The 230,686-nt window shown below is 67.8% G+C and carries 161 protein-coding genes and 1 pseudogene (2 of these 162 only partly in view); 78 read left to right on the top strand and 84 right to left on the bottom strand.

What is annotated here, in order from left to right; translation table 11 throughout:
- Window positions 1-1,276 carry the 5' portion of a lanthanide-dependent methanol dehydrogenase XoxF5 gene (gene xoxF5, locus Y958_RS31070; protein ID WP_088875742.1) on the bottom strand. The gene continues 524 nt to the left of window position 1, outside the view, so 1,276 of the gene's 1,800 nt are visible here — the first part of the coding sequence; the start codon lies at window positions 1,274-1,276; its stop codon lies beyond the left edge, outside the window.
- A 224-nt stretch (window positions 1,277-1,500) separates the two neighbouring features.
- Window positions 1,501-1,578: a pyrroloquinoline quinone precursor peptide PqqA gene (gene pqqA, locus Y958_RS33145; RefSeq protein WP_100085352.1), complete on the bottom strand. Its 78-nt coding sequence runs from the start codon at window positions 1,576-1,578 to the stop codon at window positions 1,501-1,503.
- A gap of 681 nt (window positions 1,579-2,259) precedes the next feature.
- Between pqqA (Y958_RS33145) and Y958_RS31060 the strand changes: the two genes are divergently transcribed.
- The 4 genes from Y958_RS31060 to Y958_RS31045 all read left to right on the top strand — a co-directional run bounded on the left by Y958_RS31060 (window position 2,260) and on the right by Y958_RS31045 (window position 4,434).
- Entirely contained in the window at window positions 2,260-2,931 is a 672-nt protein-coding gene (locus Y958_RS31060; RefSeq protein ID WP_088875740.1) for a response regulator transcription factor, read from the top strand.
- A 79-nt stretch (window positions 2,932-3,010) separates the two neighbouring features.
- On the top strand, window positions 3,011-3,586 hold the full coding sequence (locus tag Y958_RS31055) for a cupin domain-containing protein (RefSeq protein WP_088875739.1): 576 nt from the start codon (window positions 3,011-3,013) through the stop codon (window positions 3,584-3,586).
- A 215-nt stretch (window positions 3,587-3,801) separates the two neighbouring features.
- Complete coding sequence (locus Y958_RS31050; RefSeq protein WP_040843332.1) at window positions 3,802-4,041, top strand: type II toxin-antitoxin system VapB family antitoxin; 240 nt, start codon at window positions 3,802-3,804, stop codon at window positions 4,039-4,041.
- Entirely contained in the window at window positions 4,042-4,434 is a 393-nt protein-coding gene (locus tag Y958_RS31045; protein ID WP_088875738.1) for a type II toxin-antitoxin system VapC family toxin, read from the top strand.
- Here the strand turns inward: Y958_RS31045 and Y958_RS31040 are convergent.
- The 4 genes from Y958_RS31040 to nosP all read right to left on the bottom strand — a co-directional run bounded on the left by Y958_RS31040 (window position 4,395) and on the right by nosP (window position 10,122).
- Window positions 4,395-5,090 carry a hypothetical protein gene (locus tag Y958_RS31040; protein ID WP_088875737.1) on the bottom strand — a complete coding sequence of 232 codons (696 nt, stop codon included), beginning with the start codon at window positions 5,088-5,090 and terminating at the stop codon, window positions 4,395-4,397. The genes Y958_RS31045 and Y958_RS31040 overlap by 40 nt on opposite strands.
- Window position 5,091: 1 nt before the next feature.
- Entirely contained in the window at window positions 5,092-5,877 is a 786-nt protein-coding gene (locus tag Y958_RS31035; protein WP_186291649.1) for a 2OG-Fe(II) oxygenase, read from the bottom strand.
- A 97-nt stretch (window positions 5,878-5,974) separates the two neighbouring features.
- Entirely contained in the window at window positions 5,975-8,743 is a 2,769-nt protein-coding gene (locus Y958_RS31030) for a hybrid sensor histidine kinase/response regulator (protein ID WP_088875735.1), read from the bottom strand.
- Window positions 8,740-10,122, bottom strand: coding sequence for a nitric oxide-sensing protein NosP (nosP, locus tag Y958_RS31025; protein ID WP_244909728.1), 1,383 nt, complete (start codon window positions 10,120-10,122; stop codon window positions 8,740-8,742). Before nosP ends, Y958_RS31030 begins: the two co-directional genes overlap by 4 nt.
- Before the next feature lie 287 nt (window positions 10,123-10,409).
- Between nosP and Y958_RS31020 the strand changes: the two genes are divergently transcribed.
- The 8 genes from Y958_RS31020 (at window position 10,410) to Y958_RS30985 (ending at window position 17,166) form a co-directional block, all read left to right on the top strand.
- Window positions 10,410-11,873 carry a porin gene (locus tag Y958_RS31020; RefSeq protein ID WP_211098826.1) on the top strand — a complete coding sequence of 488 codons (1,464 nt, stop codon included), beginning with the start codon at window positions 10,410-10,412 and terminating at the stop codon, window positions 11,871-11,873.
- 213 nt (window positions 11,874-12,086) lie between these two features.
- Entirely contained in the window at window positions 12,087-12,200 is a 114-nt protein-coding gene (gene pqqA / locus Y958_RS33140) for a pyrroloquinoline quinone precursor peptide PqqA (RefSeq protein WP_198924936.1), read from the top strand.
- 96 nt (window positions 12,201-12,296) lie between these two features.
- On the top strand, window positions 12,297-13,214 hold the full coding sequence (gene pqqB / locus Y958_RS31010) for a pyrroloquinoline quinone biosynthesis protein PqqB (RefSeq protein ID WP_088875733.1): 918 nt from the start codon (window positions 12,297-12,299) through the stop codon (window positions 13,212-13,214).
- Entirely contained in the window at window positions 13,211-13,978 is a 768-nt protein-coding gene (gene pqqC / locus Y958_RS31005; RefSeq protein ID WP_088875732.1) for a pyrroloquinoline-quinone synthase PqqC, read from the top strand. The genes pqqB and pqqC overlap by 4 nt, the downstream gene beginning before the upstream one ends.
- Window positions 13,975-14,271: a pyrroloquinoline quinone biosynthesis peptide chaperone PqqD gene (pqqD, locus tag Y958_RS31000; RefSeq protein ID WP_088875731.1), complete on the top strand. Its 297-nt coding sequence runs from the start codon at window positions 13,975-13,977 to the stop codon at window positions 14,269-14,271. The genes pqqC and pqqD overlap by 4 nt, the downstream gene beginning before the upstream one ends.
- 47 nt (window positions 14,272-14,318) lie before the next feature.
- Window positions 14,319-15,440 carry a pyrroloquinoline quinone biosynthesis protein PqqE gene (gene pqqE / locus Y958_RS30995; protein WP_211098825.1) on the top strand — a complete coding sequence of 374 codons (1,122 nt, stop codon included), beginning with the start codon at window positions 14,319-14,321 and terminating at the stop codon, window positions 15,438-15,440.
- A complete protein-coding gene (locus tag Y958_RS30990; RefSeq protein WP_088875729.1) occupies window positions 15,422-16,369 on the top strand; it encodes a quinoprotein relay system zinc metallohydrolase 2 in 948 nt (315 codons plus the stop codon). Before pqqE ends, Y958_RS30990 begins: the two co-directional genes overlap by 19 nt.
- On the top strand, window positions 16,366-17,166 hold the full coding sequence (locus Y958_RS30985; RefSeq protein ID WP_088875728.1) for a quinoprotein dehydrogenase-associated SoxYZ-like carrier: 801 nt from the start codon (window positions 16,366-16,368) through the stop codon (window positions 17,164-17,166). Before Y958_RS30990 ends, Y958_RS30985 begins: the two co-directional genes overlap by 4 nt.
- 7 nt (window positions 17,167-17,173) lie before the next feature.
- Here Y958_RS30985 and Y958_RS30980 read toward each other — a convergent pair whose 3' ends face one another.
- The 9 genes from Y958_RS30980 to Y958_RS30940 all read right to left on the bottom strand — a co-directional run bounded on the left by Y958_RS30980 (window position 17,174) and on the right by Y958_RS30940 (window position 43,440).
- Entirely contained in the window at window positions 17,174-17,755 is a 582-nt protein-coding gene (locus Y958_RS30980; RefSeq protein ID WP_088875727.1) for a hypothetical protein, read from the bottom strand.
- A gap of 79 nt (window positions 17,756-17,834) precedes the next feature.
- Entirely contained in the window at window positions 17,835-18,224 is a 390-nt protein-coding gene (locus Y958_RS30975; protein WP_081486860.1) for a hypothetical protein, read from the bottom strand.
- 96 nt (window positions 18,225-18,320) lie between these two features.
- Window positions 18,321-19,166: a hypothetical protein gene (locus Y958_RS30970; protein WP_145727786.1), complete on the bottom strand. Its 846-nt coding sequence runs from the start codon at window positions 19,164-19,166 to the stop codon at window positions 18,321-18,323.
- Between the two features lie 10 nt (window positions 19,167-19,176).
- Window positions 19,177-19,893 (bottom strand): SapC family protein, encoded by a 717-nt coding sequence (locus tag Y958_RS30965; RefSeq protein WP_088875725.1) that lies wholly within the window; start codon window positions 19,891-19,893, stop codon window positions 19,177-19,179.
- 42 nt (window positions 19,894-19,935) lie between these two features.
- On the bottom strand, window positions 19,936-22,086 hold the full coding sequence (locus tag Y958_RS30960; protein WP_088875724.1) for a site-2 protease family protein: 2,151 nt from the start codon (window positions 22,084-22,086) through the stop codon (window positions 19,936-19,938).
- The gene (locus Y958_RS30955; RefSeq protein WP_088875723.1) at window positions 22,086-23,477 is read right to left on the bottom strand and encodes an efflux RND transporter periplasmic adaptor subunit; all 1,392 of its coding nucleotides are present in this window, start codon (window positions 23,475-23,477) and stop codon (window positions 22,086-22,088) included. The genes Y958_RS30960 and Y958_RS30955 overlap by 1 nt, the downstream gene beginning before the upstream one ends.
- Before the next feature lie 10 nt (window positions 23,478-23,487).
- Window positions 23,488-24,228, bottom strand: coding sequence for an efflux RND transporter periplasmic adaptor subunit (locus Y958_RS30950; RefSeq protein WP_088875722.1), 741 nt, complete (start codon window positions 24,226-24,228; stop codon window positions 23,488-23,490).
- A gap of 111 nt (window positions 24,229-24,339) precedes the next feature.
- The gene (locus tag Y958_RS30945) at window positions 24,340-25,935 is read right to left on the bottom strand and encodes a TolC family protein (protein ID WP_088875721.1); all 1,596 of its coding nucleotides are present in this window, start codon (window positions 25,933-25,935) and stop codon (window positions 24,340-24,342) included.
- Between the two features lie 6 nt (window positions 25,936-25,941).
- Window positions 25,942-43,440, bottom strand: coding sequence for an autotransporter-associated beta strand repeat-containing protein (locus Y958_RS30940; protein ID WP_088875720.1), 17,499 nt, complete (start codon window positions 43,438-43,440; stop codon window positions 25,942-25,944).
- A 485-nt stretch (window positions 43,441-43,925) separates the two neighbouring features.
- Between Y958_RS30940 and Y958_RS30935 the strand changes: the two genes are divergently transcribed.
- The 5 genes from Y958_RS30935 to Y958_RS30915 all read left to right on the top strand — a co-directional run bounded on the left by Y958_RS30935 (window position 43,926) and on the right by Y958_RS30915 (window position 47,619).
- Window positions 43,926-45,170 carry a TIGR03032 family protein gene (locus tag Y958_RS30935; RefSeq protein ID WP_088875719.1) on the top strand — a complete coding sequence of 415 codons (1,245 nt, stop codon included), beginning with the start codon at window positions 43,926-43,928 and terminating at the stop codon, window positions 45,168-45,170.
- Window positions 45,171-45,301: 131 nt separating this feature from the next.
- Complete coding sequence (locus Y958_RS30930) at window positions 45,302-45,823, top strand: phage tail protein (RefSeq protein WP_088875718.1); 522 nt, start codon at window positions 45,302-45,304, stop codon at window positions 45,821-45,823.
- A gap of 47 nt (window positions 45,824-45,870) precedes the next feature.
- Window positions 45,871-46,419 (top strand): phage tail protein, encoded by a 549-nt coding sequence (locus Y958_RS30925; RefSeq protein ID WP_088875717.1) that lies wholly within the window; start codon window positions 45,871-45,873, stop codon window positions 46,417-46,419.
- Window positions 46,420-46,498: 79 nt separating this feature from the next.
- Complete coding sequence (locus tag Y958_RS30920; RefSeq protein ID WP_186291648.1) at window positions 46,499-47,047, top strand: phage tail protein; 549 nt, start codon at window positions 46,499-46,501, stop codon at window positions 47,045-47,047.
- Window positions 47,048-47,067: 20 nt separating this feature from the next.
- Window positions 47,068-47,619, top strand: a complete 552-nt coding sequence (locus tag Y958_RS30915; RefSeq protein WP_186291647.1) for a GNAT family N-acetyltransferase — start codon at window positions 47,068-47,070, stop codon at window positions 47,617-47,619.
- A gap of 24 nt (window positions 47,620-47,643) precedes the next feature.
- Here Y958_RS30915 and Y958_RS30910 read toward each other — a convergent pair whose 3' ends face one another.
- The 6 genes from Y958_RS30910 to Y958_RS30885 form a co-directional block, all read right to left on the bottom strand.
- Entirely contained in the window at window positions 47,644-47,946 is a 303-nt protein-coding gene (locus tag Y958_RS30910) for a DUF6916 family protein (RefSeq protein ID WP_040843132.1), read from the bottom strand.
- Window positions 47,947-48,031: 85 nt separating this feature from the next.
- Window positions 48,032-48,658, bottom strand: a complete 627-nt coding sequence (locus tag Y958_RS30905; RefSeq protein WP_088875714.1) for a hypothetical protein — start codon at window positions 48,656-48,658, stop codon at window positions 48,032-48,034.
- Window positions 48,659-48,671: 13 nt separating this feature from the next.
- Window positions 48,672-49,481, bottom strand: coding sequence for an ABC transporter permease (locus Y958_RS30900; protein WP_040849712.1), 810 nt, complete (start codon window positions 49,479-49,481; stop codon window positions 48,672-48,674).
- A complete protein-coding gene (locus Y958_RS30895) occupies window positions 49,478-50,263 on the bottom strand; it encodes an ABC transporter ATP-binding protein (protein WP_244909727.1) in 786 nt (261 codons plus the stop codon). The genes Y958_RS30900 and Y958_RS30895 overlap by 4 nt, the downstream gene beginning before the upstream one ends.
- A complete protein-coding gene (locus Y958_RS30890; RefSeq protein ID WP_088875712.1) occupies window positions 50,260-51,198 on the bottom strand; it encodes a YVTN family beta-propeller repeat protein in 939 nt (312 codons plus the stop codon). Before Y958_RS30890 ends, Y958_RS30895 begins: the two co-directional genes overlap by 4 nt.
- A 158-nt stretch (window positions 51,199-51,356) precedes the next feature.
- On the bottom strand, window positions 51,357-52,619 hold the full coding sequence (locus Y958_RS30885) for an ABC transporter substrate-binding protein (protein WP_088875816.1): 1,263 nt from the start codon (window positions 52,617-52,619) through the stop codon (window positions 51,357-51,359).
- Window positions 52,620-52,868: 249 nt separating this feature from the next.
- On the opposite strand from Y958_RS30885, the gene Y958_RS30880 reads away from it, so the two are divergent.
- From Y958_RS30880 to Y958_RS32925, 3 genes are read left to right on the top strand one after another with little or no spacing between them, the layout of a single operon-like run.
- Complete coding sequence (locus tag Y958_RS30880) at window positions 52,869-53,873, top strand: ABC transporter substrate-binding protein (RefSeq protein ID WP_088875711.1); 1,005 nt, start codon at window positions 52,869-52,871, stop codon at window positions 53,871-53,873.
- On the top strand, window positions 53,870-54,637 hold the full coding sequence (locus Y958_RS30875; RefSeq protein WP_088875815.1) for an ABC transporter permease: 768 nt from the start codon (window positions 53,870-53,872) through the stop codon (window positions 54,635-54,637). Before Y958_RS30880 ends, Y958_RS30875 begins: the two co-directional genes overlap by 4 nt.
- Complete coding sequence (locus Y958_RS32925) at window positions 54,634-55,329, top strand: ATP-binding cassette domain-containing protein (protein ID WP_186291646.1); 696 nt, start codon at window positions 54,634-54,636, stop codon at window positions 55,327-55,329. The genes Y958_RS30875 and Y958_RS32925 overlap by 4 nt, the downstream gene beginning before the upstream one ends.
- On the opposite strand, the gene Y958_RS30865 is transcribed toward Y958_RS32925, so the two are convergent.
- The 4 genes from Y958_RS30865 to Y958_RS30850 all read right to left on the bottom strand — a co-directional run bounded on the left by Y958_RS30865 (window position 55,326) and on the right by Y958_RS30850 (window position 60,745).
- The gene (locus Y958_RS30865) at window positions 55,326-55,835 is read right to left on the bottom strand and encodes an SRPBCC family protein (protein WP_088875709.1); all 510 of its coding nucleotides are present in this window, start codon (window positions 55,833-55,835) and stop codon (window positions 55,326-55,328) included. The two genes, Y958_RS32925 and Y958_RS30865, sit on opposite strands and share 4 nt — an antisense overlap.
- Window positions 55,819-56,205 (bottom strand): ArsR/SmtB family transcription factor, encoded by a 387-nt coding sequence (locus Y958_RS30860; RefSeq protein WP_211098824.1) that lies wholly within the window; start codon window positions 56,203-56,205, stop codon window positions 55,819-55,821. Before Y958_RS30860 ends, Y958_RS30865 begins: the two co-directional genes overlap by 17 nt.
- Window positions 56,206-56,278: 73 nt before the next feature.
- The gene (locus Y958_RS30855; RefSeq protein WP_088875708.1) at window positions 56,279-57,352 is read right to left on the bottom strand and encodes a LacI family DNA-binding transcriptional regulator; all 1,074 of its coding nucleotides are present in this window, start codon (window positions 57,350-57,352) and stop codon (window positions 56,279-56,281) included.
- Window positions 57,353-57,628: 276 nt separating this feature from the next.
- Complete coding sequence (locus Y958_RS30850; protein WP_186291645.1) at window positions 57,629-60,745, bottom strand: TonB-dependent receptor; 3,117 nt, start codon at window positions 60,743-60,745, stop codon at window positions 57,629-57,631.
- Window positions 60,746-61,869: 1,124 nt separating this feature from the next.
- Between Y958_RS30850 and Y958_RS30845 the strand changes: the two genes are divergently transcribed.
- Both Y958_RS30845 and Y958_RS31760 read left to right on the top strand, forming a co-directional pair.
- The gene (locus Y958_RS30845) at window positions 61,870-64,563 is read left to right on the top strand and encodes a TonB-dependent receptor (protein ID WP_244909726.1); all 2,694 of its coding nucleotides are present in this window, start codon (window positions 61,870-61,872) and stop codon (window positions 64,561-64,563) included.
- A 427-nt stretch (window positions 64,564-64,990) separates the two neighbouring features.
- Window positions 64,991-65,299 carry a hypothetical protein gene (locus tag Y958_RS31760; protein ID WP_145727784.1) on the top strand — a complete coding sequence of 103 codons (309 nt, stop codon included), beginning with the start codon at window positions 64,991-64,993 and terminating at the stop codon, window positions 65,297-65,299.
- A 304-nt stretch (window positions 65,300-65,603) separates the two neighbouring features.
- On the opposite strand, the gene lldD is transcribed toward Y958_RS31760, so the two are convergent.
- From lldD to Y958_RS30820, 5 genes are all read right to left on the bottom strand, one after another.
- Window positions 65,604-66,734, bottom strand: a complete 1,131-nt coding sequence (gene lldD / locus Y958_RS30840; RefSeq protein WP_088875705.1) for an FMN-dependent L-lactate dehydrogenase LldD — start codon at window positions 66,732-66,734, stop codon at window positions 65,604-65,606.
- A gap of 194 nt (window positions 66,735-66,928) precedes the next feature.
- Window positions 66,929-67,660 carry an SDR family oxidoreductase gene (locus tag Y958_RS30835; RefSeq protein WP_211098823.1) on the bottom strand — a complete coding sequence of 244 codons (732 nt, stop codon included), beginning with the start codon at window positions 67,658-67,660 and terminating at the stop codon, window positions 66,929-66,931.
- A 108-nt stretch (window positions 67,661-67,768) separates the two neighbouring features.
- Window positions 67,769-68,776: an aldo/keto reductase gene (locus Y958_RS30830; RefSeq protein WP_088875704.1), complete on the bottom strand. Its 1,008-nt coding sequence runs from the start codon at window positions 68,774-68,776 to the stop codon at window positions 67,769-67,771.
- A gap of 1 nt (window position 68,777) precedes the next feature.
- On the bottom strand, window positions 68,778-69,644 hold the full coding sequence (locus Y958_RS30825) for a fumarylacetoacetate hydrolase family protein (RefSeq protein WP_088875703.1): 867 nt from the start codon (window positions 69,642-69,644) through the stop codon (window positions 68,778-68,780).
- 86 nt (window positions 69,645-69,730) lie between these two features.
- Window positions 69,731-70,441, bottom strand: a complete 711-nt coding sequence (locus Y958_RS30820) for a GntR family transcriptional regulator (protein WP_088875702.1) — start codon at window positions 70,439-70,441, stop codon at window positions 69,731-69,733.
- 59 nt (window positions 70,442-70,500) lie between these two features.
- On the opposite strand from Y958_RS30820, the gene Y958_RS30815 reads away from it, so the two are divergent.
- The 4 genes from Y958_RS30815 to Y958_RS30800 all read left to right on the top strand — a co-directional run bounded on the left by Y958_RS30815 (window position 70,501) and on the right by Y958_RS30800 (window position 76,051).
- A complete protein-coding gene (locus Y958_RS30815) occupies window positions 70,501-71,652 on the top strand; it encodes a mandelate racemase/muconate lactonizing enzyme family protein (protein ID WP_088875701.1) in 1,152 nt (383 codons plus the stop codon).
- Complete coding sequence (locus tag Y958_RS30810) at window positions 71,646-72,506, top strand: amidohydrolase family protein (protein ID WP_211098822.1); 861 nt, start codon at window positions 71,646-71,648, stop codon at window positions 72,504-72,506. Before Y958_RS30815 ends, Y958_RS30810 begins: the two co-directional genes overlap by 7 nt.
- A gap of 81 nt (window positions 72,507-72,587) precedes the next feature.
- Window positions 72,588-73,874 (top strand): MFS transporter, encoded by a 1,287-nt coding sequence (locus tag Y958_RS30805; RefSeq protein WP_088875700.1) that lies wholly within the window; start codon window positions 72,588-72,590, stop codon window positions 73,872-73,874.
- A 44-nt stretch (window positions 73,875-73,918) separates the two neighbouring features.
- Window positions 73,919-76,051 carry a right-handed parallel beta-helix repeat-containing protein gene (locus Y958_RS30800; RefSeq protein ID WP_088875699.1) on the top strand — a complete coding sequence of 711 codons (2,133 nt, stop codon included), beginning with the start codon at window positions 73,919-73,921 and terminating at the stop codon, window positions 76,049-76,051.
- A gap of 29 nt (window positions 76,052-76,080) precedes the next feature.
- Here Y958_RS30800 and Y958_RS30795 read toward each other — a convergent pair whose 3' ends face one another.
- The gene (locus Y958_RS30795) at window positions 76,081-76,437 is read right to left on the bottom strand and encodes an L-rhamnose mutarotase (protein ID WP_088875698.1); all 357 of its coding nucleotides are present in this window, start codon (window positions 76,435-76,437) and stop codon (window positions 76,081-76,083) included.
- 146 nt (window positions 76,438-76,583) lie between these two features.
- On the opposite strand from Y958_RS30795, the gene Y958_RS30790 reads away from it, so the two are divergent.
- The 8 genes from Y958_RS30790 to Y958_RS30755 all read left to right on the top strand — a co-directional run bounded on the left by Y958_RS30790 (window position 76,584) and on the right by Y958_RS30755 (window position 85,695).
- Entirely contained in the window at window positions 76,584-77,762 is a 1,179-nt protein-coding gene (locus Y958_RS30790) for an aldose 1-epimerase family protein (RefSeq protein WP_088875697.1), read from the top strand.
- Between the two features lie 11 nt (window positions 77,763-77,773).
- On the top strand, window positions 77,774-78,526 hold the full coding sequence (locus tag Y958_RS30785) for an SDR family NAD(P)-dependent oxidoreductase (protein ID WP_088875696.1): 753 nt from the start codon (window positions 77,774-77,776) through the stop codon (window positions 78,524-78,526).
- A gap of 60 nt (window positions 78,527-78,586) precedes the next feature.
- Complete coding sequence (locus tag Y958_RS30780) at window positions 78,587-79,774, top strand: CaiB/BaiF CoA transferase family protein (RefSeq protein ID WP_088875695.1); 1,188 nt, start codon at window positions 78,587-78,589, stop codon at window positions 79,772-79,774.
- An 8-nt stretch (window positions 79,775-79,782) separates the two neighbouring features.
- Complete coding sequence (locus Y958_RS30775) at window positions 79,783-80,943, top strand: extracellular solute-binding protein (protein ID WP_088875694.1); 1,161 nt, start codon at window positions 79,783-79,785, stop codon at window positions 80,941-80,943.
- A 1-nt stretch (window position 80,944) separates the two neighbouring features.
- Window positions 80,945-81,715 carry an enoyl-CoA hydratase/isomerase family protein gene (locus Y958_RS30770; RefSeq protein ID WP_088875693.1) on the top strand — a complete coding sequence of 257 codons (771 nt, stop codon included), beginning with the start codon at window positions 80,945-80,947 and terminating at the stop codon, window positions 81,713-81,715.
- A gap of 146 nt (window positions 81,716-81,861) precedes the next feature.
- Entirely contained in the window at window positions 81,862-82,827 is a 966-nt protein-coding gene (locus Y958_RS30765; RefSeq protein WP_088875692.1) for a 2-hydroxyacid dehydrogenase, read from the top strand.
- The gene (locus Y958_RS30760; RefSeq protein ID WP_088875691.1) at window positions 82,811-83,611 is read left to right on the top strand and encodes a kinase; all 801 of its coding nucleotides are present in this window, start codon (window positions 82,811-82,813) and stop codon (window positions 83,609-83,611) included. Before Y958_RS30765 ends, Y958_RS30760 begins: the two co-directional genes overlap by 17 nt.
- A 62-nt stretch (window positions 83,612-83,673) precedes the next feature.
- Window positions 83,674-85,695 (top strand): right-handed parallel beta-helix repeat-containing protein, encoded by a 2,022-nt coding sequence (locus Y958_RS30755; RefSeq protein WP_088875690.1) that lies wholly within the window; start codon window positions 83,674-83,676, stop codon window positions 85,693-85,695.
- A gap of 13 nt (window positions 85,696-85,708) precedes the next feature.
- Here the strand turns inward: Y958_RS30755 and Y958_RS30750 are convergent, their stop codons facing one another.
- Entirely contained in the window at window positions 85,709-86,605 is an 897-nt protein-coding gene (locus Y958_RS30750) for a LysR substrate-binding domain-containing protein (RefSeq protein WP_186291644.1), read from the bottom strand.
- A gap of 198 nt (window positions 86,606-86,803) precedes the next feature.
- On the opposite strand from Y958_RS30750, the gene Y958_RS30745 reads away from it, so the two are divergent.
- From Y958_RS30745 to Y958_RS30715, 7 genes are all read left to right on the top strand, one after another.
- Window positions 86,804-88,102 carry an MFS transporter gene (locus Y958_RS30745; protein ID WP_186291643.1) on the top strand — a complete coding sequence of 433 codons (1,299 nt, stop codon included), beginning with the start codon at window positions 86,804-86,806 and terminating at the stop codon, window positions 88,100-88,102.
- A 2-nt stretch (window positions 88,103-88,104) separates the two neighbouring features.
- On the top strand, window positions 88,105-89,004 hold the full coding sequence (locus Y958_RS30740; RefSeq protein WP_004274001.1) for a hypothetical protein: 900 nt from the start codon (window positions 88,105-88,107) through the stop codon (window positions 89,002-89,004).
- A 49-nt stretch (window positions 89,005-89,053) separates the two neighbouring features.
- Window positions 89,054-90,103 (top strand): class I SAM-dependent methyltransferase, encoded by a 1,050-nt coding sequence (locus Y958_RS30735; protein WP_088875687.1) that lies wholly within the window; start codon window positions 89,054-89,056, stop codon window positions 90,101-90,103.
- On the top strand, window positions 90,100-90,405 hold the full coding sequence (locus Y958_RS30730; RefSeq protein WP_088875686.1) for a hypothetical protein: 306 nt from the start codon (window positions 90,100-90,102) through the stop codon (window positions 90,403-90,405). Before Y958_RS30735 ends, Y958_RS30730 begins: the two co-directional genes overlap by 4 nt.
- A 26-nt stretch (window positions 90,406-90,431) precedes the next feature.
- The gene (locus Y958_RS30725; protein WP_088875685.1) at window positions 90,432-91,256 is read left to right on the top strand and encodes a cupin domain-containing protein; all 825 of its coding nucleotides are present in this window, start codon (window positions 90,432-90,434) and stop codon (window positions 91,254-91,256) included.
- 52 nt (window positions 91,257-91,308) lie between these two features.
- On the top strand, window positions 91,309-93,618 hold the full coding sequence (locus Y958_RS30720; RefSeq protein ID WP_088875684.1) for a TonB-dependent receptor: 2,310 nt from the start codon (window positions 91,309-91,311) through the stop codon (window positions 93,616-93,618).
- Between the two features lie 123 nt (window positions 93,619-93,741).
- Window positions 93,742-93,993, top strand: a complete 252-nt coding sequence (locus Y958_RS30715; protein WP_244909725.1) for an RHS repeat-associated core domain-containing protein — start codon at window positions 93,742-93,744, stop codon at window positions 93,991-93,993.
- On the opposite strand, the pseudogene Y958_RS32680 reads toward Y958_RS30715, so the two are convergent.
- Window positions 93,905-94,086 (bottom strand): annotated as a pseudogene (locus Y958_RS32680) (helix-turn-helix domain-containing protein); the annotation flags it as partial. The gene Y958_RS30715 and the pseudogene Y958_RS32680 sit on opposite strands and share 89 nt — an antisense overlap.
- Window positions 94,087-94,307: 221 nt before the next feature.
- On the opposite strand from Y958_RS32680, the gene Y958_RS31755 reads away from it, so the two are divergent.
- Window positions 94,308-94,946, top strand: coding sequence for a hypothetical protein (locus tag Y958_RS31755; RefSeq protein ID WP_145727781.1), 639 nt, complete (start codon window positions 94,308-94,310; stop codon window positions 94,944-94,946).
- A gap of 65 nt (window positions 94,947-95,011) precedes the next feature.
- Here Y958_RS31755 and Y958_RS30710 read toward each other — a convergent pair whose 3' ends face one another.
- Genes Y958_RS30710 through Y958_RS30695 form a run of 4 tightly spaced genes read right to left on the bottom strand, consistent with a single transcriptional unit; the run spans window position 95,012 to window position 98,505 of the window.
- The gene (locus Y958_RS30710; protein WP_088875682.1) at window positions 95,012-95,929 is read right to left on the bottom strand and encodes a polysaccharide deacetylase family protein; all 918 of its coding nucleotides are present in this window, start codon (window positions 95,927-95,929) and stop codon (window positions 95,012-95,014) included.
- A 6-nt stretch (window positions 95,930-95,935) separates the two neighbouring features.
- The gene (locus Y958_RS30705) at window positions 95,936-96,871 is read right to left on the bottom strand and encodes a polysaccharide deacetylase family protein (RefSeq protein WP_088875681.1); all 936 of its coding nucleotides are present in this window, start codon (window positions 96,869-96,871) and stop codon (window positions 95,936-95,938) included.
- Complete coding sequence (locus tag Y958_RS30700) at window positions 96,871-97,554, bottom strand: isochorismatase family protein (RefSeq protein WP_088875680.1); 684 nt, start codon at window positions 97,552-97,554, stop codon at window positions 96,871-96,873. The genes Y958_RS30705 and Y958_RS30700 overlap by 1 nt, the downstream gene beginning before the upstream one ends.
- A 12-nt stretch (window positions 97,555-97,566) precedes the next feature.
- On the bottom strand, window positions 97,567-98,505 hold the full coding sequence (locus tag Y958_RS30695) for a hydroxymethylglutaryl-CoA lyase (protein ID WP_088875811.1): 939 nt from the start codon (window positions 98,503-98,505) through the stop codon (window positions 97,567-97,569).
- Window positions 98,506-98,609: 104 nt separating this feature from the next.
- Here Y958_RS30695 and Y958_RS30690 point away from each other — a divergent pair, with 104 nt between their 5' ends.
- Window positions 98,610-99,800, top strand: a complete 1,191-nt coding sequence (locus Y958_RS30690) for a CaiB/BaiF CoA transferase family protein (RefSeq protein WP_244909724.1) — start codon at window positions 98,610-98,612, stop codon at window positions 99,798-99,800.
- Between the two features lies 1 nt (window position 99,801).
- Here Y958_RS30690 and Y958_RS30685 read toward each other — a convergent pair whose 3' ends face one another.
- On the bottom strand, window positions 99,802-100,590 hold the full coding sequence (locus Y958_RS30685; RefSeq protein ID WP_088875809.1) for a GntR family transcriptional regulator: 789 nt from the start codon (window positions 100,588-100,590) through the stop codon (window positions 99,802-99,804).
- 128 nt (window positions 100,591-100,718) lie between these two features.
- Between Y958_RS30685 and Y958_RS30680 the strand changes: the two genes are divergently transcribed.
- Both Y958_RS30680 and leuD read left to right on the top strand, forming a co-directional pair.
- Window positions 100,719-102,122, top strand: coding sequence for a 3-isopropylmalate dehydratase large subunit (locus Y958_RS30680; protein ID WP_088875679.1), 1,404 nt, complete (start codon window positions 100,719-100,721; stop codon window positions 102,120-102,122).
- 1 nt (window position 102,123) lies between these two features.
- On the top strand, window positions 102,124-102,744 hold the full coding sequence (leuD, locus tag Y958_RS30675) for a 3-isopropylmalate dehydratase small subunit (RefSeq protein ID WP_088875678.1): 621 nt from the start codon (window positions 102,124-102,126) through the stop codon (window positions 102,742-102,744).
- Window positions 102,745-102,828: 84 nt separating this feature from the next.
- Here the strand turns inward: leuD and Y958_RS30670 are convergent, their stop codons facing one another.
- Entirely contained in the window at window positions 102,829-105,201 is a 2,373-nt protein-coding gene (locus Y958_RS30670; RefSeq protein WP_145727779.1) for a TonB-dependent receptor, read from the bottom strand.
- 302 nt (window positions 105,202-105,503) lie between these two features.
- Between Y958_RS30670 and Y958_RS30665 the strand changes: the two genes are divergently transcribed.
- Complete coding sequence (locus Y958_RS30665) at window positions 105,504-106,514, top strand: phosphoglycerate dehydrogenase (protein ID WP_088875676.1); 1,011 nt, start codon at window positions 105,504-105,506, stop codon at window positions 106,512-106,514.
- On the opposite strand, the gene Y958_RS32920 is transcribed toward Y958_RS30665, so the two are convergent.
- On the bottom strand, window positions 106,500-106,718 hold the full coding sequence (locus Y958_RS32920) for a citrate synthase family protein (RefSeq protein WP_088875675.1): 219 nt from the start codon (window positions 106,716-106,718) through the stop codon (window positions 106,500-106,502). The genes Y958_RS30665 and Y958_RS32920 overlap by 15 nt on opposite strands.
- Entirely contained in the window at window positions 106,718-107,683 is a 966-nt protein-coding gene (locus Y958_RS30655) for a citrate synthase (RefSeq protein ID WP_088875674.1), read from the bottom strand. Before Y958_RS30655 ends, Y958_RS32920 begins: the two co-directional genes overlap by 1 nt.
- A gap of 104 nt (window positions 107,684-107,787) precedes the next feature.
- Here Y958_RS30655 and Y958_RS30650 point away from each other — a divergent pair, with 104 nt between their 5' ends.
- The 5 genes from Y958_RS30650 to Y958_RS30630 are packed head-to-tail and all read left to right on the top strand — an operon-like array spanning window position 107,788 to window position 114,697.
- Window positions 107,788-109,203, top strand: coding sequence for an acyclic terpene utilization AtuA family protein (locus Y958_RS30650; RefSeq protein WP_244909723.1), 1,416 nt, complete (start codon window positions 107,788-107,790; stop codon window positions 109,201-109,203).
- Window positions 109,196-109,504, top strand: coding sequence for a DUF4387 domain-containing protein (locus Y958_RS30645; protein ID WP_040848789.1), 309 nt, complete (start codon window positions 109,196-109,198; stop codon window positions 109,502-109,504). The genes Y958_RS30650 and Y958_RS30645 overlap by 8 nt, the downstream gene beginning before the upstream one ends.
- 59 nt (window positions 109,505-109,563) lie before the next feature.
- Window positions 109,564-110,931: a spinster family MFS transporter gene (locus Y958_RS30640; protein ID WP_088875672.1), complete on the top strand. Its 1,368-nt coding sequence runs from the start codon at window positions 109,564-109,566 to the stop codon at window positions 110,929-110,931.
- The gene (locus Y958_RS30635) at window positions 110,928-112,592 is read left to right on the top strand and encodes a hydantoinase B/oxoprolinase family protein (RefSeq protein WP_088875671.1); all 1,665 of its coding nucleotides are present in this window, start codon (window positions 110,928-110,930) and stop codon (window positions 112,590-112,592) included. The genes Y958_RS30640 and Y958_RS30635 overlap by 4 nt, the downstream gene beginning before the upstream one ends.
- Window positions 112,592-114,697: a hydantoinase/oxoprolinase family protein gene (locus Y958_RS30630; RefSeq protein WP_088875670.1), complete on the top strand. Its 2,106-nt coding sequence runs from the start codon at window positions 112,592-112,594 to the stop codon at window positions 114,695-114,697. The genes Y958_RS30635 and Y958_RS30630 overlap by 1 nt, the downstream gene beginning before the upstream one ends.
- A gap of 60 nt (window positions 114,698-114,757) precedes the next feature.
- Here Y958_RS30630 and Y958_RS30625 read toward each other — a convergent pair whose 3' ends face one another.
- Complete coding sequence (locus tag Y958_RS30625; protein ID WP_088875669.1) at window positions 114,758-115,192, bottom strand: DUF1330 domain-containing protein; 435 nt, start codon at window positions 115,190-115,192, stop codon at window positions 114,758-114,760.
- A gap of 160 nt (window positions 115,193-115,352) precedes the next feature.
- On the opposite strand from Y958_RS30625, the gene Y958_RS30620 reads away from it, so the two are divergent.
- Both Y958_RS30620 and Y958_RS30615 read left to right on the top strand, forming a co-directional pair.
- Window positions 115,353-115,919, top strand: a complete 567-nt coding sequence (locus tag Y958_RS30620) for a TetR/AcrR family transcriptional regulator (protein WP_211098821.1) — start codon at window positions 115,353-115,355, stop codon at window positions 115,917-115,919.
- An 11-nt stretch (window positions 115,920-115,930) separates the two neighbouring features.
- Window positions 115,931-116,854, top strand: a complete 924-nt coding sequence (locus tag Y958_RS30615) for a LysR family transcriptional regulator (RefSeq protein WP_244909722.1) — start codon at window positions 115,931-115,933, stop codon at window positions 116,852-116,854.
- Here the strand turns inward: Y958_RS30615 and Y958_RS30610 are convergent, their stop codons facing one another.
- Both Y958_RS30610 and Y958_RS30605 read right to left on the bottom strand, forming a co-directional pair.
- Window positions 116,855-117,916, bottom strand: a complete 1,062-nt coding sequence (locus Y958_RS30610) for an aldo/keto reductase (protein WP_088875667.1) — start codon at window positions 117,914-117,916, stop codon at window positions 116,855-116,857.
- 241 nt (window positions 117,917-118,157) lie between these two features.
- The gene (locus tag Y958_RS30605) at window positions 118,158-119,084 is read right to left on the bottom strand and encodes a LysR family transcriptional regulator (protein ID WP_088875666.1); all 927 of its coding nucleotides are present in this window, start codon (window positions 119,082-119,084) and stop codon (window positions 118,158-118,160) included.
- A gap of 89 nt (window positions 119,085-119,173) precedes the next feature.
- Here Y958_RS30605 and Y958_RS30600 point away from each other — a divergent pair, with 89 nt between their 5' ends.
- Window positions 119,174-119,647, top strand: a complete 474-nt coding sequence (locus tag Y958_RS30600; protein WP_088875665.1) for an ester cyclase — start codon at window positions 119,174-119,176, stop codon at window positions 119,645-119,647.
- On the top strand, window positions 119,644-120,567 hold the full coding sequence (locus Y958_RS30595; RefSeq protein ID WP_088875664.1) for an NADP-dependent oxidoreductase: 924 nt from the start codon (window positions 119,644-119,646) through the stop codon (window positions 120,565-120,567). Before Y958_RS30600 ends, Y958_RS30595 begins: the two co-directional genes overlap by 4 nt.
- Window positions 120,568-120,646: 79 nt before the next feature.
- Here the strand turns inward: Y958_RS30595 and Y958_RS30590 are convergent, their stop codons facing one another.
- Window positions 120,647-122,470: a PHA/PHB synthase family protein gene (locus Y958_RS30590; protein ID WP_088875663.1), complete on the bottom strand. Its 1,824-nt coding sequence runs from the start codon at window positions 122,468-122,470 to the stop codon at window positions 120,647-120,649.
- Window positions 122,471-122,640: 170 nt separating this feature from the next.
- Here Y958_RS30590 and Y958_RS30585 point away from each other — a divergent pair, with 170 nt between their 5' ends.
- Window positions 122,641-123,858 carry a site-2 protease family protein gene (locus Y958_RS30585; RefSeq protein WP_088875662.1) on the top strand — a complete coding sequence of 406 codons (1,218 nt, stop codon included), beginning with the start codon at window positions 122,641-122,643 and terminating at the stop codon, window positions 123,856-123,858.
- 16 nt (window positions 123,859-123,874) lie between these two features.
- Window positions 123,875-124,231 carry a hypothetical protein gene (locus Y958_RS30580; RefSeq protein WP_145727773.1) on the top strand — a complete coding sequence of 119 codons (357 nt, stop codon included), beginning with the start codon at window positions 123,875-123,877 and terminating at the stop codon, window positions 124,229-124,231.
- Window positions 124,232-124,300: 69 nt separating this feature from the next.
- On the opposite strand, the gene phbB is transcribed toward Y958_RS30580, so the two are convergent.
- Window positions 124,301-125,026, bottom strand: coding sequence for an acetoacetyl-CoA reductase (gene phbB / locus Y958_RS30575; protein ID WP_088875660.1), 726 nt, complete (start codon window positions 125,024-125,026; stop codon window positions 124,301-124,303).
- A 180-nt stretch (window positions 125,027-125,206) separates the two neighbouring features.
- Between phbB and Y958_RS30570 the strand changes: the two genes are divergently transcribed.
- Window positions 125,207-126,190 (top strand): zinc-dependent alcohol dehydrogenase family protein, encoded by a 984-nt coding sequence (locus Y958_RS30570; RefSeq protein WP_088875659.1) that lies wholly within the window; start codon window positions 125,207-125,209, stop codon window positions 126,188-126,190.
- A 3-nt stretch (window positions 126,191-126,193) separates the two neighbouring features.
- On the opposite strand, the gene Y958_RS30565 is transcribed toward Y958_RS30570, so the two are convergent.
- The 11 genes from Y958_RS30565 to Y958_RS30515 form a co-directional block, all read right to left on the bottom strand.
- On the bottom strand, window positions 126,194-127,321 hold the full coding sequence (locus tag Y958_RS30565) for an ABC transporter permease (protein ID WP_088875658.1): 1,128 nt from the start codon (window positions 127,319-127,321) through the stop codon (window positions 126,194-126,196).
- Window positions 127,322-127,325: 4 nt separating this feature from the next.
- Window positions 127,326-130,040 (bottom strand): ribosome-associated ATPase/putative transporter RbbA, encoded by a 2,715-nt coding sequence (rbbA, locus tag Y958_RS30560; protein ID WP_088875657.1) that lies wholly within the window; start codon window positions 130,038-130,040, stop codon window positions 127,326-127,328.
- Complete coding sequence (locus Y958_RS30555) at window positions 130,037-131,032, bottom strand: HlyD family secretion protein (protein ID WP_088875656.1); 996 nt, start codon at window positions 131,030-131,032, stop codon at window positions 130,037-130,039. Before Y958_RS30555 ends, rbbA begins: the two co-directional genes overlap by 4 nt.
- A gap of 15 nt (window positions 131,033-131,047) precedes the next feature.
- Window positions 131,048-132,649, bottom strand: coding sequence for an MBL fold metallo-hydrolase (locus Y958_RS30550; RefSeq protein ID WP_244909721.1), 1,602 nt, complete (start codon window positions 132,647-132,649; stop codon window positions 131,048-131,050).
- Between the two features lie 32 nt (window positions 132,650-132,681).
- Window positions 132,682-133,521 carry an LOG family protein gene (locus tag Y958_RS30545; protein WP_088875806.1) on the bottom strand — a complete coding sequence of 280 codons (840 nt, stop codon included), beginning with the start codon at window positions 133,519-133,521 and terminating at the stop codon, window positions 132,682-132,684.
- A 146-nt stretch (window positions 133,522-133,667) separates the two neighbouring features.
- A complete protein-coding gene (locus Y958_RS30540; RefSeq protein WP_040845067.1) occupies window positions 133,668-134,705 on the bottom strand; it encodes a zinc-dependent alcohol dehydrogenase family protein in 1,038 nt (345 codons plus the stop codon).
- A gap of 84 nt (window positions 134,706-134,789) precedes the next feature.
- The gene (locus Y958_RS30535) at window positions 134,790-135,623 is read right to left on the bottom strand and encodes a universal stress protein (protein WP_088875655.1); all 834 of its coding nucleotides are present in this window, start codon (window positions 135,621-135,623) and stop codon (window positions 134,790-134,792) included.
- A 200-nt stretch (window positions 135,624-135,823) separates the two neighbouring features.
- Entirely contained in the window at window positions 135,824-136,384 is a 561-nt protein-coding gene (locus Y958_RS30530; protein ID WP_186291642.1) for an Hsp20/alpha crystallin family protein, read from the bottom strand.
- A gap of 112 nt (window positions 136,385-136,496) precedes the next feature.
- Window positions 136,497-137,345 (bottom strand): universal stress protein, encoded by an 849-nt coding sequence (locus tag Y958_RS30525; protein ID WP_088875653.1) that lies wholly within the window; start codon window positions 137,343-137,345, stop codon window positions 136,497-136,499.
- Window positions 137,346-137,534: 189 nt separating this feature from the next.
- Complete coding sequence (locus tag Y958_RS30520; protein WP_211098820.1) at window positions 137,535-141,011, bottom strand: glycosyl hydrolase 2 galactose-binding domain-containing protein; 3,477 nt, start codon at window positions 141,009-141,011, stop codon at window positions 137,535-137,537.
- A 272-nt stretch (window positions 141,012-141,283) separates the two neighbouring features.
- Window positions 141,284-141,904: a TetR/AcrR family transcriptional regulator gene (locus tag Y958_RS30515; RefSeq protein ID WP_088875651.1), complete on the bottom strand. Its 621-nt coding sequence runs from the start codon at window positions 141,902-141,904 to the stop codon at window positions 141,284-141,286.
- 98 nt (window positions 141,905-142,002) lie between these two features.
- Between Y958_RS30515 and Y958_RS30510 the strand changes: the two genes are divergently transcribed.
- Window positions 142,003-143,034 carry an aldo/keto reductase gene (locus Y958_RS30510; protein ID WP_088875650.1) on the top strand — a complete coding sequence of 344 codons (1,032 nt, stop codon included), beginning with the start codon at window positions 142,003-142,005 and terminating at the stop codon, window positions 143,032-143,034.
- Window positions 143,035-143,085: 51 nt separating this feature from the next.
- On the opposite strand, the gene Y958_RS30505 is transcribed toward Y958_RS30510, so the two are convergent.
- Window positions 143,086-143,373, bottom strand: a complete 288-nt coding sequence (locus Y958_RS30505; RefSeq protein WP_244909720.1) for a VOC family protein — start codon at window positions 143,371-143,373, stop codon at window positions 143,086-143,088.
- 206 nt (window positions 143,374-143,579) lie between these two features.
- Here Y958_RS30505 and Y958_RS30500 point away from each other — a divergent pair, with 206 nt between their 5' ends.
- Window positions 143,580-143,846 (top strand): helix-turn-helix domain-containing protein, encoded by a 267-nt coding sequence (locus Y958_RS30500; protein WP_244909719.1) that lies wholly within the window; start codon window positions 143,580-143,582, stop codon window positions 143,844-143,846.
- A gap of 27 nt (window positions 143,847-143,873) precedes the next feature.
- On the opposite strand, the gene Y958_RS30495 is transcribed toward Y958_RS30500, so the two are convergent.
- Complete coding sequence (locus Y958_RS30495; protein ID WP_088875647.1) at window positions 143,874-145,283, bottom strand: amidase; 1,410 nt, start codon at window positions 145,281-145,283, stop codon at window positions 143,874-143,876.
- Between the two features lie 101 nt (window positions 145,284-145,384).
- On the opposite strand from Y958_RS30495, the gene Y958_RS30490 reads away from it, so the two are divergent.
- Window positions 145,385-145,948: a TetR/AcrR family transcriptional regulator gene (locus tag Y958_RS30490; RefSeq protein WP_088875646.1), complete on the top strand. Its 564-nt coding sequence runs from the start codon at window positions 145,385-145,387 to the stop codon at window positions 145,946-145,948.
- A 7-nt stretch (window positions 145,949-145,955) separates the two neighbouring features.
- On the opposite strand, the gene Y958_RS30485 is transcribed toward Y958_RS30490, so the two are convergent.
- The 3 genes from Y958_RS30485 to Y958_RS30475 form a co-directional block, all read right to left on the bottom strand.
- Window positions 145,956-147,476: a carboxylesterase/lipase family protein gene (locus Y958_RS30485; RefSeq protein WP_186291641.1), complete on the bottom strand. Its 1,521-nt coding sequence runs from the start codon at window positions 147,474-147,476 to the stop codon at window positions 145,956-145,958.
- 100 nt (window positions 147,477-147,576) lie between these two features.
- The gene (locus Y958_RS30480; RefSeq protein ID WP_088875644.1) at window positions 147,577-148,797 is read right to left on the bottom strand and encodes an ROK family transcriptional regulator; all 1,221 of its coding nucleotides are present in this window, start codon (window positions 148,795-148,797) and stop codon (window positions 147,577-147,579) included.
- A gap of 137 nt (window positions 148,798-148,934) precedes the next feature.
- Entirely contained in the window at window positions 148,935-150,014 is a 1,080-nt protein-coding gene (locus Y958_RS30475; RefSeq protein WP_088875643.1) for a zinc-binding metallopeptidase family protein, read from the bottom strand.
- A 129-nt stretch (window positions 150,015-150,143) separates the two neighbouring features.
- Between Y958_RS30475 and ku (Y958_RS30470) the strand changes: the two genes are divergently transcribed.
- From ku (Y958_RS30470) to Y958_RS30460, 3 genes are all read left to right on the top strand, one after another.
- Window positions 150,144-151,028, top strand: coding sequence for a non-homologous end joining protein Ku (ku, locus tag Y958_RS30470; protein ID WP_088875642.1), 885 nt, complete (start codon window positions 150,144-150,146; stop codon window positions 151,026-151,028).
- 3 nt (window positions 151,029-151,031) lie between these two features.
- Window positions 151,032-153,590: a DNA ligase D gene (gene ligD, locus Y958_RS30465; protein WP_088875641.1), complete on the top strand. Its 2,559-nt coding sequence runs from the start codon at window positions 151,032-151,034 to the stop codon at window positions 153,588-153,590.
- Window positions 153,591-153,667: 77 nt separating this feature from the next.
- Window positions 153,668-154,282, top strand: a complete 615-nt coding sequence (locus tag Y958_RS30460; protein ID WP_088875640.1) for a glutathione S-transferase family protein — start codon at window positions 153,668-153,670, stop codon at window positions 154,280-154,282.
- A 10-nt stretch (window positions 154,283-154,292) separates the two neighbouring features.
- On the opposite strand, the gene ku (Y958_RS30455) is transcribed toward Y958_RS30460, so the two are convergent.
- The 5 genes from ku (Y958_RS30455) to Y958_RS30435 form a co-directional block, all read right to left on the bottom strand.
- The gene (ku, locus tag Y958_RS30455; protein ID WP_088875639.1) at window positions 154,293-155,105 is read right to left on the bottom strand and encodes a non-homologous end joining protein Ku; all 813 of its coding nucleotides are present in this window, start codon (window positions 155,103-155,105) and stop codon (window positions 154,293-154,295) included.
- A gap of 74 nt (window positions 155,106-155,179) precedes the next feature.
- Window positions 155,180-158,401: an efflux RND transporter permease subunit gene (locus tag Y958_RS30450; protein ID WP_088875638.1), complete on the bottom strand. Its 3,222-nt coding sequence runs from the start codon at window positions 158,399-158,401 to the stop codon at window positions 155,180-155,182.
- A 170-nt stretch (window positions 158,402-158,571) separates the two neighbouring features.
- Entirely contained in the window at window positions 158,572-159,744 is a 1,173-nt protein-coding gene (locus Y958_RS30445) for an efflux RND transporter periplasmic adaptor subunit (RefSeq protein WP_088875637.1), read from the bottom strand.
- Window positions 159,741-160,982: a TolC family protein gene (locus Y958_RS30440; RefSeq protein WP_088875636.1), complete on the bottom strand. Its 1,242-nt coding sequence runs from the start codon at window positions 160,980-160,982 to the stop codon at window positions 159,741-159,743. Before Y958_RS30440 ends, Y958_RS30445 begins: the two co-directional genes overlap by 4 nt.
- A 78-nt stretch (window positions 160,983-161,060) precedes the next feature.
- The gene (locus Y958_RS30435; protein ID WP_088875635.1) at window positions 161,061-161,393 is read right to left on the bottom strand and encodes a hypothetical protein; all 333 of its coding nucleotides are present in this window, start codon (window positions 161,391-161,393) and stop codon (window positions 161,061-161,063) included.
- A 139-nt stretch (window positions 161,394-161,532) separates the two neighbouring features.
- Between Y958_RS30435 and Y958_RS30430 the strand changes: the two genes are divergently transcribed.
- Window positions 161,533-163,083 carry a tryptophan halogenase family protein gene (locus Y958_RS30430; protein ID WP_244909718.1) on the top strand — a complete coding sequence of 517 codons (1,551 nt, stop codon included), beginning with the start codon at window positions 161,533-161,535 and terminating at the stop codon, window positions 163,081-163,083.
- A gap of 68 nt (window positions 163,084-163,151) precedes the next feature.
- On the opposite strand, the gene Y958_RS30425 is transcribed toward Y958_RS30430, so the two are convergent.
- The 4 genes from Y958_RS30425 to Y958_RS30410 form a co-directional block, all read right to left on the bottom strand.
- Window positions 163,152-164,159: a cupin-like domain-containing protein gene (locus Y958_RS30425; RefSeq protein WP_088875634.1), complete on the bottom strand. Its 1,008-nt coding sequence runs from the start codon at window positions 164,157-164,159 to the stop codon at window positions 163,152-163,154.
- Window positions 164,160-164,172: 13 nt separating this feature from the next.
- Window positions 164,173-164,880: a SapC family protein gene (locus tag Y958_RS30420; protein ID WP_186291640.1), complete on the bottom strand. Its 708-nt coding sequence runs from the start codon at window positions 164,878-164,880 to the stop codon at window positions 164,173-164,175.
- A gap of 15 nt (window positions 164,881-164,895) precedes the next feature.
- On the bottom strand, window positions 164,896-166,431 hold the full coding sequence (locus Y958_RS30415; protein WP_088875632.1) for a tryptophan halogenase family protein: 1,536 nt from the start codon (window positions 166,429-166,431) through the stop codon (window positions 164,896-164,898).
- Between the two features lie 174 nt (window positions 166,432-166,605).
- Entirely contained in the window at window positions 166,606-169,500 is a 2,895-nt protein-coding gene (locus Y958_RS30410; protein ID WP_211098819.1) for a TonB-dependent receptor, read from the bottom strand.
- 723 nt (window positions 169,501-170,223) lie between these two features.
- Here Y958_RS30410 and Y958_RS30405 point away from each other — a divergent pair.
- Together Y958_RS30405 and Y958_RS30400 are read left to right on the top strand one after the other, a co-directional pair.
- Window positions 170,224-170,454: a tautomerase family protein gene (locus Y958_RS30405; RefSeq protein ID WP_088875630.1), complete on the top strand. Its 231-nt coding sequence runs from the start codon at window positions 170,224-170,226 to the stop codon at window positions 170,452-170,454.
- Between the two features lie 107 nt (window positions 170,455-170,561).
- Window positions 170,562-171,299 carry a FadR/GntR family transcriptional regulator gene (locus tag Y958_RS30400; RefSeq protein ID WP_088875629.1) on the top strand — a complete coding sequence of 246 codons (738 nt, stop codon included), beginning with the start codon at window positions 170,562-170,564 and terminating at the stop codon, window positions 171,297-171,299.
- Between the two features lie 40 nt (window positions 171,300-171,339).
- Here the strand turns inward: Y958_RS30400 and Y958_RS30395 are convergent, their stop codons facing one another.
- The gene (locus Y958_RS30395; RefSeq protein ID WP_088875628.1) at window positions 171,340-174,030 is read right to left on the bottom strand and encodes a glycoside hydrolase family 3 C-terminal domain-containing protein; all 2,691 of its coding nucleotides are present in this window, start codon (window positions 174,028-174,030) and stop codon (window positions 171,340-171,342) included.
- Window positions 174,031-174,088: 58 nt separating this feature from the next.
- Window positions 174,089-175,762, bottom strand: coding sequence for a GH39 family glycosyl hydrolase (locus Y958_RS30390; protein ID WP_088875627.1), 1,674 nt, complete (start codon window positions 175,760-175,762; stop codon window positions 174,089-174,091).
- Between the two features lie 281 nt (window positions 175,763-176,043).
- Here Y958_RS30390 and Y958_RS30385 point away from each other — a divergent pair, with 281 nt between their 5' ends.
- Window positions 176,044-178,188 carry an alpha-L-arabinofuranosidase C-terminal domain-containing protein gene (locus Y958_RS30385; protein ID WP_244909717.1) on the top strand — a complete coding sequence of 715 codons (2,145 nt, stop codon included), beginning with the start codon at window positions 176,044-176,046 and terminating at the stop codon, window positions 178,186-178,188.
- 38 nt (window positions 178,189-178,226) lie between these two features.
- A complete protein-coding gene (locus Y958_RS30380) occupies window positions 178,227-179,297 on the top strand; it encodes an alpha/beta hydrolase (RefSeq protein WP_186291639.1) in 1,071 nt (356 codons plus the stop codon).
- Between the two features lie 51 nt (window positions 179,298-179,348).
- Here the strand turns inward: Y958_RS30380 and Y958_RS30375 are convergent, their stop codons facing one another.
- Complete coding sequence (locus Y958_RS30375; protein ID WP_040845317.1) at window positions 179,349-179,858, bottom strand: YciE/YciF ferroxidase family protein; 510 nt, start codon at window positions 179,856-179,858, stop codon at window positions 179,349-179,351.
- Window positions 179,859-180,226: 368 nt separating this feature from the next.
- Here Y958_RS30375 and Y958_RS30370 point away from each other — a divergent pair, with 368 nt between their 5' ends.
- Together Y958_RS30370 and Y958_RS30365 are read left to right on the top strand one after the other, a co-directional pair.
- Window positions 180,227-180,637: a con-10 family general stress protein gene (locus Y958_RS30370; RefSeq protein ID WP_088875625.1), complete on the top strand. Its 411-nt coding sequence runs from the start codon at window positions 180,227-180,229 to the stop codon at window positions 180,635-180,637.
- 307 nt (window positions 180,638-180,944) lie between these two features.
- Complete coding sequence (locus Y958_RS30365) at window positions 180,945-182,897, top strand: hybrid sensor histidine kinase/response regulator (RefSeq protein ID WP_088875624.1); 1,953 nt, start codon at window positions 180,945-180,947, stop codon at window positions 182,895-182,897.
- A gap of 7 nt (window positions 182,898-182,904) precedes the next feature.
- On the opposite strand, the gene Y958_RS30360 is transcribed toward Y958_RS30365, so the two are convergent.
- The 3 genes from Y958_RS30360 to Y958_RS30350 all read right to left on the bottom strand — a co-directional run bounded on the left by Y958_RS30360 (window position 182,905) and on the right by Y958_RS30350 (window position 188,207).
- A complete protein-coding gene (locus Y958_RS30360; RefSeq protein ID WP_088875623.1) occupies window positions 182,905-184,134 on the bottom strand; it encodes a DUF2252 family protein in 1,230 nt (409 codons plus the stop codon).
- Between the two features lie 105 nt (window positions 184,135-184,239).
- Window positions 184,240-186,711: a response regulator gene (locus Y958_RS32200; RefSeq protein ID WP_088875622.1), complete on the bottom strand. Its 2,472-nt coding sequence runs from the start codon at window positions 186,709-186,711 to the stop codon at window positions 184,240-184,242.
- Window positions 186,708-188,207, bottom strand: coding sequence for an ATPase domain-containing protein (locus tag Y958_RS30350; RefSeq protein WP_088875621.1), 1,500 nt, complete (start codon window positions 188,205-188,207; stop codon window positions 186,708-186,710). Before Y958_RS30350 ends, Y958_RS32200 begins: the two co-directional genes overlap by 4 nt.
- Before the next feature lie 546 nt (window positions 188,208-188,753).
- Between Y958_RS30350 and Y958_RS30345 the strand changes: the two genes are divergently transcribed.
- The 3 genes from Y958_RS30345 to Y958_RS30335 all read left to right on the top strand — a co-directional run bounded on the left by Y958_RS30345 (window position 188,754) and on the right by Y958_RS30335 (window position 190,853).
- Window positions 188,754-189,077, top strand: a complete 324-nt coding sequence (locus Y958_RS30345; protein WP_211098818.1) for a hypothetical protein — start codon at window positions 188,754-188,756, stop codon at window positions 189,075-189,077.
- 276 nt (window positions 189,078-189,353) lie between these two features.
- On the top strand, window positions 189,354-190,247 hold the full coding sequence (locus tag Y958_RS30340) for a manganese catalase family protein (RefSeq protein WP_088875620.1): 894 nt from the start codon (window positions 189,354-189,356) through the stop codon (window positions 190,245-190,247).
- Between the two features lie 270 nt (window positions 190,248-190,517).
- Window positions 190,518-190,853 carry a hypothetical protein gene (locus tag Y958_RS30335; protein ID WP_088875619.1) on the top strand — a complete coding sequence of 112 codons (336 nt, stop codon included), beginning with the start codon at window positions 190,518-190,520 and terminating at the stop codon, window positions 190,851-190,853.
- A 50-nt stretch (window positions 190,854-190,903) separates the two neighbouring features.
- On the opposite strand, the gene Y958_RS30330 is transcribed toward Y958_RS30335, so the two are convergent.
- Both Y958_RS30330 and Y958_RS30325 read right to left on the bottom strand, forming a co-directional pair.
- Entirely contained in the window at window positions 190,904-191,302 is a 399-nt protein-coding gene (locus Y958_RS30330; RefSeq protein ID WP_186291638.1) for a response regulator transcription factor, read from the bottom strand.
- 151 nt (window positions 191,303-191,453) lie between these two features.
- Window positions 191,454-193,484, bottom strand: a complete 2,031-nt coding sequence (locus Y958_RS30325) for a PAS domain-containing sensor histidine kinase (RefSeq protein ID WP_244909716.1) — start codon at window positions 193,482-193,484, stop codon at window positions 191,454-191,456.
- Window positions 193,485-193,650: 166 nt separating this feature from the next.
- Here Y958_RS30325 and Y958_RS32675 point away from each other — a divergent pair, with 166 nt between their 5' ends.
- The gene (locus Y958_RS32675) at window positions 193,651-193,815 is read left to right on the top strand and encodes a hypothetical protein (RefSeq protein ID WP_244909715.1); all 165 of its coding nucleotides are present in this window, start codon (window positions 193,651-193,653) and stop codon (window positions 193,813-193,815) included.
- Window positions 193,816-193,894: 79 nt separating this feature from the next.
- Window positions 193,895-195,082, top strand: coding sequence for an SGNH/GDSL hydrolase family protein (locus tag Y958_RS30320; RefSeq protein WP_211098817.1), 1,188 nt, complete (start codon window positions 193,895-193,897; stop codon window positions 195,080-195,082).
- Window positions 195,083-195,143: 61 nt separating this feature from the next.
- On the opposite strand, the gene Y958_RS30315 is transcribed toward Y958_RS30320, so the two are convergent.
- Window positions 195,144-195,935: an SDR family NAD(P)-dependent oxidoreductase gene (locus Y958_RS30315; RefSeq protein WP_088875615.1), complete on the bottom strand. Its 792-nt coding sequence runs from the start codon at window positions 195,933-195,935 to the stop codon at window positions 195,144-195,146.
- A gap of 113 nt (window positions 195,936-196,048) precedes the next feature.
- On the opposite strand from Y958_RS30315, the gene Y958_RS30310 reads away from it, so the two are divergent.
- Window positions 196,049-196,966 carry a LysR family transcriptional regulator gene (locus Y958_RS30310; protein WP_088875614.1) on the top strand — a complete coding sequence of 306 codons (918 nt, stop codon included), beginning with the start codon at window positions 196,049-196,051 and terminating at the stop codon, window positions 196,964-196,966.
- Between the two features lie 442 nt (window positions 196,967-197,408).
- Window positions 197,409-207,416 (top strand): hypothetical protein, encoded by a 10,008-nt coding sequence (locus Y958_RS30305; protein WP_145960807.1) that lies wholly within the window; start codon window positions 197,409-197,411, stop codon window positions 207,414-207,416.
- Window positions 207,417-207,585: 169 nt separating this feature from the next.
- Here Y958_RS30305 and Y958_RS30300 read toward each other — a convergent pair whose 3' ends face one another.
- From Y958_RS30300 to Y958_RS32100, 4 genes are all read right to left on the bottom strand, one after another.
- The gene (locus Y958_RS30300; protein WP_186291637.1) at window positions 207,586-207,843 is read right to left on the bottom strand and encodes a hypothetical protein; all 258 of its coding nucleotides are present in this window, start codon (window positions 207,841-207,843) and stop codon (window positions 207,586-207,588) included.
- Between the two features lie 223 nt (window positions 207,844-208,066).
- A complete protein-coding gene (locus Y958_RS30295) occupies window positions 208,067-208,408 on the bottom strand; it encodes a cupin domain-containing protein (protein WP_088875612.1) in 342 nt (113 codons plus the stop codon).
- 124 nt (window positions 208,409-208,532) lie between these two features.
- Window positions 208,533-209,267 (bottom strand): SapC family protein, encoded by a 735-nt coding sequence (locus Y958_RS30290; protein ID WP_088875611.1) that lies wholly within the window; start codon window positions 209,265-209,267, stop codon window positions 208,533-208,535.
- Window positions 209,268-209,341: 74 nt separating this feature from the next.
- Window positions 209,342-230,686 carry the 3' portion of a filamentous hemagglutinin N-terminal domain-containing protein gene (locus tag Y958_RS32100; protein ID WP_088875610.1) on the bottom strand. The gene runs 1,242 nt beyond the window's last position, so the window shows 21,345 of its 22,587 coding nt (coding positions 1,243-22,587); the start codon falls outside the window, past its right edge; the stop codon is at window positions 209,342-209,344.

The following is a 230,686-nucleotide window of genomic DNA, read 5'->3' as shown; positions in this document are numbered from 1 at the left end:
CCGGCGAGTACGAGGCCGGCTGCTGGTCCTTGCTGCCCAGGGCCGCCGGGCAGACGCCCTTGGTGTTGTGGTCTTCGCCGTTCTTGTCGGTGCTGTACTGTGCCACGACTTCCGGCCGGCCGGTCTTCATGTCCACGTGCGTGGCCCAATTGACCGCTGGATCGTACTTCTCCGCCACCAGCAGCTCGCCGGTCTCGCGGTTCATGGTGTAGGCGAAGCCGTTGCGGTCGAAGTGGACCAACGCCTTGACGGGCGTGCCCTTCACCTTGATGTCAGCCAGGATCATCTCGTTGACGCCGTCATAGTCCCATTCGTCATGGGGCGTCATCTGGTAGACCCACTTGGCCATGCCCGTGTCGGCGTCGCGGGCGAAGATGGTCATCGACCATTTGTTGTCGCCGGGGCGCTGCTTGGGGTTCCAGGTCGAGGGGTTGCCCGAACCGTAGTAGATCAGGTTCAGCTGCGGGTCATAGCTGGTCCAGCCCCAGGTGGCGCCACCGCCGGTCTTCCACTGGTCGCCCTGCCAAGTCGACAGGGAGGAGTTGGCGCCGATGGGCTTGCCCAGGCTGGTGGTCTTCTGCGGGTCGACCAGGATCTGGTCGTCGGGGCCGACGGAGTAGGCCTTCCACGCGACGGAGCCGTCCTTCAGGTTGTACGCCGTCATGCGGCCCTGCACGCCGAATTCGCCGCCGCTGATGCCGACCAGCACCTTGTCCTTCACGATGACGGGCGCCCCCGTCATGGTCTCGCCCTTCTTGGGATCGCCGTTGGCGACCTTCCACAGTTCCTTGCCGGTCTTAGCGTCCAGCGCCACGACGTTGGCATCGGCCTGGTTCAGGATGATCTTGCCGTCACCATAGGCTACGCCGCGGTTCACGGTGTCGCAGCACATGACGGGAATGACGGTCGGATCCTGCTTGGGCTCATACTTCCACAGGATGCGGCCCTGGTTGTTCAGGTCCAGCGCATACACCACGTTGGGGAAGGGGGTGTGGACGTACATGACGTCGCCCACGACCAGCGGGCCGCCTTCATGGCCGCGCAGCACGCCGGTGGAGAAGGTCCACACCGGACGCAGTTCCTTAACGTTGGCGGTTGTGATCTGCTTCAAGGAGCTGTAGCGCTGATTGGCGTAGTCACCGGCTTGCATGACCCATTGCTTGGGGTCCTTGCTCGCCTTGGTCAGCTCGTCGTTGGCCAGCGACGGATGGCTGGACAGCAAGCTGGCCGCCACGAGGGCGGTCCAGGACAACAACACCTTCTTCCGCTGTTTCATCTAATTTCCCTCCCTGGGGATTGGCCGGTAGGTCCGGTCCGATTGGTGTCCGCCTGGCCGGCGGATGGGCGACGCGATTAGGCTGATCATGGTCAGGCAGCCCGCCGGACGCAGCAGGCGTCCAGGCCCGGAACTGGTGACGGAACGCATAGGGACGGCGCACCGGGCGGATGCGCGTCGGGCCGGCCAGACCCCGCCGGGTCCGGCCGGTGATGGCGTGGGCGTCAGACGTCCGCGCAGGCGTAGCAGTTGATTTCCATGCCGAGCGCGATCTCGGTGACGATGGGCTTCTTCCAACGCATGGGGGCTCTCCTCAGAAGGTTAAGGATAGGTCCCTTCGGACCGGTTTCCATCCCGCTTGTTCCCATCCCGTCCTGGGCCGCTGACCACCGCTGACAATCCCATCTTCACCGTTGCCGCCCGCCACCGGCGCGCCGGGCCACGGGTGGATGTCGATCGCGCCTGATTCCGCGATGCGAGGAATACCGTTGAAACCAGGCTGCAGTGGGCCAAAAGAGGCAAACGGGGCGCCGACAACCGGTCACACCGCAGGCCCATGATCACGCGGGAACTTCGACTCTGCCAGTTCTTCGTCTTTGCTGGTCCGCCGGGTCTGTCCCGCCGGGCCGTTCCTCTCCTGGGTGCCGTTCCTTTCAGCCTTCCCTCTGGAACATCAAAGGTAAAGGGCCACCGTTCGGCTTGCTGGCCATCTTCAAGAAGCCCGTCCCGGGTGCCAATTGTACTTTGGTACAAGGGTAATTTCAAACCCACCCGGCACCCGTCAAGGTGGTGTCGGCGCCACCCCCCGCGGCGGCGATAAAGCTGGATAATCAAATAATTAAGCCCGCGCATGCGATGGCGTGGGCCCGGTTGCCGCCGAATGGTGGCCTAACCCTCCCAGGCACTAGCCGGGTTGCTCGATATCGACTATCGTCAAGATCGAGGAAACGCCGAATCATAATCGCCCGCAAACGAGGCGACGCATGCCGCAAATAATCATTGCCGACGATCATCCCATGGTGCGGGGCGCCCTGGCCCTGGCCGTGGAGTCCGCATTTGACCAGCCTGAAATCCTGGAATGCGCCCATCTGGCGGGCGTGATGCAGTTGCTGGAGTCCATCGGCGCCGCCGATCTCCTGCTGCTGGATCTGCGCATGCCCGGTGTGGACGGGTTCGAGGGGCTGGTGCGCATCCGCAGTCAATTCCCCGCCACCCCGGTGGTGGTGATCTCCGCCCTGGAGGACCCGCGCCTGGTACGCGAGGCCCTGGCCTTGGGTGCCATGGGTTTCATCCCCAAGTCCACCCCCCGCGCAGAGATCGTGGCCGCCCTGTCGCTGGTAGCCGCCGGCGGCACCTACCGTCCCGACGACCTGTCGCTGGCCGAGCCGGCCCCCGACTCCAAGGGCCGGGCGGCGGATGATGATTTCCTGCAGCGGGTCCTGACGCTGACGCCGCAGCAGCGCCGCGTTTTGCAATTGCTGGGCACGGGTAAGCTGAACAAGGAAATCGCCTATGACCTGGATATCGCCGAAACCACGGTGAAGGCCCACGTCTCCAGCATCCTGCACAAGCTGCGCGTCTACAGCCGGACCCAGGCGGTGGTCATGGCCGGCCGCCTGCACCTGGACAGCTTCGCCGACGTGGCGGAAGGCTGATCCGGAACCTGCTCTGGAACCTGCGGGGGCCCGGCGGATTTCAGAGGGTGGAACCGTTCCGCCTTCAGGGGGTCATGCCATGGCCGACCAGCACGCCGAAGCCGATGCCTATGGCGGCATGGCGGGGGAATACGGCCGCTGGCCGGAGAATTTCATCCTGCACAGCCTCAGTTGGGTGCCCAACAATGCCCGCCTGCACGTCCTGATCTACCGGGGCATGGTGCCGCTGGGCGATGGCGACCCGGCGGCGGTGTTCGAGGCGCTGTTCCAGCGCAACGGCTGGCCCGCGCGCTGGCGCGACGGCATCTACGATTATCACCACTATCATTCGTCCGCGCACGAGGTGCTGGGCTTCGCCCGGGGGCAGGCGGAACTCATGCTGGGTGGGCCCAACGGCCGCCGGGTGGCGGTGCACGCCGGCGATGTCGCCGTGCTGCCGGCCGGCACCGGCCATTGCCGCGTTGCTGCCAGCGATGACTTCCTGGTGGTGGGCGGCTATCCGCCGGGCCAGGACTGGGACATCCGGCGCGAGGCGGCGACGCCGGCGGAGCTGGAGCGCATCGCCCACCTGCCTTTCCCGCCCCTTGATCCCGTCACTGGTGCCAACGGGCCGCTGACCCAGCTGTGGACACCCACCCCCGGCTACCGGATGTAGGTGCGGTTCGGGTGTCAGAATGCCCAATGCCGGACCCAGCGGGGACGCAAGCCGGCGCATCTGCCCAGCTGTCAGTTGCACGGCGTGGAACAAGGCAAATTTTCCGGACCAGCGCTCAGCGGTGGAATTCTTACACCGCGGGTGGTTCTTGAATGCACGGATATCCCGATGTATCTTTCCTGGATATCCGGCGGCCCGTTGGGGAGATAATGGCAATGCCTCTCTACATCAAGGACGACGTTACCGCCGAACTGGTGGCGGAGTTGGCGGTCCTCCGGGGCATTTCCAAACAGGATGCGGTCAAGCTGGCGGTGCGGGCGGAACTTCAGCGCCTGGCAGAGGCTGTTCCCTTGCGGGATCGCTTGGCGGCTTTCCGTGCCCGCCATCCTTTACCGGCCCCAACCGGACTACCGGCCGACAAGGCATTCTTTGACGATCTTTCCGGAAACCTCTGAATGATCTTCGCGGATGCGTCGGCCCTGATCGCCCTTATTGCTGGGGAGGAGGATGCCGCCGCCTTGGCGGACCGGCTGGAAATGCACGCGGATCGCTTCTGTTCTGCCCTTGCGGTTTGGGAAACGGCGGCTGGCCTTTGCCGATCCTACAAAATTGAACCGGCAAGGGCACGCAGCCATGTGCTTGATTTCCTGAAGGAAGCGGGCTTCCGGTTTGTGGACCTCGGCGTGCGGGAGTGGGATATTGCCTATGATGCCTACGCCCGCTACGGGAAGGGCCGTCATCCAGCCGCATTGAACATGGGGGATTGCTTCGCCTATGCCTGTGCCAAAGCGCAGGGCGCGGTCCTTCTCTATAAGGGCGATGACTTCGCACTGACCGACCTGGCCTGACCGGTTCTTATGGGCCGGCCTTGGTAATGCCGCAGCAGGCGGGGGCACAGCGCCTCCAACTGTGCGTCGACCGCCGGATCGCGCGGCTTGTCGCGCCAGCGGTCGGTCACGCCCGGGCCACGGGCGTTGCCAAAGACCACGTCCATGGTTTCCTGCAGCACCGGTTCCGCCTCCCACAGCGTCCGCAGCAGGTCATTGTAGTCGCGGCGGAAGGTATAGTGCGCTTCGTCCAGCGGCCAGCCCAGGTCGGCCAGGGCCGTGAACACCGACGGGTCGCGGGCCACGAAATCCTCATAATGGATGACGGCGTCGAACAGCCGGTGCCGCTCGGCGAACAACTGGTCCAGGATCAGGAACTTCTCGTCCATCAGGCCGGAATGGTGGCGGTAGTTCGCGGTCGACAGGCTGGCGTAGTTGTCACGCGGGTCACGCAGGAACAACACCAGTTTGTCGGGGCGGAAGCGTTCCACGTGGGTCGCCAGGGGATAGGCCGTGGTCACCACCACCTTGGCCACGAAGTCGGCCGTGGTGGTCACGCGCGGGGCGGCGAAGTTGTTGGGAATATCCGCCAGGGCGATGCAGCCGGGCCGCTCCGCCAGGGCGCGGGTGAAGGCGGTGGCCCCGCTCGACTGCATGCCGTGGACCAGCAGGCGCATCTCACATTCCCTCAGGCGCCGGTTGAGCCAGCCAGTCCTCGGTCAGCTCCGCGGTGATGAAGACATAGCGGCGGGTATGCGGTGTAGGGTGGCGGGGGCTGACGCCGTGCAGGGCGTTCAGGCTTTGGGGGAAGATCACCAGCCGGTTGGCGGCGTAGGGCACGGTCAAGACCGCCTCCACAGCGGTGTCCGGCAGCGCATAGTCCGCGATGCGCCCCGTCGGCCCGTTGCGCCAGCGGTACAGCACCAGGTCACCGCCGTGTGCGTCGTCATCGGGCGCCCGCATGTAGAACAGGCAGGAGAAAAGGCGGTTGGGCGTGTCGAGATGGGGCCCGCGCGAGGAGGAGGCGCGGTCGCGCACGGGGGTGTTGATCTCCATGCGCGCGTCCTGGTGGATGCGATACGGCCCCGGCGAGGTCAGGCGCCGCAACCCGGCACTATGACCCGTCAGGTGCCCATCCAGGGCCGCCAGCATCGCCGGGTCCCAGTGGCCGTCGAACAGGGCCGCGACCTCCGCCAGGAAGGCCGGACCGGCGTGGTAGGCGACGAAGTCCTTCCAGCAGGCCGGCAAATCCGGTGATTGAAGGATCATCTCGGCCGACAGTTCGAAGCGCCGGTTGTTGGGCACCTGGTCCGGGGCGCAATGCCAGCCCATGCGGGCAAACCCGGGAAAGCTGGCGCTCAGTTCCTGGTAAAGGCCGTCTTCCATGGGCCGGTCGGCCACGACATGGGGAAAAGGGGTCGTGCGGATGTCGGCGGGGCCGAGACCGGCCAGAAGGGAACGCATGCGCGGCCGGACCTTGTTCGGGCGTGAAAGCGACCAGCCAGGCATATCGCCGGTTGCGAAGGCGTGTCAACCGGGCGCGCGGGTCCGGAACCCGGTCCTACCCCAGCATGCTGGACAGCAACGCCCGCAGCTGCGCCGGATTCAGCGGCTTTTTCAGCATCCAGTACTGGTGCTGCTTCACCTGGGCCTCGACCTCCGGCGTATGGTCGGCGGTGACGATGATGGCGGGTGGGGCCAGGCCGGTGCCGGCGGCGATGACCTGGCGCAGGCGGGTGACCTCATCCGGGCCGGTGTGGCCGTCGCCCAGGTGGAAGTCGGCGATCAGGGCGTCGGGCGGGCGGGGCAGGCGGCCCAGCACCTCCAGCGCTTCCTCTCCGGTGGACGCCACCGCCGCCTCGCAGCCCCACGTGGACAGCAGCGCCTGCATGCCCATCAGTGCGCTGGGCTCGTCATCCAGGACCAGGACCAGGGTTCCGTCCAGGGGACGGGCGTTGCCCTCACCGGTCACACGGCGGGCGACGGCCGAGGCCGTCATGGTGCCCAAGGGCACCGCGACGGAGAAGATGGAGCCGCGGCCGACCATGGACCGGGTTTCCACCGTCACGTCCAGCACCTTGGCGACGCGGCGCACGATGGCCAGGCCCAGGCCCATGCCCCGGCCGGTGGTGCGGGTGCGTCCCTCACCCTTGGTCGAATTCCCCGTGGGGCTGCCCAGCATGGGGCCCCGATGCAACTGGTGGAATTCCTTGAAGATCTCGTCCAGCTGGTCGGCCGGTATGCCGGGACCGCTGTCCCACACCTCGATGCGCAAGGTGTCGCCCCGGCGGCGGCAGCCCAGCAGCACGCCCCCCCGCTGGGTATAGCGCACGGCGTTGGACAGGAAATTCTGCACGATGCTGCGCAGCAGGCGGATGTCGCTGCGCACCACCGCGCGCGACGGCACGTAGCGCAGGGCCAGCCCTTGTTCCTGCGCCAGCACCTGGTGCTCGGTGGACAGGGGCCCCAGCAGACTGCCGATGGGGAAGTCTACGATTTCCGGCGACACCGCCCCGGCGTCCAGCTTCGAGATGTCCAGCAGGGCGTCCAGCAGGCCCTCCACCGCCCCCAGCGACACGTCGATGTTGTCGATCAGCGACCGGTTCTTGCGCGTATGCTCCAGCTCAGCCAAGGCCGACACGAACAGCCTGGCGGAATTCAGGGGCTGCAGCAGGTCATGGCTGGCGGCGGCCAGGAACTTGGTCTTGGACAGGTTGGCCTGCTCCGCCTCCACCTTGGCGGATTGCAGGGCGCGCTCCACCTCCCGCCGCTCCGCGATCTCCTGCTGCAGCTGGCCGTTCAGGGCGGTCAGCGCCGCGGTGCGCTCGGTCACCCGCCGCTCCAGCGTCTCGTTCGCCTCCTTGATGGCAGCGTCGGCGCGTCGCCGTTCCGTAACGTCTTGCATCAGCGTGAAAAGGCCCAGGATCACGCGGTCCTGGTCAGCATGGGGTAGGCCGATATGGGGCACGAAGGTGACATGGGCGTAGCGCGGCTCCGCCAGATTGTCCGGATCGCCGGTGGGCGTCAGCTCCACCTCGAACGACACGATCTGCCCGGCCAGGGCCTGGCGGATGTAGGCGCGGCTGCGCTCGTAGAAGGCGGGGGCCAGCACGCTGCGCATGCGCCGGCCCAGGATGGCCGTTTCCGGCCGGTGCAGCCATTGCCGGTAGGGGGCGTTGACGAACTGGTAGCGCTCGTCCGCGTCGGCATAGGCGATCAGGGCCGGCATGGCGTCCGTCACCAGGCGGATGCGCCGCTCGCTGTCGCGTAGCGCCTCTTCATTGCGCTTGCGCTCGGTGATGTCGGTGAAGGTCAGGACGAAGCCGCCGTCGGGCATGGGGTTGCGCTCGATATCCAGCACCCGGCCGTTGAACCAGGTCTGTTCCAGCCGCAGCGGCAGCGGGTTGTTCTGAGGGTCCAGGAAACGCGGCTCGCTGATGCCATGGGCCAGCAGGCCGTCATTGAAGCGCTGGAAATCGGCGAAGACGGCGCCGCGCCGCACGCAGCGGGGCGTCAGGTCCAGCAGGCGCACGAACTCGTTGTTCCAGGCCACCAGCGCCAGTTGGGCGTCGTACACCGCCACCCCTTGGAAGATGTTGTCCAGCGTGGCCTGCAGCAGGGTGCTCTTCTGCGCCAGCGCCGCCTTCCACTGCTGCGTTTCCCGCCGTTTCAGGGCGGTGATGTCGGTGTAGATGGCGACGACGCCGCCGTCATTGGTGCGCTTCTCATTGATCTGCATCCAGCGGCCGTCGCTCAGCGCGTGGACGGTGGGCCCCTGGCAATCGGCATGCTGGCGCAGGCGGCGGCGGACCCAGCCGTCGGGGTCGCGATAGGCATCCATCACGCTTTTGCGCTGCACCGCCAGGTGCACCATGTCGCTGAACGACATGCCGGGGTGGACGTCGCCCGCCATGCCGGGCCAGAAGCTGAGATAGTCCTGGTTGAACAGCACCAGCCGGTCGTCGGCATCGAACAGGGCGAAGCCGCCGCTGACCGCCTCGATGGCGGTGAACAGGCGCAGGCGGGCCGTTTCCGCCTGCTCCCGTGCCATGGCGGCTTCCTGATAGGATTGCTCCAGGTCAACCAGCGCCTCTTCCAGCGACCGGGTGCGCGACCGGACCTGATTCTCCAGACTGATGGCGGTCTGGAACAGCGAAAAGGCTGAGCCCTGGCCGTCCACATGGCGCTCCACCCGGTCCATCAGCGACTGGTTGATGCGCGTCAGCTTCGCCACCTGCTGTTCCAGGTCGGCGATGCGGCGCGCCGCGTCCGCGTCGGCCGGCACCGGAGCTGCGTCCCGGTTGGCGGGCAGGGGCTTGGGAATGATCATGTCCCACCGATGGCGACGCCGGTGAAGGTCTGGTTCACGTGCATGGACATGTACTGCTCGCCATAGGTGCAGAAGCCGGTGACGCGGTGGGCGACGAACAGATCCGACACGGCGGCCTTCAGGTTGCGCTGTTCCGTTTCCAGGTTCCGCAAGACGCAATCGAACCCGATGATGGCATCCAAGGGACCGATCTCCCGTTCCAGCCGGCGGAACAATTCATGGAGATTTTCCACGATATCGATGCCGCGCGCCACCGTCAGCACCAGGCCCTCGTCGATGGCGCAGTGGAAGGTCAGGCTGTTGTCCGGGTTCACCTTCTGGATGGAGCGGACGTGGTACTGGCCGCCCACCCGCACCACCACGGGATGGGCGGCGAAAATCTTGGGCGTCAGCGGCTCGTTCGACAGGCCCACCAGGCGGGCATATTCCAGGGCCGCCGGCTCGGCGTTGATCTCGAACACCCGGCGGGTTTCCAGGTCGGCGCCGGTCACCACCATCTTGTGTTCCGTAGGCACGAAATGCTCCGTCTTGAAGACAGAGAAGCGCCGGCGGGTGGTGACCAGCAGCAGGATGGCGGCGTCGCTGACGCAGCGGCCCTCATGCAGGACGATGGTGGATTTGAAATCCAGCCCGTCGCCGGCCGACCCGCCGATCAGCGGCAGGCCCGCCAACGCGTTGCCGATGGCGCTGACCAGCTGTTCCTCGCGCGTCGACAGGCCGTCGACCAGCAGCAGGCCGAAGCCGGGCCGCCCCTGGGCCTGGGCATGGCGTTGGGACACCAGTTGATGCGTCCGCTCGATGGTGTTGGCGATCTGGAATTGGCTCAACCCCTCGAACAGGGCGGAATGGACCATGAAGTCCGCCGCCGGGAAGCTGATGCCGGTGAGGCCGTTGCTGATGTAGCCGAAGGGCGTGATCTCCCCGGCCGTGGTGCAGCCGAAGACGGGTGTTGAACCGAACGCCTCCTTCAGCGCCACCAGCATCTCCTCCCGGTCATAAGCGGGGGAGAAGAAGACCAGGATGCCGGCCGCGTCGCCGCCGTCCCCGATCTGCCGACGCAGCTCCGCCACCGCCGCGTGGGCGTCCGTCTTGTCGGACCCGCCACGGCGCAAGGGCACGGTGGGCCCGCCATCGCCGCGGGCGCGCGTCCGCGCCGACGCCATGGGGAAGGGGGGCATGGGGAAGGGGGGAAGGGGCGGCAGGGAAGGGGCCGGGGGCACGGGGGCGGTACCGTTCATCCGCGGCGGGGTGCTGCTGGACCGCGCCGCGACCTTGGGTTTGGTTGGGGATGTGGCGCCGGGCCCGTCAACGGGGCGGGTCTTGGCACCGGGGGGCGGTCCACTATGGGATTGGCCGCTGTCGCCAGGCTTGGTTTTCATGGGTCCATCCGGGTGCGGTGCGGCGGCCGAAGGGCCGCATGCGAACCGCCCCCATGATTTCATAGGCTTGTTCCAGCGTGCGCAACCGGCCGGCAACCCGCAACGGTTCTTTAGTTCTATTGCGCGGACAAGGCAAACGACTTCAAGTTTCAAATTAAGGTGGGGCCCAGAAAGACCCCGCCAAACAGCAGGGAAATGATCGGCGCGCGGAAACTTCCGCCGAATGGCGTTTTATTGCCATGGCCACCGGGCCGACACCCTGCAAATAAAGCCGGGAGGAAACAAGAATGAAATCCAAGCGGATGGCATTGTTTCTGGGCGTGACCGCGATCAGCGGCCTGGCATGTCTGCCGGGATCCATGGCGAAAGCCGACACCACTGACGATCTTCTGGCCAAATTGTTGGCCAAAGGCATCCTGTCCCAGCAGGAATACGACCAACTGAAACAGCGCAAGGCGGTCGAGACGCCGCCACCCCCGCCGCCGGCCGCCGTGGCCAGCGCCAGCGCCGCGGCAGTGGCCGCCGCCCCGCCGCCCGATCCCTTCGCCGTACGCATGACGGAAAAGGGCATCGGCGTCCATGTCGGCCCCGTCGACGTCACCCTCTCTGGGGAGATTAACGGCTATTATGTCCATGACAGCCCGGACAGCGTGGCGCCCAACCATGTGGTGGCGGGCGGCTTGGCGGCAGTGGGCAGCAGCGAGAACTCCTCCATCCGCAACGGTCTGCTGCCCGGCAACTTCGCCGTGGAGTTGAAGACCCAGCAGGAAGGCTTCGATATCGTCGCCCATTTCGGCTTGTACCCGGGCCTGAACAGCGTGTCGGGGGTGGGGGGGGCCAACTCCGCCGGCGCCGCGCATGCCCTGGCGACGTCGGGCATCGACTTCCGCCAGCAGTACCTGACGGTGGGGACGCCCAGCATGGGCACGGTCAAGGTGGGCCGCGACATCGGCCTGTTCGGCCAGCAGGCGATCCTGAACGATTTCACGCTGTTCGGCGTGGGGTCGACCGGCGGCAACGTGGCGCCGTCCAACACCTCGCTGGGGCGCATCGGCATCGGCTACGTCTACACCGACTTCATGCCCCAGATCACCTACACCACGCCCAAGTTCAGCGGCTTCACCGCGTCGGTCGGCATCTTCCAGCCGCTGGACGCCTTCAACTTCTCCGGCCAGTCGGGCACCCTGTCCGCCCATAACGATCCGCAGATCCAGGCCGGCGTTAACTATGAGCTGCCGACCGACGCCAGCAGCCTGCTGAAGGCCCAGTTGTGGGCCAACGTCGTCACCCAGGATTTGAAGAGCGTGTCGGCCGCCGAGGCGCTGCCTCAGGGACGTAGCGTGCGGGGCACCGGCTGGGACTTCGGCGCCAAGGTCGACATCGCGGATGCCGAGCTGGTGGCCTATGGCTACACCGGCGACGCGCTGGGAACCACCGGCCTGTTCTTCGACGGCGTCAGCGCCGCCGGCCAGGCGCGCAGTTCGGACGGCTACTACGTCCAGGGCAGCTACACCTTCTTCAAGAGGTTCACCCTGTCCGGCAGCTATGGGCTGAGCCGCCTGGGCCTGGCCTCGGGCGAGGTCAACCCCTTGCTGGTGAAGACCAACGAATCCTGGGCCGCCGGCTGCAAATATAAGCTGACCAGTTGGGTCAACCTGATCTGTGAGTATGCCCATACCACCGCCACGGCCCACGGCGGCAACAAGGCCCAGGAGGACACGATCGCCGCCGGCGCCATCGCGTTCTTCTAGTCGGCCCTTATTCCTCTGACGGCGCCCTCGCCTGTGGGGTCACCATGGACGGGGCGCCCATCCAGCGGAACAGTGGACGGTGCGCGAAGCTTAAAGCCTTGCACCGTAACACGCCTGTCTGCGGCCCAAGGGATGAGGTGGGGCGGAGGGGTGGTACAGTTGGGCACCTTGACGGAAAGGTAATTTAGAATTATTTTAAATACAGGCGCGGACATGTGGCCGCTCCTCAAAACCGGAGGAAATGTTATGAGCTGGAAGACTCCGAAGATCGTCGAAATCGCGCTGGGCATGGAAATCAACTGCTACGCTTGCGCGGAAGTGAAATAAGCAATTCAACGACTTGGGGCCGCCGCTGGTCTTCCGGGCGTTGGATCCGGCCGGCCGCGACGGCCCCCTGTGCTTTGCCTTGGCGCTTAAGGACCCATGCATATCCTTGTTCTCGGCGCGGCGGCCGGCGGCGGGTTTCCCCAATGGAACTCGCATGCCGAGGCTTGCCGGCGGGCGCGCGCCGGCGATCCGGCGGTACGGCCCCGCACCCAGGCCTCGCTGGCGGTCAGCCGCGACGGCCGGGATTGGTTCCTGCTGAACGCGTCACCTGACCTGCGGCAGCAGATCGCCGCCAACCCGGCGCTGCACCCCAATCACGGGCTGCGTTCCTCCCCCATCGCGGGTGTGGTGCTGAGCGGTGGCGACGTCGATGTCATCGCCGGCTTGCTGAATCTGCGGGAACGCCAACCCTTCACCCTGCACGGCACCGCCCGCACCCTGGGCATCCTGGACGCCAATCCGATCTTCGAAGTGCTGGCCCGTGACGTGGTGGCGCGAAGCGCGCTGCCGTTGAACGAGCGGGTGCCCCTCACCGGATGCGGCATTGGCGGCGCGGAAAGCGGGCTGTGGATCGAGCTGTTCCCCGTGCCCGGCAAGGTGCCGCTATACCTGGAGGGCCACGACGGTCCACCCCCCATCGTGGAGGGGGAGGACACGGTGGGCGTGGCGGTGGATGACGGTGAACGCCGCTTCTTCTTCATTCCGGGCTGCGCCGCCATGACGACGGCGCTGGCGGACCGCCTGCGCGGTGCCGAGTTGGTGTTCTTCGACGGCACGCTTTATACCGATACCGAAATGATCGATGCCGGCCTTGGAAATAAGACCGGTCTGCGCATGGGACACATGAGCGTGGACGCCACCCTTGCCGCCTTCGCCGGCCTGGACGTTCGCCGCCGCGTCTTCATCCATATCAACAATTCCAATCCCATCCTCATGGACGACAGCCCGCAGCGCCGGGTGGTGGACCAAGCGGGATGGGAGGTGGCCTTCGACGGAATGGAAATTGCCTTATGACCGCTGAGCCGCAGGATCGCGTCCTATCGCCGGAAGAGTTGGAGGCGGCGTTGCGCGCCGTTGGGGCGGAGCGCTACCACAACCTGCATCCCTTCCATAAGCTGCTGCACAGCGGCGCCCTGAACCGGGGCCAGGTCCAGGCCTGGGCCCTGAACCGCTATTATTATCAAAGCCGTATCCCGGCGAAGGACGCGGTGTTGCTGTCCCGCCTGCCCACACCGGATCTGCGCCGGCTTTGGCGCAGCCGGCTGGAGGACCACGACGGTTTCCCCGGGGCCGATACCCCCGCCAACGGCGGGATCGAGCGGTGGTTGCGCCTGGCCACGGGCGTGGGGCTGGACCGCGACTATGTCCAGTCCACCGTCGGCATCCTGCCGGCCACGCGCTTCGCCGTGGACGCCTATGTTTCCCTGGTGCGGGACCGCAGCGTGCTGGAGGCGGTGGCCTCTTCCCTCACCGAGATGTTTTCCCCCACCATCATCGCCGAGCGTGTGTCCGGCATGCTGGCCAATTACGACTTCATCACTCAGGAAACCCTGGCTTACTTCACCCCGCGCCTGACCCAGGCGCCGCGCGACGTGGATTTCGCCCTGGCCTATGTGAAGGAACATGCCCGCACGGCGGAGCAGCAGCGGGGCGCCATCGCCGCCCTGACGGAGAAGTGCAACATTCTGTGGGCCCAACTGGACGCCCTGCACTTCGCCTATGTCGAACCCGGCTACATCCCGCCGGGCGCCTTCATACCGGAAGGACGCCGGCAATGACCGATGCCGTGACCACGGAAGCGGTGGGTGAGGCGTCGGTGCCGCGCTTTGCCCGGGGCGTGAAGTTCCGCTTTGATGATACACGGAAAAGCTGGATGGTTCTGGCACCGGAACGACTTTTCCTGCCGGATGAGGCGGCCACCGAGATCCTGAAGCTGGTGGACGGCCAGCGCAGCCTGGGGGCCATCGTCGATGACCTGGCCACCCGCTTCGACGTGCCCCGGGACGAGATGGCGGGCGACGTGGGCGGCATGCTGCGCGATCTGGCGGAGAAGGGCGTGGTCCTGCTATGAGCCATGCTTCCTCCCCTGCGGCTGAGTCACCCCCGGTGGAGGCGCCGATGGGTCTGCTGATGGAGCTGACCCACCGCTGCCCGCTGCGCTGCCCCTATTGCTCCAACCCCGTGGAGTTGCAGCGGGCGGGGGAGGAGATGGACACGGCCACGTGGAAGCGTGTGCTGGGCGAGGCGGCCGCCCTGGGCATTCTGCAGGTGCACTTCTCGGGCGGGGAGCCCACGGCACGCAAGGACCTGCCGGACCTGGTACGCCATGCCGCCGGCCTTGGCCTGTACACCAACCTCATCACCTCCGGCGTGTTGCTGGACGGGGCGTCGCTGGCCGTGCTGGCCGACGCCGGCTTGGACCATGTGCAGCTGAGCTTCCAGGATGTGGAGGTGGAAAGCGCGGAGCGGATCGGCGGCATGCCGGGCGCCCAGGCGCGCAAGCTGGCGCTGGCCGGGCAAGTGACGGCGGCCGGCCTGCCCCTGACCCTGAACTTCGTCGTCCACCGCCAGAACCTGGACCGGCTGCCGCAGATGATAGACCTGGGGCTGGAGCTGGGGGCGGGCCGCATCGAGGTCGCTCATGTCCAGTATTATGGCTGGAGCCTGATGAACCGTGACGCCCTGCTGCCCAGCCGGGCGCAGCTGGACGCGGCCACGGCGACGGTGGAGGCGGCGCGGGCGCGGCTGAAGGGCCGCATGGTCATCGACTACGTGCCGCCGGACTATTACGCCGCCCGCCCCAAGGCCTGCATGGGCGGCTGGGCCCGGCGGTTCATGAACATCTCCCCCGCCGGCCTCGCCTTGCCCTGCCATGCGGCGGAAACGCTGCCCGGCTTCGATTGGCCCTCGGTCGCCACCGGCTCGCTGGCGGCGGCCTGGTACGACAGCGAAGCGTTCAACCGCTATCGCGGCACCGCCTGGATGCCGGAACCCTGCCAGGGGTGCGAGCGGCGGGAGGTGGACTGGGGCGGCTGCCGCTGCCAGGCCTTCGCCCTGACCGGCGATGCCGGCCGCACCGATCCCGCCTGCGCCCTGTCGCCCGACCACGGTGTCATGCTGGCGGCGGTGCGGGCGCGCGGCGAAGTGCCGGCCGAGTTCATCTATCGCCAGTACGGGCCGGCGAAAACAGTTCCCGTGGACGGGACCCAGGTGAGGGAGACATGGCCGGCCGAACCTTGATCCGGGCCGGTTTTCTCTTCTGCGTGGTGGTCGGTCTGGGGCTGCCGGCGCCCCTGTGGGCGAAAGATGTCCCTCTTATTCAGGTGGCGCCCGGCGTCTACGTGCGTCCTGGCGTGATGCAGGACGCCACCGCCGCCAATGACGATGCCATCGCCAACATCGGCTTCATCGTCGGCCATGACGCCGTGGCCGTCATTGATCCGGGTGGCAGCGCCGGGGACGGTGCCCGGTTGCGGGCGCAGATCAGGGCCACGACCCGCCTGCCCATCCGTTATCTGATCTACACCCACGTCCATCCCGACCACGTGCTGGGCGCCGTCGCCTTCGCGGAGGATCACCCGTTGGTGGTTGCCCATGCCCGCTTCGCCGCCGCCTGGGCGGAGCGGGGGGCCTACTACCGCCAGGGCCTAGCCCGCATCCTGGGCGGTGACCCGGCCCAGGCTGGCGGCGCGCTGCCTCCCACCCAGGCTGTTGATACCACCGCCGACATCGACCTAGGCGGCCGTGTGCTGCACCTGGCGGCCTATGGCGCCGCCCATACCGACAGCGACCTCACGGTGTATGATGGGCAAACGCGCACCCTGTGGGCCGGCGACCTGCTGTTCCAGGGCCGCATCCCGGCGCTGGACGGCAGCCTGACCGGCTGGCTGACGGTGTTGGGCCAGTTGAAGGCCCTGCCGGCGGTACGCGTGGTGCCAGGCCATGGCCCCGCCCAGCTGCCCTGGCCGGCCGGGGCGGCGGATGAGGAACGCTATCTCACCACGCTGGCCCGCGACGTCCGGGCTTTGCTGAAAAACGGCGGGGATATTGATGCCGCCGCCACCACGGTGGCGCGGTCGGAACGGGGCCGCTGGAAACTGTTCGACGCCTATAATGGCCGCAACGCCATCACCGCCTTCAAGCAGCTGGAGTGGGAGGATCCGTCATGAAGTCCCGCCTGTTCGCTTTAGTTCTGTTGTCAATCCTGGCCGCTCCGCTTTTCGCCCGGGCCGAGGATCCGGCGGCCGACGCCGCCCGATGGCAGGATCTGCGCCAGACCCTGTTCGCCGCCCATCCTCTGACCCCGGCCAAGGGGCAGATCATGCTGGACGCGCCGGACCGGGCCATGGACGCGGCCTTGGTGCCGGTGACCGTGACCCTGGACCCCACGCTATCGCTGAAGGCCCTCTACCTGGTGGTGGACAACAACCCCGCCCCCCTGGTCGGCACCTTTCATTTCGGCCCTGCGGCCGTGCCGGCGCAGGTGAAGACCCGCATCCGGGTGGATGCCTATACCCACATGCATGCCGTGGCGGAAACGACGGACGGGCATTGGTTCGTGACCGAGCGCTATATCAAGGCCGCCGGCGGCTGCTCCGCCCCCGCCACCAAGGACGCCGCCCTGGCCATGGAGCGCCTGGGCCAGATGCGGCTGAAGACTGTGACCGAGGGTCCGGCCGGCCTGCCCAAGGGGGCGGTCACCGCCCAGCTGCTGATCAGCCATCCCAATTACAATGGCATGCAGATGGACCAGGTGACCCGCAACTACACGCCCGCGCGCTTCGTCCGCGACGTCACGGTCAAAAGCGGCGACGCCCTGGTCTTCACCCTTGAGGCCGACATCTCGCTCAGCGAAGACCCCGCCCTGACCTTCAGCTACCGCCCCCAGGGTCCCCTGGCCGTCACGGTGCGCGACAGCACCGACACCACCTTCAGCCACACCTTCCAGGGTGACGACAAGGGGTGAAGGGGGCTTACGCCTGCACCCACCGGCTCATCTGGGGGAAGGGGGGCAGGCCGTTGTCGCCCATCAGGGCGAAGACGCCGGTGAAGCCGGTCATACCCACATGCGCCAGCCCGCCCAGCCCGTGGTGGGTGCCGGCCTCCAGCCACCGCTGCATGGGATGCGGGCCTTCATACGCGTCGACGTGGTAGGAGCCGGGGAAGAAGATGCATTCCAGCGGCACGCCCAGGTGCAGGGCCGCGGCGTAAGACCAGGCCTGGGCCATCATCTCGCCTTGCTGCAGGGGGACGGACAGCCGGGGATCGGCTGGCAGGCCTGGTCCGGCCTCGGCGGCGATGGCGGCACGCATGTCCGCCTCCAGATCCCGTCCCAGTTGGGCGTGCAGGCGGAGGGGCAGGATGGCCATGTGCCCGGCCTCGTGCAGCAGGTCGCCGGGGCCCACCAGCGTCTCGGGATCCACATGGAGGACGCCGGCCGCGATATTGACGCCGGGCAGGAAGCCGCCTTGCGCTCCCGCGCCGTACTTCACCGTAAAGCCGATGTCGCGCAGGAAGCCGACGATGGGATCCAGCGCCTCCGGATGGTATTTCACCGTCTATTTTCCCCCGCAATGGTCGGCCGGATTGTGGCGTGGGCCCGGGGGCGGCGCAAGACGGATGGGACGCCGGCCCTCATGTGCAGCGCAGGTTGACCTCGGCCTGGGCGCGGCGCAGCTTTTCCACCTCATCCTTGGCGATGGGGGTGTCGCGGAACATGGCCCCCCGATCGCCCAGGCCGCCCTGTTGCATGCGCAGGATCGTGTCCGCCTTCTCGTAATCGTCGTAGGGCATCATGTCGGCGATGGTGTCGATGCCACAGGCGCACTTGCCCAGCAGTTCGTGCTTGAAACCATTGGACGCCAGGCAGCCGATGACATAGTCGGCGCGCACGGCGGTGGGATAATCGTAACGGGGATGATGCTCCCCCTTGGCCTTGGGTTCCGCGGCACCAGCGGATGCCGGCGCCATTCCCAGCCCCACCAGGGCCGCTATCGCCAGCAGGGACCGCGTTACGCGCATCATGGACTCCTCCCGATCTTATTATCGGAAAAGCCTAGCGCAGGGACCTGTCCACGACCATGACCGATTGGTAGTACGAGGAGTGGGGGGCGGCGGCTTTCACAGACGCCTGATGCTCAACAGGTCCAGGACCAGGCGGTCCCGCCACGCATCGTCCGCCCGGATGTCCCGCGCCCGTTGGCAGGCGGCGACGGCCAGGTCCCGGCCGCTGTCGGGGGTGACATGGTGTATGGTTTCGGGGCACAGGCCGCGCAGTTCGTCCACCACCTCGGGCGGGGGCGGCGGGGCGGTGGCCAGGAAGGCTTCCGGCCCGCGGAATTCGTCCCGGCGAAACAGGTCGATCATGTAGTCGCACCCCATTTGCGGCCGGACGGACTGATGGGGAACGCGGCTGATCATGGGGAACAGAGGGGCAAGGTCGGGGATCACCAGGTTGGGGTAGATCTCCCCACCCCAATATTTGCCGGCGATCTCGATGAAATGGGCGATGTCCCGTATGGGCACCAGCCCGCATTCCCGCACCGGCAGGATTTCGACCTTGGGCTTGGTGACGACGACCGTGTCGTTGGCCACGTCGGCGTACAGGCTGCCGATCTGGAAGGCGTTCTGGAAATAGGTGCCGCGCAACGCGCCCCAGATGGTGCGGATGCGGCCGCCCTGGCGAAGGAAGGAGGCGAGGGCGTGCTCCACCGGATGGGCAGGCTCGCGCAAGCGCCGGCCCAGGATCGCCATGCCCGCCCGCGTGATCTCCTCACAGCGGCCCAGGGGATACGGCTTGACCGGGCTGACCGGCTGCAGCGTGGGCTGCAGCTCCGCGTCCACCTGCGCGCGCACCTCGGCGAGATAGACCATCAGCTGCGGCTGGATGGGCAGCACCATCCGCTCGGTCAGCCTTTCCATCTCCGGCGTTGGTGTCTCGATCTCCTGCGGCAGCAATCGGTCCATCACCGGGCCATCACCCGGCCCGCCGGATCAGCGCCGACCAGTCGTTGAGGGAGATGAGGTGGGCGTAAGCCGCGGCCAGCCAACCCTTGTCGCGCCAATGCGCCAACGTTTCCGCCGGGAGCCGGTTCAACTTTTCCTCATCGATGACGCGGAAGCCGGACAGGCTGGGCGTCTCGCCGGAGGGCAGGGTGACGTCCGCCCGCCGCTCGGTCAGCAAGTCACCGTCAAGCAGGGCCGCGACGAAGCCGGTGGTCAGCGCGTGGGATGCCTGGTACTCGCGCGCGAAATCCAGGGCCTGGAGCGTCAAGTCGGTGGGCGCGCCGTTCACGAAGAAGGGGTTTTCCGTTCCCGCCACCACGGCGTCCGCCGCCTCGTCCACGCACAAGGTCAGTTGGTCCGCTTCCGTGTCCTCCAGGAAGATGAAGGGGTAGCGGCGGACATAGGCCGGGATGTAGGCGTCCTCATCCCAGCGGCCATCGGCGTGCACGAACAGGTTCTGCCCTTCCCGCAGGCCCAGCAGGGCGATGGGGGCGGCGGCCTCGCCGGCGAACAGGATGGGGATGGACCGGCAGGCGGCGGCGAACTCGCCCATCACCAGGGGAACCGCGTGCGCGCCGGCGGCGAAGCCGTAACTGACGGGCTGCCGCAGGGACATGGCCTCGTCCAGGGTGGCCTGCATCAGGCGCGGCTGCTTGTAAAAAAGGGGAAGCGTGAGGTCGTCTGTCATCGCATGCGGCTTTTCATAAGGGACGGGGTCGGCGGTTGGCGTTCAGAAGCTGCCTTCGCGCAGCAGGATGGCCACGGTCCGGCGCCACAGGCTGCCCAGCAGGCTTTCGCGCACGCCTTCCAGCGTCACGCGGCCTCGCTCCAGGCTGGCCGGGGCGGTATCCTTGGCCGGCGCGATCAGCACGCGGTACATCGACTCCTCGGGCACCAGCTGGTGCTGGCTGTCTTCGCGTGCCGCGATGTCGCCGCCATAGGTACTGGCCAGATAGCGCCGGGTCAGCACGCGGGTGCTGGTGTCGTCGATGTCCTGGATGTGGCCGTCCACGGCGCTGGTCACGGTCTGGTCGGGGCGGAAGCGGCCCCGGTCCCCCACGGCCACCCGATGCAGGTCGGCCTCGCGCACATAGGCTTCGATCATGGGATGCGCCGGGTCCAGCAGCAGGCCCAGCCGTTCCTTCGCCGGCAGCCATTCGCCGGGCGACAGCGGCTCCGCCACCTCGGCCATGATGCCGGCGAAGGGGGCGGTCACGGTCAGCTTGGCCTTTTCCGCCTCCAGCCCGCGCAGTTCGGCCTGCGCGGTCTCCAACTCCTGCGCCGCGATGCGCTGGCGTTTGGGGTCGACAGCGGCACTGCCGCGGTATGCCGCTTCCCATTGCAGGGTCTGGATCTTCTGGCGCTGGCTGGCCAGCTTGTAGTCCAGGTCGGGGGAACTCAGGCGGAACAGCTCCTGGCCGGCCGCCACGCTCTGGCCGGCCTTGACCAGCACGGCGTCCATCCGCCCTGGCTGGTCCAGGAAAATCTCCATCTCCTGCGCGGCGCGCAGGACGGCCGGCGCCGTCACCGTGCTGCGCCAGGGGATGACGGCCAGGGCCAGCAGGCCCAGCGCCACGGCTGCCGTGGTGGCGGAGCGGCGGTTCCAGGTCATGGTTCCCCGCCGCCGTATCCATTCCCGCACCTCGTTCAGGGGCGGGCGCAGGATGAACCACCACACCTCCACCAGGAACAGGATGATGCCCAGCACCTTGAAGAACAGGTGGTAGACCAGGGCGGCGATGCCGACGAACAGGGTGAAGCGGTAAATCCAGGTGGCGAAGGCCAGGGCGATCAACAGATTGCGGCGCTTGGCCGGCAACTCCTCCGGCACCGGTTCGCCCAGGTGGAATAGTCGCTCGCGCAGCCACCAGCGGCCCAGCGCGAAGGCGCGGTCATGCAGGTTGGGCACATCCAGCAGGTCCGACAGCAGGAAATATCCGTCGAAGCGCATGAAGGGGCTGGTGTTGACCAGCACGGTCATGATCCAGCTGGTGGTGGCCAGCAGGAAGGCGGCGGCCTTCACCGGCCCCTCCGGCAGGAAGGACCAGGCCAGCGTGGCATAGGCGGCCAGCGTCAGTTCCGCGCCCATGCCGGCCACGCCGATGGCCAGGCGCTGGCGCCGGTTGGGCAGCCGCCAGGCGTCGCTGACGTCGGTATAGAGCAGCGGGTACATGACCATGAAGGCGATGCCCATGGTCTGCACCCGGCAGCCATAGCGCTTGGCGGTCAGGGCGTGTCCCAACTCATGCACCACCTTGGCCACTGCCAGGCCGACGGCGCCGGTGATAAGGCCGGAGGGGGAGAGGAAGCTGACGAAGGTGGTGCGGAACTGGTCCCACTGCCGCGTCACCAAGTAAATGCCGAACAAGGCGGCGGCCAGCGTGACTAGGAAGAAGCCGCGGGTGAAGATCCAGGATACATAAGGCAGGGCCTGGGTCAGGAAACGGTCGGGCTTCACCAGCGGTACACGGAAGAACAGGTAGTTCTTCAGCAGCCACTGCCACAAGCCGGGCTTGCGCATCTCCGCCTGGCGCATGAGGGTCGATACCGCCTGCGGCCCATGGCGCTGCAACAGGTTGTTCAGCGCCAGGAACTGCGAAACGGCCATGACATCGTCGACGGTGACGCGCAGCGTGGTGTTGGACGCGACATCGGCGGCGATGGCCTGCGGCACCTCCAGATGCCATCGGCGCAGGATCTCGAACTCCAGCCAGCCCAGCCGATAGAAGCGTCCGGCCACCTGGTCATGCAGCGTCCAGCTGGGCGACCCGTCCGCCAGGGCCGGCCCGGCCAGCAGGGTCAGTTCCTCCCGCAAGGGGGCCAAGCGCACGGGCGGGGCGTCCACCGACGCGGGCGCGGCGTCCGGAACCTCACCGCTCATCAGACGCCCAGCCGCTGACGCAGCGCCGCCAGGGGGCGGCGGAACAGGTAATAGAACAGGGTGGTGCGCTGGCCGTAGATCTTGGCCGTACCCTGCAGGCCGATGCGCACGGGGGCCTGGCCATCGTTGAACCGCGCCTTCAGGCGATAGGCCGCGACACCGTCCGTGCCCACCTCGGGCTGATAAGCCGCCAGCCGCACGGTGGCGTCCAGCGGATGCTGCGGGTCGATGTTCAGGAACAGCGACACAGGGTCGCCCGTGTCCATGGCGATGGCGTCGGCCACCGGCAGCTTGATCTCCAGCTCCACATCCTTGGGCTCCGCCACCATCAGGATGCGCTCGCCCTGGGTGACCGGCCGTCCGATCCAGTCGTTGACGTCAGTGAACACGGCCAGGCCGGCGCGGGGCGCATGCACGACGATGCGCTTCAGCAGGTCCTGGACGTAGGTGACCTCCGCCATGGCCTGGTCGCGCTTGCCTTGCAGCACCACCAACTGGCCCTTGGCCTTCTCATCGAACACGGCCTGCTGCGCGGTCTGGCGGTACTCCGCCTCCGCCGCCTCCAGGGTGGCCTGGGCCACGTCCAGGCGGTTCTGCAGCCGCACCGGGTCCAGCTGGAACAAGGGCTGGTCCTCGGTCACCGGCTGGTTGGGCGTCACCAGGAACTTGTCGACCACGCCGTCGAATGGGGCCCGCACCACGGTCGGGGCCTGGGGAATGACCTCCGCCGGCGCCAGGGCCGACAGGCGCACGGGGAACAGGGACAGGGCCACCAGGCCCGCCGCGACATAGCCCAAGGTGCGCAAGGACTTCAGCCGGGCGGCGTCGCGATGCCAGCGCCGCTGCTGCCGGACTAAGCCGCCCCAGGCATGGGCGTAGGCATCACCCAGATTTTCCAGCAGCACGCGCTCGCCATCCGTCCACGGCTCTTCCCGGGCCAGCAGCAGGCCGCCCAGGGACCGCTCATCCGGTGCTGTCAGCGGCAGCCACAGGCCGTGGGCCGGCAGGTACTCCGGCCACTCCTCGGCCAGATCCGGGGCCAGATCGGCCGTGGTCAGTTCCTTGATCGCGGCGGAATCGCCATGGGCCGCCAGAAGGCGGCAGGCGTAGCGGGCATAGGGACTGTCGGCATCCACGGAGGATAAGCCCGATACGGCCAGCACCGCGCCATCGCCCCGCTCGGTTCGCTGCCAGGCCAGCGCCTGGCGATAGCGCACCAGGCTGAAGGTGTCATTCACCATCAGGAAGCCCAGTTCCTGCTCGGTGCGGGTATGCCGCGCCCGCTTCTGCAACTGCAGCAGGGTAGTCAGGCCGAACAGCTGCCGGCCGGCCAGTTCGGCCGCATCCGGGCGCTGGGGCGGTTCCTCCGGGGTGGGGGGCACGACGCGCATCACCCTATCCTCAATTCGGAGCCGCGACGATGGCGCGACCGCTCATGCCCGGCAACAACTCCGGGAATTTGCCGTCGATGACGGCGAAGACCCGGATGCTCTGCGAGACGGGATCGATGCGCGGCGACAGGCGGGCCACCTTGGCCGGGTACTTGCGGCCCGTTTCCTCAATGCCGATTTCCAGCGCGAAACCCGGCTTCAGCCACTTCAGCCACGACGACGGCACCAGCATTTCCGCCTCCAGTTCCGTCGGGTCCAGGATCTCCAGCAGTTTCTGCCCTTCCGCCACCGATTGGAAGCGTTTCACATCCACCGGCCCCATGCGGCCGGCGAACGGGGCGGTGACCACGCAATGCGACGCGACCTCGCGCGCCATCTGCTGTTCGGCTTCGGCCATGGCGTGCTCCGCCGCCGCTGTTTCCACTTCCAATACGCCGATGGAATTCAGCGTGTTCAGCTTGCTCTTGACCTCATAGGTCTTGCGGGTCGCAGTCTCCTGGGCGTTGGCCTTGGCTTGGCGCGCCTTCTGGATGCCGCAGTCGAAGGCCACCAGCTTTTGCCCCTCGCTGAAACTGTCGCCCTCGCGCAACGGCAGTTCCGAAATCTGGGCGGCGATTTGCGACGACAGCACCGTGCTGCGCTTGGGCACCAACTGGGCGCGGATCTCGGGCATGGTGTCGGCGCCGTGGGCCGTGACGGACAGGCCGAGAAGAAGCGCGGGCAGGATCAGGCTGAACCGGGGGCGGAACAAGGGGCGGACTCGCTTTTCGTTGCAAAGGCCGGCGCCAGATGGTCGCCGAAACAAGACGGGCCGGGAGGGAGGATCCCCGCCCGGCGCCGCTTTGGCTATGGCTCTCTGGAGTTACTGCGTCAAGGCCTTGCCGGGGTCGTCCAGTGTCGGCGTCTCGGCGGAGACCGACGCCTCGGCACCGAACATGCCGCTCTCGATACGGCGGTTCACCGTGGACACCGCGGCGGTCAGGGTCTTCAACGAATAGTCCGGCACGGCCTGGGGCAGCGGATCGATGCCGACCGAAACGTACAGTGACGCCAGCGCGTTCTGCATGTCGGCGTAGGCCCGGGCGCGGGTCAGTTCCGCCACGATGCGCGACGCGGACGCCCGCACGCGGTCCACCTTGCCGGCGGCGCTGTTTTCCTGCTGCGCCAGCACCTGGTCGTAGATACGGCCCTCGATGTTGTCCAGCTCGGATGCTTCCAGGTACTGGGTGCGGGCGCGGCCCAGCTGCTGCCAGGCCACGTTCACCTGGGTCAGCACGGCCATGGACAGGGCTAGGTTGCGCACCTCGGCCTGGTCACGCTGCGTCTCCGCCAGGCCCATGAAGTCATTGCCGGCCAGCAGGTTCACCAGGCCCCAGGACAGGCGCAAGCCCCCCTCGGCCCACCGCTGGTTCACCAGGAAGGAGTTGCTGTCATAGTCCAGACCGCCCTGAATGGACAGGTTGGGGAACAGCTTCAGGAAGGCCTTGTGCACCTCGTCCGTGGCGATGCGGCGGTTGTACGCCTGCTCGCGCAGTTCCGGGCGGTTGATCAGGGCCGTGTGTTCCAGCTCGGTGATGGCGGTCTTCATCTCCGGCAGGGCGGTCGGGTTGTCCGGCAACACCAGCTGGTAGGGCGTCCCCGGGGGCAGACCCATCAAGGCCGCCAACTGGGTCTTGGCCAGCGCCAGGTCGGCCTGCAGGTTCTCCAGCTGGCGGATGATGTCGATGGTCGCCTTCTCGTCCCGCAGCACGTCCAGCATGGGCTTCAGGCGCTGCTTCTCTACCTGGCGGGTGTCTTCCAGGGCCTGGCGGGCATCGGCCAGGATGGGGTTGATGCGGTCGCCGATCTTCTCGGCCGCCACGGCCTGCCAATAGGCGGCGCGGACCTGCTGCACGATGCTGTTGACCGCCGAGCGGCGCTTCTCGGCCGTGGCCAGGGCCCGGTCGCCGTTCTGCCGGGCCTGGTAATAGCTGATGCCGAAGTCCAGGACGCTCCAGCTCAGCTGCAGGTCGGCGGTGCCGGAGCGGCGGTCGCTGGAGATTGAGGGCTCCAGCGACTGCTTGCCGGTCAGGATGGAGTAGGAGGACGAGGCCAGTTCGTTACTGCGCGCCGTCAGGCCACCGTCCACCACCAGCTTGGGCAACAGGTCCCAGCGCGACACGTCGATCTGGCGGTTGGCGATGGCCTGGTCCATCAGCGCCAGCCGGTGGTCCAGGTTGTACTTGACCGCCCGGGCGATGGCCTCGTCCAGGGAGACGGCGACCGTCACCGGATCAATGCGGTCGCGAACGAGCTTCAGCGCCTCGGTGGCGCGGGTCTGGTTCTCATCCGACGTCAAGGGGCGGGGGGTGACGGAACACCCCGCCAGCAAGGCCACCAAGGCTCCGGCGACAATGGGCGTCGCCACGGTACGCGGGCGGGTGCGCCGCGCCGGCGCGGAATAAGGCAAGGACGTCATGGAGCCTCAGGCGGTCGTGGTGGTGGAAGCGTGGTGGGCGGGAAGGGCCGGGCCGTGCTGTGGGGCGGTGCCGCCGAACACGTCCAGCAAGCTGGCGAGAAGGGACACGGTGTCGTCGACGATGCCGTGATGTGTGGCGCCGAAGGTGCCGCTACCGAAGCCCACGGCCTTCTGCGCCTGGGCGGCGGCCTGAAGCTGCGCCGTCAGCGACAGCTTGCCCGCCGGTACCTTGCCGGGGCCGTTGGCGGTCTTGGCGGCCAGATCCTGGGCCGCCGCGTCACGGCCGGTATAGGCGGCCAGCTGCACCGGGTTCAGATCGGCGGGAACGGCAGTCGCCGGGTCATTGGCGGCATGCTGCTGCGGGGCGCGGTTGCCCGGTCCCTGCGGGCCCTGGCCGCCGGGCCCGCCGGTGCCGTTCTGCTGCTGGCCCACCGCCATGTTGAACTTGGCCTCGGCGACATTGCCGTTGCTGTCGCGCGCCGTGACGGTGATGGCGACGTTGCCGTTCTCGCCCGCCGGCGGCTGGCCGCTGAAGGTACCGTTGGCCGGGTTGAAGGTCAGCCACGCAGGCAGCGGTTCGCCGTTGGCCTGCCGCGCCTCCAGCGTCACCTGCGGGTCGCTGCTCTGGAAGGTGCCCTGCGGCAGCTGGAAGGTCACTTGCTGGCCGGCGGTGACCACTTGGTTGCTGACCTGGTTGGCCAGGGTCAGCGGGGTGGTGCCGCTGGCGGAGGAGGTAATGGCGACCACGCCGGTGCCGGCGCTGATAGCGGCGGCGGAGGTGGTCGTCGTTCCGGTCGTCGCAGCCCCGGTGGTCGCGGCCCCGGTGGTCGTGTTCGCCGTCGTGGTGGTGGGCGTCGCACTGCCCGCTGTCGTGCCGGCAGCGGTTGTGCCGGCGGTGGTTGGGGTGGCGGTCGTTGAGCCAGCGGCCGTTGTGGTGGTGGTCGACCGGCTGGTGCTGGTCAACGTGCTGGTGTCGGTCGCCAACGCGGTGATGATGCTGGTGGTGGCGGTCGAGGTTGTCGTCGTGTTTGTGCTGGTCGCGCTGGTGCTGATGACGCTGTTGCCGCTCAGGCCGGCGCTGGGTGTGCCGCTGACGCCGGCGTTGCCCGTGCCCACCGTTTGGGTCAGGGCCACGGTGGTCGTCGCGGTGCTGGTCGCGGCCACCGTGGGCGTCACGATCAAGGTGCTGGTCGTCGTGGTTGTCGGCGCCGTCGTGGCCGTGGTCGTCGGTGTGGTGGTGGTCGTGGCTGGGGGCTGCGGCACCACCACCGGGTTGATGGTCACGCCGATGATGCCGCTGGCCGTCTTGGCGCCGCCCACCCGGTTCGTGCCGCCGTCGCTGACGGTCACGGTGATGATGTCGTTGCCGGTGGTGGCAGGGGTCAGGTTCAGGGTGGCCAGGGTGGCGTTCACGTCGGCCACGCTGCCGCGGACGATGACCGTGCCGGTGCCGTTGCCGGTCAGGGTGGCGGCGCCCGAGGCCGCCATGACCAGCTGACCGTCGAAGCCGTCCTTCACCAGGACGCTGATGGTGCCGCCGGTCAGGGTGTCACTGACGCTGATGCCGGTGATGGCCTGGTTGCCGGTGGCGGACAGGTTCTGGGCGCCCGGCAAGGTCAGGACGGGCGTGTCGTTGCCGGTCAGGCTGATGGCCACCGTGCGCACGGCGGACTTCACGCCGCCGATGCGGCTGGTGCCGCCATCACTGATGGCCACCGTGAGGGTGTCGGTGTCCGTGGTTGTGGCGGTGGTGGCGTAGGTCAGGCTGGCCAGGGTGGCGTTTACGTCGGCCACGCTGCCGGTGATGGAAACCACGCCGCTGCCGTTGCCCGACACCACGGCGCCGCCGGAGGCGGTGACCGTGACGTTGCCCTTGCCGGCCAGCAGGGCCACCGTGACGGTGTTGCCCGACAGGGTATCGCTGACGCTGATGCCGGTGATGGCGTGGGCGTCGCTATCATTATAGCTCTGCGCCCCCGGCACGGTCACCACGGGCGTGTCGTTGCCGGTTAGGCTGACCGCGATGGTCTGGACGGTGGACTTCGCCCCGCCGATGCGGGCGGTGCCACCATCGTTGGCGGTCACCGTGATGGTGTCGCTGCCGGTGGCCGTCGCCGTGGTGGCATAGGTCAGGCTGGCCAGGGTGGCGTTCACATCGGCCAGGCTGCCCGTGATGGTCAGGCTGCCCGTGCCATTGCCGGCCAGGGTGGCGGCGCCCGACGCGGTGGCGGCGACATTGCCCTTAGTGGCCGTCACGGTGGCCGTGACCGTGGTGCCGGTCAGGCTGTCGCTGATGCTGACGCCCGTGATGGCGTGGGCGTTGGTGTCGTTGTAGCTCTGCGCCCCGGCCACGGTCAGGACCGGCGTGTCGTTGCCGGTCAGGTTGATGGTGATGGTCTGCACGGTGGACTTGGCGCCGCCGATGCGGTTGCTGCCGCCATCGCTCAGCGCCACGGTCAGGACGTCCGCGCCCGTGGTTGTGGCGGTCGTGGCGTAGCTCAGCGTGGCCAGGGTGGCATTCACGTCGGCCAGGCTGCCGGTGATGGAAACCACGCCGCTGCCGCTGCCCGACACCGTCGCGCTACCCGACGCGGTGACGGAGATATTGCCCTGGGTGGCGATCAGGGCGGCGGTGACGGTGCTGCCCTGCAGGCTGTCGCTGACGCTGACGCCGGTGATGGCGTGCACGTTGGTGTCGGTATAGGTCTGCGTCCCGGCCACGGTCAGGACCGGCGTGTCGTTGCCGGTCAGGTTGACCGCGATGGTCTGGACGGCGGCCTTGGCGCCGCCGATGCGGCTGGTGCCACCGTCATTGACGCTGACGATGATGGTGTCACTGCCGGTGGCCGTCGCCGTGGTGGCGTAGGTCAGGGTGGCCAAGGTGGCGTTCACGTCGGCCAGGCTGCCGGTGATGGTGACGCTGCCCGTGCCCCCGCCGGTGACGCTGGCGGACCCCGAGGCCGTGAGGCCCAGGTTGCCGTGCAGATCGGCCACGGTGGCGGTGACCGTGCCGCCCTGCAGGGTGTCGCTGATGCTGACGCCGGTGATGGCGTGGGCGCTGGTGTCGTTGTAGCTCTGCGCCCCTGCGACGGTCAGGACCGGGGTGTCGTTGCCGGTCAGGTTGACCGCGATGGTTTGGGTGGCGGACTTGGCGCCGCCGATCAAGTTGCCGCCGCCGTCATTGACGGTGACGGTGATGGTGTCGCTGCCGGTGGCGGTCGCCGTGGTGGTGTAGGTCAGGGTGGCCAGGGTGGCGTTCACGTCGGCAAGGGTGCCGGTGATGGTGACGCTGCCCGTGCCCCCGCCGGTGATACTGGCGGCGCCCGACGCGGTGAAGCCCAGGTTGCCGTGCAGGTCCGACACCGTGGCGGTGATGGTGCCGTTGTAGGTGTCGGCGACGCTGACACCGGTGATGGCATGGGCGTTGGTGTCGTCGTAGGCCTGCGCCCCGGCGACGGTCAGGACCGGCGTGTCGTTGGTGGCGATGGCTACGGCGATGGTGCCGCTGGTGGACTTCGCCCCGCCGATGCGGGCGGTGCCACCATCGTTGACGGCGACGGTGATGGTATCGCTGCCGACGGTGGACAGGGTGGTGGCGTAGCTCAGGGTGGCCAGGGTGGCGTTCACGTCGGCCAGGCTGCCGGTGATGGTGACGCTGCCCGTACCGCCGCCCGTGACTGTGGCGGACCCGGCGGCGGTGAAGCTGAGGTTGCCGTGCAGGTCGGACACGGTGGCCGTGACGGTGCCGCCCGGCAGCGCGTCGGTGATGGCCACACCGGTTATGGCGTGGCCGGCCTGATCGACATAGCTCTGCCCACCCGGCAGGGCCAGGGACGGCGTGTCGTTGCCGGTCAGGTTCACCGCGATGGTCTGGGTGGTCGACTTGGCCCCGCCGATCAGGTTGCCGCCGCCGTCATTGACCGTGACGGTGATGGTATCCGTTCCCGTGGCCGTCGCGGTGGTGGCGTAGGTCAGGGTGGCCAGGGTGGCGTTCACGTCGGCCAGGCTGCCGGTGATGGTGACGCTGCCCGTGCCGGCGCCAGTGACGCTGGCGGAGCCTGCGGCGGTGAAGCCCAGGTTGCCATGCAGGTCGGACACGGTGGCGGTGACGGTGTTGCCGGCCAGATTGTCCGTCACGCCCACGCCGGTTATGGCGTGGCTGTTGGTGTCGGTGTAGCTCTGGGTGCCGGCCACGCTGACGGTGGGGGCGGCGTTGCCGGTCAGGGTGACGGCGATGGTCTTGGCATCCGTCAGGGCGCCGCCCGTGCCGGTGTTGCCGCCGTCATTGACACCGATGGTGATGGTATCGCTGTCGCTGGCGGTTACCGTGGTGGTGTAGGTCAGGCTGGCCAGGGTGGCGTTCACGTCGGCCAGCGTGCCGGTGATGGTGACGCTGCCCGTGCCGGTGCCGGTGACACTGGCGCTGCCCGAGGCGGTGACCGCCAGGTTGCCCTTGCCGGCGCCCAAGGTCACGGTCTCGATGCCGGTTCCGGCGTCAGGGTCGGCCACGCTGACGCTCAGGCCGTGGGCCAGGGTATCGGTGATCGTCTGGGCATCCGGTACGGTCAAGACGGGGGCGGTGTTGACGGCGGTGATGTTGACCGTGCTGGTGGCCGAGAGGGAAAGCTGGATGCCGTCATTCGCGAACCAAGCGATGGTGCGGCTGTTGCGGGTGCCCCCGAGGGTGGGATCCTGGCTGGTCGAGCTGAAGGTGATGCTGCGCAGGGCCGCCTGGTAGTCGGCCACGCTGGCGCTGCCGCTCAGGCTCAGGAAGCCCGTGAGGCTGTTATAGCTGCCGGTGATGCCATTCTGGGCGGTGAAGGACAGGAGGTCGCCGGCCACGCCGCCCGCGATCTCGACGATGGCGCTGGTCAGGGTGTTGGTGGCGGTGTCGGTGAGCGTGAGTGAGGAGTCGATAACGGTGGCGGTGCCAGCCTCGGCATAGCTGCTGGTGCCGCCGGCTGTGAGGGTGATGCCTTGGGCGGCAATGCTGAGTGTGCCGACATTGGTGGAGTAGGCGGTGCCTCCGGTCGTGATGTCACCCGTGCCCCGGGTGGCGCCGCTTGTGGCGGTACCGCTGGTCTCATCCCAAGCCTTGAAGGTCAGCGCAGAGGTTCCCACGGAGAAGGCGCTGGGGGTGAAGCGCAGCTGGGCCGTGCCGTCCAGCAGAAGGGCGCTGGTGGGCGAGACGCTGCCGACACTGTTCCAGGTGGTGCCGCCGTCGGTAGAGTACTCCCAGGTGCCGGGAGAACCGGCAATGGCGGTGATCGCGATGCCGCCGACGCCGTGGGCGTCGGGGTCGGCATAGCCCGCATCGCTCAGCAGGCTGGACACCGTCACACCGGCGCTGGGTGTGGTGCCGGGCGTGCCCGGACCGGTGACGGCAGCCCCGCTGGGCAGGGTGGGGGCGTCGTTGACCGGGGTGATGGTGACGGTGGTGCTGGCGGTCAGGGTGGTGGTGTCGGCGCCGCCGTTGGCGGTGCCGCCATTATCCTGAACACTGGTCAGGGTAACGGTGCGGCCGCTGCCGGCCGTCGGATCGTCGCTGGTGTTCTTGTAGGCCAGGCCGTTGACCAGGGTCTGGGCGGCGCTGGCTGAGAAGTCGCCGGCCTTGGTGATGGTGACGGTGGCGGTGCCACTGTTTACCGAGACGCTGACAGAATAGCCGTTGGCCGTGGTGGTGGCGCTGTTGCCGTTGGTCAGCGCCACGCTCTGGCCGTCGATGCTCAGGGTTTCCGAGGCGCCGTCGGCCAGGCCACCCACCGTCAGGGTGATGGCGTGAACGCTCTGGCTCGCCTCACTGGTGCTGACGGTCGTGCCGCTGAACAGCGCGGTGGCGTTGGCGCCCTCGACATAGTTCGGGCTGGTCGCCGGGGTGGTGGTCAGGGTCGGCGCCTGGTTGATCGGGTGCAGCGTGATGGTGGTGCCGGCGGTCAGGGTGGTGGTGTCATGGCCGCTGTTGGCGGTGCCGCCGTTGTCCTGGATGGCGGTTAGGGTGACGGTGCGGCCACTGCCGGCCGTCGGGTCGCTGCTGGTATCCTTGTAGGTCAGGCCGTCGACCAGGGTCTGGGCCGCCGCCGCCGTGGCGCCGCCCGACTTGGTGATGGTGACGGTGGCGGTGCCGGAGGTCACCGAGACCGCAACGCCATAACCGTTGGCGGTGGTGGTGACGCTGGTGCCGTCGACCAGGGTGACGTCCTGGCCATCAATGGACAGGACCTCTGACGTGCCGTCGGCCAAGCCGCCGACGGTCAAGGTCAGGCCACTGATCTTCTGGCCGGCCTCGATCGCGCTGATGGTCGTGCCGCTGAACAGGCTCACGGCGCTGCCGCCCTCGGTGAAGACCGGGCTGGTGGCGGGCGTGGTGCTGAACGTCGGCGCGTCGTTCACGGCGGTGATGTTGACCGTGCTGGTGACGCCGGCGGAGGGGGCGATGCCGTCGTTCACCGACCAGGTGACCGTGCGGCTGGCACGGGTGCCGCCCAGGGTCGGGTCCTGGCTGGTGGAGCTGAAGGTGATGCTGCGCAGGGCCGCCTGGTAGTTGGCCAGGGTGTCGCTGCCGGTCAGGGTCAGCACGCCGGTGCTGCTGTCATAGCTGCCGGTGATGTTGGCCGTGTTGACGAAGGTCAGCACGTCGCCGGCCACCACGCTGCCGATGGTCACCGTGGCGCTGGTCAAGGTGCTGACGACGGAATCACTGACGGTGATGGTGGTGTCGATGGCGCCGGCGGTGCCGGCTTCGACGTAGGTGACGGAGCCGCCGGCCGTCATCACAGCGCCCTGCGTCTCGACGCTGAGCGTGCCGTTGTTGGCCGAGTAGGCAGTGGTGCCGCCGTTGGTGGTGGTGTCGGCCGTCTGGCGCGTGCTGCCGCTGCTGGCGGTGCCGCTGGTTTCGTCCCAGCCCTTGAAGGTCAGCGTGGCGGTTTCCGCGGTGCTGCCATTGGGCACATAGCGCAGCTGCGCGGTGCTGTTCAGCAACAGGCCGCTGCTGGTGGAAACGGTGCCGACGCCGAACCAGTTCGTGCCATCGGTGGAATACTGCCAGGTACCGGCACCGGAGAGCCCGGTGATGGCGACGCCCGAGACGCCATGGCCGTCCACGTCGACATAGCCGGCGTCGCCCAGGATGCTGGACACGGTGACGGTGTTACTGGTGGTGTTGATGGGCGTGGCCGGGATGGTGGAGACAGCACCGCTGCTGGGCAGGGTGGGGCTGTTGTTGACCGGGGTGATGGTGACGGTGGAGACAATATAGACTGCGGTGGTGTCGTGGCCGCCGTTGGCGGTGCCGCCGTTGTCCTGGATGACGGTCAGCGCGATGGTGCGACCACTGCCAGGAGTAGGGTCGTCGCTGGTGTTCTTGTAGCCCAAGCCATTGATCAAACTCTCGGCGTCTGCCGCAGAGAAGTCACCAGCCTTGGTGATGGTGACTCCCGCAGCGTACTGCACCACATTGCCAGATGTGCTCGTCGTCACAAGGACGGACACGGTATAACCGTTTGTGGTGGTTACCGTATTTTGGTTAGTCAGTGATACAAGAGTTCCGTCGACTTGTAGAGTTTCAGCCCCACCATCGGCGAGGCCTGCCAAAGCCACGGTCAAGGAGTGGATTTTTTGGTTGCTCTCGCCAGTGCTTACGGTCGCGGCACTGAACAGGGTGACGGCATCGGCACCTTCGATGTAATTCGCATTAGTGACCGGTGTCGCGTTCAGGTTAGGTGCGGCGTTCAGGACGCTGGCCACGATATCGTTGCCGGTGCCCCCGCTGTTGGTGATCAGCGCCTTGCCGCCGCTTAGATCCGCTTGCCCGTTACTATCCAAATTGTGAAAGGCGGTGGTGTCGGTGGTGCCGCTGCCGGTGTTGTTGACGATGGTGAAGCTGTCACCCAACGCTACCGTGTAGCCGCCAACGGCGCTCAGCGTCAGGGTGCCGGCATTGCCCGACCCGTCGTTCAGCACGACGTTGCCGCCCACGCTCAACACGTCGTTGTTGCCGGATGTGCCGGCGATCTGGATTTGCAGGGCACCGCCCAGGTTGACGTTGCCCGTGACGGTCAGGGTGCCGATGCCGTTGTTCACGCCCTCGACGCCGGGGGCCAAGGTGCCGCCGCCATAGACCCGCAGGTTCCCGCCGACGGTGCCGGTGCCGGCCAGGGTGGCGCCGTCCTGGACGTTGACGTCGCCGCCAACCGAACCGGTCAGCGCCAGGGTGCCCGCCTGCACATAGGTGGTTTCGGTATATCCGCTGCCGTCGCCCGACAGGGTTACGGTACCGGTTCCGCCTTTGAACAGGCTGCCGAAACCACTGACGGTACCTGACAGGGTCAGGCTGTTGTCCGTGTTGAGGGTGCCGTTGTTGACGGAAATGTTGAGATTCTGGCTCAGGCTGACGCTGGACCCGGTGACCGTGAGGGTACCGCCATTCAGCGTCAGGGCGCTACCGCCCAGGTTGGTGGCGGCGGCAATGCGCAAGGTGGCATCGCGCACTGTCGTATCGCCGGTGTAGGTGTTGGTGCCGGACAGGGTGACGGTGCCACCGCCATTCATCGTCAGGTCACCCGACCCGCTGATCACGCCCGAGAGTGTCAGGGCGTTGGCGGTGCTGACCGTGCCACCATTGCTGCCCAGAGCCACGGCCTGGCTCAGGCTGACGCTGGAGCCGGTCACCGCCAGGGTGCCGCCGTTCAGGGTGAGGGCGCCGCTGCCCAGGTTGGCGCTGGCACCGATGTTCAGGGTGCCGTCGACGACGGTGGTGGTGCCGGTGTAGGTGTTGGCGCCGCTGAACGTCAGTGTGCCCACGCCGTTCAATGTCAGGTTTTTGGAACCCGAAATGACGCCGGACAGGGTGGCGCTGTTGGTGGCGCTGATGGTGCCGTTGGCGCTGAGGACAATGGCGTTGGCGAGGGTGACGGCGCTGCCCGTCACCTCCAGCGCGCCGCCGTTCAGGATGACGGCGCCGTTGATGGTGGTGCTGCCCAGGTTGGTGGCGCCGGTGACGCTGAGGGTGCCGGCGGACACCATGGTGGCGCCCAGGGCGCCGGTGGAGCTGGTGTAGGTGTTGGTGCCGGACAGGGTCAGCTTGCCGGCGCCGACCTTGGTCAGGCTGATGACGTGGCTGAGGTTGCTGCTGACGCCGCCGGTGATGTTGCCGGACAGGGTCAGGGCGTTGGCGTTGCTGATGATGCCGCCGCTGGCGCCGAGCGTGATGTTCTTGGATATGGTGACGTTGCTGCCGGTAACCAGCAGGCCGCCGACGCCGGTGTTGCCCATGTTCAGGGTCAGCGTGCCGGTGGTCAGGTTGGTCTGGTCGGTGATCGACAGCGTGCCGACCTGGATGTTCAGGGCGGTGGCCCCGGCGCTGTTGTTGGCGGTCAGTACCAGCGCGCCGTTGCCGAAGTTGTGGGTGAGGGTGAACGCGCCGGCCAGCGCCCCGCCCAGGGTCAGGGTGGCGGTATCGCCGACGTAGATGCTGCTGGCGGCGCTCAGGGTGACATTGCCCGACAGCGTCGCGCTGCCGGAGGACAGGTTGATGGCGCCGGAGCTGGAGGTGCCGGCGCCGGCGATGGTCAGGGCATCGGCAATGGTGACGCCGTTGTCCACCTGCAGGGTGGCGCCGCTGGCCACGGTGGTGGCGCCGGTGCTGCTGCCCAGGGCGCCGCTGCTGGCGGCTTCCAGCGTGCCGGCGCTGATGGTGGTGGTTCCGGTGTAGGTGTTGGTGCCCGACAGGGTCAGCGTGCCGCTGCCGGCCTTGGTGATGCCGCCGTTCAGGGCGGTGCCGTCTTGGATGACGCCGGAGAAGGTGGTGGAGGTGTTATCCCCGCCCAACGTCAGCGAACCGCCGTTCAACGTCAGCGTGCCGGCGCCGCTCAACGAGCCCACGGTCTCATTGCTGGCCTGCAGTATCAAGGTGGCGCCCGAAGCGACCGACACGGCGCTGCTGTCGCTGATGGCGCTGCCGCTGGACACCATGATCTCGCCGGCGCTGATGGTGGTGGCGCCGGTGTAGGTGTTGGTGCCCGACAGTTCCAGGGTGCCGGTGCCGGCCTTGGTCAGGCCGCCGGTGCCGGTGATGGCGCCGGAGAAGACGGTGCTGGTGTTGTCGCCCCCTGTCGTCAGGGTGTTGAAGCTGCCAAGACTGACGGTGCCGGCGCCGGCGAGCGAGCCGATGGTCTCGCTGGCGGCCAGGGCCAAGGTGGCGCCCGAGGCGACGGTCACGGCGCTGGTGTCGGCGATGGCGCTGCCACCGCTGGCGGTGACCGTGCCGGCGCCGATGCTGATGGCGCCGCTGTAGGTGTTGGTGCCGGACAGGGTCAGGCCGTCGTTGGCGCCGGTGCCGGTGCTCAGGGTCAGGGTGCCGGTGCTGCCGGTGATGTTCCCGGACAGGGTGGCGGCGTTGCCGCTGGCCACCTGGATGGTGGAACTGGCGGTAACAGCGATGTTCTTGGCGATGCTGGCGGCGCCGTTGACCAGCAGGGTGCCCCCGGCCAGGGTGACGCTGCCGCTGCCCAGGCTGCCGGCGCCGGCGATGCTGAGGGTGCCGGAGGTGACGGTGGCGTTCGTATAGGTGTTGCTGGTGCCGCTCAGCACCACCGAGGCATAGGTGCCGCCGGTGAGCTGTGAGGTGATGTTCAGGCTGCCGTTGCCGACCACGCCCGAGAAGGTCAGGTCCTTGCCGGCGCCCAGCTGGTCATTGATGCTGCGCGTGCCGCCGCCCAGATCGACGGTGCCGGTGAACGTCATGCCGAAGCTGCCGGCCAGCAACAGGTTGCCGTTGATCACCAGGTTGTTGGCCAGGGTGTAGGCGGCGGTGGTGCTGCGGATTTTGCCGCTGTTGAAGGTCAGCGTGCCGGTGCCGATGGCGTTGGCGGACGAGATGTCCAGGATGCCGCCGTCCACCGTGACGCCGCCGGAGAACGTGCTGTTGCCCGACAGCTTGATGGCGTTGCCGGCGGTGGAGCTCTTGGCGTCCAGCGCACCGCTGCCGCTGATGGCGCCGCTCAGGGTGACGGAGCCGGCGGTGTAATCGATGGTGCCGCCGCTTGAATTGACCGTGATGGCGGTGGAGCTGGAGAACGCGGCCGTGGACAGCAACGTGCCGCCGTTGAAGATCAGCGACGAGGTGCTGCCCAGGCCGGCCACGGCCAATATGCCGGCCGAAATCGTCGTCGAGCCGGTGTAGGTGTTGGTGCCCGACAGGGTCAGCTTGCCGGCGCCCGTTTTGGTCAGGCCGCCCGTGCTGCTGATGACGCCCGACAGGGTCACGTCGTTGGCATTGCTGATGGTGCCGCCGCCGCTGCCCAGGGTGATGGCCTTGCTCACGGTCACCGCGGACCCCGTCACCGCCAATGCGCCGCCGTTCAGGGTCAGCGTGCCGGTGGTCAGGTTGGTCTGATCGGTGATGGACAGGGTGCCCGTGGCGACGTTCAGGTTGGTGGCGCCGGTGCCGTTGCTGCCGCTCAGGACCAGGGTGCCTGTGCCGACATTCTTGTACAGCGTGAAGGCGCCGCCCACGGTGCCGCTGAGGGTCAGCGTGCCCGTGCCGCTGACGTTAACCCGGGCGTCTGCCGTCAGGGTCACGTTGCCCGACACCGTGGCGCTGCCGGTCGAGGTGTTCAGAGTCAGCGAACCGTTGCCGGCGGTGCTCACCGCGTCCGCCAGGGTCACGCCATCATCGATGAGCAACGTGCCGGTGGAGGCGATGGTGGTGCCGCCCGCGCTGGTGCCCAAGGCGCTGGAGGTGGCAGCCTCCAATTTGCCGGCGCTGATGGTGGTGGTGCCGGTGTAGGTGTTGGCGCCCGACAGGATGATCGTGCCGGCGCCCGCTGTGGTCAGATTGCCGGCGCCGCTGATGACACCCGACAGGGTCAGGGTGTTGGCGGTGCTGATGGTGCCGCCGCCGGTGCTCAGCAGGATGTTGCCGCTCAGCGTCACGGTGGTGCCGGTCAGCGTCAGCGTACCGCCATCCAGCGTCAGGCCACCGCTGCCCAGGTTGGTGCTGTCGGTGATGCTGAGCGTGCCGGCCGACACGGTGGTGGTGCCGGTGTAGGTGTTGGTGCCGGACAGGGTCAGGGTGCCGACGCCCGTCTTGGTCAGGTTGCCGGTGCCGCTGACGACGCCCGACAGGGTCAGGGCGTTGGCATCGCTGACCGTGCCGCCGCTGCTGCCCAGGGTCACGGCGTTGGTCAGGGTGACGGCGGTTCCGGTCACCGCCAGCGTGCCACCGTTCAGGGTCAGCGCCGCGGTGCTGAGGTTGGTGTTGTCGGTGATGCTGAGCGTGCCCGCGGTCACCGAGGTGGTGCCGGTGTAGGTGTTGGCGCCCGACAGGGTGAGGGTGCCGGCACCCGCCGAGGTCAGGTTTTTGGAACCCGAGATGACGCCGGACAGGGTGGCGCTGTTGGTGGCGCTGATGGTGCCGTTGGCGCTGAGGACAATGGCGTTGGCGAGGGTGACGGCGCTGCCCGTCACCTCCAGCGCGCCGCCGTTCAGGATGACGGCGCCGTTGATGGTGGTGCTGCCCAGGTTGGTGGCGTTGGTGACGCTGAGGGTGCCGGCGGACACCATGGTGGCGCCCAGGGCGCCGGTGGAGCTGGTGTAGGTGTTGGTGCCGGACAGGGTCAGCTTGCCGGCGCCGACCTTGGTCAGGCTGATGACGTGGCTGAGGTTGCTGCTGACGCCGCCGGTGATGTTGCCGGACAGGGTCAGGGCGTTGGCGTTGCTGATGATGCCGCCGCTGGCGCCGAGCGTGATGTTCTTGGATATGGTGACGTTGCTGCCGGTGACCAGCAGGCCGCCGACGCCGGTGTTGCCCATGTTCAGGGTCAGCGTGCCGGTGGTCAGGTTGGTCTGGTCGGTGATCGACAGGGTGCCGACCTGGATGTTCAGGGCGGTGGCCGCGGCGCTGTTGTTGGCGGTCAGCACCAGCGCGCCGTTGCCGAAGTTGTGGGTCAGGGTGAAGGCGCCGGCCAGCGTCCCGCCCAGGGTCAGGGTGGCGGTATCGCCGACGTAGATGCTGCTGGCGGCGCTCAGGGTGACATTGCCCGACAGCGTCGCGCTGCCGGAGGACAGGTTGATGGCGCCGGAGCTGGACGTGCCGGCGCCGGCGATGGTCAGGGCATCGGCGATGGTGACGCCGTTGTCCACCTGCAGGGTGGCGCCGCTGGCCACGGTGGTGGCGCCGGTGCTGCTGCCCAGGGCGGCGCTGCTGGCGGCTTCCAGCGTGCCGGCGCTGATGGTGGTGGTTCCGGTGTAGGTGTTGGTGCCCGACAGGGTCAGCGTGCCGGTGCCGGTCTTGGTGATGCCGCCGTTCAGGGCGGTGCCGTCCTGGATGACGCCGGAGAAGGTGGTGGAGGTGTTATTCCCGCCCAACGTCAGCGAACCGCCGTTCAGCGTCACCGTGCCGGCGCCGTTGAGCGAGCCGACGGTCTCGTCACTGGCTTCCAGCTGCAGCGTCGCACCCGAAGCGACCGACACGGCGCTGCTGTCGCTGATGGCGCTGCCGCCGGACACCATGATCTCGCCGGCGCTGATGGTGGTGGCGCCGGTGTAGGTGTTGGTGCCCGACAGGGTCAGGGTGCCGGTGCCGGCCTTGGTCAGGCCGCCGGTGCCGGTGATGGCGCCGGAGAAGGTGGTGCTGGTGTTATCGCCGCCCGCCGTCAGGGTGTTGAAGCTGCCGAGACTGACGGTGCCGGCGCCGGCGAGCGAGCCGATGGTCTCGCTGGCGGCCAGGGCCAAGGTGGCGCCCGAGGCGACGGTCACGGCGCTGGTGTCGGCGATGGCGCTGCCACCGCTGGCGGTGACCGTGCCGGCGCCGATGCTGATGGCGCCGCTGAAGGTGTTGGCGCCGGACAGGGTCAGGCCGTCGTTGGCGCCGGTGCCGGTGCTCAGGGTCAAGGTGCCGGTGCTGCCGGTGATGTTCCCGGACAGGGTGGCGGCGTTGCCGCTGGCCACCTGGATGGTGGAACTGGCGGTGACGGCGATGTTCTTGGCGATGCTGGCGGCGCCGTTGACCAGCAGGGTGCCTCCGGCCAGGGTGACGCTGCCGCTGCCCAGGCTGCCGGCGCCGGCGATGCTGAGGGTGCCGGAGGTGACGGTGACGTTGGTGTAGGTGTTGCTGGTGCCGCTCAGGACCAGCGAGGCGTAGGTGCCGCCGGTGAGCTGTGAGGCGACGTTCAGGCTGCCGTTGCTGACCACGCCCGAGAAGGTCAGGTCCTTGCCGGCGCCCAACTGGTCGTTGATGGTGCGGGTGCCGCCGCCCAGGTCCACCGTGCCGGTGAACGTCATGCCGAAGCTGCCGGCCAGCAGCACGTTGCCGTTGATCACCAGGTTGTTGGCCAGGGTGTAGGCGGCGGTGGTGCTGCGGATTTTGCCGCTGTTGAAGGTCAGCGTGCCGGTGCCGATGGCGTTGGCCGACGAGATGTCGAGGATGCCGCCGTCCACCGTGATGCCGCCGGAGAACGTGCTGTTGCCCGACAGCTTGATGGCGTTGCCGGCGGTGGTGCTTTTGGCGTCCAGCGCGCCGCTGCCGGTGATGGCGCCGCTCAGGGTGACGGAGCCGGCGGTGTAATCGATGGTGCCGCCGCCGGAATTGACCGTGATGGCGGTGGAACTGGAGAAGGCCGCCGTCGACTTCAGCGTGCCGCCGTCCAGGGTCAGCGACGCCGTGGACCCCATGGCGCCCAGTGCCAGCGTGCCGTCGGACACCGTGGTGGCGCCCGTGTAGGTGTTGGTGCCCGACAGGGTCACCGTGCCCGCCCCGGTTTTGGTCAGGGTGCTGCCGGTGCCCGAAACCCCGGCGGAAATGGTCAGCGTATCACCGCTGCCCACCGACAGGGTGCCGGCGCCGCCCAGGGCCAGGCCGCCGCTGGTGGCGGCGATGGTCAGGCTGCCCGCCGTGGTGGGCGCGTATTTCAGGGTGTCCCCGGCGCCCAGCGTGACGCCGCTGGCCAGCGTGATGGTGCCGGTGACGCTGTCGCCGATGACGACGGTGTCCGCCCCCGTCTGGCTGACGGACCGGGCCAGCGCCTCCCGCAGGCTGAAGCCGTCGGCGGCGGCACCGCTGCTCTGGTCTGCGGTGGTGGTGACGTAGATGGTGGAACTGGTCACCGTCAGGTCGGCGTTGGTGGTGTTGCCGCTGCCGTCGCTCAGGGCGAAGCGGATGGTGGCGTCGCCAAAGGGGGTGGCGTTGCTGTACTGGACGGCGTGGATCAACGCCGCCACGTCCGCGCTGGTGGCGCTGGCGGTCAGGCTGATGGTCAGCACGCCGCCGGTGTTGGTGAAGGTCAGCGCATGGCCGTTGACCGTGACCGTGCCGCCACTGACGCTGACGCTGTTGTCAAAGCTGAAGACGTCGTTGGCCGTGGCGTCCGCGGACCCGGCGGTCACGCGCTGCACCACCAGGCTGCCGCTGGCCCAGCCGGCGCTGTCGTTTTCCGTGTCGCTGACCGAGGCGGCGGTGCTGGAATCCAGGCGGACGGCGGTGCTGGCATCCACCCAGGCGACCGTGTCACCGGCCAGGTTGGTGATGACTGGGGCGGCGTTGGCCCCCGTGACCGTGATGCCGGCCGTGTCGGTGGCCGAGGAGAAGGCGGTGGTGCCGCCGTTGGTGGCGGTCGTCACCTTGCTGCCGGCCGTGCCGCTGGTCTGGTCCCAGGCGCGGAAGGTGATGGTGGCGGTGCCGGTGTAGCTGCTGCTGGGCGCGAAATAAAGGCGGGTGTTGGCGTCCGCCTTCAGCAGCAGGGCGCTGGTGTTGCTGACCGTGGCGACACTGGTCCAGTTGGTGCCGCCGTTGGTGGTGTAATACCAGGTGCCGTTGGTGGTGTCGGTGGCGGTGATGGCCAGGCCCGTCACCGCGTTGACATCGGGGTCGGTGACGTTGCTGACGCCGGTGCCGATACCCACCAAGGCCGACACCAGGGTGCCGACGGCCCCCGTGGGGGTGCTGGCGACGGTGTTCATTTCCGAGGTCAGGACGGGCGATTTGCTGGCGTCCAGCGTCGGCGCGTCGTTGATCGAGGTGACGGTGATCTTGCTGGTGCTGTCCGCCGTGCCGGTGGTGGTGTTGTCCTTCGGCGTCAGGGTGAAGGTCGTCACCTTGGTCGATGTCGGCGCCACCTGGTTGGCGGTGGGCGTGAAGACCAGGGCCCGCAGGTTCGTCTGCAGCGTCGCGGTGCTGCTGGCGGTCAGGGTGTAGTGCGTGCCGTCCGTGCTGGTCAGGCCGGTGCCGGTCAGCGTGCCGTTGTTGGCGTCCAGCGTGATGTCGATGCTGTAACTGGTGGCGCCGCTGGTGCTGTCGGTAAAGCTGACGCCGCTGAAGGGCGTGGCCGTGGCGTTGTCGTTCGCCGTGCTGGTGTGCGTACCGCTTACCGACGGAAGGTCCTGGCACTGCGCCACGTCCGTGCGCGCCAGGAAGGCGTTCAGCGACGTGGTGTAAATGTTGTTGGCGGGGTTGAATTGGGTGCCGGTATGGCCGGGGTCCCAGAACAGGACGTAGGGGTTGCCGCTGTGGCGGGAATAGCCGCCGATGTTGGTGCCGTTGTGATAGATGGTGGCGAAACCCGAGGCGCTCTGCGTGCCGGCGGTGCAGCCCAGGCAGTGGTCGATGTTCTCCATGCCCGCCACGGTGAAGGGCAGCACGGTGTCGATGGCGGCCCCGGTGGTGTATTCCAGCACCCAATCGCCGCCCAACGAGGCCGGGCCCGTGCGGTCGGTGGAGGCGGCGACGTCGATGTCGTTGCCCAGGTAGCGGGCGAAGTCGTCCACGAACTGCTTGCCGGTGTCCGTGGCGGCGATGGAGCAGCCCAGCAACAGGAAGTCGCCACCCGTCTTCATCGAGGCGCCGATGGCGGCCAGGTCGCTGGCGCGGCTGGCCAGGTCGCCGTCCGTCAGCACGTGGTTGCCGCCCAGGATGATGCCGCCGTCGCCGCCCTCGGTCACCAGGATGACGGTGTCCAGGTTCTTGTAGCCGGACAGCGCCTGGGCGATGCCATGGACGGTGCGCTGGCCTTCGCCCAGCAGGATCACGGGCACGGACGGATCCATGCCGGCGATCAGGGTCTGGTAGTCCGCGACACTGGTGTCGACGATGACCACCTCATGCACGCCGGAGGTGGTCGTCGTGGTGGGGGTGACCGTGGCGGCGGTGCTGGTGTCGGCGACCTTGGCGGTCTCCGCGGTGGCGGTCTTGGCGGTGTCGGTGGTCTTCACCGTGTCCGTGGTCGTACCGGCCGTAGCACCGGTCCCCGAGCCGGTCGAGGACGAGGGGCCGCTGGCCGTCGACTTGGCGCTGGTATCGGTTGCCGTCGCGGTGGCGGCCTTGGCGGCCGCGTCCAGCAGGGCAGTGCTGGCGGCCGCGTCTGTGTGCGTATCCACCGTTGCCGTCGTCGCCGTCTTGGTGACCGTCGCCGCCGTGGCGGCGGCGGCGGCGTCGAACATCATGCGAGGTTCCAGGGCCAGGCGCAGGGCGCGCGGGGCGTTCTTGCGGGCCGGGGGGCGTGAACCGTCGGGCATGGCGTGCACTCACCGATTGGAATAGGCGGTCTCGGGGAATGTACCCGGAAGATAGGGTTTCTCTTCGCAGAAAACCCTTTCATCGCTGCAATAGCTCCCCCATAGCGCTTAAATCACAAGTTCCCACAACTGGCCAGTCAAATCAGACCAGGAACATCTCTTCTAAAGAGGTCTGTCTTTTGTGATCAAATGTGAGAGCGCACGGCGCGGGCCTTTTGCAATCCATCTTCCCCGATTCCCCCTATTCAAAAGTATGGCGGTTAAGAAGTTCTTACCATCCAACGAACGTATTCGCCGCCTGTCCGGGGTAATCCCGCCGCACCATATTTATGTGCGGCGCAATATTAATAGAGATTTAACCAAGGGCGCGATGGAACGGGTGGTATCCGAAGCTCAAATTTGATAGAGACGTCCAGTGGTAGTGACGCGGTGCCGGAAATACATCGGCGGTGTTTCTGCCCGAAAGGCATAGGGGAAGGGTCGCCATGGTGTCCGAAGTGGAGGAGGCCGCGCGGGAAAAGGCGGCAGGTGCGGAGAATTCCATCCCCGTGGCCACGCAGGACAAGATGGAGCCGCCCCAGTTCCTTCCGTCCCCGGGTTTCTCCGCCTGGCTGGAGGGAACGGGCGGCAGCCTGATCCTGTCCACCTATCAATCCGGACGCCTGATTTTCCTTTACATGATGGAAGGCCGGCTGCATGTGCTGGACCGGGTGGTCGGCACCGCCATGGGCTTGGCCGTGGATGACGACAAGCTTTGGGTGGGCAACCGGGAGCAAATCTGGAAGTTCGCCAATACCGGCCCGGCCGTGGTGGACGGCAAGGGCTATGGCGCCGTCTACATGCCGCGCAAAGGCTATTTCGTCGGGCCCTGCGACACGCATGACATCATCGCCGACGTCACCTTCCAGGGTGAGCGTCATGCGCTGGTCTTCTCCAGCACCAGCTTCAGCTGCATCGCGACCTTGGATGAGCAGTACAATTTCCGCCCGCTGTGGATGCCGGACTTCGTCACCGCCTTGACCGCCGAGGATCGATGCCACCTGAACGGCATCGGCGCGCGGGACGGCCGGGTCGCCTATGCCACCATATGCGGGCGCTATGACGAGCCCATGGGGTGGCGGGCCGGGCGCAACGGCGGTGGCATGGTGGTCGATCTGGAATCGGGTGAGGTCGTCGCCCAGGGCCTGTCCATGCCCCATTCACCCCGCTGGTACCGCGACCGTCTCTGGCTGTTGAATTCCGCCGCTGGGGAATTCGGCTATGTCGATCCGGAGTGCGGCGGCTTCGTGCCCGTGGCGGATTGCCCGGGCTTCGCCCGTGGCCTGACCTTTCTGGGCGATTACGCGATCATCGGCCTGTCGCAGCTGCGCCCCAACAGTTTCGGTAAGGGAATGGCATTGCACGACAAGCTTGCGGCCACCAACATACAGCAGCGCTGCGGCCTGCAGATCATCGACCTGCGCACCGGCCGCAATGCCCACTGGCTGACGATCGCCGGGCCGGTGACGGAACTCTACGACGTGGTGTTCAAGGCTGGCATCCAACGGCCCTACACCCCTGGCTTCCGTGAACCCTACATGCACCAGCAGCGGGTGCACCTGCCGGAAACGCGTTTTGAACACCCCTATCGGGGTAAACTTCAGATGCTGAGAACCCGCCCCCCGGAACCGGCACAACCGGGTCCGGCGCGGGCCGAAGGAAACGGCACCGCTTCGCCAATGGATAAATAGGAAACCTAGCCTTTTGCGCGATTATCCGGATGGTGTTCGACGCTCTGCGCGTGTATCTTCGCGGATGAAATTACCTAAGAATGTAAGAATCACTCACATATTCCCTCAAATCAATCAAGGGGAGGTGAACGATGGACCCGTTTGTCGGTGAAATTCGCATTTTCACCTGGGACTGGGCGCCCAAAGGCTGGGCGCTATGTAACGGCGCCCTATTGAATCTGCAGCAGAACGTGGCGCTTTATTCGTTGATCGGCGTCTATTACGGCGGCAACGGCACAACCAACTTCAACATCCCCGACTTGCGGGGCCGCACCCCCCGCCATCTCAGCCAGCAGTTGCCGCAGGTCGGCCTGTCCGCCGGGTCGGAAAACGTGACACTGACGGCCGCCAACCTCCCGCAGCATACCCATTCGACCAATGTCGCCAATAGCCCTGGGACGACGCCCCCGGCCGCCCTCGCGGGCCGATTGCCAGGCAACTGTAACGGCACTAACCCGATCTATATCCCAGCCGCCAATGCCGGCACGCCCGTCGCGCTGAACCAGGCCAGCATCGCCGTCGCGGGCGGCAGCAGCCCGGTGGCCAATATGCAGCCATGGGTGACGGCGAATTATTGCATCGCCATCAGCGGTATTTTCCCCCCGCGGAACTGACTTTCCCTCATCCCCGTCCCCTTATCGACGTATACGGGAGGACACGCATGTCCGAATGCTTCATGGGCGAGATCCGCATGTTCGCCGGCGCCTACGTTCCGCTGCACTGGGCCGCCTGCAATGGCGCCAGCGTGGCCATCAGCCAGAACCAGGCGCTGTTCGCGTTGATCTCCACGACGTACGGCGGCAACGGCGTCACAAATTTCAATTTGCCCGACTACCAAGGCCGCACGCCCATTGGCCAGGGCCAGGGCACCGGTTTGACCAGCCGCGTCCTGGGCCAGAACGGCGGAACGGAAACGGTGACGCTGGTTGCCGCCAACACGCCAGGCCACACCCACCCTTTCTATGCCAGCACGGTGGCCGCGACCGCGACGACGGCGTCCGGCAATATGTTCGCGCAGAACACGTCGACCACGGTGAAGGGGCCCTATACGGCCGATACCGCCGGGACGATTGGGCAGCTTTATACCACCTTCATCCAAAGCGCTCTGGGGGCCACCGGCGGCGGCGCCCTTCCCCACGCGAACATGATGCCGTTCATCGTCGTGAACTACATCATCGCCACGCAGGGCATCTTCCCCAGCCGTAACTAGTCCGCAGCATCCGCCGCCCGGTCCCGGGCCGATGCCGTCCATTCCTTATCCGCCATCCATTCCCGCGAGGAATCCCACCATGGCTGATCCGTTCACCGGCGAAATCCGCGCTTTAGCCTTCACTTTCCCGCCTCAGAATTGGTCGCAGTGCAATGGTCAGCAGGTGCTGATCAATCAGAACAACGTGCTGTATGCCATCATCGGCAACATTTACGGCGGCGACCTGCAGAGCTACTACAACCTTCCCAACATGATGGGTCGCATCCCCGTGGCTTCCGGCAGTGGCGCTGGGCTGACTACACGCACGGTGGGGGAGACTGGGGGCGCCGATACGGTCGCGCTTCTCTCCAATAATTTTCCGGCCCACAACCACATGATGAATGTGGATTCGCCGACCAGTGCTGCGAACTTCGTTGGGCTGCCGACCACCACCACCTACCTTAGCCGGGCCCAGGGTGAATTCCTCTACGTGGCACCCACGTCCACAGCGCCCACCGGCTATTCCCTGGCCGCCGCCAGCATTGGACCGACCGGTACGGCGACACCGGCGCCTCGGGCTAATGACCAACCCTATCTGGTGATGAATTTCTGCATCTGCCAGTTCGGCGAATTCCCCAGCCGTCAGTGATGTCGGCTATGGATGCCTTGATGGTTGATACCGTCGTCGCCGATCCGCCGGCGCTGGTGCTTTCCCCCGACCTGGCGGCGCGCGGCCTGTCCCTGCGCGCCAAGCAGGCGGGGGACACCGACTTTGTGCGTGACCTCTACATCTCCCACCGGTGGGAGGAGATGCAGGCCGCCCCCTGGTCGGACGAGGAACGCCTGGCCTTCCTGCGGGACCAGGCGCGCCTTCAGGCCGCGCATTACGATGTGAATTACCACGATGCGGATTTCCTGATCCTGGAAATGGCCGGCCGGCCCATCGGCCGGCTGTATCTTTTCCGTCGGAATCTGAAGGACCTGCGCATCGTGGAAATCGGCCTGATCCCAGACTGGCGCGGCCGGGGCCTGGGCGGCGCGCTGCTGCGCTGGGTTCAGGATGTGGCGCGAGGAGAGGGCTACGCGCTCTGCTCCATTCATGTGGAGCAGAACAACCCGGCGCGGCGCCTATACCATCGCCTGGGCTTCAGGGATGTGGAGCCGGTCGGCCCCTACATGCTGATGCATTGGACGGTGCCGGGGACGGTGCCGGTGGCCTGACGGCCGCCGGCATCCCTGGGTGGTTCAGCTGAACACGGCCTGATAATAGAAGGTCCCGTTCTCATTACGCCCCAGGGGGACCAGGAAAATCTCCAGCGTGCCCAGGGTGGGATGCGTCACGGGATGGATCTGCTGGTTCAGCACCCGCTCCGGATCACTTCCGTTGAAGAAAAGGGAGAATGGATCGCGGAAGCGGCCCGGCGCCACGCTCTTTTTGCCGTGCTCAATCTCGTAAAGCTTCAAGGTCTCCTGGTAATCCGGATAGGTGACCGTGAAATCCTGATCGATCAGCGGCAGGAAATGTTCGGCCTTGAGTTCGCCCAGCATGGTGTGCTCGCTCTCTTCACTTAAAAGGTGCGGCACTATACCATGGCGGGAACTGCGGGGAACGGAAAAATGGGATGCCGCGCCGTTATGACGGCAGGCGGTCCGTCAGCACCCGGGCGTATGTGCCCAGGCGCGCCTCCAAATCCACCGGCACCTCGCAGGTGTAGCGCAGCGTGCGCTCCACCTCCTCGAAATTGCGGATGAGATAGCCGCGGCGCTGCACGATCTCCGCCCGCTGCTGCTGCTTGTCCGGGTCGGTGGTCTCGGCCGGGATGGCCTGCAGTTCGGTGGTGGCCTTGGACACCAGCTCGCCCATGTCGCGCTGGCGGTGCGCCAGATCCTGGATGCGGGTGATGACGCTGCCACGCTGGCTGTTGATCTCCTCGACGATACCGGCGAAGACCTTGGGATAGAGGGCCGCGCGCTGGCCCTTGGGCACCTTGTCGGCAAAGCGGGTCAGGGCCTTCTCGCCCTCATCGGCCGGGATCTCACGCGGGGCCGTGGCCTGCACCACCGCCGCCACCCGCTTGTCGGCACGCCAGTCCACATGCTCCGGCAGGGGCGGCCCGCCCCAGTAGGTGGCGGCCGTCAACTGCGGCACCAGCCGCTGGTGGCAGGGCCAGTCGGGGTTGGTCTGGCCGGCCGGCGGGGGCGGGGCGGCCAGGGCGTTGCCAGCCGCCAGGATCAGGGTAAGGCTCAACAGGACGCGCATGGGCAAACCCTCTTCACTCGCCGCCGCCGCCGCGGCGGGCCAGCAGGCCCCGGCCGGGGTCGTAACCCCACACCGCCAGGATCATGAACAGCAGCGTGGCCCCCGCCACCACCCCGGCCGACAGCGGCGCCATCTGGCCGTACAGCGCGAAGCGGATCAGCTCCGTCGCGTGGGTGAAGGGGTTGGCCTGGCAAATCCAGTAGAGCGTCAGGCTGCTTTCCTTCACCCGCCACAGCGGATAGAGGGCGGAGGAGGCGAAGAACATGGGGAAGATGACGAAGTTCATCACCCCGGCGAAGTTTTCCAGCTGGCGGATGAAGGACGACAGCACCAGGCCCAACGCGCCCAGCATCAGGCCCGACAGGATCAGGGCCGGCAGCACCGTCAGATAGCCCAGCGGCGGCGGATCGATTTCCCAGAACCAGGCGATGGCGAGGAAGATGTAGGCCTGCACCACCGACACCACCACGCTGGCCAGCAGCTTGGCCGTCAGCAGGAACCAGCGGGGGAAGGGACTGACCAGCAGGGTCTTCATGCTGCCCATCTCCCGGTCGTAAACCATGGAAAGGGAGCTTTGCATCCCGTTGAACAGCTGGATCATGGCCAGCAAGCCTGGGGCGATATAGACCTCATACGGGATATAGGTTTCATAGGGCGGGATGATAGAGACGCCCAGGACGAAGTGGAATCCCGCGGCGAAGATGGCCAGCCACACCAGCGGCCGCACCAGGGCGGAAAAGAAGCGGCCGCGCTGCTGCGTCCAGCGCAGCGCCTCGCGCTTCACGATGCCGCCCAGGCAGCGGGCGTAGTGGATGGGGGTCATCGCGCGGCGCCCCCTTGATGCTGACGTGTCCCTTGATGCTGATGTGTCAGGGTGTCGAAGGCGGCGCGCAGGGTGGGCACGCCGGCGCGGGCGGCCACCTGGGGCACGGGCCCCTGGTCCAGCACCTGGCCCTGGTGCAGGACGATGACCTTGGCGGTGTCGTCCGCCTCGTCGATCAGATGGGTGGCCCACAGCACGGCCATGTCCCGGCTGCGGCACAGGTGGCGGACATGGTCGATCAGGAAGCGGCGGCTTTCGATGTCCAGACCAACGGTGGGCTCATCCAGCAGCAGCAGGGCCGGGTCGTGCACCAGGGCGCGGGCCAATTCCACCCGCCGCCGCTGGCCGCCGGACAGCTGGCGCACCCGGGTGTCCCGCCGGTCGGCCAGGCCCACACGCTCCAGCTCCTCCTCAATGCGGAGGCGGGCGCGGGATCCGGACAGGCCGTGCAGGCTGGCGTGATAGGCCAAGTTCTGCCGCACCGTCAGATCCAGGTCCAGGGTGGGCTGCTGGAACACCACGCCCATGGCGGCCAAGGCGGCGGAAGGCTGGCGGCGGATGTCGTGGCCGAAGACGGCGATGCGCCCCTGCCGGCTGTGGTACAGGCGGGTGACCAGGGCGAACAGCGTGGTCTTGCCGGCCCCGTTCAGGCCCAGCAGCACGGTGAAGTCGCCGGGGGCCAGGCTGAAGCCCACGTCGCGCAGGGCTTGACGGGGTCCGAAGGCGTGGCTGAGGCCCGATACATCCAAAGCCGGGGTGGCAAGCTGCGGGGCTGGCGTCACGGCGCCACCACCACGCCCCAGGGCAGGCGGCCCACCGGCACCGACTTCACCACCTTCAACGCGTCGACGTCGATGACCGACAGGTCGTTGCTGACGCCGTTGGTGGTGTACAGCCGCTTGCCGTCGCCGGAGAAGGCCAGGTTCCACACCCGTTGGCCCACCAACAGGTACTTCTTGACCTGGTAGCTGTGGGTATCGATGACGGCGACGCGGTTGGCGGGGCCCAGCGCCACGAACGCGGTGGCGCCGTCGGCGGTCAACTGGATGCCCACCGGCTGGATGGATTCCTTCGGCACCCCGGGAATGTCGAAGCGGATGGTCTGGATGACCTTGTGCTGGGCGGAATCGATGATGCTGACGGTGCCGCCCACCTCCGCCGACACCCACACCAGCGACCCGTCCTTGGTCCACTGCGCCACGCGCGGCCGGCTGCCCACCAGCACGTTGGCCAGCACCTCATGGCTCTGCGTGTCGATGAAATGGGCCATGCTGGTGGTTTCCGACGTGTTCACCAGGATCTTGCCGTCCGGGCTGATGCCCATGCCCTCGGGCTCCACCCCCACGGGGATCTCGGTGACGATGCGGCCGGCGGCGATGTCCAGCACCGACACCATGTTGTCGTTCTCGTTGGACACGTACAGCGTCTTGCCGTCGGGGCTGAGGGTGAACAGCTCCGGGTCTGGCCCGCTGGGCAGGGTGCGGTTGACCGTCAGGCTGGCCAGGTCCAGCACCTCGATATGGTCGGCGTCGCTGGTGCAGATGTAGAGCGCCCTGCCGTCCTTGGACAGGGTGATGCCGCGCGGCCGGGCGCCCACCTTCACCGTCTTGACGACGGCCAGGGTACCGGCGTCCACCACCGTGATGGTGTTGTCCTTCTCATTGGACACCAGCAGCCGCTCGGCCATCGCGGGGGTGGTGGCCAATAGTAGGCCCATCGCGAGCAACAGGCCGGCGACTGCCGGCCCCGCAGTGTTTTGGGGAGTGGAGCGGACCGAAACGCGAGGAAGCCCCAGGGCAAGCATGAGGGCCAGCGGATGCTGGCGCCCGGCGTTTGAGGGGGCCTTTGATCGGATCCGATTAAAGGCCGCAAGCATCAACGTGGATGGCATGTCGTCTCCGGCTGGTCGGGACCCAGCGTGTCCAGTTCCGATGTCTCGTGCAGGAAGCCCGGCTGGGGCGAGACCGACACCAGCGATCGCGCGTCGGCCAGCAGCACCGGCTGGCGCAGCTGCCCGTCCCAGGCGCGGAAGCTGAGCCGCGCGCCCTTGAAGGCCGCCAGTTCGAACTCGGGCTTGCGCAGGTAGGCGGTCATGGCCGCCCCCTCCACGCTGCCGCCCCGGGTGGCGGCCTCGCCCAGGGCGCGCACCGCCATCCAGGCGCCGTAGTCCCGCTCCGTCATCCAGCGGCCGGTCTGCTTCAGGAAGCGCGCCTGCAGTTGCGTGGCGCCCCATTGCTCGAAGGGGCGGGCCCAGGCGGCGGGCACCAGGCCCTGGGTACCGGCCACGGGCCGGGGGTCGGTGGCGCGATAGCCCAGGTCATCGCCGAAATTGTCGCCCTCATCCGCCACCACCAGCACGTCGTACTTGATGCCTTGGGTGAAGCGCGCCACCTCGGCCCCGATGGCGTAGTGGCCGGTGTCGGTACGCCGGGCGCCGGGGTCATAGGTCCAGGGCTTGTCCGCCACGATCTTCAGGCGGAATTTGCGCGCCGATTTGCGCAGCGCGTCGGCATACAGCTTGTCCTCGGGGTTGGGCCCCGCCACCAGCAGGATGTCGCGCCAGTTCTTGATGGTCAGGTACTGCATCAGGGCGTCGGCCAGCATGGCGCGGCTGGGCAGCAGGTGCAGGACGTTGCGCCGGCACTGCTCGCCGCGCAGGGCGTCGTCGGTGCTGGTGGCGTCCAGCAGCGTGGCGTCCTTGGCTTCGGCCAAGTCGGCCAGGCGCAGCAGCAGGTCGGCCGGCATGTCGGTGACGAAGGCGCGATAGCCTTGGGCCACCAGTTTCTTGAAGGCCGCGACCACGGCATCGGCGTCGGGCTCCAGCGCCTCTTCCAGGTGATAGGCCTGGTGGATGAAACGGCCCGTGGTGATGTTGTCGGCCAGGCCTAGGCGGGCGCCCTGCACGCCGTCGTCCTCCGGCGGTTGGTCCAGGAAGCTTTGCGGCAGCACCCGTTTCTGCACCAGCGCCAGATAGGCGATGTTGGCGACAGGATCAGGCTTGGCATCCGGCTTGGGCGCAACGGTGGTGGGCTTCGCCGCCGTGGGCGGGGCGGCACACGCCTGCCCGGCCAGCAGCAGGCCGGAAAGAAGCACGCCTATGGGATACACGCCTATCAGGCCATGGCGGCGGTTGGGCATCTCCGCCGTCTCCTTAAACGTCAGACCAGGGACCGCCGACCGATAATGGCCTGGGCCATCCGGGGCCGCCATAGGAAATCAGGGCCGGAAATCAGCGCGCTGTCTCATTCTATAGTCGTAGAGGGCCCGGGTTGACAGGGGCGAAGCCAGCGGCCCGATAATGGCCGACGAAGCCAGGAACAACCCAGGGATTGAACTGGGTCCGGCGCCCCGGCCGGGCGCGGAGGATGCCCCGATTTGGATGTCCCCATGACCATGACACGCCGCCGCCTGTTGGCCACGGGACTTGCCGCGTCGATGCCCGTGCGGGCCCTGGCCGCCGGCGCGCCGGCCTTGCGTGTCGGCATCCTGCGCTATGGCACCGTGTCGTGGGAACTGGACGTCATCCGCCGCCACGGGCTGGACGCGGCCCACGGCCTGGCCATCGTCCCCCAGGAATTCGCCACCGGCCAGGCGACGCAGGTGGCGCTGCAGGCGGGCCAGGTGGACACCATCGCCGTGGATTGGCTGTGGGTGGCGCGGCAGCGGGCGGCCCAGGGAGGATCGGGCGGCGGCGACTGGACCTTCATCCCCTTTTCCAATTCCGCCGGCGCGTTGATGGCCCCGGCGCAGGGTACCGTGGCCACGGTACCCGACCTGCCGGGCCGCCGCTTGGGCATCGCCGGCGGCGCGCTGGACAAGAACTGGCTGATCCTGCGCGCCTATGCCCAGCGCCAGGTCGGCATCGACCTGGACCGGACGGCAGAGAAGACCTTCGGCGCCCCGCCCCTGTTGGCCAACGCGCTGGCGGCCGGCCGGCTGGACGCCCTGCTGACCTATTGGCCCTTCGCCGCCAAGGGCCAGGCGGCCGGGCAACGCCGCCTGCTGACGGTTGAGGATGCGGTGACCGGGCTGGGCGTCCAGGGCACGCCGCCCATGGTGGGCTACGTCTTCTCCGAACGCTGGGCCAAGGCCAATGGCGCCGTGCTGGAGGGCTTCATCGCCGCCAGCCGCCAGGCGCGCGACCTGCTGGTCAAGGATGAGGCGGAATGGCCCAGGCTGCGCCCCCTGGCAGATGCCGGCAGCGATGCGGAGTTCGACGCCTTGCGCGACTGGTACCGGCGCGGCATTCCCCGCCATTGGGGGGCGGCGGAACAAGAGGCCGCCGCCCAGCTGTACCAGGTGCTGGCCTCGGTGGGCGGACCGGCGCTGGTCGGCGGCGGTGGCGACACGCTGCCGGCCGGTACCTTCTGGCAGGCGGCGCAATCTTGGTGAATCGGGAGGCGGCGGACCGGGGCCGGGCCTGGCTGATCCGCGCGCTGTCCATCCTGGTCCTGCTGCTGGTGTGGGAGGGGGCGGGACGCCTGGCGGCCAGCCCCCTGGCGCCGCCGGCCTCCACCGTGCTGGCCGTCATGGCGCATGAGACGGAGTCGGGCGCCTTGCCCCACCATGTCGGCATCACCCTGGCCCGGGTGGCGGCGTCCTTCCTGCTGGCCATGGGGGCGGGCACGGCGCTGGGCCTGGCCATGGGCTGGTGGCGCACGGTGGATCTGTGGCTGGACAGCGCGCTGCTGTTGCTGCTGAACCTGCCGGCCCTGGTGCTGATCGTCCTGCTCTACGTCTGGTTCGGCCTGACGGAGGCGGCGGCCATCACGGCCGTGGCGCTGAACAAGCTGCCCACCACCGCCGTCACCGTGCGCGAGGGCGTGCGGGCCCTGGACGCGGAGTTGCTGGAGATGGGGCGGGTCTTCCGCTACGGCCGCGCGGCCACCCTGCGCCATATCGTGCTGCCGCAGCTGCTGCCCTACCTGTTCGCCGCCACACGCTCCGGCCTGGCGCTGATCTGGAAGATCGTGCTGGTGGTGGAGCTGCTGGGCCGCAGCGACGGCGTCGGCTTCCAGATCCAGGTCTATTTCCAGCTGTTCGACGTGGCCCACATCCTGGCCTACGCCCTGGCCTTCATCCTCATCGTTCAGGTCATCGAATGGGCGGCCCTGCAGCCGCTGGAGCGCCGGGCGGCGCGGTGGAGGGCGTCGTGACCCGGCTTATCGTCGACATCCGCGAGAAACGCCTGGCCGGCCGGCCGGTACTGGGCAGCCTGGCCTTCAGCCTGGATGAGGGCGAGGTGACGGCCGTGGTCGGCCCCTCCGGCTGTGGCAAGAGCACGCTGCTGCGCCTGGTGGCCGGGCTGGATCGCGGGGTCGCGGGCACCGTGCGGTGGAGCGGGGAGGGCGCGCGCCCGGTTCCCAACCTGGGTGTCGTTTTCCAGCAGCCCCGCCTGCTGCCCTGGCGCACCGTGCGGCAGAACCTGGCCCTGGCCGGCGCCGACCGGGTGGAGGGCGAGCGCCTGCTGGAGCGCTTGGGCCTGGCAGCCCAGGCGGACGTCTGGGCCTCGCAGCTGTCCCTGGGCATGGCGCGGCGGCTGGCGCTGGCCCGTGCCCTGGCGGTGGATGCCCAGGCCCTGCTGCTGGACGAGCCCTTCGCCTCCCTGGATGAGGGCAACCAGCGCCTGGCCCGCGCCGTACTGGCGGAACAGCTCCTGCGCCGGCCTGTGCCCACGCTGCTGATCACCCACGACCTGGCGGAGGCGGTGGCCCTGGCCCATCGCGTGCTGGTGCTCTCACCCGGCCCCGCCCGCCTGCTGTTCGACCAGGCGGTGCCGCCCGGGGTCCGCACCGATCCCGCGCTGGCGACGGCGACCGTGGCGGCCTTGCGCGACCTGGCCCGTTAGGGCAGGTCCTCCATGCCGGAAAGCAGGTCGCCGAGCTGCCCCAGTTGTTCCGGCAACGCCGTCGCTGAGCCCTGCAGCGCTTCCTCAAGCGCCTCCTGGGACGGATAGGCCTCGTGGAAAGTCAGCAGCGTCTTCCCGCCCAGGTCCTCGAAGGTCACGGTGGTGATCGCGCCCTCTTCGCCCTCGTCGTTGGTCCAGACAATGCGCTCGTTGGGCACCACCTCGATATACTTGCCGTGGAAGGCCATGGTGTCCGAGCCGCCGGCGGCGAATTCCAGGCGATATTTTCCGCCGGTACGAACGTCCAGCTCGCACGATACGAGAGACATGCCAGGTACGGATTTCGGCACCCACCAGCGCTGGAACAGCTCCGGCTGGCTCCATGCCCTGTAAACCGTGCTCGGCGGCGCGTCGAATGTCCGCGTCACGACGAGTTCGCGATCGCCCCTGCGTTCAACGGACGTGGGGTTGCGCATACCACCTGCACTGTCAACGTGCCGAGTCATCGCTTTCCTCCCGTTTCATTTCACTGATGATTTCGTCCAACGCGTCGAAGCGGGCCTCGAAGAGCTTGCGGTGGGCCTCAATCCATTCGGCCTCTGCCGCCAGGCCGCGCTTCCCAAGCGTGCAGGTCCTCACCCGTCCGACCTTCCGCGTGATGACGAGCCCCGCCCGCTCCAGAACCTGGATGTGCTTCTTCATGCCGGTCAGCGTCATCCGGAACTGGTCGGCAAGACTGGTGATAGACGCGTCCCCGCGGCCAAGCTGATCAATGATCCCACGGCGGGTCGCATCGGACAGCGCCGCGAACGAGAGGTCGAGGGGAGGATTTAGATACTGAACCATGTGGTTCAGTGTATAGCCAGCGCGCGGCATGCGCAAGCGTTCCGAACGTCATCGCCCTGAACCGATCATATACCTGTGGGGCCGGCTGCTGACGCGGCTGGTCCTAGCCCGCCTTCCTGGTGCGGCGGCGCGCCGGGTTCTGCGCTTTTGGCGGGGCGGTGGAGGCGCGTACCACCAGATCGTGCGACACCAGCCGGTGGGGCACGGTGGCGTCGCCGCGCGGCCGTTCCATGAGGCGGGAGATCAGCAGGTCGGCCGCCTCCTCCCCCAGCTTGCGCATGGGTTGGCGCACGGTCGTCAAGGGCGGCCAGGTCATGCTGGCGATGGGGCAATCGTCGAAGCCGGCCACCGACAGGTCGTCGGGCAAGCTCAGGCCCCGCGCCTGGGCCACGACGATGACGGCGGCCGCCATCTCGTCATTGCAGGCGAAGATGGCGGTAGGCGGCTCCGGCAAACTCAGCAGCCGCTCGGCGCAGGGCAGGGCGGAGGGGAAGGTGAAGGCGCCATGTTCGATCAGGTCCGGATCCTCGGCGATGCCCAGCTCCGCCAGCGCGTCGCGATAGCCCAGGTGGCGGCGCTCGGTGGCGCCGTGGTTGGCGGGGCCCTTGATCAGGCCGATGCGGCGGTGGCCCAGCGACAGCAGGTGGCGGGTCAGGGCCGCCGCCGCCTGCCGCTCATCGATCCAGACGGAGGAGAAGGTGTCGCCGCCGCTTTCCGCTGTCACCCGCACCAGAGGTATGCCGCTTTCCGTCAGCACGGACAGCACGCGCGGCTCGTCGGTGATGGGGGCGGTCAGCACCACGCCGTCGGGGCGCAGCCAGTCCAGCACGGCGCGCACCCGCCGTTCCACATCTTGGCCGCGATAGTCGATCTCCTCGATCAGCAGGTGATAGCCCCGGGCGCGGCAGCGGTTCAGCAGGCCCACCTGGATTTCCATGGTGTAGGGGCCGGCCGGATCGCCGTAGAGGTGGCCCAGCAGATAGGAGCGTTTGCCGGCCAGGGTGCGCGCCGACATGTTGGGGTGGTAGCCCAGGTCATGGATGGCCTTCATCACCTTGTCCAAGGTGGCGCGGTTGACGTAAGGCTCACCGTTCAGCACACGCGACACGGTCTTGATGGAAACCCCGGACTCACGGGCGACGTCGATGATCGTCGGTTTCCGGGCGTCATTCCCCATGTGGCATCGCTCCCCTCGGCACCAGCTGTCACTACTCCTGTAATGGCACAAAAAAGAAAGGGCGGCACGATCGCAATCATGCCGCCCGGAGTGGGCGCATAGTCCCCGGGGAGAGGGTATGCGCATAGAAGGGAGATCAAGAAGAAGGCCCGGGAACGGCCAAACCCGGCAGTTCCCGGTATCGGGGACCTTATGGAAAACAGAACCTGAAGGCCCCCGGTTTCTGCAGGATCCGGCCCGGCGTCGCTGCCGGACCGGCCCCGCAGCTCATGGGCATCAGCCGCCGAACTTGAACCGGCCGCCCAGCATGAAGCGGCGACCCGCGTTCACGTAGGTGAAGGGCTGGTTCTTGAACTGCAGATAGGTCTCCTGAGACTCATCAGTCAGATTGATGGCCTCGAAGGTGATGCCGAACTCAGGCGTGAACTGGTAGGCGATCTGGGCGTCCAGCTGGCCGTAGGGCCGGCTGAACACGCCATAGGTCACCGACTTGTTGGTGGTGGCGTCCAGGATGGCGAAGGTGGAGCCGATGGCGTCGCCGTTCACGGCGCTGGACCGCCAGCTGTAGGACAGGCGGGCTTCCAGGCCGCCCTTCTGATAGTAGGTCTGCGCCGTCAGGGCGTGCAGCGACACGCCGGGGATGGGCAGGTCCTGGGCGAAGTCGGTGTGGGTGGACGAGGTGGACAGCGAGTAGGTGTAGTTGGCGTTGAAGCCGACGCCGAAGTCGAAGGCGTACTGCGCCCCGATTTCGAAGCCCTTGATGCTGCCGCCGGCGCCGTTGCTGGGGGCGGTGAAGCCCGCGGTGCTGCCGCCGAAATCGTCCATCACGGTGATGGAGGTGGTCTGCGTCTGGATGAAGGTGTCGATGGACTTGTAGAAGCCGCCGAAGGTCAGCGCGCCCTGCTCACCGAAATACCATTCGTAGCCGATGTCGATCTGGGTGGCGCGGAAGGGGTCCAGATTGGGATTGCCGCCGCTCCCGCCCACGAAGGCGAAGCCCTGCTTGCCCGCTGTGTTGGTCTCGCGGGTGAAGTTGTACTGCGCGCCGCGGCCCAGGTCATAGGGGCTGGGCGGGGACATGACGCGGGCGGCGGAGAAGCGGACCTTCTGGTCCGGCGCCACGTCCAGCACCAGGTTCATGCTGGGCAGGATGTCGGTGTAGTGCCGTTCCGCCGTGACGACGTCCGGGTTGGTGATGGCGTTGGAGCCGTCCCAGGATTCGTCGGAGATGTAGATGGGGTTGGCGGGCAGGGCGCCGGCCGTCACCTTCTGCACCGTGTCGACGATGCGGGCGCCGATGTTCAGGTGGAAGCGATCCTCCTTGCTGCCCATGTCGGCCATGGCGTAGCCGGAGACGCGCTGGCTTTCGATGACGAAGGAGTTGATGGGGTCGCGCACCATCTTGCCCGGGAACTGCGGGAAGTTGCCCTGCAGCCACTGCACCGGGTTCTGCATCTGGGACAGGTTCTGCACCAGGATGCTGCTGCCCGCGTTGCCGGTGGGGAAGAAGTTCTTGACCAGCTGTGCCCGGTTGGGGGCGCTCAGCGCCGTCTGGGCGGGGATGACCGGCGGCGTTTGCGACGGGGCGCCGCTGGCGCCGACGAAGTTGCCGCCGGCGGTAGCGCCGGTGGCGGCGTTGGTCATGCCCTCGTTCAGGATGGCCGGGTCCATGTAGTACCCGTAGGTGCCATAGCAGGTGCCGTTGCTGCAGTACCCGGTCTGGCCGGCCGAGGACTTGTCCAGCTCATAGTGCGACAGGCTGTAATTGATCTTGTCGTCGGTGTAGCGCACGCCGGCGGTGAAGGTGGTCTTGATCGCCTTGATGAAATCGGCGTCGTACTCGCCGTCGGCATGGCCGGACCACAAATCGTCCTTGGAGTGGATGTTCCACGCCCAGGCCGACTTGAAGACCGCGTTGTTGGGGTTGCTGATCAGGTCGGCGTAGGGCGCGTTGTACGATACCGATGGCAGCGTGCCGTTGTTGACGTAGTTGAAGGAATAGGCCGGGCCGTGGCTGACCGGGCTGCTGCCGCCGGGGGCTGAGGGATTCAGCGGGGCGTTGCAATAGCCGTTGGGGCTGGTGGCGCAGGGCTGGGCGGCGTTGTACTGCGAATACTCGACGTCCTGCTGCGCGCTGTCGGAATTGTATTCCGAGGTGGCGTAGGCGACCTTGAACTTGGCGCGGAACGGCCCGCCGTTGTCCCACTTGCCGCCGAAGTGGAAGTTGTCCGCCGTGAGGTGGACGTTCTGCACGTCGCTGTCGCCTTCCGCCCCCAGGGCGCGGATGGTGGCCGACTTGATGACGCCGTTGCTGTCGATGCTGTAGGGCTGGCTGGGGTCGATGCCCAGGCCCAGGCCGTTCGAGTTGAACCACAGCTTGTTCGACGCTTCCTGGGTCAGGATGTCGTAGGTGGAATGCAGCCAGTCGGCGTTCAGGGTCAGGCTGTCGGTGACGGCGTAGTCGATGCCCAGCTGGCCGCTGATGCGGGTGCGGTCGGTGTCGCGGTCGGTGAAGTACAGCAGCTCGGGCGAGATGTACTTCTGCGGGATGGTCGCCATCGGGTTGCTGGAGGTGCCGGCCGCCGGCTCGATGGCCCAACCGCTGCGGTTCTGGCCCTGCATCATGTCGGAGTGGGTGTCGGTCTCGGAGTACGAGAACGCCGCCGTGATGCCGATCCTATTGTTGAAGTTGTAGGTGCCGACGATGGCGCCGATGGGGGTCCAGTCTTCCATGCGGGCGTGCTCGCCCGTGGTCATGCGGAAGTTGCCGCCCACGGTCCAGCCCTGCGGGGTGTCCAGGGCCGAGCGGGTCTTCAGGTTGATGATGCCGCCCATGCCGCCTTCGACCAGGCTGGCCTGGGGCGATTTGTAGACGTCCACGCCGGCGATCAGGTCGGACGGGATGGCTTCCAGCGAGTTGGTGGCGGTGTTGCCGCCGCCGCCGGACCCTTCACCGCTGGCGTAGGCCTCCAGGCCGGACAGGAAGGGCTCGTCGTTCAGCACCGTGACGTTCTGGCTCAGGCCGCGGATGCGCACGCGGGTGCCCTGGCCGTTGTCGCGGTCGATCTGCACGCCCGACAGGCGCTGCAGCGATTCCGCGATATCCTGGTCGGGCATTTTGCCCATGTCTTCGGCCGTGACGGATTCGATGATCAGGTTCGACTGGCGCTTGTTTTCCAGCGCGTCGGCCAGCGACTTGCGGAACCCGGTGACGATGATTTCCTCCACGCCGCCCTGCTCGGCCGGGGTGGCCTGGGGGGCGGCCTGCGGATCGGGCGCCGCCGGCTGCGTGCTTTGGGCGAAGGCGGTGGGCGCGGCCAGGGTGGCAGCCAAGGCGGCGCAGGAGGCGGCACCCATCAACAGCCGCCGTAACATCTTCAACTCTCCGTACATGCGAGTTCCCTCCCTGGGGGGTATTCGTGGATGCGCGGGCCCGGCCGCTGGCCACGGTTCCCGCCCGCAACCCATGGTTTAGGGTGCGCGCCAGGGAACGGCACAGCGCTGCTGTCCGGTCGCGACGGATCTACCTGATACTGGAATAGGGGCATGCCGATCTGACAGTCGGCTAAACCCATCCCTTCCCGTTGCCGGGAAAGGTCAACCAGTTCTAACTGTAGTGAGTATGTCCATGACAGGGTCGGCAGATTGCTTGCGCGCTCATGTCTCTATCCTCCCGAGATGTATTTATTTTTTACTTAGGCTTAGGCTCAACCTTACTGATTACCGGCGGTATGCTTCTGCAAAATCCTTCCCTTATACCGCCGGCGATTGGGTCGCAGGCAGCATCCGGGTGCTTGCCGGGTGTCAGCTCTGTTATTAATAGTTGCGTTGACAGCGTTGTCAAATCATTTCTATTTTTTGCTTTTCTTAATCACAGTGTCCCGCAACACGTTAAATGGCCAAATCACGCCGAACATGGCCAACCCTCCATCCCGACAAGCAGTATGTTATTGAAATACATAATTAATTTCCGGTCGTTTGGTCAGGGCTTGAGGATAATTTATGCACGGCGGCGGGGCCTGGGGTCTGATTGGTCGAGCCTGCCGCGATACATCTGCTCTTCCGGCTGCCGCAGACCTGACAGGGGGGCCGGGGCGATGGCTTCATAGGCTCCCTTACAACCGGAATCGGGCTCGATTGGTTTGGAATGGATGGGGAGAGCCTGCGCGGACGGCTCGACTTCAAGGAAATCTGTTGCCGGATGGGCTGCCACGAGGTCCACGCCTGTGAGGGAAGGCGGGGCCGGCGCGCCTTGGCCCGCCTGCCCACGAGTCATGGTCATTGCAGGTTTGGAACGAGGCCGGTGGCGTGAATGCCGCCGGCCTTACGCGTTGCCGGCTGCCTAACGCCGTAGCGAAATCGCGCCCCGCGCCATCCATTCCCCGATCTCATTTTTGATGTGGCTGAGTGCAGAAAAGCCGTTGCATGGAATTTCATAACGTGGCACTGATATTTCAAACAACGGGCACTGGCATCTCGCTGTCATAAGCCCATCGATCAGGGAGAGGACGTTCATAATGAAGCGTACGTTGATGGGGCTCGCCCAAGGTGTGGCGTGCTGCGCCCTGCTGCATGCCACGGTAGGCACGGCCTTCGCTCAGCAGGCGGCGACCCCGGCCACCGACGACCAGGGCCTGGAAGAGATCGTGGTCACGGGCATCAAGCGCTCCCTGCAGGTGGCCACCGAGATCAAGCGCAATTCGGTCAACGTCGTCGACAGCATCGCCAGTGAAGACCTGGGCAAGATGCCGGACCAGAACGTGGCCGAATCCCTGCAGCGCATCACCGGTGTCGCCATCGACCGCAACCGTGGCGACGGTCAGTTCATCTCGGTCCGCGGCCTGGGGCCCCAGTTCAACACCGTCACCCTGAACGGCCGCACCCTGGCCACGGAAAACGTGGGGCGTGAGTTCAGCTTCGACGTCCTGCCCTCCGAGCTGATTTCCGGCGCCGACGTCTACAAGAGCCCCAGCGCCAACATCAACGGCGCCTCCATCGGCGCCACGGTGAACATCCGCACGGTGCGCCCGCTGGAGCAGAAGCAGGACCTGGTGGTGGCCGGCAGCGCCCGCGCGCTGTATGGCGAGCTGGCGGACAGCACCAACCCCTCGCTGTCCGGCGTCGTCAGCTGGCACAATCCGGAATCGACCTTCGGTGTGGCGCTGGTGGCCTCTTACGAGAAGCGCGACAGCCGCGACGATGAATTCGACATCGGCGCCGGCCATGTGAAGCGCGGCAACGTCGACCCCACCGACTACTGGTACGGCCGCACCGCCCCCGGCGTGGGCAGCTTCACCGGCGTGGACATGCCGTCCAACCTGTCGCCCTTCTTCTATGAGACGTCGCGCAAGCGCACGGGCCTGAACGGCACCGTCCAGTACCAGCCGAACGACAACCTGACGTTCACGCTGGACGGCTTCTATACCAAGATGGACCAGATCGACCAGTCGCAGGGCCTGGCCTACGACTTCTCCTCCGGCACGCTGGTCGACCAGGTGGTCAAGAACGGCTCCGCCGTCTATCAGAAGATCGTCGGCGGCACGGTGGACGAGATCGTCACCTACACCCCGCGCCTGACCGAAACCTATCTGGTGGGCCTGAACACCGCCTGGCACAAGGACGCCTTCAAGCTGGTGTTCGACGCCTCCACTTCGCAGGCGACGCGCAACGGCAAGGAAGACAGCATCTTCTCCACCATCCGCCGCCGCGACATGACCATGACGTTCGACCGGCGCAACGGCAGCCCGATCTACGACTATAACTTCACCTCGCCCACCATTCCCAACGTCGCGACCGACGTGAACCACGTCGGGGCCCACTACAACCTGTGGGGCGGCACCGACTACAAGGATGAGATCAACGAGGCGAAGCTGGACGGCACTTGGGATCCCGGCGGCGGCGTCTCCATCTCCGTCGGCGCGTCGCACCAGGAACGCACCAAGACGGCGGACGCCATCAGCCAGCCGGGTTCCGTGTCCTGCGCCTATTGCGGCGGCGCGGTGCTGCTGCCGTCGTCGCTGTTCACGCCGACGACCATGGACTTCTTCTCCAAGTACCAGAGCGACAACATCGTGCGGAACTGGATCACCTACGATCCACACGCCATGGTCAACTACCTGCTGTCGCGGCCGGAGGGCATCTTTACCCGGCCCGTGGCCGACCCGGCCGCCAGCTCCCGCGTGAAGGAGAAGGTGAACCTGGGCTACATCATGTTCGACCTGAAGACGGAGATCGGCGGCCTGCCTCTGTCCGTCAACACCGGCGTGCGTATCGAGGACACGACGTACACCAGCGCCGGTGCCGCGCAGACCGTGCTGAGCGCCAAGCCCAACGGCCAGGGCCAGAATCTGATTGTGCTGTCGGATGTCCAGCCCATCAGCTTCAGCGGCCACTACACCGACGTCCTGCCGTCGCTGAACGTCAAGCTGGACCTGACCGACGACCTGGTGGCCCGCTTCGCCACCTCCCGCGTCATGACCCGCCCGACCCTGTCCGACCTGTCGCCGGCCCAGACCATCCTGTCCAACCCGGGCAACGAGCAGATCACCAAGGGCAACCCCGACCTGAACCCCTTCCGCGCCTCGCAGGCGGAATTCGGCCTGGAATGGTACTTCCAGCCCCTGTCCATGCTGTCAGCCGCACTGTTCTACAAGAACATCGACAGCTTCGTGGCCCAGGCCACGACGCCGCAGAAGGTGGACCAGGTGGTGTTCCAGGTGACCCAGCCCACGAACGGCAAGGGCGCCACGGTGAAGGGGCTGGAGGTCGGCTACCGCCAGGTGTTCGACAGGCTGCCGGGGCCGTTCGACGGCCTGGGCGGGCAGGCCAGCTTCACCTACGTGGAAAGCGACGCCCAGTACGCCAACGTGGTCAGCGGCGCCAGCTATGGCCTGCAGGGCCTGTCCAAATACTCCTACAGCCTGGTCGCCTTCTATGAGAAGTACGGCGTCCAGGCCCGCCTGGCCTACACCTGGCGCGACAAGTTCCTGCAGGTGGCCAGCGGCCGCAACGGCGATCCGGAATATTTCGACGCCTACGGCCAGCTGGACGCCAGCCTGTCCTACGACCTGACGCAGAACATCTCCCTCACCCTGGAAGGTCTGAACCTGACGGACGAGAACGAGTTCATCTACTCCACCACGCCCGACCGCACCAAAGAGTACCGCACCACCGGCCGCCGCTTCGCCGCCGGCGTGCGCGTGAAGTTCTAGGCTCCCGGTTCCACCTGCCCCTTCCTTCCACCAACCTCCCACCCCCCCATCCCGGCAACGGGGTGGGGTTCTTTTTTGGTGTGCGTAGGGCGCTCCTTCTGTGGTCAGGGGATCAGGTTCGGACGCCAAGGCGGAGATGCCACGGCTGGCCGACGCCCCCGCGTCAAGCCATCCGCGATCACCTGACCCCTGGCTTGCACGCAAAGATAGGCGTATCAATACCAGATCAAAACGGGACCGGTTATCTGGGCGCGGGGTCAGGGTGTGGTCTTTCGGGTCGGCTACTGTTGAGCAGATGCCCGAGCTGGTGGAGGCGACCCGCTTGCCGGATCGAAGAAGCGACGGGCACCATGAGCAAGGCGCGCGGCGCGAGAGGCAGCCGCCGGCAACTGGCTGCTGAAACGGCGTCTTTCGCAGGAGAGATGATATGTCACGCAGTTTTGCAATTTTGCCAATTCCGCTATCGGACGAAATGGTTGGGGCTGCGTCCGACGCTTTTGCCCGAAGCGGCCAAAACATTACCCCAGCCGCGGCCGAGGCCATCCAAGCGGCCATTGATGCGGCCCCAAAGTTAAGCCATCGTGAGCTTCTGAAGCTGGCCATCTCATTGGCGCCAGAAATTGGCGAGCTGGTACTCGCAGCAAGAACTGTCGCTGCGGTTGGCGCGGGACAATGGGTAAGGCCTGTAATGGCCCTCGACCAGGCGCTCAGTCCCTTTGATGGCTTGGTCGACTGATCACAAGGTGAACGAGGGGGCCCATGGCTGGACAGCGCGAGATGGTGCGAAGGTTGCTCTTGGAGCACGGGCATGATGAAGCTGCCGTCTGCGCAGCCTATGTGCGCGCCGAGGCGGATGGCACCGTCGTACGTCGACGGAACGCAACCGGCCATACCCCCGAGAGCTATGCCGCCGCCCTATGGAAGGATGGGCATCGTCGCCAGGGCGTCTGGATAGAGAATTTCTGCAAAGCGCACGGGATCGCTCTCACCACAAGGTGACCGCCGTATCCGGACAGCAGCTCCACCACGGCGCCCCATCCTCACGCCAGGATCGATCGGTCGATCTCCCCCACGCCGCGCACGCCGGTGAGCGCCATGGCGACCTTCATTTCCTTGGCGTAGATCTCCAGCAGCTGGGTGACCCCGGCCTCGCCGCGCGCGGCCATGGCATAGAGCCAGGCGCGGCCCAGCAGGACGCCCTTGGCGCCCAGGGCCAGCATGCGCACCACATCCAGGCCGGAGCGGACGCCGCCGTCGGCCAGCACGGTCAGGTGGTCGCCCACCGCGTCGGCGATGGCGGGCAGGGCCTTGGCCGAGGACAGCACGCCGTCCAGCTGCCGGCCGCCGTGGTTGGAGACGACGATGCCGTCGGCGCCGATGTCGGCGGCCGCGCGGGCGTCGTCTGGGTCCAGGATGCCCTTGATGATCAGGGGGCCGTCCCAGCCCTGGCGGATCCACTCCAGGTCCTGCCAGCAGATGGACGGGTCGAAGTTGGAACCCAGCCAGCCCATGTAGTCGTTCAGGCCGCTCTTGTCGCCCAGCACCGGCTCCAGGTTGCCCAGCCGGTGGGGACGGCCGTGCAGGCCCACGTCCCAGGCCCAGGCGGGCTTGGCCACGGCCTGCAGCATGCGGCGCAGCGGCGCGTTGGGACCGGACATGCCGGAATGCGCGTCGCGGTAGCGGGTGCCGGGCACCGGCATGTCCACCGTGAACACCAGGGCCTTGGCCCCCAGCGCCTTGGCGTTGGCCAGCAGCTCGCGCATGAAGCCGCGGTCGCGGATGACGTAGAGCTGGAACCACAGCGGCCCGTCCGTGCCCGCCGCCACCTCCGCCAATGAGCAGATGGAGACGGTGGACAGGCAGAAGGGCAGGCCCGCCCGGTTGGCGGCGCGGGCCGCTTGCACCTCCCCCCGCCGGCGGAACATGCCGGCGATGCCGACCGGCCCCAGGGCCACGGGCAGGGCGACGTCCTGCCCGAACAGGCGGGTGCCCAGCGTGATGTCGGCCACGTTCTTCAGCACGCGCTGGCGCAGCGCCAGGTCGGCAAGGTCGTCAACGTTGCGGCGCATCGTCTGCTCCGTCCCCGCACCGCCGTCGGCATAGTCGAACAGGAAGCGGGGGAGGCGGCGCCTGGCCGCTTCCCGGAAATCACGCGGAGAGGAAATGATCATGCGGGAGTCTCCATCTTGCCCTTTGATCGTGACCGATCAAAGGCCGCCCCTCAATCGCCGGGCGCGGCCATCCGGCCGCTTGGCTTCCTCGATTTCCAGTCCACTGCGTTCCCCGGAAATCTCCGGCGGCCGCGGTCGCGTCCTACAGTGGCATGAGAACCTCATGCCACCGGTATCGAACGTCGGCAACGGCGTCACGCGTTCGACCAGCCGCCGTCGATGACGTTGATCGTGCCGGTAGTGTAGGAGGAAAGGTCGGAGGCGAGATAGAGCGCCAGTTCCGCGATCTCCTCCGGCCGGCCGATGCGGCCCATGGGCTGGCGGGCGACGAAGGCGGCGCGGGCGGCGTCGGCATCGCCCGTCGCGGCCAGCCGCTCATCCAGCGAGGGCGACTGCACCGTGCCGGGGCAGATGGCGTTGCAGCGGATGTTCCGGCCTACGAAGTCCACGGCGACCGACTTGGTCAGGCCGATGACGGCGGCCTTGGTCACGCCGTAGGCGAAGCGGTTGGCCACGCCCAGGACGGAGCCCGCCACCGACGACATGTTGACGATGGAGCCGCCGCCGCGCGCGATCATGGCGGGCAGGAAGGCCTGGATCATGCGGAAGGCCGCCTTGACGTTCAGGTCGTAGGAGAAGTCCAGGTCCTTCTCCGCCGTCGTGGCCAGCGTGCCGGCGTGGACATAGCCGGCACAGTTGAACAGCACGTCGATGCCGCCGATGTCTTCGGCCAGCGCCTGGATGGCCGCGCCGTCCAGCAGGTTCAGGGTGCGGGTCTCCACGCCTGTCATGCTGGCCAGCGTTTCGGGGTTGATGTCCAGCGCGATGACCCGCGCGCCCTCGCGGGCGAACAGCTCGGCACTGGAGCGGCCGATGCCCTGGCCGGCGGCGGTGACGATGGCGGTCTTGCCTTCAAGGCGTCCCATGATGGTGTTTCCTTCAGGTGATGTCAGCGGCATGCCCCATGCCGCCGCAGGATGCGACCGCATCCGCCGCAGTTTTGCGGGGAGCGTCAGCGGACTGGAGCGGCCTGATTAAACAGGCACCGGCGCATCGGCGCGCAGCAGGCCCTGGTGTTTCAGGTCCGCCCACAGGGCGGTGGGGATGGGGTGGCGGACCAGGCTGACGGCCCGTTCCACCTGGCGCGGACTGTCCATCCCCGGGATGACGGAGACCACCTGGCCGTGGGCCAGGGGGAATTGCAGGGCCGCCGCCGCGAGGGGCACGCCGTGGGCGTCGCACACCGCCTCGATGGCGGCCACGCGGGCCACGATGTCGGGCGGGGCCGGCTGATATTGGTAGTGGATGGGGCCGGGGCCCTTCACGCCGGTGGCCAGGATGCCGGAGTTGTAGGGGCCGCCGATGACGATGCTGACGCCCCGCTGCGCGCACAGCGGCAGGAACAGGTCCAGCGACGACTGGTCCAGCAGGGTATAGCGGCCGGCCAGCAGCATCAGGTCGTAATCACCGTGGGCCAGCGCCTCGACGCAGACCTCCCACTCGTTCACGCCCAGGCCGATGGCGCCCACGGCCCGGCCGTCGCGCAGCTCCCGCAGTGCGCGGTAGCCGCCCGCCATGAACTGGCGGAACGTCTCCGCATGGCGGTCGCCGTGGACGTAACGGCCGATGTCGTGGACATAGAGGATGTCGATGCGCTCCCGCCCCAGCCGTTGCCGGCTGGCCTCATAGGAGCGCATGACCGCGTCGTAGGAATAGTCGAAGCGGCTCTCGAATGGTTCCGGCGTCACGAAGCCCTGGCGTACCTGGGTTCGGTCGGCGTCCGGCACCGGGTCCAGCCGCCGGCCCACCTTGGTGGAGAGGATGAGCTTCCCCTCCGGGTCCAAGGCGGACAGGGCGCGGCCCAGCCGTTTCTCCGACAGGCCGAAGCCATAGTGCGGGGCGGTGTCGAGGTAGCGGATGCCGGCCTCCAGGGCCGACCGGATGGTGGCCTCGGCGTCCTCCTCCGGCATGGCGCGGTAGAGGTTGCCGATGGGCGCGGCCCCGAAGCCGAGCGCGCCCAGGGAAGAGGGGTCCAGCGCCATGCTATTCCACCGTGTTCTGGGCCGTGCTCCAGGCCACGGTGCGCTGGCGCTGCGTGCCCAGGCCGTCGATGCCCAGCTCGATCACGTCGCCGGGCTTGAGATAGGTGGGCGGGGTCTGGCCCAGGCCCACGCCGGCGGGGGTGCCCGTGCTGATGACGTCACCCGGCATCAGGGTCATGTAGCGGCTGATGTAGCTGACCAGGTGGGCCACGCCGAACACCATCTCCGCCGAGGTGCCGTTCTGGTAGCGGTGGCCGTTGACCGTCAGCCACATGCCCAGGGCCTGCGGGTCGGGGATGTCGTCCTTGGTCGCCAGGAAGGGGCCGATGGGGCCGAAGGTGTCGCAGCTCTTGCCCTTCACCCATTGGCCGCCATGCTCCAGCTGGAATTCACGCTCCGACAGGTCGTTGATCAGGACATAGCCGGCCACGTGGTCCAGCGCCTTTTCCAGCGGCACATGGCGGGCGGTGTCGCCGATGACCACGCCCAGCTCCACCTCCCAATCCGTCTTCACCGAGCCGTAGGGGATGACGATGTCGTCGTTGGGGCCGCAGATGGCGGTGGTGGCCTTCATGAAGATGATGGGCTGGTTGGGCAGGGGCAGGTTGGATTCCGCCGCATGGTCGCGGAAATTCAGGCCCACGCAGATCATCTTGCCCACGCGCCCGATGGCCGGCCCGATGCGCTGGCCCGCCGGCAGGGCGGGCAGCGTGGCGGGATCGATGGCGGCCAGCCGCGCCAGGCCGGCGCTGGTCAGCACGTCGCCAGCGATGTCGTCGACGATGCCGGTCAGGTCGCGCGGGGCGCCCTGGGCATCCAGCAGGGCGGGGCGTTCATGGCCGGGGGCGCCGTAACGGGCCAGTTTCATCACGTATCCATTCGGTTGAGACGGTTGAGTCGCAACTGATATATTAGATACGTCATTTCATATGTCAACGGCACGCGACTGCCGACTCAGAACATGCCCAGGATGCGTTGCAGGGCCGCCTGGAAGTGTACGGTCAGCGCCGCCTCCGCCCGGTCGCCGTCGCGGTCGGTGCAGGCCCGCAGCACCTCGATATGCTCATTCAAGGTACGCAGGGCCAGCGGCTGGGTGATCAGCCGTTCCAGCCGGATCAGGGTGACGTAGTTCTTCAGGCGGCGGGCCGTCGTCTCGATCAGCGGGTTGCGCAGGCAGGCGATCATGGCGCCGTGGAAACGCTGCTCCAGCCCCTCCAGCGTCTGGGTCAGGGCGGGGGTCAGGCCGTCCTTCTCTATGGCGGCGATCAGCGCCTGGTGGTCGGCCAACAGGGCCGCGATTTCCGCCGCGTCGCCGGTTTCCGCATAGGTGCGGGCGGCCGCGCGCTCTATGATGGAGCGGAACTGATAGGTGGATCGGGCGAATTCGAAGTCCGGCTTCAGGAACTGGATGCCGGAGCGGGGATGGATGGTCAGCACCCCTTCCGCCTCCAGCACGCGCAGCGCGTCGCGCAAGGGCTGCACCGGGATGCCCAGCAACTGCACCAGGTCATTCTGCGACACGAAGGCGCCGGCCGGCACCTTGCGGGCGAACAGCCCTTCCAGGATGGCGCTATAGGCGATCTCACTCAGGCGCTTGCCCTCCGGGGCACTGCCGGTGTCCTCGACCGCCGCGTTTGCCGCTTGCTTTTTGCGTGCCGCTGCCATATCTAATTCGTGTCCTGATATTTCAGATATCGATATCTGAATAGAGTGTAGCGGTGAAAATGCAGATCGTCGACTTCCGCATCACACGATTCCAGTTTGCCCGAGATCGGGTCATCGGGGATAGCCAAGTCCGTACCGATGACGTTCATGTCGCAGCCCTGGAACTGGTCGGTTCCGATGGCTCGGTGGGCCTGGGCTTCGTCCAGTCGCTGTTCTTCCCCCTGCCGGAAGAAGCCGAGATCATCCGCGTCTTCCAGTCGGAGGTGTGGCCCGGGGTGGAGGGGCAGCAGTCCGGCGCCCTGGCCCATCGGGTGACCCGGCCGCGCGGCGGCATCGCCCGGCGCTACACCCTGCCGTTCGAGGAGGCGTTGCAGCAGGCCGTCTGGGATCTGTTCGCCAAGTCGGTGGGCCTGCCGCTGTGGCGGTTGCTGGGTGCGCGCAAGCAGAAGGTGCGCGCCTATGCTTCCGGCCTGGATTTCCACCTGGACGACGGGGCGTTCCAGGACTTGTTCGCCCATGCCGCGTCCGAGGGTTTCACCGCCTTCAAGATCAAGGTGGGCCATCCGGAGATCGGGCGCGACATCCACCGCCTGAATCTGCTGAAGCAGGCCGTGGGGCCTGACGCCACCGTGATGGTGGACGCCAACGAGGCCTGGTCGCCCAAGCAGGCCATCCTGAACCTGGAACTGATGCGCAAGGCCGGGCATGAGATCTTCTGGCTGGAGGATCCCATCCAGCGCAACGATTTCGACGGCCTGCGCCTGCTGCGCCAGACGGCCGGCCGCACCCTGATCAACAGCGGCGAATATCTGGACGTGTCGGGCAAGCGGGCGCTGATCGAGGCGGGCGGGGCCGACATGCTGAACGTCCACGGCCACGTCACCGACGTCATGCGCATCGGTTGGCTGGCGGCGGAGAAGGTGGTGCCGGTGACTTTGGGCAACTCCTTCCTGGAGGTCGGCGTCAACATGGCCTTGGCCCTGCCGGAGGTCGAGTGGCTGGAATACTCCTACCAGAACTTCGACCATCTGGTGGAGGAGAGCTACCGCATGGAGGACGGCTACATTTACGGCCGGGAGGCGCCGGGCCACGGCCTGGTGCTGAGCGAGGAGGCGCGGCGCGTTTGGCGCCGGCCGGCCATCCTGGCCCGCGCCGACCTGGGCGCCGCCCCGCCGCAAGTTCGCCTGGCGCGCGGGATAAGCCCATGCTGATCGACGCCCATCTGCACCTCTGGGATCCGGCGCGCCTGCACTACGACTGGCTGTCCCACGTTCCCTCAATCGCCGGGCCGCACACCCCGGCGGAATGGGCGGCGTTGGGATTGCCTATCGAGCAGGCGGTGTTCGTGCAGGCGGACTGCGATCCGGCCCAGGCGCTGGATGAAGTGGACTGGGTCGCCGGCCTGGCGGATCGGGTGCCGGTGGGCGGCATCGTGGCCTTCGCGCCTTTGGAACGGGGGGCGGGGGCGCAGGCGGTGATCGACGCCCTGGCCGCACGGCCGCTGGTGCGGGGCGTGCGCCGGTCGGTGCAGAACGAACCGTTGGCCTTCGTCACCGACCCTGACCACCTGGACGGCATGATGCGGGCCGCGAAGGCAGGGTTCAGCCTGGACATCTGCGCCCGCGCGCCGCAGCTGCAGAATCTGGCCCATGCCTTGGACCATCTGTACGCGGTGGTGCCGGATGCCGTCACCGTGCTGGATCACCTGGGCAAGCCCGACATCGCCACCCACGGCGGCGACATCCAGGCCGAGGGCTGGGCCGACGCCCTGGCCCGACTGGCGCGCTTCCCCAACCTAGCTTGCAAGATCTCCGGCCTGACCACCCAGGCGCGGTGGGACGGCTGGCGGGCGGAGGATTTGCGGCCCTACATCGACCATGTCCTGGCCTGCTTCGGCGCTGGGCGCTGCCTGTTCGGCGGCGACTGGCCGGTGGTGGACCTGGCCGGCGGCTACCCGGCGTGGCTGGCGGTGTTTCAGGACATCGCCGCGGGCTGGACCCAGCCGGAGCGGGACGCCGTCTGCCGGCAGACGGCGCGGCGGGTCTACCGGCTGGGCGGCGAATAATGCATCGATAGGCACTCGATCGACAGCGGCCCCACCCAAGAGGGCCGGTCAGGATGGCAGTCAGGGAGAGATCAACCAAAGATGAGCGACATTCCCATGGACGTCCCCCTTCCTTCCGCCCCGGCGGAAGACACCAGCCAGCATGTCGCGGGTCGGCGGCGTTGGGTCCTGCTCTGGTCGCTGCTGATCAATTTCTTCGTGCTGCTGGCCCTCTACAACGGGGTCATCTCGGTGCTGCTGCCCAACCAGGTGGCGGCGCTGGATCCGGCGGCGAAGGCGGCGAACCTCGCCATCGTCATGTCCATCACGTCCATCTTCTCGACGCTGACCACCCCCATCGCCGGCGCCTTGTCCGACCGCACCCGGTCGCGCTGGGGCCGGCGGTCGCCGTGGATCGCGCTGGCCTCCCTCATCGGATCCATGTGCCTGTTCGGCGTGTCGCTGGTCACGTCCCTGTGGTCCATCACCGTGCTGTGGGTGATGGCGGCCATCGCCTACAACGCCATGCAGGGGCCGCTGTCCACCGTGGTGGCCGACCGCTTCGCGCCGGCCAACCGGGGGACCGCCTCGGGCTTCATCGGGGCCGGCATGACGGCCGGCGGCACGGTGGGTATCATCGTGGCGGGGCAACTGGCCAGCCAGCTGGTGCTGGGCTACCTGGTCTTCGCCCTGGCCGTCGCGGCCTGCTGCGTCGCCTTCGTTTTCCTGAACCGTGAGGTGCCGTCCGAGCATCTCAAGCCCGCGCCCTTCAGCCTGCCGGGCTTCCTGCGCAGCTTCTGGATCGATCCGCGCCAGTATCCCGATTTCGGCTGGGCCTTCCTGGGCCGCTTCACGATCTACATGGGATACCAGGGGGTGGTGACCTACCAGCTCTACATCCTGCGGGACTACATCAAGCTGTCGGTGGACCAGGCCAACGTCGTCATCGGCAACATTTCCGCCATCACCTTCGTCATGCTGCTGTTTTCCGGCCTGGTCTCCGGCTTCCTGTCGGACAGGGTGGGGCGGCGCAAGCCCTTCGTCTTCTTCTCCTCCGTCATCATGGCGGCGGCCTGCGTGGTCCCGCTGATCACCCCGACGGTGGAGGGGATGTACCTCTATGCCGGTATCGTCGGGCTGGGCTACGGCGCGTTCACGGCGGTGGACATGGCGCTGATGACGCAGGTGCTGCCCCGCGACACCGGGTCCACCGGCAAGGACCTGGGCATCCTGACCACGGCCATCAATATTCCGCAGGCCATCAGCCCCGTCATGTCGGCCTGGTTGCTGGGCTTGTCCGGTGGCGATTACAGCGTGCTGTTCATCGCGGCCATCCTCTTCGTCTTCGCCTCTTCGTTCTTCGTGTTGCCGATCCGGTCGGTACGCTGAAGCGGCCGGCGTCTTGAAAACAAGCCTGTAAAGGGGGGTGAGCGATGGGATCATATGCGGCGCGTCTCGGCCTGTTGGCCTTGCTTTTGACATCGGCGCCGGGGTGGTCGCAGACACCATCCACTGCCGACCGGCCCACCCCCGAGTTGCCCGTCCCAGGCCTGCCCCCCGGCCATCAGCCGGAACGGCTGTACGGGGAAAAGCTGCTGGCCACCATCAAGATCCCGCAACGGCCCCCATCGCCGCCCGTGGTCCTGTGGGTATCGCCCACCGGGTCCGACACGGGCGACGGGTCGCCGGCCCATCCCTTCGCCACGCCGGCCCGTGCCCAGGCCGCCGTGCGGGACCTGAACCGCGACCGGGACGTCGTCGTGCGGCTAGCCGACGGGGTTTATCGCCTGGCGGAGCCGCTGCGCTTCTCCGCGGCCGATGGCGGGCAGGCGGGGCATCTGGTGCGCTGGGAGGCGGCGGACGGGGCCAAGCCGGTGATTTCCGGTGGCGACAGGGTGACCGGCTGGCGGTTGTCCGACCCGGCCAAGGGGATATGGGCGGCCGACATCCCGCGCGGCGTCGACCCGCGCCAGATCTGGGTCAATGACCGGCTGGCCCGTCGGGCGACGCTGGAGGTGGGGCGCCAGGCCTTCCGCTTCCACGACTGGGGGATGGAGATCGTCGATCCGGCCTGGCGGGGCCTGGCCGATGTGCCGGACCAGAAGCGGATCGAGGTCGAGGGTACGGGCTGGTTCACCGACCGGCACGCGATGGTGGAACGGATCGAGGGCGACCGCATCGTCATGCAGCAGCCGGGTTGGCGGAACAACATCATCGGCTATGACACCATCGCCCGGCCGGTTTCCGAGGCTTCCGCCCGGCTTTTCCTGGTCAACGCCCTGGCCTTCCTGCGTGAACCCGGCCAGTGGTACGCCGACCCGGCCGCCGGTCGCCTTTACTACAAGCCCCGCGCCGGGGAGGACTTGGGCACGGCGTCGGTGGTTTTGCCGCGCCTGTCGATGCTGATCTCCATCGCCGGCACCTATGACACGCCGGTCAAGGATCTGCAGTTCAAGGGGGTGAGCTTCCAGCATACCAGCTGGCTGGAACCATCCGGCCCGCAGGGCTATGCCAGCCAGCAGAGCGGCGCCTTCCTGGCCGGCCAGCTTCCCGACTATCCTCAGGAGCCGATACAGGACTGCTCGTGGGGCTGCTGGGCGTTCGAGGCCGCCCGCAACCACTGGCGCCAGCAGCCGGCGGCGATCCAGGTGGCCGCCGCGACCCGCATCCTGTTCGAGGGGGGCGAGTTCGCACATCTGGGGCAGGTGGCGCTGGGCATCGGCAACAACGCCGATGCCAATGACAGCGGCATCGGGCTAGGCGCCATCGCCGTCGAGGTATCGCGCAACCTGTTCACCGACCTGTCCGGCAGCGCCATCATGGTGGGCGGCGTCACGCCGGATGCCCACCATCCGCCGCGTCCCGAAATGGGTGTCCGCGACATCCTGATCCGCAACAACCGGATCAGGACCGTGTCACAAGACTATCGGGAGCAGGCGGCCATCCTGGTCACCTATGCGACGGCACCGGTGATCCTGCATAACGACGTGTCGGACACGCCCTATGACGGGATCGATGTCGGCTGGGGCTGGGGCGTCAACGACCCGGGCGGAAGCTCTGCCTATCGGACGCGGGAACGCGGCTATTATGACCAGCCGGGCAATTTGGTCTACGACACACCCACCATCCTGCGCGACGCCGTCATCTTCGGGAACCGCGTGCATTCCGTGAAGCAATGGTACGGGGACGGCGGCGCCATCTACCATCTTTCGGCCGATCCCGGCGGCCTGATCGCCGAGAATTACATTTACGACGTCCCCGGCGGCATCGGCATCTACCTGGACGAGGGGTCGCGATACCTGACCGTGCGCAACAACGTCGTCGACAGGGTCGACGTCTGGCTGAACGTCAACACCCTGGACTTCAACCTACCCCGTCGCACGGCCATGGACGATCTGGCCACGGGCAACTGGTTCCGCGACGGGCGGGCGCGGGGAACGCTGACCGACTATCTCAACAACCGTCTGGTCGACAATGTCGAGGTCAAGGGCGACGCCTGGCCGGTTGGCGCCCGGGCGGTGATGGAACGCTCAGGCATCCAGCAGGACGACGCGCCGCGGCGCTGACGGCGCCGGGTTCACGGGCGTGTCTTTGGTCACGCCTGCTCCTTCAGGGAATGGATGCGTTCCATGGCGACCCAGGTCTGGCCGGCCGGTGTGCCGGGCAGAGGCTGCTGGAACGTGCCCATCAGCCGCTCCCATTCCTGGACCTCGGGGTTGGCCGCGTCGCTGGCCGCCTTGGTCCCGGGGTCGAAGTCGGGGCCGACCTCCATGATCAGCACCATGCGCGTCCCGTACAGCCAGATTTCCAGGTCGCGGATGCCGTCTTTCCGGATGGCGTCGACCACCGGCTTCGGCACGGCGCCCGGCCCATGCCAGGCCTTGTAGCGGGCCATTAGCTCCGCGTCATCCCGCAAGTCCACGGTGTAGCACAGCCGGCGTGTGTCGCTCATTCCGCACCTTCTGAAGTTTTTATTTCGTAATCTGAGATATCACATGGCGCTTCTGAATTGACAAGGCCGCGTTTGAAGGCCTTAATCCCCGAAATCCAAGCGCCAAAAAAGCAAGCCCTCAAGACCGGACTGACGGAGGATACGGAATGGTCGGCCTTTACGGACAGGTCTGGTCCCGCCGCGATGTCGCGGCCCACACGGGCTCCCTCTCCCAATTCGCCGGCGTGCGGCTGATGACCCTGGGCGATGGTGTCGAGCGCGGCGTGCGCCTGCTGGAATTCCGCACGGGCACGGGGCTGCGCTTCACCGTCCTGGTCGACCGGGCCATGGACATAGCGGATTGCGAGCATAACGGCCGCGCCATCGGCTGGCATTCGCCGTCCGGCTTCCGCCATCCCGGCCTGCATGAGTATGAGGGGGAGGGCGGCTTGGGCTGGTTCCGCTCCTTCTCCGGCCTGCTGGTCACCTGCGGCTTGGACCACATCCTGTTCATGGATGAGGATGCGGCCGACCATTACGTCTATGGCCCGCGCACGAGCGTCAAATCCTCCCTCCATGGCCGCGTCGGCACCATTCCCGCCCGCCTGACCGGCTATGGCGAGCGCTGGGATGATGATGACTGCTGGCTGTGGGCGGAGGGCGTGGTGCAGCAGTCCACCGTGTTCGGGGAGGACCTGCACCTGATCCGCCGCATCGAGGCCAAGGTGGGCACGGACGAAATCCGCCTGCACGACCGGGTGGTCAACCATGGCTTCTACCGCACGCCGCACATGTACTGTTACCACATCAACGTCGGACACCCGGTGCTGGCGGAAGGGTCGCGCTATGTGGCGCCCATCCGTGACGTGGTCTGGGCCTCCCACGCCGGGGACGATTACCGCAAGCAGGGCGTGGGCTACCGCACCCTGCCGGCGCCGCGGCGCAATTTCCATGAGCAGGTCTGGCAGCACGAGATGGCGGCCGACGCCGAATCCCTCGTGCCCGTCGCCCTGGTGAACGAGGCCATCGGCTTCGGCCTGGAGGTGGAGACGGACAAGCGCCAGTTCCCGGCCATGTATGAATGGCAGAACCTGCAGCAGGGCCACTATGCCCTGGGCATCGAGCCCTCCACCAACCACGTCTTCGGCAAGCCCTTCGCCAAGCGGCGCGATGAACTGATCTGGCTGGAGCACGGGGAGGAGCGGCGCTACGACAGCGTCTTCCGCATCCTGCCGGACGCCGCATTGGTGGCCGCGTCCGTGGCGCGCATCCAGGCCATCGCCCGCCAACCGGACGCGGACTATCCCTGTCCCTCGGGCGACTTCCGCCTCATCACCCGCGCGTGAGGAGGCAGCCGATGTCCATTGGGGCCAAGACCATCCTATACACCGGTGCCGCCGGCGGCCTGGGCCTGCCCGCCACCCTGCATTTCCTGCGCGAGGGCGCCACAGTGCTGGCCGTCGACCATGACGCCGCCAAGCTGGCGGCCCTGGCGGATGCCGCCGCTGGCATCGGCGCCGGCCGGCTGGTGCCCCTTCAGGCCGACCTGTCGGACCTGACGGGTTTCCGTGCCCTGCTGGCGGACCAGGCGGCGGCACTGGGCGGGCTGGATGTCGTCATCAACAACGCCGCGATCTATCCGGCCAAGCCGTTCGAGGACTACAGCATTGAGGATCACCAGGCGGTCCAGCGCGTGAACGTCGATGCCGGCATCGTGGCGGTGCAGGTGGCGCTGCCCCACATGCGGGCCCGGGGCTGGGGCCGCATCATCAACATCGCCAGCATCACCTTCTACGGCGGCTGGGCCAACCTGTCGCCCTACGTCGCGTCCAAGGGCGCCCTGGTCGGCCTGACGCGGGCCTGGGCGCGGGAATTCGGCGCCTACGGCGTTACCGTCAACGCCCTGTCCCCCGGCGCCTTCCCCACGGACGCGGAGAAGATCCACCCGGATCCGGAGGGCTACACCCGCTTCGTGCTGGACCACCAGTCGGTGAAGCGGCGCGGCCACCCCGGAGACATCGCGGCTGCCCTGTCCTTCCTGGCGTCGGACGCCGCCGGCTTCATCAGCGGCCAGACCCTGAACGTCGACGGCGGCTGGGTCATGCACTGAGCCCTTTGCCTGGGCCGCCGCCCTTCCTTCCATTCCAATTTGTCCTAGGACGACACCATCATGGGCATCCTCAGCGGATACCGCGTTCTTGATTGTTCCATCGCCATGGCCGGCCCTTTCGCGGCGCAGCGCCTGGGCGATCTCGGCGCCGACGTCATCAAGGTGGAACCGACCAGCGGCGAATGGCAGCGCCACGCCTCGGCCGGCGGCGCCAGCGGCAACAAGATCAACGTCTCCTTCCTGTCGCTGAACCGCAACAAGCGCTCCTTGGCCGTGGACCTGAAGGCGCCGGAGGGCCGGCAGATCCTGCTGGACCTGGTGAAGGACGCCGACGTCTTCCTGCAGAACTACCGCCCCGGCGTGGCCAAGCGCCTAGGCGTGGATTATCAGACGCTGTCGGCCATCAACCCGGGCCTGGTCTATGTCTCCATGTCCGGCTATGGCGAGGATGGCCCTTATGTGAACTACCCGGGGCAGGACCTGCTGTTGCAGGCGCTGTCCGGCGCCATGCTGTCGGCCGGCAGCGCCGACCAGCCGCCGCAGCCGGCCGGCCAGTACCTGGTGGATGCCATCACCGCCTACACGGCGTTCGAGGGTGCGCTGGCCGCCCTGCTGCACCGGGAGCGGACGGGGGAGGGGCAGTTGGTCCAGGTCAACATGCTGGACGCCATCACCACCCTCCAGATGCAGGAACTTTCCGTTTTCACCGTGGGCAACAAGCCGCAGACCCGCTCGGCCGAGGCGCACGCCCATTGCTATATCCGCGCCCCCTACGGCGTGTTCAAGACGGCCGACGGCTATATCGTCGTCGCCATGGCCGGCCTGGACAAGCTGGGCCGGCTGATCGACGAGCCGTTTTTGCAGGGGTTGAACGACGAGGCGGACAGCTGGAAGTTCCGGGACGAGATCGTCGCCTGCGTCCGCATCCGGCTGCTGGGCCGCAGCTCGGCGGAGTGGCTGGAGCTGTTCCGCGCCCATGATATCTGGTGCGGGCCGGTCTACGGCTACGCCGACCTGGTGGCCGATCCGCAGATCGCCCACAACGGCACCTTCATCACCTATGATCACCCGACCGAAGGCCGGGTGAAGACGCCGGGCTTCCCCATCCGCTTCTCTAAGACGCCGGCGGCGCTGGACCGTGGCGCCCCCCTGGTGGGTGAGCACACGCGCGAGGTGCTGGAGGGTCTGTCCCTGTCGCAGGTGGATATCGACCGGCTGCTGGCCGCCGGTGTCGTGGGGGCGCCGTGAGCCCTCCCATGCCGAATGGTGTCCCCCATTACCGTGCCCTGACCTGGGACCATCCGCGCGGCTACAACGCCCTGGCGGCGGCGGCCGGCGCGCTGGACCCGGCGCGCGACGGGCTGGCCCTGTCCTGGGATCGCCACTCGCTGGAGGACTTCGAGAAGCACCCCATCGCGGAACTGTGCCGGCGCTATGACCTGATCGTGCTGGACCATCCCCACGTGGGCGACGCCGTGGCCGGCCAGGGCCTGGTGCCGCTGGAGGCGCTGTTCGGCGTTGATGAGATCGCGGCCTGGGGCCGGGACGTCATCGGCCCCTGCCTGTCCAGTTATCGCTACGCCGGCCGGCATTGGGCCCTGCCGCTGGATGCCGCCACCCAGGTGATGGCCTATCGCCCCGACCTGGTCGACGGGCCGCCGCCGACGACCTGGGAGGAGGTGGCGGCCCTGTCCGGGCGGCGACCCGTGGCGCTGTCCTTGGCCGGGCCGCACGCGGCCCTGTCGTTCCAGTCCATCTGCGTGGCCCTGGGCGAACCACCGGCGGAGGCCGATCCCGAGTGCTTCGTCGGGCGGGCGACGGGCATGGCGGCGCTGGACCTGATGGCGCGGCTGGCGGCGGCCAGCCCGGCGGCGCTGGCCGACCTGAACCCCATCGGCATCCTGGCCCGCATGGCGGCGGTGGACGACGTGGCGCTGTGCCCGCTGATCTACGGCTATGTCAACTACACCCGCGCTGAGGCGGGTTGCCACCCGCTGCGCTATGCCGACGCCCCCCGGCAGGCGCCCGGTGGCCGGCCGGGATCGACCCTGGGCGGCACGGGCATCGGCATCACCACCCGTGCCCAGATCACCCCGGCCCTGCTGGACCATCTGCGCTGGCTGATGTCGGCCGGCGCCCAGGCCGGTTTCATCCCCGACCATGACGGCCAGCCCAGCCTGCGCTCCGCCTGGGGCGACGCGCGCGTCAACGACCAGTGGGGCGGCTTCTACCGCGACACCGCCGCCACGCTGGAGGCCGCCTTCGTCCGGCCCCGCCACCCCGGCGCCATCCCCTTCCAGACCGCGGCGTCGGCCCTGATCCGCGCCGCCCTGGCCGACGGGCGGTCGCACGGCGCCGTCATCGACGACTTGCAGAGCCTGTACGCCGCGTCCCGCCAGCCGGGCATGGAGAGATGAATTGACCGATGAAGTGTTGTTCAGCGTGGATGGCCACGTCGCCACCCTGACGCTCAACCGCCCGCAGAAGCTGAACTCCGTCACGCCGGAGATGGCAAAGGCCCTGACCGGGGCCGTCACCGAATGCAACGGCAGCGACACCATCCGCGCCGTCGTCATCACCGGGGCAGGGGAACGGTCGTTCTGCTGCGGGTCGGACATCAGGGAGCTGGACAGTTATGCGACACCCTGGGATTTCCGCAACCGCGCCGACTATTGCGATGCCATCCACCATTGCCTGAAACCCACCATCGCCGCCGTCAACGGCTATGCCTTCGGCGGCGGGCTGGAGACGGCACTGTCCTGCGACATCCGCATCGCCGCGACCAACGCTCAATTCGCGGCACCGGAGATCAAGCTGGGCTGGATCGGCGGTGGCGGCATGGCGGCTTTCCTGGCCCATTCCATCGGTGCCTCCAACGCTGCCCTGATGATCATGACAGGCGATCCGGTCGACGCCGCCCGGGCGCTGGCCTGGGGCCTGGTCAGCGAGGTGGTGGAGCCGGCGGCCCTGCTGCCCCGCGCCCAGGCGTTGGCCGCCACCATCGCCGCCCGGGCGCCCATCGCGGCCGAAACGGCCAAGCTGAACCTGCGGGCCGCCTTCTCCATGCCCCTCGACCAGGCCATGGCGTATGAGCGCGACCTGCAGACCATCTGCTTCGCCACCGCCGACGCGGCGGAAGGGCGCGCCGCCTTCAAGGAGAAGCGGCCGCCCGTGTTCCGGCGGCGCTGAGGACCCCGATGATGACCGAGCCGCTCCCCGCCGATCCCCAGACCGGTTTCTCCGTCGTGGCCGTACATGGCGGGCCGTGCGTGACGGGCAATGATATCGGGCTATGATGCCCGCCCGTCCCGTCCCCCGACTGAACAGGAAGCGCCATGCCCCCGAAGATCCTGCTGACCCGCCGCTGGCCCGACGCCGTGGAGGCGCACCTGCGCCAGCGCTACGACGTCACCGTGGACCCCAGTGACCGGCCGTTGAGCGCCGCTGAACTGACCGAGGCCATGGGCCGATATGACGCCATCTGCCCCACGGTCACCGACCGGCTTGGCGCCGCCATCCTGGCGGTCCCCAATGCCCGGGTGCGCATCCTGGGCAACTTCGGCGCCGGCTTCGAGCATATCGACCTGGAGGCGGCTAAGGCCGCCGGCATCGTCGTCACCAACACGCCCGACGTGCTGACCGACGCCACCGCGGACCTGGCCATCCTGCTGATGCTGATGGCCAGCCGCCGCGCGGGCGAGGGGGAGCGGGAGCTGCGCGCCGGCCAGTGGACCGGCTGGCGTCCGACCCACCTGCTGGGCCAGGGGCTGGCGGGCAAGCGGCTGGGCCTGGTGGGCTTCGGCCGTATCGCCCAGGCGACGGCGGCCCGCGCCCGGGCCTTCGGCCTGTCCATCGCCTATTACAGCCGCCGCCGGGCCGATGCGGATGTGGAGGCGGCCCTGGACGCCACCCATGTCGACAGTCTGGAGGAATTGGCCGCCACCTCGGATGTCCTGTCCCTGCATTGCCCCGGCGGGCCGGCCACGCGCCATCTGGTGAACGCCGCCCTGCTGGCGCGCATGAAGCCCACCGCCATCCTGGTCAACACCGCGCGCGGCACCGTGGTGAACGAGGCGGACCTGATCGCGGCCCTGTCCAGCGGCGCCATCGCCGCGGCCGGCCTGGACGTGTTCGAGGGGGAACCGGCGGTGAACCCCGGCCTGATCGCCCTGCCCAACGCCGTGCTGCTGCCCCACCTGGGCAGCGCCACGCTGGAGACGCGCACCGCCATGGGCATGCGGGTCGCCGCCAACCTGGACCGCTTCTTCGCAGGCGAGGTGCCGCATGACCGCGTCGCTTGACCTGGTGGAGGGCCTGCTGCGCCGGCGCCTGGATGAGGTGCCGCGCCGCCCCTTCATCCTGGGCATCTGTGGTGCCCAGGGCAGCGGCAAGTCCACCCTGGCCGACGGCTTGGCCGAGCGGCTGGCGGCGTCGGGCCTGCGGGTCGCCGTGCTGTCGCTGGACGACCTGTACCTGACCAAGGAGGAGCGGCAGGACCTGGCCCGCGACGTCCATCCCTTGCTGGCCACGCGCGGCGTACCCGGCACACATGACGTACGCTTGGGCCTGGCGGCGCTGGACGGGCTGGGGACGCCGGGCCGGACGCTGCTGCCCCGCTTCGACAAGGCCGTGGACAGCCGCGCCGCCGAGGGCGCCTGGGTCGAGGGTCCGGTGGACGTGGTCCTCTTCGAAGGCTGGTGCGTGGGCGCCGTGCCGCAGGATGCCGCCGACCTGGCCGCGCCGGTGAATGAGCTGGAGCGGGACCGCGATGCCCGCGGGGAGTGGCGTCGGCATGTGAACGCCGCCCTGGCCGGAGACTATCAGCGCCTGTTCGGCCGGCTGGACGCCCTGGTCCTGCTGGCCGCCCCCGACTTCGCCGTGGTGCGCGGCTGGCGCATCCAGCAGGAGGAGGGCCTGCGCGCCAAGCTGCGGGCGGCGGGCAAGCCCACCGACGGCACCATGACCGACGACCAGGTCAGCCGCTTCATCCAGTTCTACGAACGCCTGACCCGGCACATTCTGGCCGAAATGCCCGGCCGTGCCGACCTGACCTTGCGCCTGGATGCGGCACGGCAGGTGGTCTGATACCGGCCTGTACTGGGGCGGCCTGTCGGGGCGGGACGATAAACATTAGGGAGCGCCTGCTTATGATCACCCCGCCGCCCTGGCCCCGCCTGCTGTTGGCGGGTGTGCTGCTGCTGTTGCCCGGCGTGGCCGTGGCGGCAGAGTCCGTGACCTTTCACGTGGCGCCTGGCGGGGATGATTCCGCATCCGGAACGATGACGCGACCCTTCCGCACCCTGGTCCGCGCCCAGGCGGCGGTGCGCACCGCCAACCGCGACCGTGACGTCACGGTGGAACTGGCGGCCGGCACGTACGCGCTGGACAGGCCGCTGGTCTTCGCCGCCACCGACGGCGGGCAGGGGGACCATCGCGTGGTGTGGAAGGCGGCGGCGGGGGCTGAGGCCCTGATATCGGGCGGCACGCGCGTCACCGGCTGGGCGCTGGCGGACGCGGAGAACGACATTTACGTCGCCGATGTGCCCAAGGGCCTGGATAGCCGCCAGTTGTGGATCGACGGCACGGCCGCCGACCGGCCGGCCATCGAGATCACCCACCATGATGTGGAGTTCACTGCCCACGGCTTTATCCTGAAGAACCCGGCGCTGGCCAACGTTGCCGCCGTCAAGGCGCCGCAGCGGCTGGAGGTGGAGGCCACGGGCATCTTCACCGATCGCTATTCCCCGGTGGAGCGGATCGACGGCATGCAGGTCACGCTGAAGCAGCCGGCCTGGGACAACAACAGCTGGGGCTATGACACGCTGAACAAGCCCTTCATGCCTGACCAGGCGCGGCTGTTCCTGGTGAACGCGCCGGAATTCTTCGGCAAGCGCAGCGAATGGCACCTGAACCAGAACCAATGGTACATCGATCCCGCCGCCGGCAAGCTGTACGTGAAGCCCCGGCCCGACGCCGACATCACCACCATGACGATCATCCTGCCCCGGCTGGAGGCGCTGGTCGCCGTCGGCGGCAGCTATGACCATCCCATCCGCAACCTGACCTTCCAGGGATTGCGCTTTTCCCATACCAGCTGGATGGGGCCGTCGCGGGATACCGGCTACGTCAACCAGCAGAGCGGCGCCTACCTCAAGGAGGTTTCCCCCCTGCGGCCGGTGGACGCCTCCGCCACCTGCGGCTGGGGTTGCCCGGAATTCGAGAGCATGCGCCAGAAGTGGGACCAGATCCCCGGCGCCGTGCAGGTCTCGGCCGCGCGCGACATCACCTTCACCGGCAACACCTTCAGCCAGCTGGGGCAGGTGGCGCTGGGCATAGGCAACGACGCCAACGCCCACCTGACCGGCGTGGGCCTGGGGACGGACGGGGTGACGGTGCTGGGCAACCGCTTCGCCGTGATCGCCGGCGGGGCCATCATGGCCGGCGGCGTGCGGGTGGAGGCGCACCACCCCGCCGACCCGCGCCAAGTCAACCGCGACCTGACCATCGCCGACAACGTCATCACCGACGTGGCCCGCGATTACAAGGACAACGCGGCGGTGCTGGCGACCTACATCGACAGGGCCGACATTCTGCACAACGACATCTCCGACGCCAATTACGACGGCATCGCCATCGGCTGGGGCTGGGGCTACAACGACGTGGGCGGCAACCGGAACTACCGGGAAAACCAGAAGGGCTATCTGCACAACCCGGTGTTCGACCAGCCGACCGTGCTGCGGAACATGACGGTGGCGGGCAACCGCATCCATGGTGTGAAGAAATGGTTCTTCGACGGCGGCGCCATCTACAACCTGTCGGCCAACCCCGGCACGGTCATCCGCGACAATCACGTCTTCGACATCGCCGATCGCATCGGCATCTACCTGGATGAGGGCAGCAAGCACCTGCGGGTGGAGGGCAATGTGGTGGAGACCGACGGCTATTGGCTGAACGCCAATACCGTGGGCAAGAGCTTCGCCTGGGGCGTCACCGCCGACAACGCCGCCACCGGCAACTGGCACAATTCGTCCCGCGTCGGCGGCCGCTGGCGGGCGGAGATCGGCATGCGGGTGGAAGATGACCACCTGCTGCCCGACCGCGCCTGGCCGGCGGCGGCGCTGGCGGTGATCCGCCAGGCGGGCCCGCGTCCGGGGTCGAATTGCCGGTGATGGCGGTCCGGTATCACAGGGCGGCGATGTCCGCCTGGGTGGTGTTGAAGCAGTCGGTGACCCAGGAACGGAACGCGAGGGCGCTGGTGCTCAGGGCTGTGCCGGACGGCCACACCAGGTAATAGCCGTAGATGTCCTCCGCCTGGATGTCGAACAGGCGCACCAGGCGCCCCCGGCGGATCTCCTCCTGCACCATCAGGCTGCCGGCCAGCGCCACGCCCTGGCCGCTGCTGGCCACCTCGATCAGCATGGAGCTGTCGGACAGGGTCAGCCCCGCCGTCGGTTCCTGCAGGCGCAGGCCAGCCACGCGCAGCCAGGCCGACCAGCTTTGCCAGCCGTGGCGCAGGATGGTGCAGCGCGCCAGGTCCTCCGGCGTCTCTATGCCCAGGCGGTCGCGATAGTCGGGGGAGCAGACGGGAAACAGCACCTCGCCCCCCAGGCGCTGGCTGACGGAATTGGGCCAGTCGCCGGCGCCATAGCGGATGGCCAAGTCGATGCCCGGCACCAGGAACTCCTCCAGGTCGGCGGTAGAGCGGATTTCCACCGACACCTGGGGCATGATCTGGGTGAAGCCGCGCAGCCGGGGCAGCAGCCAGCGCGTGGCCAAGGCCGGATGGATGCTGACGACCAGCCGGCCGCCATTGACGTGACGGCGGTTGGGAAAGGCGCGTTCCAGGATCGCCAGGGCCTGGCGGACATGGGCGATGATGGTCACGGCCTCACGGGTCGGGGCCATGCCGCGGCCGACCCGGCGGAACAGCGGGATGCCCAGCCGCTCCTCCAATTCCCGGATGCGGTGACTGATCGCGCCGTGCGTGAGGCCCAGCTCATCCGCCGCCGCGGAATAGCTGCCGTGGGTGGCGGCGGAGTCCAGGGCTCGCAAGGTCTGGATGGACGGAAGAGTCTGCATGGGCGCGGCCCCTGGCTTCGTACTGTGAAAACTATTCACATATAGGGTCAGATCATATCGTTTGTCATCAAGCGACATTTCCTTAACCGTAGGACTAACAAATGGGGAGCACGGGGAATGAACAGTGCTTTCATAAACGGGAAGGCAGTTGGGTCCTGTGCTGGCAAGGTTCGCACAGCGCTCCGATCGGGCTGGTACATGGTAATCCTGCTCACAGCAGCCCAGGTCGTCTCTTACATTGACCGTTTTTTGCCCAGCCTGTTGATCGCCCCGATCAAGACCGATCTGGGGTTGAGCGATTTCCAGGTGGGGCTGCTGCTGGGGCCGGCGTTCGGCGTGTTCTACGTGCTCATGGGCCTGCCCATGGGCTGGATGGCGGACCGGTTCAGCCGGCGCGGCATCCTGGCCGCCGGCATCACCATCTGGTGCTGTATGACGGCCGCCGCCAGCCTGGCCCGGGGTTTCCCGGCCCTGTTCGCCGCCCGCTTGGGCGTGGGGCTGGGGGAGGCCGCGATCGCCCCGTGCGCCGTGTCGCTGGTCAGCGACCGGTTTCCCCGCCAGCGGCGGGCCCGGGCGCTCAGCGTCTTCATGTCGGGCACCTTCCTGGGGGCGGGCATCGCCTTCCTGCTGGGCGGCCCCCTGGTCCACGCCATCGCCGGCCTGCCGGTGATGACCGTGCCCCTGCTGGGCGAGTTGCACGCCTGGCAGTTGAGTTTCCTGATCGTCGGCCTGCCGGGCCTGATGTTGGCCCTGCTGATGTTCACCTTCGCCGAGCCTGAGCGCCAGGACCGGGCGGTGGATGCCGACAGCGGCCTGCAAGGCGGGCAGGCGTCCATCGCCCAGGCACTGCGCTTCATCCTGAAGCGGTGGCGCACCTTCGGGGTGCTGTTCGTCGGCTCGGCCGCCTGCGTCACCATGGGGTCGCTGGCCTTCTGGAACGCCACCCTGTTCCAGCGCAGTTTCGGCTGGAACGTCCGGGACATGGGCATCGCCACCGGCATCCTGTTCCTGACCGGCGGCCCGCTGGGCACCGGCCTGGGGATCTGGCTGACCAACCGCTGGATCCGCCTGGGGCGCAAGGACGCGACGCTGCGAGCCCTGCTTGTGGGGTTGCTGATCGCGGTTCCCGGTTTCGCCGCCTATCCCATGATGCCATCGGCGCCGTTGGCCATCGCCGCCCTGTTCTTCGCCTTCGTCGGCCAGGCCATGGCCGCCGCCGCGGGCCCGGCGTCCCTGACCTTGATCGCCCCCGGGCAGATCAAGTCGCAGGCAACCGCCGTCTACTACCTGGTGATCAGCATTTCCGGCCAGTTGATCGGCCCGCCGCCGGTGGGATGGATGACCGACCTGTTCGGCGACCCGGCGCGGCTGGGTTGGGCCATGAGCATCGAGGCCCTGGCGATCGGTGTGACGGCGCTGACCGTCCTGTCCCTGGGCATGCCCGCCTACCGCGCCGGTGTGGTGGCGGTGGAAAAGATGATTGCGAAGGGGGATTGAGCATGACTGAGGGCGGGGCGCCCCTGCTGGGGACCATCCGGGCCGTCACCCATGTGGTGCCGGACCTGGCGGTGATCCGGGCGGCCTACGGTTCCGTGCTGGGTTACCAGCCGGTGGATGAGGGCGTCCTGCCGGCGGACACGGCGGCGGCATGGGGGGCACCGGCCATGGCGGGGCGGCGCTACCTGACCCTGGCCCCGGCCTGTGGCACGCCGGCCTGGTTGCGCTTCGTGGAAAGTCCGGCGGCGGCCGGCTGGCAGGCGCTGACCACCCACGGCTGGAACGCCACGGAGATCGTGGTCCAGGACGTGGATGCGCTGGCTGCCCGGCTGGAGGGCCGGCTGGAGGGATCGGCGTTCCGCGTCATCGGCCCGCCCAAGAGCTTACAGCGTTTCCCCATGATCCGCGCCATGCAGGTCCTGGGGCCGGCGGGGGAGTGTCTGTACCTCACCCAGGTGGGCGCGGGCAGCGGACTGGACCTGGCGCAGGCCGCCGCCTTCGTCGGCCATGTCTTCATCGTCGTCGCCGGCGGGCCTGACCTGGGGGGGCTGTTCGCCACCTATGCCGGCTTCGCCAACGCCATTGATCCGCCGGTGTCGACGCGGGTGCAGGTGATTTCCTGGGCCAACGGCCTGCCGCCGGAGACGGAGCATGCCCACGGCCTGGTCAAGCTGCCGCGCGGCACCCTGATCGAACTGGACGCTTATCCCGCCGTGACCCAGCCGCGGGAAACCGCCCCCGGCGAGCTGCCGCCCGGCATGGCCATGGTCAGTTTCAGCGTGGATGACCCGCGCGTCTTCGCTGGCCGGCCAACCCACGCGGCGCTGTTGCCCGGCGGTGGCACCAGCGCCTGTTTCCAAGGTGCCGCCGGCGAATGGATCGAGTTCGTCGGTCCACCGTGACCGACGCCGACAGCAAGCAAAAAGCCAATAAAGACATGGAGGCAGTATCATGGCTTTGGCCATTGAGGACAGGGCTGCTCTGGATTTTGTGCTGAGCCTGCGGCGGCATTGGGCCGGAACGGTCTATCCCCGCTTGCGGGCCGACTTCGACGCCGCGGTGCCGTCGCCGGTGCCGGTGAACGACCCCGAAAGCCTGGCGCCGCTGGTGCATGGGCTGGCCACCTACCCGTGGTTCTCCTGGTTGGAGCGCGGGTCGCAGAAGATGCTGTGGCGGGCCGTATCCGACGCGGTGGTCCGCCAGGGCGCGTTGCCGCCGGGGCCCGACGGGCCGGCCACGGTGGAGGTGGATCCCGACCTGGTGCTGCCGGACTGGTACACCGACTGGGACATCCACGTGCAGCCGGGCGGGGTGTGGTCGCACGACCTGGCCGGCCGGGTCTATGAACTGGGTGCCCGACTGGTGATGCTGGGGGAGAATGACGACTACGCCTTCCACCGCCTGTTCGTGGAAACCGCGCTGCCCAAGCGGTCCTATCGCCGCATGGTCGATCTCGGCTGCGGCTTCGGCAAGTCCGCCTGGCCGCTGAAGCAGGCGCATCCGGAGGCCGAGGTCATCGGCGTGGACCTGGCGCTGCCCTGCGTGGAATTGGCCGCCCGCCGGGCCAGCGAGCGCAAGCTGGCCGTCCGCTTCCGTCAGGCCGATGCGACGGCCACCGGGCTGGAGGAGGGGAGCGCCGACCTCGTCACCTCCACCATGTTCGTGCATGAGGTGCCGGTTGACGTGCTGCCGGCGATATTCACGGAGGCGTCGCGCCTGCTGGCCCCCGGCGGCGTGCTGCGCTTCCTGGATTTCCAGCGCACCGGCGACGGCCTGCGCGACCTAGCCATGGTGGAACACGGCGCCCGCAACAACGAGCCCTTCCTGCCGCCCATGATCGCCGCCGACCTGCCGGCCATGGCCGCCGCCGCCGGCCTGGTGAACGCCCGCTGGGTGGCCTTCGACGAACGGGGGGGCGGCCGCCTGTCCGACCTGTCCTGGCCCACCCGTGCCGAGTGGCATTTCCCCTGGGCCGTGCTGGAAGCGGAGAAGCCGCAATGACCGACCGAAGCTATCCCCCCTTGCCGCCCATGGCGCCCGACGCGGAACGCCTGACCGGTCTGGTGTTCGAACTGGCGTCCCAGTTGCACATCGAGCGCACGCGGCGCCTGGCCCTGGAAACGGTGCTGGCCCGGGTGGGCGTCATCGCCCCGGGCCAGGCGGACGCCCTGGCCGAGGACGCCGCCGTGCTGGCCCGGTCGCGGGCCGAGCTGGAGGTGTCCATGCGCAAGCTGATGCGGATCTTGAGCGAAAGCGACGACCCCAAAGCACCGTTGCGGGGCGAAGTCCCGGCCCCCCGTTGATTTCATTGCAGTTAGGAGCCTGAATCTTGGCGCGTTCCTGGATCGAATTCATTCAAGCCCAATACATTCCCTGGCAACCCCACACCCTGTGGGGCCTGCGTGACGGCGTCGAGGCCAAGGTCCTGAGCCATGACGACGCCACGGGTGCCGTCAGCATGCTGGTCCGTTATCCCGCCGGCTTCACCGCCCCGGCGTCCCGCCTGGTGGTGGACGAGGAGTTCCTGGTCCTGGATGGCACGCTGACGATGGCCGGCCAGGAGTACGGCCACCTGGCCTACGCCCACCTGCCGGCGGGGTATGAGCGGGGTGAGCTGAACAGCCCCGGCGGCGCCGTGGTCCTGACCTTCCTGTCGGCGGCGCCTGACCAGGCGGTCCCGGTCACCGGCTACGATCCCGCCCGCCTGGTGGTGCGGCTGGACGGCTACCAGGTGCCTTACACCGGTAACTTCCATCCGGAGTTCCCGCCGGGCGCCGGGCGCAAGATGCTCTACAAGGACCCGGTCACCGGCGACGTTTCCTGGTTGCTGGGCACCCTGCCGGTGCGCTGGGCCGAACGGTCGGAGGTTCACCCCACCGTCGAGGAGATGTACCTGCTGAGCGGCGAGGTGCACGGCAACCGCGGCGTCATGCGGCCCGGCGCCTATTTCTGGCGGCCGCCGGAGGCGCCGCACGGCCCTTACGGCACCCTGACAGGCAACCTTTACTTCTTTCGCACCAAGGGCGGCCCGCTGACGACGAACTACGTCCAGGCGGAACGGCCCTTCCAATGGTGGCCGGCCTACGACCCGGTGTTGCCCCCGGATATGGAGGCCTACCGCGGCGAAATGCCGGCCAACCCAACAGCCTGGTGAGAGCGAGGGCGGGCACGCCCCTCACCTTCAAATCAAAAGAACGGGAGCATTCATGATGACGGGTAAAATTCGGGGAGTTTCCATCCTTGCCTTGCTGGGCGCGCTGGCGGCCATGCCTGCCCTGGCGCAATCGGCTGGCCCTTCCACGGCCCAGCCGGCGGCGCCGCAGGCGGCCGATGCCAGCCAGCTTGAGGAAATCATCGTGACGGCCCAGCGCCGTCAGCAGAACCTGCAGGACGTGCCGCTGGCCGTGTCGTCGCTGGGGGCGGCGGATCTGCAGGACCGGCAGATCCGCGACACCATCGACCTGATCCAGCACATCCCCAACCTGATCGGCAACAACAACGTCGGCCTGGGCAGTTCCAACACCTATTACATCCGCGGCATCGGCAACACGGAGTCCATCGCCACGCAGGACGTGCCGGTGGGCACCTATGTCGACGACGTCTACATCTCGCGCCAGAACGCCAACAACTTCGGCCTGTTCGATGTGGAACGCATCGAGGTGCTGCGCGGTCCCCAGGGCACGCTGTTCGGTCGCAACACCACCGGCGGCGCCATCAACGTCATCATGAAGAAGCCCTCGGCCACCGCCGGCGGCTATCTGGAGGCCGGCGCCGGCCGCTTCGGTGAGACCGACATCCGGGCCAGCATGGACGCGCCCCTGTCGGACAAGGTGCTGACCAAGGTCAGCATGTACCGCGACCGCAGCGACGGCTACGTTCGGCAGGTCAACACCGGCGACAAGCTGAACGGCACGGACTCCTACGGTGTGCGGGGTGCCGTCCGCCTGTTGCCGACGGACCGGGTGACCATCGACCTGGCCGGCGACTACGTCGATGAGAACGAGGCCAATCTGATCAACCGGGTCGATCCGGCGACGGGCGACCGCATCGCCACCATCGGCATCACCCAGGGCGCGCTGGCCAAATACTTCACCGGCACCAAGGCCAATAACGAGGTCGGCAACTCCACCAAGAGCTGGTCGCTGAGTTCCAACGCCGCCTGGGAACTGGACGACCTGACGCTGAACTCCATCACCGGCTTCCGCCAGACCACCCAGCGCTATTTCATCGACTCCAACCCGGCAGCGCCCAATCCCGTCGCCACGGGCGTGTCCCCCATCCTGAACTACAGCCTGCACCAGCAGTGGTCGCAGGAGTTCAAGGCCAATGGCCAGGCGCTGGACAACCGCCTGAACTATACCGTTGGCTTCTATTACCTGCATGAGAACAACTGGACCGACCTGGGTACGGGGGTCGGCACCGCCTCCGGCTTCACGGTCAGTGGCGACCGCACCATCAAGAACACGCTGGACTCCTACGCCACCTACGCCCAGGGCGACTACAAGCTGACCGACGCGCTGACCGCCACCGTCGGCGTCCGCCTGTCGAAGGAGGAGAAGCAGCTGAAGGTCGCGACCAACGCCGGGGGCAAGGGGCCGCTGTTCAGCACCGCCCTGATCGAGGCCGCCGGCATCCCGACGGACCTGGAAAACGAGTTCGTGACGCCCCGGTTCGCCCTGTCCTACCAGATCGACCCCGGTCTCATGGTCTACGCCTCCGCCACCCGGGGTGAGAAGTCGGGCGGCTGGAACGGCCGCGCCCTGGCCAACAACCTGTTCCTGGCCTTCAAGCCGGAAAAGGTGTGGTCGGAAGAGGTGGGCATGCGCGGCGATTTCCTGGACCACACGCTGCGCCTGAACGCCACCGCCTTCTACAGCGAGGCGGAGGACGTGCAGATTTCCGCGGCTTATACCGTCAACGGCCAGCGCATCTTCACCACCACCAACCCGGCCGGCCTGCGTAACTACGGCGGTGAGTTGGAGGCGGAGTGGGTGCCCATCCGGGGCCTGACCTTCAGCGGCTCCATCGGTGTGCAGCACGCGCGCTACATCGATATCTCCAGCGATGTCCAGGCGCAGATGGCGGCCTGCCAGGCGGCGCTGGCATCCAACAACAGCTCCGGCATCTCCAACAACTGCAACCGGGGCTTCGTCGACTTCAAGGGCCGTATCGCCCGTCCGGTGCGCGCGCCGGACTTCACCGGCCTGGTGACGGCGACCTACCAGATCGACACCGAGGCCGGCATCTTCCGGCCCACCGTCGGCTTCGACTACAACAACGGCTACGCCATCGGCAACGCCGGCAACACCGACAGCACGGACGGCGCCTGGACCGATCCGCAGGTGCTGTGGAACCTGAACCTGGCCTACGAGCCGGCGAAGGTGCCGAACCTCACCCTGTCGGTCGGCTGCAAGAACTGCACGGACCGGACCTACAAGGTCTCCTTCCTGTCGGCGACCTCCATCTACCTGAACCCGCCCATGACCTGGGATGTGCGGGCGCACTACAAGTTCTGATCCCGGCCTTCGGTACTTTCGAACGGGCCCCGCATAGCGGGGCCCGTTCTCATTTCAGCATGGGCCCGGTATGCCCAGAGTGCCCAGGATGGCAAACGGGCTCGCCGTACCAGCCACGCTGGCATGCGGTATGACGAAATCGGGCTGTACGTCGCGCCCAAGCGCACCAACGTGCCGGGGATCGGCGGCTGGTTGCAGATGGACCCGGCGGGGACTGCCGATGGGCTGAACAGCTATGCCTACGTCCACGCCAGCCCATTGGGGTTGATCGCGCTTCGATCTTGCCCGAATGCCGGTCACCGCCGCGCGGCCTGGCCACAGCCTGACCATGTTCCACCACACGTCGCCGCCAGCGGATCGCGCTCGACACGCTGACCCCGAAGCGGGCCGCCGCGGCGCGGCAGCTCAACCGCTATCAATCGCTGCGACAACTCGGTCCCGAAGATCCTGTGAAAGCGTTCGTACCATTCATGCTGGCCTCCTGCCACCAGCAGGAAGCCTGAAGCACAACGCTCCCGCAAAGGGAATCCCCATCGAGTCAGTTCGTGTGGAAACCGCTCCAATTGAAGGGCCCAATACGGTTATTACGACTATGAACGGGAATGTTGCTACAATACGGGCATTCTTTAAGAACGGACAAATGACTTCGTTGAATATCTTTAAGGGACTTTCCCAGGGAGGAGGAAAGAATGTCGTCGATCTACGGTGACAACGAGATCTCCTCGTTAATCGAGAATGAATCTGCCGAGGAGGTAGTAAGTGCCTTGGAGAAGAAGATAGGTGCTGGTGCTGCGTCTGAAGACGAGAAAATTCTGTGTGGCATCATGTTAATGATGCCTCCTTTTGCAGATTATGAGGCGTCTGCTGAAATTTTTGGCGCAATGATGAAGGGGCGACGTGCCGTTGATGCTGCTATTTGGGATGCATATCGTTTTTCTGTCTTGCTTCCTGTCGGTGATGAGGGTTTTGAACCTATCCTCCAAAAGCGCAGAGACTCTGCGGTAGCAGCGCATATGCGGAGCACAGTTGCTGCTGCCCGAGGGCAGATGGATTTGTCTATTGCTGAGAATAGGCTCTCACGTTCTCTGCGTATCTTTCCATTTAATGCTATTGATGGCATAAATAGGGACGTTAATTTAAGTATAAGTCAGAAAAAATATTTATGGATTGCCGCATGTGACTTAGTAATAAGCCGGTCTGTAGAGAAAGATGCGCGACCAAAGACGGTGGTGGGGGCGATTCAAAGATATTGGGATAACTTAATAATTGGGAATCGGCTGACAAATATTCTGTGGGATAGGTATGTTGGAATATATGGTGCTCTTTAAGTGCGCCCAAAGGAAACCCCCGTGCGGGATGACCTCCCGCGCGGGGCTTTTGCTGTCGGCAATGATCAGCGCGGCGTGGCGCCGACCACCTCCGACCCGGTGGCGAACCAGCTGTTGTCCCGGTCTTTCAGCCAGCGCAGCAGGCCGTCGAAGGCGTCGATGCGGTAGGGCAGGCCCAGGATGTAGGGCGTCACCTGCAGCGGCAGCAGGCGCCCGCCGTAAGTGCGGGATTCCCGGTCCAGCCAGGTGTAGGCGTCCTGGATCTGACGCACGTAGCTGTCGGCCGACTGCTGCAGCACGTTCACGATCTGCCGGTCGGACAGTTCATGGCTCAGCGGCACGTTCATGATGTCGCCGGCCGGGGTCCGCATGGCATAGGGCAGGTCGTCGTTCACCCAGTCGCACATGTAGCGCACGCCGGCCTCGGCCAGCAGGCGGGGCGTGTTCCAGGACTGCGAGCGGGCGATGGACAGCCAGCCGGCCGGTCGCGTGCCCGTCGCCTGTTCCAGCACATCCAGCGCGGTGCCGATCAGGGCGCGCTCCGCCTCTTCCTCCAGCCCGGCGGCGATGGTGCCGTTCATGTCGGTGGAATGGGCGATGATCTCATGGCCCGCCGCGATGATCTCGCTGATGACGGCGGGATAGCGCTGGGCGATGGCCGCGTTGACGGCGACCGACACCTTGGCCCCCACCGCGGCGAAGGCGTCCAGCAGCCGGTAGAAGCCGATGCGGGTGCCGTAGTCGCGGGAGGTGTAGTGGCGATAGTCGGGGAAGGGGGTCTGCATATGCCCCGGTGCCCGGAAGGGCTTGTCCGCCGGTGTCAGGGGGAACCATTCCAGGCTGACCACGACGCAGACGGCGACGCCCTTGCCCCCCGGCCAGCTGACGGCCGGGCGGTCGAACAGGTTGGACCAGGGGTAGAGGTCATGGTCCATGCCCCGGCGGCGGCGGGGATACTCCAGATATGAAGGATCAAGGGACATGGGCGCTTACTCCGCTGCCGGGTGCGCGGTTTCGGCCGCCACCGCGTCGTAATCGTGGGCCAGGAAATGCTCGGCGATGTCGCCGGCCCGGGTGATCCAGGCGCGGCCGTCGGCGGCGATGTGGCGCAGCACCTCCTCGAACGGGCCGATGCGGTGCGGCTGGCCGATCAGATAGCTGTGCAGCGGAATGCACATCACCGTGCCCGACGCCTCCCCCTCCCGCGCCAGGCGCTCGTACTGGCGGATCAGGGTGTCGGCGTATTCCCGGGGGCTCATGTTGTAGACGGCGAAGCCGTAGTGGTCGTTGACCTCCAGGCTGTAGGGCATGGAAACCAGGCGCCCCCGTGCCACATGCACCGGCCCCGGCTGGTCGTCGTGGTACAGGTCGCAGGTGTAGGTGAAGCCCATCTCCGCCAGCAGGTCCATGGTGCGGGTGGTGTGGGTCAGGGCCGGGGCCAGCCAGCCCCGGATGCGCTGGCCCGTGGCCTCCTGCACCGTGCGGATGCTGTCTTCCATGATGGCCCGTTCCTGGGCCTCATCCATGCCGTAGGTGTAGCGGGTGTTGTAGATGCCATGGCTGAAGAACTCCCAGCCCAGGGCGTTGGCGTTCTCCACCACTTCGGGATGGTGCTGGCACAGCGCCACGGACAGGGACACCGTGCCCTTGAAGCCGTGACGCTCCATCACCTCCGCCATGCGCCAGTGGCCGACGCGATTGGCGTAGTCGCGGTGGCTGTAGCCGACCACGTCGGGATGGGGCTTGGTCCAGCTTTTGCGGAAGGGGTTGGCCGGCGGGTCGATCTCGTAGAATTCGAGGTTGGGTGAGATCCAGACGGCGATGGGCTTGTCGCCCGGCCAGCGGATGGGGTGCCGGTCGCGATAGGGGCGGAAATCGTACAGCCCGGGATCGTTGACCACGGGGTTTTGGGGTGCCGTGCCCATCACCGCGCCTCCAGCCAGTCGACCACCGTCTGCACCGGCTCGACATCCGCGTATTTCAGCTGCAGGTCCGTCAGGTTGGCGAAGTGATAGCTCTCGTGCTTGTCGGCGCAGGTTTCGATGGGAACGATGGTGCGATAGCCGCGGCTGAGGGAGTCCACCGCCGTCGCCCGCACGCAGCCGGAGGTGGAACCGCCGGTGACGATGACCGTGTCCACCTTGTGCCAGACCAGATAGCTGGCCAGCGGCGTTTCGAAAAAGGCCGACGGCATGCGCTTGGTGTAAATCGCGTCGACGGTCGTATCGATTTCGCACCGGTCGTCGAAGGCGTGCCGCCGGCTGCCATACTTGATGTTCTGCAGGCTGTCCGGCGTGTTGGTCCGGGTGCCCCAGACGCCGGCGTCGCCGGCATCCTCGGCATAGGCCACGTGGGTCCAGATGACCGGCATGCCCTTGGCCCGCGCCAGGGCGGAGATGCGGTTCACATGTTCGATCTGCCGGGGATCGGTCTCATAAGCCGTCTTGAACTCGTCGATGCGGGTATAGGCGTTCTGGAAATCCACGTTGACGATGGCCAGTTTCTCGCCGAAGCCGAACTTGGTCCGGGCTGGATTGGCCATCACGTCTTCGAAAATCTGGCGGGCCGTCCGGTCATCCCGGATCATGCGCGTGCCGACGATGGTCATGCGACGTCTCCCTCAGTGGTGATCAGCGGGCTTGAAGCCCAACGGCAGGCCGGCGGCGGTAATGAAGCCGTACAGCGGTTCGCCCGGCAACGCGTCCGCCAGGATGGTCCGCACGGCGAACAGGGCGTCCAGGTCGATGCCCGTGCGGACGCCCATGGCTTCCAGCATGAAGGCCAGGTCCTCGGTGACGATGTTGCCGGAGGCGCCGGGCGCGAAGGGGCAGCCGCCCAAGCCCCCCAGTGAGCTGTCCAGCGTGGTCAGCCCGGCGTCCAGCGCCGCCAGGGCGTTGGCCAGGCCCAGGCCGCGCGTGTTGTGCAGATGGATGCCGGTCAGGGCGTCGGCGCCGACGGTGTCGCGGACCAGCTTGATCAGGCGGCGCACGCTGGCCGGATCGGCATAGCCCGTCGTGTCCGACAGCCCGACCTCATCGCAGCCAGCGGCCATCAGCTCCTCCGCCAGGCGGGCGATCTGGCTGTCGGGGATGGGGCCTTCCAGGGTGCAGCCGAAGGCGGTGGACAGGCTGCCCTCGAAATGCGGGCGCCGGTCAGGGGGCAGGGCGGCGATCATAGCGGCGATGGCCTTCGCCTCCTCCATCACCTGGGCGTGGGTGCGGCGCAGGTTGCGCAGGCTGTGCGTCTCCGACACTGACAGGGGCAGGGTTAGCTTGTCGGCGCCGGCCTGGATGGCCGCCTCCGCCCCGCGCGCGTTGGGCACCAGCACCGCGACGGCCAGGCCGGGGATGGTCTTGGCATGGGCCACCACCTCGGCCGTGTCCGCCAGCTGCGGCAGCAGCTTGGCCGGCACGAAGCTGCCCACCTCGATCTCCCGCACGCCGGCCGCGGCTTCCGCTGTGATCCAGGCCTTCTTGGCCGCCAGCGGCATGATGGCGGTGATACTTTGCAGGCCGTCACGCGGCCCCACCTCACTGATCAGGACGTCCCCAGCTGCCATGCTCTTGTCTCCCGGCCCCATCGGCCCGCTTGTTTTATTGTTATAAGTCTATATCAATTAAAAAGGGCCTGTCGAGCCCGAAGCGGATGTGGCGGGAGACAAGAATGGATATGGACAGGGACGCGCTGCCGTTGGCCGGTGTCACGGTGGTTGAATTCACCCACATGGTCATGGGGCCGTCGGTGGGGGTGATCCTGGGCGACCTGGGCGCCACGGTGATCAAGGTGGAACCCATGGGCGGGGACCAGACGCGCCGGCTGCTGGGCTCCGGCGCCGGCTATTTCCCCATGTTCAACCGCAACAAGCGCAGCCTGTGCCTGGATCTGAAGAGCCCCGAGGGTCTGGCCATCGCCCGGCGCCTGGTGGATGGTGCCGACGTGCTGGTGGAGAACTTCCGCCCTGGCACGCTGGAACGGCTGGGCCTGGGGCCTGAGGCGTTGGCCCAGAGCAACCCGGGGCTGGTCTACTGCTCGGCCAAGGGCTTCCTGGCGGGTCCCTATGAACACCGCACCGCCTTGGACGAGGTGACGCAGATGATGGGCGGCCTGGCCTACATGACCGGGCCGCCGGGCCGGCCGCTGCGCGCTGGCTCGTCGGTTGTGGACATCACCGGCGGCATGTTCGGTGTCATCGGCATCCTGGCCGCCCTGCTGCGCCGGCAGCAGACCGGGCGGGGCGGGGCCGTCAAATGTTCCCTCTACGAGACCACGGCCTTCCTGGTCGGCCAGCACATGGCCCAGCAGGCGGTGACGGGGAAGGCGGTGCAGCCCATGCCCGTGCGCCTGTCCGCCTGGGCCATCTACGACGTGTTCGAGACCCGACGGGAAGGGGAACTGCTGTTCGTAGGCGTGGTCAGCGACGGGCAATGGCAGGCCTTCTGCACGGCCTTCGGCCTGGAGGATCTTGGCGGCAATCCCGCCTACGCCCGCAACAACGACCGGGTGCTGGCGCGCGACGTCATCCTGCCGCGGGTGCGCGCCCTGTTCGCCAACGAAGACCGCGCCGCCCTGGTGGAGCGGCTGGAAGGCGTGGGCCTGCCCTTCGCCCCCATCACGCGGCCGGACGAGCTGTTCGACGACGCCCATCTGAACGCCGAGGGCGGCCTGCTGGATGTCACCATCCCCGGCGGCCCCGCCACCAGGCTGCCGGCCCTGCCGCTGGAATTCGACGGTTGCCGTCCCGGCCTGCACCATGACATCCCCGAGGCGGGCGCGGACGCCGACGACATCCTGGCCGGTTTGGGCTATGGGGCGGCGGAGATCGGCGCCTGGCGCACGCGCGGCGTGGTGGGATGAGTCAGGAATGGACCTGGGTGCCTAGCGCGCCGGCATCGCCGCCGCCGGCGGCGCCCAGGTCCAGCGTGATCTGGTAGCGGTCGGCGCGGTAGTGGGCGATGGTCAGCAGGATGGGCTGCCCGGCGCTGTCGCTGACCAGCCGCTCGATGCGCAACAGGGGCGCGCGGGGTTCCACCTCCAGCGCGGCGGTCAGGGCGGCGTCGGCCGAGACCGCGGCGATGGTCTGCCGGGCGTGGCCGATGCCGATGCCTGCGCCGCGCAATAGGGCCAGCATGGGCTTGGTGGTCAGGTTCTCCCGCGTTATCAACGGCCCGAGGCGGGCGGGCACATAACTGACGACCTCGCCCAGCGGCGCCCCATCCAGAGAGCGGACGCGCACGGCGCGCACCAGGGCGGCCCCGGCGGGCAGGCCGAAACGCTGGGCCACGGCGGGGCCGGCCGCTTCCTCCGCGATGTCGATCACGCGGACCTGGGTGTTCTGGCCAAAGGCCACCAGCGAATCCACCGCCTGGTCAATGTTGGCTTCCAGCGGCCGCACGGGGGTCTGGAAGATCACGCGGGTGCCGATGCGCCGCCGACGTTCCACCAGCCCGCTGTTCGCCAGTTCGTCCAGGCAGCGCCGGGCCGTGATGCGCGACACGCCGTAGATCTGCACCAGGTCCAGTTCCGTGGGCACGGCGCTGCCATAGGCGCGCTGGCCGCTGGTGATCTCGTCCCGCAAGGTCAGGAACAGTTGATGGTACAGCGGCACGGCCCCCTGCCGGTCCACGACCCCCTTGGCTTCCTTCACCACCGCCCTCCATCCGTCCTGCGTGCCCTTGCGGGTTATAGCGGTTTTTTACCGGCTGGCGCGCCCTCGCAATTTGTTATAGAAATATAACAAATGAAGTGACCCTTGGCAGGCGGGCATTGACAGGCATGCGGACCATCTTCGAAAAAATCTGGGCGGAGCATCAGGTGGCCGACCTGGGCGGCGGGACCGAACTGCTGCTGGTCGACCGCGTGCTGTTGCATGAGCGCACGGGCGGCGTGGCGCTGGAAAGCCTGGCGGCGGCGGGACGGAAGGTCATGGCGCCCGGCCAAGTCTTCGCCACCATGGACCATGTCGTCGACACGCTGCCGGGCCGGGGCGACCGCACCATCATGCCCACCGGCACCGCCTTCATCACCGCCACCCGGGCGGCGGCGCGGGCGGCCGGCATCACCCTGTTCGACCTGGGCGACCCGCGCCAGGGCATCGTCCACGTCATCTCCCCGGAGCAGGGCATCGTGCTGCCCGGCCTGACCCTGGTCTGCCCCGACAGCCACACCTGCAGCCAAGGGGCGCTGGGCGCGCTGGCCTGGGGCATCGGCTCGACGGAGGCGGAGCACGCGCTGGCTACGGGCACCCTGCGGGTGCGCCGGCCGCGCACCATGCGGGTGACGGTCAACGGCCGTTTGGCCCAGGGCGTCACGTCCAAGGACCTGGCGCTGCACATCCTGGCCCGCCATGGCGCCGGCGGCGCCAGGGGCCATGTCGTGGAATACGCCGGGGAGGCGGTGCGGGCGCTGAGCGTCGAGGGACGGCTGACCCTGTGCAACCTGGCCACGGAATTCGCCGCCTTCACCGCCATCATCGCCCCGGATGACGTGGTGTTCGACTATCTCCAGGGCCGCCCCTACGCGCCTAAGGGGGCCCGGTGGGACCAGGCGGTGGCCGCCTGGCGGCAGATGTACAGCGATGACGGTGCCGTGTTCGACCGCACCATCACCCTCGATGCCGGGGCGGTGGCGCCCATGATCACCTGGGGCAACAGTCCCCAGCACGCCGTGCCCCTGGACCAGCCGGTGCCCGCTTTCCAGGACGTGGCCGACCACAACACGCGGGAGGCCTATGACCGCGCCCTGTCCTACATGGCGGTGACGCCCGGCGCGCCGCTGGTGGGCCTGCCCATCGACGCCGCCTTCATCGGCTCATGCACCAACAGCCGGCTGGAGGACCTGCGCCGGGCGGCGGCCCTGCTGCGCGGCCGCAAGGTGGCGGCGGGGGTGCGGGCCATCTGCGTGCCCGGCTCCAGCCGGGTGAAGGCCGAGGCGGAGGCCGAGGGGCTGGACCGCGTCTTCCTGGACGCGGGTTTCGAGTGGCGGGAGGCCGGCTGCTCAATGTGCTTCTTCGCCGGGGGGGAGAGCTTCGGTCATCGCCAGCGCGTGGTCACCTCCACCAACCGCAATTTCGAAAGCCGGCAGGGGCCGGAGACCCGCTCCCACCTGGCATCGCCGGAAACGGTGGCGGCGTCGGCCGTGGCCGGCCGCCTGGCCGATCCCCGCCTGCTGGAGGTTTGATGTGACGCCGTTCACTATCCTGACCGCCGTTGCCGTGCCGCTGCTGCGGCCCAACATCGACACCGACGCCATCATCCCCTCGCGCGAGATGACGTCCGTCTCCAAGAAGGGCCTGGCCGACGGGCTGTTCGCCGGCTGGCGTTACACCGCCGTGGGCGGCCGCGTCCCCAACCCCGATTTCGTGCTGAATGACCCGGTCTACCGGGGGGCGGCCATCCTGCTGGCGGGGGAGAATTTCGGCTGCGGCTCCAGCCGGGAACACGCCGCCTGGGCGCTGGCCGAGTATGGCTTCCGCGCCATCCTGGCCCCGTCCTTCAACCCCATCTTCCGCGGCAACTGCGTGCGCAACGGCATCGTGCCGGTGGAACTGCCCACGGACGCGATCACCTGGATCGCGTCAACGGCGGCCCAGGCGCCGCGCACCCGGCTGGTGACGGTGGACCTGCGGCACCAGATGGTGACCGCGCCGGACGGCGGCACCCATTCCTTCAGCATCGAGCCGGAGGCGCGGGAGATGCTGTTGCACGGCCTGGATGCCATCGACCTGACGCTGCTGCGCCGGGCGGAGATCCAGGCGAAGCGCCAGGCGGACAGGGAACGCCGCCCCTGGGTCTATCTTTAAGGGGACCCATTCTCATGACGGCGACAGCGGTCAGCGAGCTCAGCACGGACCCGCCCTCCATGCTGAGCTGCGCCCCCGGTGGCTTCAGTACCGGTAGGAGACCGTGACCCCATAGGTGGTCGGCTGACCCTGGAAGCGGACGACGGAATCGCCCACGCGGGTGGTCTGGATGGCGTAGAAGGTGTTGGTCAGGTTCCGGACGAAGCCCTCGAAGCGCCAGGTGCCGCTGACGGATGATAGGCCGGCCCGCAGGTCGATGACGCCGTAGTCGGCGTTGTAGGTTGAGGGATAGCCCTGGCTGATGGCGCTCTGGGTGCCGAACAGCCCTTGTGTCTTGGTCTGATAGCGGGCGCTGGCGCCGACGAAGGCGGTGTAGGCGCTGCTGACGCTCCAGTCATACTGGGCATCCACCAGGAAAGACCATCGGGGCGTATTGGGGAAGGCCTGGCCCTTGAAATTCACCGGCGTGGTGGTGAAGGCGTTGTAGCCGAAATAGTCGCTCTCGACCCAGGAATGCAGGTACGTCGTCTTGGCGGTGACGGTCAGATTGTCCAGGGGCTTGGCGCGTAGGCTGAGCTCGGCACCGTCCTCCTTCGACTTGGGCACGTTGACCAGGACGCTCAGCAGCCCGAACACGCCATTCGGATCCAGGCTGCGGGCCTCCAGCTGCTTGTTGGTGTAGTCGTAGTGGAACAACGCGCCGTCGATTTCCAGGCGGTTGTTCAGCAGGCGGGTCTTCACCCCCAGCTCATAGGCCAGCAACTCCTCCTGGGTGACCGGCCGCAATTGCAGGTAAGAGGAGGCGGACAGCGTCGGGAAGCTGCCGGCCTTGAAGCCGCGGCTGACCGTGCCGTAGATCAGGGTCCGTTCCACCGGCGTCCAGTTGAGGCCGACCCGCCAGGAGACATTGTCCTCGCTCAGCCGCTGGTTGATGTAGGCCGGCGTGGAGCTGGCGTCCAGCGTCGTGCAGCCGCCGCGCACCGCGGGGACGACGCCGACCCCGTGCTTCAGGATGGTCTCGATGACCGTGGCGCCGGCGGCGGTGTTGCCGTCTGTGTCGCGCGTGCACCCGCCATGGCTGATGGCCGTCGTCGTGTACCGGGCGCCGGCGGTGATGCCCAGTTCCTCCAGCGGGTGGTATTCGATGTTGCCGAATGCCGCGCGGCTGATCGAATCGTCGTCGGAATCGCTGCGGTTGCCGCTGAAGGGCGGAATGGCCGGCTTGCCGATCAGCAGCGGCACGTTGGTCAGCGCGAAGGAGGAGGAGGAGCCGGCGAGGTCGTACAGCTGGGTTTCGCGCGTGTAGGCCTTGGCATAGTCGGCACCCACCAGCCAGTTCAGGCGGTCGTCGAACTCCTTGCCGCTCAGGCGCAATTCCTGCGAGGTCGCGTTGACGAGGCCGCTCTGCAACTGGCTGAAATGATAGTCGGCGCCCTGCGGCTCGTTTAGGTCATTCTGAGTGAAGTGCTGGAAGGAGCCGAGATAGGTGAGGGTCATGCCGTGGGGCAGCGCGTAGTCGGCGCGCAGCGACGCCTGCTCGGTGGACTCGTCCACCCGGGGCGTGGTCCCGGCCAGCCAGTCCGCCGCCTCCGGATCATCCGGGCCGGGTTTGGCCTTGGTCGTGTTCGGGACCAGGGCGGCCGAGGACTGCCGCTGCAGCACGATCTTGACCAGGTTGGCGGCGGGCAGGTCGGACCGGTCGATGAAGCCGTTGAAGTTGGCCTGGACCTGCAGCGCGTCCGTGGGGTTCCAGTCCAGCAGGGCCCGCAGCTTCACGCTGTTCTGCTGGCCCAAGGTGTCGTCGCGCGTATTGCTCTGCTGCCAGTCGCCGCCCTCGCGGACGCTGAAGGCGAAGCGGCCGGCTAGGGTGTCGCTGATCGGGCCGCTGACAAAGCCGTCCAGCCCGGCGGCGGCGAAGCGGCCCAGGGTGCCGTCCAACCCGGCCTCGAACTGGTTGGTCGGTTTGGCGGCAATGTAGTTGACGGCGCCACCGGTCGCGTTCTGGCCATATAGCGTGCCCTGCGGTCCCTTCAGCACCTCCACCCGTTCCAGGTCGAACGTCGCCCCCTTGGACAGCGCCGGATAGGCATAGGGCACTTCGTCGGTATAGACGCTGACGGTGGGCGTCGCGGCGATGGAGAAATCGTTATAGCTGACGCCGCGGATGCTGTAGACCGGCGAGCTGTAGTTGGTCTGGGACACGACGAAGCTGGGATCGACGCGGGCCAGGTCGCCGACGCTGTCGACCCCCTGCCGCTGCAGATCGGCACCGCTCAGCGTGGTGATGGACATGCCGACGCTGTCGGCCGATTGCGCCCGCTTTTGCGCGGTGACGATGATTTCGTCCAACTGGCCGACGTCCGGCCCCGCCTCCTGCGCGGCGGCGGCCCAGGCCGGGCCCAGCACCAACGCGACGGCGCCGATGCCACAACGAAGACGATAGCGTCCTTTTATCAATTTACACCCTCCCTGAGCCCAACCGTTCGTGCGGCGGGTTTTTGTTTGTCAGCCATGATGGGAACGTCGCCGGCGGGATGGGTGCCCGCGGCTTAAGGCGCTTAACAGAACCTGGAAATCGCTCAGCTACGCTAAGCCAAGGCTGAATATTGTCAATCTTGATTGATATAGTTAAGTATTCTGTCTGTGATGGCGCCTTAATCTTGACAGATCGAGAGGCGCCCCCTCATGTTCGTCGCCCATCAATCAATGAACCTATCGGTCAATGAACGGCGCGCCGCGGCGGCGTGGGGAGGGATGTCATGGCAGGAAACCGTCGGGTCCTTATCAGTCAGAAGTTTTTCGATCAGGCGTCGCTGGATTATCTGCGCGACCAAGGCTGTGAGGCCGAGGTGTTGGCCCTGCCGCTGGGTCGGGCCGATGCCGATTTGACGGAAGACGAATTGCGGGCCTGCCTGGCCGGGGCGGCCGGCTGGATCGTCGGGCATGCGCGCGTCACCCGTTCGCTGCTGGCGGCCCTGCCGGACCTGGCCGTGGTGTCCCGGCGGGGGGTGGGGTATGAGCGGGTCGATTTGGCCGCGGCACGGGATCTGGGCCGGGTGGTCACCATTGCCGCCGGTGGCAACGATGCCGCCGTGGCCGACCACACCATCGGCCTGATGCTGGCTGTTGGGCGCCGGTTCCGGCGGTCCCAGGCGGACATGGCCGCGGGCAAATGGGCCATCCAGATCAGCACGGACCTGTTCTGCAAGACCGTCGGCATCATCGGATACGGCCGCATCGGGCGGAGCGTGATCAAGCGCCTGAGCGGCTTCGACGCCACGGTGCTGGTCTGCACGCCGGGGCCTGTTCCCCCGGATACCGCCGAGGGTGTGGAGTTCGTTTCGCTACCGGAACTGCTGCGGCGCAGCGACTATGTTTCCGTGCATGCGCCGCTGACGCCCGCGACACGCTTCATGATCGACGCGGCGGCGCTGGCGACGATGAAGCCTGGCGCCATCCTGGTCAATGCCGCGCGCGGTGGCCTGGTGGACGATCGCGCCCTGCTTGCCGCGCTGGAGGCGGGGCACTTGGCCGGAGCCGGGCTGGACGTCTTCGTCAGCGAAAGCGATCCGGACTACCGCGAGGTCACCGCCGCCCTGCTGGCGCGCGACGACGTGGTGGCGACGCCGCATGCCGCCGCCTCGTCCCGCGAGGGGCTGGACCGTACCAACATGATCGCCGCGCGATCGGTCGTGGCCGTGCTGGATGGCGACGATCCGCCCGCCGACTGTGTGGTCGCGGACGGGAGGTCCCGCTCACAGGCCGGGTAGGGGCCCGCGATAGTGCGGCTCATGGCGCTCGCGCTCGCCGCCCAGGCTCTGCTCGATGGCGTGGGCGATCCAGCCGGCGGCGCGGGCCAGGAAAAAGGTGGCCTCGCGCGAGCGTAAGCCGAGCTTCAGTCCGGCAAATCCGCCCAGCAGGGAGAAGCTCGGCTCGTAGCCGCCGATGTCCCGCGCCGCGCCGATGGCCGCCATCAGGCGCTGGAAGTCGGCGTCGCGCGCATAGTCGGCTTCCAGCAGGTCCAGCAGGACGGTGGCACGTACGTCGCGGCCGCTGGTGGCGGGCAGGAAGCCGGCGATGGCGTCGCCTTCCTGGACACGGCGGGTGATGGGCTCGAAAGGCCGTTCCGTTTCAACGATTTCCTTGACCAGCCGGCCGATGGCGGCGAACTGGACCGGCCGCGTCTTGCGGCCGATGGCGATGGCGAGGTCAGGCCGGTGGACACCGCCCGCCACGGCGAGACGCCGGTGCTGGCGATCGCCCGCACGGCGAAGGTCGCGGGCTCCAGCCCATGGTCGGCGGCCAGGATCATGACACGCCGCAACAGCGCCGCCTGGCGGTCGGTGAGGCCGAAGGCCTCGGCGATGCTCACGTGGAGGGCTCTGCGGTCGGGGCGGTCATGCCCGGCAATCAGTGCCGTGAAGGCGCGCAGCACGTCGCCACCCGTCCGGGCCATGCCGGCCGGCGAGAAATCCTGCGAGCGCGGATTTGCCCTTTCGATCAGGGGGAAAAGGGCGATGGCCTGATCCATGGGCGACTCCCCCACCAACGCGTGGCTCACCGCCTTGACCGTGTCGGGAAACGCCGGCAGCGACTCGCCGAACACCGCGTCGGCGTCCACGTCCCACAATAGGGCGGCCACGCTTTCGAAGGTGGGCCGGTTCACCAGTTCCCGGACGCTCTGCCCCCGGTAGAACAGATTGTCCTCGGTAAGCAGGGTGATGGAGCTTTCGCCGTCCAGGTCCGTCGGACTGGCCGGCGGCTTGCGGCCGCGGCCGCGCAGCTGTTCCACGTCGGCGCGCCAATAGCGGCGCTTGCGCGAATTGGGAATGCCCGTGGACCGCAAATTCTTGCGCGTCACATAGACGTAGAAGGTGTCGATGGTGACACCCAGCAGCGCCGCGGCCTCTTCGGCCGATATGTAGTCGTCGTCGACCATTTCTAAACTTTTATAATCAAGATTGACGACTTATCCCTTACTCCGTAGCGTCGGTCAAGTTTGTTATGCATGTTGCTAAGAATAGACGGACGGGACACCAGGAAATGTCGGAGTTGGAACGGACGGTGACCAAGGTCATCGTGCCGAGCGGAATGCTCGGTGCGGGAGTGAAACGGGAACACATCGCCTATGGCCTGGCCCAGGGCGCCCACGCCATCGCCATCGACGCCGGTTCGACGGACAGCGGGCCCTCTTATCTGGCGCGCGGCGTCTCCAAGATGAACCGGGAGTCGATCAAGCAGGATCTCCTCGTCCTGCTGCAGATGGCCAATGAGGCCGGCATACCGGTGCTGGTGGGCACCTGCGGCACCTGTGGCGCGGACGCCAGCGTGGACTGGACCCGCGACATCGCCATCGAGGTGGCGCGGGAACTGGGCATAGGACTGCGCATCGCCTGCCTGTACAGCGAACAGCCGGCGGCGGTGCTGAAGCGCAAGCTGGCGCAGGGGAAGATCCGGCCGCTGGCGCCGCTGGGCCAAGCCACCGATGAGTTGTTCGACGCCTGCGACCACATCGTGGCCCTGATGGGGCCGGAGCCCTACATGGACGCCGTCCAGCGCGGTGCCAACCTGGTGCTGGGCGGCAGGACCACCGACACCGCCGTGCTGTCGGCCGTGCCCCTGATGCGGGGCGCCGGCGTGGCCCAGACCTGGCACGCGGCCAAGATCGCCGAATGCGGCGGGCAGTGCACGACCAACCTGCGACGGGGCGGCGTGCTGATGCATGTCGGGGCCGACCACTTCGACATGGAACCTTTGGACCTCGGCAACCGCTGCACACCCGAAAGCGTCTCGGCCCACCTGCTGTATGAGAACAGCGATCCCTTCCTGCTGGTGGAACCGGGCGGCATCCTGGACGCCAAGGAGGCGGTCTACACCCAGGTCGAGCCGCGCATCACCCGGGTCGTCGGCTCCATCTGGCGGCCTATGCCCTACACCATGAAGTTGGAAGGGGCCCGTGGCGGCGACTACCAGACCATCATGCTGATCGGTATCGAGGATCCGGAAGTCCTGGCCAACCTCGATGAATTCCACGACCGCATGCACAAGACGCTGGTGGACCGCATCGCCGCCACCTTCGGCGATGAGGCGGGCAATTTCGAGGTCTCGCTGCGCCTCTACGGCTGGAACGGCACGTCCGGCCAGCCCGTGCCCGCCGATACCCCACCCCCGCGCGACGTGGGCGTGCTGTTCGTGGTGACAGCGCGCACCCAGGACCTGGCCGACCGCATGGCGCGGTCCTGCAACCCCTATTTCTTCCACATGCCGATACGCTTCGACATGGAACTGCCCAGCTACGCCTTCCCCTTCACGCCGGCCGAGATCCCGCGCGGGCGTGTCTATGAATTCATGCTCAACCATGTCGTCGAGACCGAGGACGGGTTCGAACTGGTCAGGACGGATTGGGTGGACGTGTCATCGACCGGTACCGTTGAGCATCTGGAGACGCCACATGCCTAAGATCGCTGAAGTGTGCCGGCATGTCCGGTCGAAGAACGCCGGTCCGTTCTGGATCACCGTGGATTTCTTTTTCGCCGACGACGACAGTTTCGCGCGCTATCGTGACGCGCCGGAGCTGGGGCCGGACCTGTTCGCCCGCCTGTTCGGCACGGACCCGGCCGGCGTGAAGCGTGTGCCGGTGGACGCGCTGCGCATGATCAAGATCTCCTACCCCCGGCCGCACCCCCAAGGCTGGCGGCATGAGCGCGACATGCATGGCGGTCAGCAGTTCGCGCGCCTGCTGTCGGTCGAGCTTGCCTGACGCCGTCGCGGCACCCGTATTTCGCTTAAGCGCACAATAATAAAATCGGGAGGACGCAAATGGGCAGGCAGGCCGCCCTGCATCGCCGGGACACCGCGTATTCCTGGTATGTCGCCGTTGTGATGTGCCTATGTTTCACGTTCAGTTACATGGATCGGGCCCTGTTGCAGCTTCTGGTCGGCCCGATCCAGAAGAGCTTTGACCTCAACGACACACAGCTTGGTCTGCTGCAGGGCGCGGCCTTCGCCGTCTTCTACACGCTGTTCGGCTTTCCCCTGGCACGTGTTGCGGATACACGGCACCGCCGCAACCTGACGCTGGTGGGATTGGTCGTCTGGTGCGCCGCCACGGCGGCGTGCGGCCTGGCGCAAAGCATGCCGCAATTGTTCGGCGCGCGGATTTGCGTCGCCATCGGCGAGGCGGCCCTGGCGCCGGCCGCCGTGTCCCTGATCGCCGATTATTTCTCGCCGGGTGCGCGCACGCGGGCGCTGAGCATCTATTCCATGGGGGTCTTCTTCGGCAGCGGGCTGGCACTCGGCCTTGGCGGCACGCTGCTGAAATATTTCGGCCGCGACGGCGCCGGCCAAACGGAGCCGTGGCGGCTGGTCTTCATCATCCTGGGTGCCGCCGGGCTCCTGATGGTACCGCTGCTGCTGACGGTGCGGGAACCGGCGCGCCTGACGGATGACGGCCGGCGGTCGGAGGCCACCGCCAGCCTGCGCCAAGTGCTGGCGGAATTCGCCCGCAAGAAGGCGGCCCTGCTGACCACGGTCGGCGGCTTCGCCACCACCAGCATGGCGGCCTCGACCCTGGCATCCTGGGCCCCCACCTTTTTCGTCCGCGTCCACGGCTGGGCGCTGGGGCCCACGGGCCAGAAGCTGGGGGGTATGACCCTGGTGCTGAGCCCGCTGGGCGCCATCGTCGGCGCCATGCTGGCCGACGCCCTGACCCGGGCGGGCCGGAAGGACGGCAAGCTGATCGTCGGCATCGGTTCGGCGGCCTTCTGCGCGGTCGCCAGCCTGGTCATGGCGGTCGCCGATCAGGCCGTGGCACTGGTCGCCATCGGCTCCATCCAGTTCGTGGTCGGTTTCAACTTCGGCCTGGTCCAGGCCAGTCTGGCTGAACTGGTGCCCAACCGCATGCGGGCCATCGCGTCGGCCTGCTACATCGCCAGCTCCAACCTGCTGGCGGCGACCTTCGGGCCGCTGCTGGTCGGCGTGCTGAACGATCACGTCTTCCATGACCCGATGATGATCGGCCGGTCCATCGCCATGGTCGCCCCCAGCGGCTTCGCCGTGGCGGCGCTTATCCTCGCCACCGGCCGGCGATCCTATCGTTCGACCCTGTCCTTGGTGGCGGCGGATGGCGCGGCGGCGCAGCGCGCGTCCGATCCCGCCCCCCTCTCTCGTGTGAAGGACCCAGCATGATCGACAGCGAGATCAACCCCATTACCCTGGAAATCTGGTGGAGCCGGCTGATCGCCATCGCCGATGAGGCCGCGGCGACGCTGCTGCGCACCTCCTTCTCCACCGTCATCCGTGAATCCAACGACTACGTCACCGTGCTCATGGATGCGGATGGCGAGACCATCGGCGAGTGCACCCTGGGGATCCCGGCCTTCGCCGCCCTGGTCGGGCGTGCCACCCGCGCCATGCTGGACCGCTTCCCGGCATCGACATGGCGCGAGGGCGACGTGGTCATGACCAACGACCCCTGGATCGGCACGGGCCATCTGCCGGACATCGTCGTGGTCGCCCCCATCTTCCACCACGGCGCGTTGGTCGGCTTCTCCGGTTCCGCCGCCCATGCGCCCGATATCGGCGGCACCTTCAAGGAGGGTCCGACCGAGCTGATCGAAGAAGGCGTGCTGATCCCCCCGGTTCGGCTTTACCGCGCGGGGGAGCTGAATGACGACCTGGTGCAACTGCTGCTGGCCAACATCCGCCTCAAGGACATCGTGTTCGGCGACATCGAGGCGCAGGTCAACGCGAACGAGGTATGCCGGCGCCGGGCGGTGGAGTTCCTGGAGGACACGGGCGAGCCTGACTTCAAACGGCTGGGCCGCGCCGTGACCGGCCTGGCGGAGCGGGCCATGCGCGCGGCCATCGCCGGCTTGCCCAACGGCGTCTATGGCGGCGCCATCGAGGCCGATGGCGTGGGGGACCAGCCGACGCGCATCGCCTGCGCCGTGACCATCGCCGGCGACGACATCACCGTCGACTACGACGGCTCCTCCCCCCAGGTGGCGTACGCGATCAATTCGACGCTCAACTATACCCGCGCTTACACCATCTATCCGTTGAAGTGCCTGCTGGACCCCTTCACGCGGCGCAATGAGGGCTCCTACCGCCCCATCCGGGTGACGGCGCCGGCCGGAACCATCCTCAATCCCACCGCGCCGGCGCCGGTCATGGCGCGCCACCTGACGGGGCACCTGCTGTCTTGCGCCCTGTTCCAGGCGCTGTCGCCCTTGATGCCGGAACGGGTGGTGGCCGACAGCGGCGGGGCGCCGGCCTTGCGCGCGCATTTCAGCGGGCGCACCGCCGACGGGGGACGCTTCGGCCAGCTGTTGTTCGCCAGCGCCGGCATGGGCGCCTCGGCGGAGCGGGACGGCCTGTCCACCACCGCCTTCCCCACCAATTCCGGCGCGGGTAGCGTCGAGGCGATGGAGACGGTGTCACCGCTGCTGTTCCTGCGCAAGGCGTTTCGGCCGGACTCCGGCGGGGCGGGCCGCCAGCGCGGCGGCCTGGGCCAGGACTGCGAAATCCTGAACGCCGCCGCGACACCCATCCAGATGGTGCTGCTGGGGGATCGTGAGCGCCACCCGGCGCTGGGCATCATGGGGGGCGGTGCCGGGGCGCCCGCGCTGGCCGCCCATCGGGACGGGCGCACCGTGCCCATGAAGTCACGCTCCCTCATCCAGCCGGGCGAAAGCGTGACGCTGTCCTTCCCCGGGGGCGGTGGCTATGGACCGCCGGCAGACCGGCCGGTCGCGGCCGTCGAAACCGATCTGAAGCGGGGCGTGGTGACCACCGACGCCGTACGCCGCGATTACCCCACGCAAGCTCTGGCCCTTGGACTGAAGTGATGAAGCAGAAGACCATCCGCATCGGCGTCGACATCGGCGGCACGTTCACCGATTTCGTCCTGCATGATGAGGCCCGCAGCCTCAGCGCCACGGGCAAGCGCCTGACCACCCCCGACCAGCCGGGCCGGGCCATCGTCGAGGGCATCGTCCGCCTGCTGGCGGAGACCAACTCGACCATCGACCAAATCCACAGCATCGTTCACGGGACGACCCTGATCACCAACACGGTGCTGGAGCGGACCGGCGCCAAGATCGGCCTGCTGGCCTCGGCGGGATTCCGCGATATCCTGGAGATGGGGCGGGAGATCCGGTACGACGTGGACGACCTGGCGCTGGAACCCGTGCCCGTCCTGGTGCCGCGTCACCTGCGGCTGGACATCCCCGGGCGATTGAAGGCCGATGGTGGCGAGTTCATGCCGCTGGACGAGCAGGCGGTGCGCGACGCCGTCCGCCACCTGGTGGAGGAGGAAGGCATCGAGGCCCTGGCCATCGCCTTCCTGCATTCCTATCGCAATCCGGCGCACGAACTGGCGGCGCGCCAGGTGGTGCGGGAGCTCTATCCCGACTTGCTGGTCTCGCTGTCCGCCGAGGTCGCGCCGGAGATTCGCGAATACGAACGGACCAACACCACCTGCGTCAACGCCTATGTCCAGCCCCGCGTGCACGGCTATCTGGACCGGCTGGTCGATGATTTGCGCGTCCTGGGCTTCGCGGGCGAGCTGTACATCATGCTGTCCAGCGGCGGCATCACCACCATAGGGGACGCCAAGAATTTCCCGGTGCGCCTCATCGAGTCCGGGCCGGCCGCCGGTGCCATGGCGGCCGCGCACATCGCCCGCGAGACGGGACAGCGGCGGGTGATCTCATTCGACATGGGCGGGACCACGGCCAAGATGTGCCTGGTGGAGGATTACGCGCCCCACATCAAGCATGACTTCGAGGCGGGCCGCCTGCACCGCTTCAAGCAGGGGTCGGGGCTGCCGCTGAAGGTCACGGTCGTCGACATGATCGAAATCGGCGCCGGCGGCGGCTCCATCGCGGGGCTGGACGCCCTGGGCCTGCTCAAGGTGGGGCCGCGCAGCGCCGGCTCCGTGCCCGGCCCGGTCTGCTATGGACGCGGCGGGACGGAGCCGACGGTAACCGACGCCGACCTGATGCTGGGGTATCTTGATCCCGCCTATTTCCTGGGGGGCGAGATGGGCCTGCGCGACACGGCGGCCGGCGACGCGATGGAAAGCCGGCTGGGCCGGCCGCTGGGCATCGATGCCGCCGGGGCCGCGCGTGGCATCCAGGCCGTCGTCAACGAAAGCATGGCGGGGGCCACCCGCATGCACCTGGCCGAGAACGGCAAGGATCCCCGCGACTACACCATGATCGCCTTCGGCGGCGCCGGCCCGGTCCATGCTTACGGCCTGGCCAAGCTGCTGAAGGTCAGGCAGCTGATCGTGCCGCCGGGGGCGGGGGTCATCTCGGCGTTCGGTTTCCTGGTGGCGCCGCCCACGGTCGACTTCGTGCGCGGGTACGTGTCGCCGGTGGCCCGGCTGGACTGGCCTCATGTGCGGGGACTGATCGCCGACATGGCGGACCAGGCCCGGCGTCTGCTGGACGCGGCCAGTGCCGCCACCGTGCCGATGCAGACCAGGCTCTATGCCGACATGCGCTATGTCGGCCAGGGCTTCGAGGTGTCGGTCGGCATCCCGGCGGAGGCGATCGCCGCCGGTGACGGCGGGGCGCTGCACGAGGCCTTCGGCGCGGCCTATCGCGCCCGGTTCGGCCGGGCGGCCCAGGGCATGCCGGTCGAGGTGGTCGGATGGCGCCTCTCCGCCTCGCTGCCCATCCAGCCGATCAGCCTGACGCGGACGCGGGAGGAGGGGGCGGAGCCGCTGCGCGGCCGCCGGCGGGTCGATTTCCCGGATTTCGGCCCAGTCGACACGGCGATCTACGACCGCTATGCCCTGGCGCCGGGCATGCGCATCGTCGGTGCCGCCCTGTTCGAGGAGCGGGAGTCGACTTTCGCGGTGGGACCGGATTGCGTGACGGAGGTCGATCCGCATGGCCATCTGATCACCACCATCGCCGCGGATGCCGGAACGGCGGCAGGCTGACAGGGCCTCAGGGGCGTCTTTCCGGCGCCCCGTTGGGGATGGGCAGGGGCGGAGGCCCGTTCACCGTGGCAGCTCGGGCTGGGTGGTGACCATGAATTTCCAATCGGCCAGCGCCGCGTGCCGGTGTGGTGCTGCCTGCTCCGCGTAGGCCGGGTTTTCGAGAATTCGGCGCAGCGTGGCGAAGCTCGCATAACGGACGATGACGATATCGTCCCAGGCTTCGCCAGCGACGCCCACCAGCACCCCCCGGACATTGCCGACCCAGAAAACCGAATAGTCCTCACCCCGCGCGATAGTTTGGAAGGCGCGGGCATACCGCTGGAAATAGGCCTCCCTGCCCGAGCAGGGTGGCAGGTCGGAGGCCGCTTCAAAGGTGGCCTCATAGATGGCCTGGTCCCGATAGCGCACCAGATTGACCATGTAGACCGGGCCCGCTTCGGCCAGTGTGCTGTCCGCCGCGTCCAGCGCCGCACGGGTGTAGTCAATGATCGCCATATCTCTCGCCTTCTTGGATTGTCGCGCTGAGCATGTTCATGCGGGGGACCCGTGAGCGGCCAGGGCCGCCGGCGGAACTGCGCTTGCCAAGCAATACGTCCAACTGTATTTATTAGCAATGGCCAGACCGTCCCTTCGCGAGAAAATCATCGAGTCCGGGGTGCGTACGCTGCATGAGCGCGGATACGCCGGTGCCGGCGTGCGCGAGATCACCAGTGACGCCGGCGTCCCCCAGGGCTGTTTCACCAACCATTTCCGATCGAAGGAGGCTTTCGCCGCCACCATCCTCGATCGCTACCATGAGCGCACACAGGCGATCATGGACGGCACGTTGCGCGATAAAGGCCGGCCGCCCGTCGAACGGTTGCGCGCCTATTTCGATGCCATCACCGAACGGCTGGAAGCGGCGGGCTGGCGATACGGCTGCCTTGTCGGCAACATGAGCCTTGAGGTGCCGGAACAGAGCGAGGTGCTGCGCACCCATTTGGTCGAGGTTTGCCGCGCGCTTACCGATGCGTTCGCCGAGGCTGTGCGCGCCGGCCAGGATGCGGGCGAGATCCGGGGCGATCTCGATGCCGGCGACGTCGCGACCTTTCTTCTCGCCGCGTGGGAGGGCGCTATGATGCGCATGAAAGTGGACCGGTCCCCCCAACCCATCGAGCAGTTCAAGCGGGTGATCTTCGCCTCCATCCTTGCTCCAGGGGTGAAGGCCGGTTCCCCCCAATAACGCGGCCGGGCATGACGGGCATGGACTGGAACGACCTCAAATATTTTCTGGCCGTGGCGCGGACCGGAAGCCTCACCCGGACATCCGCCGACCTCGGGGTGAGCCAGTCCACCGTCGGTCGCCGCATCGCCGAATTCGAGGAGAGCATCGGGATGGTTCTCTTCCAGCGGCATCAGACCGGCTACTTCCTCACCGACGAGGGGCGCGAGATGCTGGGGCATGCGGAGCGGGTCGAAGACAGCATCCTGGCGTTGGAACGCGGTGCCGCGGGCCTCGACAAGACGCCGGCGGGCACCGTGCGGCTCGCGACGTCCGAGAATCTGGCGACGGACCTCATCATCCCCGCCCTGCCGGCGTTCCGGGACCGCTACCCGGGCATCTGCCTTGAGATCATCACCAGCACGGTCACGGCCGAGCTTGGAAGACGCGAGGCGGACATAGCGCTCCGCGTTGTGCGGCCGACGCGCGGCAACCTGACGGTCAGGCGCGTGGGCCACATGACCTACTCGGTCTACGGCAGCAGGGATTACATTGAGCGGCACCCTCCCATAGCCGGCGAACCGCTGGGCGGACGGCACTTCATCGCCTGGGATGACGGCCACGCGTTCATGCCGGCCGCGGCCTGGCTGGCGCGGGAATACCCCGGCTGCAAGATCGCGCTGGTCACCAGCAGCCTGCCCGCCCAGATCGCCGCCGTGCGCGCCGGCCTGGGCCTGGCCGTCATCCCGGACTTCCTGACCGTGAGGGAGGACTTCATCCGGGTCATTCCGCCCGACCAGATGTTCAGTGCCGAGGTCTGGCTGGTGACCCATGCCGACCTGGTCGCGTCCGCCCGGGTGCGCGCCGTCGGCGACTTTCTGACCGAGGAGGTGATGCGGGCCAACCCCGAGCTTTCGGGGCGCCAGGCGCCGGCTCCGACGCCTGGCGCGCGTTGATCACGACGTCTGGGATATCTTGTCGGCCCACAGATCGACAGGTCCCATCCGGTCGGAGCTCTGGGTGGCGAGCATCCAGCCGGGGTATTCCGGCGGCAACTCGCTGACGGCGTCGAGCGCCGCGATCTCGTCGTCGCTCAGCACGATGCCGGTCGCGGCGATATTGTCCTCCAACTGGCTGAGCCGCTTGGCGCCGACGATGACCGAGGTCACGACCGGCTTGGCCAGCAGCCACGCCAGCGCGATGCGGGCCGGGCTGCAGCCGTGCGCCGCCGCGATGGGCTTCAGCGCGTCGATGACATTCCAGGCCCGTTCCTTGTCGACGATCGGGAAGTCGAAGGATGAGCGGCGCGACCCCTCCGGCGACTGGTTCTCACGGCTGAACTTGCCGGACAAGAGGCCGCCGGCCAGAGGGCTCCACACCAGCAGGCCCATCTTCTCCGTCTCCAGCAGCGGCTTCAGTTCACGCTCCAGATCACGTCCGGCGATCGAGTAATAGGCTTGCAGCGTGTTGAACCGCTCGAGGTTGAGGCGCGCGGAGACGCCCAGCGCCGTCGCGATCCGCCACGCCTGCCAGTTGGACACGCCCAGGTAACGGACCTTGCCCTGCCGGACCAAATCATCGAGCGCGCGCAGCGTCTCCTCCACCGGCGTCAAGGTGTCGGTGGCGTGGATTTGATACAGGTCGATGTGATCGGTCTGGAGGCGGCGCAGGCTGGCCTCGACGGCATCCATGATGTGGCCGCGCGACGCGCCGACGTCATTCCGACCCTGGCCCATCCGGCTGTAGACCTTCGTCGCCAGCACGACCTCATTCCGGGGGATCCCGAGATTCTTGAACGACTGGCCCAGCGTCCGCTCGCTGGCGCCGGCCGAATAGACATCCGCCGTGTCGAAGAAGTTGATGCCGGCATCGATGCTGGCCTTCACCAGATCATCGGCGCCCGACTGGTCGACGTTGCCGATATGCTCGTAAACGCCGGTCCCGTCGCTGAACGTCATGGTTCCGAGACAGAGCTGTGAGACCAGAAGGCCGGTATTTCCCAATGTCTTGTATTTCATCTTCCTCTCCTGAGGACGCGACGGCGCATGCGGGCCGCAGGGGCGCGGGCGCTATGTCGGTTGCTGGTGGTGACCTGTTGATCAGCTCGCGGTGACCGCGGTGCCTTGATGGGCGCGGGAGAACCGGAGGGCGTACGTCATCTATGTCGTGACGCCAGACTGGCCCCACCGATCTCGGAAAGAAATGCAAGAAAATGGCGGTCCGAATTCCAAATTTGGAAAACGCCAGTGACTTCGATAATCAGCCCTGCGCGGGCTGGGTCGCGTAAAGGCTCGACAGGGTCTCGCGGAACCAACGCTGGACCGGGTGGGCGTCGTTCCGGCGGTGCCAGGACATGGCGAACGACACGGTGCCCAACGCCACCGGCGGCGGCAGGATCAGCAGATCGTCGCGCGCCGCGGACGCATCAACCGCACCTTCCATGAGGGTGGCGATGAGGTCGGAGTGGGCCACCAGGGGAGGGGCCGCGTACATCTGCGGCAGCGACAAGGCGATGCGCCGGCGCAAACCCATTGCCGCCAGCGCGGCGTCGACTTGGCCGAACCGCTCCCCCTCCGGCGAGACGAGAAGGTGGGACAGGCTGAGGAATGTCGGCAGATCCAACGTCCCCGAGGCGGCCGGATGGCCGCGCCGCATGATGCAGACGAAGCGCTCCTCAAACAGCGGCTGGCTGAGGATGCGGCCGCCCACCGGCTGGCGGGGCGGGACGCTGATCGTCAGGTCCGCGTCGCCGGCGTCCAGGATGGCGACGGCATCGTCCCGGTGGGTGAAGGCGTTGATGCGCAGCGTCACATTGGGTGCCCGTTCCCGCAGGGCTTCGGTCAGCTGCGGCAGCAGCACCAGGGCCGGATGATCGGACAGGGCCAGCGTGAACGCCTGCGACGACGTGGCGGGGTTGAAGCGCTGAGTGAACTCCAGCGTCCGGCTGATTTCGGCCAGCGCCCGGCCCAGGGGTTCCGCCAGATCGCTGGCGCGCTGGGTGGGTTGCAACCCCGACGGACTGCGGACGAACAGTTCATCCTTGAACAGCGCGCGCAACCGCGCCAGCGCGGCGCTCATTGCCGGCTGGGTACGTCCTATCCGCTTGCCCGCCCGCGTGACGCTCCGCTCAGCCATCAGCGCGTCGAAGGCGACCAACAGGTTGAGGTCTATGCCATGTAAATCCATACCGTGGATGTTTTCACATACAGACTATCGATTTCAAGAATGTTGGTCGATTGCCTAGCTTTTGGAGGGTGTCAACAAGGAGACAGTCCATGTCGCAAGACCCTATCGTCACATCCAACGGGCTCGCCGAGCGGGACCGCATCGCGATCGAGACGCTCTACCGCGCCTTTTCCGACCATAATCCCGACCTTCTGGAGGAGGTGCTGGCCACGGACTGGCAGGACATTCCCCTCGCCCCCGGCCAGGCCCCCGGCCGCGAGGGCATGAAGCCGCTGGTTCGCGCCTTCAGCGCCGCTTTCCCCGACGTGCGTATCACCATCCACGAACTGATCGGCGCACCGGGCCGGGCGGCTGTACGCGCCGAGATAACGGGCACCCACCAGGGCGAATGGTTCGGTGTGGCGCCGACCGGCATCCGTTTCGCCATCCCGATCCACGAGTTCCATCATGTGCGGGATGGGCGCGTCACCCATACCTGGCACCTGGAGGACTGGTTCGGCTGGCTGCATCAAGTGGGCGCCATGGGTGCCGGGGAGAAGGGCGCCGGGGAGAAGGGGGAATGAAGGCGTTTCGTATCCACGGCTACGGGGCGGATCCGGTCATCGATACCGTCGATGTGCCCCGGCCCGGGGCGGGCGACGTGCTGGTGCGCGTCGCGGCCGCCAGCCTGAACCCGCTCGATGTGAAGCTGCAGCGCGGTTACATGCAAGCCTTCTTCCCGTTGACCTTCCCCTACATGCTGGGAAGCGACCTCAGCGGCACCATCGAGGCCGTGGGCGACGACGTGTCGGGCTGGCGCGCCGGTGACCGGGTCGTGGCGCGAACCGCGCCGACCAGCGGCGGCGCGCTGGCGGAGTTCGCTGTGGTTCCGGCCGATCAGCTGGTGCGCCTGCCCGATACCATCAGCTTCGAGCGGGCCGCCGGCATCCCGACGGCCGCAGGCACGGCCTGGCAGGCTCTGTTTGAGGTCGCCGGATTAGGTGCGGGGCAGACGGTGCTTATCCATGCTGGTGCCGGCGGGGTCGGCAGCTTCGCCATCCAGTTCGCCCGCCAGGTCGGCGCGCGGGTGGCGGCGACCGCCTCCGGCGACGGCATCGCCATCGCGGAACGCCTGGGCGCCGATCTCGTGATCGACTACCGCAACCAGGATTTCACCAAACGCGTTTCAGACGTGGACGTGGTCCTGGACACCATCGGTGGCGACACGCAGGCCCGGTCTTATGAGGTGCTGCGCGCTGGCGGTTTCCTGGCCTCCATCGCCGCCCCGCCGGACGAGGCCTTCGCGAAGGCGCACGGCGTGGAGGCGGCGTTCGTCTTCCACAGGTCGGACGCCGTCCGGTTGGCGACCGTCGTGGACAAGGTCGCCGCCGGGGTCGAGGTGCTGATCGACCGGACGGTACCTAGCCGCGATGCCGTGGCGGCGTTCCATCACCAAGCGTCCGGCCGCGCGCGTGGCAAGATCCTCCTGACCAACGCATGGTAAGGGGCGGATGGTGAGAGGCGGACCAGTTCCGGCCCAGGGACCGTCCAGGCGCCACCCGGCGTCCGGACGGTTCCCCGCCTCACGCCTGGTGCACGTACTCGCCGGGTGCCGGACACAGCGTTGTCGATGGCCGTGGCGGTGCCACCTGGGCCGCCGTTCCCGTGTCGCGCAACCACGCCTCCCATGCCGGCCACCAGGAGCCCCCATGGCTGGGTGCCGAGGCCGCCCAGGTGTCGGGATCGACGTACCGCTGCTCATGCTGCCGGGTGAGGATCTGATAGCTGCCCCGCTCCGCCGCCGGCGGGTTGACGATGCCCACGTTGTGCCCGCCGGATACCAGGGTGAAGGTGACGGCGGTGTCGCTGAACAGGTTGATCTTGTAGACCGAACGCCAGGGGGCGACATGGTCGCGCGCGGTGCCCAGGGCGAAGATCGGCACCTTGATGTCGCGCAGCGCAACCACCCGCCCTTCCACGGCGAAGCGGCCGGCGGACAGGCGGTTTTCCAGGAACAGGCCACGCAGGTATTCGCCGTGCATGCGCGCCGGCATGCGCGTGACGTCGGCGTTCCAGGCCATCAGGTCGGTCATGGGCTCGCGATCGCCCAGCAGGTAGTCGCGGATGAAGCGCGACCAGATCAGGTCGTTGGGGCGCAGCAACTGGAAGGCGCCGGACATCTGGCCGCCGCTGAGATAGCCCTGCGTCCACATCAGGTCCTCCAGCAGGCTGACCTGGCGCTCATCCAGGAACAGCATCAGCTCGCCGGCCTCGGCGAAATCGGTCTGGGCCGCGAGAAGGGACAGGCTGGCCAGCCTGTCGTCCCCATCGCGGGCCATGGTGGCGGCGGCGATGGACAGGATGGTGCCACCCAGGCAGTAGCCGCAGGCGTGGATCCGCTGGCCGGGGACGGCGGCGGTGACCGCGTCCAGGGCCGCCATGACCCCCAGGCGGCGGTAATCATCCAGGCTCAGATCCCGGTCCGCGGCATCGGGGTTCTTCCATGACACCATGAAGACGGTGTGGCCGCGCCCCACCAGCCAGCGCACCAGCGAATTCTCCGGCCGCAGGTCCAGGATGTAGTATTTCATGATCCAGGCGGGGACGATCAGCACCGGCTCCGCATGGACGGTGGGTGTGGCCGGCGCGTATTGGATCACCTCCATCAACCGGTTGCGGTAGATGACCGCACCCGGGGTCAGCGCCACGTCGCGGCCCACCTGGAACTCCTCCGCGCCGGCTGGCGGCGCGCCCTTCATCAGGCGGCCGGCATCCTCCATCCAGTTCAGCCAGCCGCGCGCCAGGTTCGCGCCCCCTTCCTGCAGCGTGTGCCCCATGATGACGGGGTTCAGCCAGGGCACGTTGGTGGGCGACAGGACATCGGCCCACTGGCTGAAGAGAAAGGCCAGTTCGTTCTCATGCTGGCGTGCCACGCCGGGCACGCGATGGGCGGCGTCCAGCAGCAGCCTTTCCCCCAGCAGATAGGCCTGGGCCACGGCCACGTGGGGCCATTGCCGCCAGACGGGGTCGGCGAAGCGATGGTCACCGGGTTGCGGCTCGACCAGGGGTGCGGCATCGCCCGCGGCGGACGCTTCCGCCAGCCACACGGCGAATTGCCCGGCGGCGTCCGCCGCCGCCAGTGCCCAGCCCAGACGCCGCCCGGGGCTGGCCAGCAGGTGCAAGGCCCAGTCCGTCCATGCCTCCAGCAGCACCGACGGCGAAAGTCCCTGCGTCATCCGTGCCGCCGTGGCGCGCAGGGCGCGGTCGAGGGCGCGAAAATCCGGATCGGCATCCGCTGCGGGTGGCGGTGGCGGCAGCGGCACGGCCGCCTTTGGCCGGGGCGCCGGACGGCGCGCGCGCCGGGGCGTGGCATGGGGCAGGGTGGCGGTGGGGACGGCGGCGGTCATGGGAGCCTCCTATCGCCGGTCCGCGGCATGGGGCCGGCCATACCCATCATGGCAGCCGTGGTGGCAGCGGCCTTGATGCATCGCAAGGCGCCTGCGCCGGCATCGGCGCATAGTGCCGTCACGGCCCGCAAGGGGCCTTCCCCATCGGCGGGCCGGGAAGGGGAGGAGTCATGGCCTCAGCTCGCCTCAAACTGCCGCAGGTGCTCGGCATTCCCATTTTCGTGGACCTGTCCTGGTTCTTCGTGGCGGCCTTGATCGGGTGGTCACTGGCGGCGGGGGTCTTCCCCGCGCTGCTTCCCGGCATGCCGGGCCCGGTCTATCTGTGGATGGCGGTGGCGGGGACGCTGGGCCTGTTCGTCTGCATCCTGCTGCATGAACTGGCGCACAGCGTGGTGGCGCGCGCTTTCGGCATGCGGATCAACGGCATCACCCTGTTCGTCTTCGGCGGCGTGGCCGAAATCGCGGACGAGCCCGGTAGGCCGTCGCACGAGTTCCTGGTGGCGATCGCGGGCCCCGTCGCCAGCGGAGTCATCGCTCTCGCCTGCTGGGCGGTGTCGCAGCCCTTTCCGGTTCTGGGCGGCTGGCCGGCGGCGGCCACTACCCTCGCCTATCTGGGCCAGCTCAACGCCTATCTGGCGCTGTTCAACCTGGTGCCCGCCTTCCCGCTGGACGGCGGCCGGGTGCTGCGGGCGGCGCTGTGGCGGCTGCGGGGCGACTATGCCTGGGCCACCCACGTCTCGGCGGCCTGCGGTGACCTGTTCGGCTTGTTCCTCATCGCGCTGGGCTTCTGGAACACTGCGACCGGCGATGTCATGGGCGGCTTGTGGGGGGTGGTCATCGGCATGTTTCTTCGGAACGCCGCCGCGAGCGGCTACCGGGACATGCAGGTGCGCACGGTCCTGGGCGGGATGCGCGTGGCCGATATCATGACGCCGGATCCCATTTTCGTCAGCCCGCAGGCCGTCGTCGGTGATTTCCTCACCCGCTATGTCTACCGCTATCACCACCGCAGCTTTCCGGTGGTCTGGGACGGCCGCGTCATGGGCGTCGTCGGCATACCGCAGGTGGCCACCCTGACGCCCGACGAATGGGCCGCGACCCCGGTCCGCGACATCATGGTGCCGTGCGAGGAGCCGGACTTCATCGCCGTCGACGCCGGCGTGGTCGACGCGCTCCGCCGGCTGGGCGAGGCCGGGCGCCACCGGCTTTGGGTCCTGGACCACGGCCGCCTGGTCGGCGTCCTCGCCGCCCGGGATCTGGTGGTCCTGGCCTCGCTGGCCACCGACCTGCCGGCCTTGGCCCGGCACGGCGGCACGGCACCATCCGCCCGGGACGCGTCAAGCCCGCCGCATTTCACAGGGCCCAATCCGCTCGACATCCACACCTGAAGAAATGGAGGTCATCATGCCTGATGCTACGCAACCCCTGAACCCGGCCGGGACCTTGGCGAAAGGCGTCATGGAGGAGGTTTTGACCGGCAACGTCGCCTGGCTGGACGACGTCCACAACGTCTATGGACGCTGGACCCAAGGCATGCTGGGCACCGTCCAGGAGCTGGTGCGGCTTTGGGAGGGTCGCTTCCATGAGGACTGCGAGGCGTGCAAGGCCCTGTCGGCATGCCATACACCGCTGGATCTGCAGCGCTTCGGCCAGGCTTTCGCGGTCAAGGCCAGCCGGGATTACGCCGAAGGCGTCGGGCGGCTGCTGCACGTGGCGGTGGAAGCGTTGGGGCCCCGGGCCGCACACGGTCCCCGTGGCTGAAACAGCGATGGGGCGGCCCCCGCGCCGCCCCATCCGATCGGGACCCCGCCAGCCCTTATTGGCCAGCCCTTACTGCATGTATTTGCCGCCGTTCACGGACAGGGTCTCACCGGTGATGAATCCGGCGTCGTCGGCGGCCAGGAAAGCCACGGCGCGGGCGATCTCCTCCGGCTGGGCCAGGCGCTTGGCCGGAATTCCGTTGACGATGGTCTGCAGGATGTCGGCGGGCACCGCCTCGACCATGGCGGTTTTGGTGTAGCCCGGCGCCACGGCGTTGACGGTGATGTTGCGCGACGCCCCCTCCAGCGCCAGCGCCTTGGTGAAACCGATCAGGCCGGCCTTGGCGGCGGCGTAATTGGTCTGCCCGGCCTGGCCCGACAGGGCGTTAACCGAAGTGATGTTGATGATGCGGCCATAGCGGCGCTCGCGCATGCTTTCGATGACAGCGCGGCACATGTTGAAGCAGCCGCCCAGGTCGATATCGATGACGGCCCGCCATTGCTCGGGCGTCATCTTGTGCAGCATGGCGTCGCGGGTGATGCCGGCGTTGTTGACCAGGATGTCGATGGGGCCGTGCGCTGCGGTGACCCGTGCCACGCCCTCGGCGCAGGCGGCATAGTCGGCGACGTCCCAGAAGACCGTCGGCAGGCCCGTCGCCTGCCGGAAGGTCGCTGCCATCGCCTCGTCCGCGGGCGGGCAGGTGGCCACCACGGTGTGGCCGGCGGCCTTCAAGGCAAGACAGACTGCGGCCCCTATGCCGGTGACCCCGCCTGTGACCAAAGCGACGCGTACCATCAGAACCTCCATCCCTATGTGTCGGTAGCTGCCCATGGGACCATGCGAAGGCCCGGGCCTCCTTGTGATGTGTCAAGACAGCGGCGATTCCGGCCCGGATTGCGGCCGATCAATGCGGGGAGCCGGGAATTGGCGTCCATTAGGGATCGGCCGGGGAGCCGTCCAGACGGAGGAATCGTCATGCGTGCCATGGTGTGGGAAGGGACGGGGGCGCTGAAGGAACGGGACTTGCCCGATCCGGAACCGGGGCCTGGCGAAGTCCGCCTCGTCGTTCGGGCCTGCGGTGTCTGCCGCACCGACCTTCACCTGATTGATGGCGACCTGCCGCCGGGCGGCCTGCCCCGCATTCCAGGCCATGAGATCGTGGGCATCGTCGACCGGCTCGGTCCGGGGGTCGTCGACCTCAGCCTGGGCCAGCGCGTGGGCGTGGGCTGGCTCGGCCACAGTTGCCAGCGCTGCCCTTATTGCCTGGCGGGTCATGAGAACCTCTGCGACCAGCCCGCCTTCACCGGCTATACCCGCGACGGTGGCTTCGCCACGCTGGCCGTGGCGGAGGCGCGCTACGTCTATCCTTTGGATGGCATCGACCTGGCCGACGCCATGGTGGCTCCGCTGCTGTGCGCGGGTCTCATTGGCTGGCGGTCGCTGGTGATGGCCGGCCCGCATCGCAAGCTGGGCATTTACGGCTTCGGGGCTGCCGGCCATATCATCCTGCAGGTGGCCCGCTGGCAGGGCGCCGAGGTGTTCGTCTTCACCCGGCCCGGCGACCTGGCCGCGCAAGAGTTCGCCCTGACCCTGGGCGCCGTTTGGGCCGGCTCGTCGGAGGAGCCGCCGCCCGAGCCCCTGGACGCGGCAATCCTCTACGCCCCGGTGGGCGCGCTGGTGCCGGCGGCGCTGGCGGCGGTGCGCAAGGGCGGGCGGGTGGTCTGCGCCGGCATCCACATGAGCGACATCCCCGCCTTTCCCTACAGCCTGCTGTGGGGAGAACGCCAGTTGGTCTCTGTCGCCAATCTGACGCGGGCCGATGCGCTGGATTTCCTGCGCGTCGTGCCGCTGGCGGGCATCCGGCCGGCGGTGACGTCCTATCCGTTGTCCCAGGCCAACCGCGCGATCCAGGATCTGCGGGCCGGGCGGGTGCGCGGGGCGGCGGTCTTGGTGCCCTGACGGTCAGCGCGCCGCCGCCAGGTGACGGCGGAAGCGCCACAGGCTGAGGCAGAAGAACAAGGCGCCCATGCCCGCGACGGCGGCGAAGTGGCGCCAGACCAGGGTGATGTCCGCCCCCCGGTACAGGATGGCCTGGGCGAAGGCCACGAACTGGGTGGCGGGGGAGAATTGCATGATCCGCTGCAGCCAGATGGGCATGCTCTCCAGCGGCGTGTTGCCGCCTGACAGCAGGTTCAGGGGCAGGACGATCAGGATGAACAGCAGGCCCAGCTGCGGCATGGACCGCGCGACCGTGGCCAGGAAGATGCCCAGGGCGGTGGTGAAGAACAGATAGACGGCGGTGCCGGCCATGAACAGCGGCAGGGACCCGGCCAGGTGGATGCCCAGGGCCCAGCGGATGATCAGCGCCAGGGAAAGCGCCGTCATGCCCAGCACCACCAGGCCGTTGGCCAGCACCTTGGCCCCCATGATCTCCAACGGGCGCACGGGCATGACCAGCAGATGCTCCAGCGTGCCGTGCTCCCGCTCCCGGATGACGGCGGCGCCGGTCAGCAGGACCGACAGCATGGTGACGTTGAACAGGATGGCCATCAGGCCGGTGAAGCGCGTCGTTTCCAGCGTCTGGTTGAAGGCGAAGCGCAGCTGGGCGCTGACCGCGTCGGGGACGATGGTGGTCTTGTCGCGCGCCAGGAAGCGTGTGACCTCGTCGCTCAGCACCGACTGGATCTGGGCGGCCCCGATGCCGGCCTGCATCATGGCGGTGGCATCCACCAGGATCTGCAGCTCCGCCCCGCGGCCGGCCAGCAGGTCGGCCTGGAAGTCCGGCGGCACGTCCAGCACGAAGGTGTAGCGCGCGTCGGCCATGGCGCGGTCGACCTCGCCCTTGCCGATGAGGGCGGGGGCCTGGAAGTCCGGTGCGCGGAAGGCGGAACGGAACCGCAGCGCCAGGGGCGACTGGTCTTCGTCCACGATGGCGATGGAGGCGTTGCGCAGCTCGTGGCTGATGCCCGTGGCCTGCAGGTAGATCATGCCGGTGAAGGCGTAGAGCACAAAGAACAGCATGAAGCGGTCGCGCAGCAGGCCGGCCAGTTCCTTGCGCGCCAGGGTCAGCAGATTGCGGATGGCCGCCATGGGCTCAGGCCTCTTGCTTGCGCAGCAGCACGGTTGCCGCCAGCACCAGCGCCGGGAAGAAGGCAAACAACGACAGGATGAAGGGCGTCAGCTCCGCCAGCGACAGCCCCTTGGTGAAGGCGCCCACCACCGTCTTCACGAAGTATGTCGTGGGAAAGATGGCGCCGAGCAGATGGGGCATGCCCGACAGGGTGGAGACGGGCTGCATCATGCCGGAGAACTGGATGGCCGGCAGCATGGTGACGATGGCGGTGCCGAAGACGGCGGCGGTCTGCGTGCTGACGAAGCAGGAGACCAGCAGGCCCAGCGCGGTGGTGGCCATGACGTAGGCCAGCGCCCCCAGGCTGAGGCCCAACAGGCTGCCCTTCAGGGGCACGTGGAAGATGACCAGCGCCATCATGACCATGATGGCGTAGTTGAAGAAGGCGATGGCGATGTAGGGCAACTGCTTGCCCAACAGGAATTCCAGGCGCGACACCGGTGTGACGTAGAGGTTGGTGATGGACCCCAGCTCCTTCTCCCGCACCACGCCCAGGGCCGTCAGGATGGACGGGATGAAGACCAGCAGCAGGCCGATGACGCAGGGCACCATGGCGTCGGCGGAACGGAAGGCCTGATTGTAGCGGAAGCGCGGAATGAGGTTCAGTCCGGGCGCTTCGTCGACACCGGCCTCCGTCGCCAGATCCTGCTGCAGGCGGACGAACAGGCCGGCGACATAGCCCTGGATGGTTTCCGCCCGGAAGGGCATGGCGCCGTCGATGCGGACGGCGATCTCCGCCGGGGTGCCCTTTTTCACGTCGCGGCCGAAGTCCGGCGGGATATCGACCACCAGGGCGACGTCATTGGCCTGCAGGCGTTTCAGAGCCTGTGCCGCGTCGGCGGCGGGCGGCGTGCCCTGGAAATAGCGGGAACTGGAGAACGCCTCCACCACCGTGCGCGACAGGGGGCTGTGGTCGCGGTCCAGCACGGTATAGCGCAGGTTCTCGACATCGAAGTTGATGCCGAAGCCGAAGACCAGCATCAGCATCAGGGTGCCCAGCAGGGCGACGGTCAGGCGGACGGGGTCGCGGCGCAGCTCCAACCCCTCGCGCAGGGCGTAGGCCGACAGCCGCCGCAGGGAAAAGGCGCCGGCGTCCGCCAAGGCGTTCGGCGTCGGCGATGCCGCTGCCGGGCCGGGTGCCGGCGCCTCATCCGGGGCGCTCTCCCGCATGTAGGCGACGAAGGCGTCGTCCAAACTGGTGGCGTCCTTGGCCTGGCGCAGATCGTCCGGCGCGCCCACCGCCAGCACGCGGCCGGCCTGCATGAAGGCGACGCGGTCGCAGCGCGCGGCCTCGTTCATGTAGTGAGTGGAGACGAAGATGGTGACGCCCTGATCGCGCGACAGGATGGTCAGCTGCCGCCAGAAGGCGTCGCGGGCCACCGGGTCGACGCCCGAGGTGGGTTCGTCCAGGATCAGGACTTCGGGCTTGTGCAGCACCGACACAGCCAGTGACAGGCGCTGGCGCACGCCCAGCGGCAGGCTGTCCGCCAGGGCCGTCAGGTAGGGGGCCAGGCCGAAGTCCGCCACCACCTCGGCGATGCGCGCCTGCGCCGCGCCGCCGGTGAGGCCGAACAGGGTGGCGTGCAGATCCAGATTCTGCGCCACCGACAGGTCACCGTAGAGCGAGAAGGACTGGGCCATGTAGCCCACCCGGCGGCGGGTCGCCAGGTCGCCGGGATCGACCGGCTGGCCGAACAGCAGGGGCGTGCCGGCGCTGGCCGGCAGCAGGCCGGTCAGCATCTTCATGGTGGTGGTCTTCCCGCAGCCGTTGGACCCCAGAAAGCCGAAGATCTCCCCCTTGGGAATGGCGAAGCTGACCCGGTCCACGGCGACGAAATCACCGAAACGGCAGGTCAGCTCCCGCGCCTCGATGGCGATGGGCCGGCCGGCCGGCAGGGTGGTGGTGGCCGCGGCTTCGTCCGGCCCCCGCCGGTCCGGCGGCAGCAGGGCAACGAAGGCCGCTTCCAGGGTGGCCGTGCCGGTGCGGCTCATGAGCTCGACCGGCGTGCCGTCGGCCAGGATGCGGCCGCCATCCATCATCACCGCCCGGTCGAAGCGCTGGGCTTCATCCATGTAGGAGGTGGCGACCAACAGGGTCATGCCCGGCCGCTCCGCCCGTATGCCGTCGATCAGATCCCAGAACTGCCGGCGGGACAGCGGGTCGACGCCGGTGGTGGGCTCATCCAGGATCAGCAGGTCGGGATCATGGATCAGGGCGCAGCACAGCCCCAGCTTCTGGCGCATGCCGCCCGACAGCTTGCCCGCCGGCCGGTCGGGGAAGGGGGCGAGGCCGGTGGCGGCCAGCAGGCGGTCGATGCGCTGGCGGCGTTCTCCCGGGCCCTGCCCGAACAGCTTGCCGAAGAACTCCAGGTTTTCCCGCACCGACAGGTCGGGATAGAGGTTGCGGCCCAGCCCCTGGGGCATGAAGGCGACGCGGGGCTGCAGGCGCCGGCGGTCCCGCCCGCGCGCCATGTCCCCGCCCAAGACCTCCAAGCCGCCCCGCTGCAGCCGCTTGGCGCCGGCGATCAGGCCCAGCAGGGTGGACTTGCCCACGCCATCCGGGCCGATCAGGGCCAGGGTACCGCCGGGCGGCACCGCCAGGGTCACGGCATCCAGCGCCGGGATGCGGCCATACTGGTGGCTGATGCCCGTAGCGCGGATGGCGGGGGGCGGTGTCATTGCGCCGCCGTTGTGGTCAGGCGTGACTGCAGCCAGGCGGGCCAGGCGACCGTCGCGTCCAGGCGGACATAGGCCGTGCCGCTGACACCCGTCTTCACCTGCTCGATATGGCTGGTCACCAGGGCCTGCGGCACCCGGGCCTTCAGGCGGAACATCATGCGGTCGCGCTCCGCCCGGGTTTCCACCTGCTTGGGCGTGAACTGGGCCTTGGGCGCCACAAAGCTGACCTTGGCCGGGATGGCCAGGCCGGGCAGGGCATCCAGCAGCAGGCGCACGTCGGCGCCCAGCGCCACGCGGTTGGCATAGTCGGTGGGCAGGAAGAAGGTCATGTAGACGTCGGACAGGTCCAGCAGGGTGGCGACCTTGCCGCCGGCGCCCAGCATCTCCCCCGGTTGCGCCAGCTTGTACAGGATGCGGCCGGTCACCGGTGCCTTGAGGATGCCGTCGTCCGCCAGGTCACGCAGCCGGTCGGCATCGGCCTCCGCCGCGCGGATCGCCTCCTCGGCGGCGCTCAGTCCGCTCTTGGCCGATCGCAGGGCGGCCGAGGCGCTCTTCAGCTGATTGCGGTTGGTGTCCACCCGCTGCTGCGAAACGTTGCCTCGGGAAAACAATTCGTTGGCCCGGTTCATCTCCTTGGTGGCGAACTCCAGGTCGCTTTGCCGCTGCACCACCAGGCTGGCGGCCTGGTCACGGGTTTTCTGCGCCTGCGCCAGGGCGGCGGTGGCGGCGCGGTACTGGGCCTGGACGTCCCGCACGTCCAGTCGCGCCAGCACGGTGCCGGCCTGCACCAGCTGCCCCTCCTCGAATTCTATGGTCAGGACGCGGGCCGCGTACTTGGCGGCGATGTCCACCTCCTGCGCCTCGATGCGGCCGTCGGCGGAGACGAAGCCCGCCGGCAGCACGTTGCCGCGCGTGCGCAGCCACAGCAGATAGCCGCCGCCGCCGGCGCCGGCCAGCAGGATCAACACCAGCAGGAACTTGAGGAAACGCATGGGGCCGGTGCTCCTTCAGGGGGTGGCCGGGGGCGCCGGGTTGGGGGCCTGGGGTTTCAACAGCGCGGCGATGCGGTCCAGCAGGGCCAGGCGCTGCGCGTCGCTGTCGGCATGACGCAGCGTTTCCGCCAGGTCGAGGATCGTCGCGGCATAGATGTTGTGCCAATCCTGTTCGGGCACGGTGGCCAGACGCGGCTGGTCGGCCGGCTTCCGCTCCGCATGGCCGGGCCGCAGGACGATGGTTTCATCCAGTTCAGGCTGATGGACCGGGACGGACAGGCCCCGGGTGGCCAGCGCGTCGGCCAGGGCCTGCCGCGGCGTGGTCTCCCCGTGCATCAGGGCGATGCCGTTGCGGATGGGACCGCGCGCCGCCAGCCATGCCAATAAGGCCGCCTGGTCAGCGTGGCCGGAGTAGCTGTCCAGGGTGCGAATGCGGGCGTGCACCTCCACCTCTTCGCCATGGATGCGGACGTGGCTGGTCCCCTGGGTCAGGATGCGGCCCAGCGTGCCCGGCGCCTGATAGCCGACGAACAGGACCGTGGCGTTGCGTTGCCACAGATGATTCTTCAGGTGATGGCGGATGCGGCCCGCGTCGCACATGCCGCTGGCCGCCATGATGATGGCGCCGCCGCCCAGACGGTTCAGGCGCTTGCTGTTCTCCACCGCCGTGATGGGGTGGAAATAGGGCCGGTCGAAGGGATCGGCCACGGCGGCGTGGTTGATGTCCGGCAGGTGCTGGCGGAAGACTTCCGTCACGTTCACCGCCAGCGGGCTGTCCAGGAAAATGTCCGTGCGCGGCAGGGCCCCGTCGTCCATCAGCCGGGCCAGGTCGTACAGCAGCTCCTGCGTCCGCTCCACCGCGAACACGGGGATCAGCAGAACGCCGCCCGCCTTCAGCGCCGCGGCCACCTCCTCGCCCAATTGGCGCCGCCGTTCCTCATTGTCCATGGGCGGGCGCAGCGTGCCGCCGTAGGTCGATTCACAAAACACCCAGTCCACGCCCGACGGGCCCTCGGGCAGGCCGTGGAAGGGTTTGTCGCCCGGGCCCAGGTCGCCGGAGAACAGCAGTGTCTGTTCCCCGCCGTCGCCCGCCACCTTGACCTCAACCGAGGCCGAGCCCAGCAGGTGCCCCGCATCCCAGAAGCGGATCCGCACGCCGGGCATGACGTCGATCCAGACGCCGTATTCGCCTGGTTCCAGCTGGTCCAGGCAGGCCTCCGCGTCCTTGCGGGTGTAGATGGGCTGCACCTCCGCCCGACCGCGCTGGCGGTTGCGGTGGTTCAGGTGCTGAACCTCGCTTTCCTGGATGAAGCCGCTGTCGGGCAGCATGAAGGTCAAAAGGTCCCGCGTGCCTCCGGTGCAGTGGATGCGGCCTTTGAAACCCTGGCGGCACAGCTTGGGCACCAGGCCGCTGTGATCGATGTGGGCGTGGGTCAGCACCAGCGTCGCCGGCTCGCGGGGGTCGAAGGGGAAGTCGCGGTAGTTTAGCTCCTTGACCGTCTTGGGACCCTGGAACAGGCCGCAGTCGATCAGCAGCGCCCCGCCATCGTGGCGGATCAGGGTGCAGGACCCGGTGACGGTGCCGGCGGCGCCGTGGAAGGTGACGGTGGGGATCATGGGGACAGGCCTTTGAATGGTCAGGCGTAGGGTCAGGCTTCGGAAGGGGGTGCGGCGGGGGCCGTCGGCACCTTCAGGCCGTGGGCCCGCAGGGCGCGCCATACGCCCACGGCGTCGTCGGCGAAGCTGAACAGTTCCAAGTCGGCCGGGGAGATCATGCCGGTCTTGGCCAGCACGTCGAAATTCACCACCCGTTTCCAGTAGGCCCTGTCCATCAGCACCACGGGAATGGCCGGGGACTTGCCCGCCTGGCGCAGGGTCAGGATCTCGAACATCTCGTCCAAGGTGCCAAAGCCGCCGGGGAAGATGACCAGACCCGCCGCCCGCATGGCGAAGTGCAGCTTGCGCATGGCGAAGTAATGGAACTGGAAGGTCAGTTCCGGCGTGGTGTAGGGGTTGGGTTCCTGCTCATGCGGCAGGGCGATGTTGAAGCCGATGCTGGGCGCGCCCGCTTCCCACGCGCCGCGGTTGACCGCCGCCATCAGGCCGCCGCCGCCGCCGGTGGCGATGACGTTGTCGCGATAGCCGCCGGGAATGCCGTCCAGCGCCCCGCCCTGTTGTGAGGCGAGCCGGCCGAAGGCCAACGCCTCGCCATACCACCGGTGGGAATTGGGGAACTCCGCGGCGCGCGCCACCTCCTCCGCCGTCGCCGGCGGCCCATCCGGGTCGCGAACCCGCGCGCTGCCGAAGGCGACCAGGGTGGAGCGCACGCCCCAGGCCCTCAGCCGCTCCTCGGCCTTCTCATACTCCAGCATCAGGCGGGCCCCCCGCATGCTGTCGCTCAGCAGGAAGCTCTGATCCAGCGCCGGCAGGCGATAGGCGGGGGACGCCAGTTGCGCCCGGTTGTCGGGCCTTGAAGCATCGCGCGACATGATGGGAAGCGTCCTTGTCATGACCGCCGGATGGGCGGCCGGACCCCGTCCGGCCGCCCATCCGTTCATGACCCAACCATTCACCATCCCGGCTGTTGGCAAAATGATCCACCTCAATCTCCGATCGCGTCGCGGCGGGCGTGGGATCAAGGGCTGATGACCACCTTCAGGGCGTGGCTGTCGGCGGCATGGCCGAAGGTGTCATAGGCGGACAGGATGCCGTCCAACGTGAACCGGTGGGTGATCAGCACCGACGGGTCCAGTTTCCGCGACTGCACGGTCTTCAGCAGCATGGGCGTGCTGACCGTATCCACCAGCCGCGTGGTGATGGCGATGTTCTGTGCCCACAGCCGGTCCAGGTGCAGATCGGCCTTGTGTCCGTGCACGCCCACGTTGGCGATGATTCCGCCGGGCGCCACCAGATCCTGGCACAACTCGAACGTGGCCGGGATGCCCACCGCCTCGATCACCGTGTCGGCGCCCATGCCGCCGGTCCAGGCCTTGACTGCCTCCGGCACGTTGGTTTGCGCGCTGTTCAGGGTGCGGGTGGCGCCGAAACGGCGCGCGACCTCCAGCCGGTTGTCGTCGATGTCGATCATGATGATCTCGGCCGGGGAATAGAACTGGGCCGTCAGTAACGCGGCCAAGCCGATGGGGCCCGAGCCCACGATGGCCACGGTGGCGCCCGGCGCCACCTTGCCGTTCAGCACCCCGCATTCGAAGCCGGTGGGCAGGATGTCGCTCAGCATGGCCAGCGCCTCCTCATCCGCCCCGTCGGGGATGGGATAGAGGCTGGTGGCGGCGTGGGGGATGCGCACGTATTCCGCCTGGGTACCATCAATGGTGTTGCCCAGGATCCAGCCGCCGGTGCGGCAGTGGGAATACATGCCGCGACGGCAGTAGTCGCAAGTGCCGCAGGCGGTAATGCAGGAAATCAGCACGCGGTCGCCTGGCCTGAACGTCGTGACGCCCGGGCCAACCGCATCGATCACGCCCACGCCCTCATGGCCCAGGATGCGGCCCGGCGCGCAGGTGGGCACGTCGCCCTTCAGGATGTGCAGGTCGGTGCCGCAGATGGTCGTCTTGGTGATGCGGACGATGGCGTCGCCGGGGTCCTTGATCTCCGGCTTGGGCCGCTGCTCCAGCGCCTTGCGGCCGGGGCCTTGGTAGACAAGCGCCTTCATGACGGTTTTCCCTTATCTCAGGTTAGTGACGTCTCAGGTTGATGGCGTCTCAGATTGATGGGACCGGTCAGCGGGGCGCCGGCGTCAGTGCGCCAGCAGCGCCGGGACCGGGGTCTTGGTCAGGATGTCCCGGGTCACGCCGCCCAGCGCCCATTCCCGTAGGCGGGAATGGCCATAGGCTCCCGCCACGATCAGGCCGGCGCCCGAAAGCTCGGCCTCGTTGAACAGCCCCGCGGCGATGTTGTCCCATTTGCCCAGCCGCCGGATCTCGGCGGCCACGCCGTGCCGTTCCAGATAGCGGGCCAGGTTGCGGTCACCCGGCGCGTCCTTGGGCCCGCCGTTGTCGATCGTGGCGATGATCACCTGGCTGGCGCGGCGCAGGAAGGGCATGGCCTGGGCCACGGCGTTGGCCGCCTCGCGGCTATCCTTCCACGCGACCAGCACGGTGTCGAACGGCCGCAGGCGCAACGGATCCTCTTCCGGGATGACGAACACGCCGCGGCCCGATCCGAACAGCGCCGCCTCCACCACATCGCTGGCGCGATTGGGTTCGGCGATACGATAGGGTGTGCGCACCACCAGCAGATCCGCCGTGCGGGCCTGGGTGGCGACCAGCCCCTGGACATTCGCCGCTCGGCAATCGATGCGATGCAGATCGTGGGGGCCGGCCAGTTTCCCCAGGCGCTCTTCCAGTGCGTGTTCCACCAGCCGGCACTGGGTCTTGGCGTCGTCCAGATGCTGGGACAGCAGGCTGCGGCTGACGGCGTAATGCGATATGCTCTCCGGCGGCTCGGGCAGGATGTTGATGTACAGGCCCTGGACATGGGCCTGATACACGATCGCCAGATGGTCGGCATGCAGGATGCGGCTTTCGTCGTCATCGCCGCCATCCAAGTGAACCAGAATTTCCTTGATCATCGCGCCGGCCCTCCTTCGGTGAAGCGGCCTGTCCATGGGGGCATGGAGGCGGTCGCCAGCTCTGGAACACAGCTTGCCGCAGGCGGGCTGGCGGGACCTTGACTTGGCTCAACGGATCACGGGCTGAAGGCGCGATCCCGAAACATCCAGGCCCAGGTCCCCTCCAGCTTGGCCGTCACATACCGCCGCCGCCTCTCGCCCTAATGGGCGATCGGAATCGTCCGCTCCTGCTTGGCGCCGGTGCCGGCCTTGGGCAGCGTCACGGTCAGGATGCCCTTGTCGAAGGCGGCGGAGATTTTCTCCACATCCGTGTCGCTGGGCACATGGAAGGACCGGCGGAAGCTGCCGTAGCGACGCTCGGTCAGGTGCACGTCCCCCCGCTTCTCATCGACGCTGATGGTCTTCTCGCCCTTCAACGTCAGGACGTTGTCCGCCAGGGACACGCTGATGTCCTTGGTTTCGATCCCCGGCAATTCCGCGGTGATCTGGTAGTCCGCCTCCCGCTCGGTGATGTCGACGGCGGGAATGGTCATGCCGAACGCGCCCTCAAAATGGCGCACGGGGTCGGCGTCCGGCGACCGCCACAGGGCGGGCACGTTGAGCAGCGAGCGCGAGAAGCGGCCGAAGGCGCTGTCCAGCTCGTCACGAAACGAGTTCCAGAAGTGGAAGGGCGAAGCGGTGGGGGCGGCATTGGTGTTGACCGGAACGGATTGCGGCGCCGTGGCTTTGGCCGGTTCAGTCGGGGTGGTTGCTTCAGGCATGGCATGTCTCCTTTCACGGGGGTGAACAGGGAAGGGCGGTCGCGCGACCGCCGATCCCGCGCCCGGCCGCTTGCCGGCGCTGGGAACGGGCTTCATGGCCGCGTCTTTCGCGTCAGTGGGCCAGCAGGGCCGGAAGGGGCGTTTTCGTCAGGATGTCCCGGGTGACGCCTCCCAGGACCCATTCCCGCAGGCGGGAATGGCCATAAGCGCCGGCCACGAGCAAACCGGCGTCCAGACGTTTGGCCTCATTGAAAAGGGCCTCGGAAACGGTGTTCCATTCCCGCAGGTGGCGCAGTTCGACGGTCACACCGTGGCGGTCCAGGTACCGGGCCACATCGGCGCCGGGTTCCGTGCCGCCGGCCTCTGCCGGCTTGTCGCCCTCCACCATGGCGACCACCACCTGGGTCGCCTTTTTCAGGAAAGGCATGGCCTGGGCCACGGCGTTCGCCGCCTCTTTGCTGTCGGTCCAGGCGACAAGGACGGTGTCCAGGGGCCGGAGCCGGGCCGGCTCTTCCTCCGGGACGACGAACACGCCACGCCCGGATCCGAACAGGGCGGCTTCCACGAATTCGGGCGCCCGGCCCGGCAGGGCGAAGCCAGGCTGATAGGGCGTGCGCACCACCGTCAGGTCGGCCGTGCGCGCCTGGCTGGCCACGACGCGATCCACGCCTTCCAGCAGGATATCGAACCGGCGAAGGTCATAGGGAACGCTCAGCTTGTCGAGCCGAAGGCGGATGGCTTTCTCCGTCCTGTCCGCCTGGGCTTTGAGCTCGCTCATCTGTTCGGATGCCACGCCGCGGCTGACGGCGTACTGCGGCAGCGTCAGGACGATCTCGGGCAGGCTTTCACAGTAAAGCCCCCGGATGTGGGCCCTGTGCGCGGTCGCCAGATGCTCGGCATGCAGCAACCGGTATTCGTCGTCGGAACTTCCGTCCAGATGAACCAGTATTTCCGTGATCATGACACCCGCCCTCGTCACAGGGGAGCGGCCTGTCCGTGCCGTGGCACGATGCCGGGTCGCCAGCTCTGGTCGCAGTCTGTCATGCGGGGCCGGCGCCGCATTGACCCAGGTCAAGGGGGCTGGCGCCGGAGGGGATACGCACAACAGGCGCCCCCATTCCCAAATAGGAACGGGGACGACCCGCAGGCGTCAGGGCACGGTGACAGCCGCCGTGGCCGGCTGGGTGTTCCAACCGCGTAAGCCCACCTTGGGCTGACCCTGGGCCAGGGCGGCGGGGTAGGCGATGGTGACCTCGCGCCGGTCGCCTGGCAGGAGGGAGACGTAGTTGTCGCTGGCATAGGCCGGCAGCAGGCGGCTGCCGTCGGCGTTCTGCAGGGTCAGCTTGTTCATCAGGGACGCGGCGGTGCCGGTGTTGGTCAAGGTCACGTGCACCTTGACCTCATCACCTGCCCGTTCCGTGCGCGTGGCCAGGGTCACGGGCTGCGGCGCCAGGTCGTTCAGGCGACGGGTGGCGGCCTCGTCAGTCCCACGCCAGTAGACGTTCTGCGACAGCGTGCCGGTGGCGTCCGACAGCTCCAGTTCCACCAGAACCAGGCCATTGGCCTGGATGGCGCCGGCCAGGTCCAGCTTCCGCGCAGGCGTGGCGGCGTCGGCCGGGGCATCGACCTTCTGCGTCTGGTCGCTGATGACCTGACCCGCCACGGTCAGCACGCGGGACCGGATGGTCAGGCCCTTCTTAGCCTCACGGGTATTGTTGACCACGCTGATCCCGTCGTCCGGCGCGTTCAGCTGCACGTGCAGGGGCTCCGCCGCCTTCTGCACGCCGTAGAAGGCGCCATGGGTGTCGTAGTCGTGGCTCATGATCTGCCAGTTGGTGCTGGGCCAGGCCGGCTGGGTCATCCACAGCAGGCGGCCGCTGTTCACCGTCCACAGGCCGGCATTCATGCCCTCGAAGATGGCCCTGTGGCTTTCATAGTTCATCAGCTGGGCCTTGCGCTCGAAGTCGGCCAGGCTGGTGGCCGCCCCCAGCTTGCGGTCCATGGCGGCCATGAAGCCGTGGGTGTCGCCGTTCCCGGTCTGGTGCCAGTCGTGATAGGCCCAGGTGTCGCTGACCGGCCAGCGGTCGGCGGCGGGCACGGCGGCCTCGAACGCCTCCAGCGTGGGGAAGCTGGGCGTGCCCACCTCCACCGCGAAGCCGCGGGACAGCTTTGTGAAGTACTGCGACGGGTCGCGATAGTCGTAGGGGCCGCTGTCCTGCAGATTCACGCGATTGGAGCTACCGCTGTAATAGCGGGTGCCGTCCAGGGTGGCGATCAGGCTTTCCAGCCCTTCGTTCAGCACCGGCTGCGGCACGCCCTCGTTACGGCCGAACCACAGCACGATGGACGGGTGGTTGCGATAGCGGCGGATGACGTCGGCGGCGTTGTCCAGGAACAGGGGCACGTCCTGGGCTTCGATGTTGTAGTCCTGGGTGCTTTCCCAGAAATCATTCAGCACCATCAGGCCATATTCGTCGGCCAGGTCGAAGAACACGTCCTCGGTATTCTGGCCCACCCAGTTGCGGATGATGTTGACGTGGGCCTCGCGGTGCAGGCGGAAGAACGGCTCCAGCCGGTCGCGTGACACGCGCTTGCGCCAGTCGTCGGTGCCCCAGCTGCCGCCGCGCGCCGGCACGCGCACGCCGTTGACCTTCAGGATCAGGTAGGGGGCCAGGCTGGCATCCTCCAGCGGTTTCACCGCCGGGGATTTCTCCGCCCCCGGAACCAAGGAGGAAACCCAGCCGCCGGCGATCTTGTGGATGCCGGTGTGGCTGCCGTCGACCACGCGCTCGCCCCGCTGGAAGGCGGCCGTGGGGTCCACCTCCACCCGGCGCAGGTGGCCACCGCTGTCCATCAGCGACAGCTCATAGCTGACCTCGCGAATGCCGAAGCGGGTGTGCTTTTCATCCGACTTCATATTCCCCTGGGCCCCACCGACGGCGGCCGTCAGGGTCAGGTTGTGCAGGGCGGGATCGCCCAGGCCGTTGGGCCACCACAGCGTGGGGTTCTTGACCCTCAGCTGTGGGAATTCAGCGGGCGTGAGGGTGACGCTGCCGGCACCCGGCGCCAGGGTCACGGTCTTGGCGACGGTTACGTCGTCGAAGGCGGCGCGGATCTCGGCCTGCACCGGCTGGCCGGTCAGGTTTTCCACCGGCACGGTGATGGTGATGTCCGCCTTGCTGGTATCAGGCAGGGGCAGCTTGGTCACCACCTGGCTGTCGCCGATGCGCACCGCGCCGGTGGCGGTCAGGGTCACGTCCTGCCACAGGCCGGTGTTGCGGTCGCGGACGGCGGGGATCCAGTCCCAGCCCTCGCTGGCGATGAAGGTGGGGCCGTCCAGCGCCTGCATGCCGCCGTTCTCGCCCACGCCGGCCGCGATCGACTGCTCATGCGGCAGGCCGGGATGGGGCGGCGGGGTGATCTTGACCGCCAGCACGTTCTTCTGGCCCGGGCGCAGAGGACCGGTGACGTCGAACTGCCCCCGGATGAAGGCGCCGCGCACGCTGCCCAGCCGTTCGCCGTTCAGCCACACCTCGGCGGCGTAGTTGATGCCCTTGAAGGTCAGCAGCGGATGGCGGCCCTGCAGGTCGGCGGGGGCGTCGAACTCCGTCCGGTACCAGTAATCCTGCCTGTTCAGGCTTTCCGGGATGGCCAGGTTGTCCAGGCCGTAATCCGGGTCGGGGTAGACGCCGCGGTCGACCAGGGTGGTCAGCACCGTGCCGGGCACCGTCGCCACATACCAGGACGCGGTGTCGAACCCCGGCTGGGAGATGCGGGCGCCGTCGCCCTGCACCTTGGGTGCCTCCGCCAGGCGCCAGCCGCCCACGGTCCAATTGTCGGCGCCATCGGGCTTCAACGCCGGGCCGGTGGGAAGAGGTTTCGCCACGGGCTTGGAAAACGGGGCGGTGCTCTTGGGCAGGGTCCACGGATCCTGCGGCGTTACCTGGCCCATCATCTGCCTGACTTGCACCGGCCAGGTCGGGCTGGCGGCCTCGAAATTGATCAGGTCGGCGGCGGGCTTGCCCTGGGCGGCGGCCTTGGCCTCCGCCGGGCCCAGCGCTTGGGGGGCGACGGTGAAACCGACGATGCGGCCGGCGAAGGCGCCACCCAGGCGCGGCGCCAGGCCCACCACCGGGGTGACAGTGATCTCTGCGGGGGTGCCGTGCGCCACCTCGGCGCCATCCAGATACAGGCGGGCGGTCTTGCCGTCGAAACTGGCCAGGGCGTGGTGCCACGTGCCGGCCTTCACGGCCGACCCGCCGCTGATGGTTTCACCGGAACCGGTGCGCAAGGCGAGGCGGTCGTCCTTCAGCGCCAGGTAACGGCCTTGGGCCGGGTCGCCCACGCCGGCCAGCAGCACGATGCCGCCGGCCACCTCATCGGCCTGGAACCAGGTGGACAGGGTCCAGGGGCCGGTGGCGGGCAGGGTCACGCCGCGCAGGGGCTTGGTCAGTCCATCACCGCCGGCCAGGAAGGCGGCATTGAAGGGGCCATAGACACCGTCGCTGGCCATCGGAGCCGCCATCGCGTCCAAGGGAGCCGTCCAGGCGGCCGACAGCATCAGGGCGGTCCACAGCAGGCCCCGGCCCGTCTTTTGGGCGCGACTATGGTTTTTGGACATCCGCATCTTAAGGCCTCCCTCCCAGGTCGACCCCGCCGGGCCGGACCATTATTCTTTGGTCACGGACGTTGGACGCCAAGCGGCGTCCTATCCGGTCCTGCCTGTTCAAGGGCGGCCAGAGCGAAGGCCTATCGCCAAACAGGAGAATTCAGTTTAATAAAACAAATTAGTTAAATAAAAAAGAGGGAAGGAAGCGGGGCCATGGCGTTTATCCTTCCTAGTATCGCTCCCGCGTCTCGCTGGAGGAAATGGCCGGTCGGCTGGGAACCTGAGGCGGATCAGGCGCCTGGGGAGGGGCCGGCGCCGTAGCGCAGGCCGTCCAGCAGCAGATCCACCATGCGCCGCCCATGCTCCGGCCCCAACTCCTGCGACGGGGCGGCCAGCACGGCGACGGCCCGCAGAAGATCGGTGGCGGCGAAGCCGGCGCGGACCACGCCCGCCGCCGCCGCTGCGTCCAACAGGGACTGTAGCGCCGGCACCAGGCGCCTCTGGAAATAGCTGGGCAGGACCTCATAGGCGGGGTCGCCGGAATGCAGGGCGGCGGCCAGCCCGCGCTTGGCGGCGATGAAATCCAGGTACCGGCGCATCCAGCGGCTCAGCGCCTCACCCGGGTCATGAGCCGCCGCCAGGGCGGGGGCGGCGTCGGCGCAGGCGTCCACCTCCTGCCGGAAGACGGCGATGATCAGGTCCGACCGCTGGGGGAAGTGGCGGTAGACGGTGCCGATGCCCACGCCGGCCTTCTCCGCGATTTCCCGCACCGGGGCGTCGACGCCGGATGTGGCGAACGCCGCCATGGCCGCCCGCAGCAGGGCGTCCAGATTGCGCTGCGCGTCCGCGCGCACCCGCCGCGGCTTGCCGTCATCTTCAGGACGGATCTCTCCCGCCGTGTCGCCCACCATATCCTCGCTTGAAAAACGGAACAGCGTTCCGTATATGTGAACGGAACGCTGTTCCGCTTGTTATAGCATCCATCGACACGAGAGAGAAGGAGAGGGCGATGCAGTATCGCACCCTGGGCCGCACCGGCATGAAGGTCAGCCCCTATTGCCTGGGCGCCATGATGTTCGGCGCCATGGCCAACCCCGACCATGACGAGGCTACCCGCATCATCCACAAGGCGTTGGATGCCGGGATCAACTTCATCGACACGGCCGACTTCTATAGCCGGGGCGAGTCCGAGGAGATCGTGGGCAAGGCCCTGAAGGGCCGGCGCGACCATGTGGTGCTGACCACCAAGGCTCATCTGCCCATGGGTGAGGATCCCAACCAGCAAGGCAATTCCCGCCGCTGGATCACCCGCGCGCTGGAGGATTCGCTGCGCCGGCTGGGGACCGACCACGTCGACCTCTACCTCATCCACCGGCCCGCCCCCGACACGGATATCGAGGAGACGCTGTCCGTCCTGACCGACCTGATGCGCGCGGGCAAGGTGCGGGCCATCGGCACCTCCACCTTCCCGGCGTCGGACATCGTGGAGGCGCAATGGGTGGCGGAGCGGCGGGGCCTGGCCCGTTTCCGCGCCGAACAGCCGCCCTATTCCATCCTGAACCGCGGCATCGAGCGTGAGGTGCTGCCGGTGTGCGAGCGGTACGGCATGGGCGCCATGGTGTGGAGCCCGCTGGCCATGGGCATGCTGACCGGCCGCTACCGCAAGGGCCAGGCCATGCCCGACAGCCTGCGCGCCCGCCGTTTCCCCAAGCAGATGGCGGATGAGCGCCGGCTGGACGCGGTGGAGCAGCTGATGGGCGTGGCGGAGGAGGCGGGCCTGTCCCTGACCCACCTGGCCATGGCCTTCGCCATTGCGCACCGGGGCGTGACCGCCGCCATCCTGGGGCCGCGTACCCCGGAGCAGTTCGACGACCTGCTGGCCGGGGCCGAGGTGTCGCTGTCGGACGAGATGCTGGACCGCATCGACGCCATCGTGCCACCCGGCACCGACCTGGGCGCGCTGACCGCGATGTATGACCCGCCGGCCATTCAGAAGGCGGACCTGCGCCGCCGCCCGGCTGCCGAGCGCGCGGCGGCCTAAGCGAAGCGGTGGCGCCCGCTTCCTACCGGCCGAACGGGACGCCCGCCGGGTTCACCGGCTGGACAGCACGAAAGTGTTGCCGTCCGGATCCTGGAAGCGGGCGTAACTGCCCCAGGGCTGCTTCTCGATGCCGGAAACGAAGACCACGCCCCGCTCGCTGAGCTTGGCAAAGGTGTACTCCAGGTCATCGCAGTGAAAGCTGCCGTTGAAGAACGTGCCTACCCTGTCTTCTTGGCCTGGCGGGGTGAACAGCACCACGCCGGTCTGGGCGCCGGGGATGGTCAACTCGATCCAGCGCTGATTGCCCATGGGCTGGTCGGTTGCGACCTTGAAACCCATTTTTTCCGTCCAGAATGCCAGCGCTTGGTCCTGGTCTCTGGTGGGAATGCCGACGAATTTGAGGTGCCTGATCATACCCGCTGTCTCCCAGTTTTCTTGGGTTGTCCACGACTAGCATGGGATCCTTGACGGTCGGTAGATAAGCAATCATTGCTATAGCAATGATTGCCAAGGCAGAAATCGACCGCTACGTCTTGGATACGCTGATGCGTGACCTAGTGGGGCACGATCACCGCCCGTCCGCCTACCTGGTCTATCTGGCGCTGGTGGCGGACGCGGTGAACGGCCGCACCATGCTGAGCCATGCCGAACTGGCGGAGCGTACCGGTTTGTCCAAGCGCGCGGTGCAGGATGCCCTGCGTCATCTGGCGGGGCGCGACTTGGTGGCCATCACCCGCACCCGCCGGACGGAGCCGGCGGTGGTGGAGCCCCGTTTCCCCTGGCGCGGCCGCCGCGGCACCTCCGCCGGTTAGAGGCGTCGATGCCGCGGCGCGTGGTGGTTAGAGGTTCGGGTGAAGGCCACGCACGGGGCTCACCCCCTCCAGTAGTGACGCCAGATGCAGGATGGTCGATTCCGCCATCCAGCTGGACACCAGCTGTACGCTGATGGGCAGGCCGTCCCGGCTGGTGCCGAAGCGCAAGGACAGGCCGGGCAAGCCGGTCACGTTCAACGGTGAGGTGGCGGCCATGACGTTCAGCGCGCTCACCGTCTGGCCGTTGATCGTGACCTCCGTGGCGCCGTGGCCGTGGGCCGGAAGCGGCAGCACCGGGCACAACAGGGCATCATAACGGCTGAAATAGTCGGCGAAGCCGTCCTTCAACCGCTCCGCCGCCTGTTCCGCCTCGATAAAGTCCGACATGGATGTCTCAGGCGCCGCCAGCATGCCCCGGGCGATGTGGAACAGGTTCTCCGCTGGCTGGCCGGCAGTGGCCTCCACGAAGGCCGGCTTCATCTCCATGATGTGCAGGCGCATGAACACGTCCAGGGCGAAGTCGCGTTCCAGCGCCGGGATGCGCACCGGCTCCACGACGCAGCCGCTGCCTTTCAGCGCTTCGGCCGCCGCCTGCACGGTCGCAGCCACCTCTGCGTCAATGGGCCCGAAACCCGGCTCCACCAGCCAGCCCACCCGCAGCGGCCGGATGGAGGCTGCGCCGATGCCGGTGTCGACGGGGCCCGTGATGCTCGAAAAGGCGTCGGCGCCGTCCGCGCCGGCCAGCAGCGAATAGGCCAGGGCGACATCACGCACGCTGCGCGCCATTGGGCCCACATGCCAGAAACGGCGCGGCGCCCGGGGCCAGATGCCTGTCATGGGTACGCGGCCATGGGTGGCCTTGAGGCCGATGATGCCGGTCTGCGCCGCCGGCCCCCGGACGGAGATAGCGAGGTCGGTGCCCAGGCCCAGGGGTGACATACCGGCGGCGATGGCGGCGGACTCACCACCGCTGGACCCGCCGGGGGTTCGGTCCAGGTTCCAGGGGTTGTTGGACCGGCCGGTCAGCAGGTTGTCGGATTCGATCGAGTACGAAAACTCCGGCAGGTTGGTCTTGGCCAGCAGGATGCCCCCGGCGGCCTTCAGCCGCGCGACGCTGACGGCGTCGGTGTCCGGCACGCGGCCTTTGAAAATGGGCGACCCGCGCTGGGTCGCGACGCCGGCGGTGTCGATGGAATCCTTGGCGGTGAAGGGCACGCCGTGCAGCGGGCCCAGCTCCTCCCCTTTCATCACCGCCGCCTCCGCCGCCTTGGCGGCGTCCAGCGCCCCGGCGGCCACGGTGACGATGGCGTTGACCTTGGGGTCCACGGCGGCGATGCGGTCCAGGTGCGCCTGCACCACCTCCACCGGTGAAAGCTCACGGCTGCGGATCAGCTGGGCCAGCGTGGTGGCATCGGAAAACAGGATGTCGGATGTCATGTCGATATGTCCTACCTAACGTTTGGTAGGTCAATGGATAGGGCTTTCCTTTTTGGGCGTCAAGGCCTATCTAACGGTTGTTAGGTTAACGGGGCGAAAGAATGAGCACGAACTCCAAGGAAGCGATCCTGGCCGCGGCCCGGCAGATCGCGCAGGCGCACGGCTATAGCGGCCTGAATTTCCGGGACTTGGCGGCGGCGGTGGGCATCAAGGCGGCCAGCATCTATCACCACTTCCCCAGCAAGGCTGACCTGGCCGCCGCGGTGGCCAAGCGCTATTGGGAGGATACGGCGGTGGAGCTGGAGGCCATGGCGGACCAGGTGCCGAATGCCGCCGCCGCCCTGCGGCGGTATCCGCAGGCTTTCCGCCGTGCGCTGGAAAACGACAACCGCCTCTGCCTGTGCAGCTTCATGTCCGCAGAAGTCGATGACCTGCCGGACATCGTCAAGGCGGAGGTGCGGGCCTTCGCCGACGTCAACGTCGCCTGGCTGGCCAAGGGGCTGGTGGCTGCCGGCATCGTGGCGCCTGATAAGGCAGAGGCGCGGGCGCGCGCCATCTTCGCTGCTATTTCGGGCGCGCAGCTGATGGCGCGCAGCCGCGCGGACATCACCCTGTACGACACCTTGGTCGACAGCTACCGCGCGGCGGGTCTGCTGCCGGCGTGATCCGCGCCTACGGTGTGGGCGGGCGCAGGCCGCACAGGGAACCGCGCAGGCCTGTCATGGCCTGCGGCCCGGCATCGGTGAAGGCTAGGTAAGCGCCCGTGGCGTCGTAGGCGGGCCAGTGGGCCAGGCCTTGGCCGTTGGGGTCGCCGTTGCGCGCGAAGTTGACCCAATAGCGTTGCAGGGTGGGTGTGTCGTCGTCAGGGATGCCGGCGGGCCGCCCGTCGAAGACGAAGGGTAGGTCGCTGCCGTGGGTGACGGCGCCCTGTGCCGGGCTGCGGTCGAAATGATAGACCCAGGTGGGATGTCCGCCGGCGGCGTGCACCGCCGCCACATGCAGGGTGGGACAGCGGAAGGTCAGGTCATCGGCCAGCTGCGTCGCCACGTCACCCAGGCGCGTGTCCGGTGCGGGCAGGGCGGTGCCTTTGATGCCGTAAAAGGCCAGCGCTTTCGCCGCGTTGGGGCCGAAGGCCTGGCGGATGGTGGGCACCACGGCATCCGGTCCGCCGTAGAGCGTCAGTTCGCGGGCGTTGTTGCCGATCATCAGCGGCACGGGTGCGGCGCTGGCCAGCAGGTCCTCCGGCGCCTGGGGCAGGATCCAGCCGTCGATGACGGCCTGCAGCCATATGAAGCTGTCATCAGCGATGGTGACGGGCTTCAGCCTGTCCGTGGCCGCCAGGATGTCCGCCCCGGACAGGGTGCGCAACTGCGCCAGGCTTTTCACCCCCGCCTTATCCAGAAGCTGTTGGCCCAGGGCCTCATTCTCGTCCAGGGTGCGGGGCGCGACGCCGAAGCCGGCGGTGCCGCTCTGTCCGATGGCCTTGGCGAACAGGCCGCGGGCATCGGGCGCCAGCATCAGCTGTCCCACATCCTGGCCGCCGGCAGATTCACCGAAGATGGTGATGTTGCCGGGATCGCCACCGAAGATGCCGATGTTCTGGCGGATCCAGGCCAACGCCGCCATCTGGTCCATCAGGCCATAATTGCCCGAGGCGTGGTGCGGGGACTCCGCCGTCAGCTCGGGTAAGGACAGGAAGCCGAAGGTGCCCAGCCGGTACTGGATGGCCACCAGCACCACACCTTGATCCGCGAGGCTGGACAGCACCGTGCCGTCGGCCGCCCCGGCCCGGTTGGCGCCGCCATGGATCCAAACCATCACGGGCAGGGCGGCGCGTGGCAGCAGGGCCGGGGTGCGGATGTCCAGGTACAGGCAATCCTCCTGGCTGCGCGTGGCCAGGGCGTCGTTCCAGCCATAGCCGCGTTGCAGACAGGGCGGCGAGGGATGGGTGGCGTCGCGCACCCCGGCCCAGCTCAGGGGCTGTGGCGGCTGCCAGCGCAGCGGGCCCACGGGCGGCTGGGCGAAGGGGATGCCCCGGAACAGGGCGCCGCCCCTGCCATCACCCGTGCCGCGCAGGGCGCCGCTGCTGGTGATGACCTCTACCACGGGTGGCGGCGCCGCGGCGTCAGCCGGCACCGTGCCACCCAGCAATAGGGCCAGCGCCAAAAGCGTCTGGATTATCCGTTGGATCACCGGGCCGCCCTCCCCAGGCGCTTGTGGTTGCGGCCCAATTAAAGGAAGTTGTTTTACTTAATCAAGCACAGCTTTCTGTCCGACAGGACAGAGGGCGGCCTCAATTGTCCGCTGTCTTCATCAGGGCGGCGCGGCTGGGCAGCAAGCGGTCGGTGAAGGGCAGCATACCGGCACCCACGGCGGGCGCGTCCGCGGCCATGGCGGCGCGCAGCACGGGTGCCACCTGGGGGATGTCCCGCAATTCGCCCAGGCGATGGTTCAGGGCAGCGGCCAGCTTGTCCACCAGCGGGGCGGGCAGGCGCCCGCCCAGGAAAATGGCCTCGGGATTGACCAGACAGTTCGTGGCCACCAGCGGGTCGGTCATCAGGTCGGCCGCCAGCTCTATCCACTCTTCCACCACCGCTTCAGCCGGGGTGCCGGCCAGCCGGCACAGCTGTTCGGGCTCGTCCACGGTGTAGCCGGCGGCGGCCAGGCGGTCGTACAAAGCGGACAGGGACACTGCTTCCTGCAGGGTGCGGGCGGTGGTGCGGTCCGACCGCACGGGCAGGAAGCCGATCTCTCCGCTGCGGCCCCGCGCGCCGCGGAACTGGCTGCCGTCCACGACGATGCCGCCGCCCAGGCCACCGCTGATCAGGATGTAGAAGAAGCTGCGATGGCGCAGGCCGTGGCCGAACTGCAACTCCCCCAGCGCGGCGGCGGTGGCGTCGTTTTCCACGAACACGGGCAGGGGCAGCACGTCGGCGAACAGGCGGGCCACGTCCACGTCGCGCCAGGCGGCATAGGCCTGGGGCCAACGCGCCAGGCTGACGCGGCCGATATCGTCGGGCATGGCGACGCCGATGCCGATGAAGCGCGACAGGGGCAGGCGCGTGGCCGTCAGGATGGCGGAGATTTCCGTCCGGAAGAACTGGGCCACCACCTCCGGCGGGGCCAGGTCGATCTCCCGCGAGGCGCGCGCCCGCACCGTGCCCAGCAGGTCCAGTACCACCAGGGTGATGTGGTCGCGGTCGATGGTGACGCCGATGGAAAAGCAGCCGTCCGGGTTCATCTCCAGCAGGATGGCGGGCTGTCCCCGGCCGCCGTGCTGGCGCCCGGCCTCCACGATCAGCCCCTCGGCCAGCAGTCGCTTGGTGATGTTGGCGATGGCCGGCAGCGTCAGGCCCGTCAGTTCCACCAGTTCGGCGCGGGTGATCTGGCCGCTGACGCGGATGGCCTGCAGGGTGACGCGCTGGTTATGGTCGCTGGCCCGCTCCAGGTTGGTGCCGGACAGGCTGGCGGCAATGGCGTGGAGGGCGTCAACGTGACCGTGGCCGTCGAGCATGGCCTGTTGCCTGTCCTGGTGATGACATCGCTGTCGGATTACACCCCAGTCTGGCCTGTGACAATCGGCAAGTCACAAGAAAAGTCGCATCTGTCCTGGCAAGACAGATGCGGTGCCGGAACGATGGCCGGAAACCCTCACGCCGCCGCCTTGGCCGTTCGGTCGGTGCCCACCAGGTCGTGGATGAAACCCAGCTTGGCGATGACGGCCGGGGTCAGGATGAAGGGATAGAAGTCCGCCTGTCCCATGCTGCGGTTGATGCTGTTGACGGCGAAGGCGATGGGCAGCCAAGCCTCCACGATGTCAGCGATGGTGCCGTGGCGATAGGGATTGAAGTCGACCTTGGCAGACAGGTCGCCGGTACGGTCCACGGTGGGGCGCACCCGCATGCCAAAGGCATGGGCCGTTTCCAACGTGTCGATGATGTGCAGGTAGTGCGCCCAGGTCTCCGCGAAATCCTCCCACGGGTGGCTGGTGGCATAGGCGCTGATGAAATTCTGCTGCCAGTCGGCCGGGGCACCCTGGTCGTAGTGGCGTTGCAGGGCGGCGCCGTAATTCTGCCGGTCGTCACCGAACAGGGCGCGGCAGGCTTCCAGCCGGTTTTCGTCGCGCACCAGCCGGTCCCAGTAGTAATGACCGATCTCATGCCGGAAATGGCCCAGCAGGGTGCGGTAGGGCTCATGCAATTGGGTGCGGCGCGTCTCCCGCTCTGCATCGTCGGCCTCCTTTAAGGCCAATGTTATCAGGCCGTTGTCATGTCCGGTCATGATCGCGCCTTCGGACGTCCCCTGGGGCGGGTCCTCCAGGAAGTCGAAGGCCAAGCCGCCCTCCGGGTCGTCCGTCCGGTTGGCCAGGGGCAGGCCCAGCTTGATCAGGGTGTAGAACAGGCGGTGCTTGGCCAGCTCGATCTTGCGCCATTGGGCCAGCGCCGTGGAACAGGACACGTCGGGGATGGTGCGGTTGTGGCGACAGGCGACGCACAAGGTTTCCTCCGATCCCGCCGGCAGCAGCCAATTGCAGGCATCCAACTCCGCGTTGGCGCAAAACTTGTAGAGCTGCTCGGGCGCGCCCAAGGCGTGCCAGGCGTCCCCTGCCGCCTCGACCGCATGCATTTTGTCATCATCGGGCAGATAGCCCAGCCGGTGGCCGCAGCGTTCGCAGACGCGATTCTCGAAATACAGCATCTGGCCGCAAGACTGGCAGTTGAACAGCTTCACGCTCGGATCTCCCCCGCTGATGGCCCCGCTGATGGCGCGCCTTAAACCGTGCCCCGCCGCCCAAGGTTCCCGGAACCTGCACGCCGCCGCCGGCGTTGAGTCGCCATCCTAACGTGGAAGGCGGCGGCCATGGCACCCAGGGCGAACTGGAAGGGGTTCCTGAAGATCGGGGAGGTCAGCTGCCCGGTGGCGCTCTACACCGCCGCCTCATCCTCCGAACGGATCGCCTTCCATACGGTCAACCGGGCCACGGGCCACCGCGTGCATCGGCAGTTCGTGGATAGCGAGACGGGCAAGCCGGTGGACCGTGAGGAGCAGGTGAAGGGGTACGAGGTTGCCCGCGGCGACTATGTGGTGCTGGAGCCGGATGAGGTGGCGGCCGTCGTGCCGGAAAGCGACAAGACCTTGTCCGTCCTGGCCTTCATCCCCTGTGCCGACATCGACGACGTCTATTTCGACAAGCCCTATTACCTGGCGCCCAGCGACCGGCACGCGGATGAGGCCTTCGCCTTGATCCGCGAAGGCATGCGCGCCAAAAAGGTGGCGGCGCTGGCGCAGACGGTGCTGTTCCGGCGGGTGCGCACCGTCCTGGTCCGCGCCCATGGCGCCGGCCTGATCGCCACCACCCTGAACTTCGACTATGAAGTGCGATCCGCTGCCCAGGCCTTCGATGAGATCGCCGACATCAAGATCGATGGCGAGATGCTGGACTTGGCCAAGCACATTATCGAGACCAAGAAGGGTGTCTTCAAGCCTGAGGACTTCGACGACCGGTACGAGGCGGCGCTGGCCGACCTGGTGAAGGCCAAGCTGGAGGGCAAGACGCCGCCGGCGCGGAAACGGGCGCCGCCGGCCAAGACTACCGACCTCATGGCGGCCTTGCGGGAAAGCGCGGGGCTGGCCGGCAAGCCGGTGGCCAAGAAGGCCGCATCCAACGCCAACCGCGCCAAATCCCGCTCCACCCGGGCGGCGCCCAAGCCGAAGGCGGTCCCCGCCCGACGGAAGGCCAGCTGAGCCATGGCGCTGGAGACCTACCACAAGAAGCGCGATTTCGCGGCCACGCCTGAGCCCCGGGGGCGCAAGGGCCGCACGGCGGGTCACAGCTTCGTCATACAGAAGCATGACGCCACCCGCCTGCACTATGATTTTCGCCTGGAAATGGATGGCGTGCTGAAAAGCTGGGCCGTCACCCGCGGGCCCAGCCTGGTACCCGGCGAAAAGCGCCTGGCCGTCCATGTCGAGGACCACCCGCTGGACTATGGTGACTTCGAGGGCACCATCCCCAAGGGCGAATATGGCGGCGGCACGGTCATCGTCTGGGACCGGGGCGAATGGTCGCCCATCGGCGACGCCCACAAGGGCTATGCCAAGGGCCACCTGGATTTCGAGCTGCACGGGGAAAAGCTGGGCGGCCATTGGCACCTGGTGCGCATGCACAAGCGGCCGGGGGAGAAGCGCGAGAACTGGCTGCTGATCAAGGGCGAGGATGAGGCGGCGCGGGGCGAGGGCGATCCCGACATCCTGGAGGAGCGGCCGGAATCGGTGAAGACCGGCCGCGTCATCAATGAGGTGGCGGGGGAGGAACCGGGCTGGTCCTCCAAAACGGGCAAGATCGAGAAGAAGGCCCGCGCGCCGACCCGTAAGGCCGCGCCCAAGAGCGCGCAAACGCCGGCGACGCCCGCCCTGAAGGGTGCCAAAGCCGGCCCGCTGCCGGATTTCGTGGAGCCAGCCCTGGCCACGCTACAGGCCAAGCCCCCGGTGGGTGAGCGCTGGGTGCATGAGATCAAGTTCGACGGCTACCGCCTGCAGGCGCGCGTCGAGGCGGGGCGGGTGAAGCTGCTGACCCGGGGCGGCCTGGACTGGACCAAGAAGTTCGGCAAGGCAGTGCCGGAGGCGCTGGCGGCGCTGCCGGTGGGCAAGGCACTGATCGATGGCGAACTGGTGGTGGAAAACGCGGCCGGTGCCTCCGACTTTTCCGCCTTGCAGGCCGACCTCAGCGAGGGCCGCAGCGACCGCTTCCTGTTCTACGCCTTCGACCTTCTCTATCTGGAGGACCGGGACCTGCGCGGCGTAGGGCTGGAACGGCGCAAGGCGGCCCTGAAGGACCTGCTGGCGGAAGCCGGCGATCCCCTGCGGTACAGCGAGCATTTTGATGAGTCCGGCGGCCTGGTGCTGAACCACGCCTGCCGCCTGAGCCTGGAGGGCATCGTCTCCAAGGTGCGCGACGCCGCCTATCGGCCGGGCCGGGGCAAGGGCTGGATCAAGTCCAAATGCGGCAACCGGCAGGAATTCGTGGTGGCGGGCTACGTCCCCTCCACCACCGCACGCCGCGCCATCGGCTCCCTGGTCATGGGGGTCTATGACGAGGGCAAGTTGCGCCACGTCGGTCGCGTCGGCACCGGCTATACCGTTTCGGTGGCGGAAGAATTGTTCCGCCGGCTGGAACGCATGCGGGTGCAAGACAGCCCGTTCGAGGACACCCTGACGGCGGAGGAACGGCGCCTGGTGCGCTACGTCCGGCCGGAGTTGGTGGCGGAGGTGGACTTCCGCACCTGGACGGGCGACGGTAACATCCGGCATGCCGCTTTCCGCGGCCTGCGGGAAGACAAGGACCCGAAAGACGTCGTGCGTGAACCAGCCGCCAATGCGCCGGCGGGCACCGCCCGCGCGGTAGGCCGGGCGGAGCCCAAGCCCCTGCTGAAGCTGAGCCACCCCGACCGCCTCTATTGGCCGGACGAGGGGGTGACCAAGGCCGGCTTGGCCGACTATTACACGGAGATATGGCGGTCCATTGCCCCCTTCATCGTCGGGCGGCCGCTGGCCCTGCTGCGTTGCCCCAACGGCATCGCCGGTGAGAAATTCTTCCAGAAGCATGCCTGGAAGGGGCTGAGCAAAGCCATCGTCCAGGTACCCGACCCGACCGAGCCGGCGGAAGGGCCGCTGATCGCGGTCAACGACCTGGATGGCCTGCTGGGCCTGGTGCAGGCGGCGGTGCTGGAAATCCACCCCTGGGGTTCGACCCTCAAGGATTGGGAACGGCCGGACACCATAACCCTCGACCTGGACCCGGGGGAGGGCGTGGCATGGCAGGCCGTCATCGACGCTGCGCGCGAGATCAAGGACAGGCTGGAGCAGGCGAGGCTGGCGGCCTTCGTCAAGACCACGGGCGGCAAGGGCCTGCATGTGGTGGCGCCGCTGAAGCCCAAGGCCGACTGGACGGCTGTGAAGGCCTTCACCAAGGGCATCGCCGACGCCATGGCCGCCGACAGCCCGGACCGTTTCGTGGCCACCATCACCAAGGCCAAGCGCACCGGCAAGATCCTGGTCGACTATCTGCGCAACCAGCGGGGCGCCACGGCGGTCGCGGCCTATTCCACCCGCGCGCGACCCGGTGCGGCCGTCTCCATGCCTATGGCGTGGGAGGAACTGAGCCCGGCCATCGGCCCCGCCTATTTCACGGTCATGACGGCACCCACGCGGCTGGCTGCCCTCTCCGCCGACCCCTGGGCGGATTTCCGGGCGGCGGCCCGGCCCTTGGAGGCGGCAAAAAGGCCGGCGCGAAAGCGGGCCGGTTAGGGGTGGCGGGTCAAGGGGCTGGTGCTACGCCCAGTTTCAGGCAGAATGCGCCTCCCAACAACCCAGGAGGCTCCGCCATGCGCCTGATTGGAATGCCGGATTCGCCCTATGTCCGCCGCGTGGGGATCTCGCTGGTGGCCATGGGGCTGCCCTTCGAGCATGAGCGGGTGTCGGTCTTCCGCCATTATGACACCTTCGCGGCCATCAATCCCGTGGTGAAGGCGCCGACCCTGGTGCTGGACGACGGCACCGTGCTGATGGACAGCACCCTGATCCTGGACGCGCTGGAACGCCTGGTACCGGCGGACCGGCATCTTATGCCCGCCGACCCCGCCGCCTTCATCCGGGCCCAGCGCCTTATCGGCCTGGCATTGGTGGCGTGCGAGAAGACCGTGCAGGTGGTCTATGAGCTGGAGCTGCGCCCCGAGGACAAGCAGCACCAACCCTGGCTGGAGCGGGTGCGCGCCCAGGCCATCACCGCCTTCGACCTGCTGGAGCGCGAGGTGGGGGACGGCGGCGCCTGGATGGGCGGTGACCGTCCCAACCAGGCCGACATCACCACCGCCGTCGCCTGGTATTTCGCCCAGAACATGGCCCCGGGCCTGATTGACCCCGCCAAGCATCCCGGCCTGGTCTGCTTGTCCGACCGGGCCGAGGCATTGCCGGAATTCCAGGCCGTGCCGTACGCCTGAGCGGGCGTGTCTATCGTCGCTTGGGCGCGCCCTTGCCCTCGGCGGCCAGGCTTTTCTTCAGCGCGTCCATGATGTTGATGACGTTGCTGGGCGTGTCGGTCTCGGGCGCCTTGGCCTTGGCGGGGCGCTTGCGGCCCTTCTTCTTGGCGGCGATCAGGTCCAGCAGGCGGTCCTGCACGGGGTCGCCCACCAGCGAAGGGTCCCATGGCCGCGTGCGCTCCTCGATCAGGGTCTTGATCAGGGAGAGGAGCTTGGGCTCGGGCTTCTCCTCGCGGATGCCGCCGAAGTAGGCTTCCGCGTCGCGCACCTCATCGCCGTAGCGCAGGGTCCACACGATGATGCCCTTGCCTTGCGGCTCCAGCATCACGGCCCGTTCCCGCCGGTACATCACCAGGCGGGAGATGCCGACCCTGCCGGTGGCGGCCATGGCCTCGCGGATGACGGAGAACGCCTCCTCCCCAACGGGGTCGCTGGGCGTCAGGTAGTGGGGGGTGTCGTACCAAATCCATTCGATGCTGTCGCGCGGCACGAACATCTCGATGTCGATGGTGCGGGTGCTTTCCAGCGCCACCGCGTCCAGTTCGTCATCCTCCAGAATCAGGTAATCATCCTCGCCCCTGGGATAGCCCTTGGCCTCATCGTCCTCGTCCACCGGCTTGCCGGTGACGGCGTCGACATAATGGCTGATCACCCGGTTGCCCGTCTCGCGGTTCAGGGTGTGGAAGCGGACCTTCTCGTTCTCCGACGTGGCCGGCGTCATGGCCACCTGGCAGGTGACCAGGGACAGCTTGAGATAGCCCTTCCAGAACGAACGCGGCGCCATCCGGCGATCTCCTGCGGCGTTGGACCCCAGGAAACCGCTGGACGGGACGCCGGGTTCCCTTACTCCCGGTTCCCTTACTCTGCCAGCGTCGGCACCGCCGTTCCCGCCCCCGCCTCACGGGGCACGGCGAAGCGGCGGTAGAGGGCCGGCAGGACCACCAGGGTCAGCGCGGTGGCGCTGATCAGGCCGCCGATGACGACGGTGGCCAGCGGCCGCTGCACCTCCGCCCCCGGGCCCGTGGCCAGGGCCATGGGCACGAAACCCAGCGAGGCCACCAGCGCCGTCATCAGCACCGGCCGCAGGCGGGTCAGCGCCCCGTTGCGGATGGCAGTCAGGGGATCGTCGCCCTCGGCGATGGCCTGGCGGATGAAGGACACCATGACCAGGCCGTTCAGCACGGCGATGCCGGACAGGGCGATGAAGCCCACGGCGGCGGAGATGGAGAAGGGCATGCCGCGCAGCCACAGGGCCGCGATGCCGCCGGTCAGGGCCAGCGGCACGCCGCTGAACACCAGCCCGGCATCGCGGGCCGAGCCCAGGGCGCCGTATAGCAGCAGGAAGATGGCGGCGAAGCAGGCCGGCACCACCACCGCCAGCCGGTCGCGCGCCGCCGCCAGATTCTCGAACTGCCCGCCCCACGTCACCCAGTAGCCGGGCGGCAGGGACACCGTGGTCAGCCGCGCCTGCGCCTCCGCCACGAAGGACCCGATATCCCGGCCGCGCACATTGGCCTGGATGACGATGCGCCGCTTGCCGTCCTCCCGCCCGATCTGGTTGGGTCCTTCCGCCAAGGTAAAGCTGGCGACGGAGCCCAGCGGTACGAAGCGCGGGCCCCCCTTGCCCTGGTCGGGCAAGGGCACCGGCAGGGCGCGCAAAGTGTCCAGGTCGTTGCGCAAGGGGTCGGCCAACCGCACGGTGACGTCGAAGCGGCGGTCACCCTCGAAGACCTGCCCAGCGGCCCGCCCGCCCACGGCCATGGCCACGACGTCCTGCACGTCCTGGGCACTGAGGCCGAAGCGGGCTGCGGTCTGGCGATCAACGCGGATGTCCAGGGTGGGCAGGCCCGCCGCCTGGTCCACCCGCACGTCGGCCGCGCCGGCGATGCCCTGCAGCACGCCGGCGATGCGGTTGGCCGAGGCCTGCAGGGCCTCGAAGTCGTCGCCATACAGTTTCACCGCCACATCGCTGCGCACGCCGGAGATCAGCTCGTTGAAGCGCATCTGGATGGGCTGGGTGAACTCATAGGCGTTGCCGGGCAAGTGGCCAAGCGCCGCCTCGATGCGGGCCACCAGTGCGGCCTTGGGCAAGGCCGGGTCGGGCCATTGCGGGCGCGGCTTCAGGATGATGAAGGTGTCCGACGCGTTGGGCGGCATAGGATCGGCCGCCATCTCCGCCGTGCCGGTCTTGGAGAAGACGAAGGCCACCTCCGGCATCGCGCTGACCGCCCGCTCTACGTCCCTCTGCATGGCGGTGGATTGGGACAGTGAGGTGCTGGGGATGCGCACCGCCTGCACCGCGATGTCCTGCTCATCCAGCGTGGGGATGAATTCCTGCCCCATGCGGGTGAACAGGCCCACGCTGACCAGGAACAGGCAGGCGGCACCGAAGATCCAGGGCAAGGGCGCGGCCAATGCTCTTTCCAGGACGGGCGCGTACCAGCCCTTGGCCCCCGCCACCACGCGGTTCTCCTTCTCATTGACCGGCCCCGTGATGACCAGGGCGACCAGCGCCGGCACCAGGGTCAGGGACAGGACGAAGGCGGCCACGAGGGCGGTGATGACCGTCAGGGCCATGGGCTGGAACATCTTGCCCTCCACCCCGGTGAAGGTCAGCAGCGGCACATAGACCAGGATGATGATGGCCTGGCCGTAGACGGACGGGCGTATCATCTCCTTCGAGGCGGCCACCACCTCCGCCAGCCGCTCCGGTGTCGCCAGGGGGCGGCCCAGGGCCTGCTGGCGGTGGCCCAGGCGGCGCAGGCAATTCTCCGCGATGATGACGGCGCCGTCGACGATCAGGCCGAAGTCCAGCGCGCCCAGGCTCATCAGGTTGGCGCTGATGCCGGCCTCCACCATGCCCATGGCCGTCAGCAGCATGGTCACGGGGATGATGGCGGCGGTGATCAAGGCGGCGCGGATATTACCCAGCAGGGCGAACAGCACCACGATCACCAGCAGGGCGCCCTCCGCCAGGTTCTTGCCCACGGTGTGGATGGTGGCATCCACCAGCTTGGTGCGGTTCAGCACCACTTCCGCCTTGATGTCGGGGGGCAGGGTGCGGGCGACGTCGGCCAGTTTGGCCGTCACGGCCGCGGCCGCCGTGCGGCTGTTGCCCCCCACCCGCATCAGGGCGGTGCCCACCACCACCTCCCGCCCGTTCTCGCTGGCGCTGCCGCTGCGCAGTTCATGGCCCAGGGTCACGGCGGCCACATCGCGCAGCAGGACGGGGGTTCCGTCACGGGTCGCGATGGGCACGGCGGCGATGTCCTCCGTATCGCGCAGGCGGCCATCGGCCCGCACCACGTAGGCCTCCCCCCGCCGTTCCAGATAGCCCGCGCCGGCGCTGGTGTTGTTGCGCTCCAGCGCCTGTGCGACATCCGTCAGGGTCAGGCCCCGGGCGGCCAGCCGCTGCGGATCGGGCGCCACCTGGTACTGCTTCACGTACCCACCGATGGCGTCCACCCCGGCGATGCCGGGCACGCCCTTCACCTGCGGCCGGATGATCCAGTCCTGCACGGTGCGCAGGTAGGTCGCCCGTTGCGCCTCCGTGGCCAGCACCTGGCCCTCTGGCGTGCGATAGCTGCCGTCGGCCTGCCAGCCGGCGGCGCCCGGCTTGAGCTTGGCGGAATCAAAGGGGGTCAGGGACACGGTCCACATGGCGACCTCGCCCAGGCCCGTGGACAGCGCCCCCATATGGGGTTCCGCCCCCTCGGGCAGGGCCGCCTTGGCCTCACCCAGGCGTTCCCCGACTTGCTGGCGGGCGAAGTAGATGTCCACGTTCTCGGCGAACAGGGCGGTGACCTGGGAGAAGCCGTTGCGCGACAGCGAGCGGGTGCCCTCCAACCCCGGGATGCCGGCCAGCGCCGTCTCGATGGGGAAGGTCACCTGCTTCTCCACCTCCACCGGCGACAGGGCCGGAGCGGTGGTGTTGATCTGCACCTGCTTGTTGGTGATGTCGGGCACGGCGTCGATGGGCAAGCGCAGGGCCGTCCAGCCGCCCACGGCCATCGCCAGCAGGGCCAGCGCCACCACCATCCAGCGGTGGCGCACGGACAGGGTGAGGATGCGTTCAAGCATGGATAATCCTTTATACGTGCGGCGTCCGACCGTGGCCGGTCAGCCGCCCCCTCAGGCGCCGGGCGTCGCCATCCGGCGACTTGGCTTTCCTCGCATTCCAATCCACTGCGTTTCCCGGAATGCTGCGGCGGACGCAGTCGCGTCCTACAGCGGCATGTACGCCGCCGGGCTTAGTCATCATGGCCAGCGTCGCCCTTTCCTGCCTCCGCCTTCAGGATGAAGGCGTTGCCGGCGGCGACGCTGTCGCCGGGCTTAAGGCCGGCCAGCACTTCCACGCGGGTGCCATCGCCCCGGCCCAGGGTGACAGGGCGCCGCTCATAGCCGCCGGGGACGGGCACGAACACCTGGGTCCGGCCCTCCAGCGTCACCACCGCGCCCTCCGGCACCAGCAGGGCGGCCTCCTGCGCGTCCGCCGCCAGCGTGCCGGTGGCGAAATCGCCGGGCCGCCAGGATCCGTCCGGGTTTTCCAGGGTCGCCACCACGGGGGCGGCGCCGGTGGCTGGATCCAGCACGGGACCGACATGGGTGACGCGGGCGGTGGCCGTGCGGCCGTCCGCGCCGCTGACACCCAGTTCCTTGCCCACTGCCACGAAGGGCAGGTCGCGGGCATAGACGGGGAAGGTCAGGGACAGGCTGGCCAAGTCGGCCACGACATAGGCGTCGGCGTCGGCCGCCAGGCGGTCGCCTCGGGTGGCGCCCCGGGCGATGACGTGCCCGGCGATGGGGCTGCGCAGGTCCAGCCGCTGCAGATTGGCACTCTTGGACCTCACGCTGGTTTCATCCAGCCCCAAGGCTTGCAGGCTGTGGCGGGCACGGCCGGTGCGGATGCCGGCTTCCGCCGCCGCCGCCTTGGCCTGGAGGTAATCCCGCTCGGGCGAGATGCGCTGGCGCCACAGCGCTTCCTCCCGCGCCGCCGTGGTGCGGGCCAGCTCCTCGTTTTCCCGTGCCGCCAGGTACTCGGCGCGGGCGTCCGCGACCTCCGTGCTGTCGATCAGGGCCAGCACTTCGCCGGCCGCGACGGCGTCGCCCAGCTTCTTGCGCGCCTCCGCCACCACACCGGCGATGCGGGGGGCGATATGGACGATGTGGTCCTGGTCGGCCGTCACCGTGGCGGTGACGCGCACTTGGCGGATCAGGCGGCCGGGGCCGGCAATGGCGGTGGTGATGCCGGCGGCTTTGGCTTGCTCCGCTGTCAGGCGCACCAGTCCGTCATCATGCGCCTCATGGGCGGCGGGCTCTTGGCCTTTGGGCGCCTCGCCGGTGGCGATCCAGACGGCCAGCCCGCCCAGGGCCAGCGCACCGGCACCCAGGCGCGACAGGGTCTGCATGGAGATGCGGGTCATGGCTGGGCCTCCTCGGCGCCGGTCAGCCGGTCCAGGTCGGCACGGCTCTGGTGATAGTCCTGATAGGCGGCGACCAGGGTCAGGCGGGTGGCCAGCAGGGTACGCTGGGCGTCCAGCACATCCAGGTAGGGGAATTTGCCCTGGCGGTAGCCTTCACGGGTCGCGGCGGCGGCCTGTTCCGCCCCGGGGACGACCTGTCCGGCCAGTGTCTCGGCCTCGGTCCGGGCCACCGCTACGCGATCGCGGGCGATGGCCAGGGCGGTGTCCTGGTCGCGGGTGGCGCGGTCCAATTCCATCTCCGCCTCGGTGCTCTCCTGATAGGCGCGATGGATGCCGCCCCGGTTGGTGTCGAAGGCCGGGATGGGGATGGTGACGCCCAGCACCAGGGCGGTGTCGCGCCCGTCGTTGAAGCGGCGCACACCGGCACCCACGGTCACGTCGGGCACGGCCCGCGCCCGCTCCACGGCGATGGCGGCGCGGGTGCGCCCCACCTCCGCCCGCCAGCGGGCCACGTCGGGGGTGTTCCCGCCGGCGGCGACGGGCAGGGCGGCGCCCAAGTCGCTCAGGGCGGCCGGATCCAGCGGCGGCACCGGGCAGCCCACCAGCAGTTCCAGGCTGCGGCGCGCGGCGGTCTCGTCACGCACGGCGCGGGCCGCACCGATCTCCGCCTGGCGCAGATCGGTGGCGGCGCGATCCTCCTGGATGGCGCTGTCGTGGCCGGATCGTACCCGGGCCGCGACCGCGCGGGCGGTTTCCGCCGCCAGGCCGCGCTGTTCCTCGACGATGGCACGGCGGGCGGTGGCGGCCAACAGGGCGGCATGGGCCACGCGCACGTCACGGACCAGGTCCAGGCGCACGATGTCGGCGTCCAGGCGGGCACGGTTCCCGGCCGCCGTGGCCACCGCCTGGCGGCTGCCGCGCTTGCCGCCCAGCTCCACCAGCTGATTCAGGCCTATGGTCGTTTCCATGGCGCGGGTGCCGCGATAGGGGCCGGACCCGGCCAGGTTCTCCGTTTGCAGCGAGACCTGCGGATTGGGCAGCACACCTGCCTGCATTACGTCGCCCTGGGCGGCTGCCGCGCGGGCCTCGGCGGCCTTCAGGCGCGGATTTGTGGCCAGCGCCTGGGCGATCAGGGTGGTGAGGGAGGTGTCGCTGGGGGGTGAGGCCCAGGCGGGCCATATGGGAATGGCCAGGCCAACGGCAAGCGCCGTGGCCAGCCCGAGGATCGGGATGCGCATAAAGGCTCCGGACAGGCAGGATCGATCGGGCCGCCCCTGGGGGGCGGCGCTAGGGCGCGAAAGCGCGCGGGGGATCGATCAGGCGGCCGGGGGGCGGTCCGGCGGGGCCAGGGCGCGGGTGGTGTAGGGCTGGTCCAGCGGCGGAAGGGCCGCAAGGCGCATCATGACGCTGGGCCCCGGCATGGGCGTGGGCCCGACGGCATCGGCCACATGGACATGGCCGCAGGGGCCCTGGCCGGCGTGGAAATGCACCGCGCTGTGGCGCAGGCCATCGGTGGGGTCGGGCGCCCCCTCCACAGCCACATGCTCCTGGAGGATGCCGCACGTCGGCGCGCCGCCCGCCATCTCGGTCAGGGACGGGCCGTCGAACACCGCCGTGAACAGCAGCAGAAGGGCGAGCAACCAGCGCATGGCGGGCAATCTGGCGATTAAACCCGCCGGCTTCAAGTCTTTCGGCGATTTATGGCGCGCGCCACAAAAAGTTGTGACGCCGCGTGTCGCGCCACGATAGAAAGGAGGAACAGGGAGAGACATCGCCGGGACCCAACGCATGGCCGCGCCGCATACTTCGCCGCAGATTTCGAATGATACCGCTACCAACGCGCCCTTGCGCCGCATCGTCATCGTCGGCGGTGGCACCGCCGGATGGATGGCGGCCGCCAGCCTGACCAGGTTCCTGCGCAACCTGAAGTGCGACATCGTGCTGGTGGAATCCGAGCAGATCGGCACCGTGGGCGTGGGTGAGGCCACCATCCCGCCCATCATGAACTTCATCCGCGTGCTGGGCATCGATGAGGACGACCTCATCCGCCAGACCAACGCCACCTTCAAGCTGGGCATCCGCTTCCAGGACTGGACCCGCCTGGGCCATTCCTATTTCCATCCCTTCGGCCACACCGGCTTCGAGATGGAGGGGATAGGCTTCCCCGCCTACTGGATGCGGCAGCGGCTGGCCGGTGCCGCCGCCCCGCTGGAGGAATATTCGCTGCAGGCCCAGGCGGCCGCGCACAATCGCTTCATGCGCCCGGTGAAGGCGCCGGGATCGCCGCTGGAGGGCATCACCTACGCCCTGCATTTCGATGCCGCCCTGTTCGCCCGATATCTGCGCACCTACTCCGAGGCGCGGGGCGTCACCCGGGTGGAGGGCAAGGTGGTGAAGGTCGACCTGCGGCCCGAGGACGGCTTCATCGACGCCCTGAGGCTGGAGGATGGCCGCCGGGTCGAAGGCGATTTCTTCATCGACTGCAGCGGCTTCCGTGGCCTGCTGATCGAGGAGGCGCTGCAGGCCGGCTATGAGAACTGGCAAAGCTACCTGCCGTGCGACAGTGCCGTCGCCGTGCCCAGCGAGCGGGCGGGCGCGCCGCCCTCCTACACGCTGGCGGCGGCGCGGGAAGCCGGCTGGCAATGGCGCATCCCGCTGCAGCACCGTGAAGGCAACGGCGTGGTCTACGCCCGCGACTTCCTGGACGATGAGGCGGCGCGGGAGACCCTGCTGGCCAACCTGGCGGGCAAGCCCCTGGCCGACCCCCGCATCCTGCGCTTCGTCACCGGCCGCCGCCGTGAAACCTGGAAGCGCAACTGCCTGTCCCTGGGCCTGGCCAGCGGCTTTCTCGAACCCCTGGAGTCCACCAGCATCCACATGGTGCACCGGGGCCTGGCCCTGTTCATCCAGATGCTGCCCGACCGGCGGTGCGAGCCCGCGGACGTAGCCCGCTACAACAGGATGGTGGCGTTCGAGTATGAGCGCATCCGCGACTTCCTGGTGCTGCACTACGCCACTAACGAACGGCGGGATACGGACTTCTGGCGCCATTGCGCCGGCATCGAGTGGCCGGACAGCCTGAAGTCCAAGATCGAGCTGTTCCAGAGCCATGGCCGTATCCAGCGCGAGGATACCGAGCTGTTTCCTGAGCAAAGCTGGCTTTACGTCTTCACCGGCCAGGGCCTGGTCCCGCGCCGCTATGACCCGCTGACCGACCTGCTGGATCCGGAGAAGATGCGCGGCGCCCTGGCCAACATCCACGACGTGATCGGCTGGGTGGTCCAGACCATGCCCCATCATCAGGCCTTCATCGACCGGTACTGCGCCGCCCAATCATGATGGGCATTGACATGATGGGTATTGATCGGCGCCGGCGGGGACCGTCCGGCGACCGAGGCGAATAAGGGCTATCCCCCGCGCAGCAGCTGCATCACCCGCGCGCGGATGCGGCCGTAATTGCCTGCCTTCAGGGGACCCAGCACGCCGTGCTGCTCCGCCGGCAGGTGGGCCAGGGGATGGCCCTGCAGGCGGAAGACGTAATGGTCGAAGAAGGCGCGCCAGGCCTGCCGCTCCGCCTCCGGCCGCTCCGCCATCGTGATCATGGCCAGAAGCAGGCTGGTGAAGGGGGCGTCCGGGCCGGTGGCGAAGGCGTCCCACCAGTAGTTGACCAGGCCGTTGAACGGGGCGGTCGCCTCCACCTGGTGCCACCACAGCTTGGGTAGAAACAGGGCGTCGCCGGGCTCGAGATCCGCCACCAGCGCCTGATCGCGGATGGCGTGGAAGCGTGGATAGGCGGGGTTGTCAGGATCGGACGCGGCCAGGCTGATGGGCTGGCCCGACAGGGTGTTGTCGATGGGGCCGACATAAAGGTCGCCCACGGCCGCCGGTGGGTACAGGGTGAAGCGCCGTTTGCCGGCCACCACGCAGGCCAGGTTCTCGAACGCGTCGTAATGGGTGGCGACGGTGGAGGCGTGGCCCAGCCAGATGCGCCCCGCCACGCCGGGTGGCAGCAGGGGCATGGGGTTCTCCGCCGCGAAGCCCGGCAGATGCTCGTCCAAGGTCAGCGACCCGGCATAGAGGGTGGGGGAGGCGGGGTCATCCAGGGCCCGCACCATCTGGTCCAGCGCCTCACCCAGGCGCAGGGTGCGGCGCTCGAAATTGTTGCCCTTGAGGTCCGCGCCATAGAAATACCGGCCCCGGATCTCCGGTGGGCCGACGAAGGTCTCCATGGCGGCGCCGGGTCCGAAGCCGCCGAGATAGTCGCGCAGGGCGGCGGGCGTGACCTTCGCCACCACCGGCCAGTGCGCCACCAGGCCGCGCAGGATCAGGGGGCGGCCCGCCATCACCACCTCGCCCAGGAACTGCCCCGGCGAGGTGAGGGTGCGGCCGTCGCGTTCGGCGACTTCGGTCGTCATGGGGGCGCCGCCGTCAGCCCCAGGCCGGGGCCGGGCCGGTGCTCAGCTGCTTGTTCTTGCGCTCCGCCATCAGGGGTACGTGCTTCAGCGACGCGATCATCAGGTAGATCAGCTGCATGTAGCCGCGGCGGAACAGGTCGAGCACCGCGGCATCCGGCAGGGCGCGCAGGGCCTCGCGGTCGATGGTGTACAGGTTGGCCAGCTCATGCCGGCTGCCGTCGTCGAAGCTGAGGCTGATATCGATGGGCTCGATCAGCTTCAGGTTCATCAGCGTTTCGATGAAACGCTTGGTACGCTCCAGCCCCGGACGCAATTCCTGCATGGCGTTGATGATGCCCCGCAGATAGGGGGTCATCTCCCCGTTCGGCGAGAACAGCGGCTCGCCGACATCGGTGCCCACCCGGGCGTCGTCCAGGTCGATGGCCAGATCCTCCCCCACCGTGTAGAAGGGGCCGCGCTGCAGGGTCAGCGGGCGGTAGCCCTGCCAGCCGTCCGGCGTCAGGAACAGGTTTTCATTCTGGGCGAAGCCCAGCACGGCGCCACAGACGAAGGCGCCGGTTTCCGCGTCCTTGGACAGCAGGATGGGGCACTGCACGGCCAGCAGGGGGAACTCGGCCACGATGACGGCGACGAAATGCTTGGCGTCGAAGGCGGGGCTGGCCTTGGCCTTCACCTGCAGGTCGCGGTGGGCTTGGGCGTTGACGATGGCGATGTTGGTCATGGGTCCCATCCGGGCTCAGATCGATTGCATGCCGTGGTCGCGGATCTTGCGCACCAGGTCGCGGTTCTTGGGCAGGTTCGCCCTCATCTTCTGGGCCATGGCCGCGTTCTCTGCCATGATGCGGCTGGCCAGGAGGGCGTCGGCACTGTTTTCGGCGGGGTCCACCTCGGTGCGGAAGCCCATGCCATACAGCACATACTGGTAGCTGGCGGCGGGGAACACTTCCTCCAGCCGGTCGAACTCATCCAGGAACCAGGGCGCGCGGTATTTCCACAGGCGCAGCAGATCCTGCAGCCGTTCCGGTGTCGAGGCGGGATCGACGTTGTCGCGCCAGAACGCCGTGTCCGTCCGCTGGGTCAGGACATAGTGCAGCTTCAGGAAATCGATGATGCGGCCCCAGCGGTAGTGCGTCACTTCGTTGAAGCGGCGGGCGACCACATCCATGACGCTGCGGCGGGCCGGCAGCTGGTCGGCGATGATCTTGGCCGACAGCTCGATCAGCATGATGGCGGAGGCTTCCAGCGGCTCCAGGAAGCCCGCCGCCAGGCCCACGGCCACGCAGTTGTTTTTCCAGAACATCTCGCGATGGCCGGAACGGATGGGAATCTTGCGCGCCTCGGCCTGGGTGCCGGCGTAGCGCGCCAGCTCGACCCGCGCCGCCTCCTCATCGATATGGTCGCTGGAATAGACGTAGCCCAGGCCGCGCCGGGTGGGCAGGGCGATATCCCAGATCCAGCCGGACGATTGCGCGGTGGCGATGGTCTGCGACGCCATGGGGGCGTCTTCGCTCTCGTGCGGAACCTGGATGGCCAGCGCCGTGTCGCAGAACAGCACGTCGCGGCAGTCCTTGAAGCCCACGCCCAAGGTTTTTTCGATGAGCAGGGCGCGAAAACCGGTGCAGTCCACGAACATGTCGCCCGTGATCTCACCCGCCTGCTCGGTCACCAGGCTGGCGATGTCGCCGCTTTCATCCTGCTTCACTTGGGTGACGTCGGCCAGGACATGGTGGACGCCCAGCTTTTGCGTGCAGTGCTTCTGCATGAAGCTGGCGAACTTGCCGGCGTCCAGGTGATAGGCATAGTTGGCCAGGCCCCGGTATTCGGGGGTGGCGATGGTCTTGGGCGCCAGGCCTTCCTCGCAGATGGCCTCCTGCGGGCAGACGGCGGCGGAAAAGGTGCGGCCGCGCGCGTCCTGCAGCCAATGGGGCACCAGGTTCACCTGGGACCAGCCGTGCGGCAGCATCAGCGGGTGGTAATAGGCATCATCGGGGGCGCCGGTGGTCCAGCCCACGAACTTGCCGCCCTGCTTGAAGGCGGTGTCGCAATGGCGGAAGAACTCCGTCTCCGAGACGCCCATCTTTTCCAGCGTGGTGCGCATGGTGGGCCAGGTGCCCTCGCCCACGCCGATGATGGCGACGTTGGGGGATTCCACCAAGGTGACCTTGAAGCCCGAGGCCATGCGCGCCTTGTGCCGGGCGGCGATGACGCCCGCGGTCAGCCAGCCGGCGGTACCGCCGCCGACGATGACGATATGCTGGATGGGACGATCCATGAAGGCATCCTGGTTTTCGGAGACGCCGGCCCCCCTCCCTGGCGGGGACGTGCGGCATCCGGTATCGGTCCAGTTTAAGGCCTTTCTCCCGCTCCTTCAGAGGGAAAAAGGGGGCCGCCACGTGCCACGGCGGCCCCCAGGAGTTTAGGAGGAAGGTACGCTCACAAACAAACCTTAGTACTTGAAGTGCGCGCCGATGGTGTACCGCTGCCCGTAGGCGACGGCATCCAGCAACTGTTCCTGGTACCGGCCATGAGTCGAATAGGTCTCATTGGTCAGGTTCAAGGCTTCGAAGTAGACGCTCACATACTCATTGATGTCGTAGCTGGTGCTGAAGTCCACTTCCCAGGCCGGATCGACGAAGGTCGGTTCGGACCCGTAGATGGAACCGCCCTGCGCCTGGCCGAAGTGGTCCAGGTACTCATCGCGCCAGTTGACGGCGATACGCGCCTGGAACCCGTACTTGTCGTAGAAGCCGACGAAGTTGGCGGAGTTGGCGAGGCCCGTGACGGCGAAGTTGCTAACCGCCAGGTTCAGCGGATCGTAGGGCTTGTTGGTGCCGACGACGGTGGCGTTCGCCTGGAAGCCGAAGCCGGTGTCATCGAACACATGCTGGATGGACATTTCCAGGCCGTAAACCTCGGCCGTCGGTCCGTTGACGTAGGTGCTGTAGCTGTACTGCATGTCCTTGCCGGTGGTCGGGTCGATGACGCCGGCGAAGGTCTTCTGCGATGTGCCGCCGATCACGAAGTTGCTGACGCTCTTCATGAAACCATCGAGGGCGACGTAGGAGTTGCGCTGATAGTAGTACTCGGCACCGATATCCAGGTTATCGGACAGGTAGGGCATCAGGTTGGGGTTGCCACCCGAGGCCGACACCGTGCCGACGCGCTGCGTGGTGATGCTGTAGACCGGGGTCATGTTGTTCAGCGGCGGACGGGTCAGGGTGCGCGACGCGTTGAAGCGCACCTGCAAGTCGTCCGTGACGCCCAAGGTCAAGTCCAGGTTGGGCAGCATGTACTGGTAATTGTTGGTGCCCTCGACCGTGCTGACCGGACCGTAGGCCACCGTGAACGCGGTCTTGTCGCCCGGCGTCACGGTGAAGGCGGTCGGCGTCTGGCCCAGGCCAGAGGAGATGACGTGGGTGATTTCCTCGCGAACGCCCAGGTTGACCTTCAGCGGCATATTGGCCACCTGGGTCTTGAACGTGGTCGAGATATAAGGCGCGTAGGTCTCTTCCTCGATATTGCGCTTGGAGCCCGGGGACAGGATCAGGCGATAGGTGCCGTCGAAGGGCGGGGTGCAGCAGCCGTAGTTGAAGCCCGGGATGTTCTTGGTCTGCGGATTGCCCAGGCCCTGCAGGTAGTTCAAGATCTGGCCCGGATTGGCCATTAGGATCTGCGGCGGCAGGTTGCCGTTGTTGGCGAAGCCCGGGATGAAGTTGGACGTGCTGAAGGTCTTGGTGAACCAGTCCTGCGGCAACGCCACGCCCGTGGGCGAGCCCGACGCCGGACCATAGCCGCTGTACGCCTGCCAATCGCTGTTGGTGAAGCTGTCGTAGCTGGCCAGATCTTCCTTGTTATCGATGTACTGCATGCCGAAGCGAATGGTGGTGTCGCCACTCTTCCATTCAGCCTCGGCCTTGCCCTGATCGATGACGTTGTAGTTGCGGGTCGAACTCATCGGGAAGACGTGCGACCCGATGAAGCCGTTGGTGAAGTGCGACGTGTCGCCGTTCGGCCCGTAGACAGTGGGGTAGGGCAGGGCACCGGCCGCGACGCCGGTGATGCCCACATTGTTGGTGTTGATGCAGGTGCCGCTGGCGCAGGAACCGTAGCCCACGTCGGCGTCCAGGCTGGTCAGCTGGCCGTCGGGGTTTTGCCAGGATTCCGAGCGGGCGGCGTCGACCGTGATCTTCCAGTTGTTGGTCGGCGTCCACTTGATGTTCAGGCCGTACAGGTTGTTTTCCAGCACCTGGCTGTTGTACTGGGCCTGGAAGTCGGTCGGCGTGTTGGGCTGGACGAAATCGACCACCGACCCGTTGCTGTTCAGCTTCACGTTCTGCAGGGCACCCGAGTTGAACCAGATGCTGTAGCCGTACTGGTTCTGGTGGGCGTCCTCACGCTGGAAGTCGTCGTTCAGCGTGATTTCGATCTGGTCGGACGGCTGCCACTGCAGGGCCAGGCGGCCGGACTTGCGGATGGTGTCGCTGTGTTCCTGGTACAGGCCGTAGTCCTGGATGAACCAGGCCGGAACGCCGGACGGCGTGCCGGATGCCAGGCTGCCGAACTTGTCGCTGGTGGTGCCGATCCAGCCCTGGCTGTTCACATGGTTGCCCAGGGTCTGGGTCTCGTTGAAGCCGGCGGCCAGCAGGATGCCGAAGGTGTCGTGGGCGAAGGTGTCGCTGACCAGGATGGCGCCGTTGGGGGAGGCCCCATCCGCGTCGGAGGCGTAGGAGCCGGAAACCGAGCCGGCGGCCCGGAATCCCGAATGTTCCAGCGGCTTGGGGAACTTGATGTTGACGGTGGCGCCGATGGCGCCGGCCGACAGCGATGCGTCCGGCGACTTCAGGACGTCGATCTGCCCGATGAAGTCGGAGCTGACGGAGCTGAAGTCGAAGCCGCGGCCGGAACTGGCGGCCGAGGCGGACACGCGGCCGTCGAACAATGTTTCGTTGAAGCTGGGGCCAAAGCCGCGGACGGTGATGGCGGTGGCGTCACCGGTGGAGGTGGGCACGCCGCCCATGCTGCTGGTGCCGCGGCTGATGGACACGCCGGGAATGCGCTGCATCGAGGCTGCGACGTTGGAATCGGGGAACTTACCGATGTCCTCGGCCGAAATGGCGTCGACGATGCCATCCGCCTCGCGCTTGATATCAAGGTTACGTTGCAGAGATCCGATAATGCCGGTGACGATGATATCTTCCATCGTATCGGAATTGGTGCCGCCCTTGTCCGGGTTGGGCTGAGTCGTTTGCGCGAATGCCGGCGTTGCCAGACCTGCGATGGTGACCAGCGAAACACCGGCCAGAACGGCCGTACGGAAATTCGCCGTCGGTGACTTGGACACTCCCTTTTTTCTTTGGAAACTCACCATATTTTCCCTCCCTAGTTTTAAAGGCGCTGATTTTGTTTGTGATACCGGGCACGGGACACAGAAATACGGAAACGCCAACAGCAGCTGTTAGCGCTATCATATTTATATGCAAAATCCCGTGTGCAGCTTATCGCTGGCGGCCAAGCGGCATGATTTGCCGGCCAGCGTTCATCCTCCCGTTCGCTAGAGTAATTCTAAGCCACCACTGTCGTGGAAAGCCCTCAACCCTATGCAATGGTAACGCTACCACAGGGTGCGGGTAGGGGCGACAAAAATCTGAACATTGCGATTTTGAGAGGCGGAGTGTGTCATTTGTACCAACATTCCCGGTGGCGACGGGGCGATGAGAACGGTCTCAGCCAATGACGTGTGGTGAACAACGGCGGCGCGGCATAGGGACTCCGGCGTTTTTCGCAGGTGCAGCAACCAGAAGGGGAAAAGGGGCCGGTTGCCGCGAAGCGCTGCCACAGGCCCGCGGTTACACTAACTGGGCGGTGCTCGCCCCGGCGGACGCAGTCGCGCCCTACAGCGGCACGAGTCAGAATCTCGTGCCGCTGGTGTAAGACCATGCGTGACCGAGGGCTCTGAACGCGCCCGGCCTCTGCTAAAGTGGCCGGCCTATTACCCGCTTGTTCGGCGGCCCGATATGGGCCGACCAGCTGATGCACCCTCGACCTGTACGGAGCCGCCTCACCTATGCCCCACATCATCGTGAAGATGTACGCCGGCCGCAGCGAAGCGCAGAAGACTAAGCTGGCCGAGGAACTGACCCGCACGCTCATGACCCATATGGGCAGCAGCGAGGCATCGGTTTCCATCACCATCGAAGACATCGATCCCGCCGACTGGGTGGAGACGGTCTACAAGCCCGACATCGTGGACAAGCCCACGACCCTTTATAAGAAGCCGGGTTACGATCCCCGCTGAGGGGGTGCGGCCGATAGCTGGTGCCGTTGCCGCCCGGAATGTTACAACGGTGGGGCGGCGGCCCCGGGACGGGCCACCTATGGATGTCAGCGCCGGCGGATTGTCGTATGGATGAATTGATCGCCGGGCTTACCCGTCTGGGCCGGGGTTCCCCGATGGGTCGGCTGCACGGCTCCCTGGCCCGAAAGCTGGGCACCGACATCGTCACCGGCCGTTACCAGCCGGGCGATGTCCTGGAGAATGAGATCGTTAACGCCGAGCGGCTGAAGGTCTCCCGCTCCGCCTATCGCGAGGCGTTGCGCATCCTGGCGGCCAAGGGGCTGGTGGAGAGCCGGCCCAAAAGCGGCACCCAGGTCTGCGCCCGGTCGCGCTGGAACCTGCTGGATCCCGACGTCCTGGCCTGGCATTTCGCGGCCGAACCCAGCAAGGACTTCATCTACAGCCTGTTCGAACTGCGCATGATCGTGGAACCGGGCATCGCCGCCCTGGCGGCGGAGCGGCGCACCGAGGAACAGCTGGCCCGCATGACGGCGGCGCTGGACATCATGGATCGCCACACCCTGGCGGCGGAGGCGGGGCAGGCCGCCGACGCCGACTTCCACGACACCCTGCTGGAGGCCAGCGGCAATCCGCTCATCGGGTCGCTGGCCGTCAGCATCGGGGCGGCGGTGCGGTGGAGCACCATCCACAAGCTGCGCGAGGGGGTGGTGCTGCGCGACCCCATCCCCCTGCACCGCTACGTCCTGAACGCCGTCGCCGCCCGCGATGCCGAGGCGGCGCGCGACGCCATGCGCCTGCTGATCACCGAGGCGCTGCGCGACACGGCCCAGTCTTTCAAGGCATAGCCTGGCAAAGGCGTAGACTGGGCCGCGCGCGGACTTCGGCTTACCGCTCGATGGACAGCGCCGCCGTGGTGGCGAACTGCCCCTGCTTGACGGGCACGCCGCTGTCCGGCTGGCCGGAACCGACGCTGACCTGGTAGGTGCCGGCCATGACCTGGCGGTCACCGTCGCGGGTGACGAAGCTGAGGTCGCGGGGCGACAGCTCGAACGATACCGTGCGGCTTTCACCCGGCGCCAGGGACAGGCGCTGGAAGCCGCGCAGCGCCAGGCGGGGCGCCCCCTCGAACGCGGGCGGCTTCAGGTACAGCTGCGCCACCTCGTCGCCCGCGCGATCGCCGGTGTTGGTCACCGTGGCCGTCACGCGCACGCCGTTCTCGGCGCCGCCGTGCGTCGGCTCCATGGTCACGGGGCCGTAGTCGAAGCGGGTGTAGGACAGGCCGTAGCCGAAGGGGTAGACGGCCTGGCCGGTGAAGTAGCGATAGGTGCGGCCCGTCATGGCGTAATCGTCGAAGGGCGGCAGGTCGGCCACGCTGCGGTAGAAGGTCAACGGCAAGCGGCCGGCCGGGTTGGTCTTGCCCGACAGCACGTCGGCGACAGCCAGGCCCCCCGCCTGGCCGGGGTACCAGGCCTCCACGATGGCGGCGGCGTTGTCCTTGGCCCAGGACAGGTCCAGCGGGCTGCCGTTCAGCAGGACCACCACCACCGGCTTGCCCGTGGCCTTGGCCGCCTGCAACAGGCGGCGCTGCTCCGACGGCAGGTCGAGGGAGGTCTTGTCGCCGCCGGCGAAGCCCTCGATCTGGCGCTTCATCTCCTCGCCCTCCAGGTCGGCGCTCAGGCCCACGGCGGCGACGATGACGTCGGCGTCGGCCACGGCCGCGGCCAGGTCGCCGTCAGCGGTGGGGGCGGCGGCGGCGGGTGCCACCCGCTTCCACAGGAATTCCACCCCGCCCATGGTGTGCACGTCGGTGGCGACGCGGATGGGATAGCGCTTGCCCTTTTCCAGGGTCACGGTTTCCAGTTTGGGCAGGTCACCCCACAGCGGCGTGCCCAGGTCCACGCGGCGGCCGTCGAACTCGAACTCTCCGCCGGAGAAGCCGGTCATGCCCAGGCGATAGGTGCCGGATTCGGGCGGCACCAGGAAGCCCGTCCAGACCACGCGGTAATTCTCTGCCACCGTCTTCTGGTCATGGCCGCTGCCGCCCACGCCAGCCTCGACCCGCGTCAGCACGGGCTTGGACGTCACCTCCAGCGGCGGCATGGAGCCGAAGGGCGCGTCCGGCGCCGGGGCCTTCACCGGACCGCTGGCGTTGAAATATTGCGCCCGCACGCCCGGCTTGCCGTCCGGCGTCACCAGGGCGGACGTGGGCACCGGGTCACCGTCCATGACGGTCTCGTTGAAGGGGACGTGGGTGATACGGGCGCCCGGCATCACCTGGCGCAAGCCGTCCAGCACCGACACGGGCGGGGCCGACAGGGCGGAGGAATAGTTGCCGCGCAGCACGCGGGTGGAATCGCCATGCGGGCCGATCACCGCCACCTTGACGCCGGGCTTCAGCGGCAGCACGCCGTCATTCTTCAGCAGCACCATGCTTTCACCGGCCACCTTGCGCGCCAGCTGCTGGTGCTCCGCCGTGCCGATGGCCTGGACGGGCACGTCCTGCTTGGGACGGTCCAGGCCGGGCAGGTCGCCGTTGCGGTAGCGGGCGGAGAACAGGCGCACCAGCGCCAGGTCGATGTCCGCCGCACCGATCAGGCCGCGCGTATACGCCTCCTTGTAGCGCGCCGCCAGCCCGCCGCCCCCGCCGAACAGCGTGGCGACGTTGCACTCGTTGTCCACCCCGGCCTTCAGGGCGGCGGCCACCGCGGCGGCCTGGTCGGGCGCGTACTTGTGATTGTCGGCGATGTCCTTCACGGCGTCGCAGTCCGACACGACATAGCCGGTGAAGTGCCACGCACCGCGCAGATGGTCCTTCAGCAGAAGGTCGCTGGCGCAGGCCGGCTGCCCGTCGATGCGGTTGTAGGCGCACATGATGGACCCGGCGCGCGCCTCCACGATGGCGGCGCGGAAGGCGGGCAGGTAGGTATCCTCCAGGTCGTGCGGCGAAACGTAGACGTTGGCGGCATGGCGGGTCGATTCCGGGCCGCTGTGCACGGCGAAATGCTTGGGTGTGGCCACCACGTCCGGCAGGTCGGGGTTAGGCCCCTGCATGCCGCCGACGAAGGCTACCGCCAGGCGCGCCGTCAGATAGGGGTCCTCGCCATAGGTCTCCTGGCCGCGGCCCCAGCGCGGGTCGCGGTAGATGTTGATGTTGGGCGACCAGGTGTCCAGCCCGGTGCCGATGCGGCCCAGGTGGCCGGTGGCGCGGCCCAGCGTGTGCAGGGCGCGCACCTCCACGCTGACGGTCCCGGCCACGTCGTGCACCAGGGGCGCGTCGAAGGTGGCGGCCAGGCCGATGGGCTCGGGGAAGTTGGTGGTGGGGACGGCGCCGATGGCGCCGTGCAGCGATTCCGTCCACCAGTTGTAGGCGGGGATGTCCAGCCGGGGGATGGCGGGCGCCACGTTGACCAGCTGGCCCAGCTTCTCATCCAGTGTCATGCGGGCGACCAGGCTTTGCGCCTTTTGCCATGCCTCGCCGACGGCGGGAGAGGTAGGCTGGTCCGCGCGCACCTGGGTGCTGGCGGCGAAGAAGGCGGCGCCGAGCAGCAGCGCGCGTGTCAGGGGGCGATAACGCATTCTTTCCTTCCCATTCCTTGTTCTTTTACCGGGGTCTTGAGGTCGGCCGGGGCCGTCGTTACCAATCCAGCGCCAGCAGCGAGACCGACTGGCGCGGCATATCCAGGGTGAGGGGGACGGTGCCGCCCGAGGGCGCCAGCCAGCGGGGCGATTCCATCAGCTGCAGCCCGGCCTGCCCCTTCAGCTCCGCCAGTTGCGCCGGGGTCGGGTTCTGCGGCGACCCCATGGCCTGCCAGGCGGTGTAGGCGTTGGAGTGGCGGTCATCGATGCGGTAGTGGCTCAGCCGTACCCGCGCCGCCGTTTTGGGCAGGCCAGTGATAGTCAGCGCCACGGGCGTACCGCCGGCCGGCTTCGCTTCGTCATGATAGTTCCACACCATCACGGCGGCGCCGCGCGCGTCGGCGGTGGCCAGGGCATCGATGTCCGGCGCGTCGCGCACGCCGTGGGCGATGATGTCGGCCGCCGTGTGGGACTGGGGGCCGGCGGTGGCGACGCGGGTGCCGCGCAGCATCGCCGCCATCCGGAAGAAATTCAGGATGGGCTTGTCGACGCCATTGGTCGACAGGTCGCGGAAACCTTCGAAATAGGCCCGGCCCTCGAACTCGAACGACCAGCTCAGCATGGCGAGCAGGTTGACGCCGTGCCGGTCGGCCAGCTCGAACAGGCGCTTGTAGGCGGCGGCAGTATAGGCGGGATAGAGAGCGCCGTTGCGATAGGCGTTGGCGGGGTTGACGGTCATGGAGCAGGCAGCGCAGCCCTCGGGGTCGGCCTCTGACAGGATGATGGGCAGGGAACGGAATTCCGGGTGGCCGGCGATCAGGGCGAAGCCCTTGTCCACGTCCGTCAGTTCCTGCGCCAGGCCCATGGTGACCTGCCCGTCCTGGATGGTGGGCTGTCCCTTGGCGTGGAAGGAGATGAAGTCCAGCGGCGCCCGCGTGGCGGCGACGTGGTCTAGGAAATCCTTCAGGAACTGGGCGCCGCTGGCTCCGCCGGGCCCGGTGGTGGCGGGGCCGCCCACCTTGGCCTGGGGTAGCACGGACCGCACCGCGGCGACGGTGGTGTCATATAGTTGGAAATACTGGGCGGGCGTGCCGTGCCAGTAGGGAATGTCCGGCTCGTTCCACACCTCGAAATACCAGCCGGCCACGGTCTGCCGGCCATAGCGATCCGCCAGGTGGGCCACCACGGTGCGGATCAGCGCCCGCCACTTGGTGTAATCCTTGGGTGGGCTGTGCACCGTGCCGCCGATGGCGGCGTCGGGGTAGACATCCTCATAGGGTCCGGCGCCGCTGACCAGGGCCTTGGGCGTGAAGCCCAGCTCCACCATGGGCACCACGCCGGCATCGCGGTAGGCGTCGAAAATCCCATCCAGGATGTGGAAATCGTAGACGGGGTTGCCGGCCGCGTCCTCGGAATAGACGTTGGTCGAACTCCATTTCAGGGCCGCCACGCCGTCGCCGGAACTCAGCAGGTGGTGGGTGCGGATGTGCACCGGCACCGGCGCCAGGTCGTGCAGCTCGGTCAGCAGGGCCCGGCCGTCCCGCATGGTGGTGTAGTTGGCTTCGTCATAGCCGAACCAGGCGTAAAGGGGATGAGCCGGGCCCACCGGATGGGCCAGGTCCACAGTGATGGACACCGGTGTCGGCATGGGTTGGGGTGTCGGCATGGATTGGGCCAGCCCCGGCCGGGATGAAAGGCTCAGCGCCAGCAGACCGGCCGCCAAGGTGCGCACCCGCTGTCGCCGCCGGGCCGCCCGGCCCCTCCGGCCGTCCTCGCTTCGCCAATCATCCGCCGCCACCCGTTCCTCCCGATTTTCGTGGCCGATTTTCGTGGCCGTTTTCCGTGGCCCGTTTTTTGTGGCGCCACCCTGACACATCTTGACTCCAAATCAAATACTCAGACAATTAAATCATGTTAGCGCTCACATTGCGCGACACGCACACCTCCCGCCGTCACGGACGGGGGGCAAAAACCGGGCGACCCGTCAGGGAAGGGCCCACCTGGGAGGGAATAATGGCAGCCACGCACAGCCGCCTGGGGGCGGTACTCGCGCTTTCGACAGTCTTGCTGGGTGGTGCCGTGTACGCGGCGGCGGAACCCGTGACCACGCGCCCCGTCGTCGCGCGGCCCGTCGTCGCGCGGATCGACGCCACGCGCGCCAGTGCCGCCGTCACGCCCTACGCTTACGGCATGTTCATCGAACCCATCGGCGGCCTCATGAACCGCGCGCTGTGGGCGGAGCTGCTGGACGACCGCAAATTCTACTTCCCCGTCGTCGCCGAGGGGAAGGATCCGCCCCAGCCCCTGTCGGTGGAGGGCAAGCCGGCCCTGGTCAATCGCAAATGGCGCCCCATCGGGGATGAGGCGGCGGTGACCATGGACCGGGCCCAGCCCTATGTCGGTGCGCAGAGCGTGCGCGTGGCGGTGGACGCGGCCGCGCCGCATGGCTTCGGCCAGGGCGGGCTGGGCGTGGCGCAGGGGCGCGAATATGTCGGACATATCGTGGCCAACGGAACCCCGGGCACGGTGCTGACGGTGGCGCTGGCGTGGGGGCCGGGTGCGGGCGACCGCCAGACGGTCACCCTGCCGCCGTTGACGGCGGAGTGGCAGAGCCTGGATTTCGCCTTCAAGCCGGGGGCCGACACGGCGGACGCCCGGTTCGAGGTGACAGGCGCCGGCACGGGCTTCTTCCGCGTCGGCACCGTCACCCTCATGCCGGCGGACAATGTGGACGGCTGGCGGGCCGACACCATCGCCGTGCTGAAGTCGCTGCACTCCGGCTTCTGGCGCCTCCCGGGCGGGAACTTCCTGTCGAACTGGGATTGGCACCAGGCCCTGGGCCCGCGCGACCGGCGGCCCCCCGTCTACGACTACGCCTGGAGCGCCATGCAGCCCAATGACCTTGGCATGGACGAGTATATGGCGCTGACCCGCCTGCTGGGGGTGGACCCCTATGTGACGGTCAACGCCGGCCTGGGCGACGCCCATTCCGCGGCGGAGGAGGTGGAGTACCTGAACGGCCCGGCCACCAGCGAATGGGGTGCCAAGCGCGCCGCCAACGGCCATCCCGAGCCCTACGGCGTACGCTACTGGAACATCGGGAACGAGCCTTACGGCTGGTGGCAGATCGGCCGCACCTCGCTGGACTACTTCATGATCAAGCACCGCGAGTTCGCCGCCGCGATGCGGGCGGTGGATCCGACCATCACCCTGATCGGTTCCGGCGCCATGCCGGACCAGATGCATCCGCGTGACGCCAAGGAGAACGCCAGCCTGGAGAGCATTCAGGCCAAGTTCGGGACCGAGAATGATTGGACCGGCGGGCTGCTGGCCAAGGCCTGGGGCGACTTCGACGGCCTGAGCGAGCATTGGTATGACACGGTGGAGAAGCGCCCCGACGCCCCGCCGGCGGACGAGTTGATGGAGTTCGCCCGCGCCCCCGCCAACCAGGTGCGCATGAAGGCGGAGGAATGGGCCATCTACCAGCGGCGCTTCCCGGCGATGGCGCAGAAGCCCATTTTCCTGTCCATCGACGAGTACGCCTACATCGGGGCCGGCACCAAACCCACCCTGAAGCTGGCGCTGGCCTATTCCATGGTGATGCAGGAGATGCTGCGCCATTCGGACTTCATCCGCATGAGCGCCTTCACCTTCGGCATTTCCACCCTGGACGTGACGCCGGCGGGGGCCACGCTGAACGCGACGGGCCAGGTCTTCAAACTGTATGGGGAGCGGTTCGGCGCCGGTGTCATCCCCGTCGCGGTGACGGGTGACGCGCCACCCCCGGACCCGAAGTTTGCGGTGGGCTACGATCACCCTCAGGTGAAGTCGGGCAGCCCGACCCATCCGCTGGACATCGTCGCCGGCCTCAGCCCCGACCGGCGCTCGTTGCGGGTCGCCGTGGTCAACGCCACTTTCCAGCCGCAACCGCTGTCGCTGGCGGTCCAGGGGGCGAAGGCCGACGGTGCCGGCCGCGTCTGGCGGCTGAGCGGGCCGGACCTGGACGCGCAGAACAAGGTGGGCGCCGCCCCACAGGTCACCATCATCGAGGCGCCGGCCCCGTCCTTGCGCGGGCCGCTGACGGTACCGGCGCTTTCCACCTCGATCTATGAGTTTCCGATCCGCATGGGCGGCCCCGCCCGGGTCGCCGGCCAGTGATTTTCCGCTGGCCAATGATATTCCCCAGGGAGGAACGAATGAGAAAAGCGGCCTATTGCCTTGCCATGGTGTTGGCGGCGGGGGCGGGCATCGGCCCCGCCCGTGCCCAGGTGACGACGGAGGCGCCAGCCCCCGTGCCCGGCGCCCGCGCGGTGACGGTGGAACACATCACCGTGCATGCCCCCACGCTGGAAGGTAACCTGGAGGGCGACGCCGTGGACCGCGACGTCTACGTGGTGCTGCCGCCCGGCTACGCCGCCAATCCGAAGAAGCGCTATCCGGTGGTCTACGCCCTGCACGGCTATTCTATCGGCGCTGCCCAGTGGATGGCGGAAATCCATGTGCCCCAGACGATCGAGGGCGCCTACGCCCAGGGCGCGCGGGAAATGATTGTCGTTCTGCCGGACAGCAAGACGGTCCACAATGGCTCCATGTATTCCAGCTCGGTGACCACCGGCGATTTCGAGACCTTCATCTCCCGGGACCTGGTGACTTATATTGACGGGCACTACCGCACCATCGCCAAGCGCGAGAGCCGGGGCCTGGCCGGCCATTCCATGGGCGGCTACGGCACCTCCCGCATTGGCATGAAGCATGCCGACGTCTTCGGCGCGCTCTATATGCTGAGCCCCTGCTGCCTCTCGCCCCGGGCCCTGGGGCCCATCGATCCCAAGACCTGGGAGACACTGGAGGCGGTAAAGGCGCCGGCGGACTCCGGCACGCTGCCGTTCATGGCGCGAGCGCAACTGGCCACCGCTGCCGCCTGGTCGCCCAACCCGCAGAATCCGCCGCTGTACCTGGATCTGCCCGTGAAGGATGGGCAGCCGCGGCCGGAGGTGCTGGCCAAATGGGCGGCCAACGCTCCGCTGGCCTTCGTGGACCAATATGTCGGGGCGCTGCGCCGCTACCGTGCCATCGCCATTGACGTGGGCGACCAGGACGGCCTCAAGGTCGATGCCGGCAAGCTACATGAGGCTCTGGACAGCTACCGCATCGCCAACAGCTTTGAGATTTACCCGGGCACCCACACCAGCCATGTGGCGTTCCGCATCCAGGAACAGGTCATCCCCTTTTTCAGCCGGAACCTGGATTTCGGCGAGGCACCCTGACGGGCCACCGGGTCCCGGTCGAGGTCGACCGGGACCCGGACTCCCGTCGCGTCAGGCCGCGCGGACCTGTTCCGCCGCCGTGTCGTTCACGGTGCGCGACGCCTTGTTCAGGATCTGGTCCGCGTTCTTTTCCTCTTCCAGCGTTTCGGACAGGATGTCGGCGGCTTCGTTGTACCCAAGCGCCAAGGCCCAGGCGATGGCGGAGCCGTAGCTGGCGATCTCATAATGCTCGACCTTCTGGGCCGCGGCGATGATGGCGCTGTCCAAGGCCTCCGGCGACAGGCCCAGGTCCAGCAACTCATTGGCCTCCGACAGCATGCCTTCCATGGCCTCGCATTTCTTGCCGCGGCTGCGGCTGCTGGTGTCCAGTGTCTCGAACACCTTGTCCAGCCGCTCCACCTGGCCCCGGGTTTCCTCCAGGTGGGTCTCCAGCGCCTGCCTCAAATCGTCGGCCGACGCCGCCTTGGCCAGCTTCGGCAGGGCGCGGACGATCTGGCGTTCCGCGCTGTAGATGTCTCGCAATTCTTCGATGAACATGGTTTGCAGGGTCTTTTGCGCCATGGCGTCCTCTCCGGTCTGATGGGACGGTCCGGTATGGCCCCGCCCCAGGGTTTGCTGGCGGAAAAGCGCGGACACCGGCTTCCCGTTCCATGTGGAATGAAATCTTCATCGATGGGTCACCGTGAAAGCGTGAGAGTAGACCGGGTTTTCCGATCGCGCACAAGTAGAATCATATGTGTATCTGGAATCTAAGCGCAGCTTTGACTTATCTATACTTCATTAAATAGTTTTATTCAGCAAAATCCGGAACCTTCCAGAACGCTTGGCCTTTATATGACACACCGCCAGAAAGATAAGACATCCGGGCCAGAGGCGCCTGGTACACCATTATGGAGACGGCGGTGCTTCCCCAGAATGGAGAGGACGTCATGAGCAAGGACAATGGAACTTCCAATCGCGGCTTCGCCTCGATGGATGAGGACAAGCAGCGGGATATCGCCAGCAAGGGCGGCTCCAGCGTGCCCGACGAGAAGCGCAGCTTCTCGCAGGATCATGAGCTGGCGGCCGAAGCCGGCCGCAAGGGCGGCGCCAGCGTTCCGGACGAGAAGCGCAGCTTCTCCCAGGACCGGGAACTGGCCGCTGAAGCCGGTCGCAAGGGCGGTGAGGCCTCCGGCGGCAACTTCGCCCATGACCGCGAGCGGGCGGCCGAGGCCGGCCGCAAGGGTGGCGAGGCGTCCGGTGGCGGCAACCGGGGCGGTGGCGGCAACTTCGCCAACAATCCGGAACGCGTGTCGGAGGCGGGCCGCAAGGGCGGCGAAGCGTCCCATGGGCATCGTTAGGGCGGCCCCGCGTGAACGTGGGGACACTTTGATGCGCGGGTGACCCCCGCAGGTTAAGAGAGCAGCGGCGGCTGTCCTTGTCGGATAGCCCCGCTGTTTTCCTGCGTCGGCGGCCTTGCCCCCTTCCGGCGGACTAAAGGTTCCAGCCAGGTCGGCGGTGGGGACCAGCTCATCCGAGGTATTAAAACACAGCACGGTTGGGTGGATTTTTATGACTAAGAACTTAATAAAATTCGGTTTTTCACCATTATAACCAAATAAATATCCCACATTTATTAATGAATTTCTCGGCCCTGCCATGATCTAAATGGCCTATGGACTGGACATCGGTGGCCCTGTTTCCGGCTATCGCATGATTGAGGGGTTGCCGTTGGAAACGGATATCGCGACCGGTGAAGCGCAAGGGGGCGACAGCCGGCGGTTTCAGCTTCTCGTAGACGCCATCGACGACTACGCGATCTACATGTTGGACGCGACCGGCGTGGTCAGCAGCTGGAACCCCGGCGCCCGGCGCTTCAAGGGCTATGAGGCCAGTGAGATACTGGGCCAGCACTTTTCCCGCTTCTACACCCAGGAAGACCGCGAGGCCGGGGTGCCCCAGCGAGCCCTGGCCATCGCCACCAGCGAGGGCCGGTTCGAGGCTGAGGGCTGGCGCGTGCGCAAGGACGGGACGCGGTTCTGGGCCAGCGTCGTGATCGACCCCGTCAGGGATGAGGCCGGCACCCTGATCGGCTTCGCCAAGGTCACCCGGGATATCACGGAGCGGCGCGAGGCCCAGCAGGCCCTGCGGGAAAGCGAGGCGCGCTTCCGCCTGCTGGTCCAAAGCGTTACCGACTATGCGATCTACATGCTGGACCCCACCGGCCACGTGACCAACTGGAATGCCGGGGCCGAGCGGATCAAGGGGTATCGCAGCGAGGAAATTGTCGGCGAACATTTCTCGCGCTTCTATACCGAGGAAGATCTGGCCGCCGGGCTGCCCGCCCGCGCGCTGGCCATCGCGGAAGCCGAGGGCCGTTACGAGAAGGAGGGGTGGCGTGTCCGCAAGGATGGCACCCGGTTCTGGGCACATGTGATCATCGACGCCATCCGGGACGACACCGGCAAGCTGGTGGGCTTCGCCAAGATCACCCGCGACAACACCGAACGCCGGGAGCTGGAGGAACGGCTGCGCCACGCCCAGAAGATGGAAGCGATCGGCCAGCTGACGGGCGGCATGGCCCACGACTTCAACAATCTGTTGCAGGCCATTTCAGGATGCCTGCAGATGATTGGCCGCGGTGGGGACAAAAGACGCAACGCGCGCCTGGTGGAGGCCGGAATGCAGGCGGTGGACCGGGGCACCAAGCTGATACAGCAACTCATGACCTTTTCGCGCCAGCGCCAGATGGATGTGGAACCGGTGGATCTGCGGAACGCCCTGCTCAGCTGCATCGGGCTGATCAAGCAGGTGGTCCGCAGCGATATCGAGGTGACGCTGGCGCTACCCAGCGGTGTGTGGCCGGTGCAGACCGACCCCGTCCAGCTGGAGGTGGCGCTCCTGAACCTGGCGGCCAACGCCCGCGACGCCATGCCGGCGGGTGGCAGGCTGGTTCTGGGCGCGGAAAACGTCAGCGGATGGGATGGGCGGACCGACGCGGTGCGGGTTTATCTGTCCGATACCGGCGGCGGCATGCCGCCCGAGGTGGTGGCCCGCGCCTTCGACCCGTTCTTCACCACCAAGGCGACGGGCAAGGGCACCGGATTGGGCTTGTCCCAGGTTTACGGTTTCGCCCATCAGTCGGGCGGTGCCGCCTGGATCGACAGCGCCGTGGGCACCGGCACGACCGTGTCCTTGATATTGCCCCGGGCGGCGGATGCGCCCAAAGGATCCCAGGTTTCGCCCCAGGCCTCCGCCCCCCGTGGCACCGCCCGCATCCTGGTGGCGGAGGACGACCCCATCCTGGCGCCGATCATCGGATCGGCGCTGGAGGATTTGGGCTACAACGTGACGCACGTTCCCAGCGGCCAAGAGGCGCTGGACCTCATCCTGGCCGGCCGGGACTTCGATCTGCTGTTCAGTGACATCGTCATGCCCGGCGCGATGAACGGGCTGGACCTGGCGCGGGAGGTCAAGCGCCTGCGTCCCAGCCTGCCGGTCATCCTGTCCACCGGTTACAGCGAGGAACCCGCCGCTCAGCACGGATATCAGGTGCTCGCCAAGCCTTATCGCATCGAGGAACTGGCCCTGGCCATCGGTAACGCGCTTGAGGCCGCCTGACGCGGCCTCATCCCGCGCGCTTCAGCTCACAGGCGGTCGCGTCCTCGGTGCGGAAGCGTGGCAGGGCGTGCAGCCGGCAGTGTTCCAGATAGGCGCGTTCATGAATGCCGAGCAGGTCCACGACGCTGGCCCACAACCAGCTGGGCGCATCCAGCCTGGCGGAGCGTCCGCGGGCCAAGTCCTTCATCCAGGCGGACCGGTCCTGAGGGTCCATCTGTCGGCCATGGGCGGAGCCAACCACCCCACCGAGGTAGGCGGCCAGGGGTTTGGCCTTGGCGGAGGTCAGCCGGTCAACCTCCAGCTTCAGGTCCTGGGGCATCAGTTCGCGCAGCACCATGGCCTTGTCCAGCAGCCGCGTCGCCACCATGCGGCGGCCCAGCTTGGGTGACAGCGCCCGGGCGCCGGTCACGACCCGGAGCGCATTGTCCCGGGGCATGCTCGCCTCCGGCGATCGGGGGGCGGCCGCCGTCACCCCTTCCTTGAGGTCGATCAGGCAGAAGGAGGCGCCCTTGCCGTCACCGATCTGAGCCATGGCGGCGAAGCGCAAGCGACCCAGGGAGCTGCAGCCCTTCCGCCAATAGGCGGCGTCCACCAGGCGGACCACGTCACCACGGTCGCGAGATTGCAGGCCGGTGACCAGGTCCCGGACCGCCTCTTCCTGGAACAGGGCATGCAGGGCGGCGCGTTCGGCGTCGGTCAGGGCCCAGAACCGCTTGCCCAGCGGCACCTCGGGCTTGACCGTTTCGAACCGCTCCCATGCCAGATGGCGCCACCGCCGGCGGACGGAGCGGTCCAGCAAATTCCGGATGCTGCCGGGCATCAGGGCCTTTTCGCGGTCGTCATCGAAGTTACCCGCCAAGGCCAGCTCATAGCCGGCCACCAGGTTTTCCAGGATGTGGGCGGTGACGACGCCCGGCAGGTCGGCGCCGCGTGCGACCGAGGCCAATGACAGGCCCAGCCGGATCAGGTCGTGGGCGGGGTTGCCGATGACGGTCTGGTCCAGATCGCGGATCTGGATGGCCACCCGCTCCTTATAGTCGGCCACCGGCCCCAGGTTGCCCACATGGCAGTCCCCACATATCCAGACGGGGGGGCCCTGGGGAAGATCGCCCGGCCCGGACTCCAGCCATTCGTAGAACTTGACGGTGCTGCCCCCGACGTAGGCATGGGCGGACTTGGCCATCTTCACGTTGCGGATCTTCCGTAGCCGCTCCGCCCTATCCTCAGGTCTGGTCATGCGGTGTCGCTTCCCCATCGGTCAACGCGCCGGACGCCACGAAGGCGCCCGGACCCTAACCATGTTGAACCGCGTCCGGTAGGCACTGGTTCCTGAGACGCCGCTTTATCGCGCCATCATCTTGGTAAGGCGCTGGGCCAGGACATCCATGGGGAACGGCTTGGTGATCAACTCCATGTCCTGTGCCAGGAAGTCCTGCGAAGGCATGGCGTTTTCGGCGTAGCCGGTCATGAACAGGACCTTGAGGCCGGGCCGCGCCGGGCGGGCGGCGTCGGCGATCTGCCGGCCATTAAGGCCCGGAAGCCCGACATCGGTGATCAGCAGGTCAACCTGCTGGTCCGATTGCAGGATGGCCAGGCCCGACGGCCCATCGTCCGCCTCCAGCACCCGATATCCCAGATCGCCCAACAGTTCGACGATCAGCTTGCGCACCACCGGCTCGTCCTCGACGACCAGGACAACCTCGTCAGAGCGCGCGCGATTGTCTGCCGGCAGCGTCGCCAGGTTCGCCTCGGAGGCATCCGCCTGCCCGCCATGGTGTGGAAGGTAGAGCTTGACCGTCGTGCCTTTGCCCAATTCGCTCTCGATCCGGGCGTACCCTTCGGACTGGCGCATAAAGCCGTAGATCATGGATAGGCCCAATCCCGTGCCCTGGCCCAGCGGCTTGGTGGTGAAAAAGGGATCGAAGGCCCGGCGGATCGTCTCCGGCGACATGCCCATGCCCGTGTCGGTCACGGAGATGCAGACATAGCGCCCCGGCCGCATGTCACCGGCCCCACCGGCGTGCTGGCCGTCCAGATGGGCGTTGCGGGTGCCGATGAAAAGCTTTCCGCCCTCCGGCATGGCGTCACGCGCGTTGATGCACAGGTTCAGGATGGCGTTCTCAAGCTGATTGGGGTCGCACAGCGTCGGCCACAGGCCATCCGCAGGCACGAGTTCTAGGTCGACGCGCTCTCCGAGGCTTCGGCGCAGCAGATCGGCCATGGAGGCGATGAGGCTGTTGGCATCCACCGGCGTCGGCTTCAGCGGCTGGCGGCGGGAGAATGCCAGCAGGCGGTGGGTCAGGGCGCCCGCGCGTTGGGCCGAGGCCATGGCCGCGGCGGTGAAGCGCTCCACATCGCTGGTCCGTCCTTGCGTCAGCCGGCGGTTGACGAGATCCAGTGAGCCGGTGATGCCCTGCAACAGGTTGTTGAAGTCATGGGCGATGCCGCCGGTGAGCTGGCCCACGGCCTCCATCTTCTGCGACTGGCGCAGTTGCTCTTCGATTTCACGCTGGGCCGTGATGTCACGCCCGACGGTGTAGAGCAGCCCGTCATCGGGTGATGCGGTCCAGGCGATCCTGCGGAAGCTTCCGTCCTCCGCGCGCAGTCGCCCTTCGAAGTTCGATATCGGATCGCCGCGTTTCAGCCGCCGCATCTGGTGCTTGATGCCGCCGGCATCCTCGGGGTGGACCAGATCGAACAGGTTGGTGACCCGCAGGTGCTCTTCCGGCCATCCCAGCGCGGCTGTCCAGGCATGGTTCACGGCCAGCAGCGCGCCCTCGGCGTCCAGGACCGCCATCAGGTCGTTTGACAGCCGCCACATCCGGTCGCGCTCGCGCGTGCGCTCCTCGACCCGCGCCTCCAGCGTCGCGTTGGCCTGCTGCACGTCCTGCAACAGGCGCGCGTTGTCCATGGCGACGCCCGCCTGCGCGGCCAGGCCGCCGGCCATCAACACCGCCCGATCATCGAAAACGCCGGCGTCCGGATGGCCGAAGAATAGGCCGCCGAGCCTGTCGCCCGAGCGCGAGAGGACGGGCACCGCCAGGTAGCTGGCCATCCGGGGCGCGTCTTCCGCCGAACCGCTCCCGCCAGGCACGGGTTCCCGGGCGATGTCGTCACGGCGGATGAGATCCCCTGGCATGGGAAACGCCGCGAAGATGTCCGTCTGCGTGCCCGACCAGGCATAGGATTGGCGGGATTCCCCGGCCTCGCTGGTGGTGGCGTGGAAGGCGCCATAGGCGGCGCCGGTCAATTCCACACCGGCGTCGACGACGCGTTGTCCCACTATCCGCAGGTCAAGGCTGGCCGCGATCCGCATGGCTGTTTGATTCAGGAGTTCCAGCATGTGGGTTTGGCGGGCCAGCAGATCGCGGTTTTCCCGCAGCTCCTCGATGCGGCTGCGGGCCTCATATTGCCGCCGGCGCCCCCGGGCAGCGGATCGGATCACGCTGACCAGCGAGGTCGGATGGAACGGGCGTTCCACGAAGGTGACATTGCCCAGTCCGACGGCCATGACCTGGGCTTTGGGCCCGATGGCGGGGGCGGAGCGCAGGGTCAGCACGATGAAAGGCAGATCGGACCAGGACGGCTGCTCCGCCACCCAGCGGAACAGGGGGTCGGGGTCAGCTTTCAGCAACGCCTCCTCGGTCACCAGCACCATGCCGGCCCCGGCGAGGAGTTGCTGATGCAACTCGCCCGGGTCGGCGCAGATGAATGCCGGGAGACCCGCGTCGTCCAGGATGCCGGACGCGATTTTCGCATCACGCCCCATCGGCGTCAGGATCAGGGTGCGAAGGGAATGCAGCCCGGGGGTCACGCCCGGTTTCCGTCAAACAGGGCGGTTTGCGCGCCGGTATAGAGCGGGTTGCCCCGCAGCACACCCTGCAGATTGCGCAGGGGTTCGCCCAATTGAAGGCCACCGTCCGCGATGCGATATTCCCGAATGGTGCTTTCATGCGCGCCGGTCCGCTTCTTCACGACGGACATCGCCCTGCGGACATCGCCATCGGCCTCGAAATAGCGCAGCAGGATCACGGTGTCGGCAAGGTAGGTGATCTCCACCGGGCTCTGCATGCTGCCGAACAGCCCGTGCTGCGCCACCGTGACGAATGTCGCGACCCCCTGGCGATTGAGGTACAGCAGGACTTCGTGAAGGTGCAGGACCAGCGCCCGTTCCTCCGGCATGGCCGCCTCATAGCCCGTCAGGCTGTCGATGACGACAGTCTTGATCCCCTGTTCGTCGATGGCGGCGCGGACCCGGTGTGAGAATTCGCCGGGCGACAGTTCGGCCGCATCCACCTGTTCGACGAACACGTCACCCCTTTTGCGCAGCGCCTCCAGGTCGATGCCGAAGGCCTTCATTCGCTTGAAGAGAAGGCCGATCTCTTCATCGAATGCGAAGATCGCCGCCTTTTCGCCGCGCGCGACGGCGGCGGCGACGAACGTCAAGGCAAGCAGCGACTTCCCGGTTCCCGCCGGACCGATGACCAGCGTGCTGGAACCCGCTTCCACCCCGCCCCCCAGAAGCTGGTCAAGAGGGGGGTTGCCGCTCTTCAGCTCGTCGCGCGGGAAGCGTGTCTTGTGTTCAATGGCGACCAGGCGGGGGAAGACGCGGACACCCTCGGCGCTGATGACGAAGTCGTGGAAGCCGCCCCTGAACGCCGTTCCCCGGTATTTGAGCACCCTCAGACGCCGGCGCTCGGCGCCGTAGGCGGGGGCCAGCTGTTCAAGATGAACGACGCCGTGGGCGACGCTATGAACCGTCCTGTCCCAGGTGTCGGTGGTCAGGTCGTCCAGCATCAGGACGGTGGCACCCAAGCTGGCGAAGTAATGCTTCAGCGTCAGCACCTGGCGGCGATACCGCAGGGAGCTTTGGGCCAGAAGGCGCAGTTCCGACAGGCTGTCCAAGGCAATGCGGTCAGGCTTGATGCGTTCGACCTCTTTGACCAGGCGTTCCATGCTCTCGCCCAGCTCCAACTCCGATGCGTGGATCAAGGTCTGGCGTTGATCGGCGTCCAGAAGCGCCTCGGGCGGCACCAGTTCCAATATCTGGATGCTGGGCGGCAAATCCCATCCCCGCGCGGCGGCACCCTCGCGGAGTTCGGCCTCCGTCTCCGACATGGTGACATAAAGGGTGCGCTCCCCCTTGGCGGCGCCCTCAAGCAGGAACTGCAGGGCGATGGTCGTCTTTCCCGAACCAGGTTCGCCTTCCAGCAGGAACACGTGACGGCGCGTCAGCCCGCCGGCCAGAACATCGTCCAGGCCGGGAATACCGGTGGCGGCCCTGGGCGATAGGGTCTTCGTTTCAACCAAGGCGGCCCTCGTTCCGAATTGCAGGTTGCGGATGCTCCAAGGCTGCGACTTACAACCCGAAGATCCCGCCGATGGTTCCAGGGAACCCCACGGCCGTCGCGTTTGATATGCGGCGGCGTTTCCGGCGAACCGGTCTTAAGGATGGGAGAGGCGAAAAATATCGTAATTTATGAAAGCAACTTCCCGGGGAGGGAAGGTTGGTGGGAACACCCACTCGCGGAAAGAAAAACATTGAATCTTCAGAACGGGAATCGGCCATAAGGACGTAAGCCGGAATATTCAGGGCAGGCGGTGTCGGGAATTCTACTGGGATTCCCCCTGCGATTGGAGCTACTGCCGGGGAGGGGCCAACGGAGCGCCGGTTTCTTGACACGGCCGTGAGCCGACGGCCGTGGAGAATTCTTCCAATAGACAGGCAAGCTGACCGGCCATGGGCGCGCTGATCGCGGACAACCCACGAACCTGCACCCGGGCCGGCTGCGTTGATCTTGGTTGGGAATTTGCCGGCGCGGCCAGTCCGCTCTGGCTCGGCCGCCGCTGACCGGGATGATCGACTGCAACGAGGCGCGGCGCCCTGAGGACCTGGATGCCTTCCTGAAGAATTACCCCATCCTCATCCTGGATGAGGCGACCTCCGCCCTGGACACGGAATCCGAACTGAAAATCCAGCGTTCCCTGGTGGAGCTCATGGCCGGGCGCACGGTGATCGCCGTGGCGCACCGGCTGTCCACCGTTGCCGCCTTCGACCGCATCCTGGTCATGGAGGACGGTCGCATCGTTGAGGACGGGTCCGCCGCGGACCTGCGCCGGTGCAACGGCCTGTTCGCCCGCATGTGGCGCCTGCAGGCGGAGGGTCTGGCCGCGGAATGAACACCCGTGGCCGGCCCTTCAGTCAGCGTCTGAGACGCTGGGCTTGAGCCCGGTTCCCGCGAGGTGTTTCCGCAGCTTGTCGTGCACGGGCGGGGATGCATGAGAGGCCAAGAAATTGATCATAAAGTACTGTGATTAAGCGAAGCTTGGTCTCAGCAATTACTTTGACTTTCTCGTTCTATTGGAACAATTCCAGATTTTCGCCCTTTAAATGTCGCTTCTAAGGGGCGCGGTGTCGCCCATGGGTCACCGACATGAATCAGAGGGACGAAGACGATGTTCATGCACAACAAGCGCCTGCAATACACGGTGCGGGTCGCCGAACCCAATCCCGTCCTGGCCAGCCTGATGCTGGAACAGTTCGGCGGGCCGCAGGGCGAGCTGGCGGCCGCCATGCGCTATTTCACCCAGGCGCTGAGTGAGACCGACCCCGGCCGCAAGGACATGCTGTTCGACATCGCCACGGAGGAACTGAGCCACCTGGAGATCATCGGCAGCATCGTCGCCATGCTGAACAAGGGCATCAAGGGCGACCTCGCCGAGGCCAACATGGCGGAGGCCGACCTCTATGCCGCGCTGAACCAGGGGGGCGACAGCCATACCCAGTCGCTGCTGTACGGCGGCGGGCCGTCGCTGACCAATTCCTCCGGCGTGCCGTGGACGGCGGCCTACATCGACAGCATCGGTGATCCCACCTGCGACTTGCGGTCCAACATCGCGGCAGAAAGCCGGGCCAAGATCGTCTACGAACGGCTGATCAACGTCACCGACGATCCCGGCATCAAGGACGCCCTGGGTTTCCTCATGACGCGGGAGATCGCGCACCAGAAATCATTCGAGAAGGCGCTCTACGCCATCGAACCCAACTTCCCGCCGGGCAAGCTGCCGGGCAAGGCCGAGTTCGCCGACCTTTACGTCAACACGTCTCAAGGCGAAGGGGATACCGAAGGCCCTTGGAACGCCGGCGGGACCTGGCAACGGCTTGACGATGTGGAGGGTAGCCTGCCGCTGGACGGTGGCGACGGCCTGCCGTCCGTCACCTTGACCGACGCTCAGCAGGAAGCCGCCCAGGCCCTGGCGGCCCGCACCATGTCCAACCCCGAAAGCGACCCTGTGACCGGCGCCGACCTCGGATCCGGCAAGCTCGCGGCGGAGATGGCGGACGTCTGATACCGCGCGGGCATTAGCATGGTCTCTTCCGGGGGCCATGGCAGCCCCCTTCATGCCACGCCGGTTTGTCGCCGGCGTGGCTTTTTCTATGCCGGCATGGCTGACATTTGGAATCGTGATTAGTGACGATATAGCAAATCCATCACTCATCACATATTTTAGCGGGGTGGCTTGATGCTGCGCCCCGCCCACGGCGGTGCGGGTTCACGAATGGCTCCTCGCCTGTGTCCCTTTCAGGACGGCGGCGCGGCGCATTGCCGGAGACTAAAGATGTCCGCCTCTGTTCAGAGAGTGTTTCGGGCGCCCATCGGCGCCTTGATCCTGATTGGAATTATGTCCAGCCCGGCGCTCGCGGCGCGGCAGGACGATCCGGCGAAAGCCTTCATCGCGTCATTGGCGGGTGAGCGGGACGCCGGAGTGCCGCACGATCCCGGCTACCTTGAAGCTCAGCCCGGGCCCGAGGCTCAGCCGGGGGAGGACGCGGCGCGGCGGTTCATCGCCGGTTTGGCGGGCAAGCACGACCGTCCGTCCAGCATCACCGCGCCCGAGGTGGACACACCGCCCGAGCGTGACTTCATAAATCGTCTCGCCGGCCGGACACCCTGACACTGGGGCCCGTCCGCCCGTTCTCCGTGGGAAGCGCCAGGTTGGATGGACTATGGGTCCCGCCCTGCCACCGCCGCTTCAACCCGGGTCAGCAGATCCTCCGGATCCAGGGGTTTGCACAGGAAGGCCGCGGCACCGGCCTCCAGCGCCCGCTGGCTCAGGGCGGGGTCGGCGAAGGCCGTCATGATGATGATGGGCAGGTCGTTGCCGGCGTCGCGCAGCGCCGCCTGCAGGGCCAGCCCGTCCATGACCGGCATATGCAGGTCGGTGACCAGGCAGGCGGCCTGGTCACGCGCGGGGGAGTCCAGAAACGCCACTGCCCCGTCGAATCCCCGGGCATCGAACCCGGCAGAGCGCATGAGGCTCAGCAGGCTGCCGCGGACTTCCGCGTCATCGTCGACGATCGCGATAATGGGATTGCTCAGGGCCCTTACTCCGCCTTCGGACACGCACCCGCCGGATGAAGGCGGTGGGGATGCGCGTCCATGGTGCCGCGCGCCTCCTTGAACGCATCCCTGTACCCCAGCGGGCGGGCAGGGGCCCATCATACATAGATGTTAATTTGGGTGTTTGTTGCTGGAAGGCGTCTGGGCACGGCGATCACGCGGCGTGCATGCCGCCACTTTCCCCGACGCCGTCGCCGGCCGCCCGCTCCTCCGGCGCTGCCGGCAGGGTGAAGGCAAAGGTGGCGCCCCGGCGGCCGCCTCCGGGGGCGGTAGCGTCGTTATTGGCGGCGGTGATCTGGCCCCCGTGCGCCTCGATGATGGATCGGCAGATGGACAGGCCCATCCCCATGCCATCGGCCTTGGTGGTAAAGAAGGGCTCGAACAAGGTCGCGGGTTCCACATCCTGGATGCCGCCGCCGCTGTCGCGTACGGAAACCCTGACCAGATCGTCCACCCGCTCCGCCAGGATGGTGATGTCGCGGGCCGCGTCGCCGTCCACCAGCGGGATCCCCTGCGCGGCGGTGGCCTGGATGGCGTTCATCAGCAGGTTCATCAGCACCTGTTGCACCTGCACCTTGTCACCCCGCACCGGTGGCAGGTCGGATGGGCACAGAACGCGGACGGCGATGGCCTTGGCCTGTATCTCGCGGCCCACCAGGGCCACGGTTTCCGCCACCAGCGCCTCCACCACCAAGGTGTCGGCCTTGGGCGGCGCCTTGCGGGCCAGGGCGCGGATGCGGGCGATGACGTCGGCGGCGCGGGTGCCGTTGGTCACCACATGCTGCAGGCAGTCGTCCACCTCATGTGCATGCTCCGGCCCGCGCGCCAGCCAGCGGCGACCCGTCTTGCCATAGGTGATGATGGCCGACAGCGGCTGGTTGACCTCATGCGCGATGGAGGCCGCCAGTTGGCCCAGCGTACTCATGCGCGACACATGCGCCAGTTCGGTCCTGAGCTGCGCCAGCTTGGCCTGGACCTGGTTGCGCTCCGTCACATCAAGCGCCATGACCAGGATGCGCGACCAGTCCTCATCCTCCGGCGGGACGGTGACGCGCAGCACCACGTCCACCATGCCGCCCGACAGGGTACGGAATTGGCCCTCCGCCTCCACCATGCGCTCACCCGCCGACAGGGCGGCGAACACCTGGACCAGGGCGGCCTCGCTGCTGGGCGTGTACATGGCGACGATGCTGCCGGCCAGCAGCTGTTCCGCCCCCTCGGCCTCGAACAGGCGGACGGCGGCGGCGTTGATGGCGCGGATGCGGGTTGCCTGGCCCGCCTGCCGGATCAGGTCGGGGTGCAGGGCCAGGCCGGCCTTGAGGTCGCCGCCACCCAGGTCGCGCGCCCTTTCCAGCACGCGGAAGGCGTCCGTCCAGTCCGACTCCCAGATGGCGAAGCCGGCGGCGTTGAAGATGGCGCGATAGCGTCCCTCGGACCTCTGGCGCTCCGCGTCCGCCCGCCGCTGTTCCGTCAGGTCGGCGCTGGTCTCGATAATGCCGATGTTGCCGCCCTGGCCGTCGAAGCGCGCCAGCCAGCGGCTGGCCAGCACGATGCGGCGGCCGTCGCGGCGCACCCGTGTCAGCTCGCCGGACCAGTGGCCGGCCTGGGCGAGGGCCTGGTGCACCTCGCTCGCCGGGTAAGCGGTCTGCAGCAGCTGCTGACAGGGTTGGCCCAGCGCTTCCTCCCGCGTCCAGCCGTACAGATGTTCCGCGCCATCGTTCCAATAACGGATGATGCCGTCGGCGTCGTGGATGACCACGGTGTCGTGCGTCAGCTCCAGGATGCGGGCCTGCTCCGCCATGGCGGTACGGGCGCTGCGATTGCTGAGCGACAGCAGTGTGGTGATCAGGATGGCCGTCAGGCTGACGGCCAGGCGCATGGCCGCCCCTTCCGACAGGTCATCCATATGGCCGACCAGGAAGGCGCCGCCGGTCAGCGCGGCGCAGGCCAGGCCTGTGAGCATCACCGCCCGGCGGCCGTGGGAGATGGCGACCAGCAGCACGACGGCTGTGTGCAACACCGCCACCGCGCCCTGCAGCGGGCTGAAGGCATCGGCGGAAAAAATCAGCAACGCCAACACGGCTGCGGCCACGCACTGGGTGCGGCCATGGCCGGCCAGCGCCGCCAGGGGTCGTGATCGCCGGCGCGGCGGCGCCCGATGGGGATGCGAGGGAGAGGGGCCCATGATCCGCCCGTGCTTATTGTCCAGGCCGGGCCTGCGATGTTGCGTCGCGGCCAGGATAATCAAGGGCCTAGCGGTCCGTAAATAGTATCGCATTTGTGCAACGAAATCCGCGCGCGATTGCTCCGATGCCCGCCTGGTCGCTGACGCCTTGGCCCGGGTGGTGGAGATGCCGTATGGCCAGCGCCCCTTTCGCACCCACGTCGATCCCGCCAGCGATGGCTGCGAGGTGGTGAACGGCGTGGCCGACCGGGTGCGCGCCGAACTGCTGCGGCGCATCGGGCTTGAGGACATCCTGAGGCCGCACCCGTATGGCCAGCCGCAGGCGCTCTAGTTCCAGCACTGGCAGCCGGCAACCGATACCGCTACTCTCCCGCCATTTGGCATATAAGTCTGATGCTGGGAGGAAAGCGGTGAAGTCCCTAAACGTTCTGTCGGCGTTCATTCTGTCGCTTACGGCCACCCTGGCCGCCGGCCCGGTCCTGGCCAGGGACACGGCGGCCCCCAGTGGGACGGCTCATGGTGGGATAGCCCATGGTGGGGCACCCAAGGTGGAGCCCGTGGCCGACCTGCCCGCTGGCGCCACGGCCCTGCCGGGGCACATCGGCGGCCGGGTGTTGGCCGAGGGGACCGAGGGCGGTTTCCGCCGGCAATGGCCGGGCACCTATGTCGAGACCCGCTTCGTGGGGACTTCGGCCCTGTTCCGCGTCGGTCCGGGCGACGTCAGCCTGCGCATCAGCGTCGATGGCGGCGCGCCGGCGGCGCTGGTGAAGCCCAAGCCGGGCGTCTATCGCGTCACCGGGCTGAAGGCGGGCGCGCATACCCTGCGTGTTGACACCGCCAGTGAAACCCAGGCGGGCCCTAGCGCCTTCGGCGGCTTCTACGCCCCGGCGGGCACCAAGCCGCTGCCCATTCCGGCCCGGGCGCGGCAGATCGAGTTCATCGGCGACAGCCACACCGTGGGCTACGGCAACATCGCGGACCAGGCAGCGTTCCAGCAGACATGCACGACGGCCGAGGTGTGGGACACAACCGATACCTCGCAAGGCATCGCGCCGCGCCTGGCCGGGCGCTATGGTGCCGATTACCAGGTGAACGCCATTTCCGGCCGGGGCATCGTCCGCAACTACAACGGCTTCGCCGCCGACACCCTGCCGCAGGCCTACCCTTACACTCTGTTCGACCATGCCGCCCGCTATGATGATCCGGCCTGGCATCCCCAGGTCATCGTCATCGCCCTGGGTACCAACGACTTCACCACGCCCTTGCATGCGGGGGAGAAGTGGGCCACCCGCGACGCCCTGCACGCCGATTACGAGGCGACCTACGTTGACTTCGTGAAAGCCCTGCGCGCCCATAACCCTCAGGCCTATTTCCTGCTGTGGGCGACCGACATGGCCGATGGCGAGATCGCGGCGGAAGTGGCCAAGGTGGCGGACAAGCTGCACGCAGCCGGCGAGAACCGCCTGGCCTTCCTCCCCATGCACGACATCGCGTTCAGCGGCTGTCATTCCCATCCCGGCCTGGCGGACGATGCCAAGATCGCCAAGGCATTGGGCGACTACATGGATGCCCATCCCGAGGTGTGGCAAGCGAAGTGAGATGAGACGTTTGTGGGAGTTCTGATTTCAGAACTCCCACAACGGCCCGGAGGCGCGGGCCTTACGCCAGGGTGTTGATCAGCCCGCCCTCCAGCCGGACAGCGGCGCCGTTGGTGGCGGCCGACAGGGGACTGGCCAGGAAGGCCACCATGTTGGCGATCTCCTCCGGTTCTATCATGCGCTGCAGCAGGGACCCGGATCGGGCGGTGGCGAAGAACTCGGCCTCCGCCTCGGCCACCGTGGCGTCCGGCTTGCTGGACACGCTGCGCAGGAAATCCACGATGCCCTCCGACCGGGTGGGGCCGGGCATCACCGAATTGACGGTTACCCGCGTACCCTTGGTCTGCCCGGCCAGGCCGCGCGCGATGGACAGCTGCGCCGTTTTGGTCATGGCGTAGTGGATCATGGCCGGATCCACCGCCAGGCCCGTCTCGCTGGAGACAAAGATGATCCGGCCGTCGTTGCGGGCCAGCATCTGCGGGAAATAGTGGCGCGTCAGGCGCACCCCGCTCATGACGTTGACGTCGAAATAGCGCTGCCAGTCCGCATCGCTGATGTCGGCGAAGGACTTGCTTTCATAGATGCCCAGGTTGTTGACCAGGATGTCCACCGACGGCACCTGGTGCAGCAGGTCGGCCGCGCCGTCGGCCGTGGTGATGTCGGCGCGCACGCCGCTCACATCGACGCCGCCCGAGGCGCGGATGCCGGCGACCGCCTGGTCCAGCTTCCGGCCGTCGCGGCCCACAACGATGACGGCTGCCCCTTCCACCGCCAGCTTGCGGGCGATTTCCAGTCCGATGCCGGCCGTCGATCCGGTGATCAGGGCGGTCTTGCCCGCGATCTTCAGGTCCATGACCCATACTCCTTCCATCACGTCCCGATGACGTTTCGACGCCAAATCTAGGCACCGGTCGGCGGTGGGAGTATGGAGTGTGGAAGAACAATATCTATGAATGACAGGCACAGATGGCGCGCGTGCAGATGGAACGCTCCGGCGAGATGGAGGTGTTCGTCCGTGTGGTGCGGGAAGGGGGCTTTTCCGCCGCCGCCCGCACCCTGGACCTGACGCCGTCCGCCGTCAGCAAGCTGATCGCCCGGCTGGAGGCGCGGCTGGGCGCCCGCCTGCTGAACCGCACCACGCGGGCGCTGACCCTGACGGATGAGGGGCGGGGGTACCTACAGGCGGCCGAGCGGGCGCTGCGGGCGCTGGACGACGCCGACCAGGCGGTGGGATCGGGCACCGTGCGTGGCCGTCTCGTCATCAACGCCTCCGTACCCTTCGGCACGCATGTGCTGGCGCCCGCCCTTCCGGCCTTCCTGGCGCGCCATCCCGAGTTGACCATCGATCTCAGCTTCACCGACGACGTGGTGAACCTGCTGGCGCAGAAGGCCGACCTGGCCTTCCGCGTGGGCACGCTGCCCGACAGCGCCCTGGTGGCGCGCAAGCTGGGGCGGAGCCGCCGGGTGATTTGCGCGGCACCCGGTTACCTGGCCCGACATGGCGCGCCGCGAACGCCGGCCGACCTCGCCCAGCACAACTGCCTGGGCTTCAATTTCCGCCGCAGCCGCGTAGGCTGGCCCTTCCGGGAAGACGGCCGCGAGGTGGAGGTGCCGGTGGCCGGCAGCCTGCTGGTGAACAATGGCGAGACCCTGCGACAAATTGTCCTGAGTGGGGTCGGGCTGGGACGTCTCAGCCGCTGGCATGTGGCTGAAGCCATGGCGCGGGGGGAGCTGGTGCCTGTGTTGGAAGCCTACAATCCCGGCGATCTGGAAACGGTCAACGCCGTATATGTCGGCGGTGGCCAAGTGCCTCGCCGGGTGCGCGCTTTTATCGACCACATGGTCGCGGTGGTGGCGGCGTCGCCGTTGTTCGCGGGAGGCTGACCGCCCGCGTGGTGTTGGTTTTGGCGGCGTGGTCGGGGTGTGTCGACCGAGAGCGCGAGGTCTCCCATGGCAGACCGGCGAATACTTAAGTAGGGCGGGTGGCGGGCTGATTTTTGCAGTCAGAGCTTGATAGCTTTCCTGCTATCATTTATAGGATCGTGACTAAATTTGCAAATTTCGCAGAAAGACGATTCGCCCCGGCAATCATTTTCAAGTAGTTTTTGAAAGAAAAGCTAAAAAATCGAACTGTTAAATGGCAAATATCAATACCGGCAAAGCATGTTAATGTTACGTTAATGAGAAGCTCTGATTTCCATATAATTTTTGGACAAATATGACGCGATCTGGCGTTTGTCAGGTCGCGATGGGGATTTTTTCTGCGGAATATTGAGTTCGTTGCAAATATGGCGGCTTAACCATTTGCTGGATAAGAGGATTGTTGATGATGGGGTCGAATACCGCGGCTGGTGTGGTGCGTCTGAGCGTTCGGTCTCGTGCGCTATTGGCCGGCACCTCCGCTCTCGCCGTCGCCACCGCCCTGATGGCGGGCAGTGCGCGCGCGGATGTTACCATCTCCACCTCATCCAGCCCGCTGACGGCGCTGTCGGACAACTTGGTCGTGACCGACACGGGCACGCTGAGCGGCGGCCCGGCCGGTGTCGTCATCGGCACGTCCGCCGCGATAACGAGCATCGTCAACGCTGGCGTCATCAGCGGTAGGACCACCCTTTTCGGCTTCAGCGGCCAGGGGGTGGTTTTCGACACCCTGGTGAATTCGGGCACGATCACGGCCGGGCAGGTGGCGAGCTTCACCAACGCCGCCACCGGCACGATCGTTGGCGTCGTTGCTGGTATCGGCATGGCCGCCGGGAGCATTTCCACCCTGTCCAACGCTGGCCTGATCACCAACACAGGGACTTTCAGCGGCGCGGGCATCAACCTCGCAGCCTCCGTCGTGTCCTACCAGGCCGGCAGTGTGTCGGCCTCGGTGATATCGTCCCCCACCATCGGCACGCTGATCAATCAGGCGACAGGGACGGTCGCCGGCGCCGTCGCCGGTATCGGCATGGCCGCCGGGAGCATTTCCACCCTGTCCAACGCCGGCGTGATCACCAACACCGGAACCTTCAGCGGTGAAGGCATCAATCTCGCCGCTTCCGTCGTGTCTTACCAGGCCGGCAGTGTTTCGGCCTCGGTGATATCGCTCCCCACCATCGGCACGTTGATCAACCAGGCGACGGGCACGATCGCCGGCTGGTCTGCTGGCGTCAATTTGTCTGGTGGCACGGTCGGTACTCTTGAAAATGCCGGTTCGATCACAGGGGCCCAGGGCGCCGGCCTCAGCATCGGCAGCGCCGAGTTCACCTCCTATAACGGTACCGCGAGTGTGCCCAGCGGTATGGTTGCCGCCGACATCGGCGTCCTCACCAACCTTATCGGCGGAACGATCGCGGGCACGTCAGTTGGTATTCAGATCACGGGCGCCGTCGCCATCGAAACCTTGGCCAACGCGGGCTTGATCACCAGCAGTAGCACATTTGGAAACGGCATCGCCGTCGGGGATACGCTTTATTCCGGCATGGTATTGGCGCCCACCATCAGCACGTTGATCAATGCGGCCGGTGGCACCATTTTGGGCGCTTCGGGTATCAATGTGTCTGGCGGCACCATACTCAGCGTCGACAACGCCGGCGTCATTTCCGGCACGGCCGGCACCGGGCTCGTTGCCAGCAGCTACCAGAACTTCTCCTACAATGGCACCATCACGGTGCCTGGGGCGCTAGCGCTCGCCCGCATTGACACCATTGCCAACCATGCAGGGGGTACGATCAGCGGCGGCTCCATCGGCGTTGGCCTGAATGGCGTGTCCGTCAGCAGCTTGGACAACGCGGGGCGGATCAGCGCCACCTCGGCGTTCAGCCAGGGTATCAACATCGACGGCATGTATTTGGCCGGCCAGATGACAGGCGGCGTCGTTGACAGCCTAGTCAATGAGACCACCGGCCAGATTGCCGGTGGGCAGGCAGGTCTTTCGCTGGCCGTCGGGACTATCGGCACGCTGGTCAACAATGGCCTAATCCGGGGTGGCGGCAATACATTTTTCAGCAGTGCCATTTCCATCAATGGCGGCCAGATGTACGGACAGGTCGGCTCAAACTACGAGGTGGGTGCTACGGTTCCGGCGGTCATTAATGGTCTGTATAATGGTGCGACGGGTACCATCCTTGGCGATACCAACGGCATTGTCCTGGTGGGCGGCACCATCGGATCGATTGAAAATGCCGGCCAAATTGTCGGCGGCTCCGGTGTGGGCGTCAGTGTCAGTGGCGTCTCGTTCTCCACGTTCAATGGCAGCATCTCCACGGTTTCCGGCACGCTGAGCGGTGTGATCCCCACCATTCAAAACCTGGCCGGAGCAACGATCGCCGGCGGTTCCATCGGCATCGGAGCCACCGGCGATGTGACGCTGGGGGCCATTCTCAATGATGGGGTGATCAGCGGCACCATGTTCGGCGTGGCCATGGCACCCGCCTTCGGGGCCGTTTCCACGGTTTCCGCGCATCTCGGCAACCTTATCAACAGCGCCTCCGGCACCATTTCCACCCCTAACCTGGGCGTCCTTCTGACCGGCGTCATCGTCGGGACGATTTCCAACAGCGGCGTGATCAATGGTGGCATCGCCGTCAGCTCCGGTTCGACCGGGTTCTACGATGGAACCGCCTATCAGACCTTCCCCCTCGCGGCGTCGGCGGATGCCGTGCTCAATCATGCCGGCGGCACGCTCGGCGGCGTGGACCTCTACGACGCCAATTTGGGCACCTTGGTCAACGACGGCCTGATCAGCGCCAGCAGCACCTTCGCCAGCGCCGTCAGCTTCAGTGCCGACGCCCGGGGCGTGACTGTCGGTGGCATGGTAAACAGCGCGACCGGGACGATTGCGGGAGGCTATGGCGGCGTCTCGGTTTCCGGCGTTCACCTGGGTACCCTGTCCAATAGCGGGACCATCGGCGGCGGAACGGGGGGCGGCATCGTGCTCTCCTCTTCCATGGTGAACACCGGCACCTTCGGGCAGTCGGGAAGTCCGTTGCCGGGGGTCACGGATGTCCTATGGAATGCCGGTGGTGCCCAAATCCTGGGCGGATCCGCAGGCGTGTCGCTGATGGGCGCCACCGTCGGCTCCATCATCAACGGCGGATGGATCTCCGCCACTGCCGGCGCGGGCCTCAGCTTGAGCGGCACCACGCTGTATGACTACAACGGCAGCATTTCCTCCATTGCGGCGGTCCTGCCGGCAATGGTCACCAGCATTGGCAACCAAGTGGGGGCCACCATCACCGGCACCGCAGCCGGCATCCAACTGAACCTGCCCGTGACCATCGGCACACTGGACAACGCCGGCGTCATCTCCGGCACCGGCACGTATGGGCAGGGTGTGAATATCGCCAACGTCTACGGCTCGGGCGGGGTTGGCTCGCTGGGCACGTTGAGGAACGAGACGACGGGGCTCATTTCCGGCACCAATGGCGGCGTCCTTGTCGCCGGAGTCAACGTCGGCACGGTCCTCAACAACAGCCTGATCGATGGCGGCACGGGTACCGGTGTTTCCATTTCCGGCTTGTCCACGCAGACGGTGTCGCTCGGCGGCATTGGTAACGCGGCGGGGGCCACCATCCGGGGTGACTATGCGGGTTTGGCGCTATCGTCGGTCAACGCAGGCTCCATCGTCAACGGCGGGCTTATCGCCGGCACATCGGGCGTCGGCTTGGTGGTCGGCGGATCAGGCTTCATAACGCCGACGATCCTGGCGGTCACGGTTTCCGCCATCAGCAACCTGGCTGGCGCCACCATTAAAGGCAGTACCGCTGGCCTGCAGATGAACCTGCCCGTATCCATCGGCACAGTGGATAACGCAGGCGTGATCGCGGGCACCGGCACGGTCAGCCAGGGCATAAACGTCAGCGCCGGCTACAATTCCCAGGCCACGGCTGCGGCGCCCATCGGAGCGGTGCTGAACGAGGCGGGTGCCGTCATTTCCGGCAACAACGGCGGTCTGTTGATGTCGGGCGTCAGTGTCGGGACGCTGTCCAACAACGGCCTGATCGGTGGTGGCTCCGGTTACGGCATTTCCGTCAGCGGCGCCTTGCTCAGCTACTCGCAGCCCACCGTCGCCGTGGCGGCCACCCTGGGCGGCCTGCAGAACGGCGCGACCGGCACCATCTCCAGCAGCTGGATCGGCATGGCCCTGTCCGGCGCCACCGTGGGGTCGGTGGTGAACGCCGGCCTGATCCAGGGTGGATACGGCGGGGCGATCAGCATCAGCAGCGCTGGCTTGACGAGCTACAACGGCACCATAAGCACCACCAGTGTGCTGTCGTCCCGGGTGGACCGTATCAGCAACCAGCAAGGTGGCACACTCAGCAGCGGCAGCATCAGCTCGCTGGGCGTCGCACTCGCCATTTATGGTGCCGTGACGGTGGGCAGCATCACCAACGATGGGTTGATCACCGCAGCTGGAACGGGCATCAGCACGGGCGTCAGGACGGATGGCGGCGTGCTGTCCCTGGCCCATGTCGCGCAGCTGTCGAACAGCGCCACGGGCACCATTTCAGGTTCCATCGCCGGTATCGAGGTGATTGGCGGCACCATCGGGATGCTGTCCAATAGCGGATCAATCAACGGGGGCATCAACGTCTTTGGGACGAGCTTCTACCTTGGCCATCCGGTCGTGGGGCAGATCGGCACCCTGACGAACGGTGTCAGCGGTACCATTACCGGCGGCACCGCGGTGGACCTGACCGATGGTGTCGTCGGCACCTTGGTCAACAGCGGCCTGATAAGCGGCGGCACCGTCTTCTCCGGCGGCGGTATCCGCCTCACCTCCGCTGGGCAAGCCGGCCAGGCGGTGGCCAGCATCGGCAGCCTGATCAACACCAGCACCGGCACGATTCAGCATAACAACGGTGCGATCCAGCTGCTGGGCGGTACCATCGGCACCCTATCCAACAGTGGACTGATCAAAGGCTATTACGTCGCGTTGAGCGGGTCTTTGTCCAACCTGACGGGGACGACGCAGTCGCGGATCGACAGCCTGCTGAACCTGGCAGGCGGCACCATCACTGCCATGAATGCGCTGCAGTTCCAGGGTGGCAGCATCGGTGCGCTGGCTAATGACGGCCTGATCGGGGGCGATCCCTCCATCAGCAGCGGTATCGCCGTACAACTGGCTTCTTACGGCACGGTGGTTGGCCATGCCGGCACCATCGCCAACCACGCGCGTGGAACCATCGTCAGCGAAAGCGGAGGTATAGCCATCGGCGGCAGCGAGACCGTCGCGGCGATCGTCAACGATGGCCGCATCCTGGCCGGCTCAATGCCCTTTGGCGGAACCATCGTCTATGGCGGCACCGCGCTTTCCGTCGCCAACGGCGCTGTCGTGGGGAGCATCGGCAATAATGCCGGTGGCACCATCGCCGCAGGCTATCTGGGCATCGACGTCAATGCAGCGACCGTGGGCACGCTGGTGAACGCTGGCACGATCACCAATGTCAGCGTGCACGGCTACGCCTATTCGGCTGGAACCATCGCGACGATGGGTACTCTCGCCAATCTCGCGGGGGGCACCATCGGTTCCGCGACGCCCTATGCCGGCGCCGGTGTCAGCGTTGGAAATGCGGCGCGCGTGTCCTCGATAGCCAATTCCGGACTGATCCAGGGCCAGGTGCAGGGCATGGCCTTGAGCGGCACGGCTTTCGCCCAGGTCCCCCCCACCACCATCGGCGCCATCACAAACGCTGGCACGATCCTGGGCGTGGGTATGAACACCATATCGCCGGGCTACAGTTCCAGCGGTGGCCTGATCGTCAATTCGGCCAACGTGGGCACCATTAGCAACAGCGGAGTCATCAGCGGGGCGGTGGGCATCCTCACCGGCCAAAGCGTCAATCCCTACGCCAGCCTTGCTGTTAACGGCAGCATCGGCACCCTCGCCAACCAGGCGAGCGGTACCATCTTGGGGAACGGCCCCATTGCCGCCATCGCGGTGGGTGGCAGCATCGGCACGCTACTGAACAGCGGCTTGATCCAGGACACCGTGGGATCGGTCGCCGTGGGCGTGGACCTACTGGCCGCGCGCACTGGTCTCCTGGTGAATGCCGCTGGGGGCGTGGTCGCTGGTATCCAAGCGGGTGTCCAGGTGGGCGGCACCATGAGTACCGTGACGCTGGACAGTCTGAGCAATGCCGGCACCATTGCCGCCGGTGCTGCGGGCACCGGCGTTCTATTGAAAGGTTTCGCTAGCAGTTTTCAGGGTATTAGCACCATCTACGGAGCCACTGTCGGGTCGATAAACAACAGCGGCGTGGTCAACGCGGGCCTGGCCGGTGTGGGTGTCGTCGGCACCATCGGCAGCATGACCAACAGCGGCACCATCGCTGCCGTCGGCAGCGGCCTGCAGAACTTCGGCTCCGTGCGCCAAGTCTACTACGATTTGGAATCTGCGCTCCGGACCGACAGCATTCCCCTGGCGGGCAGCGTCGGGACGTTGACGAATTCCGGCCTGCTCAGCGGCGGTCAGTCCGGCATCGTCAACGGCCAGGAAACCGTGGTGGAAATCTCGCGTTTCCTTACGGTCGGTGGGTTCTCCGGGCATGGTGACATCGTCTCCACCGTCGTTACGACCTTGGCGCCCCTCGCCAGCACCATAGATATGTTGGCCAATAGCGGCACCATCCAGGGGGTAGCCGGCACTGGTATCGCCAATGCTGCGTCGGCCGCCCGCATCGGCACCCTCAGTAATGAGGGCGTGATCATGGGTGGGCGTAGCGGCGTGGCCAATCTCGGCACAATCGGCGCCTTGTCCAACAGTGGCACCATCGCCGGCGGCGTGGCGGCCATCCGGAACACCGGCGTGCTGGGGACCCTGGTCAACAGCGGGGTGATCGCGGGCAACGTCGTCAACAGCTCGTCCCGCGACTTGGTCATTGTTGGCGGCACCGGGGATACGTTCGGCAAGTTCATTGGCGTGAACGGCACGGCCGGCACGCTCACCAACACCGCCAGCAACGTGGTGCTGTCCAGCGGCAACATCGCGCTGGGCGTCGACGTGAATGTGGGGACCCACACACTGACCAATACCGGCAGCGCCACGTTGCGGCTGGACACGATCGTCAACGTGACGGGCAACTACGTGCAGTCCAGCTCCGGCGCGCTGCTGGTGGGGGTGTCGTCGGCCAGCACCTACGGCGGCCTGAACGTCAGCGGCACAGCGTCGGTCGGCGGCGGCGCCATCATCCTGAACACCGCTTCCGGTTTCAGCCTGATGAATGGGCAGACCTACACCATCCTGTCCGCCGGTGACGCCGCGTCGTCGTACGGCGGCTATAATCTTGTGGCGCCGGGCCATAGCCTGACGTCCATCACCACGATTGTGGGCGGCCATACCGAACTGGTGGTCACCGTCCTGGACGGCACCATCGGGGCTGGCAGCAGCACGACCATCGGCGGTGGATCGACCACCGTGGACCAGGTGGCGGGCGGCACGGTCAATGTGACCGACGGCAATCCAACGCTGAACACCATCAGCAGCGGCACGGTGAATATCAGCGGTGGCCAGTCGACGCTGAACACCATCGCTGGCGGTTCGGTCAACATCAACGGCGGCAGCGCGTCGGTGGGGCAGGTGGCGGGCGGCACGATCAGCCTGGGCACTGGCGCCACCATTGCCGGCACGCAGACGGTGAACGTCAGCGGCGGTTCGGTAGCTGTTGGCGGCACGGTGACGGCGCCGGTGTCGGTCAGCGGTGGTGACGTGGCTGTGGGCAACGGCGGCGTGATCAACACCTCCACCCCTATCCAGGTGTCATCGGGCAGTCTGTCAATCGCCAGCGGCGGCGTGGTCGCCAGTGACAAGCCGGTGCAGATCAGCGGCGGCTCGGTTGACGTTTCCGGTGTGATCGCGGCGCCCGTGCAGGTCAGCGACAGCACGGCCAGCGTATCGATCAGCAGCAGCGGTGTAGTCACGCAGTCCGTGACGGCCAGTGCCGGCAGCGTGAACGTCGCGGGTACGATCCTGGCGCCTGTGACGGTGTCGGGTTCGGGCGCCAGCGTATCGATCAGCAGCGGCGGTGTAGTCACGCAGTCCGTGACGGCCAGCGCCGGCAGCGTGAACGTCGCGGGTACGATCCTGGCGCCTGTGACGGTGTCGGGTTCGGGCGCCAGCGTATCGATCAGCAGCGGCGGTGTAGTCACGCAGTCCGTGACGGCCAGCGCCGGCAGCGTGAACGTCGCGGGTACGATCCTGGCGCCTGTGACGGTGTCGGGTTCGGGCGCCAGCGTATCGATCAGCAGCGGCGGTGTAGTCACGCAGTCCGTGATGGCCAGCGCCGGCAGCGTGAACGTTGCGGGTACGATCCTGGCGCCCGTGACGGTGTCGGGTTCGGGCGCCAGCGTATCGATCAGCAGCGGCGGTATAGTCACGCAGTCCGTAACGGCCAGCGCCGGCAGCGTGAACGTTGCGGGCACCATCACGGCGCCGGTGGGGGTCAGCGGCGGTACTGTGTCGTTGGCCAGCGGCGGCACCATCGTCAGTAGCCAACCAGTGCAGGTGACGGGCGGTAGCCTGTCGATCTCCGGCAACGTCAACGCGCCGGTGCAGGTGACGGGCACCACGGTCTCGGCTTCGCAGATCGCCAGCGCCACGCCCGTGATGACGGTGGACGCGGGTGGCACCATCAGCCAGTCGGTGACGGTGGACGCGGGCAAGGTGTCTATGAACGGCACTATCAGCGGCAATGTCGCCATCGGATCCGGCGGCGCCCTGCGCGGGTCCGGTGTGGTGACGGGCCAGGCCTCGGTGTCCGGCATCCTGGCGCCCGGCAACTCGCCCGGTACCCTGACCTTCACTAACGGGCTGACGCAAGCGGCCAAGTCGGTGCTGTCCATCGACATCGACGGCACGGGCACCGGCAAGGGCGCTGGCAACTACTCCCGCGTCCTGGTTACGGGCGGCAGCTACGTCATCGGCTCCGGCGCCGTGCTGCAGCCCAACCTGCGCGGCATGACCGGCAGCGCCAGCAACACCTACACTCCCAACCTGGGCACCGATTTCACCATCGTCCAAGCGGCGGCTGGCGTGTCGGGCACCTTCGCCGGCATCACTCAACCCAGCAGCGGGCTGCTGGCCGGCACGCAGTTCACGGCGCTGTACGGCAGCAACGCCGTCGACCTGTACGTCACCCCCACCTACGGCAACTTGGCCAGCCTGGGGGCCAGCGCCAACCAGCAGACCATGGGCCGCGTGGTGGCGGGCCTGAGCAGCACCGGCAACGCCGACCTCACCGCCGTGCTGAAGGCCCTGTACGGCCTGCCCACGGTGGGGGCGTCGTTGGATGCCCTGGCCCAGATCGGCGGCAGCAGCCAGGCGAACATCGTAGCCTACAGCCTGAACCGAGGCCTGGCCGCCACCCAGGTGCTGGGCCAGCGCCTGGCCGCGGTGCGCGATGGCGTGGCGGGCGGCATGCAGGGCACGATGCAGGCGCAGCTGGTCGGCCGTACGCTCTACACCAGCGTCGCCAGTGGCGGTGACACTCTGCCGGTGGAGGATGAGCGCGGTGTGGCCGCCGGCTCGGCACCGGAGGAGGGCTGGCACTTCTGGGCCCAGGGCCTGGGGGCGTTTACCCGGGTGGACAGCGACGGCAACGCCACGGGCGGGCATAGCAACACCGGCGGCGGCCTGTTCGGCGGCGACCGCACGGTGGCGCCGGGCGTGACCCTGGGTCTGGCCGGCGTGCTGCTGCAAAGCACCTCCGGCGGGTCCAACGAGACCAGCAGCTATGGCCTGTCGGCCTACGGCAACGTTGATCTGGGGGATGGCCTGTTCGTCACCGGCAACGCCGGCTACACCTACGACCAGTACGACACGGCGCGGACCATGGGCTTTGGCGGGCTCAGCCGCACGGCCTTCGGCCATACCACCGGTGACGAACTGTCGGCGGGGGTCACGGCCGGCTACCGGGTGCGCGTGTCCAACCTGACCTTGGAGCCGCAGGCCGGCATCCAGTGGCTGCGGGTAGGCCGCGACGGCTTCACCGAGACGGGCGCCGGCGCCTTGAACCTGGTGCTGCAGGACCTGGACGCCACGGCCCTGCAGAGCAGCGTGGGCGGCCGGGCCTCGGCCAGCTGGAAGACGGACGGCGGCACGGTGATCACCCCGGCCCTGCGTGCGGCTTGGCTGCATGACTTCCGCGACCGGGCGCTGACCAGCCAGGCCGCGCTGGCGGGCACCACCTTCGCCGTGACCGGCCCCGACACCGGCGCCAACGCGCTTGCGCTCGGCGGCGGGCTGACCCTGCAGGAAGGCAACAACCTGAACCTCTACGCCAATTATGACGGCACGCTGCGCCGGCATGAGACCGACCACGTCTTCACCGCCGGCTTCCGCCTCAGCTGGTAAGACGGGCTCAGGCTCACAAGTGACACGGCCCGGGTGGTATCCACCCGGGCCATTCCATTTATGTCTGGCTTGTCGTTGCCGACGAGCCCCCCGGTTGATGGGATTGTTAAGGGCCGATGGCCCTCAACCCGCCGGCGGCTTTGTCTTTATTCCTTTCTTACCCCTATCATTACCCGCCCATTCGACATTGGATCGATGCCCAGGGATCGATGCCATAGGCGGGGGTGCGTAGCGCGGTCTCGATGCGGGCGACCTCTGCCGCGGGGACGTAGTAGTCCACGTCGCGGTCATAGGTGCGCTGGATGAAGGTCGCGACCATGCCGGCCAAGCCGAACAGCGCCAGGTCCCAGATGTGCCAGATCAGGGCGAAGCACATGATCAGGCCGAAGGCGGCGATAACGGCGCCGGCGGCGGTGTTGCGCGGCATATGGATGGCCTCGTGTCCATGACCTGCACGCCCGCGCGTCCCACCTCCTTATCCTTCCAATGCGGACGGTGGGCATCGGCGTGGTGGCCAGCGACGCGCCTTCGCGCTGGACGGCCCGCCCGAGGCGGTGCGCCTGGGCTTGGGCGCTTCCGGGACCCGTGGCGACCTGGCGCAAAGCCTGCGCATCGTGGCGGACCTGCTGGGTCAGCCGCCGGCCATGTCCTCACTGGTGGTGTGACGCGGCCTCGCCGATGTGGATGGCCAGCCAGACGGTGGGCTGGCCGGGGTCCGTGTAGGTCACCCGGTGGCTGGTGTTGGCCGGGATGAACAGATGGTCGCCAGGCAGCAGGGCCGTCTCCCGCCCCTCCACCTCCACTCGCGCGGCGCCGGCCAGGACCAGCACCCATTCGTCATGCGCCTGGCGATAGGGCTGGTCGACCGGAGTCACCTGCCCGTGAGAGACGATCTGCTCGATACGGCAGCCGGGGTGGCGCAGGATGTCGGTGAACCGCTCCGCCTCCAAGGCGGAGGGCAGGCCGGTCAGCAGGTTGCCGATCGTCTCCATGCCATTGATTCTCCTCATGGTGCCATCGGTGCGCATTCTGGCGGCATGTCGGCCGGGCGGCAACGGCGGACATGAAAAAGGCGGCCACGGGTCACCCCAGGCCGCCTTTTTCCAAGGCCATGACTCAGTTGGTCGCCGGGCGCTGCGAGGTGCGGTCCACCAGGCCGGCCCAGTTGCTGACCGAGATGAAATGGGCATAGGCCAGGGCCAGCCAGCCGCGCTCGCGCCAGCGCTGGAAGTCCTCGGCCGGCAGCTGGTTGAATTTGGCTTCATCGATGACCTTGAAGCCGGCCAGGCTCAGCTTCTGGCCGTCCTTCAGGGTGACGTCGGCGCGGTTCTCCACCAGCAGGTCGGCCTTGATCAGGGCCTCCACGAACTCGGTGGTGGCGTTGTAATGGCCCTGGTAGTCGCTGCAGAAGGCCAGGGCGTTGCGGGTGACCTCGGTGGGCTGGCCGCCCTCGAACAGCTTGTTGGGGCCGCCGTGGCTGAGGCTGGAGGCCGCCTCGTCGATGCACAGGGTGAACTCCGCCTTCTCGCGGTTTTCCAGGAAGATGAAGGGATAGCGGCGGACATAGGCGGGGATGTAGGCGCCGGCTTCCCAGGCGCCGTCGGCGTCCACGAACAGGTTCTCGCCGTTGCGCATGCCCAGCAGGGCGACGGCCTGGGGCGGGGCGCCGTCCAGGAACAGGATGGGGTAGTGCTTGCAGGCCAGCGTGAACTCCGCCGCGATCACGGGCACGGAGTTGGAACCGGCGGCGAACTGGTAGCCGGCGGCGGGCGCCAGCGACAGGTCGCCGTCACGCTCCGCGGCCAGGGGGCGGGGGCGCTGGTAGAAAGCGGGAAGGGTCTGCGTGCTCATCTCTGTTCCAAGTCCAAATCAGGTTGCTCATGCCGCCGAGGGGGTGGCGCGGGATCGCCCACGCCACCCGGACCTCAGCGGGGGGTGTTTTCCTCGGTGGTACCGGTCGTCGTCAGCGGTGTGGAGGGGGCGCTGACACCGGCCGGGGTCGGAGTGGTGCCGGAGGTGGTCAGCACCGACGGTTGGGCGCTGACGCCCACCACGCTGTTGCCGCCGGCCGACAGCACCTGCGGCGAGACGTAGGCGGACAGGGCGTCCGGCGTGATGCCGGTGTTGGACACCGTGCCGGTGAACAGCGCGGTGACACCCGGCGTGCTGGGCACCGGCACCTTGGCCACCACCGTCGCCGCCACGGTGCTGACCGTGTCGGTCGGGCCCCAGGGCGTGTCGTTGATGAACCACGGCGCCCCCTTCAGCGGGCTGTCGATGGCGCCGGCCGCCAGCGACTGCTGCTTGGACGCCACTGTGCCGTACATCTTGGCGGAGGCGGCCGTGGGCACCTTCAGGCTGGCGACGACGATGGTCTGCGTGGGCAGGCCGTTGGCGATGCCGATGCGTTGCGCCCCCGTGCCCGACGCCATGGTCAGGGCCGTGGTCGGGCCCTGCAGGCCCACCATGGTGATGTCGCCGTTGGTGGTGATGCTGGCGGTGCCGGCCGGCAGCGTCGCCACCGTGGCGAAGGTGATGGGGCCGCTGGTGACGGTGATGGTGGCCGGCAGCAGGAAGCTGGCGCCGCCCGTCTGGGCGAAGCCCGCCGCCGCCGACACGTTGGCGGCACTGGCGAAGCGGATCGCCCCGTCGGCCTTGGTGTCGTTCAGCGCGATGGCGCTGCCGGTGGCCGAGACCGCCTGGTCGAAGACGAAGCCGTTGCCCGCCAGTTGCAGGCCGCCGTTGCCGTCCGCCACCAGGGTGCCGTGGAAGGTGGTGACGTCGCCCGCCGCCGTTTCGATCAGGCTGCTCACCCTCACCGCCTGGGCGAAGGTGGCCTTGCCCTTGGCCGACAGGGTCAGCGCACCCAGCGGACCGGTGCCGCCGACGGCACCCGACGCCTGGATGGCGTCGCCCGCCACCAGGTTCAGGGCGGCCCGGCTGGCGCTGTCCACCGTGCCGCCGAACACCAGCGAGGCGCCGGTGCTGGTCAGGCTCTGATCGGCGGCCACCGACACAGCGCCGGCGTAGGTCTGCGCGCCGGTGGTGACGATGTTGCCGCCGTTCAGGCCGCTGCTGCCGTTGACCGACAGGCTCTTCAGCGCCTGGTTGGCGCCGATGGCGCCGCTGAGGATGGCGTTGCCCGCCAGGGTCAACGCCTGGGCGCCGTCGACGCCGCCCGTCAGGGTCAGGGTGCCACCGGTCAGGACCGTGTCGCTGCCCAGGGTCAGGGCGCCGCTGTAGGCCTGGTCGCCGGTGGTGGTGACGGACGCGTTGGTCAGCGTGGCCGGGCCGGTCACCGACACCTGGCGCAGCGCGGTGGTGCCGCCCAGCGCACCGTCGGCGACCAGCGTGCCGGCCACGGTCAGGCCCTGGCCGCCGGCGGTCTTGGCATCGGCCCCTTGCGACAGGGTGATGGTGGTGCCGGTCAGCACCGTGTCCGCCCCCAGCACCGCGCGCTCGCCAAAGGTCTGCGAACCGGTGGTGGTGACACTGCCGCCGTTGAGGAACAGCGAGCCCGGGGCGTCAGTGGTCACCGACGTGGCCCGTACGGTACCGTCGAAGGTGGTGGCGCCGCTGGTGTTGACCGCCAGGGTGCCCAGCGTGCCGCCCACGCCGCCGATGGCGCCGGCGAAGGTGACGTCGCCGCCGGCGGCGTTGACCACCAGCGCGCCGCCGTTGTTCAGCGCGGCGAAGGTCACGGCGCCGTGACCGGTGCTGAGGGTGCTGTCACCCGCGAGGGTGGCGGGGCCGGTAAACGCGATGTCGCCGCCGCTGGTGGTGATGGACAAGGCCGTGGTGGCGACGGTGCCCGCCTGTACCCGACCGCCGTTGCTGGTGACTGTGGTGGTGCCGGTCAGGGCCAGGGTCCCCAGGGCGATATCGCCGCCCGTGGTGCTGACGGTCAGGTCGCCGACGCCGTTGGCGCCAGTGCCCAGGGTGATGCCGGTATCGGCCGACAGCACGCTGCCGCCGGCCACGCTTACCAGGCCGGTGTAGGTCTGCTGGCCGGCGCGGATGGCGCCACCGTTCAGGGTGGTGGCGCCGGTCACGGTCAGGCTGGCGAAGGCGGCGTTGGCGCCGATGTCGCCCGTCAGGCTGGCGTCACCCTGGATGGTCAGCGCGGGCGTCCCCTCCAGGCTGGCCGTCGCGCCGGCGCCGGCGGCCAGGATGACCAGGCTGCCGCTCAGGACGGTGGTGCCGCCCATGACCGCCCGCTCGCCATAGCTCTGGATGCCGGTGGTGTCGATGCTGCCGCCGTTGATCGCCAGCGTGCCGGCGGCGTCGGTGGTGACGCTGGCCGCCGTAACCGCGCCGGTGAAGGTGGTGGCCCCGCCCGTGGTGACGTTCAGGTTGCCCAGGCGGGTGGTGCCGCCCACCGCACCGGTGAAGGTGACATCGGCGGTGCCGGCGGTGATGGTCAGCGCCTGGGTGCCGTCCACGGTGCCGGTGAAGGCGACCGCCCCGCCGCTGCCCAGGCGGGTGTCACCCGCCAGGGTGACGGCGCCGTCGTAGGTCTGCGCGCCGGCCGTGGTCACGCTGCCGTTCAGGGCCGCGGTGCCGGTGACCGACAGGGCATTCAGGGCTGTGGTACCGCCGAAGGCGCCGGTCAGCACGGTGTTGCCCACCAGGATCAGCGACTGGCCACCGGCAGCGACGCCATTGGCGCCGGCTGCCAGGGTGATGGTGCCGGCCGTGCTGGTCAGGGTGGTGCCGGCGCCCAAAGTGACGGCGCCGGCATAGGTCTGGTCGCCGGTGGTGGTGACCGACGGGTCGCCGAACAGGGTGGTGCCGCTGACACGGACGTTGCTCAGCGCCGTGGTGCCGCCCACCGCCTGGTCCATCACGGCGTTGCCGACGATGGCCAGGGACTGGCCGCCGGCCGTCTGGGCGTCCAGCGCGCCGGACAGGGTGACGGTGCTGCCGGTCAGGACGGTATCGGCGCCCAGGGTGACGGTGCCGCCGTAGGTCTGGGCGCCCGTGGTGTCGACGCTGCCGCCGTTGAGCACCAGGGCGGTTCCGGTGGTGACGCTGGCGGCGGCGACCGTGCTGGTGACGGTGGTGGTGCCGCTGCCGGTGACGGTCAGGGCGCCCAGGCGTGTGGTGCCGCCCACGGCCTTGGTGAGGAAGACGTTGCCGCTGCCGGCGTTGATGGTCAGGGCATGGGCCCCATCCAGCGTGCCGAAGCCGATGGAGCCGCCATCGGTCGTGACCAACGTGGTGTCGGCCCCCAGGACGGCGGCGACGTTGTAGCTCTGCGCACCGCTGGTGGTGACGGCGCCGCTGTTCAGGGTGGCGGTGCCGATGTTGACCGACAGGCGGGACAGGGCGGTGGTGCCGCCCACGACGCCGTTGAACACGCCGTTGGCATTGACGGCCAGGATGTAGGCGCCGTCCAGCGTGCCGCCGAAGGTCACGGTGTCGCCGGCCAGCGTGGCGGCCCCGCCCAGGACGACGGCGCCCTGGTAGTTTTGCACGCCGGCGGTGCGGACGTTGTGGCCGTTCAGCAGGGTGTCGCCGCTGACCGTCAGGGTGGTCAGCTTGGTGGTGAGGCCGACACCCGCGTTCAGCACCGCGTCGCCGGTGATGGTCAGGGCATGCGCGCCGTCAACCGTGCCGTTGAGGGTGACGGTGGTGCCCTTCAGCACGGTGTCGGTGCTGAGCGGCAGGGCCTCGCCGTAGGTCTGAGCGCCGGTGGTGTCGACGCTGCCGCCGTTGATGGCCAGGGTGCCGGCGGCGTTGGTGGTGACGCTGGTGGCCTTGACGGCGGCGCCGAAGGTGGTGGCGCCGCCGCTGGTGACCGTCAGGTCGCCCAGGCGGGTGGTGCCGCCCACCACGCCGGTCAGCGTGACGTTGCCGGTGCCCGTGGTCAGCGTCAGGGCGTGGGCGCCGTCCAGCGTGCCGGCGAAGGTGACGGCGCCGTTGGTAGTGGCCAGGGTGGTGTCGGCGCCCAGGGTGGTGGCCCCGGTGTAACTCTGCGCCCCCGTGGTGGTGATGGCGCCGCCGTTCAGCGCGCTGGTGCCGCTGACGGTCAGGCCGGTCAGGGTGGTGGTGCCGCCGACGGCACCGCCGAAGACGGCGTTGCCGGTGACGGCCAGGCTGGCCAGCCCGTCCAGGGTGCCGGTGAAGGTGACGGTGCTGCCGGTCAGGGCGGCGTTGCCACCCAGCAGGACGGCACCGGTATAGCCCTGGGTGCCGGTGGTCTTGATGCCGCCGCCGTTCACGATGGTGTCGCCGCTGACCGAGACGGAGGTGAGCGCGGTGACGGCGCCGGCGGTCTCGTTGAAGGCGGCGTCCCCGGTGACGGTCAGGGCATGCGTGCCGTCGACCGTGCCGTTCAGGATGACGCTGGTGGCCTTCAGGGTGGTGTCGGCGGCCAGGGTCACGGCCTCGCCATAGGCTTGGGCGCCCGTGGTGTCGACACTGCCGCCGGCCAGGGTCACGCCGCCGCCCAGGTCGGTGGTCAGGCTGGCGGCCTTGACGGCGGCGTTGATCGCCAAGGTGCCGCTGTTGTTGACCGTCAGGGCGCCCAGGCGGGCGGTGCCGCCCACGGTACCGGTGAAGGTGACGGTGCCGCTGCCGGCGGTGATGGTCAGGGCCTGGGCTCCATCCAGCGTGCCGGCGAAGGTGACGGCGGCGTTGGTGGTGGTCAGGGTGGTGTCGGCGCCCAGGGTGGCGGCCCCGCTGTAGGTCTGGCCACCCGTGGTCTTGATGCCGCCGCCGTTCAGGGCGGTGGTGCCGCTGACCGACAGGCTGCCCAGGGCATGGGTCGCGCCCACCGCGCCGTTCAGCACGGCGTTGCCGGTGACGGTCAGGGCATGCGTGCCGTCGACCGTGCCGTTCAGCGTGACGGTCGTGGCCTTCAGGGTGGTGTCCACGCCCACGACGACGGCGTCGTTGTAGGTCTGAGCGCCCATGGTGTCGACGTTGCCGAACAGGTCGGTGGCGCCGCCGGCGTCGGTGGTCAGGCTGGTGGCCTTGACCATCGCGCCGAGGGTGGCGGTGCCGCTGCCGGTGATGGTCAGGGCGCCCAGGCGGGTGGTGCCGCCCACGGCGTTGCCCAGAATGACGTTGCCGCTACCGGTGCTGATGGTCAGGGCGTGGGCGCCATCCACCAGGCCCGTGACGATGACGGCGTTGTTGGTGGTGGCCAGGGTGGTGTCGGCGCCCAGGGTGATGTCGCCGCTGTAGGTCTGGGTGCCGGTGGTGGTGACGGCGCCGCCGTTCAGCGCGCTGGCGCCGCCGACCGACAGGCTGGCCAAGGCGGTGGTGCCGCCCACCGAACCGCCGAAGCTGGCGTCACCGGTGATGACCAGGGTCTTGGCGCCGTCCAGGGTGCCGCCGAAGCCGGCACTGCTGGCCGTCAGGGTGGTGTTGGCGCCCAGGGTGGTGGCGCCGGAGTAGGTCTGCGCGCCCCAGGTGCCGACGCTGCCGCCGTTGATGGCGGTCGTGCCGCTGACGGACAGGCTGGTCAGGAAACTGATGCCGCCAACGGCGCCGTTCAGCACGGCGTTGCCGGTGATGGTCAGGGCCTGGTTGTTGTTCACCGTGCCGTTGAGGGTGACGGTGGTGCCCTTCAGCACGGTGTCGGTGCTGAGCGGCAGGGCCTCGCCGTAGGTCTGGGCGCCGGTGGTGTCGACGCTGCCGCCGTTGATGGCCAGGGTGCCGGCGGCGTTGGTGGTGACGCTGGCGGCCTTGACGGCGCTGGTGAAGGTGGTGGCGCCGCCGCTGGTGACCGTCAGGTCGCCCAGGCGGGTGGTGCCGCCGACCACGCCAGTCAGCGTGACGTTGCCGGTGCCGGTGGTCAGCGTCAGGGCGTGGGCGCCATCCAGCGTGCCGCCGAAGGTGACGGCGCCGTTGGTGGTGGCCAGGGTGGTGTCGGCGCCCAGGGTGGCGGCCCCGGTGTAACTCTGCGCCCCCGTGGTGGTGATGGCGCCGCCGTTCAGCGCGCTGGTGCCGGTGACCGACAGGCCGGTCAGGGCGGTGGTGCCGCCGACGGCGCCGCCGAAGACGGCGTTGCCGGTGACGGCCAGGCTGGCCAGCCCGTCCAGGGTGCCGGTGAAGGTGACGGTGCTGCCGGTCAGGGTGGCGTTGCCGCCCAGCAGGACGGTGCCGGTGTAGCCCTGGGTGCCGGTGGTCTTGATGACGCCACCGTTCACGATGGTATCGCCGCTGACCGATACGCTGGTCAGCGCGGTGGTGGCGCCAACGGTCTCGTTGAAGGCGGCGTCGCCGGTGACGGTCAGGCTGTGTGCGCCGTCGACCGTGCCGTTCAGGGTGACGCTGGTAGCCTTCAGGGTGGTGTCGGCGGCCAGGGTCACGGCCTCGCCATAGGCCTGGGCGCCCGTGGTATCGACGCTGCCACCGGCCAGGGTGACGCCGCCGCCCAGGTCGGTGGTCAGGCTGGCGGCCTTGACGGCGGCGTTGATCGCCAGGGTGCCGCTGTTGTTGACCGTCAGGGCGCCCAGGCGGGTGGTGCCGCCTACGGCCCTGGTGAAGGTGACGGTGCCGCTACCGGCGGTGATGGTCAGGGCCTGGGCCCCATCCAGCGTGCCGGCGAAGGTGACCGCGCCGTTGGTGGTGGTCAGGGCGGTATCGGCACCCAAGGTGGCGGCGCTGGTGTAGGTCTGGCCGCCCGTCGTCCGGACGCCGCCGCCGTTCAGGCCGCTGGTGCCGCTTACCGACAGGCTGGTCAGCGCGTTGGTCGCGCCCACGGCACCGGCGAAGGTGGCGTTGCCGGTGATGGTCAAGGCGTGCGCGCCGTTGACCGTGCTGCCCAAGGCGATGGTGCCCCCGGTCAGCACGTCATCGGCCGTCAAGGTGACGGCACCGGTGTAGGTTTGGGTGCCGGTGGTGTGGATGGCGCCGCCACCCAGGCTGCCGGTGCCGCTTACCGACAGGCTGGTCAGGGCAGTGGTGCCGCCGATGGCGCCGTTCAGGACGCCGTTGCCGGTGATGGTCAGGCTGTGGGCGCCGTTGACGGCCCCGCTCAGCGTGACGGTAGTGGCCTTCAGCACCGTGTCGCTGGTCAGGTTGAAGGCCTCACCCAGCGTCAAGGTGCCCTGGGCTTCCAGCGAACCGGTGCCCAGCGACAGGGTGCCGGCGCTGTCGGTGGCGACGTTGACGGCCTTGACCGCGCCGTTGAATGCGGTGGCTCCGCTGGAATTCACGGTCAGCGTGCCGAGGGTGGTGGTGCCGCCGACGGCGCCACCGAAGGTGACGTTGCCGGAACCCGCCTGGATGGTCAGGGCCTTGTTGCCGTCAAGGGTGCCGCCGAAGCCGACCGCGCCATTGCTGGTGGTAAGGATGGCGGCGCCGGTCAGGGTGGCCGCCCCGGTGTAGGTCTGTGTGCCGGTGGTGGTGACGTTGCCCGACAGGCTGCTGGCGCCACTGACCGATAGGCTGGTCAGGGCGTTGGTGGCGCCGATAACGCCGCCGAAGCCTGCATTGCCGATGATGGACAAGACATGCCCGCCATTGACCGTGCCGCTAAAGGTTACGGTGCTGCCCGTCAGGGTGGTGTCGCCCGCCAGAGTGACCGCGCCACCATAGGTCTGGGTGCCGGCCGTGGTGGTGGTGCCGGTCAGGCTGGCGGTGCCGCTGACCGACAGGTTCTTCAGACGGGTGACTGCGCCAAAGGCCCCACTGGTGCCCAGATTGCCGACGATGGACAGGGACTGCTGATCGGCGGTGGTGCCGTTGGCGCCGTTGGTCAGGGTGACGGTGGTGCCGGTCAGGATGGTGTCACCGGCGATGGTGACCGCGCCGGTGTAGGTCTGGGTGCCGGTGGTGGTGACGTCGCCCGACAGGCTGCTGGCGCCGCTGACGGACAGGCTGGTCAGGGTGGCGGTGCCGCCGATGACGCCGCTGAAGTCGGCATTGCCGACGACGGCCAGGGCGTGGGCGCCATTCAGGGTGCCGCTGAAGGTGACGGTGGTGCCGGTCAGGGTGGCGTTGGCGCCCAGGCTGACGTCGCCGGTGTAGGTCTGAGTGCCGGCGGTGGTGACGTTGCCTGACAGGGTCTCGGCGCCGCTGACGGAAACGTTGTTCAGGCGGTGGTTGGCGCCCAGAGCGCCGGTCACCAGGTTGCCGGTGATGGTCAGCGACTGCTGGTCCGCGGTGGTGCCGTCGGCGCCGCCGGTCAGGGTAACGGTGCCGCCGGCCAGGGTGGTGATGGCCGCCGACAGGGTGGCCAGGCCGGTGTAGGTCTGGTTGCCGGTGGTGGTGATGGCGCCGGGCAGGCTGCTGGTGCCACTGACGGACAGGCTGGACAGGGCAGCAGTGCCGCCCACGGCGCCGCCGAAGGTGGTGTTGCCCGTGCTGCCGTTGGCGATGGTCAGGCCGTGGGCGCCATCCACCGTACCGCCGAAGGCGACGGTGCCGTTGCCGGCGCTGGTCAGGGTGGTGTCGGCGCCCAGGGTGGCCGCCCCGGTGTAGGTCTGGCCGCCCGTGGTCCGGATGCTGCCGCCGTTCAGGCCGGACGTGCCGCTGACGGACAGGCTGGTCAGGGCGTTGGTGGCGCCGACGGTATCGGCGAAGGTGGCGTTGCCGGTTATGGCCAGGGTGCGGCCGCCGTTGACCGTGCCGCCGAAGGCGACGGTGCTGCCGGTCAGGATGTCGTTGGCGCCCAGGGTGACGGCCCCGGTGTAGGTCTGGGTACCGGTGGTGGTGATGTTCTTCGACAGTGTGCCGGTACCGCTGACCGACAGGCTGCTCAGGGCGGTGGTGCCGCCGATGATGCCGCTCACGGTGGCATTGCCGGTGATGGTCAGGCTGTGCGCGCCATCGACCGTGCCGCTCAGGGTGATATTGCTGCCCTTCAGCGTGGTGTCGGCGGTCAGGGTCAGCGCCTCGCCATAGGCCTGGGACCCTGTGGTGTCGACACTGCCGGTGTTCAGCGCCAGGGTGCCGACGCCGTCGGTGTAGACGGAGCCCGCCTTGATGGCGCCGCCGAAGCTGGTGGCGCCGGCGCTGTAGAACTGCAGGGAACCGGCGCGGGTGGTGGCACCGATGGTGCTGCTGAAGGTGACGTTGCCGGTGCCGGCGTTGATGGTCAGGCCATCGCTGCCCGACACCACGTCGCCATTGCCGTCCACCGTGCCGCTGAACAGGACGTTGCTGTTGGTGGTGTTCAGGACGGTGGCGCCGGTGCTGCGCGCCAAGGTGACGGCCCCGGTGTAGGTCTGCGTGCCGGTCGTGGTGATGGTGGCGGCGCTGAGGGTGCTGGCCCCGCTGACCGACAGGCTGGTCAGGGCCGTGGTGCCGCCGATGGTGCCTGCGATGACGGCGTCGCCGGTGATGGTCAGGCTGTGGGCGCCGTTGACCGTGCTGTTCAGCGTGATGGTGGTGCCGGCCAGCGTGGTGTCGCCGGCCAAGGTGACGGCCCCGCCGTAGGTCTGGGTGCCGCCGGTGGTGGTGGTGCCGGTCAGGCTGGCGGTGCCGCTGATCGACAGGTTCTTCAGGTGGGTGGTGGAACCGAAGGCCCCGCTGGTGCCCAGATTGCCGACGACGGACAGCGACTGGGTGTCGGTGGTGGTGCCGTTGGCGCCGTTGGTCAGGGTGACGGTGGTGCCGGTCAGGGTGGTGTCGTTCACCAAGGTGACGGCGCCGGTGTAGGCCTGGGCACCGGTGGTGGTGACGTCGCCCGACAGACTGCTGGTGCCGCTGACGGACAGGCTGGCCAGGCCCGTGGCGCCGCCCACGGCGCCGCTGAAGACTGCGTTACCGGTGACGGCCAGGGTCTTGGCCCCGTCCAGGGTGCCGCCGAAGCCGATGGTGGCGCCGGTCAGGGTGGTGTTGGCGCCCAGGGTGGTGGCGCCGGTATAGGTCTGGGTGCCGGTGGTGATGACGTTGGCGCTCAGGGTGGTGGTGCCGCTGACAGACACGCTGGTGAGATTGGTGGTGCTGCCGATGCCGCCGTTGATCACGGCGTTGCCGGTCACGGTCAGGCCATGGGCGCCGTTGACGGTACCGCCCAGCGTGACGGTGCTGCCCGTCAGCGTGGTGTCGGTGACCAGCACCAACGCGTCGCCCAGGCTGATGATGCCGGTGGCGTCCACGGTGCCGGCCGTCAGGACGACGGTGCCGCCGGCGTTGGTGGTCACGCTGCCGGCCTTCACGGCGCTGGTGAAAGTGGTGGTGCCCGTGGAGTTGACGGTCAGGGCGCCCACACGCGTGGTGCCGCCGACGGCGCCGGTCAGGGTGACGGCCCCGGTGCCGCTGCCGATGGTCAGGTTGTGACCGCCATCGACGGTGGAGGTGAAGCCCACCGCGACATTGGTGGTGGTGACGGACGTGTCGCCGCCCAGCGTGGCGGCGCCCGTTACGGTGAAGGTGCCGCTGCCGGTGCTGTAGGTGCCGCCCAGGGTGGTGGCGCCGGTGTAGCTCTGGTTGCCCGTGCCGGCGACGCCGTTGGTGGCGATGGTGGCGCCGGTGGCAGACAGGGCCCCCATGCCGCTGGCGGCCCCGCCCAGGGTGATGGCGCCCGTGCCGGCCGTCAGGGTCAGGTCATGGCTAGCACCGGTCACCGTGCCGGTGATGTCGATGTCGCCGTTGCTGGCGTGGGTGTCGATGGTGCGGGCGCCGGTGCCGCCCAGGGTCAGGTTGCCGGTGACGGTGACAGCGCTGGCCGTCAGGTCGCCGGTGATGGTGGTGTTGCCGGTATAGTTCTGGGTGCCGCTGGTGGTCATGGCGCCGACGCTGATGGTCGTGGCCGTGGCGTCCAGGCTGGCGCCAGTCATGGTGCCGCTGACGCTGATCGCGCCGCCGCCGTTGCTCAGCGTGATGGCGTGACCGTTGCCGGCGGTGATGCCGCCGGTGGAGGTCAGCGTGGTGCCCGCCCCCCCGCCGGTGATGGAGACGACGCCATCGGCCGTGGTCAGGCCCGCCAGCGACAGGGTGCCGGGGGCGGACAGGTAGATGCCGTAGTCGCCGGCGCCGTTGGCCAGGACCGTGCCGGTCACAGTGGCCGACAGGGTGGCGGCGGTGGCGCTAAGCGACTGCGAAGCACTGCCGATGGCCTTCAGGCTGGTCAGGTTCAGCGTGCCCGCGGTGACGGCGTTGCCGCCTTCGCCCGCCAGGGCGCCGGTGGTCGCGATCAGGTTGACGGTGCCGGTGGCGCCGGCGCTGATGCCGCTGCTGCCCACGGTCAGGTCGCCGGTGCTGGCCGTCAGGCTGACGGTCGGCGTGGTGCCGCTGGCGGTGACCGAGGTCGTGGTGAAGCCGACGTCGTTGGTGAAGGTGATGTTGCCCTTGGCGGTGCTGAGCGTCAGGCCCGACAGGGCGCCGGTGTTGCCGACCGTCAGGTTGGCGGCGGTGGTGGTGCCGGTCAGCTCGGCGTCCAGCGCGCCCACCGTGGTGGTCAGGCTGACACTGCCGCCGGCGGCGCCGCTGATGAATTTCAGGCTGTCGGCGGTGATGGTCAGGGCGCGCGGGGTGGCGCCGGTGGCGATGACGTCGGTGACACCCTTCAGGTACAGGTCGCCCTGGGTGCTGACGCCGGCCGAGGGCAGGGTCAGCGTGCCCCCGGCCAGCAGGGCCAGGTTGCCCGTGCCCACATTGGGCAGGCCGCTGCTGGCGTTGATGTTGCCGGTGGCCTGCAGGTAGACGGAGCCGTTGGTGCCCAGGGTCACATTGGTGCCGGTGCCCAGGGTCAGGTTGCCCGTCTGCTTGACGTTGATGATGGAACCGGCGTCGGTGGCCGACAGCGACGTCAGGTTGGTCACGGCGGTGACGATGGGGGCGCCGGCGCCGCTGGCGAAATCGGTCAGCGTGCCGATGCCGCTCTTGGACGACAGGCTGGCGTTGTAGCCGGTCAGGTTGGTGCCGCTGCCGGGGCGGGCCAGGATGGAGCCGTTGGTGGCCGTCAGGGTGAGCGTGCCGCCGTTCAGGCTGGCGGTGTTGGTGCTGATGGCGCCGATGGTCAGGTTGCCGGTGGCGGCCGTGATGGTGATGTCGTTGCCGCCGCCGGTGGCGGAGGTGGCGGTGGCGCTGACCACCGTGGTCGGGCCCGCCGTGGTGATCACGGTGTTGCCGCCGGCGGCGGTGGAACTGGTGATGATGACGCCGCTGGTGTTGCTGTCATCGACATAGATGCCGGCGCCGCCGGCGTTGTCGACCAGGGTCAGGCTGTTGGCGGTGGTCTGGACGGCGCGGGTGGACGTGCCGACGCCGGTGGCGCCGCTCAGCGAGACGGTGTTTCCGACGATGCGGGTCAGGTCCAGACCGTCGTCCAGGATGGCGCCGCCGCTGGAGCTGGCGACGATGGTGACATTGCCGCTGCCGGCGTTGACGTTGCCGGCGTAGACGGTGGTGCCGGTATTGCCCGAGACGGTGATGTTGCCGCCGCTCGAGAGAACGTTACCCAGGTAAAGGCCGCCGTTGCCGACGATGTTGACGGCGCCGCCACCGGAAGAGACGTAGGCCAGGGTGGTGGTGGCCTGCGGCGACAGGTAGATGGTGCCACCCTGCGTCAGGGCGTTCACCCGCTGGCCCACCAGGTTCAGGCCCTTGCCCGAGCCGCCCAGGCCCGTGGTGGCGTCAGCGGTGACGGAGAAGGCGCTGACCTCGTTGCTGACGGTGGGCGCGTTGCTCGCCAGGATGCTGCCGCTGTTGGCGGTCAGGGTGATGTTGCCCTGGGTGGCCCCGGCCGTGATGGCACCGCCCAGCGTCAGGTTGCCGCTGCTGACGGTGACGGAGATGCCGTCGCCGGAGTTGTCGGTGGACGAGGTGGCGCCGTTCAGCAGCAGGGAACCGGCGGAGGTGATGACGATCTGGCCATCATGGGTGGCGGTGGTGAGACCACCCAGCATCTGGCCCTGGCTGTTGATGACGATATCGCCGGTACCGGTGACGGTGGCATTGACCGCGTTGTTGGTGGCGGAGATTTGCAAGGGCGCGTTCACGCCGCCGATGCCGGTGCCGGCCGTCAGGTTGATGGCGCCGTAGCCGCCGACGGTGTTGGGGCTGCCGCCTTGCAGCACACCGCCGCCGCCCAGAATGGCGCCGGCGGTGGTGACGGTCAGGGCCTGGCCGTTGCCGTAGGAAACGCTGCCCAGCGTGATGTCGACCGCCGAGGTGGTGGAGACGGTCAGCGCGCCGCCCGAGGTAACGTTCGACAGGTTGATGTTGGACGTGGGCGCAATGTAGATGCCACCCTGGCCCGCGCTGGCGGTGAAGTCGGTGGCCGAGACCTTCAGCAGGGTGCCGGAGCTGCCGATGCTGCTGCCGTCGATGCTGCTCTCCGACGAGACCTCCAGCGTCAGGCTGCCGGCGGTGATGGAGGAACTGCCGCTGGTCGCCGTGATGGCGCCGTTGCCCGATGCCGGGTCGACCTCCAGGTCCAGCTTGCCGGTGCTGCCGAGGTTGATCGTGCCGACGGCGACGTTGTGGTTGGTCCGCAACGTCAGGTCCAGACCGGACTGCGCCAGGTAGGTAAGGTTCAGGGTTGTGGTGCTGTCGACCCAGGCGGCCGTGAAGCCGGGGACGCTCAGCTGGATGGTGCCGCCACCGGTGTAGTCGCCGGTGCGGTCCAGCGTCAGCTTGCTAAGCGTGGTGTTGTCGTTGAGGTAAATGTCTTTGGTATTGGTCAGCGACAGGACCGGCGTGGACACAATCAGAACGCCGCCGGTTCCACCGCCGATGGAATGACCGCTGCCGCTGTCCGTCACCAGCGTGACGCTGCCGGCGGTGGTCAGGTTACTGCCGTTGATGGCCAGGATGTCGCCGTCACCGGCCGTCAGGCTGACCGCGGCGGTGCCAGCGTTGATGGTGCCGACGGTGATGCCGCCATCGGTGGCGGTCAGTGTCACGCCCCCCGGGGCCAGGATGCTGCTGGCGACCAGGTTGCCGTTGCTTTCGCTGACATTGACGCTGCCCGCAGCGCCGTTGGTGGCGTGGGCGGTCAGGTTCAGGGTGGTGGCGGCGCCGTTGGACGAGGTGGTAATGGCGCTGACGTTGCCGATGGACCCCTGGGCGATCAGCGTCACCGTGGCGGTATCGTTCAGCGTGCCGCTGAGGATGGAGCCACCCTCGTTGTCGACGGTCAGGTTGTGGCCGTTCAGCTCAATGGTGCCCAGCGCGATGTCGCCCACGCTGTTGTTCAGCACGACGTCGCCGCCGGCGGTCAGACCCTTCAACGCGGCGGAGGCGGAGAAGCCGAGGTTGACGGCGCCGCTCTGGGCGTTCGCCGTCAGGGTATTGACCTGGGCGTCGATCTCGTTGCCCGCGCCGGAGGTGCCGATGGCGCCGCTGTCCGACACCAGCGACAGGGTCGCGGCAGTCACGCCGGTGGTGCCGTTGCCGTCACCCTTGATGTCGCCGCTGGTGGTGTGCAGCGCCAGGGTGCCGGCCGTACCCAGGTTGACGGTGCCCACGGTCAGGGTGGCGTCGCTGGTGACGGTCAGCGCCAGGCCGGTGGTGTCGACGATGTTGGTCAGGCTGGCGCCGGTGCCGCCGTCGCTCATCCCGAAGGTCAGGCCGGGGGAGGTGATGCTGTAGGCGCTGGCGTTGGACGTGGGGTGGCGGGTGTAGAGGTCCAGCGTGTCGATGTGGGTATCGGAATTCAGATAGACGCTGCCGCTGGTGTCCATGTCCAGCAGCGGGGTGGACAGGTTCAGCGCCGTGGCGCCGCTGCCGACGGATCCGCCGCCGTTCCAGGTGGTCAGCGACGTCTCCGCCGCGGTGATCCGGTTGGTGCCGTCGATGGCCAGGATGCTCTGGTCGCTGAACAGCGTTACCAGGCCGCCGGCCAGCATACCCGCGGCGCGCGTGTCGATGGTGCCGATCTTCAGGCTGTGTTCGGCCGTGCCGCTGAAGTTGATGCCGGTGCTGTCGGTCACCAGGTCGAAGTGGGTGTAGGTGCCGTCGTCGCCGCCCGAGAAGGTCAGGGTCGGCGTGGCCGAGCCGAAGGCGCCGCCCGAGGTGATGGAGAAGACGCCGCCGGTGGCGGCAGCCTGGGTGGTTTCCACCGACAGGGCGGACAGATCCGTGGCGTTGTCGATGTAGAGGTTGGCGCCGGTGCGGACGTTCAACGTCAGGGCGGTGGTCTTGATATGCGCGCCGGCCGTGCCGATGGACCCGGTGGCGGCCAGATCGATCTCATCACCCGTCAGCATCACGGCGCCGTTGTCCGTCAGGCTGCCGCTGGTGGAGGTGACGCCCACCGTGCGGCCCACCTGGCCGTTCACGGTGCCGATCTGGATGTTCTTGTCGCCGGTGAAGGTGAAGTCGATGCCGCTGGTGTCGGCGACGTTGACGATATTGAACTGGCTGCCGGTGTCGGTGACGGTGAACACCAGGTGCGGGGCGGTGATGGCCAGGGTGTTGGCCCGCGCCGTGGCGTGACGGTCGGTCACGTTCAGGGCGTACAGGTCCGACCGGCCATCGACATAAATGTCATTGCCGGAATCCAGAGACAGGGTCCGGCTGTCGATGCTCAGGTGGGCGCCGCTGGTGCCGATGGATCCGCCGGTGGCCTTGATGGTCACGATGGGGGCGGACACGGTGCCGCCGCCGCTGGTGATGGCGCCGCTGGTGGTGATCTTGGCCGTGTCGCCCACGGTCAGGGCGCCCAGCGCCAGGTCGCCCGTGTTCGACAGATTGATGCTGCCACCGGTGACGGTCTGGCTGGTGGGGTCGATGGTCTGGATGGTGCCGGCCAGGCTGCTGGCCGTGGTCAGGAAGGGATCGATGCCGTCGTTGTAGATGCTGACGCCCGTGGTGTTCAGCGTCAGCGCGCCCGTGGTGATGCGCGAGGAACTGGTGGCGGCCTGGATGGCACCGGTGGTGGTCAGCGTGACGGCGGCGCCGGTGCCCGTGCCGGTGTTGATGGTCCCGACGGTGATCAGCTGGTTGGACGTGACGCTCAGCGCGACGTTGCCGGTGTTGGCCGTGAAGGTGCCGATCTGCAGGCCGTAGGGCCCGCTGTTGCTGTAGGTGATGCTGTCGGTGATGTTGCTGGCGGTGATGCCGAAGCCGGCGGACGGGGTGCCGCTCTGCGTCAGCGTGGAATTCAGCGTCAGGGACGACAGCGCGGCGCTGTCGGCGACATACATGCTGCCGGCCGAGGCGATGGACAGGTTGGCGGTGCTGACGCCGACGGCCTGGCTGGACGTGCCGACGGACGCGTCCTTGGCCAGGGCCGACAGGCTGACCGAGCCGGCGGTGATGGTCTTGCCGGATGAGCCGGTGATGGACCCGCCGGTGGAGGTCAGCGAGACGGTGTTGCCGGTGATGTTGTTCATCACCGCGATCGCCCGGTCGGTCGTGTAGCTGAAGTTCAGCGCCGGCGAGCCGTTCTTGGCGGCGAAGACGCTGCCGTTGGCCAGCGACTGGGTGGCGCCGTCGCCGACGATCAGGCCCGAGCTCTGCAGGAAGAAGCCGGTGACCTTGATATTGTTGTCGTTATCCGACGACGACGCGTGCCGGCTGATGATGGACAGGTTGGCGAGACCGGCGTCGTCGACATAGATCGCGCCCACGGAATCGATGTTCAGCGTGGTGGATTCGATCGACACCGAGTTGGTGCTGGTACCGATGTTGCCGTTGCTGGCGTTGGCGTTCTTGGTCGTCAGGTTGACGGTGCCATTGGCGGAAATCAAGCCGCCGAAGCCGCTGAGGAAGCCGATGTTGGCCGTGGTGTTGTCGGTGGTGACCGAGATGCTGTCCGTCGCCGAAACGGTGCCGACGTTCACGCTTTCGCGGGCGTAGAGGCTGAAGGTGCTCAAATCACCGGTGCCGCCGGAGGTGGCGCCCGCGCGGTTGACGCTCAGCGTGCCGCTGGCGCTGGAGATGATGTAGGTCTGGGTGGGGGCGGTCAGCTTGAAGATGCCGGCGCTGTTGTTGCCGGTGAAGCTCAACGCCAGCGCCGTCAGCGCGTGGTCATCCACCACATACATGTTGGTGGGGGCGCTGAGCGTCAGGTTGGTGGTGCCCGACAGGGCGATCCACTTGGACGTGTCGCTGTCGCTGGTTCCGGCCACGCCGATGGAACCGGTGCCGGAGGTCAGCGAGACGGTGCCGGCCGTGATCTTGGTGGTGCTGTCGCCGTCGTCCTTGATGTTGCCGGCCTTGGCGTTGATCGAGACGCTGCTGGCGGCCAGGGCGCCGACGGTGAAGTCGCCGCTGCCCACCGTGATGCCCAGCGCGCCGTTGCCCGTGTCCACGCCCGACAGGGCGGCCGTGGTGCCGGACGTCAGGGTGGCGGCGCCACCCGTGGTGGTGAGGCCGGTGACGGTCAGGACGCCGCCCGCGGTCAGCGCCGCCGCGCCGCCGCCCGTGGCCAGGCTGGTGACGGTCAGCGCGCCGCCGGCGCCGCTGGTGATGGTCGCCGCCCCGCCACCGGTCGTGATGCTGCCGATGGTGACGTTGCCGGCAGTGGAGGCCAGGGCCACCGCGCCGCCGTCGGTGCTGATGCCGTAATTGGCGGTGCCGGCGTTGCCGTTCACCGGACCCAGGACGGTGATGGCGTGGCCGCCGGTGAAGGTGAAGTTCAGCGCGGAGGTGCTGGTCAGCTGGGTCAGGGTGTACAGGCTGCCGCTGTCGCTCAGCGCGAAGCCGGTCAGGTTGGCGGCGCCGACGGAGAAGCTGTTGCCGGCGCTGGTGCTGGTGCTGGCCAGGGTCAGGTTGGACAGGGCGGCGCTGTCGGCCACCTGGATGCTGCCCTGTGCGGTGACGGCAAGGTTGGCGGTGGCGACGCTGAGTGGGCTGGCCGACGTGCCGGCGCTGCCGGACGCGGCGGTCAGGGCGACGGTGGTGCCGGCGACGGTGGTGGTGCCGTCGCCGTCGTCGGTCAGGCTGCCGGAGGTGGCGGTGACACCCACCGTGCCGCTGGCGCTGATGGCGCCCAGCTTCAGGGCGCCGGCGTTGGTGACGTAGACATCGCCGGCGGTGGCCGTGGCGTTCAGTGTGCCGCCCGAGGCGCTGATCAGGATGGGGGCGGTGCTGCCGCCGATGGCACCCGACGCGGTCAGGCTGACGGTGCCGCCGCTGCCCACCGTCAGCGTGCTGTAGCTGGGGGTGCTGCTGCTGCTGGTGTTGGGATTGGTGATGGAACCGGCGTCGGCCTTCAGGGTGACGGACTGGCCCGTCGTGGTGATGGTGCCCAGCGCCAGGTCGCCCTGCAGCGCTTCCACCATCATGGTGCCGCTGTTGAAGTTGCCCGTGCTCAGCTTCACCACGTTGGTGGTGGAGTTGACGGGCATGGAGATCTGGGCGTAGGTGCCGCCCGAATTGGCGGCCACCTTCAGGTCCCCGGTCGCCAACTGCAGCGGGTTGGCGGCGGTGCCCAGGCCGCCGGCCGTCCAGGTGGCGGTCAGGGTGATGCTGCCGGCCAGGGCCTGGGTCGCGGTGTTGGCGTCATCCAGGATGCTGCCGTACTGGGCCGTCAGGTTCAGCGAGCCCGACCGCGTGACGTTGATGTCGCCCAGGGTGGTCGTACGGTCGTTGACGTAGGTGGCGGACAGGCCCGTGACGTCGGTCAGGGTGTTGATGGACGTGCCGCTGGTGCTGTCCGTCATGTTGAACACCAGCGACGGCGCCGTCAGCTGATAGGTGTTCACGCTGCCGTTGGTGCGGTGATTGGTGGTCAGCGACAGGGTCGTCAGGTCGGCGATGTCGCTGGCGTAGAGGTCGCCCTCGGTCGTCAGCACCAGTCGGGGGGCATTGATGTTCAGCGGGCTGGCAGACGTGCCCAGCTTGCCGCTGTCGGCCTGCAGGGCGACGTAATAGCCGGTGACGCGGGTCTGGCTGTTGCCGTCGTCCAGGATGTCGCCATCGTAGGCCCGCAGGCTGATGTTGCTGTCCGCGGCGCCCTGGACATGGCCCAGCACCAGCGTTTCATCGCTGGCGAAGCTCAGGCTGTCGATGGTGGTGCCGACGATGTTGGTCAGCGTGAACTTGGACCCGTCGTCGCTGATGCCGAAGGTCAGGTAAGGGGCGGTGACGGCCACCGTGTTGATCACGCCGGCCGAGGTGTGCTGATCGTCGATGGACAGTTCGGTGAAGGCCACCGCGTTGTCCAGATAGATGTCGCCAACGGCGGAGACATAGAGTTCCGTCGTGTTGGTCTTGACATGCGAGGCGGTGGTGCCGACGTTCTGGCCGGCCTCCAGCTCCACGCTGTCGGAGGTGATGGCGGTGGTGACGCCACTGTCCGCCAGGATGGCGCCGCTGGCTTGGATTTCCACCGATCCCGTGTAGGCGGTGCTGCCCAGGGACTTCACGGTGCCGGCGACGGTGACGCTGCCGTCGTCCGCCAGGATCTTGATCTTGGCGTAGGTCGGCTGGGACAGCGGGTTGCCGCTGGAACTGGGGACGTAGGTGGTGGCCAGGTCGCCCACCGTCAGGTCGCCGGTCCTCTGCTCGATGGTGATGCCGGTGCCGGACGTGCCGGACACCTTCTGCACCGCCGTGTACAGCTGGACATAGCTGTAGGACGAGGTGCTCAGCACCAGGTTCCGGCCGGTGATCAGCGACCCGCTGCCCATGGCGACGATACCGTCGCCATTGTTGCCGCCCAAGGTGGTGGTCAGCGTGACGTTGCCGGAGGCGCCGGCGTTGATGGTGTTCACCGCCAGGGCGCCGCCCGTCACCGTAATGGTGATGTCGTCGCCCGAGCCGCCGCCGGATGAAACCGTGGTGGCGACCGTGTTGGTGGCGGTGGCGACCTCGACGGCGCCCGCCCCGGCGCTGACGTTGGCGAGGGTGGTGACGACGGCGTTGGTCAGGTTCAGGAAGACGCCGCCGGTATTCGTCGTGGCCTGGACGGTCGCGGCGTTGCTGATGAGCGCGCCGCCATGCGTGCCGACGCCGGTGGAGGCACTCAGGTTCAGGCTGTTGGCGCTGATGCTGGTGGTGGCGTCGGCGTCGTCCAGGATGGCGCCGCCCGTGCTGGCCAGCGTCACCGTGCCGCCGGCGACGGCGCCGACGGTCAGGGTGCCGGCGGTGGCGACGTTCACCGTGCCGCTGGCGACGGCGCTCTGCAGCGCCAGGGTGCTGCCATTGCCGACATAAATGCCGCCCGAGCCGGCGCTGGCGCGCAGGATGCCGGTGTCGGTCTGCAGGGGCGAGGCGCTGCTGCCCACGGCGCCATTGAGGCCGGTGGTCCCCTGCGCCGTCAGCTGGACGGACGCGGCGGTGATGGGCGTGGCGCCGGTGTTGCCGGCACCGGCCAGGATGTTGCCGCCGGTGGAGGTCAGGGAGAAGACGCCGCTGCTGGTGACGTTGACGTTGCCAACGATCGCGTCATGGTCCGTGCTGACCTGCGCGTACAGGGTCGACGACTGCTGTAGCGTGTTGAGGTTCAGGCTGCCCGTGTCGGTGGCGTCGAACGTCAGGCCGGGGGAGGTCAGCTGATAGGTGTTGATGACGCCCGGATGGGCGTGCGTGGCGCTCAGTGCCAGGACGAGCAAAGTCTGGTCGTTGGTGACGTACAGGCTGCCGCCTGTTTCCAGGCCCAGGCCCAGGGTGTGGGTGCTGATGGTGGAGGTGGCCGTGCCGATGCTGCCGCCCTGGGCGGACAGGATGACGCCGCTGCCGCTGCCGGTGATCAGGTTCGGGGCGCCGACGTTGGTGATGGAACCCACCACCGACGTGATTCCCACGCCGCTGCCGGTGAGGGTGTTGGCCAGCGTGACATTGCCGTTGGCCGTGATGGTGATGACGCCGGTGTCGCTGGTCAGCTTGGCGACGTTGGTGATCGTGCTGCCGATGCCCAGCGACTGCAGGGTGATGTTGCCGCCGCCGCTGGCCACGATCTCGGTGGTGGACGGGTTGGTGAAGGTGATGCCGCCGGTGGCGGTGGACTGCAGGGTCAGGCTGTGGCCGCTGCCCAGGTTGACGGTGCCGAGGTTGCCCACGGTGATCAGGCCGCTGGCCTGCAGCACGACGTCGCTGGTTGCGGTCAGGGCGACGATCTTGCCCGAGGACACGGTGTTGAGGCCCACGTCCGAGGCGGTTGAGGCCAGGGTGCCGCCGCTGATGGCGCTGTCCTGGCTGCCGCTGCCGCTGGTGCCGCTGGTGATGGTCAGCGTGGTGGGGTCCAGCAGCAGGGTGCCGGTCTTACCCTTAGGTGCCTGCAGGCTGACGTCACCCGCCAGCGCCACGCCGTTGTGGCTGGACACCTCGGTGAAGCCGCCGTCACCGCCTCGGGCCCCGCCCTTGGCGCTGATGGTGCCGGAGAACAGGGTGCTGTCCTCTGACAACAGGCTGACGCGGCCGCCGTTGCCGCTGGTCACGGCGTCGGCGTTCAGGGTGGCGCCCGCCGCCAGGCT

Source organism: Nitrospirillum viridazoti CBAmc, assembly GCF_000730165.1.
GTDB classification, from domain to species: domain Bacteria; phylum Pseudomonadota; class Alphaproteobacteria; order Azospirillales; family Azospirillaceae; genus Nitrospirillum; species Nitrospirillum viridazoti.
This window is presented reverse-complemented; position numbering and strand designations above follow the sequence as displayed.

Coding starts and splice junctions, on each gene's coding strand:
- Y958_RS30955 (WP_088875723.1), bottom strand. CDS start 23,477: ATGCGCGTCGTGCCCCCCACCCCGGAGGAACCGCCCCAGCGCCCGGAT.
- Y958_RS30785 (WP_088875696.1), top strand. CDS start 77,774: ATGTCCATTGGGGCCAAGACCATCCTATACACCGGTGCCGCCGGCGGC.
- Y958_RS30945 (WP_088875721.1), bottom strand. CDS start 25,935: ATGACGTCCTTGCCTTATTCCGCGCCGGCGCGGCGCACCCGCCCGCGT.
- Y958_RS30395 (WP_088875628.1), bottom strand. CDS start 174,030: ATGCGTTATCGCCCCCTGACACGCGCGCTGCTGCTCGGCGCCGCCTTC.
- Y958_RS30850 (WP_186291645.1), bottom strand. CDS start 60,745: ATGTACGGAGAGTTGAAGATGTTACGGCGGCTGTTGATGGGTGCCGCC.
- Y958_RS30655 (WP_088875674.1), bottom strand. CDS start 107,683: ATGGTCGACGACGACTACATATCGGCCGAAGAGGCCGCGGCGCTGCTG.
- Y958_RS31030 (WP_088875735.1), bottom strand. CDS start 8,743: ATGATCATTCCCAAGCCCCTGCCCGCCAACCGGGACGCAGCTCCGGTG.
- Y958_RS30700 (WP_088875680.1), bottom strand. CDS start 97,554: ATGACCATCGTCGGCACGCGCATGATCCGGGATGACCGGACGGCCCGC.
- Y958_RS30645 (WP_040848789.1), top strand. CDS start 109,196: ATGCCTAAGATCGCTGAAGTGTGCCGGCATGTCCGGTCGAAGAACGCC.
- phbB (WP_088875660.1), bottom strand. CDS start 125,026: ATGGTACGCGTCGCTTTGGTCACAGGCGGGGTCACCGGCATAGGGGCC.
- Y958_RS30690 (WP_244909724.1), top strand. CDS start 98,610: ATGGATATGGACAGGGACGCGCTGCCGTTGGCCGGTGTCACGGTGGTT.
- Y958_RS30720 (WP_088875684.1), top strand. CDS start 91,309: ATGATGACGGGTAAAATTCGGGGAGTTTCCATCCTTGCCTTGCTGGGC.
- Y958_RS30525 (WP_088875653.1), bottom strand. CDS start 137,345: ATGATCACGGAAATACTGGTTCATCTGGACGGAAGTTCCGACGACGAA.
- Y958_RS30425 (WP_088875634.1), bottom strand. CDS start 164,159: ATGACGACCGAAGTCGCCGAACGCGACGGCCGCACCCTCACCTCGCCG.
- Y958_RS31050 (WP_040843332.1), top strand. CDS start 3,802: ATGCCTCTCTACATCAAGGACGACGTTACCGCCGAACTGGTGGCGGAG.
- Y958_RS30830 (WP_088875704.1), bottom strand. CDS start 68,776: ATGGCGCTGGACCCCTCTTCCCTGGGCGCGCTCGGCTTCGGGGCCGCG.
- Y958_RS30400 (WP_088875629.1), top strand. CDS start 170,562: ATGGATGAATTGATCGCCGGGCTTACCCGTCTGGGCCGGGGTTCCCCG.
- ku (WP_088875642.1), top strand. CDS start 150,144: ATGGCACCCAGGGCGAACTGGAAGGGGTTCCTGAAGATCGGGGAGGTC.
- Y958_RS30695 (WP_088875811.1), bottom strand. CDS start 98,505: ATGGCAGCTGGGGACGTCCTGATCAGTGAGGTGGGGCCGCGTGACGGC.
- Y958_RS30900 (WP_040849712.1), bottom strand. CDS start 49,481: ATGACCCCCATCCACTACGCCCGCTGCCTGGGCGGCATCGTGAAGCGC.
- Y958_RS30925 (WP_088875717.1), top strand. CDS start 45,871: ATGTCCGAATGCTTCATGGGCGAGATCCGCATGTTCGCCGGCGCCTAC.
- Y958_RS30450 (WP_088875638.1), bottom strand. CDS start 158,401: ATGCTTGAACGCATCCTCACCCTGTCCGTGCGCCACCGCTGGATGGTG.
- Y958_RS30710 (WP_088875682.1), bottom strand. CDS start 95,929: ATGTCCCTTGATCCTTCATATCTGGAGTATCCCCGCCGCCGCCGGGGC.
- Y958_RS30415 (WP_088875632.1), bottom strand. CDS start 166,431: ATGGATCGTCCCATCCAGCATATCGTCATCGTCGGCGGCGGTACCGCC.
- Y958_RS30805 (WP_088875700.1), top strand. CDS start 72,588: ATGAGCGACATTCCCATGGACGTCCCCCTTCCTTCCGCCCCGGCGGAA.
- Y958_RS30910 (WP_040843132.1), bottom strand. CDS start 47,946: ATGCTGGGCGAACTCAAGGCCGAACATTTCCTGCCGCTGATCGATCAG.
- Y958_RS30880 (WP_088875711.1), top strand. CDS start 52,869: ATGACCATGACACGCCGCCGCCTGTTGGCCACGGGACTTGCCGCGTCG.
- Y958_RS30985 (WP_088875728.1), top strand. CDS start 16,366: ATGAAGTCCCGCCTGTTCGCTTTAGTTCTGTTGTCAATCCTGGCCGCT.
- Y958_RS30460 (WP_088875640.1), top strand. CDS start 153,668: ATGCGCCTGATTGGAATGCCGGATTCGCCCTATGTCCGCCGCGTGGGG.
- pqqA (WP_198924936.1), top strand. CDS start 12,087: ATGTGGCCGCTCCTCAAAACCGGAGGAAATGTTATGAGCTGGAAGACT.
- Y958_RS30570 (WP_088875659.1), top strand. CDS start 125,207: ATGCGTGCCATGGTGTGGGAAGGGACGGGGGCGCTGAAGGAACGGGAC.
- Y958_RS30335 (WP_088875619.1), top strand. CDS start 190,518: ATGTCCGCCTCTGTTCAGAGAGTGTTTCGGGCGCCCATCGGCGCCTTG.
- Y958_RS30960 (WP_088875724.1), bottom strand. CDS start 22,086: ATGAGCGGTGAGGTTCCGGACGCCGCGCCCGCGTCGGTGGACGCCCCG.
- Y958_RS30600 (WP_088875665.1), top strand. CDS start 119,174: ATGTCGCAAGACCCTATCGTCACATCCAACGGGCTCGCCGAGCGGGAC.
- Y958_RS30565 (WP_088875658.1), bottom strand. CDS start 127,321: ATGGCGGCCATCCGCAATCTGCTGACCCTGGCGCGCAAGGAACTGGCC.
- Y958_RS31055 (WP_088875739.1), top strand. CDS start 3,011: ATGGCCGACCAGCACGCCGAAGCCGATGCCTATGGCGGCATGGCGGGG.
- Y958_RS30930 (WP_088875718.1), top strand. CDS start 45,302: ATGGACCCGTTTGTCGGTGAAATTCGCATTTTCACCTGGGACTGGGCG.
- pqqE (WP_211098825.1), top strand. CDS start 14,319: ATGGGTCTGCTGATGGAGCTGACCCACCGCTGCCCGCTGCGCTGCCCC.
- Y958_RS30885 (WP_088875816.1), bottom strand. CDS start 52,619: ATGCCCAACCGCCGCCATGGCCTGATAGGCGTGTATCCCATAGGCGTG.
- Y958_RS31040 (WP_088875737.1), bottom strand. CDS start 5,090: ATGCGCCTGCTGGTCCACGGCATGCAGTCGAGCGGGGCCACCGCCTTC.
- pqqB (WP_088875733.1), top strand. CDS start 12,297: ATGCATATCCTTGTTCTCGGCGCGGCGGCCGGCGGCGGGTTTCCCCAA.
- Y958_RS30730 (WP_088875686.1), top strand. CDS start 90,100: ATGACCGACCGAAGCTATCCCCCCTTGCCGCCCATGGCGCCCGACGCG.
- Y958_RS30435 (WP_088875635.1), bottom strand. CDS start 161,393: ATGCGCTGGTTGCTCGCCCTTCTGCTGCTGTTCACGGCGGTGTTCGAC.
- Y958_RS30815 (WP_088875701.1), top strand. CDS start 70,501: ATGCAGATCGTCGACTTCCGCATCACACGATTCCAGTTTGCCCGAGAT.
- Y958_RS30615 (WP_244909722.1), top strand. CDS start 115,931: ATGACGGGCATGGACTGGAACGACCTCAAATATTTTCTGGCCGTGGCG.
- Y958_RS30495 (WP_088875647.1), bottom strand. CDS start 145,283: ATGACATCCGACATCCTGTTTTCCGATGCCACCACGCTGGCCCAGCTG.
- rbbA (WP_088875657.1), bottom strand. CDS start 130,040: ATGACACCGCCCCCCGCCATCCGCGCTACGGGCATCAGCCACCAGTAT.
- Y958_RS30680 (WP_088875679.1), top strand. CDS start 100,719: ATGCGGACCATCTTCGAAAAAATCTGGGCGGAGCATCAGGTGGCCGAC.
- Y958_RS31755 (WP_145727781.1), top strand. CDS start 94,308: ATGTCGTCGATCTACGGTGACAACGAGATCTCCTCGTTAATCGAGAAT.
- Y958_RS30845 (WP_244909726.1), top strand. CDS start 61,870: ATGAAGCGTACGTTGATGGGGCTCGCCCAAGGTGTGGCGTGCTGCGCC.
- Y958_RS30310 (WP_088875614.1), top strand. CDS start 196,049: ATGGCGCGCGTGCAGATGGAACGCTCCGGCGAGATGGAGGTGTTCGTC.
- Y958_RS30735 (WP_088875687.1), top strand. CDS start 89,054: ATGGCTTTGGCCATTGAGGACAGGGCTGCTCTGGATTTTGTGCTGAGC.
- Y958_RS31045 (WP_088875738.1), top strand. CDS start 4,042: ATGATCTTCGCGGATGCGTCGGCCCTGATCGCCCTTATTGCTGGGGAG.
- Y958_RS30755 (WP_088875690.1), top strand. CDS start 83,674: ATGATCACCCCGCCGCCCTGGCCCCGCCTGCTGTTGGCGGGTGTGCTG.
- Y958_RS30295 (WP_088875612.1), bottom strand. CDS start 208,408: ATGGAGACGATCGGCAACCTGCTGACCGGCCTGCCCTCCGCCTTGGAG.
- Y958_RS30990 (WP_088875729.1), top strand. CDS start 15,422: ATGGCCGGCCGAACCTTGATCCGGGCCGGTTTTCTCTTCTGCGTGGTG.
- Y958_RS30370 (WP_088875625.1), top strand. CDS start 180,227: ATGAGCAAGGACAATGGAACTTCCAATCGCGGCTTCGCCTCGATGGAT.
- pqqA (WP_100085352.1), bottom strand. CDS start 1,578: ATGCGTTGGAAGAAGCCCATCGTCACCGAGATCGCGCTCGGCATGGAA.
- Y958_RS30835 (WP_211098823.1), bottom strand. CDS start 67,660: ATGGGACGCCTTGAAGGCAAGACCGCCATCGTCACCGCCGCCGGCCAG.
- Y958_RS30765 (WP_088875692.1), top strand. CDS start 81,862: ATGCCCCCGAAGATCCTGCTGACCCGCCGCTGGCCCGACGCCGTGGAG.
- pqqC (WP_088875732.1), top strand. CDS start 13,211: ATGACCGCTGAGCCGCAGGATCGCGTCCTATCGCCGGAAGAGTTGGAG.
- Y958_RS30440 (WP_088875636.1), bottom strand. CDS start 160,982: ATGCGCATCCCGATCCTCGGGCTGGCCACGGCGCTTGCCGTTGGCCTG.
- Y958_RS30510 (WP_088875650.1), top strand. CDS start 142,003: ATGCAGTATCGCACCCTGGGCCGCACCGGCATGAAGGTCAGCCCCTAT.
- Y958_RS30590 (WP_088875663.1), bottom strand. CDS start 122,470: ATGACCGCCGCCGTCCCCACCGCCACCCTGCCCCATGCCACGCCCCGG.
- Y958_RS30855 (WP_088875708.1), bottom strand. CDS start 57,352: ATGGGGAATGACGCCCGGAAACCGACGATCATCGACGTCGCCCGTGAG.
- Y958_RS30605 (WP_088875666.1), bottom strand. CDS start 119,084: ATGGATTTACATGGCATAGACCTCAACCTGTTGGTCGCCTTCGACGCG.
- Y958_RS30740 (WP_004274001.1), top strand. CDS start 88,105: ATGACTGAGGGCGGGGCGCCCCTGCTGGGGACCATCCGGGCCGTCACC.
- Y958_RS30940 (WP_088875720.1), bottom strand. CDS start 43,440: ATGCCCGACGGTTCACGCCCCCCGGCCCGCAAGAACGCCCCGCGCGCC.
- Y958_RS30865 (WP_088875709.1), bottom strand. CDS start 55,835: ATGACTCGGCACGTTGACAGTGCAGGTGGTATGCGCAACCCCACGTCC.
- Y958_RS30800 (WP_088875699.1), top strand. CDS start 73,919: ATGGGATCATATGCGGCGCGTCTCGGCCTGTTGGCCTTGCTTTTGACA.
- Y958_RS30480 (WP_088875644.1), bottom strand. CDS start 148,797: ATGCTCGACGGCCACGGTCACGTTGACGCCCTCCACGCCATTGCCGCC.
- ligD (WP_088875641.1), top strand. CDS start 151,032: ATGGCGCTGGAGACCTACCACAAGAAGCGCGATTTCGCGGCCACGCCT.
- Y958_RS30625 (WP_088875669.1), bottom strand. CDS start 115,192: ATGGCGATCATTGACTACACCCGTGCGGCGCTGGACGCGGCGGACAGC.
- Y958_RS31760 (WP_145727784.1), top strand. CDS start 64,991: ATGTCACGCAGTTTTGCAATTTTGCCAATTCCGCTATCGGACGAAATG.
- Y958_RS30375 (WP_040845317.1), bottom strand. CDS start 179,858: ATGGCGCAAAAGACCCTGCAAACCATGTTCATCGAAGAATTGCGAGAC.
- Y958_RS30790 (WP_088875697.1), top strand. CDS start 76,584: ATGGTCGGCCTTTACGGACAGGTCTGGTCCCGCCGCGATGTCGCGGCC.
- Y958_RS30555 (WP_088875656.1), bottom strand. CDS start 131,032: ATGCGTTTCCTCAAGTTCCTGCTGGTGTTGATCCTGCTGGCCGGCGCC.
- Y958_RS30290 (WP_088875611.1), bottom strand. CDS start 209,267: ATGAGCACGCAGACCCTTCCCGCTTTCTACCAGCGCCCCCGCCCCCTG.
- Y958_RS30385 (WP_244909717.1), top strand. CDS start 176,044: ATGGCAGCCACGCACAGCCGCCTGGGGGCGGTACTCGCGCTTTCGACA.
- Y958_RS30630 (WP_088875670.1), top strand. CDS start 112,592: ATGAAGCAGAAGACCATCCGCATCGGCGTCGACATCGGCGGCACGTTC.
- Y958_RS30705 (WP_088875681.1), bottom strand. CDS start 96,871: ATGGGCACGGCACCCCAAAACCCCGTGGTCAACGATCCCGGGCTGTAC.
- Y958_RS31035 (WP_186291649.1), bottom strand. CDS start 5,877: ATGCGTTCCCTTCTGGCCGGTCTCGGCCCCGCCGACATCCGCACGACC.
- Y958_RS30430 (WP_244909718.1), top strand. CDS start 161,533: ATGGCCGCGCCGCATACTTCGCCGCAGATTTCGAATGATACCGCTACC.
- Y958_RS30540 (WP_040845067.1), bottom strand. CDS start 134,705: ATGAAGGCGCTTGTCTACCAAGGCCCCGGCCGCAAGGCGCTGGAGCAG.
- Y958_RS30635 (WP_088875671.1), top strand. CDS start 110,928: ATGATCGACAGCGAGATCAACCCCATTACCCTGGAAATCTGGTGGAGC.
- Y958_RS30745 (WP_186291643.1), top strand. CDS start 86,804: ATGGTAATCCTGCTCACAGCAGCCCAGGTCGTCTCTTACATTGACCGT.
- Y958_RS31020 (WP_211098826.1), top strand. CDS start 10,410: ATGAAATCCAAGCGGATGGCATTGTTTCTGGGCGTGACCGCGATCAGC.
- Y958_RS30650 (WP_244909723.1), top strand. CDS start 107,788: ATGTCGGAGTTGGAACGGACGGTGACCAAGGTCATCGTGCCGAGCGGA.
- Y958_RS30920 (WP_186291648.1), top strand. CDS start 46,499: ATGGCTGATCCGTTCACCGGCGAAATCCGCGCTTTAGCCTTCACTTTC.
- Y958_RS30890 (WP_088875712.1), bottom strand. CDS start 51,198: ATGGGCCTACTATTGGCCACCACCCCCGCGATGGCCGAGCGGCTGCTG.
- Y958_RS30490 (WP_088875646.1), top strand. CDS start 145,385: ATGAGCACGAACTCCAAGGAAGCGATCCTGGCCGCGGCCCGGCAGATC.
- Y958_RS30860 (WP_211098824.1), bottom strand. CDS start 56,205: ATGCCGCGCGCTGGCTATACACTGAACCACATGGTTCAGTATCTAAAT.
- Y958_RS30795 (WP_088875698.1), bottom strand. CDS start 76,437: ATGAGCGACACACGCCGGCTGTGCTACACCGTGGACTTGCGGGATGAC.
- Y958_RS30535 (WP_088875655.1), bottom strand. CDS start 135,623: ATGATCAAGGAAATTCTGGTTCACTTGGATGGCGGCGATGACGACGAA.
- Y958_RS30405 (WP_088875630.1), top strand. CDS start 170,224: ATGCCCCACATCATCGTGAAGATGTACGCCGGCCGCAGCGAAGCGCAG.
- Y958_RS30905 (WP_088875714.1), bottom strand. CDS start 48,658: ATGCGCGTCCTGTTGAGCCTTACCCTGATCCTGGCGGCTGGCAACGCC.
- Y958_RS30420 (WP_186291640.1), bottom strand. CDS start 164,880: ATGACCAACATCGCCATCGTCAACGCCCAAGCCCACCGCGACCTGCAG.
- Y958_RS30760 (WP_088875691.1), top strand. CDS start 82,811: ATGACCGCGTCGCTTGACCTGGTGGAGGGCCTGCTGCGCCGGCGCCTG.
- Y958_RS30505 (WP_244909720.1), bottom strand. CDS start 143,373: ATGGGTTTCAAGGTCGCAACCGACCAGCCCATGGGCAATCAGCGCTGG.
- Y958_RS30340 (WP_088875620.1), top strand. CDS start 189,354: ATGTTCATGCACAACAAGCGCCTGCAATACACGGTGCGGGTCGCCGAA.
- Y958_RS30780 (WP_088875695.1), top strand. CDS start 78,587: ATGGGCATCCTCAGCGGATACCGCGTTCTTGATTGTTCCATCGCCATG.
- Y958_RS30515 (WP_088875651.1), bottom strand. CDS start 141,904: ATGGTGGGCGACACGGCGGGAGAGATCCGTCCTGAAGATGACGGCAAG.
- Y958_RS30810 (WP_211098822.1), top strand. CDS start 71,646: ATGCTGATCGACGCCCATCTGCACCTCTGGGATCCGGCGCGCCTGCAC.
- Y958_RS30595 (WP_088875664.1), top strand. CDS start 119,644: ATGAAGGCGTTTCGTATCCACGGCTACGGGGCGGATCCGGTCATCGAT.
- Y958_RS31060 (WP_088875740.1), top strand. CDS start 2,260: ATGCCGCAAATAATCATTGCCGACGATCATCCCATGGTGCGGGGCGCC.
- ku (WP_088875639.1), bottom strand. CDS start 155,105: ATGGCGCCGCGTTCGTTCTGGAAGGGCTATCTCAAGCTGTCCCTGGTC.
- Y958_RS30820 (WP_088875702.1), bottom strand. CDS start 70,441: ATGGCAGCGGCACGCAAAAAGCAAGCGGCAAACGCGGCGGTCGAGGAC.
- Y958_RS30825 (WP_088875703.1), bottom strand. CDS start 69,644: ATGAAACTGGCCCGTTACGGCGCCCCCGGCCATGAACGCCCCGCCCTG.
- pqqD (WP_088875731.1), top strand. CDS start 13,975: ATGACCGATGCCGTGACCACGGAAGCGGTGGGTGAGGCGTCGGTGCCG.
- Y958_RS30915 (WP_186291647.1), top strand. CDS start 47,068: ATGGTTGATACCGTCGTCGCCGATCCGCCGGCGCTGGTGCTTTCCCCC.
- Y958_RS30315 (WP_088875615.1), bottom strand. CDS start 195,935: ATGGACCTGAAGATCGCGGGCAAGACCGCCCTGATCACCGGATCGACG.
- Y958_RS30545 (WP_088875806.1), bottom strand. CDS start 133,521: ATGTCGCGCGATGCTTCAAGGCCCGACAACCGGGCGCAACTGGCGTCC.
- Y958_RS30775 (WP_088875694.1), top strand. CDS start 79,783: ATGCCGAATGGTGTCCCCCATTACCGTGCCCTGACCTGGGACCATCCG.
- Y958_RS30305 (WP_145960807.1), top strand. CDS start 197,409: ATGATGGGGTCGAATACCGCGGCTGGTGTGGTGCGTCTGAGCGTTCGG.
- Y958_RS30935 (WP_088875719.1), top strand. CDS start 43,926: ATGGTGTCCGAAGTGGAGGAGGCCGCGCGGGAAAAGGCGGCAGGTGCG.
- Y958_RS30520 (WP_211098820.1), bottom strand. CDS start 141,011: ATGCGGATGTCCAAAAACCATAGTCGCGCCCAAAAGACGGGCCGGGGC.
- Y958_RS30610 (WP_088875667.1), bottom strand. CDS start 117,916: ATGAAATACAAGACATTGGGAAATACCGGCCTTCTGGTCTCACAGCTC.
- Y958_RS30750 (WP_186291644.1), bottom strand. CDS start 86,605: ATGCAGACTCTTCCGTCCATCCAGACCTTGCGAGCCCTGGACTCCGCC.
- Y958_RS30345 (WP_211098818.1), top strand. CDS start 188,754: ATGATCGACTGCAACGAGGCGCGGCGCCCTGAGGACCTGGATGCCTTC.
- Y958_RS30300 (WP_186291637.1), bottom strand. CDS start 207,843: ATGCCGCGCAACACCGCCGCCGGCGCCGTTATCGCCGCCTTCGGCCTG.
- Y958_RS30380 (WP_186291639.1), top strand. CDS start 178,227: ATGAGAAAAGCGGCCTATTGCCTTGCCATGGTGTTGGCGGCGGGGGCG.
- Y958_RS30500 (WP_244909719.1), top strand. CDS start 143,580: ATGCGTGACCTAGTGGGGCACGATCACCGCCCGTCCGCCTACCTGGTC.
- Y958_RS30530 (WP_186291642.1), bottom strand. CDS start 136,384: ATGCCTGAAGCAACCACCCCGACTGAACCGGCCAAAGCCACGGCGCCG.
- Y958_RS30445 (WP_088875637.1), bottom strand. CDS start 159,744: ATGACCCGCATCTCCATGCAGACCCTGTCGCGCCTGGGTGCCGGTGCG.
- Y958_RS30550 (WP_244909721.1), bottom strand. CDS start 132,649: ATGATCCCCACCGTCACCTTCCACGGCGCCGCCGGCACCGTCACCGGG.
- Y958_RS30640 (WP_088875672.1), top strand. CDS start 109,564: ATGGGCAGGCAGGCCGCCCTGCATCGCCGGGACACCGCGTATTCCTGG.
- Y958_RS30965 (WP_088875725.1), bottom strand. CDS start 19,893: ATGACAGACGACCTCACGCTTCCCCTTTTTTACAAGCAGCCGCGCCTG.
- Y958_RS30715 (WP_244909725.1), top strand. CDS start 93,742: ATGCGGTATGACGAAATCGGGCTGTACGTCGCGCCCAAGCGCACCAAC.
- nosP (WP_244909728.1), bottom strand. CDS start 10,122: ATGAAAACCAAGCCTGGCGACAGCGGCCAATCCCATAGTGGACCGCCC.
- Y958_RS30975 (WP_081486860.1), bottom strand. CDS start 18,224: ATGATGCGCGTAACGCGGTCCCTGCTGGCGATAGCGGCCCTGGTGGGG.
- Y958_RS32675 (WP_244909715.1), top strand. CDS start 193,651: ATGCCGTATGGCCAGCGCCCCTTTCGCACCCACGTCGATCCCGCCAGC.
- Y958_RS30970 (WP_145727786.1), bottom strand. CDS start 19,166: ATGGACCGATTGCTGCCGCAGGAGATCGAGACACCAACGCCGGAGATG.
- Y958_RS30360 (WP_088875623.1), bottom strand. CDS start 184,134: ATGACCAGACCTGAGGATAGGGCGGAGCGGCTACGGAAGATCCGCAAC.
- Y958_RS30665 (WP_088875676.1), top strand. CDS start 105,504: ATGGCAGGAAACCGTCGGGTCCTTATCAGTCAGAAGTTTTTCGATCAG.
- Y958_RS30325 (WP_244909716.1), bottom strand. CDS start 193,484: ATGGGCCCCTCTCCCTCGCATCCCCATCGGGCGCCGCCGCGCCGGCGA.
- lldD (WP_088875705.1), bottom strand. CDS start 66,734: ATGATCATTTCCTCTCCGCGTGATTTCCGGGAAGCGGCCAGGCGCCGC.
- Y958_RS30580 (WP_145727773.1), top strand. CDS start 123,875: ATGCCTGATGCTACGCAACCCCTGAACCCGGCCGGGACCTTGGCGAAA.
- Y958_RS30585 (WP_088875662.1), top strand. CDS start 122,641: ATGGCCTCAGCTCGCCTCAAACTGCCGCAGGTGCTCGGCATTCCCATT.
- Y958_RS32920 (WP_088875675.1), bottom strand. CDS start 106,718: ATGGCGGCCATCGGCGCGGCGCGGGACATCGGCGGCTACGAGCCGAGC.
- Y958_RS30365 (WP_088875624.1), top strand. CDS start 180,945: ATGGCCTATGGACTGGACATCGGTGGCCCTGTTTCCGGCTATCGCATG.